This window comes from Streptococcus sp. SI1 (assembly GCF_030439945.1).
Classification (GTDB): domain Bacteria; phylum Bacillota; class Bacilli; order Lactobacillales; family Streptococcaceae; genus Streptococcus; species Streptococcus intermedius.
This window is the reverse complement of record NZ_JAQFJE010000003.1, coordinates 115,344-331,348: the sequence shown is the minus strand read 5'-3', so window position 1 is coordinate 331,348 and position 216,005 is coordinate 115,344. Positions and strand designations below refer to the sequence as shown.

Below are 216,005 nucleotides of genomic sequence, written 5' to 3'. Positions count from 1 at the left end.
TACTCAGTAGTTAAGTGACGATAGCCTAGGAGATACACCTGTACCCATGCCGAACACAGTAGTTAAGCCCTAGAACGCCGGAAGTAGTTGGGGGTTGCCCCCTGTGAGATATGGTAGTCGCTTAGCATTGATCCGGCATAGCTCAGTTGGTAGTAGCGCATGACTGTTAATCATGATGTCGTAGGTTCGAGTCCTACTGCCGGAGTTGTATATAAATTAAATCACTAGAGTTAATAGTAACTAAATAAACCGATTCCCAAATGTTTAACTTTTGAGGGTTGGTTTATTTAGTTTTTTTATTTATGTGACTTTTAGTCTTGCATTGAGAGATGTGAAATGTGGAGATTATCTGGGTTGATGGGTAGCACTACTTTTATCAAAAAGTTCCAATGACAATACATAATCTTGTTGAAGTGTACTGCAAAATATAATATGAAGTTGACAATACGTTAGAAGCAAAATTTGACAGACTAAAAGCCAGTGTCTTAAACACTGGCTGATAATAGGAAGGTATGGCTCTGATCTAAGTGACCTAAGCATTTCGTTGTGCGGGTGCTTAGAATGTGAGATTTGACCGAGAAATCTTTCTGTCAAGTTCTTATGTAAAAAATGCTTTGTATAATGCTTTAATAGCAGCTTTTTCTTGTTCGGAATTAATGACAATCATGATAGAAACTTCACTAGATCCTTGTGAAATCATTTGGATATTAATGTGATTATCTGATAATGCTTTTGTAGCGGTAGCGGTCAAACCAATGTGGCTTTTCATTTTTTCGCCGACAATCATAATGATTGAAAGATCATGTTCAATTTCTGCGTGGTCGACCTCTAATTTTTGTCTTAATTGGCGAAGAATCTCCTCTTCTTTAATGGGGGTCAACTCACGATCTCGAAGGATGATGGAGAGATCGTCAATACCAGTAGGCATATGCTCCCAACGGATATTTAGGTCTTCTAAGATTTGCAGAACCTTTCGACCAAAACCTATTTCACGGTTCATGAGGTATTTAGACATGTTGATGCTGGTGAAATGGGCATCTGCAGCGATACCTACCACAGGAATATCCCCGTTGCTATGCTTTAAAACAATTGTTGTTCCAGGATGAGTAGGGTTATTTGTATTTTTAATAACGAGTGGAATTTTTCCACGGTAAGCTGGAATGAGTGCTTCGTCATGTAATACAGTAAAACCTGCATAAGCTAATTCACGCATTTCACGATAGGTTAATTCTGGAATGGAATGTGGCTTGTGAATAATACCAGGATGAGCTGCAAAAATACCATCAACATCTGTGAAATTTTCATAGAGATCGGCTTTTATTCCCGCGGCAATAATGGAGCCAGTAATATCTGATCCACCACGCGAAAAAGTACAAATCTGGTTGTCTTTTGTTACTCCGAAAAATCCTGGTATAATCAATACTTCATCGGATTCATTTAATTCTTCAATTTTATCATAACTAGAGGGGAGGAGTCGTGCATTTCCTGGTTCGCTGGATACAATGAGCCCAGCTTCTCTGGGATGAACATAGCGTGCATTTATGCCATTTTGGGAGAAATAGGCTGCAATAAGTTTCGCATTATTATTTTCACCTGCGGCAAGAAAAGTATCATACAAGAATTTATTATTTTCGATAGGAAGGCTTGCGAGCTTTTGGATACTTTTTGAAATTCTTTCTAGAATATTTGGCTTGAGCTCCAGTTCTATCGCCATGTCTTGATAGCGCTGAATAATCCATTGTTGATGTTTTGTTACGTCATTACCAGCAACATAGTCTCGATAATATTTAATGAGGGCATCTGTTACCTTTGTATCTTGCGCGCTTCGTTTTCCGGGAGCAGATACAATCACAAAACGCCGTTCAGAATCTTCTTTGATAATCTGTAATACTTTTGCTAATTGAGCAGCGGAGGCAAGTGAGCTTCCTCCAAATTTAACAACTTTCATAACCTCTCCTATTGGCTGATTGTTTAAATTATAGCAAAATTCTGAAATCTTTTCAAATTTGTTGGTGCTTACTTGCTAAAGAAAAGAATTTATGTTAGAATATTATAAATTATTTGACAGTCAAATAATTTAATTGACAAAGAAAATGATTATCGGAGGCAAGTTAATGCAATTTGGAAATATTTTATATAGTGTCAATGATGGTGTTGCAACATTAACTTTAAATCGCCCAGAGGTTTCCAATGGATTTAATATTCCCATGTGTGAAGAAATTTTAACGACTATAAAAATGGTTTCTGAAGATGAATCAATTCAAATACTGCTTATCAATGCAAATGGGAAAGTCTTTTCTGTTGGAGGCGATTTGGCAGAAATGCAACGTGCAGTAGAAGCGGATGATATTCAATCGTTGGTAAAAATAGCTGAGTTAGTAAATGAAATTTCTTACGAAATGAAGCGAATGCCTAAACCAATTATAATGAGTGTAGATGGACCAGTTGCTGGTGCGGCAGCTAATATGGTGATAGCTGCAGATTTCTGCATTGCAACAGAGCGTTCTCGCTTTATTCAAGCTTTTGTGGGAGTTGGTCTTGCTCCAGATGCGGGAGGATTGTATTTACTTGCAAGAGCTATTGGTGTAACGAGAGCGACACAATTAGCAATGACGGGTGAGCCATTAAATGCTGAAAAAGCTTTAAATTATGGACTTTTATATAAAGTTTGTGAGGCTGAAAAGTTAGAAATTACCACGAACCAGTTGATTAAAAAGTTAAAACGCCATTCACTCAACTCTTATCGGGCTATTAAAGAATTAGTATGGAAGAGTTTATTTACTGGTTGGGAAGAGTATGCAAAACTCGAACTGCATTTGCAGAAAACTTTAGCTTTCACAGAGGATTTCAAAGAAGGGGTTCGGGCTTATGCTGAAAAGCGTCGACCAAAATTTTCTGGAAAGTAAAAAAGTAGTTGCAATTTATTTTGATATCTGATATACTTTTTTAGTCAAATGTTTTGATAGTAAAAGTTTTTGTTAGAGGAGGATAGATTTTTGGATTACCAATTGGTCAATGATTATTTAACATCTATTTTCAATAATGTATTGGTTATTGAAGAATCTAGTTTGCGAGGCAGTCGCTTCAAGGATATCTCTATCAAAGAAATGCACACGATTGATGTTGTTGGAAAAAATCCCGATGCGACTCCCAGTAGTGTTGCAAGGGAATTGATGGTTACACTAGGAACCGTAACGACTAGCTTGAATAACCTTGAAAGAAAAGGTTATATTGAACGGATACGTTCAGAAGTTGATCGTCGTGTAGTTCATCTAAATTTGACAAAAAATGGTCGCCTAATTTATCGTTTGCATAGAAGATTCCACAAGAGAATGGTTGAGAGAATCATTGAAGGAATGGATGCAGAAGAGATGAAGGTCATGGGGAAGGGTTTAAATAATCTGTATCATTTTCTAGAGGATTTGAAATAATGAACTATGCTAAAATTAGTCAAGTTGCTCATTATGCTCCGAGTCAGGTGGTTACAAATGATGATTTGGCAAAAATCATGGATACGAGCGATGAATGGATTTCAAGTCGAACGGGAATAAAGCGTCGTCATCTGTCACGAACGGAGTCAACGAGTGATTTGGCTACTAAAGTGGCAAATCAATTGTTGAAAAAGGCGAAGATAAGTGCAGATGCACTAGACTTTATCATTGTGGCAACTATTACCCCAGACTCTATGATGCCTTCAACGGCTGCACGAGTTCAAGCAAATATTGGTGCCCATCATGCCTTTGCATTTGATTTGACAGCAGCTTGTAGCGGCTTTATTTTTGCCCTGTCGATGGCTGAGAAGTTAATTTCCTCAGGTCGTTATCAGAAAGGCCTTGTTATAGGAAGTGAAACTTTATCAAAAGTCCTTGACTGGTCTGATCGATCAACTGCAGTTCTTTTCGGTGATGGTGCTGGTGGAGTTTTACTAGAGAATTCAGAGCAGCAGCGTTTTTTAGCTGAGCATCAATATACAGACGGTTCTCGTGGCGATAGCTTGACTTGTGGTAGAATTGGTTTATCTTCGCCCTATTCTGAAAAGGAAGCAGCAGCACCTTATCTGACGATGGAAGGTCGTAAAATTTTTGATTTTGCTATTCGAGATGTGGCAGAATCTATTAAAAATACGATTGAATCTAGTGGTGTTCAAGTTGAGGATATTGACTATCTATTACTGCACCAGGCGAATATTCGCATTTTAGATAAAATGGCGAAGAAGATTGGTGTAGCAAGGGAAAAACTCCCTGCAAATATGATGGAATACGGGAATACGAGTGCAGCAAGCATTCCAATTCTTTTATCCGAGTGTGTTGAAAAGGGGCTGATTCACCTAGATGGCAGCCAAACAGTTTTGCTGTCAGGCTTCGGTGGAGGTTTGACATGGGGCGCACTTATTGTTACAATTTAGTTATTATGTGGTAATCACATGAATATAAATATTTATTTTTAAAGGAGTCTATCATGGCAGTATTTGAAAAAGTACAAGAAATTATTGTAGAAGAACTTGGCAAGGAACCTTCAGAAGTTACTCTTGAGTCAACTTTTGATGACCTTGACGCAGATTCATTGGATTTGTTCCAAGTTATCTCAGAAATTGAAGATGCATTCGATATTCAAATTGAAACCGAAGAAGGATTGAACACAGTTGGTGACTTAGTTGCCTATGTTGAAGAAAAAACAAAATAAAAAGTTGAAACGGGGCTGAGATAAGATTCTCGCCCTCTTTTGAAAAAGGTATTGAGGTAGGCAGTAAAAGTGGGCTGTATAACCGATTTTCTTTTGAGAAAAGATCAATAGACAGTCATTTTTGCTGGGGTGAAACAATAAAATCTATGGTTAGATGATATGTTTCACTCCCTCTTGTTTAGGTAATAGTTTGACTTTCAAAGTATACAAATACTTAGATTGAAGTAATTGAGCCATTACTTAAGCAATATGAAGGGAAGGTATTATGGAAACACGTGTTACAGAATTATTGAATATAAAATATCCTATTTTCCAGGGGGGGATGGCCTGGGTTGCTGATGGTGACTTGGCTGGTGCAGTTTCTAAAGCTGGAGGTCTTGGAATTATTGGAGCTGGTAATGCACCAAAAGAAGTTGTTAAAGCCAATATTGATAAGATAAAATCATTGACAGATAAGCCTTTTGGTGTCAATATTATGCTTTTGTCTCCTTTTGTGGAAGATATTGTTAACTTGGTGATTGAAGAAGGTGTTAAAGTAGTAACGACTGGCGCTGGAAATCCAAGTAAATATATGACTCGTTTCCATGATGCAGGTATTACAGTTATTCCAGTAGTACCTAGTGTAGCATTGGCTAAGCGAATGGAAAAGATTGGCGCAGATGCAGTTATTGCTGAAGGGATGGAAGCAGGAGGTCATATCGGAAAATTGACTACAATGACCTTAGTTCGTCAAGTTGTTGAAGCGATTGATATCCCTGTGATTGCAGCAGGAGGGATTGCCGATGGTCATGGTGCTGCGGCGGGCTTTATGCTTGGTGCAGAAGCTGTTCAAGTAGGAACGCGTTTCGTTGTTGCAAAAGAGTCAAATGCGCATCAAAATTATAAGAATATGATTCTGAAGGCTCGGGATATTGATACAACCATTTCTGCTCAACATTTTGGTCATGCGGTACGAGCTTTAAAAAATAAACTAACTAGAGAATTTGATCAAGCAGAAAAGGATGCGTTTAAACAAGAAAATCCAGACTTATCTGTTTTTGAGAATTTAGGCGCGGGTGCTCTGGCAAATGCAGTTGTTCGGGGTGATGTTGAGCATGGTTCTGTTATGTCAGGACAAATTGCGGGGCTTGTTAGCAAAGAAGAGACAGTTGAAGAAATTTTGAAGGATATATACTACGGCGCAGCAGAGGTAATCCAAAAAGAGGCTAGCCGTTGGGCAGGAGTAATTGGAAATGACTAAAACAGCCTTTCTATTTGCAGGTCAGGGAGCTCAGTATTTGGGAATGGCTCGTGACCTTTATGATCAGTACAATGTAGTGCGAGCAACTTATGATGAAGCAAGCCAAGTATTAGGTTATAATATAAGAAATTTAATTGATCGTGAGGAAGAAAAACTCAATCAGACACGGTATACTCAGCCAGCGATTTTGACGACTTCTGTGGCTATTTATCGGTTATTGCAGGAGAAAGGAATACAAGCTGCCATAGTAGCGGGTCTTTCTCTTGGAGAATACTCTGCTATGGTAGCCGCTGGTGCTTTGGAGTTTACAACGGCGGTTGATTTGGTGGCAAAGCGTGGTGTTTTTATGGAGGAGGCAGCTCCTGCTGGCTCGGGTAAAATGGTTGCGGTTTTAAATGCTGATTTGGCTACGATTGAAACGGCCTGTCAAGAGGCTAGTCGGCTGGGAATTGTATCACCAGCAAACTATAATACACCTAGCCAGATTGTTATTGGCGGTGAAGTTAAAGCGGTTGACAAAGCTGTTGAATTGTTAAAAGAAGCTGGCGTGAAACGTTTGATTCCACTCAAAGTTTCTGGCCCATTTCATACAGCTTTGTTAAAGCCAGCTAGTGATAAATTGTCAAAAGTTTTAGCAACAGTCGAATTTACTGATTTTAAACTCCCTTTGGTAGGAAATACAGAAGCAACTATCATGGAACAAGGGCGGATTAAGGAACTGTTAACTCGTCAAGTTATGGAACCGGTTCGTTTTTATGATAGTATCGCAACAATGAAAAATTCAGGTGTAACGGATTTTATTGAAATTGGTCCAGGTAAGGTTCTGTCTGGTTTTATTAAAAAAATCGATAAATCAATGAAGATGGCTCAAGTAGAAGATATAACTAGCTTGTCTGTTCTTCTAGAAAAAAAGGAATAGGTATGGAACTTAAAGGAAAAAATGTTTTTATAACTGGTTCAACACGTGGCATTGGACTTGCAATGGCTCATAAGTTTGCAAGCTTAGGTGCCAACATTATTTTAAATGGTCGCCGTGAGATTGGTGAGGAGCTCATTTCTGAATTTTCAGATTATGGAGTTCAAGTGATTCCGATATCTGGTGATGTATCAGATAGTACAGATGCTAAGCGAATGGTAGAGGAAGCTATTGAAAAACTTGGAAGCGTGGATATTCTGGTCAATAATGCTGGTATCACAAAAGATAAACTTATGTTGAAATTAACTGAGGAAGATTTTGAACAGGTTTTGAAAGTGAATCTTGTTGGTGCTTTTAATATGACGCAAGCGGTTTTGAAGCCAATGACAAAAGCTCGTCAGGGTGCTATTATCAATGTATCTAGTGTTGTCGGCTTGATTGGGAATGTCGGTCAAGCAAATTATGCAGCTTCTAAAGCAGGGCTTATTGGTTTCACTAAATCTGTAGCGCGTGAGGTAGCAGCTCGTAATGTACGAGTAAATGCTATTGCACCAGGCATGATTGAGTCGGATATGACTGATGTTTTGTCTGATAAAGTAAAAGAAGCTACACTGGCTCAGATTCCAATGAAGCGCTTTGGTAATACCAGCGAAGTGGCAGAAGTGGCGACCTTTCTAGCCCGTCAAGAGTATTTAACAGGACAAGTTATTGCTATTGATGGTGGCTTAGCCATGTAATGATAAATTAAGTTGGACAAAAACAGAAAGTTTTGAAGAGATATTTTTCTTAGCTATAAATCAGAATAAAGGAGTTCGATATGAAACTAAATCGAGTTGTTGTAACAGGGTATGGTTTGACTTCTCCCATTGGGAACACACCTGAAGAATTTTGGAATAGTTTGAAAGAAGGAAAGATTGGAATTGGGCCAATCACAAAGTTTGATAATAGTGATTTTGCAGTTCACAATGCTGCAGAAATTCAGGATTTTCCTTTTGATAAATATTTCATTAAAAAAGATACTAATCGATTTGATGATTATTCCCTTTATGCTCTTTATGCTTCCCAAGAAGCTATAAATGCTGCTAAATTAGATGTTGAAACAATCAATCGTGAGCGTTTTGGTGTCATTGTGGCATCAGGAATTGGGGGAATTAAAGAAATTGAAGATCAGGTTCTTCGTTTGCATGCAAAAGGTCCAAGACGTGTTAAACCAATGACGCTACCAAAAGCTTTACCGAATATGGCGGCGGGAAATGTTGCGATGCGCTTTGGTGCAAATGGAGTTTGTAAATCTATTAATACGGCGTGTGCTTCATCCAATGATGCGATTGGCGATGCTTTCCGTTCTATTAAATTTGGTTTCCAAGATGTCATGTTAGTTGGAGGTTCGGAATCTTCCATTACACCATTTGCTATCGCTGGTTTCCAAGCTTTGACAGCTTTATCTACAACTGAAGATCCAACTCGTGCCTCTATTCCCTTTGATAAAGATCGGAATGGGTTTGTTATGGGGGAAGGTTCAGGTATGTTGGTGCTGGAAAGTTTGGAACACGCTGAAAAACGTGGAGCAACGATTTTAGCAGAAATTGTTGGTTATGGTAATACTTGTGATGCTTATCATATGACCTCCCCACATCCAGAAGGAGCTGGTGCGATTAAGGCGATGAAAATGGCGCTTGAGGAAGCTGAAATTCACCCTTCAGATATTGCTTATGTGAATGCTCATGGAACTTCTACACAAGCTAATGAAAAAGGTGAAAGTCAGGCAATTGTTGCTGTTTTAGGAAAAGAAGTGCCAGTTTCCTCCACAAAGTCCTTTACAGGTCATTTACTTGGAGCAGCTGGAGCTGTTGAAGCTATTGCAACTATTGAAGCGATGCGTCATAGCTTTGTACCAATGACTGCGGGGACACAAGAACTCTCAGACTACATGGAGGCAAATGTTATCTATGGTCAAGGGAAAGAGTATGATATTCCTTATGCTATCTCAAACACTTTTGGTTTTGGTGGGCATAATGCGGTTCTTGCATTCAAGCGCTGGGAGGCTTAAATGAATATCAATGAAATCAAAGATTTGATGGCTCAATTTGACCAATCAAGTTTACGCGAATTTTCTTATAAAAATCAAAGTGATGAATTAACGTTTAGCAAGAATGATAAACCATTTGAATCATGTACTCAGCCTTCAGAAGAGTCAACAGCGAAGACCAATCTTGTCTCACCAGTAGAAGTTGCTCAGTCAACTACTGCTTCGATTGTAGAGGAAACGGTTAGTCCAGAAGCGCCAACAGCTGAAGGTGATGTTGTAGAAAGTCCTTTGGTTGGGGTAGCTTATTTAGCTGCTGGTCCGGATAAGCCACCGTTTGTATCAGTTGGTGATCAAGTAAAAAAAGGTCAGACCTTGATGATTATTGAGGCCATGAAAGTAATGAACGAAGTGCCATCACCTAAAGACGGTCTGGTTACAGAAATTCTGGTCCAAAATGAAGAAATGGTTGAATTTGGGAAAGGGCTGGTACGCATTAAATGATTGATATCAATGCAATAAAAGAAGCACTTCCTCACCGCTACCCGATGCTTTTGGTAGATCGCGTTTTGGAAGTCAGTGAAGATGAAATTGTCGCTCTTAAAAATGTGACAATTAATGAGCCTTTCTTTAACGGACATTTTCCTCAGTATCCTGTTATGCCTGGCGTTCTCATTATGGAAGCTTTGGCTCAGACTGCTGGTGTCTTGGAATTGTCTAAAGAAGAAAACAAAGGTAAGCTAGTCTTTTATGCTGGTATGGATAAGGTCAAGTTCAAGAGACAAGTTGTTCCAGGTGACCAGCTTATCATGACTGCTAAATTCGTCAAACGTCGTGGAACAATTGCTGTTGTGGAAGCTAAAGCAGAAGTTGACGGGAAATTGGCAGCAAGTGGTACTTTAACTTTTGCACTCGGACAATAAAAAGGAGATTTCACCATGTTTCGTAAGATTTTAATTGCCAACCGTGGGGAAATTGCGGTTAGAATTATTCGAGCGGCCAGAGAATTAGGAATTACGACAGTAGCAGTTTATTCAAAAGCTGACAAAGAGGCCCTTCATACCTTATTGGCAGATGAGGCGGTTTGCATTGGTCCAGCGAAGTCAACGGAGTCTTATCTTAATATGAATGCAGTTCTTTCTGCTGCAGTTTTGACTGGGGCAGAGGCGATTCATCCTGGTTTTGGCTTTTTGAGTGAGAATTCTAAATTTGCGACCATGTGCGAGGAAGTTGGGATTAAATTTATCGGTCCTTCTGGAGCAGTTATGGATTTAATGGGTGATAAAATCAATGCGCGTGCGCAGATGATTAAAGCAAATGTTCCAGTTATTCCAGGGTCTGACGGTGAAGTTCATACGCCAGAAGAAGCACTTGCGATTGCAGAAAAAATTGGCTATCCAGTCATGCTCAAAGCTTCCGCTGGTGGTGGTGGTAAAGGTATTCGGAAGGTTGAAAGGGCAGAAGATTTAGTAGCTGCCTTTGAATCAGCTTCCACTGAAGCCAAAGCAGCTTTCGGAAATGGTGCTATGTACATGGAACGGGTTATTTACCCAGCTCGGCATATTGAAGTTCAAATTTTGGCTGACCAACATGGTCATGTCGTTCACTTAGGTGAACGCGACTGTTCGCTTCAAAGAAATAATCAAAAAGTGTTAGAAGAAAGCCCGTCGGTTGCAATTGGTAAGACCCTTCGTTGTCAAATTGGTGAAGCTGCTGTACGAGCTGCTCAATCTGTTGGCTATGAAAATGCAGGGACGATTGAATTTTTGTTTGACGAAGGAAAAAGAGAATTTTATTTCATGGAAATGAATACTCGAGTTCAAGTTGAACATCCGATAACAGAATTTGTAACAGGGATCGATATTGTTAAGGAACAGATAAAAATCGCTGCGGGGCAAGAGCTAGCTTTTAATCAAGAAGATATACATATAACGGGACACGCTATTGAATGTCGAATCAATGCTGAAAACCCTGCCTTCAACTTTGCACCAAGTCCAGGAAAGATTTCCAATCTTTATTTGCCAAGTGGTGGTGTGGGGCTGCGTGTAGATTCAGCAGTTTATCCAGGTTATACGATTCCACCTTATTATGATAGTATGATTGCCAAAATTATTGTGCATGGTGAAAATCGTTTTGATGCACTAATGAAGATGCAACGCGCACTCTATGAATTAGAAATTGATGGTGTTGTGACAAATAGCAGATTTCAATTGGATTTGATTTCAGATTCACATGTCATCGCTGGAGACTATGATACAGCTTTTCTTATGGAGAAATTTTTACCAGCTTATCAAAAGAAAAATTAGAGGAGTAAAGATATAGATCATGGCTTTGTTTTCTAAAAAGGATAAATATATTCGTATCAATCCCAATCGTTCAAGTCGTGAGGTGCCTCAAGCAAAGCCTGAGTTTCCCGATGAATTATTTTCAAAATGCCCAGGATGTAAACATATCATTTACCAAAAAGATTTAGGGAGTGAACGTATTTGTCCACAGTGTGGTTATACGTTTCGTATTTCAGCTTTTGAACGTCTCAATTTGACAGTAGATGCCAATAGCTTTGAGGAATTATTTACCGGAATTGAAACGACAGATCCGTTGGATTTTCCAAATTATCGTGAAAAATTGAAAAAAATTCGCGCAAAAACAGGTTTGGATGAAGCAGTACTGACAGGAATTGCAACAATTGACGGACAAACGACTGCTTTGGGAATCATGGATTCAAACTTTATCATGGCTTCTATGGGAACAGTTGTTGGAGAGAAAATTACCCGCCTTTTTGAATATGCAACAGAACACCAGTTGCCAGTTACGCTGTTCACAGCTTCTGGTGGCGCTCGTATGCAAGAAGGAATTATGAGTTTGATGCAAATGGCTAAGGTGTCTGCAGCTGTGAGGCGTCATTCTAATGCTGGTTTATTTTATTTGACAGTTTTAACTGATCCAACAACAGGTGGAGTGACGGCTTCATTTGCTATGGAGGGAGACATCATCTTGGCTGAAACTCAAGCGCTGATTGGCTTTGCAGGTCGTCGAGTGATTGAAACCACTGTCCGCGAAAAATTGCCAGACGATTTTCAAAAAGCAGAATTTCTGCTTGAGCATGGTTTTGTTGATGCCATTGTCAAGCGCTTGGAATTGCGTTCCACCATTGCTAGACTGCTTGCTTTCCATGGAGGTAAACAATGACGAATATTACTCGAATTATTAAAGAAGCACGAGATCAGGCGCGGTTGACAGCTTTGGATTTTGCACAAGGAATTTGTGAAGATTTTATTGAATTGCATGGAGATCGCTCTTTCCGAGATGACGGGGCAGTAATTGGTGGTATTGGAATCTTGAATGGCCAGCCCATCACTGTTGTTGGGATCCAAAAGGGACGCAATTTACAGGATAATTTACAACGTAATTTTGGTCAGCCTCATCCAGAAGGGTATCGGAAGGCACTTCGTTTGATGAAGCAGGCAGAGAAGTTTGGTCGTCCTATTGTGACGTTTATTAATACAGCTGGTGCTTATCCAGGGGTTGGAGCTGAAGAGCGTGGCCAAGGAGAAGCGATTGCACGTAATTTGCTCGAAATGAGTGATTTAAAGGTACCAATTATCGCTATTATTATCGGTGAGGGTGGATCTGGTGGTGCGCTTGCTTTAGCAGTCGCAGATAGAGTGTGGATGCTAGAAAATTCGATTTACGCAGTACTTAGTCCAGAAGGTTTTGCTTCGATTTTATGGAAAGATGGCAGTCGTGCCATGGAAGCTGCAGAACTCATGAAAATTACTTCTCATGAACTTTTTGAGATGGGCGTAGTGGACAAGGTGATTCCAGAAGCGGGACTGAACAATCAAAATTTGTTGGACGCTGTGAAGCAAGAAATAGTTGCTGAATTAACTAACTTATCCCAGCTATCAGTTGAACAGCTTTTAGAAACACGTTACCAACGATTTAGAAAATATTAAATCTACAAGAGGAGGAAAGCCTTCTACTGCAAAATCAACCAATGTGATAGTAGCTGATTGTTTAAAGCACTGCTTGGAGAAGGTGGATAGAATTTACGAATTCAGATTCAAGGCTATTACTTCTAAGTTTGGAAGAGTACTTTTGGCAAAAACGTCGCTATTTGTATCTACCATCTAGATGGTCTTCCAGACTGTTGAACAACTTTTTGGGGAGTAAAATTAGAAACTAAACGTTTTTAAGTTTTAGTTTCTAATTTTACTCCTTTTAATTTTCAGAATGTGTTTCTTCTGCTTCGTTTTCTGATATAATAGAGAATAGACAAAAGGAGAAGAGATGTTTATTATTGATTTTATTTTACATATTGACGAGCATATTTACAATATTGCTAATGCAGTAGGTGGTTGGACGTACCTGATTTTATTTTTGGTCATTTTTATTGAAACAGCTGCTGTAGTCTTTCCGTTCTTGCCGGGAGATAGCTTACTTTTTGCGGCAGGGGCCTTATCAGCCAATCCAGAAATGCATTTTAACGTCCTACTTTTTATATTCCTATTTTTCGTTGGGGCTTTTGTGGGCGATACCTGTAATTTTTTTATTGGTAGAACTTTGGGATATCGTTTTGTACATTATAAGTTTTTTAGTAAGTTGATAAAAGAAGAAAATATCAAAGAAGCGGAAGCCTATTTTGAAAAGCATGGTTCCACTTCCATTATTTTAGGGCGTTATATTCCCATTATTCGTACCTTTGTTCCTTTTGTAGCGGGTATTAGTCAATTTCCTATCCATTCTTTTTTGAAACGGACTTTCCTTGCTGCCGTGTCCTGGTCTATAATTGCAACAGGGGCCGGCTATCTTTTTGGTAATATTCCCTTTGTGAAAGCACATTTTTCAGCCATTATTTTTGGAATTGTCATTGTTACTTTACTCCCAACTGTGATAAGTATTGTTCGAAGTGCATTGATTAAAAAAAGAAATAATCAAATGAAACGATAAAAAAACTCTGAGATGATATGAAAATCTCAGAGTTTTTATGTTACTTCGGTGTGATGACATCTATACCACCCATGTATGGCCGCAGCACTTCTGGAATCGTAACAGAACCATCTTCATTTTGGTAATTTTCAAGAATCGCAGCAACAGTACGCCCAACTGCGAGACCGGAACCGTTCAAAGTATGTAAGAGTTTGACCTTACCATCTGCTTCGTCACGGTAGCGGATTTGAGCTCGACGAGCTTGGAAATCTTCAGTGTTAGAGCAACTAGAAATTTCACGGTAGGTATTCTGTGCTGGAATCCAGACTTCCAAGTCGTAGGTCTTAGCAGCAGAGAACCCCATATCTCCCGTAGAAAGAGCTACAACACGGTAAGGCAGATTTAGCTTTTGCAGGATGTTTTCAGCGTTTGCAGTCATCTTTTCCAGCTCTTCATAAGATTCTTCTGGCTTGGCAAATTTAACCATTTCAACTTTGTGGAATTGGTGCAGACGAATCAGACCTCGCGTGTCACGACCAGCAGAGCCAGCTTCAGAGCGGAATGATGGGCTCATAGCTGTGAAATAGATGGGTAAGTCTTTGCCATCTAGAATTTCGTCTCGATAGTAGTTGGTCAGTGGAACTTCAGCAGTAGGAATCAGAACGAAGTTAGTATCAGCCAGCTCGAAAGTATCTTCTTTAAACTTAGGATATTGCCCAGTCCCAAACATAGAATCGTGGTTGACCATGTAGGGAGTGATGACTTCTGTATAGCCTTCTTTGCCATGTTCATCCAGCATGAAGTTATAGATGGCACGCTCTAATCGAGCTCCTAAGCCCTTATAGAAGAGGAAACGAGCACCAGTAACTTTTGCCCCACGCTCCCAGTCTAAGATATCCAGCTCTTCACCCAAATCCCAATGAGCTTTAGCTTCGAAGTCAAATGCACGTGGTGTCCCCCAACGACGGATTTCCACATTATCATCTTCATCGACACCAACAGGAACACTATCATGTGGAATATTAGGCAGAGTAGTAGTGAATTCGGTCAATTTAGCATCGATTGCTACCAATTCAGCATCTAAAGCTTTTACCTCAGCAGATAGGGTCTGCATAGCAGCAATCTTATCGTCTGCATTTTCCTTGTTGCGCTTAGCTTGGGCAATTTCAGCCGAAACAATGTTACGCTCTGCCTTAAGGGTTTCAACCTTAACCAAGATGTCACGACGTTTGGCATCGATTTCTTTTATTTCATTCAAGACAGCGGCATCTACACCACGTGTAGCCAATTTTTCAGCGACAGCATCAAAATCTGTGCGAATGCGTTTAATATCTAACATAAGACCTCCTAGAGAATAAAAGTGCACCTGTGAAACTGTTGGAGTGGCAGGGCCACGGTTCCATCCAACTTCACATAAGTGCACTTGATTGTTTATGAAATTAGTATTACGGTAGAATTTCAAACTAGCTCTCTATCTGCTCACAGCCACCGCAGACTTTCTGAAAGAGATATAGATTTACTTATCCGTTTCTTACGATTATACAAAAAAATTTATTTTTTTGCAAATAGATTTTTAATAAATTGACCAATTGTTTGAATCAATGTTGGTAATTTAATAACCTTTTCATTGCCAATATGATTTCGAGCGTGTTTCAGAATAGTTCCAGCATCTTTTGAGGCAAAGAGGAACTTGCCTTTATCAGTAAAGACTTCAAAATGACGACTAATTCGTTTGCCCGACACATTGGCTCCGATTTTCTTGATACTTTCCCAAGGAATTTGAATGTAGTCTTCGACGTTGGCATCGGCATAGAATTCGAGTGCCTTATCTCCAAGTAAAAATTTGCCAACTTTTCCTCCAAGCCCCAGATAAGAAATTCCAGTTGTTTTGAAGCTGATTTTTGTATTTTGTGATTGTGCCATCTTTCCCTCTTTTTCTTAAATCTTTCTTTTTTATTATATCATATTCGAGTTGAAAAATTCATTTCTTCTTCAAAGCTAGCTTTTGAATGATAAGGTTGTCCACTGCCTCCGAGTGTTGTCAGTAATCGAACACAGACTCAAGAATCTTTGGATTGGGTTGGGTTATAGGACAACAGTAGGTCGGAAGGTGGTATCTAGTAATTGCTAATCTTGTTCTAGAAGTTGAGTCATCGCTTTTGGAAATTTAAGATAAAAAAAAAGAAGGCAGAAGCCTTCTTTTCGTTTTACATCAAACCAATAACTTTGGCAACAATACCAACGATGAATAATCCGATGATGATAGTGATTGGTGAAACTTTCTTCTTAAGCAACCACATGCAAAGGAAGGTGAGCAAAAGCCCCATCAACCCAGGAATCAAGGAATCAATTTGTCCTTGAAGAGTATTTGTTTTTTCAGGAGTTAAACTCAAGCCGCCAGCAACATCGCCTAAGATTTTTTGAAGTTGTTCGCCAGTTACGGCACCTTTAGGGAAGTTGATGTAAGCACCTTCTGAAAGCTTTGTTGAAGGAAGGTGAAGCGCAAAGCTTACGTTTACCCAACGTTCAACGAGTACAGCAAGGATAAACATACCAAGAATAGAAGCCCCTTTAGTGATATCTTGTAGGATACCACCTGACATATCTTTTGTAATTTCAGAGCCAGCCTTATAGCCGAGTTCTTGAGTGTACCATAAGAAAGCCATACGGATGAGATTCCAAAGGACAAAGAAGAGAATTGGTCCCATGATATTTCCCGCTGAAGCAAGAGACGCACCAAGAGCGCCGAGAATAGGGCGAACTGTGAACCAGAATACGGGATCACCGATACCAGCAAGAGGTCCCATCATACCGATTTTAACCCCTTGGATAGCAGCATCATCGATTTCGACACCATTTGCTTTTTCTTCTTCCAAAGCAAGGGTAACCCCGATGATAGGTGCTGCTACATATGGGTGAGTATTGAAGAATTCCAAATGACGTTCGAGAGCAGCAGCTTGGTCTTCTTTTTTAGTGTATAATTTTTTGATAGCTGGAATTAATGCATAAGCCCAACCTAAGTTTTGCATCCGTTCATAGTTCCAAGAACCTTGCAAGAAAGTTGAACGCCACCAAATTTTTTGACGATCTGATTTTGATAATTGAATTTTTTCTGTCATGATATTAGTAGCTCCTTTCTTAGTAGTCTTCTAAAATATCACCAATTGGGTCATTTGATGTAGCAGATCCTCCACCACCATTTCCGCCTTTTTTAGAAAGGTTAAGGTAGATAAGTGCGATTGCAACACCGATTGTACCAAGAGCGATAAGAGTTAATTGACTAACAGCTGCAAGTGCAAAACCGATAGCAAAGAATGGCCATACTTCGCGAGTTGCCATCATGTTGATAACCATAGCGTAACCAACGGCAACGACCATGCCGCCACCGATGGCCATACCATCTTTCAACCAAACTGGCATGAGACCGAGTAAATGTTGAACTGATTCGGCTGGGATAGCAAGAAGAAGTGCAGCAGGAAGAGCGATCCGAAGACCTTGCAAAAGAAGGGCTACAAAGTGAGCACGTTCTACGCTAGCAATATCACCTTTTTTAGCAGCTGCATCAGCGCCGTGAACAAGAGCAACTGAGATCGTACGCACGATCATTGTAAGGAAAAGACCTGCGACAGCAAGTGGGATAGCAACAGCAGTTGCAACAGCAATTCCTTTGTTAGTGTAGTCCCCGCCTTGTACTAATATGATAGCAGCAGCAACAGAAGCAAGGGCAGCATCAGGTGCAACAGCAGCACCGATATTTGCCCAACCAAGAGCGATCATTTGTAGTGATCCACCAAGGATAACACCGGCTTCTAAGTGCCCTGTTACAAGACCAATTAGAGTACATGCAACAAGTGGTTGGTGGAATTGAAATTGGTCTAAGATTCCTTCAAGTCCGGCAAGAAAGGCAACGAAGACCACTAAAATCATAGAAATAATTGACATATTCTAAATCCTTTCCATTATTGAACGTTGGCTTTATTAATTAAGTCAAACAAATCTTTTTTAGAGTCGTTTGGTACTTTACGTACATCAAATTCAACTCCTAGGTCACGCAATTTTTCAAAGGTTGCAACGTCATCTTTATCCATTGATAATACGTTATTCACCATTGTTTTACCCGTTGAGTGAGCCATTGAGCCAACGTTAAGTGTTTTGATATTCACGCCACCTTCAACAGCACGAAGTGCATCTTGAGGTGTTTCAAAAAGAATAAGTGCGTGTGTTTCGCCAAAACGAGGGTCTTTTGCTACTGCAATCAATTTGTCGATTGGAACAACATTTGCTTTGACATTACCAGGTGCAGCTTGTTTGATCAGCTCCTTACGAAGCTCATCTTGCGCTACTGAGTCTGAAGCAACGATGATACGGTCTGCTTTCGAATCTGGTGTCCAAGCAGTCGCAACTTGACCATGCAGAAGACGTGTATCGATACGTGCAAGATTGATTTTTAATTTGCCATCTCCGATAACGGTTCCTTCTGGAATAGCAGCTTGAGCAGTTGGTGCAGCAGGTGCACTTGTTACCTCAACTACAGGATTTAGTTCCTCAGGAAGAGCTTTCACTCCTTCCTTGGCTTCTTTGATGATGTTTGCAACCACAGCGTCAACGCCAGCATTGGCATCCATCATCCGTTCTGTATAAGCTTGAATCAACATTGGCAGATTCAAGCCTGTGATGATCGCGAATTTGCGGTCAGGATTTTCACCCATTACGCGGCTAGCTTGGTTAAATGGAGAGCCACTCCAAAGGTCAGCCAAAACTAGAACTTCATCGTTCGCGTCAAAAGCAGCCACAGCATTATTGAACTTAGCGTACAAATCATCAGGACCTTCATTTGGCATAAAAGTTACAACTTGAACTTTTTCTTGCTCACCAAAAATCATGGAACCTGATTGATGAATACCCGCAGCAAATTCACCATGGCTTGCAATAATGATTCCGATACTCATTATTGTCTTTCCTCCTTATAAAATGTTTGACTTAAGTTTAAGAAAAATTTAAGACTATTTAAGTATAAAACGTTTTCATGAAAAATGCAATAGTTTGAGCTAAAAAAGTCAAAATCTTTCATAATTTTTGACAGATTTGTCAATGAATAAAACTAGTTATTTTAACAATATATTAACGATTGAAAGCGATTGCTGAAAATGGATGAGATTCTTTGAAAATGAAAAAGAAGAGTGGAAAAATATCTCCACCCTTCTGTAGGGGTTCTACTTATCAGTGAGTAAAATCAAGAACCATCCGACCTTGAATTGTTCCGGCTTCCATTTCATCAAAGATATCTACGGCATCTTCTACAGGGCGTTTTTGGACAACTGGTACAACCAGACCTTCAGCACCAAATTGGAATGCTTCTTCTAAATCTTTACGGGTGCCAACTAAAGAGCCGATGACTTGAATGCCATCAAGTACAGTTTTCACAATACTGAGATCCATCATTTCTGAGGGAAGTCCAACGGCTACTACACGCCCACCTGCACGTACAGAATCAACGGCTTGGTTGAAGGCAACCTTAGAAACCGCTGTTACAACAGCAGAATGAGCTCCACCGTTTGTTTTTTCTTTAATTAATCCTGGAACATCTTCTACTTCGTGACCATTGATAACGATATCTGCTCCGACTTGTTTAGCCAACTCAAGTTTGTCATTGTTGATGTCAACGGCAATGACATGAGCATTGAACACTTTTTTAGCGTATTGTACAGCGAGGTTACCAAGACCTCCTGCACCGTACATGACAACCCATTGCCCTGGTTCAACTTTTGCTTCCTTGATAGCTTTGTAAGTGGTAACACCAGCACAAGTGATAGAAGAAGCTTGCGCAGGATCTAATCCTTCAGGAACTTTAACAGCATAATCAGCTGTGACGATACATTGTTCGGCCATACCTCCATCAACGGAGTAGCCTGCATTTTTTACAGTCCGACAAAGTGTTTCACGTCCAGTGGTACAGTATTCACAAATACCACAGCCTTCAAAGAACCAAGCGACGCTGACACGATCGCCAACTTTTAAGCTTGTCACATCAGGTGCTAATTCTTTGACAATGCCGATTCCTTCGTGACCAAGAACACGTCCTGGAACTTTTCCGAAATCACCATGTGCTACGTGAAGGTCAGTATGGCAGACACCACAATATTCAATCTCAACGAGTGCTTCGCCTGTTTCAAGGGGACGTAGTTCCTTGTTTTCAACAATTTCGACACTAGTGCCTGCTGGATTAACAACAACTGCTTTCATACAGTAATCCTCCTTATTATAAGAGTTAAGACATTTTCAACTCTAAGTTTGATTTTTGATAAATTTATTATAACAAAAGCTAAATGTTATTGCAAGCGTTTACAGAAAATCTCTTGAAATTTTCCTTAACTGGTTTAATAGTATGTGATTTATTAACAAGAAAGTGATGAACCAAAAAAGAAATCCCCTTATGATGAAGGATTTCTTTAACAGGATGAATTCTTATAAAAATAATTTTAACAGTTGATGAGCGACACCATCTTGATCATTGGTCAGTGGTAGTTGTTCATCTGCATAGGGAAGCAGTGTTTGACTCGCATTTTTCATGGCATAGCCAGTACCGGCAAATGCTAGCATTTCTGTATCATTGTGCTCGTCACCAAAAGCAATCAAATCTTTTCGATCTACGTTTAGAATATCTAATAAATATTTTAAAGCAAAGGCTTTGTTTACACCCTTTGGAGTGCATTCAAGGATATTTAGTGGTCCTCCCCAAGTGTTGATAGATAATTGCTGATGATAAAATTGATTCAATTCATCAGCTAGGGCATATTTATCATTAGCATGTGTTTGTAAAAGAATGCAGTTGGGATTCTTGGTCACTAATTCTGGCTTGAATTGATTTTCAGGGCGAAAAGATTCCACACCAAACAATTTGGGGTCAGCAATTGTTTCATTGGGAGCTGTAATATAGAATTTCTTCCGATACTCTCCAGCAATGAAGTCTGCTTTAATTTCTTGTTTCCGTTTGACAATATCCAATAGATATTTTTTATCTAAGGTGATGCATCTTTCTTGTTGCCATTTTTTCTCAGGAATATGAGTCAAAGAACCATTGAAATTAATCATTGGCGTATGTAACTCCAACTCTTTGTAAAATTCTCGTGCCATCCGATAAGGTCGTCCTGTTGTGATAACAACATGGTGGCCTTTTTTAGAAATTTTTTTAATGGTTTCTTTTGTAAATTCAGAAAGTTTGCTGTCAGAATTGAGCAAAGTTCCATCTAAATCTACTGCAATTACTTTTTTAGTCATAATTTACTCTTTCATTTGTGCTGTTTTCTATTATAGCAGATTTTAAGATGAAAGTGCAGAATTTGTGATATAATGTTTTCTTATATAATGAAGGAGGAAATCAAGCATGCGTAAAACAATTGTCATTCATATTTTCTTTGCAATCATTTCTGCTATTGTTTATGTCGAAGGAATTTTAACGAAGGGGCCGGATTTGATCTGGAATATGTTTTTAGCTTTGATTGCCTATGATGCGGCTTTTTTAGCCATTCAGTTTAAAAAGAAATGGTTTTTCCTACCTGTCATTCTTCTTTGGCTAGCATTTTACCCCAATACGTTCTATATGATTACGGACTTGGTACATATGCACTGGGTGAGTAATACCTTGTGGAATCGAGAAAGTTTACATCTTTTTATGGCATTTGTTCCAAGTATTTTCTTTGGAGTTTTATGTGGGATTGAGAGCTGGAACATGATTGTACATTATTTAAAGTTGAATTGGTGGATAGAGTATTTAGCTATTGGAGCGGTGTCGTTTTTATCTAGTTTAGCCATTTATATAGGTCGTTATGATCGACTTAATTCTTGGGATTTAGTTAGTCATCCTACACTAGTTTTTGAGCGTCTGGCAGCGTCTTTGCAGCGGGAGAGTCTGCTGTTCATTTTAGGGTTTACCTTTATTCAAATCATGTCCTTGGTCTTTTTGAGTAAAAATCAGTCTAAATAAAGATTTTATATAAAAATCACTGTGATGATTTGTTTATTTTTTGAAAAAGCGTTGAAATTATGAATGTTTTGTGTTATTATATCTACTATCGTTCGTAAATTTTAAGGAGATTTAAAAATGGACAAGCTTTTTAAACTAAAAGAAAACGGTACAACTGTTCGTACAGAAGTTCTTGCTGGTTTAACCACTTTCTTTGCAATGAGTTATATTCTCTTTGTCAATCCTGAGATGCTCAGTCAAACAGGGATGCCGGCTCAAGGTGTTTTTTTGGCGACAATCATTGGGACTGTTGCTGGAACGATGATGATGGCTTTGTATGCCAATATTCCTTATGCTCAGGCTCCTGGTATGGGATTGAATGCTTTCTTTACTTATACCGTTGTTTTTGCGCTTGGTTATATTTGGCAAGAAGCACTAGCGATGGTTTTTCTTTGTGGGATTATCAGCATTATTGTTACGCTAACCAAAGTTCGTACAATTATTATTCATGCAATTCCAGAAAGTTTAAAATATGCTATTTCTGGTGGGATTGGGATTTTTCTAGCTTACATTGGAGTTAAAAAAGCTGGACTTTTAAAATTCTCAATTGATCCGGGAACTTATAGCGTTACAGGAAAAGGTGCGGATAAGGCCCAAGCAGCTATTACAGCCAATGGAATGGCAACACCGGGCTTGGTAGATTTTAACAACCCAGCTGTTCTTGTAGCTTTGTTTGGAATTTTCATCACCATTTTCTTTGTCTTGAAACGCGTACGTGGAGGTATTGTGTTATCTATTGCGGCAACCACAATCGTAGCCATTTTGGTGGGAGTTGTAGATCTTTCAAAAATCAATTTTTCTTCCAATAATATCGGTGCTGCTGTTCAGGATTTGGGAAAGATTTTTGGTGCAGCTTTAGGCAAAAACGGTTTGTTAGCTTTATTTGCAAAACCTTCTCGCATCCCAGAAGTGCTTCTTGCTATTTTGGCTTTTTCATTAACAGATATTTTTGATAACATCGGAACGTTGATTAGTACAGGGCGCAAAGCGGGCATCTTTAACATTGCAGATGAAGAAGCTGCTAAAGATTCATCTGGCCTTCAAACTAAAATGGACAAGGCATTATTCTCAGACATGGTTGGGACAACTATTGGCGCGATTGCAGGGACTTCAAATGTTACGACTTATGTAGAAAGTGCAGCTGGAATTGAAGCAGGCGGTCGTACTGGATTGACAGCGCTTGTCGTTGCAGCTTTGTTTGCTGTGTCAAGTTTCTTTAGTCCACTTCTTGCTATTGTACCAACAGTAGCAGTAGCACCTATTCTTATCATTGTGGGACTGATGATGCTCTCTAGCATGAAAGATATTGAATGGGACGATTTATCAGAAGCAGTACCAGCATTCTTTACATCCGTTTTCATGGGCTTTACTTACAGTATTACTCATGGTATTGCTGCAGGTTTCATCATGTATGCTTTTGTGAAAATCATCAAGGGTGAAGCTAAGGAAGTTCATCCCATTATCTGGGTGTTGGATGTCTTATTTATCCTAAACTTTATCAGTTTGGCTCTGGCTTAATGATTGAAAAAAATGAGGTTGGAACAAAAGTTCTTAGCTTCAAGCACACCGTTGAATAAATCACCAATACAGCAGTTGATTGCTCAAAGCACAGCTTTGAGGAGGTAAATAGGGATTGCGAAGCAAGTCTCAAGAATAGTTGCTTTTCAAACTCAGAAGAGTCCTTTTAACAAAAACTCTGTTTTCTTTATGCATTACCTCAATAGTCTCTCAGACTGTTGAGCATCTTTGTGGGAGTGAGACTACGAACTAAAAATTTTCAAAATGAGTTCTGTCCCACCCCTTTTTCTTTTGTCAAATTTTAGCAGAAAACGAAAAATTTTGATATAATAGTAAAATGTTTAGTCATAATGAAAATGAGTTAATGGCGTGGGGCGAGAAATTAGGTGCTTTACTCCAAAAACAAGATGTTTTGATTTTAACAGGTGATTTAGGAGCTGGAAAAACCACCTTTACCAAAGGGGTAGCACGTGGGCTGAATATCAAACAAATGATTAAAAGTCCGACCTACACAATTGTTCGGGAATATGATGGCCGCCTTCCACTCTATCATTTGGATGTGTATCGTATTGGGGAAGATCCAGATTCGATTGATTTAGATGACTTTCTCTTTGGTGAAGGGGTAACAGTCATTGAATGGGGTGAATTATTGGAAGATAGCTTGCCAAGCGACTATCTCAAACTGACAATCCTCAGAAAAAATGATGGTCGAGAATTGGTCTTTGATGCGAAAGGTCATCGAGCTGAGAATTTACTTGAGGAACTTTTCAATGGCTGAGTTAGAATTGCTGATAAGAGAAGCAGAGATTCAGGATGCTGTACATTTGATTGATTTTCTTAATCAGGTTGGGCAAGAGTCAGATTACATGACATTAGATGACGCAGGGATCTTGATGACAGAAGAGCAGATGAGCTCTTTCATTGAACATCAAGCCGCGTCAGATAATCAGATTTATCTAATTGTACTATTAGATAATGAAATTACTGGTCTTGTGAGTATTACAGCTGATTTTCATGAGCGGATTCGGCATATTGGGCAGGTCTTTATCGTGGTTAAAAGAGCATTTTGGAATCAAGGCTTAGGAAAGCTTCTTTTAGAAGAGGCGATAAACTGGGCAGAGAATTCTGGAGTGATTCGGCGATTAGAATTGACTGTACAAGCAAGAAATGAACGTGCTGTTCATTTGTATCAGGCGTTTGGGTTTGAGATTGAGGGCGTTCAAAAAAGAGGAGCCTATCTTACAGAAGGGGAATTTCTTGATGTTTATCTAATGGGAAAACTGATAGACTAGAATAAATATGTTTAAAAAAATTATCTTAATGTTTTTGAGTTTGTGTCTTGTAACTATTGCGGGGCTAGGCGTTTATGGATTTACTATTTATAACCAATCAACAGATGCTTTGTCTAAGACTTATAAAAGCTTTGGGAAAGAAACAAATGTGATTGCCGCTACCAAACCTTTGACCTTGCTTTTGATGGGGGTGGATACAGGTAGTGGATCGCGCTCAGATCGGTGGGCTGGAAATAGTGATTCTATGATTCTCGTAACAGTTAATCCTAAAACAAAAAAAACGACAATGATGAGCTTGGAACGTGATATTCTTACCAAAATTAAAACCACTGATGGGACAATGCAAGCAAAACTTAATGCAGCTTATGCTAATGGTGGTGCCGAACTAGCAATTTCAACGATTCAAAAAATGATGAATATTCACATCGATCGTTATATTCTTATCAATATGAAAGGTCTGGTGCAATTAGTTGATGCTGTTGGAGGCATTACAGTCAATAACACCCTTGGTTTTCCTATCTCGATTGAAGAAAACGAGCCAGAATACAAAGCAGTTGTTGAACCAGGGAAGCAACATATCAATGGTGATCAAGCACTGGTCTATTCGCGGATGCGTTATCAAGATCCGGAAGGAGACTATGGCCGTCAGAAACGCCAACGTGAAGTGATTCAAAAAGTGGTCCAAAAAGTATTAAGTTTAAACAGTGTTAGTCACTATCAAGCTATTTTAAAGGCTGTTAGCAACAATATGCAGACGAATGTTGAGTTGTCTTCGGGTAGTATTCCTCAATTATTAGGTTATCAAGATGCTTTCAAAAATATCGAAAGCAAACAGTTAAAAGGTGAAGGAGCAACTCTGGCAGATGGTGGTTCTTATCAAATCGTCACTTCTGAGCATTTATTGGAAATGCAAAATATTTTGAGAAAATCATTAGGTTTGGAAGAAGTAACTAAATTGGAAACCAATGCAGTTCTGTATGAAGAATTGTATGGTGGTGCTCCTAATACCAGTCAGTCAGGAAAGGTTCCAGCAAGTGGGGGAACTGATTCATCGGCTTACTCAAACAATTCGTATGGGTCCGGTTCAAATGGACAGTATTATGGGCAATGATAAAAAAAGAAGTTAGCGTTTGAGCTAACTTCCTTTTTTATATCTATTTTTGCTGAGCATTCCAGGTATCTTGTATTTGCTGAAGACGTGCAGTAGCTTCTTGCTCAAAAAGTTTAAATTGGTAAGCCAAATCCTGTGAAATGGATTCTAAATGGCTTTTTTGTGCTTGAATAACTTGTACATTTTTTTGAATGTTTTGAAGGCTCTGCTGTATACTGTTTATAGAATCATAGGTTTCAACAGCTTCATCCATGATTTTCTCTCTGTTTTTTACCAAATAAAAACTAGTAACGGCTGCACCTGTGAATAACAATAAATTGCTAAATTTCATGCTTTCTCCTTATGCTTTTGAAATTTTTTTGGCTAAAGCTGCCAATGCAGGGAAGTCGGGTTCGTGAGCAACAAAGGTTACGTTCAAATCATCATCCTCAGTATAGCGCGGCGCCAAATGGATATGTGTATGAAAGACAGTCTGACCCGCAATTTCTTCGTTGTTATTGATGATATTCATTCCTTTTGCAGCAGTTGCTGTCATTATTTTACGAGCAATATTTGGTATGCATGCAAAGAGTTGGCCGACTGCTGCTCCGTCCATTTCAAGCATATTACGAAAATGTTTTTTAGGCACAACCAAGGTATGCCCAGGAGTCACTTGTGAAATATCTAAAAAGGCTAGAACGTGTTCGTCTTCATATACTTTAGAAGCCGGGATTTCCCCTGCAATAATCTTACAAAAAATGCAGTCCGTCATCAAATTTACCTCTACTTCGCTAGATTTTGTTATAATATAAGAACATTATACCAGAATTTGGAGAAAATATGTTAGAAATAAAAGGGCTTACAGGCGGATATATAAATATCCCTGTTTTAAAAGATATCAGTTTCACGGTAGAAAATGGTGAGCTGGTGGGCTTAATTGGTTTGAATGGTGCTGGAAAGTCTACAACAATCAATGAAATTATTGGACTTTTAACTCCTTATAAAGGGGAAATTTTAATTGACGGCGCTAAACTGCAAGATAATCCCATGGGTTATCGTAAGAAAATTGGATTTATTCCAGAGACCCCTAGTTTATATGAGGAATTGACTTTAAGAGAGCACATTGAAACAGTTGCTATGGCTTATGATGTCGATCAAGAGGTAGCTTTTGCGCGCGTGGAACAATTATTGACCAAGTTTCGCTTGAAAGAAAAATTGGATTGGTTCCCCGTTCACTTTTCAAAGGGAATGAAGCAAAAAGTCATGATTATTTGCGCCTTTGTAGTTGATCCGAGTCTCTTTATCGTGGATGAGCCATTTTTGGGACTCGATCCAGTAGCGATTGCTGATTTGATAGAGCTTTTGAAAGATGAAAAGACGAAAGGCAAATCTATCCTGATGAGTACGCATGTGTTGGACTCAGCAGAAAGAATGTGTGATTCATTCGTGATTTTGCACAAGGGGGAAATCCGAGCGAAAGGTAACTTATCAGAGTTGCAATCAGAATTTTCTATGCCAGAAGCTAGCCTGAATGAGATCTATCTGGCATTGACAGAAGAGGCAAGTCTATGAAAGAAGTGTTTCAAAAGCGCAAGCAAGTATTTCGCAATCAATGTTTGAAATATTCACGCTATGTTTTTAACGATCATTTTGTTCTATTTTTATTAGTTTTTATTGGCTTTTTAGCTGTTCAATATAGTCAACTGTTGCGAAATTTTCCTAAAAATCACCTGCCAATTATTCTTGCTTTAGCAGTTCTTTTGGTGTTCTTGTTGCCTTTGGGAAGAATTGCAACGTATATGGAAAAGCCAGATAGTCTATTTTTGTTGGTCAAAGAAGAAGAATTAAAAAGTTATTTACAAAAACAAATGTGTTCATCTTATCTATTATGGAGTGTATTTCAAACGGCTATTCTATTACTAGCAGCGCCACTCCTTTTGGCGCTAGGATTACCATTTTGGGGATGGTTTATTCTTGTATTTTTTATGTTAATAGCAAAATGGTTTCTATTTTTGAAAAAGAGCCAAAGATTTTATCAAGGAGCAGGCATAAATTGGGGCTATCTCATTGACTACGAAGAGAGACGAAAGCAGACAATCTTGCGTTTCTTTGCTCTATTTACCAATGTAAAAGGAATCTCCAATAGCGTGAAACGCCGAGCCTATCTTGATAGTTTGACGAATATTTTGCCAAAAAGGCAATCAACCACTTGGCAGAATATGTTTTTACGCTCTTATTTGCGAAATGGTGATTTTCTGGCTTTGACCATGCGGTTGCTATTTCTATCTCTTTTAGGAATTGGCTTGCTCGGTCAATCTTGGATTGCGGCTGTTTTTGTGATACTGTTGAATTATCTTTTGCTATTTCAATTGACCGCTTTGTACAACGCTTTTGATTATCAATATTTGACATTCTTATTTCCTCTAGAAATCGGATTAAAGTTAAAGGGTGTGAGACAAGTGATTGTTCTTGTTGGTTACAATGTGCTGTTAGTTGAGACAATTATGGCGTTGCTATTTTTCCAAGATAGAGTTGCACTGCTTTTCATGGTAGGAGTTACACTATTGCTTTATTTTTTCTATTTACCAGTTAAATTAAAAAGTTTGGTTGACTAAAGGAAGTAAAATTAGTAAAATAGATAGGAAACTTTTTACGGAGGGGAATCATGGACTTGGTTGATAATGAGCTAACTCTGACACCGATTGCAGGTAAAAGTGGAAAAGCCTACATGGGCACCTATCCAGATGGGGCGCGCGTTTTCGTCAAGATGAATACAACCCCAATCTTAGTAGGTTTAGCTAGAGAACAAATTGCACCACAGCTATTATGGAGTCGTCGCATGGCAGATGGTAATGTCATGAGCGCGCAAGAGTGGCTGTCAGGAAAAATTTTGACACCGGCTGAAATGGATAAAAAGCAAATTGTGAATATTTTGACAAGATTGCACCGTTCACGTCCGTTAATGACGCAGTTACGACGGCTAGGTTATGCTCTGGAAACTCCAGCAGATTTAGTCGAGTCTTGGTTAGATCGTGCGCCAATTGCACTTAGTCATAATCATTATTTGCGATCTGTTTTAAAAGATATGCACAGTAGTCTGCCACAATTTCGCGAGGATTATGCAACGATTGTACATGGCGATGTTCGACATAGCAATTGGATTGAAACAGATAGCGGTTTGGTGTATTTGGTAGATTGGGATTCTGTGCGTTTGACAGATCGAATGTTTGATGTAGCCCATATGTTAAGCCACTATATTCCAGAAGTACGTTGGAAAGAATGGTTGACCTATTATGGCTATCGGTATAATGCAACCGTATTGAAGAAATTATACTGGTATGGTCAATATGCTTACTTGTGCCAGATTGCCAAGTACTATGAGAATGCAGACTTAGAAAATGTGAATCGGGAGATTTATGCACTACGTAACTTCCGTTCAAAATACGGAAGAAAGGTATTATGAGAGTAAGGAATCGTAAGGGAGCGACGGAATTACTAGAAGCAAATCCCCAGTATGTGATTTTAAATCCCACTGAAGCAAAAGGTAAGTGGCACGAGATTTTTGGAAATAATTACCCTATTCATGTTGAAGTAGGGAGTGGAAAAGGTGCATTTATTTCAGGAATGGCAAAAGCTCATCCAAAAATTAACTATATTGGAATTGATATTCAAAAATCTGTTTTGAGTTATGCTTTGGACAAGGTTTTAGCGACAGATGTTCCAAATATCAAACTTCTTTGGGTAGATGGTTCTGATCTGACTAACTATTTTGAAAATGGGGAGATTGATCGCTTGTACCTGAATTTTTCTGATCCTTGGCCCAAGAAACGTCATGAAAAGCGTCGTTTGACCTATAAATCTTTTCTAGATACCTTTAAGCGGATTTTACCAGATCATGGTGAAATTCACTTCAAAACAGATAATCGCGGTCTTTTTGAGTATAGCCTTGTTAGTTTTTCCCAATATGGTATGAAATTAAATGGCGTTTGGTTGGATTTGCATGCGAGTGACTTTGAAGACAATGTGATGACAGAATACGAGCAAAAATTTGCTAATAAAGGCCAAGTCATTTATCGGGTCGAAGCAGCGTTTTAATGTAAAATAAATAATGAAAAAGGCCATGTGGTCTTTTTTGATTTTCAGGGAAATAGTTTAAATAACGACGTAGTAAACGATATTTCAAGCAATAAAATGGTTTTGAGAACACTTCTTAAAACCATTCACGAGTACAAAAATAGTAGCAGCATAACGATTCAAAATGTTACAGAAGATTGTACTATCCATCAGAGGACTTTTCCTTAACTTTAAAGCTAGCTATAATTTGTTACAATTGCTTATGTCTGCTAAACAGTAAAGTTATTATTTTTTGAGTATATGTCTAAGGAATTTTATCTTAAAATAGTGGAACTTTTCTCATTTTCCGATTTTTTATTGTGTCCTATGAGATTTTTATTTATAATAATTCTAAATAAAAAAAGAAAAGAGAAGTTTTGGGATGACAAATAATCAGGAGATTGATAAGAACTTTAGCGGTCGACTAAACATTTTACGGGCTGGAGTATTGGGGGCTAATGATGGTATTATTTCTATTGCGGGTGTCGTTATAGGAGTAGCAAGTGCAACGGAAAGTGTTTGGATTATATTTCTTTCAGGTTTAGCAGCAGTATTTGCAGGAGCTTTTTCCATGGCAGGTGGTGAATATGTATCTGTTTCAACCCAAAAGGATACGGAGAAGGCTGCGGTTGCCAGAGAACGAGTACTTTTAACAAAAAATCCAGAGATTGCTAGACAGTCACTTTATGCAGCTTATATCCAGAATGGCGAGTGTGAGACATCTGCCCAACTCTTGACAAATCGAGCTTTTTTAAAAAATCCGCTTAAGGCTTTGGTAGAAGAAAAATATGGACTTGAGGTGGAAGAATTTACAAATCCATGGCATGCAGCAATATCTAGTTTTATTGCTTTTGCAGTAGGAGCCATCTTTCCAATGTTAACCATAGTTTTCCTTCCTGCTAGCTATCGCATTCCGGCAACAGTCATTGTTGTTGCTTTAGCATTGTTAGGGACGGGATATACTAGCGCTAAGTTAGGAAAAGCACCGATAAAAAATGCCATGATTCGAAATTTAGTCATTGGACTTTTGACCATGACAGTGACTTATCTTGTAGGTCAATTGTTTGTTATTTAAGTCCAAAATAAAAATTGTGTCGTGGTTTTAATGATAATTTCTTTTATTGAGTGTTATGGTGAATTTGCTTAAGAATGATTTGTTAGACACAATTATCAAATCAAATAAAATACAAGAATAAATTTTCTTGTATTTTCCTTTTTCTTATGCTATAATGTAGATAATGAATATGAAAGAGAGGCGAGGAAATATCTTCGCCTCTTATCTGTGAGGAGGTGTAGTCTTATCACAACGATTGTCAAATTAGTAAAAGAAGTTGTTGAACCGGTCGTTCAAGAGCCGTATGAATTAGTGGATATTGAGTACGGTAAAATGGGGAGTGACCATGTTCTTAGTATTTTTGTAGATAAGCCAGGAGGAATCACTGTAAATGATACGGCAGAATTGACGGACATCATCAGTCCACTTTTGGATACGATTAAGCCGGATCCCTTTCCTGAGCAGTATTTTCTTGAAGTAACTAGCCCAGGGTTGGAACGTCCGCTGAAAACGAAAGAACAACTAGCAGCTGCAGTTGGGGAATATATCCATGTTAGTCTGTATCAAGCACTTGATAAAAGTAAAGTCTTTGAAGGGACACTGCTTTCTTTCGAGGAAGATCATTTAACAATGGAATATATGGATAAGACTCGTAAGAAAGTTGTTCAAATTCCTTACCAGCTAGTATCCAAAGCAAGATTAGCAGTCAAATTTTAGCAAGAATATAATAAAGAAAGGATTGCTTTTGTTTCCACAAAAGCTGAAAAAACATGAGTAAAGAAATGCTAGAGGCCTTCCGTATTTTGGAAGAAGACAAAGGGATCAAAAAAGAAGATATTATCGAAGCGGTGACGGAGTCACTTCGTTCGGCTTATCGTCGTCGCTATGGTCAAGCAGATAGTGCAGCCATTGAATTTAACGAAAAAACAGGAGATTTTCGTGTTTATACCGTTCGTGAAGTGGTAGACGAAGTTTTTGATAGCCGTTTAGAAATCAGTTTAAAAGATGCTCTTGCTATTAGCTCGGCTTATGAACTTGGTGATAAAATAAAATTTGAAGAGGCACCAACTGAATTTGGACGGGTAGCAGCTCAGTCTGCTAAGCAAACGATTATGGAAAAAATGCGCAAGCAGACACGCGCAATCACTTACAATAAGTATAAAGAACATGAAAATGAAATCATGTCAGGAACAGTCGAGCGCTTTGACAATCGTTTTATCTATGTCAATCTAGGTAGCATTGAAGCACAGTTATCAAAGCAAGACCAGATTCCTGGTGAAGTATTTGCTTCTCATGACCGCATCGAAGTCTTTGTCTATAAGGTAGAAGACAATCCTCGCGGTGTCAATGTCTTTGTCAGCCGCAGCCATCCAGAAATGATCAAGCGTTTAATGGAGCAGGAAATTCCAGAAGTTTATGACGGAACAGTTGAAATCATGAGTGTTTCTCGTGAAGCAGGCGATCGGACGAAGGTTGCTGTACGCAGTCACAATCCCAATGTAGATGCAATCGGTACGATTGTTGGTCGTGGTGGTGCAAATATTAAGAAAATTACCAGCAAATTTCATCCAGCTAAATATGACGCCAAATCTGGCCGTATGATTCCTGTAGAGGAAAATATTGATGTTATTGAGTGGGTGGCAGATCCTGCAGAATTTATCTACAATGCGATTGCTCCTGCAGAAGTCGATCAAGTTATCTTTGATAGTGAGGATAGCAAGCATGCTCTTGTTGTTGTACCAGATAATAAGCTATCACTTGCTATTGGGCGGCGAGGGCAAAATGTGCGCTTAGCAGCTCATTTGACAGGTTATAGAATTGATATCAAATCTGCAAGTGAATTTGAAGCTATGGAAGAAGCAGGTGAGCTTGGTGGATTTGCTGAAGAAGCAGATGAATTTGCAACAATTGAAAGTCCTGTGGAAACAGAATTTTTAGAAAGTGAAGTTGAAGCAGAAGACTAAGGAGGGGGAAATGGTAAAAACAAGAAAAATCCCTTTACGAAAATCAGTAGTTTCTAACGAAGTCATTGACAAGCGTGATTTGCTTCGGATTGTCAAAAATAAAGAAGGCCAAATTTTTATTGACCCGACAGGAAAGGCCAATGGACGAGGAGCTTATATCAAACTTGACAATGAAGAAGCACTTAAAGCTAAGAAAAAGCGAGTTTTTAACCGTAGCTTCAATATGGAAGTCGAAGAAGCATTTTATGATGAATTGATTGCTTACGTGGATCATAAGGTTAAAAGAAGAGAGTTAGGTCTTGAATAAACAAAAATTAGCAAATATACTTGGATTAGCACAACGAGCCAATCGTATCATATCTGGTGAAGAATTGGTCGTTAGGGCAATACAAGACGGAAAAGCAAAACTGGTTTTTTTAGCCAATGATGCTGCTCCAAACTTGACAAAAAAAATTACTGATAAAAGTCATTACTATAAAGTAGAAGTATCAACCGTGTTTTCAACACTGGAATTAAGCACCGCAGTGGGTAAAGCAAGAAAAGTGCTTGCTATCACTGATGCTGGATTTACAAAGAAAATGAGGTCTCTTATGGAATAGAAGAGGAGGACAAGATTTGTCTAAGAAAAGATTGTACGAAATTGCGAAGGAGCTGGGAAAAGAAAGCAAGGAAGTTGTGGCGCGTGCAAAAGAGCTTGGTATTGAAGTGAAAAGTCATGCTAGCAGCGTTGAAAGTGAAGTGGCCGCGCGTATTACAGCCAGTTTTTCTCAAGTGGCAGCTCCTAAAAAAGAAACGAATCAAAAAACAGCTCACTCTTTAGCTAAAGAGCAACAGCCAGCTCAAGTTGTAGCGGAAGAAGTGACGATGGCTGATAAAGTAGTGCCTAAGGCAGCAGAACAGGCGCAAAAATCAGCCGTGGCAACAAAAGCTTCATCAGTAAAGCCAAAGAGTCGTAATTTTAAGGCCGAGCGAGAAGCGAAAGCGAAAGAGCAAGCAGAGCGACGAAATAGACAGCGAGAAAATCGAGCGCGAAACCAACAAAATGGCGATAAACAAAATCGAGAAGAGAACAATCAGCATAATGAGCGAAGCCAGAAAAATCGAAATGACCGTGGGAATCGCAATGAACAACGCAACAATCGCAATCATCGCAGCCAAGATAATCGGTATCAAGGGCAAAACCGTTCAAATGGTATTACAAATCAAAATCGCTCTCAATCGAATCAAGGGCCACGCATTGATTTCAAGGCGCGTGCAGCAGCTCTGAAAGCTGAACAGAATGCCGAATATGCTCGTGGAAGCGAGGAACGTTTTAAACAGGCTCAAGCTGCAAAAGCAGCTCAACGTGAGCAGAAGAAACGGAAAGAACCGGTAGAAGAATTATTCAAAGCAGCAGCGCCTATCGTGGAGGCTACAAAGCCGACTCCACAGTCTCAAGTTGCCCCTGAGGCGGTTCCAACTCCTGCAGTTGATACTCGTCGTAAAAAACAAGCTCGACCAGACAAGAAACGTGATGACTTTGATCGCGAAGAAGATGGTCCAAGAAAACAACAAAAGAATCGAAGCAGTCAAAATCAAGTGAGAAATCAAAAGAATAGTAATTGGAATCATAATAAGAAAAATAAAAAAGGCAAGAATAATCGGAATACGAATCAAAGTCCAAAACCGGTTACAGAACGCAAGTTTCATGAATTGCCTAAAGAATTTGAATACACAGAAGGTATGACCGTTGCAGAAATTGCAAAACGGATTAAACGTGAACCAGCCGAAATTGTCAAGAAACTCTTTATGATGGGCGTTATGGCAACGCAGAATCAGTCGTTGGACGGTGATACTATTGAACTTCTGATGGTAGATTATGGCATTGAAGCACATGCTAAAGTTGAAGTCGATAATGCAGATATCGAACGCTTCTTTGTGGATGAAGATTATCTTGATCCAGATGCTTTAGTAGAACGTCCGCCAGTTGTGACCATCATGGGACACGTTGACCATGGGAAAACAACACTTTTGGATACCTTGCGTAATTCTCGTGTTGCTACAGGTGAAGCAGGTGGGATTACACAACATATTGGTGCTTACCAGATTGAAGAAAATGGTAAGAAAATTACCTTCCTTGATACACCAGGGCATGCCGCTTTCACCTCTATGCGGGCGCGCGGTGCTTCTGTCACAGATATTACGATTCTTGTTGTAGCAGCAGATGATGGAGTCATGCCTCAAACAATTGAAGCGATTAACCATTCAAAAGCAGCCAATGTGCCAATTATTGTAGCGATTAACAAGATTGATAAGCCAGGTGCCAATCCTGAACGTGTCATCGGTGAATTAGCTGAATATGGAGTTATGTCTACAGCATGGGGCGGTGATTCTGAATTTGTCGAAATCTCAGCTAAGTTCAACCAAAATATTGATGAACTGCTCGAAACCGTTCTCCTTGTAGCTGAAATTCAAGAGCTAAAAGCTGATCCAAAGGTTCGCGCAATTGGCACAGTAATCGAAGCGCGGTTGGATAAAGGAAAAGGTGCGGTTGCAACCTTGCTTGTTCAACAAGGTACCTTAAATGTACAAGATCCAATTGTTGTTGGTAATACTTTTGGTCGTGTGCGTGCTATGACTAATGACCGTGGACGTCGAGTGAAAGTTGCGGGGCCATCGACGCCAGTATCTATCACAGGTTTAAATGAAACACCAATGGCGGGTGACCATTTTGCCGTATATGAAGATGAAAAAGCAGCGCGTGCAGCTGGTGAAGAACGTGCAAAACGTGCTCTCATGAAACAGCGTCAAGCAACGCATCGTGTTAGTTTGGAAAATCTCTTTGATACCCTTAAAGCTGGTGAAGTCAAGTCTGTCAATGTTATTATCAAAGCCGACGTACAAGGTTCAGCGGAAGCATTAACAGCATCTCTTCAGAAGATTGAAGTGGAAGGTGTTAAAGTAACAATTGTTCACTCAGCAGTTGGTGCGATTAACGAGTCAGATGTTACTCTTGCGGAAGCTTCCAATGCCTTTATCATTGGTTTCAATGTTCGCCCTACTCCACAAGCTCGTCAACAAGCTGAAGCGGATGATGTCGAAATGCGTCTTCACAGTATCATTTATAAAGTGATTGAAGAAGTAGAAGATGCCATGAAAGGGATGCTTGATCCAGAATTTGAAGAAAAAATTATTGGTGAAGCTGTCATTCGTGAAACCTTCAAGGTTTCTAAAGTCGGTACTATCGGTGGATTTATGGTAGTTAGCGGTAAAGTAACTCGTGATTCTAAGGTTCGTGTGATTCGTGATGGTGTGGTGATCTTTGATGGTGCTCTTGCCAGCCTTAAACATTATAAAGATGATGTGAAAGAAGTCGGAAATGGACAAGAAGGCGGTCTCATGGTTGAGAATTACAATGACATCAAAGTGGATGACATGATTGAAGCTTATATCATGGAAGAAATCGCAAAATAATATAAATGAAGGGGAGACAGACTATGATATATTGGAGTCTGCCTCAACCCTTTTCTAAAATAAGCGAAAGGAGACATCATGGCAAATCAATTTCGTGTGGATCGTGTGGGGATGGAAATCAAACGCGAAGTCAATGAAATTTTGCAAAAAAAAGTTCGTGATCCACGTGTTCAAGGAATTACCATTACAGATGTGCAAATGTTGGGCGACTTGTCAATGGCAAAAGTGTACTACACGCTGATGAGCAACCTTGCTTCTGAACAAGAAAAAGCTCAGACTGGTTTAGAAAAGGCGAAGGGAACCATCAAACGTGAATTGGGTCACAACTTGAAGATGTACAAAATCCCTGATTTGACTTTCATCAAGGATGAATCGATTGAATATGGGAACAAAATTGATCAAATGCTCCGTGATTTAGATCAAAAATAAGACGTGTTTTTAGCTATGTCAATATATTTAAAAAGAAAGGAAATTCTATTTTTCTTTCTTTTTTTGATAAAAATGCTAAAAAAGGCTTGTTACTTTTACACTTATCCTTTAAAATAGAAAAGGAGATAATCCGCTACAGATTTTTCGGAGGAGAAAAGATGTCCATCAATTGGCAGCAAATTATATTTAGCTTTTTAGGCGGTTTAGGACTTTTCCTATATAGTATTCGGATGATGGGAGATGGTTTGCAGCAGGCTGCAGGTGATCGGCTTCGTTATTTCATTGACAAATATACCAGCAATCCATTTTTTGGTGTTCTAGTTGGAATTGGTCTAACAGCCTTGATTCAGTCAAGTTCAGGTGTGACAGTTATTACAGTTGGATTGGTGAGTGCAGGCCTTTTAACACTCAGACAGGCAATTGGGATTGTCATGGGGGCCAATATTGGAACAACGGTAACCTCTTTTATCATTGGTTTTAAACTGGGCGATTATGCATTACCCATTCTCTTTTTAGGGGCGGTCTGTCTCTTCTTTACTAAAAAACGCTCTATCAATAATATCGGTCGCGTTCTATTTGGGGTAGGAGGGATCTTCTTTGCTTTGAATTTGATGAGTGGTGCTATGGAGCCATTGAAAAATTTAGATGCTTTTCGTGAGTATATGATAAAGTTGAGTGGAAATCCAGTACTAGGTGTATTTGTAGGGACAGGTATTACCTTGTTGATTCAAGCCTCATCAGCAACTATCGGTATTCTACAAAATTTATATGCGAGCGGCTTGATTGAGTTAAAGGGAGCTTTGCCAGTTCTTTTTGGGGATAATATCGGGACAACAATTACAGCAATTATTGCATCATTAGGAGCCAATATTGCTGCTAAACGTGTAGCAGGTGCCCATGTCACTTTCAATGTGGTCGGTACTGTTTTATGTTTGATCGTTTTAGGTCCATTTACGAGCTTGATCCATTGGTTTCAAGCGACGCTCCATTTAAGCCCAGAAATGACTATTGCCTTTGCTCACGGAACTTTTAATGTTACCAATACAATTATTCAATTTCCATTTATTGGCTTGTTAGCTACCTTGGTAACAAAACTGATTCCAGGTGAAGATGAAGTTGTGAAATATGAGCCACTTTATTTGGATCCGATTTTAATTAAACAAGCTCCGTCTTTAGCGCTTGGAAATGCCAAAAAAGAATTGCTTCATTTAGGACGTTATGCGATGCGTTCATTTGAGTTGGCTTATGATTATATTGTGAACAATACTGAAAAGTCAGCAGACAAGGGACACAAGACCGAAGAAGCAATCAATAAGATTGATGAAGATCTCACACGTTACCTCATTGATTTATCTAGTGAGCCTCTTAGCCAAAAAGAAAGTGAAGTGCTGACAAATATTTTGGATTCATCTCGAGATTTAGAAAGAATTGGAGACCATGGTGAAGCGCTGATTAACTTGACTGATTATATCCGTCGGAAAAAGGTGGAATTTTCTCCAGCAGCTTTGCAAGAGTTGGAATTGATTTATAACATGACTCTGACTTTCATTAAAGAATCCCTGGCTTCTGTAGAAAATAATGACATTGAGTTGGCAGATAGCTTAGTAACTAAGCATGAAGCGATTGATAAAATGGAACGAAAGCTACGGAAAACGCACATTCATCGTCTGAATAGAGGAGAATGCTCAACACAAGCAGGCGTAAACTTTATTGATATCATCTCTCACTATACGAGAGTCGCGGATCACGCCATGAACTTAGCGGAAAAGGTCCAAGCGGAACAAATATAATCATGAGAAACAAACTGCTGGCGTGGTTTGTTTCTTCTGCATTGAATGGGTCTATACCATTTACAAAAAGAAAAGAAAGCGATATAATGAAAGAGACATAATGAACAATGCGAGAGTGATTTAAAATAGCACTTACAATTGTCTAAAGTGACAGCTTATACAAACTCTCACTGAAAGAAGGAGGTTTTATTATGCCTAAATATATTCAAGCAGATCAATTTTTCTATCCCCATGGTATTCGTCAAGGTGGCTATCTAGAATTAGTGGATGGTAAATTTGGTAAATGGACAAAAGAAATCCCAACAGGTGCGGATGTGATAGATTATACAGGCTATTCTATTGCACCGGGCTTAGTTGATACGCATATTCATGGTTTTGGTGGTGTAGATGTGATGGACAATAATATTGAAGGAACTCTGCATACCATGAGTGAAGGTCTGTTGTCGACAGGTGTTACCAGTTTTTTGCCGACAACCTTAACCTCAACTTTTGAATCGTTACTAGCGGTCACGGAAAATATCGGTGCTCATTATCAAGAAGCGACAGGTGCTAAGATTCGTGGCTTATATTTTGAAGGTCCGTATTTCACAGAAAAATATAAAGGAGCCCAAAATCCAATTTACATGAAAAATCCTCGAATGGATGAATTTCGTGCTTGGAAAAAAGCATCGAATGGTTTGCTCAATAAAATCGCTCTAGCTCCAGAACGAGAAGGTGTGGAAGATTTTGTTCGAACTATTACTGATGAAGGGGTTACGGTTGCACTTGGGCACTCAAATGCAACGTTTGAAGAAGCAAAGGCTGCGGTAGATGCAGGTGCCAGTGTTTGGGTACATGCTTATAATGGTATGCGCGGCTTAACCCACCGTGAGTTGGGGATGGTTGGCGCTATGTATGAATTGCCACACACTTATGCTGAATTAATCTGTGATGGACACCATGTTGATCCAAAAGCTTGTGACATCTTGATGAAGCAAAAAGGGCATGAAAATGTTGCGCTCATCACAGACTGTATGACTGCAGGAGGCTTGGAAGACGGTGACTATATGTTGGGAGAATTTCCAGTAGTAGTCGCAAATGGAACTGCTCGACTCAAATCAACAGGTAACCTCGCAGGATCTATCTTGAAATTGAAAGACGGGTTAAAGAACGTTGTCAAATGGGGTATTGCTAACCCACACGAAGCAGTTATGATGGCAACCCTCAATCCGGCTAAATCCGTTCATATTGAGGATGTTTGTGGTCAAATCAAGGAAGGACATGATGCAGACTTCATTGTGTTGGACAAGGATTTGGAACTGGTTGCGACTTATCTTGATGGCGAAAAGAGATACGAAGCATAATATATGAATACTTAATTAACGTAGAAACTCCTGCAAGAAGAATTACTTTTAAAGTTAGACCTTCTATGTCTAACTTTTTTTGTGTGCAATACATATCTATTTCCGAACAAATATTATCTAAATGAAATAATTTAATACTTAAAACTTTATATTTTCTAATTTTTATATATGATTATAAAGGAATGTTACATTTTCATTACAATTCAAAAAAAGATGAATTTTCTGAAAATTTTACGCTATAATATTTTTTAAAAATAAAAATGAGGGAGATTAATATGAAAAAACAACGTTTTTCATTGAGAAAGTATAAGTTTGGTCTGGCTTCAGTCGTTTTAGGGACATTTTTAGTTATTGGTGCGGGACAAGTGCAGGCCAATGAGCAGGCAGCAAACAATCCGACTGTAACACAAGAAGTTCAGTCACCAGTTGCTGATAAAGCTGTTCCGGCTTCAAACCAATCAAATGGGAATTCTGCTGCTTCCACAACTGTTACAGCAACAGAAGAAGGTACACAAATAACCACGCAATCATCATCTACAAGAGCAGAATCAACTGTTTCTACTTCATCTGAAACTTCTGCTGCAAAGCCAGTCCAATCTACTGCGGGAACTGGTGCAAGCAAGGTAGCAACAACAGGGAATGAATCACCAGTAACAGAAGCAACTCACTCTACTTCAACAGCAGAAAAGTCAGTTGCAAGTAAGGAAACAACAGAATCAGAAAAGAAACAGTCAGCTGAACCAGTGACTCCATCTAGCACAACTAGCAATGAAATTATCAAAGTTCCTCAGACTTGGCAACAAGGCTATAAAGGAGAAGGGAAGGTCGTTGCAGTGATTGATTCAGGGCTAGATGTGAATCATGAGGTATTACGCATTACTGATCCTTCGAAAGGGAAATTCAAAGATGAAGCAGCAATGGAAGCGGCTAAGAAGAAAGCAGGCATTAATTATGGTAAATGGTACAATAACAAGGTTGTTTTTGCCTATAACTATATAGATGCTGATGACAATATCAAAGAAAAAGCCACGGATTCTCATGGAATGCACGTGACAGGAATTGCAACTGGGAATCCAAGCAAAAAAGACACCAATGGCGAATATATTTATGGTGTAGCACCGGAAGCGCAAGTAATGTTTATGCGTGTCTTCTCTGATCGCAGTAGTACGACTAGTTCAGCTATCTACGCTAAAGCGATTGACGATGCAGTAGCGCTTGGAGCTGATACGATTAACATGAGTTTGGGGTCTACGACAGGTTCAATGGTGAACGCTGACCCCAGTATTGTAGAAGCTATCAAGCGTGCGCGTGCTAAGGGAGTATCTGTTTTAATCTCTGCAGGAAATAGCAATACGTTTGGAAATGGAAAATCTAAACCTCTGGCAGAAAATCCAGATTATGGTCTGGTGGGCAATCCTTCAACAGTAGAGGATTCAATTTCGGTAGCTTCAGTTAATAATACAGTTGTTACAGAAGAAGTCATGGAAGTTCGTGGTTTAGAGGATAATGCCAAACTTCATCATGGAAAGTTTAATTATTCTGTTTCTGAAACGGATGCCCAATTTGAAAAAGGCAAGGAATACGAATACGTCAATGTTGGATTAGGACGTGATGAAGATTTCAAGGGCCTTGATTTGAAAGGAAAGGTTGCGCTTATTCAGCGTGGTGCTCTCACCTTCTCAGACAAGATCAGCAATGCTGTCAAACGTGGAGCAATTGGAGCAGTCGTCTACAATAATGTTGCTGGTGCTAATCTTAAAATGGCACTGGAAGGACAAGCTAAGACGATTCCTTCTGCCTTTATTTCTAAAGAATATGGAGAGGCTCTAGCGGCAGGTAAGTACAAGTTAGTTTTCAATGGGAACAAGGCGAATTTACCTAATCCAGAGGCTAATCAATTATCTGACTTTTCAAGCTGGGGTGTGACAACGGATGGGCAATTAAAACCAGATGTAACAGCGCCGGGTGGCTCTATCTATTCATCACTGAATGATAATACTTATGGTAGTATGAGCGGAACGAGTATGGCGGCTCCCCATGTAGCAGGTGTAGCTGCTTTGGTGAAACAATATCTGGAAAAGCATTACCCAGAAAAAAGTCCGGCAGAAATTTCATCTTTGGTGAAAGCTTTAATCATGTCGACAGCAAAGCCACATATGAATAAAGAAACAGGTGCCTATACATCCCCTAGACAACAAGGAGCAGGAATTGTAGATACAGCAGCGGCAGTATCAACAGGCCTTTATGTAACTGGAGAAGACAATAACTATCCTAGTGTATCGCTAGGAAATGTTGGCGATGAATTTACGTTTGATGTGACAGTTCATAATATGACGGATAAAGATCGCACTTTAAAAATGATTGTTAATACCAATACAGACACAGTCAAGGATGGACATTTTGATTTGACTCCTCGAAAATTGACTGAAACAGTTTGGCCGGAAGTGACTGTGAAAGCACATAGTAGCATACGGGTAACTGTTAAAGTTAATGTAGCTAAATATGCGGAAGAGCTAAAGAGACTCATGCCAAACGGTTATTTCTTGGAAGGCTTTGTTCGCTTTGTCGAACCAGCAGATGATGGTGATGTCGTCAGCCTTGCATTTATGGGCTTCCGTGGGGAATTTCAAAATTTGCCAGCTGCTGAAAGGCCAATTTATAATCTTGTTAAAGAAGGTAAATCAGGCTTTTATTATGATGTCCCTAAAGATAAAAGTGTTTCAGCAAAAGACAATGTGTCGGCTATCATCACATCGTCTAATGACACACTGTACTCAACTGGGAAGACGGCAACGCGCAGTCCGATTGTCCTTGGTACAGTAGAAAATGAGCAAGGACGTACGATTTTGCAATTGGATGCCAATGGCAATGTTCGTCTAGCGTTTTCTCCAAACGGAGATGGCAATAAGGATTTAATCCAGTATCGCTCTGTCTTTTATCGGAATTTCAATAATCTGACAGCAGCTGTTTATAAGAGTGATGGCTCCTTAGTCTGGCAAAGCGCTGCAGCAAAGGATGGGCGGAAAAATTACTTTGATGGAAATGAGCGTAATCCAAAGTCTTATTTCCTGGACAATACGGTATGGGATGGGCGTGATAGTAGTGGAAGAACTGTTGTAGATGGTCTGTATACTTATGTAGTACGTTACACGCCAGATGTACCGGGAGCTAACGAGCAAACAGTATCTTTCCAACTCCAGATTGATACGCAAAAACCGCTTATCACATCTGGCTATATTAAAAAATCACAAGATGGTACGGAAATATTTGTGCCACGTAAAGTCAAAGATGTCGGAAATGGCGGTATTTTGAAAGAGCGAGTATTTTATTTGAAGCCAGATCAAAATGGACAAGTGACTTATCAGGCTGTGGATGAGTTGGGGAATGTTCGTGAATATGAACGTCGTGTTTATATTTCTGCCAATGCAGATGGTAGCTATACTCTTCCGAAAGGTGTTCATAAAGCAAACATTTTCTACGTAGTAGAAGATTTTGCGGGCAACAAAGATGCAACTTCTCTTGCAAATCTAGTCGGTACTGAAAATAGTGGTCGAATTCGGGTAGCTGTGGTTGATGCAGACAGCCATCAAGCACTGGATACACCATATGTTTATCGAATCAAGGATGCAAAAGGGAACTATATCAATGTTGATAAAGGGAAAGACATCAATTTCTTGACATTTGGGCATTATACGGCAGAACTCTTTACTTATGACAAGAGCGGGCTGAAAGTCTTGAGTGCCCTCACACAAGAATTTGATTTAACAGCAGAAGATAGCTTTAAAATGATTGAATTTTTGGCAAAGGAAATTAGCTATGCTCCACTTAGCGTGACTTTCAACCAAGCCGTTCCGAAAAATACGACGATAACATTGAAAAATGAAGCGGGTGAGCTTGTTTCTCTTCCGGCTGAGAAATATGGAAAATATTCATTTGGTAAGACGGTAGCAGTGGGTCAATATTCTATCGTTGCTACTCTGCCATCAGGCTATGAACTATGGGATGAAAATCCAACAGTTCTAGTCAAAGAAGGTAAGAACAACCTTGTTCAATTGACTGTTATTGTTAAAGTAGCCTTACTAGCAGCTGTTCAAAAACAAGTTACTTTGGTGACTACGGCTCAATATTATAATGCGAGTATAGAAAAGCGGATAGCGTACAATCAAGCTTATGCGCAAGCGAAGGCGGCTTTGACTGGGAAATTGAGTCAAGCAGAAGTAGATCGAATATTGGCAAATCTCGTCACTGCTGCTGATAATTTAGATGGTAAGGATTCTGATATTGTGGCTCTAAAAACAGCCATGGCAGCTTATGTGGCAACGACTAAAACGGGTTTGTATGCCAATGCAAGAGAAAAACAACGGCAAGCATATGACCGAGCCTTCCAAGCAGTTGCTCTCTTAGCGATTCAAGATAGTATTACGCAAGAGCAGATTGATACTGTTTTGGCACAATTGACTGCAGCTTATCAAAAGTTAAATGGTAGAGAAACGGATTTCTCTCATCTGCAAAATACGATTGCACGAGAAATTCATTTCCAAGCTCTTAGTAATAAGTTTATCTATGCAACTGATGATGTAAAAGCAGCTTATCTGGCTGCATTTGAGCAAGCGAAAGCAGTTTTAGCCAATCCAGGTGCTAGTCAAGCAGATGTGAGAGAGGCAATTGCGAATCTCAGAGCAGCTAAGAAAAAACTAAATGGACACAAACCAAAAAGAATTAAAGCTTTGACAGTGTAAAATTTTACTGATGAAGTTTCTTAGTACAAAATGGGTGACTCAAAATATTAGAGGGTCACTCATTTTCTTGTTATAATAGTCACTATGAAGGAGGTCTTGTTAAAAGTTTCTAGTGATTCTGGGGTGGTGAAAGCTAGATAAGCAAAAGCTGAGAATGAAACTTTCGGTAAGTTTTAGTCAGTAGATTTTTAATTAAGACTATATCAACAATGAAATAATCAATACGATTCTGTTGTGTGAAAGAGAGCCCAAGTCTTGGCGCTATATGGAAGAAAAAGAACATATGGGCTTTGTAGATATTCAGGTCATGCAGGAACTGCAGACTTTATCAAAAATCTAAGCGGTGTTACTGAAGTGCCAAAAACAGATGAGATGAATGTTAACATAGCGGGAAGAAAAGTCTGAATCAGAGTGTATCTCAGCCTTTCAGGTTGACTTAACAACAGAGTCAGAACAGGATGAAAAAGGAAGTCACTTTCTTCTTGACAAATATTATAAGCAGACTTATAATATAAGTGTTTATTAAATATGGAGGTGTTTTTTATGAAATTTTCTTTTGAATTGGCGGTTAATGCTAAAAAAGAGGATGCTTGGGTCTACTATTCTCAAGTTGATCAGTGGTTTGTCTGGGAGGGTGATTTGGAACAGATTAGCTTGAACGGTGATTTCACTACAGGGCAAAAGGGGAAAATGAAGATGGAAGGCATGCCTGAACTCGACTTCACTTTAGTTGAAGTGCGTGAGAATCAGTGTTTTTCTGATTTAACAGCAACGCCTTTTGGCAATGTTCTCTTTGAACATGAGATACTTGAAAATCCTGACGGTACCATTAGTCTAAGGCATTCAGTTTCTTTGACAGATAGCGTTACGACAGGGGAGGCTTTAGCCTTTTTGAAACAGATTTTTGACGATGTACCCGAAAGTGTCGGAAAGCTGAAACAAATCTTGGAGGCAGTATGACAAAAACTTTTCATTCTCAGTATGCTGACAACCATCAGGAATCGACAGGTCTCTTATTCGCCAGAGTTTACAATGCTTGGCATGGCCGAGTAAAAAAAGCCCTACAAAAAGTGGGGCTGACTCATCCGCAATTTATTATTCTGACCAGTTTGGGGTACTTGGAGCTACAACAGGACTTGGTTACTCAGGTCAATCTAGCTGCTTTTTCAGATATGGATGTGATGACGGTTTCTCAAGTTCTTAAGCTCTTGTTGAAAAAGGGCTTAGTTGAGCGGCGAGAACACCCTCAAGATAGTCGGGCAAAAGTTGTCTTTCTGACTGATATAGGCAGAGAGCGCATGAATCAGGCTCTGCCTCTCGTTGAGGCAATTGACCAAACCTACTTTGGCCAGCTGGGCATTCAGGTGTCAGATTTTAATCGACTTTTACTAAAATTGGAGGAAAACGATGGTTAAGTTCTGGGTTGGCGTCGTTTCAGAAAATCATGTTAAACGTGGTGTTACTGGTGGTTTTTGCCAGGTTTGTCATGGTAAAGGCGGTCCTTTAAAACGCATGAAAAAAGGCGATTACCTACTCTACTACAGTCCTAAAGTTGATCTTGATTCTGATCAAAAACTGCAGGCTTTCACAGCTGTAGGTAAAATGACAGGTGACGAGGTTTATCAATTTGAAATGACACCAGATTTTATCCCTTTCAGGCGGGATGTTGAGTATTACAAATCTGTCCGGCCTTGTCCGATTGGAACTGCCAGGCAGCACCCAGACTGGAAAACCTATGCCAGCCAGCTACGTTACGGACATTTTGAGGTTAGTCGAGATTTCTTTATGTATGTTTTTAATTCTATGAAGTTGGAGTAAGTCTGGACAAGATTGCCCTTTTTTGCTATAATACTAGTCAGAAAGAAAGTCTTATGGCATTTCTCAAGCGAGCCTGAGATAGTGGAAGTCGGGTGAAATAAAGTATGAACGGGCGCTTTCGGTAAGTTTTAGTCGGTAGATTATTAATTAAGACTATATTAACAATGAAGTAATAAACTAGGGTGGAACCGCGTTTTGACGCCCCTATGCAAAGTTGTATAGGGTGTCGTGTCGAGTGCAGTTCTGCTTTTTGTTTTGTTAGTCAAATTGATTCACTTGTTGAGACTAGTATATTCCTACTATAAGCTCAAGTTACAAGAATATTATAATAAAAAGAATGGAGTAAACATTATGCCGAAGAAGTTAACCTTCCAAGAAATTATTTTAACGTTGCAACAGTTTTGGAATGATCAGGGCTGTATGCTCATGCAGGCTTATGATAATGAAAAAGGTGCTGGAACCATGAGCCCCTACACTTTCTTACGGGCTATTGGACCTGAGCCATGGAATGCGGCTTATGTAGAGCCTTCACGTCGTCCAGCAGATGGACGATATGGTGAAAATCCGAATCGCCTTTACCAGCATCATCAGTTTCAGGTTGTAATGAAACCAAGTCCTAGCAACATTCAAGAGTTGTATTTACAATCATTGGAATTGTTAGGGATTAACCCGCTAGAGCACGATATTCGCTTTGTCGAAGACAACTGGGAAAATCCTTCAACTGGTTCTGCAGGTTTGGGTTGGGAAGTATGGCTTGATGGAATGGAGATTACACAGTTTACGTATTTCCAACAGGTCGGTGGTTTATCTACCAGTCCAGTTACATCTGAAGTTACCTATGGTTTAGAACGTTTGGCATCTTATATTCAAGAAGTGGATTCTGTTTATGATATTGAATGGGCAGATGGAGTTAAGTACGGAGAAATTTTCCGTCAACCAGAATTTGAACATTCAAAATACAGTTTTGAAGTGAGTGATCAAGCTTTGCTGCTGGCTAATTTTGATCATTTTGAAGCTGAGGCTAAGCGTTGTTTAGAGTATAATCTCGTTCACCCTGCTTACGATTATGTTTTAAAATGTTCGCACACCTTTAATCTATTGGATGCTCGCGGAGCTGTTTCTGTGACAGAGCGAGCGGGTTACATTGCTCGGATTCGTAATTTAGCGCGTATTGTTGCTAAAACCTTTGTGGCGGAACGCAGACGGCTAGGCTATCCATTGTTAGACGAAGCAACACGTGAGAAATTATTGGCTGAGGAGGAATAAAAATGACGAAGAATTTATTGGTTGAGTTAGGGCTTGAAGAAATGCCTGCCTATGTTGTAACACCAAGCATGAAACAATTGCGTGATAAAATGGCAGCCTTTTTAACAGACAATCGTTTGACATTCGATAAGATTGAAATGTTTTCCACTCCTCGTCGCTTGGCTGTACGTGTGTCCAATCTAAGTGAAAAGCAAACAGACCTAACAGAAGACTTCAAAGGACCAAGTAAGAAAATTGCTTTGGATGTAGATGGTCATTTTACGAAAGCTGCGCAAGGCTTTGTTCGTGGAAAAGGCTTGACGGTTGAAGATATCACATTTCGTGAAGTAAAAGGTGAGGAATATGTCTATGTGACCAAACAAGAAATCGGAAAACCTGTTGAAGAATTAATTGATGGAGTAACTGATGTCTTAACCTCTCTGAGTTTTCCGGTCAATATGCATTGGGGTACCAATACGTTTGAGTATATTCGCCCTGTTCATACCCTCACCGTGTTATTGGATGATGAATCTTTTTTGATGAATTTGTTCGATATTGAAAGTGGACGGACAAGTCGGGGTCATCGTTTTCTAGGTCATGAAGTGAAGATTCAGTCTGCAGATTCTTATGAAGAAGATCTGCGCGAAGTTTTTGTCATTGCGAGTCCAATGGAACGGGAAAACATGATTTTGGATCAAATCAAAGAAATTGAGAGAATGCACAATGTTCATGTGGAGATTGATGAAAATTTGCTAGATGAAGTGCTGAACTTAATTGAGTATCCAACCGCCTTTATTGGGCGTTTTGACGATCGTTACTTAGATGTACCCGAAGAAGTCCTTGTTACGTCTATGAAGGTTAATCAACGTTATTTTGTTGTTCGCAATGAAAATGGCAAGCTTCTTCCATATTTCGTATCGGTACGCAACGGAAATGCAGAACACCTCGAAAATGTCGTCAAAGGAAATCAGAAAGTTTTAGTGGCTCGGTTAGAAGATGCAGAATTTTTCTGGCGTGAAGATCAACGATTGATTATTTCTGACTTAGTTGACAAGTTAAAACATGTAACTTTCCATGAAAAAATTGGCTCATTAGCGGAGCACATGGAACGAACAGCAAAGATCGCAGCTCTTTTAGCAGAAAAAGCACACTTATCTACTCGGGAAGTGAAAGATGTAGCCCGTGCCGCATCTATTTACAAATTTGATTTATTGACTGGTATGGTTGGAGAATTTGATGAATTGCAAGGTATCATGGGAGAAAAATATGCTCTACTTGCAGGAGAAAACACAGCAGTAGCTAGAGCTATTCGAGAGCATTATCTCCCGACTGCTAGTGATGGTGAATTACCAGATACAAAAGTTGGTGCAATTTTGGCCATTGCAGACAAGATAGACACAATTCTTTCGTTCTTCTCTGTTGGACTCATTCCAAGTGGTTCAAATGACCCTTATGCTCTTCGTAGGGCCACACAAGGTGTTGTGCGTGTTTTGGACAAGTTCGGCTGGCACATTGCCTTAGATGAATTGGTAGATCAACTCTATGCGCTGCAGTTTGATAGTCTCACATATAGTAACAAAGAACAGGTGCTTGATTTCTTCCGTGCGCGCATTGAAAAAATGATAGACAGCGATATTCCGAAAGATATCGTGACAGCTGTGCTCAACAGCTCGACGTTTGTTGTACGTGATTTGGTCGAGGTGGCGGCCCTTCTAGCAGAAAAAGCACAAGAAGATTCTTTCAAACCAGCAGTTGAAAGTTTGGCACGTGTCTTTAATTTGGCAGAAAAAGCAGAAGCAGTGAGTGTTGTGGATGAAAGTCTGTTTGAAAATGAAGAGGAAAAAGAACTTCATACAGCAATCGAGCACTTGACTTTATCTGATGACTTGGCGGATAATATTGAACAATTATTTGTTTTAAGTCCGGTCATTGATGCATTTTTTGATAACACTATGGTCATGGCAGAAGATGAAGCAATCCGAGCAAATCGTTTGGCGCTTTTAGTCGCTTTAATGACAAAGGCTAAAAAGGTAGCACAGTTTAATCAAATCAATACAAAATGATAAGAGGTGAATCTTATGGAACCGAAGAAAATTGAACGAATCAATGAACTGGCCAAAAAGAAAAAGACAGTTGGGCTGACACCGGAGGAAAAAGTAGAACAAGCTAAACTACGTGAAGAATATATCGAAGGCTATCGTCGTAGTCTTCGTCATCACATCGAAGGGATTAAAATTGTGGATGAAGAAGGCAACGATATCACGCCAGAAAAACTCCGTCAGGTTCAAAGAGAAAAAGGTCTACATGGCAGAAGTTTAGACGACCCAAATTCCTAATGAAGACAACAAAAAATCGCTGAGAGATACTCTCGACGATTTTTTATTTATCTATTTTGTAATATCTTCAAAATGATCAAATGTTTGACTGTCAATTACAGCCATTAATAGTTCATTCTGTTTAAAGATATAGTCAGGCGATGTATCAATATTGAGTACACCATCAGGAGTTTCTCTAAAACCAATGATGTTAAGCTTATGATTCTGACGAAGTTTTAATTGTGCTAAATTTTTACCAATCCAGGCCTGAGGTGGATAAAATTCAATAATAGAGACATTTTTATCTAATTCAATGACATCCGTCGTGGCTTGGTGCAAAATATTTTTAGCAAGCGAAATCCCGGTCTCACGCTCAGGGGAGATGCAGCGATCAGCTCCAACTTTTAGCAAGACTTTTCTGGTTGTCTTACTTTTCACCTTGGCAATCACCTTTTCAACGCCTAAAGATTTACAGTGCATGACGGCGAGGACGCTTGATTCTAAATTGTCTCCTGTAGCCACAACCACCGTATCACAAGTATCAATTCCTGCAGCCTGCAACAAATCGTGGTCTGTAATATCACCGACGACACCTCGCGCCAAAATCGGTTCAAAATGATTGATGACATCTTGGTGGTCATCGACAGCGATAATATCACAATTATATTTGCGGAGTGTGTTAATGATACTGCGACCAAAAACTCCTAGACCTAGTATGCCAATTGTTCGTTTATCCATAAAATCCTTCCTATCCAATAATAGTATTTGCATTAGCAAATTTAATTGTATCGTTTTTCTTCGGTTTTCGATTGGAGAGACTGACAATCAAGGTCAGTGGTCCAATTCGTCCGATAAACATCAAAAACATAATCACTGTTAAAGCAGCATGATTTAAAGTAGGTGTTAGATTGGCAGTCACGCCTACTGTTCCAAGAGCAGACATGGCTTCGAACATTAAGTAAATAAAACGATGCCCCTTATCAGCAACCATTGTCAAAAAAGTCAAACCAAGAATAAAGGTTGTGGTGAAGACAATTAAGACACTGAAGGCTTTTTGAATGGTAGAGGGAGAAAACGTATGATGCCCAAAATTAGTATGGGGCAAACCAAGAATTTCTGTTCTAGCAAAGGCTAACACAACCAAAAAAGTGGTAATTTTCAATCCTCCAGCCGTTCCTCCAGGAGCACCACCTAGAAACATTTGAATGATATAAAGAAGTAATGTAACTGGGCGAGCTTGTGTATAGTCAATCGTTGCAAAACCGGCTGTCCGCATGGTGACGGTTTGAAAGAAGCTGACTAACACCTTTTTTCCGAAAGGCAGCTGACCGATAGTAGCTGTATTTTGAAATTCAGTCAGAAATGTCAAACAAGTTCCACTGATTAAGATAATAGCTGTTAAAGCAAGAACTAATTTTGTATGAAAACGTAGTTTCCGTTTACGTCCTTTTGCTTGTATATTTGTTTTTAAGTCAAACCAGACTGAAAAACCTAAGCCGCCCATAATAATCAAGGCAGCGATGGTTAAATTAACTAAGGTATCTGTTTTATATGATAGCAAACTAGTACTACCTAAATTATCAAATCCAGCGTTACAGAAAGCAGAGATAGCAAGAAAAATTGAAGTTAGAAGTCCTTTTCCCCATCCTAAGAGAGGGACAAAACGAAAACTGAGAATCAAGGCTCCGAGTAATTCAATACTAAAAGTAATGAGAAAGATGGAGCGAAGGAAGTCGCGAATAGAATTTGTTTCATCTCGACTAAGACTTTCTTGCAAAGTAGTACGATTGGAAAAACTAAGTTTTTGATTGGAACGTACATAAATCAGCCCGATAAAGCTAATTAACCCTAAGCCTCCAATCTGAATGAGCAGCATACAGATAATCTGCCCCCAAATATTGTAAGTATCAGCGACTGCCTGTGTAAAAAGCCCAGTCACACAGACCATTGAAACTGAAGTAAATAAGTGGTCAAAATAATTAGCTTTGGAAGTCGCTATCTGCATAAAAGGCAGATTTAAAAGAAGAGATCCCACTACAATCACAAGGGCGAAACTCAATAAAATACGCCTAGCAGGAGATAATCTTGATAAAAAATGTGACATTCGTATCTTCTTTCATAGAAATAATGATTTTATTTTACCATAAAGACGTTTAAAAGACGAGAGGGAAGGCGCAAGAGTTTAGTTCTTCTTTAAAAGTTTTTGACCGAAAAAAATGCAAGAAGCAATCCCTGCCACATCTATCCAAAATAGCAATGCATCTGTCAAGGTGAAGAATAAGTAGAAAGCAATGACGAGAAGGATTGCTAAGAGAGGTAAGAGTATTTTTTTATATTGTTGAAGTTTCATTGAATTTACCCTTTCTTTTCTTAGAAGTGTTCTTGATTCCAAAAAAGTGTGTTTAGGTCTGTTTCCAAAGCTAGTGCTAGATGGATACAAAGATCTAGTGTGGGATTGCATTTATTGTTTTCAATCATGTTGATTGTTTGTCGCGAAACACCAATTTGTTTAGCAAGGTCTAGTTGCGAGAGGCCTAGATTTTTTCGACATTCTTTTACTTGATTCATGTGTTTCTCCTTAGCAAAGTGTCAAATATAAGCGACTTTTGTAGTTTCATTATAAGTATCTTTGTTTACCATGTCAAGTATCATTGACAAAAACTTTACATGATTCCAAAAGTCTTTTTTTAAATCTTTGTGGTATAATAGTAAAGATATGACAAATGAATTTCATCATGTAACAGTTCTTCTGCACGAAGCTATTGATCAACTTGGTATAAAGCCAAATGGTGTTTATGTTGATGCAACTTTAGGTGGAGCAGGGCATAGTGAATACCTTTTAAGTAAACTAGAGAAAAACGGTCATCTATATGCATTTGATCAAGATTGGACCGCTATTGAGCATGCTCGAAAACGTTTGGCATCGTACGTTGATCAAGGAATGGTGACCTTTATTAATGATAATTTTCGTCATTTAAAGGAGCGTTTGCATGAGCTAGGTGTTGAAGAAATTGATGGCATTTGTTATGATTTAGGGGTTTCTAGTCCGCAATTGGATGAGCGCAAGCGTGGGTTTTCCTATAAACAGGATGCTCCACTTGACATGCGGATGAATCAGGATGCAAAGTTGACGGCTTATGCAGTAGTCAATCAATACAGCTATCATGATTTGGTGCGGATTTTCTTCAAGTACGGAGAAGATAAATTTTCAAAGCAAATTGCTCGGAAAATTGAGCAAATGCGTGAAAAGAAACCAATTGAGACCACTACGGAGTTAGCAGAGATTATCAAATCTGTTAAGCCTGCTAAGGAATTGAAAAAAAAGGGGCATCCTGCTAAACAGATTTTTCAAGCCATTCGCATCGAAGTTAATGATGAGTTGGGAGCGGCAGATGAGTCCATTCAACAAGCTATGGACTTGTTGGCGGTTGATGGGCGTATTTCGGTGATTACATTTCATTCGTTGGAAGATCGCTTAGCTAAGCAGCTTTTTAAAGTAGCCTCAACAGTAGAAGTACCAAAAGGCTTGCCGTTTATTCCAGAGGAATTACAGCCTAAAATGAAATTGGTCACTCGAAAACCTATTTTACCAAGTCAAGACGAATTAGATAAAAATAATCGATCACATTCAGCTAAGCTGCGTGTGGCACAAAAAGTACATAAGTGAGGATTGAGATGGCAACTAGAACAAGAACAACTGGCCAGATACTTCAGGCACGAATTCAAAAATTTTCTCGTGTTGAGAAAGCATTTTATGGAGCGATAGTCTTGACAGCGGTTATCTTAGCAACCAGTGTTGTCTTTATGCAAACAAAATTATTGCAAGTACAGCGCGATTTAACAACTGTCAATTCAAAAATCGAAGCAAAGCGCACAGAACTAGATGATGCTAAACAAGAAGTAAACGAATTGATTCGTAGTGAACGCTTATCAAAATTAGCGAGTTCGCAAGAAATGACTCAGAATAATGAAAATATCAGAACGGCGGAATAAAGCATGAATGGACTCAGAAGACGAATTTTAAATCATGCTTTGAAAAATCGGAGGCATCCTAGTTATAACCGTAGACGAGTAGGGAAAAGCCTAAGCGTTTTGACGGTTTTTGTCTTTTTTGTTTTCCTGATTAATTTTGCCATTATTATTGGAACAGGAAAGAAGTTTGGTGTAAATTTGGCTGAACAAGCAAGTAAAGTGCATCAAATAACACGGATTGTACCTGCAAAGCGTGGCACGATTTATGATCGTAATGGTTTACCGATAGCCGAAGATGCGACCTCTTATAATGTTTATGCAGTTATTGACAAGAAATATAAATCAGCAACTGGAGAGATTCTTTATGTAGAAGAATCTCAATATAACAAAGTAGCTGAAGTATTCAATAAATATCTCGGCATGAACAAGGATTATGTCAAGAAACAGCTATCTCGAAAAAAATTGCAACAAGTTTCGTTTGGTTCTCAAGGAAATGGAATCAGTTATAGTAATATGAACACCATTCGTGAAGAATTAAAAAAAGCGAAAGTAAAAGGTGTTGATTTTACTACCAGTCCGAATCGAAGTTATAAAAATGGAAATTTTGCTTCTGTATTTATTGGATTAGCACAGCTTCAGGAAAATAAAGATGGCAGCAAAATGCTTGTTGGTACGACAGGTTTAGAAGCTGCTTTAAACAAGACATTAGCTGGATCAAATGGTGTCATCACCTATGAAAAAGATAAAAATGGAAATATCGTACCGGGATCTGACAAGGTTTCAAGGAAAACACAAGATGGAAAAGATGTTTATACAACCCTATCATCAGATTTGCAGTCTTTTCTTGAAACACGTATGAATGCTTTTCTAGAAAAAGCGAAAGGGAGTTCTGCCAGTGCCACACTAGTGAGCGCAAAAACTGGAGAAATCCTTGCAACGACGCAACGTCCAAGTTTTGATGCTGATACGAAGCAAGATTTGACAAAAGATTTTGCTTGGTCTAGTGCTCTCTATCAGAATCAATATGAGCCAGGCTCAACGATGAAGGTCATGACGCTTGCTGCAGCAATAGATAACAAGACTTTTCCAGCAAATGAAACGTATAATAATAGCGGCTTACAAATTGCGGATGTAACAATTCGTGACTGGAATGTCAACATGGGGCTTTCTGAAGGTCAGACGTTGACCTATGCTCAAGGTTTTGCTCTGTCTAGTAACGTTGGAATGGCTTCCTTAGAGAAAAAAATGGGTGATGAAAAATGGTTAGATTACCTTAGCAAATTCAAATTTGGATTACCCACACGTTTTGGGATGAACTATGAAGATTATGGTGGCCTTCCAGCAGATAATATCGTAACTTATGCAATGAGCGCCTTTGGTCAAGGGATTTCGGTTACCCAAGCACAAATGTTACGTGCTTTTTCTTCCATAGCCAATGATGGTGTGATGGTTGAGCCGAAATTTATCAGTGCAATCTATGACTCGAAAAGTGGTCGTGCACGAAAGAGTTCTACAGAGATTGTAGGACGTCCTGTTTCAAAAGAGGCTGCCAAATCAACCAGAAACTATATGGTGAGTGTCGGCACGGATCCTATTTATGGAACCCTATATAGTAAGACAGAAGGCGGTCCTATTATCAAAGTGCCAAACCAAAATGTAGCGGTTAAATCAGGTACAGCACAAATTGCAGGAGAGAACGGAAGTGGTTATTTGACAGGTGCAAATGATTATATCTATTCTGTTGTAGCCATGACACCTGCTGAAAATCCTGATTTCATCATGTATGTAACTCTGAAGCAACCTTCAGAATCTTTCCAACCTATTTTCTGGAAAGAAGTGGTTAACCCTGTATTGGAAGAGGCTGCAGCGATGAAAGATACGCTGAACTTGACGACACAATCTCCCGTTCTAAAATCTGTTTCAAAAGAATTGACTTATAAAATGCCTTCCGCTAAGAATACTAGTCCTGGTGATTTGGCTGATGAATTGCGACGCAACCTTGTGCAACCTATTGTTCTAGGAACTGGTAAGAATATTAAGAAAATTTCTGTGAAAACAGATGAAGTCCTGAAATCCAATCAGCAAATTCTTATCCTAACTGATGATTTTACGGAAATGCCTGATATGTATGGCTGGACGAAGAAGAATGCTACAATATTTGGCAAATGGTTAGGTATAAAAGTGCATATCAAAGGAAAAGGCTCGAAAGTTGTAGCTCAAAGTGTCAAGACCAATGCATCACTCAAAAAAATAAAAGAAATAACAATTACTTTAGGAGATTAGCATGTTACAAGCTATCATTGCAGGTATTGTGACTTTTATTCTAACTTTAGTTGGGATACCTGCATTTATTCGTTTTTATCACAAAGCTCATATTTCTGGACAACAAATGCACGAAGATGTGAAACAGCACCAAGCAAAAGCTGGAACGCCTACTATGGGAGGAACTGTATTTTTGGTAGCCTCTGTTTTATCTAGTTTTGTGATAGCTCTCATTTCTAAAGAACTTTCAAGTGCTGCCTTGATGATACTATTTATTCTGGTTTTGTATGGTATCGTTGGTTTCTTGGATGATTTTTTAAAGGTTTTTCGTAAAATAAATGAAGGTTTAAATCCCAAGCAGAAACTAGCCCTTCAAATTATTGGTGGCATTGTTTTTTACTTCTTTTTTGATACCCACGGTGGGGGAGATTTACTCAATGTTTTTGGTTTCCCACTTCATTTAGGCTATCTTTATATTGCTTTTACTCTCTTTTGGCTGGTTGGCTTTTCCAACGCCGTCAATTTGACAGATGGCATTGATGGATTGGCCAGTATTTCTGTTACAATCAGTTTAGCAGCTTATGCAGTCATTGCGACAGTTCAACATCGTTTTGATATTTTAATTGTTATTTTGAGTATGATTGGTGGCCTGCTTGCGTTCTTTATTTTCAATCATAAACCAGCCAAGATTTTTATGGGAGATGTAGGAAGTTTGGCTCTTGGTGGTATGTTAGCAGCAATTTCGATAGCACTTCACCAAGAATGGACGCTTCTTATCATTGGGATTGTTTATGTCTTTGAGACAACTTCAGTTATGATGCAGGTTTCTTATTTCAAGTTGACTGGAGGCAAACGGATTTTTCGGATGACACCAGTTCATCATCATTTTGAACTGGGTGGCTTATCAGGTCATGGGCAAGCTTGGAGTGAATGGAAAGTTGATTTCTTTTTCTGGGGAATCGGACTTGCGGCTAGTTTACTAACCATTGCGATTTTATATTTATAAGAGAAGTAACTCATTTTAAAGAATTTTTTCTTTAAGATGAGTTTTTTTATGGAATGTTTGCAAAAATTTTCTAAAAATTCGTAAATTTTCTTGAAATTATATGAAAATAGTGTATAATAGGTTCAATATTTAGTTGAAGGAAGTTGGTGATTATTACTTTTTAACGAAGAAAATGTTTTATTTTTTACTACCTAAGAATGTTTATTCGGTTTGGGTTTTAAGATGAAAATGAGGATGTTTATTTTTATTCATTACTTAGCTTATTTTTAGAAAATAGTGTATATAAAAGACTGTCTTTTGAATAAATAACCCATCTTTCTTAAGCAAGACCTTTACTTTTTGAAAACATTTCGGTATAATATGCAATGTAATAAGATGTGACATTAGAGGAGGTTTTATCTATGAAATCATCAAAATGGATTATTGCAACGGGAGTTGTACTAAGTGCTGGAATTTTATTGGCTGGTTGTGGCAAGTCAAGCTCTAGCACATCGACATATTCATATGTGTATACACAAGACTCAGATACGCTGAATTATTTGATGGCGAATCGAGCAACAACATCAGATGTTGTTACCAATTTAGTTGATGGATTATTAGAAAATGACCGATACGGGAACTTAGTTCCAGCACTCGCTAAGTCATGGACAGTCTCCAAAGATGGTTTGACGTATACGTATAAATTACGTAAAGACGCGAAATGGTACACATCAGAAGGCGAAGAGTACGCAGGTGTAAAAGCACAAGACTTTGTAACTGGTTTGAAATATGCTGCAGATAACAAATCCGAAGCTCTTTACCTTGTACAAGACTCTGTCAAAGGATTAGATGCGTATATCAAAGGGGAGACAAAAGATTTTTCAAAAGTAGGTGTAAAAGCTATTGATGATTATACAGTACAGTATACTCTGAGTCGTGCAGAAACTTATTGGAATTCAAAAACAACCAATAACATCCTCTTCCCAGTCAATGCAGCCTTCTTAAAATCCCAAGGAAAGAATTTTGGTTCTGTAAAACCGAGTAGCATTCTTTACAACGGTCCATATCTGCTGAAGTCTTTGACGGCTAAATCCTCTATGGAATTTGCAAAAAATCCTCATTATTATGACAAAAAGAATGTTCATTTAGACAATATAAAGTTGACATATTATGATGGATCGGACCAAGAAGCGCTTATTCGAAACTTTACTGAGGGTGCTTATAGTGCAGCTCGTCTTTATCCAAATAGTTCTAGTTTTGCTTCTGTTAAGAAACAGTATAATAACAATATCATCTATAGTTTACAAGATGCGACCAGTTACTATTATAACTTTAACTTAAATCGTCAGTCTTATCACCATACATCTAAGAAAACAGATGCTCAAAAAACTGCAACACAGGAAGCAGTACTCAATAAAGCATTTCGTCAAGCAATCAATTTCGCCTACAATCGAATGTCTTATGGTGCGCAAAGCAATGGGAAAGATGGAGCGACAAAAGTATTGCGGAATACACTTGTTCCACCAACGTTTATTTCAATTGGTGATAAAACATTTGGGGATCTCGTATCTTCCAAATTGGTGAAGTACGGTTCAGAATGGTCTGATATGAATTTGGCTGATGCACAGGATGCTTACTACAATCCAGCAAAGGCAAAAGCAAAATTTGCACAAGCAAAAGCAGAGTTGCAAGCTAAAGGAGTTCAGTTCCCAATTCATTTGGATGTACCGGCTGATCAGACAAGTAAAATTGGCGTTCAATGGGAAAGTTCTATGAAACAATCCGTTGAGTCTGTTTTAGGAAAAGAGAATGTTGTCATTGATATTCAACAAATGAGTTCAGATGAACTGAACAACATTGGCTACTTTGCTAATACTGCTGCTCAAAAAGATTATGATTTATACAATGGCGGATGGTCAGGGGACTATCAAGATCCATCAACTTATCTAGATACCTTGAATACAAAAAATGGTGGTAGTTTGAAGAACTTTGGCTTGGAACCTGGTCAAGAGAACGATAAGATAAAAACTGTTGGTTTGGATACCTATACTACAATGCTTGAGGAAGCAAATGCTGAAACCAATGAGACGAAGCGTTATGAGAAATATGCTGAAGCGCAGGCGTGGTTAATTGATAGTGGGTTGACAATGCCAAATCTTTCTCTTGGAGGAACACCATCTGTGACAAAGACAGTTCCGTTTAGCCGTTCATATTCTCTAGTAGGAATTAAGGGTGGTTCAAGCAACTACTTTAAATATGTTAAGTTGCAAGATAAAATTGTGACGACCAAAGAATACGAAAGTGCTAAAAAGAAATGGCTGAAAGAAAAAGAAGCTTCTAATAAAAAAGCACAAGATAACTATGAAAATCATGTAAAATAAGTACAAGAAATTTCTATGGCTACTAAGTTTCATAGAAATTTCTTTTTGTACGAAATGGACTATCATTCAAGTTCTTTTTAATAATGTTACCTAACATAAACATTTAGGATTGTTGATTGGATGCTTCACTTTTTTCAAAAATTTTCTTGACAAGCCTTAGCTGTCCTGTTATATTAGTAAAGTATTCAATCGCGGGGATGGTGGAATTGGCAGACGCGCAGGACTAAGGATCCTGTGACCGCTTTAGGTCGTGATGGTTCAAGTCCCTCTCTCCGCATGAGATAAGCTGGTTTTGGTCAGAGAGGAACTGAGGGTAAAATTCAGGCAATCCTCTATGCGCGTGAGCAGGATGTGCCTATGTTGGGCATTTGCTTGGGTATGCAGTTAACCTGTGTCGAATTCGCCCATCACGTCCTAGGCCTGGCAGATGCCAGCTCAGCGGAGCTTAATCCAGACACATCGTATCCAATCATTGACCTCATGCGTGATCAGATTGATGTCGAAGACTTGGGTGGAACGCTGAGACTGGGGCTCTATCCTTCTAAACTTAAGCGCAATTCTAAAGTAGCGGCAGATTATGACTATCAAGAAATCGTGCAACGTCGTCATCGCCATCGCTATGAGTTTAACAATGCTTTCCGCGAGCAGTTTGAGGCAGCCGGATTTGTATTTTCTGGAGTTTTACCAGACAATCGCTTGGTCGAAATAGTGGAAATCCCAGAAAACAAATTCTTTGTGGCCTGTCAGTATCACCCAGATCTTTCCAGCTGCCCGAACCGACCTGAAGGTCTTTATACGGCCTTTGTCACAGCAGTGGAAGAGCCAGGAGAGATAGACTTGCTTTTTCTAGGATAAGCGATTTTTTTAGAGAAATGTTATAATGAAAAACAAAAGGAGGGAAGAAGATGTTTCTAAACATTTTAGCTAGTATTCGTACTAATAATTTTCAAGACGAGCATTGTATAGAAAAAATCCAAGCTCTCTGGCAGGAACAAGAGGGGGCTGTGAAAGAAGCTTTTGCCCAAGGGGAACCAGTCTATGCTGTCTATCATGATTATGCTAGTGATTACAAAGGAGACTACAGTCTCTCCATCTGCCGTTTGACAGATGGGGAACTCTATGATTTTGATACCTCTGAGCAGACCTATCAAGTGTTTGAAGCGGATAAGGAGGATTCTCAAGCGGTTCTTCATGCTTGGCAGAGGATTTGGCAGGCAGAAGAAACAGGTGAGCTTCATCGGGACTACACTATTGACTTTGAAAAATACGATCCTGACCAAACTGTGGCTGTCTTTGTTGCGACTCAGAAGCACTGAGTTTTCTGTGTTCCTGTCTTAGTTTTATTTTCGCTTAGATTTCCCAGTCTTGCTGCTTGAGTAGAAAGTTGATTTTTTGAAATAAAGTCAAAATTTTCTTGACAAGCCTTAGCTGTCCTGTTATACTAGTAAAGTACTCAATCGCGGGGATGGCGGAATTGGCAGACGCGCAGGACTAAGGATCCTGTGACCGCTTTAGGTCGTGAGGGTTCAAGTCCCTCTCTCCGCATGAGATAAGCTGGCTTCGGTCAGTTTTTTTGTTTTATCATTTTGAACTGTGAGGCAGGAAATTTTGTTTTATAAGAGAAAACGCTTAAAAAATTAGGAAACACTGGTATTTTTTTCTGAAAAGTGATAAAATAAACAATGTAAGTGGGGAAACCCATAAAAATAAATAGGAGGCCTAATACTAATGGCAATCGTTTCAGCAGAAAAATTTGTCCAAGCAGCTCGTGACAATGGTTATGCAGTTGGTGGATTTAATACAAACAACCTTGAGTGGACTCAAGCTATCTTGCGTGCAGCAGAAGCTAAAAAAGCTCCAGTACTTATCCAAACTTCTATGGGTGCTGCTAAATATATGGGTGGTTATAAAGTATGTAAACTCCTCATTGAAAGCCTTGTAGAATCAATGGGAATTACTGTACCAGTTGCTATTCACCTTGACCATGGTCATTATGAAGATGCGCTTGAATGTATCAAAGTTGGTTACACTTCAGTTATGTTTGATGGTTCTCATCTTCCAGTTGAAGAAAACCTTGAAAAAGCTCGTAGAGTGGTTGAATTTGCGCATGCAAATGGAGTATCAGTGGAAGCTGAAGTCGGTACTATCGGTGGTGAAGAAGACGGTATCATCGGTGACGGTGAATTGGCTCCAATTGAAGATGCAAAAGCAATGGTTGAAACTGGAATTGACTTCCTTGCAGCAGGTATTGGTAACATTCATGGACCATATCCAGCTAACTGGAAAGGTCTTCACCTTGATCACTTGCAAAAATTGACAGAAGCTGTTCCAGGCTTCCCAATCGTATTGCATGGTGGCTCAGGTATTCCAGATGATCAAATCCAAGCAGCTATCAAATTGGGTGTGGCAAAAGTCAACGTAAATACTGAGTGTCAAATTGCTTTTGCTAAAGCTACTCGTAAATTTGCTGCTGAATACGAAGCAAACGAAGCAGAATACGATAAGAAGAAACTCTTTGACCCACGTAAATTCTTGAAATCAGGTTTCGAAGCAATTACAGAAGCTGTTGAAGAACGTATCGACGTATTCGGTTCAGAAGGTAAAGCTTAATTAGGTTATAGAACAAAAAATCTCGCTACGGCGGGATTTTTTTCTATATCTTTGGGATAAAAGTAGGCCTTGTCTGAGTTGAATTAAGAAGTTGTAAAATTTTTGCTTGACAAAACAAGTCAACATGGTAGAATAAGGAGGTAGCAATCGCCGATTTAGCTCAGTTGGTAGAGCAACGCACTCGTAACGCGTAGGTCGTAGGTTCAAGCCCTATAATCGGCACTATTGAAGGTCTTCATCATATTGAAGGTCTTTTTGTTTATTGTCTATAAAATGTGGTTGTGTAAAAAGCAATAGAATCTAGTCAATTTATGAAACATAAGTAGCTTATTCAGATCTCGTAACCACTTACCTGTCCAAATGAACCACTTACTGAAAATCGCTTGAATTTCATATGACAATTGGTATAATGAATAAAGAAAAGTGAGAGGAGCGTTTATGAAAATTCGAGTAGAACTAGATTCTAATTTGGAAGAAGCAGAAATTGTCATTAAGGCGCCTCGCTTTGATGAGCAGATAGAGCGTATTCAGCGTTCCTTGGAAGAAGTTGCCAAACCGTCCATTCTTTTTTACAAAGATACGAGCGAATATTATGTTGATTTAGCAGATATCCTTTTCTTTGAAACGGATGGAAATAAAATTTTTGCGCATGCTCGGAATAATGCTTATGAAGTCAAACTAAAATTGTATGAGTTGGAAGAATGCCTGCCGCGATATTTCTGTCGTATTTCTAAATCAACGATTACAAATATTAAAGCAATCTATTCATTAGAAAAGTCTTTTTTCAGGAACGAGCAGTATTCGTTTCTATGATACCCATAAGCAAGTACATGTATCTAGGCATTATTTTCAATTCTTAAAAGAAAAATTAGGTGAAATGAGGTAAATATTATGAGAAAAACATTATTTGGAGTAGGGCTTTTAGTACTGGCTGGTTGGATACTGTTGCAAGGGAATTTTGGTATTCCATCTATTCGCTTCAATTTTTGGCCACTGCTTGTTGTGCTGGTTTTTGCTTACTTTGCACTTGAAAATTTTTGGAGAGGAAATTTATCTGGCGGGGTTATTTTAGCCATTATTTCCCTAATCGTTGCAAATAGTAGTTATCACTTTTTGCCAATTTCATCTGGAACAATTTTCTTAGCAGGTATTCTGGCTTCTATTGGAATTGGGTTGATTTTCAAACCAAAACGAATTTGGGGTATTTATCATGGTCAAAATGCTCGTCGTGTCATAAATGGAGACATCAATTTTGGGAGTGGTACACGCTATATCAATTCGGATGATTTTACTTATGAAACACTAGATTGTGCTTTTGGGAATGCTACGGTTTATTTTGACAATGCTACCATTAAAGGAAACTCTGCAACTTTTGATATTGATGTATCTTTTGGAAATGCTACATTATATGTACCAAGTAATTGGCATGTAGAGTTAGATGTGGATAACGCTTTTGGCACAGTGACGAATCCTCGTAATATCAATGAGAAAGATAAGACTCTTTATGTAAAAGGAGATGTATCTTTTGGTCGCTTAGGAATTATTTATGTTTAAAATTTAAGAAAGTTATTGATCTACTTGAATTTTGAAATATAAGGAAAATAGTCTTGCAAAATCTTAAAAATTGTGATAAAATTTTACGGTATGTGGTATAAAGCCCGTGAAACTAATCAGGAGGACAAGTATAAATGGCAAAAGTATGTTACTTTACAGGTCGTAAAACTGTATCAGGAAACAACCGCTCTCACGCAATGAACCAAACAAAACGTACTGTGAAACCAAATCTTCAAAAGGTGACAATCTTAGTTGATGGTAAACCTAAGAAAGTTTGGGCTTCAGCACGCGCCCTTAAATCTGGCAAAGTTGAACGTGTTTAATTAACGAAAGGATGAGCCTTTGAGAGGTTCATTTTCTTTTGTCTGAAATAGCAGGTTATGAATATCTCTTTTTCGATAAAAGTTGACTGAATCCTTTTAAATATCTACTCTCTCTTGTACAGTCCGCGTAAAATATGGTAAAATAAACTATAAAATACTTTTGAGGTAGAAATTATGACTGTAAAAATCAATACAAAAGATGGTCAAATTGAGCTGACAGATGATGTTATTGCAACAATTGTTGGCGGAGCGGCAACTGAAATTTTTGGTGTAGTCGGAATGGCCAGTAAAAATGCCATTAAAGATAATTTCCAAGCTTTATTAGGAAAGGAAAATTATGCAAAAGGTGTTGTAGTAAAAACAACGGAAGAAGGAAGCATTGCTGTTGATGTGTATACAGTTTTGAGCTATGGTACTAAGATAAGTGAAGTGTCTAAAAATATTCAAGAGCGTGTGAAATTCAGTCTTGAGAATCAGCTTGGAATTACTGCTGAAACAGTAAATGTCTATATCCAAAATATTAAAGTTGTAGGAGAATAATCGTGTCAAATATTACTACTAGTTTATTTCAAGAAATGGTGCAGTCTGCATCTACTCGTTTGAATAAACAGGCTGAATATGTCAATTCTTTAAATGTTTTTCCTGTGCCGGATGGTGATACGGGTACCAATATGGGAATGACTATTGAAAATGGGGCAAAGGAAGTTGCAGATAAATCTGCTTCTACTGTTGGTGAAGTGGCTGGAATTTTTGCTAAAGGTCTCTTGATGGGAGCGCGTGGGAATTCTGGTGTTATTACTTCACAGCTTTTCCGTGGTTTCTCTCAAAGTGTGAAAGAAAAGGAAGAATTAACAGGGCAAGATTTAGCTCTTGCTTTTCAGGCTGGAGTTGAAGTGGCCTACAAAGCTGTGATGAAGCCCGTTGAAGGAACGATTTTAACTGTTTCTCGCGGGGCTGCAATCGGTGCTAGAAAAAAAGCAGAAGAAACAGACGATGCTGTTGAGGTGATGAAGGCAGCTCTTGAGAGTGCTAAGATAGCTCTTGCGAAAACACCAGATATGCTTCCGGTCTTAAAGGAAGTGGGAGTTGTGGACTCTGGTGGTCAAGGTTTGGTGTTCATCTACGAAGGCTTTTTGGCAGCGTTGACAGGTGAATACATTGCATCCGAAGAGTTTCAGGCAACGCCTGCGACGATGACGGAAATGATTAATGCAGAGCATCATAAGTCAGTAGCGAGTCATGTGGCAACAGAAGACATCAAATTCGGTTATTGTACTGAAATCATGGTGGCTTTGAAAAAAGGTCCAACGTATGTAAAAGAATTTGATTATGATGAATTTCGCAATTATTTGAATGAATTGGGGGATTCACTCCTTGTCGTCAATGATGATGAAATTGTAAAGGTTCATGTCCACACAGAAGATCCAGGCTTAGTCATGCAAGAAGGCTTGAAATATGGAAGTCTTGTCAAAGTCAAAGTAGATAATATGCGCAATCAACATGATGCACAAGTTGAAAAGGAAGAGCGTGAGAACAAGCAAGCTGCTGAAGAAAAGGAATATGCTGTTATTGCAGTTGTGGCTGGTGAAGGTTTGGCAGAAATCTTTAAGGCGCAAGGAGTAGACTACATCATCTCCGGTGGTCAAACAATGAATCCTTCGACAGAAGATTTTATTAGGGCAGTTGAACAGGTCAATGCTCGTCACATCATTATCCTGCCAAACAATAAGAATATTTTCATGGCGGCACAATCGGCAGCTGAGGTAATTGAACAACCTGCTGCAGTAATAGAAACAAGAACGATTCCGCAAGGTTTAACAAGCCTACTGGCTTTTGATTCAAGTAAATCTATTGAGGAAAACCATGACCGAATGACAGCTGCTCTTACAGATGTTGTAAGTGGTAGTGTAACAAGTGCTGTTCGTGATACAACGATTGACGGTCTTGACATCCATGAAAATGATTATCTTGGTATGGTAGATGGAAAAATTGTTGTGTCTAATCCGGATATGTTGACAACATTGAATGAAACATTCAGTAAAATGTTAGATACAGACAGCGAAATTGTGACGATTTATATCGGAGAAGATGGCAATGAAGACTTGGCCAATGAATTGGCTCAAGATATTACTGAAAAATTTGAAGATGTAGAAGTGGAAATCCATAAAGGTGGACAACCAGTTTATCCATATCTTTTTAGTGTTGAATAAAATCAAAGAATCATTGAAAGGCGACTCAACCGAGTCGTCTTTTTTGTGACATTTGTCATGTGAAACGATGACAAAATCATCTAGTTGGAATTTTTGACAAAATATATAATAGAATTATCAAAAGGAAAGGCAGCTGGTCTATGAAAAAGATGTTTGATTCTTTTGTTGCTTATGATAATGATGTTCAGCTCTCTATATTTTAGTGACTCAGCAATCAATGAGAATTGGTCATTATAATGTAATATCTTGATGAAGACTGATAACGAGTATTCTGTACGGCTTGTTCTTTGGAAGTAGGATTAGGACTGCTGGTATTTTACACTATTTTTGGAGTGTCTTTGCAATCTTGGTTGCTCAGTCTTTATGTATGTACTTATCAAGGAGGAAAAAGATGAATTTGATTGAAGTAAAGGATTTATCCAAAGAGATTCGTGGGAAAGAAATTTTGAAAAATATTTCTTTTACAATTAACGATGGAGAATGTGTGGCGTTGATTGGTCCAAATGGGGCTGGGAAAACGACACTAATGGATTGCTTGTTGGGCGATAAGTTTCTTACAGGTGGACAGGTCAGGATTCAGAGTTTGCAGCCGACAAATAATCAATTGAAACAGGTAGTTGCTATTTTGCCACAAGAAAACACAGTCGTGGCAGATTTGAAGGTAAATGAACTATTAAACTTTTTCCAAAGTGTTTACCCAAATAGTTTGAGCAATCAGGAAATTGATGTTCTGTTGAAATTTACGGATAAGCAAAAAGAACAGTTGGCCAGTAAATTGTCTGGTGGACAAAAACGGTTACTTTCTTTTGTTTTAGCTCTTATCGGGCGTCCGAAGATACTCTTTTTAGATGAACCAACTTCTGCTATGGATACTTCTACAAGACAGCATTTTTGGGAAGTTGTGGATGAACTAAAGAAAAATGGTGTGACTATTGTTTATTCTTCTCACTATATCGAAGAAGTGGAGCATACAGCGGATCGTATTTTAGTGCTACATAAGGGAGAACTAATCCGAGATACGACGCCGTATGCCATGCGTAGTGAGGAACAGGAAAAACACTTCACTATTCCACTTTCTTACCGAGCTATTGTAGAAAACTTACCTGAAGCAACCGAAATCGAAATCAAGCAAAGTGCTCTGTCTTTTGCAACTAAAGAGGCCAGTAAAGTATGGCAAGTCTTGATCGATAATGGTTGTACGATTGAGGAAATTGAAGTACGCAACCGAACGTTGTTGGATAGTATTTTTGAGACAACGCAAGAGTAAAAGGAGATCTATCATGAAATATATGACTAGTTTAATGAAGATTGAGTTAATTTTGATGAAGCGACAAGCAGCCTATTATTTACTGTCTATCGGTTTACCCAGTGTTTTTTACTTAATATTTTCTGGTATGATGTCAGGGAATGCACCAGCTAGTGTACTTCAGGCATATCTCTTCTCAATGACTGTTTTTAGTATCATGTCTAGTGCCTTCTTTAGTATTCCAAGCACTTTGCAGTCTGATAAAAATAATAACTGGCAAAAAATGATTCAGCATTCACCGATTTCTATGGTAAAATACTATATATCCAAACTTTGCAGTACGCTGCTGACTTTTATGCTTTCTATAATCGTAGTCTTCTCGATTGGGCATTTTGTTCGCGGGGTTAATCTGCCAATGGTGGACTGGCTTCTTATTGCCTTGATACTTCTGGTAGGAAGTGTGGTCTTTATTGCCATGGGTGTATTGGTCAGTCTCTTGCCAAGTGCTCAGCTTATGTCTGTAGTGGGCAATATCGTCTATATGGCCCTGGCTGTTCTGGGTGGTCTATGGTTCCCTCTGACCATGTTCCCAAAATGGCTCCAGTCAATCGGTAAGCTGACGCCAAGTTATCAACTGATGCAGGTCGTGTCTTCTTATCTAGAACATCATCAGTTCAATGGCAAGGCAGCTTTGATTGTTCTGATTTATACGATTTTGGTTAGCATTCTTGTGCTGCAACTCAAAAAGCGAATTGAGGTAAAATAAAACCATGTGGGAAAAACTTAAACAAGTCCACTATATGTTTCATATTGCTCTGGTCTTTATCATTTTTCCAGTGGCGGGAGTGATTAGTGGGGAATACCCGCTTTTCCTCTTGCTTTGGACAGCTATTTTTGTTGCGGCTTACTATGCGGTTTTGCTAAGCAACCATCGCCTTATCCAGTTTTTTTCTTGGTGGCTCTTGATTGCTTACATATATTATGGTTCTGTCTGGCTAAATACAGGTTTTACCTGGTACATTTTTTATCTATCTAATCTGCTCATTTACGAACTAGATGATATTTCTTTTAAATCCTGGCGCTTTTTGACCTTTATCGCCTTGCAGCCCATTATTGTGATGACTAATTATTTGATGGGTAATGTTGGTCCAGCAGAGCTGATCTTCTTTATTGTAACCTTTCTCTTTTCAGATGGTTTGACTTTTGGTCTCCATCGGATTCAAACGACAGAGCGAATCAAGGAAGAAAAGGTCAAGCAAAATGCCCAGCTGAATCTTTTCCTGGCAGAAAATGAGCGCAATCGGATTGGTCGAGACTTACATGATAGTCTAGGACACACCTTTGCCATGCTCAGTGTTAAAGCGGAGCTGGCTCAGCAGTTTTTGCAGATGGAAGCCTATGACAAGGCAGCAAAAGAACTGCAGGAAGTGCAAGAAATTAGTAAGAAATCAATGGCTGATGTTCGGCGGATTATTAACGATCTAAAGAATCGGACGCTGGACGAGGAACTAGTGACCATTCGTGCCATGCTGGAGATGAGCGGCTTTCAGGTAAAAATAGATAATCAGCTCAATGTTGCCAGTATCCCACCGAGTCAGCAGTCAACAATCAGTATGATTTTGCTGGAGGCTGCTACCAATATCATCAAGCATGCCAAGGCTAAAAAGAGCAATTTCTCTTTGCTAAAGAGAGAGGAAAAACTTGTTTTAGATATTCAGGATGATGGTTGTGGTTTTCAGAAGCTAACCGGACGGGAGTTGCATAGTATTCGAGAGCGACTGTCTGCCTTGTCAGGAACGATTGAGATTCTTAGCAGCCAAGATCCGACGTGGATTCGGATTGCATTGCCATACGGAGGGAAGGAAGCATGAAACTTTTGTTAGCAGAAGATCAAAGTATGCTGAGAGATGCTCTAGCTCAGCTCTTGCAGCTGCAGCCAGATGTCAAAGAAGTCTATCAGGCCGCGGATGGGCAGAAGGCTATTGACTGTCTCAGCTCAGAAACTGTTGATGTGGCTATTTTGGATGTGGAAATGCCTCATCAAACAGGCCTAGACGTTCTCGAATGGGTCAAGGCAAATCGACCAAATATCAAGGTTATCATTGTCACCACATTTAAACGTCCGGGCTATTTTGAACGTGCTGTAAAGTCTAATGTAGATGCTTATGTTTTAAAAGAACGCAGCATAGCTGATCTTATGAAAACGATTCAAACAGTATTAGACGGAAAAAAAGAATATTCTCCTGAGTTGATGGAAGTCATGATGACAAGTAAGAATCCCTTGTCCAATCAAGAAATTTTAGTTTTGCAAGCAGCAGCAAGAGGCTTATCTAGTAAAGAAATTGCGCAAAAGCTTTATCTATCAAATGGCACCATTCGCAATTATATGTCGAGTATTTTAATGAAATTAACAGCAGAAAATCGTTTGGAAGCAGTTCGAATTGCTCAAGAAAATGGTTGGATATAAATAAGTTTTTGTGAGATATGGATGCAAAGAAATTGAATATAATAGCTTAACTAGTTTTTTATCGCTTTTGTTTGATAAACTTTTTTAAATATGTTATAATCTTGAAAAAGAAGATAGGAGTTTTATATTATGTTATTTTTAGTAATGCCGATTGTTGTTATCGTCCTTATTATCGTTCTTTTTAGTTCGTTGTATGTTGTTCGTCAACAGTCTGTGGCAATTATAGAACGTTTTGGAAGATATCAAAAGCTAAGTAATAGCGGAATTCATTTACGCTTGCCATTTGGTATTGATCATATCGCAGCACGTGTGCAATTACGCCTGTTGCAAAGCGAGATTGTTGTTGAAACAAAGACGCAAGATAATGTATTTGTCATGATGAACGTTGCGACACAATATCGTGTGAATGAAAATAATGTAACAGATGCTTACTATAAATTGATTCGTCCAGAAGCTCAAATCAAGTCTTATATTGAAGATGCCTTGCGTTCATCTGTTCCTAAATTGACATTGGATGAATTATTTGAAAAGAAGGATGAAATCGCGCTTGAAGTCCAAAAGCAAGTAGCAGAAGAAATGTCTACCTACGGTTATATTATTGTTAAAACTTTGATTACAAAAGTTGAACCGGATGCAGAAGTTAAGCAATCGATGAATGAAATCAATGCTGCTCAACGGAAACGTGTTGCTGCTCAAGAATTGGCTGAAGCTGACAAAATTAAAATTGTTACTGCCGCAGAAGCTGAAGCTGAAAAAGATCGCCTTCATGGGGTGGGTATTGCAGAACAGCGGAAAGCAATTGTGGATGGCTTAGCAGACTCTATCAAGGAGTTAAAAGGTGCCAATATTGAATTGAAAGAAGAACAAATTATGTCAATTCTTTTAACTAACCAATATCTTGATACATTGAATAATTTTGCAGATAGTAAGGGAAATAATACAGTTTTCTTGCCAGCTAACCCTGATGGAGTTGAAAATATAAGAACGCAAATTTTATCAGCTCTCAAAGCAAAATAAAGAATATTCTGAATTGTTTTATTCGTCAAAATAAATGGCCTTTTCCGTTGACAAAACAAATAAAAACATTTAAAATATTTAATTAGAAATAATAAATAGGAGAAGGAAATGGCTAAATCTAACTTTGAAAAAGTAGAATCAGTTGTTGGTTGGGTTCGTGATAAAAAAATCACGGGTTATCGCATCAGTAAAGAAACGAACGCTCGTGAAATGTCTATCATTGCCCTTGCTCAAGGACGTGCTAAGGTGAAAAATATCTCATTTGAAACCGCTCTTGGTTTGATTGATTTTTACGATAAAAATCATGAAAAATTCGAAAACTAACTGATGAATTTTTAGCAGGTTACTAACCTGCTTTTTTTATTTATATTTATAAAATAGTAGAATTTTTATCAATCAAAATGAATAATTATAGACAAAAAGAACATGTTTATTTGATTTTTATTATCTATTTATGATGAATAATTTTACAAAAATATTATAAACTTATTTTGAGAGTGGATTTATTTTGGAAAAATATTCTGAAAAATTAGAAATATGATTTTTCTGTAAGCATTTGAAAGAAAATGTGTGTTTAAACTATTTATTTTTATTTGAATAAAAATTAGTTGTTTCGGAAGAAGTTTGAGATTATAAGATAGAAAATAAAGACGAAGCCAGAGAAAATCTTTCAGCTTCGTCTTTTTCATAGTTATTCAAGGTAACGTTGTAGGAATTCTTTCGTACGTTCTTCTTTCGGGTGAGTGAAAATGTCTTCTGGTTTACCTTCTTCGGCAATGATACCTTTGTCCATGAAAATGACACGGTTTGAAACACCTCGTGCAAATTCCATTTCATGGGTGACGACGATCATAGTTAAACCATCTTGAGCAAGGTCTTTCATGATTTTCAGTACTTCACCAACCATTTCAGGATCAAGAGCTGATGTTGGTTCGTCAAATAAAATGGCATCAGGATTCATGGATAAGGCGCGTGCAATAGCAACGCGCTGCTTCTGTCCGCCAGAAAGCTGTTTTGGTTTTGCTTGCCAGTAAAGTTGGCCCATACCGACTTTTTCAAGATTTTCTTTGGCGATTTTTTCAGCATCTGTTCGTTCTCGCTTGAGAACACTTGTCTGTGCGACAATGGTATTTTCAAGAACATTGAGATTTTCAAAAAGGTTGAAACTTTGGAAAACCATGCCAAGTTTTTCGCGGTAGTGGGTGAGGTTATAGTTTTCTGCTAGCACATTTTCGCCACGATAAAGAATTTCTCCTCCACTTGGCTCTTCAAGGAGATTGATAGAGCGCAAGAAGGTTGATTTTCCACTACCGGAGCTTCCGATGATAGAGATGACTTCTCCGGAGTGAACAGTAAGAGAAATATCTTTTAAAACTTCATTTTGTCCGTAGGATTTTTTTAGATGCTTGATTTCTAAAATAGTATCACTCATGCCTTAGCTCCCTTCGTCTGCATTTGATTAGCACCTGTTGTATACTCATCTGTGTCAAAGCGACGTTCTACATAACGGAGAATGCGTGTTACTGTAAAAGTTAAGATAAAGTAGATAACGGCAATAATTGTAAAGGTTTGAAAATATTGGTAAGTTTGGGTGGCAATAGTATTTCCTGAAAAATACAGTTCCACAACAGAGATAGCATTCAATACGGAAGTATCTTTAATATTGATGACAAATTCATTTCCCGTTGCAGGTAGGATATTACGTACGACTTGTGGAAGGACAACTTTACGCATGGTTTGATTGTGTGTCATTCCCAGAGCAGTTGCGGCTTCAAATTGTCCCTTATCAACAGCGAAAATACCTCCCCGGACAATCTCACTCATATAAGCACCTGTGTTGATAGAGACGATAAAAATGGCGGCAATTGTACGATCAATAGAAACTCCAAATGCTTGCGCTGTTCCATAGTAAATAACCATAGATTGAACAATCATAGGTGTTCCACGGAAAATTTCGATGTAGATATTCAGGATCCAACCAAATAAGGTTTGTAAAATAGCTAGACTTTTGTTTTTCGCTGTGGGGGCTGTGCGGTAGATGCCGATTAAGAGCCCGATGATGAGTCCTGCAATTGTACCAGTAATGGAGATGAGAAGAGTCAAACCAGCTCCGCGCAGAAATTGTGGCCAGTTATCTTTCAAAATCTTTGTCACTTGTCCGAAGAAGCTGGTCTTATCTTGACTAGAGCTTGTTTCGACAGGTTGATGTTGAATCATTTTATCCATTAAGGAGGCTTGGTCTTTGGAGCTGATTTTGGCAATGGCAGCATTGACTTGTTCTAGGCGAGAGTCATTTTTGCGCATTCCGATTGCGATTGTGGAATCTTCTTCACTCACTTCAAAACCTTTTTTGAACTGAATCATTTTAAATTTTGAGTTAGCTGCTTCAGCTGTGAGAGCTTCAGGGCGTTCGGAGATGTAACCATCAATCACTCCTGATTCAAGCGCTTGGCGCATTTGAGCGAAATCTCCCATTGCGGTTTCTTGTTTAGCACCAGTCAATTGAGATATCAGATTATAGAGATAGACACCTTGTTGGGAGGTGATTTTTGCTCCTTTGAAGTCATTCAAATTTTTGGCATTTGCATAGGCGCCATCTTTTTTGACCAGCATTACTGGCTCACTGGTATAATAACTCTTTGAAAAAGCAATTTCTTTTTTCCGTTCAGCTGTTGGACTCATACCAGCTACAATCATGTCCAATTTTCCTGATGTCAATGCAGGAATCAAACCATTCCAAGAAGTTTTGACCACTAAAGGCTTCTTGCCTAGTGCCTTTGCGACTTGTTTTGCAATTTGGACATCGTAACCGTTGGCATATTGGTTGGTACCTTCAATTTTGACTGCACCATTTTTGTCATCATCTTGTGTCCAGTTGAAAGGAGCGTAAGCCGCTTCCATTCCGATACGCAAGTATTCATCAGCTTGAGTTCTATTTGCAAATCCGAAACTAAGTAACAGAAGTGATAATAGTGATAAGAATAATTTTTTCATATTTTTCTCCTCATCTAAAAATATCTTCCTTCCATTGTACCGAAAAATGAAATGCTTTTCAATATTAGTAAACCCGTACTTAAAAAAATGGTATAATAAATCTGACTAGTAAAAGGAGGGTGTCAGATGAAAAAGTTCTTTTGGGGTATAGTGATTTTTTTCTCATGTTTATTCTTTAGTCAGCATGTTTTAGCTGTGAGTTATGACATCGAATCTTACAAAGGGGATCTACAGATTCATTCAGATAATACGGCAACTTTTGTTGAGATAGTCGATTACCGTTTCTCAAGCCATTATAATGGACAAGTTATTACTTTAGGGACATCTGGAAAAGTTCCTCGTGGCTTTGATGTAGAGGGAAAACCAACGATTCGGGCTTTGAAAAATGGTCAGCCCAAGACCAATATTACTGCTGTTCAAGAGCGTATTGCAGGTGGTTATAAATATAAAATTTATAATGCTGGCAACAAAGGGGATCGTGTAAGGATTGAGATTACTTGGAAACTGAAAAATATGTTGTTTGTCTACAATGATATTGTAGAATTGCATTGGATTCCGATTAGTGATTGGGATAAAAAATTAAATAATGTGGAATTTCGAATTACTCCTCCGGCTACTTCACAACAGACTGAATTATATGCTCATACAGGCTATTTTATGAAGCCAGCTCAAGTGACACGAGAGGGAGATAGCTATCTGATTCGTGTAGCAAGTATTGCTAGAAATAGTAACTTAGAATTTCATGCATATTGGAATCGGTCGCTAATAACTGTTCCGGAGAATAGTTTAGCTGTTATAAAACGCAATTGGTTGCAAGAGTTTCGTCGAGTTGAAAGGGAAGTTGCTACTGATACAAAAAGATACCAGAAATTGGTAGACTGGGATTTACCACTTGCTTTGGTGTTGGTTGGTCTGATTAGTTTGGCTTTTTACATTGCTTTTCATCTTAGTACGAAACCTCGTGCAACATTTCCTAAGCATGCTCGTTTGTACGAAATCCCGCAAGATTTACCACCAATGGTCATTGCTTCAAATGTTTTTTCGGTAGATTTGACAGAGCTGAATCCTACTAAGAAACAAGAAACTGCTCTGAAATTTGAAAACCTTATCCAAGCCACTTTGCTGGATTTGATTGATCGAGGGAATCTTGTTTTTACAGATGATACAAAACAACCACAATTGCAAAGAGTAACAGACAAAGGTTTATCGGATTTTGAACAAGAATTTTTAAATATGGCTATGGGGGACAACAACCAGATCCTTTTGAAAAATCTATTTTCAGATTTTAAAATTGACAATAAGATATATAGCAGAGGTGAGCGGGCTGTTCGTAGTGCAGGAAACAGAGTGAAAAATCTGTTGCAACATTATTTAACAACTATTACAGAAGATATCCATGAAATCATTGAGCGAGAACAATTACCGAATAATTATCGCTCAGTTACTAAAAAGGAATTCTTGTATTTATATCTGGCAATGTTTCTTATGGAGCTTATTGCGATAGGGTCTTTTGGTGTCCTAGCTTGGATTTTATTGATATATGGACTTGTTTTTTATCGCTTTGCAGTCAGTTTTTTCATTGCCGGTGGAATGCTGTATTACCTTTTGAGAAAATGTAAAATGGTGAAGCGTGATGGCGTCTTAAATGAAGAAGGGGCAGAAAACCATTATTACTGGAAGAGTTTTGCTAATATGTTGCATGAGATTGCTCATTTAAAGGACACAGAAGTGGAAGGAGTGATTTTGTGGAACAGATTATTGGTTTATGCTGCTATGTTTAATTGTGCAGATAAGGTATCCAAGACGATGAAATTACGCAAAATCACAATTGATAATCCATCGATGAATGCTTTTGTTTATCAGGATATGTCGTATGATTTTCATACTAGTTCGCACGCTTTTGTGAGTTATGGAACAGCAGCTAATTCGGCTAGCAGTTTCTCCGTTTCATCAAGTGGAAGTAGCGGTGGTGGCTTCTCTGGTGGTGGCGGAGGCGGAGGCGGCGGTGCCTTTTAACCAAATGCCCTATTCTCTTGTTTGAAATTATGCTATAATGAAACAAATCAATCTTAGGAGACGAAAATGTTTATCATTGAAATTTTGAAGTCCATTATCTTTGGGATTGTGGAGGGAATTACAGAGTGGCTGCCAATTTCGAGTACAGGTCACTTGATTTTAGTTCAAGAATTTCTCAAATATAAAAATCAGAATGCTGCTTTTATAGAGATGTTCAATGTTGTAATCCAATTAGGAGCGATTTTAGCGGTTGTAGTGATTTATTTTGATAAATTAAATCCGTTTAAACCTGAAAAGACAGCGCGTGAAGTGCAGAAAACATGGCAATTATGGGCCAAAGTGGTGATTGCAGCTGCACCGGCTGCCATTATCGGGCTGCCTTTGGATGATTGGTTTGATGCTCATTTTTATAACTTCATTTCTGTTGCCTGTATGTTGATTATCTATGGTGTTGCTTTTATTTTGTTGGAAAAACGCAATAAAAGTGTGGAACCAGCGATTACTAATTTAGAGCGTTTACCTTATAAAACCGCTCTCTACATTGGATTGTTCCAAGTATTGTCACTTTTCCCAGGTACCAGTCGTTCAGGGGCAACCATTGTGGGTGGGCTTTTGAATGGTACTAGTCGTTCTGTGGTGACAGAATTTACTTTCTTTCTGGGAATTCCCGTTATGTTTGGAGCTAGTGGTTGGAAAATCTTGAAGTTTATCATCAAAGGACATACACTGGGGTTTGGGCAGCTCTTTCTTTTGCTTGTGGCAATGGGTGTTGCATTTGGGGTCAGTCTCTATGTGATTCGTTTCTTGACAGATTATGTGAAAAAACATGATTTTACAATCTTTGGGAAATATCGTATTGGCCTTGGAGTCTTGCTGATTGTTTACGGAATTTTTAAAGCTATTTTTTAACCGATTCAAAACTCAACAGCTTTTGTTGAGTTTTTTAGTTCGTCAAAGAAAACAAAAGCTGTCTATTTTTTGTAAAAAAGACCAAATTTTAGTATAATGAGAAGACTAGAAGTATGAGGTAATGCGATGGAAATGAAGCAAATTAGTGATACAACGATTAAAATCACAATAAAATTAGAAGATTTAGAAGAACGTGGAATGGAGATGGCAGATTTTCTCGTTCCGCAAGAAAAGACAGAAGAGTTTTTCTATGCAATTTTAGATGAGTTGGAAATGCCAGAGAGTTTTTTGGATAGCGGTATGCTCAGTTTTCGTGTAACCCCTAAACCAGACCGACTGGATGTTTTTGTCACCAAGTCTAAGATTGATAAGAATCTGAACTTTGATGATTTAGCAGATTTACCAGATGTAGAAGAGCTGTCTCAAATGTCTCCAGATGAATTTTTAAAGACATTAGAAAAAAATATTTTTGAGAAAAGCAAAGACGATATTGAAGCTGTTCGGTCTTTAGAAACGGCAGAAGCAGAAAATAGTAGAAGCACTTCTGATGTGGAAGAACAAGAGGAAGATAATGACGAGCTAACACAAAAATATATATATTACATTTTGAAGTTTGCCAACCTAAGAGAAGTGATTGTTTTTGCTAAAACGGTAGATTATACCGTCAATACTTCAGAGTTATACAAAATGGACAGTCACTATTATTTGACAATTTTGGTTGATATTGAAGGCCATCCTAAGCGATATCCGGCTTGGCTTCTTGCATCTATGCGTGAACATGCAGAAGATACAGCTGTGACAAGAGCTGTTTTGCAAGAGCATGGTTACTTATTGCTTGTCAACGATGCGGTTTCCAATCTTCAAAAGGTTAAATGATTATGATTCCCTTTCCCTTAAAATTTATTTTGGTTTTACTAGGAACCTTTTTCATTGGTGTGATTCTCACGCCCTTGGTTCGTTTGTTAGCATTTAAGATAGGTGCAGTAGATTATCCAAATGCTCGCAGAATCAATAAAAAGCCAATGCCAAGTAGCGGTGGGTTAGCTATCGTTATTGCTTTCTTAGTTGCTACGCTTGTGTTAATGCCGATGATTGTGCAGGCAACTTTTTCTGGAAAGACCTATTTTGATTATATATGGCCTGTTGCTTTAGGAGGCGGTATTATCGCTCTAACCGGGCTGATTGATGATGTGAAAGAGTTGAAACCCTTAGCAAAGATGTCAGGGATTGTGTTAGCTGCCGGTTTGATTTGGTTATTAACGGATTTTCGTTTGAATCACTTTAAAATTCCTTTTGGCGGTCCGTTGCTACACTTTGCACCTTGGTTATCTTTCATTTTAACGGTTATCTGGATTATTTCAATTACCAATGCTGTCAATTTGCTTGATGGGCTGGACGGATTAGTGAGTGGTGTATCTATTATTTCATTGGTAACAATGGGAATCGTTTCCTACTTCTTCTTGCCAGAACACAATGTTTTTCTAACCTTAACTATTTTTGTATTGGTCATGTCTATTGCAGGATTTTTTCCTTACAACTATCACCCAGCGATTATTTATTTGGGTGATACGGGGGCACTATTTATCGGCTTTATGATCGCAGTTTTGTCATTGCAAGGCTTGAAGAATGCGACAGCTGTTGCTGTGATTACTCCGATGATTATTCTGGGGGTACCAATTACAGATACATTTTTAGCGATTGTGCGCAGAACTTTATCTGGTCAAAAATTTTATACGCCAGATAAGCGTCATCTTCATCACCGTTTGCTATCTTTGGGGTTGACACACCGTGGGACAGTCTTAGTTATTTATGGGATTTCTATGATTTTTGCCATGATTTCTCTTTTGTTAAATATCTCAAGTCGTATCGGTGGTGTGCTGTTGGTGATTGGATTGCTCTTTGGAGTGGAGCTGTTAGCGGAGCTCATTGGTATTTTGGGGTCAAATCGGACACCACTTCTTAAGATTCTCCGATTTATTGGCAATTCTGCCTATCGGGAAGAAATTCGTAAACGGTTCAGAAATAGAAGAAAGAAATAGAGTTTGAGGAAAACAAAATCAAAGCCTTTTTGGCTTTTTTTTGCTATACTTATAAAGTATATAATGGATAGGAAGAAAGGAAAGTTTGCCATGTCTGTCTTAGAAATCAAAAACCTCCATGTAGATATTGAAGGAAAGAAAATTTTGAAGGGAGTCAATTTGACTCTTAAAACAGGAGAGGTTGCTGCCATTATGGGGCCGAATGGTACAGGGAAGTCCACCTTATCGGCGGCGATTATGGGAAATCCAAATTATGAGGTGACCAAGGGAGAGATTCTCTTTGATGGTGTCAATATTTTAGAACTGGATGTGGATGAACGAGCTCGTATGGGACTTTTTCTTGCTATGCAGTACCCAAGTGAAATTCCAGGTATTACCAATGCAGAATTTTTGCGTGCAGCCATGAATGCAGGTAAAGAAGATGATGAAAAAATCTCTGTCCGTGATTTTATCATGAAATTGGATGAAAAAATGGAATTGCTCAATATGAAAGAGGAAATGGCAGAACGTTATCTGAATGAAGGTTTTTCTGGTGGTGAAAAGAAGCGCAATGAAATTTTACAATTATTGATGCTGGAGCCGACATTTGCACTATTGGACGAAATAGACTCTGGCCTAGATATTGATGCCTTGAAAGTCGTATCGAAGGGTGTCAATGCTATGCGTGGAGAGAATTTTGGTGCCATGATTATTACACACTACCAACGCTTGTTGAATTACATTAAGCCTGATGTGGTTCATGTTATGATGGACGGGCATGTGGTGGCTTCGGGCGGACCAGAATTAGCTGTTCGTTTAGAACAGGAAGGCTACGCTAAATTAGCTGAAGAACTTGGTTTTGATTACCAAGAAGACGCCTAGTCAACCCTTCTTTTTACTTATAAAAAATAGGAGGATGAAATGACAAAAGAAACCATTAAACACTTTTCACAAATGCATGCGGAGCCTGAATGGTTGGCAAATCTTCGACAAGCTGCCTTTGATAAAATAGAAGAATTGAACTTACCGATTATTGAGCGCGTGAAATTTCACCGCTGGAACTTGGGAGATGGTACACTTTCGGAAAATGAAGCTTTTGCTCACGTGCCTGATTTCACAACTCTGAATGACCATTTAACATTGGTGCAGCTTGGAACACAGACTGTTTTAGAGCAATTGCCGGCTGAACTAGCGGAGCAAGGAGTTATCTTTACAGACTTTTACACTGCTCTTGAGGAAATTCCAGAAATCATGGAAAAGTATTTTATGTCTTCAGTTAAATATGATGAAGATAAGCTGGCAGCCTACCATACAGCTTATTTCAATAGTGGAGCGGTGCTCTATATTCCAGATAATGTTGAAATCAGTCAACCCATTGAAGGTATTTTTTACCAAGACAGTGAAAGTGATGTACCATTTAATAAGCACATTCTAATTATTGCAGGGAAACACTCCAAGTTTACCTATTTAGAGCGTCTGGAGACCTATGGTTCTGGCAGTCTTTCTGCAACAGCAAATATCACGGTGGAAGTCGTTGCCCAAGCAGGATCACAGATTAAGTTTTCAGCTATTGATCGATTGGGTGAAAATGTCACAGCTTATATCAGTCGTCGGGGTAAGTTGGAAGATGATTCGATGATTGACTGGGCGATTGGGGTTATGAATGAAGGCAATGTGATTGCTGATTTTGACAGCGATTTGTTCGGCCGTGGAAGTCATGCAGATATGAAAGTGGTAGCTCTCTCTCGTGGCAAACAGACTCAAGGAATTGACAGTCGTGTTACGAACTATGGTTGCAATTCGATTGGTAATATCCTCCAACATGGAGTGATTTTGGAAAAGGGAACGTTGACTTTTAACGGAATCGGTCACATTATCAAGGGAGCCAAGGGAGCAGATGCTCAACAGGAAAGTCGAGTGCTCATGTTGTCTGATAAAGCACGTTCAGATGCTAATCCTATTCTTTTGATTGATGAAAATGATGTGACAGCTGGGCATGCGGCGTCTATCGGTCAGGTAGATCCAGAAGATATGTACTATCTTATGAGTCGAGGGCTAGATCAGGCAACGGCAGAACGGTTAGTAGTGCGTGGTTTCTTAGGTTCTGTGATCGTTGAAATTCCGGTCAAAGAAGTCCGTGCTGAAATGATTGAAAATATTGATAAAATTTTGGCTAAGAAATAAAAAGATAGGAAAAGAAATGTCTAAACTTGATGTAGAAGCTGTTCGGAAGGACTTTCCAATTTTGAATCAAATTGTCAATGATGAGCCACTAGTTTATTTGGACAATGCAGCAACGACCCAAAAGCCAAGGCAGGTCTTAGAAGCGGTCTTGGCTTATTATGAAAAGGATAATGCTAATGTCCATCGTGGAGTTCATACACTTGCTGAGCGAGCAACGACGGCTTATGAAGCTGCGCGTGAACGAATTCGCTCCTTTATCCATGCTGCTTCAACGAAGGAAGTTCTCTTTACGAGAGGTGCGACGACTGGCCTCAATTGGGTAGCGAGCTATGCCGAAAGTGTGTTACAACCAGGGGATGAGGTGCTGATTTCCGTTATGGAACATCATTCTAATATTATTCCTTGGCAAGAAGCTTGTAAGAAAACAGGTGCTAGATTGATTTATGCTTATCTAAAAAATGGCATGCTAGACCTTGCTGACCTTCAATCAAAATTAACTAAAAAGACACGGTTTGTTGCGCTGGCTCATGTTTCTAATGTACTAGGTGTGATGAATCCTATAAAAGAAATAGCTGGGATGGTTCATCAAGTAGGAGCACTTTTGGTGGTGGATGGTGCTCAATCAATCCCACACATAAAGATTGATGTTCAAGACTTGGATGTTGATTTTTTTGCGTTTTCAGGTCACAAGATGTTAGGTCCTACTGGCATTGGTGTTCTCTATGGTAAAGAAGAATTCCTGAAGAAAATGTCTCCGATTGAATTTGGTGGAGAAATGATTGATTTTGTCTATGAACAGGATGCGACATGGAAAGAGCTTCCTTGGAAATTTGAGGCAGGTACACCTAATATAGCTGGTGCTATTGGCCTGGCTGCAGCCATTGACTATTTAGACAACATCGGGATGGAAACAGTTCATCAGTATGAGCAGGACTTGATAGCTTATCTATTTCCAAAATTACAAGCTGTTAAGGGTCTTACTATTTATGGTTCAGAAAACGTGGATCAGCGATCAGGTGTCATTTCTTTTAATCTAACGGGGCTTCATCCTCATGATGTAGCAACCGCTCTAGATTATGAAGGTGTGGCTGTCCGGGCTGGTCATCACTGCGCTCAACCTTTGTTGAGTTACCTAGGAGTACCAGCAACTGTTCGAGCTAGTTTTTATATATACAATACCAAAGCGGATTGCGACAAGCTCGTTGAAGCTTTGAAGAAAACAAAGGAGTTTTTCAATGGCACTTTCTAAACTCAATAGTCTTTATAAGGCTGTTGTGACGGACCATTCAGCTCACCCTCATCATCAAGGTCATTTGGATGGAGTAGAACAAGTTAGCCTCAATAATCCTACCTGCGGAGATGTCATCAGTCTGTCGGTTCAGTTTGATGAACAAGGAGTGATTGAAGATATTGCCTTTCTAAATTCTGGCTGCAGTATTTCTACAGCGTCAGCTAGTATGATGACTGATGTAGTTTTAGGAAAAACAAAAGGTGAAGCGCTCCAATTGGCAGAGATTTTCTCCCAAATGGTTCAAGGTAAGGAAGACAAGCAGCAGATGGCATTGGGAGACGCGGCTTTTTTGGCTGGTGTTGCCAAATTTCCACAGCGTATCAAATGCTCAACTTTAGGCTGGAATGCTCTTAAAAAGGCAATTGAGGAAGCTGGAAAGTCTGAAAAAAATTAATAATTGAGCTTAAATAAAAAATGTACCGCACCCCAAAAGTTAGACAAAAAAATCTAATTTTTGGGGTGCGGTACATTATCGCGATTTTTATAATTTTTCATTGACATATTGGACAAATTCATTCCACCATGATTTGAGAAAGAAGGGGCGTTCGATTCTTTCTGCTGAAAGCATAGAAATCGTTGGTGGTCGCTTATCAAGATAGCCTTTTCCAATTAAATCGTTGTCTGTATAAGTTAGTTTTCCAACAAGGGTACCCTTTTTTAAAGGAGTAGGATAGCCTTTTTTATTAGTTGTAAAATGTACAGTAGGCTTCTTGTGGTTGTATCTCCTCACAATGGTGAGTCTTTCACTTGCAATGGCAGTGACTTCATCTTTTTGACCGTTGATAATGCGAGCAGAGCTTTTATCATAGGATTCACCTTTTTTTACAAGAGTTTGGACAGTGAATTGCTGATAAATATAAGACATAAACCTAGAAGTGGCTGTGAAACGGGCGTTTTCATCTTTATCTGCATGATCGACATTGAGAAGGACTGTAATCAAACGCATGCCTCTCTGCTGGATTGTTCCGACAAAGGAAGCTCCTCCTTTATCAGAAGAACCGGTTTTTAGACCATCCACTCCAGCTCGAAAAGCCGGCATATCTTTAAGCATATGATTGGATGATGTAAGTGTCATACCTGCAAAGTTAGATGTAGCTTTTTGGGTAATTTCTAAAACTTCTGGATAATCAAGAATTAAACGACGAGCAATAATTGCAATATCATAAGCGCTCAATTTGTTTTCATCATCTTTGTTTGAACCAGGATAAAAATGTTCTTCTCCTAAAACAGAATTTTTAAGTCCAGAAGCATTGACAATAGTGGCATTTTTGATTCCCCATTGTTGCAATTTAGCTTTCATCAAGTCAACAAATTTTTTCTCACTACCTGCGACCTTCTCTGCTAAAGCAATCGCTGGGCTATCAGCACTTGCAATCAAGGAAGTTTCTAACAATTCTTTAACAGTGTACTTTCTAGCCTCTAATGGAACGTTATTAGTAGCTGGATTAACGGTTAATTGGTAAGGGTAATTAGAAATATCCACTGAGGTTTGGAGAGTGAACTTTCCTTGGTGAATGGCTTCATAGACCAAATAAGCTGTTAGCAATTTAGTAATAGAAGCAACTTCAACTGGCTGATTAGCATCTTTTTCATACAAGATTTTTCCAGTTGTAGCATCAACCGCAATAGCGTGCTTGGCGTCTACGTCAAAATTATCAGCCCAAACAATAGGAGTTAAGGTAAATAAGAGAGTCGTGACAAGTGTCATAATATATTTTTTCATAGTGATCCCTTTTTGTGAATTTATTATTATTGTATCATAAAATAAGGAGAGCTTCATAGAAAAGGGAGGATATTAGAAAAGATAAAAATGATTCGTTTTTATTTTTAAAGTAAGTTCTGGTATAATAGATAGGATAAGTAACGAATAGAGGAAAACATGAAATTTACAGAATTTAAGTTTAAAGATTATATTCAAGAGGCATTATTAGATTTGAACTTTGTCGAAGCGACAGAAGTACAGGAAAAATTGATTCCAATCGTACTTGCGGGTCGAGATCTAGTTGGAGAGTCCAAAACAGGTTCAGGGAAAACCCACACTTTTTTATTACCAATTTTTCAAAAGATGAATGAGGATGTAGAGAACGTTCAGGCTGTCATTACAGCTCCCAGTCGTGAATTAGCTAGGCAAATTTATCAAGCCGCATGTCAGATTGCTGCTTTTTCTGATAAGGAAATTCGAGTGGCTAATTATGTTGGAGGGACTGATAAAAGTCGTCAAATTGGGAAATTAACTTCTAGTCAGCCGCATATTGTCATTGGCACGCCGGGTCGCATTTATGATTTGGTAGCATCAGGTGATCTAGCTATTCATAAGGCACATACATTTGTAGTGGATGAAGCTGATATGACACTTGATATGGGATTTTTGATAACAGTAGATAAGATTGCTTCCAGTCTGCCAAAAGATTTGCAATTTCTTGTTTTTTCTGCGACCATTCCGCAAAAATTGCAACCATTTTTAAAAAAATACCTATCAAATCCTGTTATCGAGCAAATCAAGACCAAAACAGTTATTTCAGATACTATTGACAATTGGTTGATTTCCACAAAAGGCCGTGATAGGAATGAGCAGATTTATGAGATAACACAGCTGTTGCAGCCTTATTTAGCGATGATTTTTGTCAATACTAAGACACGAGCGGATGAATTGTATAGTTATCTAACAACACAGGGGCTCAAAGTGGCAAAGATTCATGGGGATATTGCACCGCGAGAACGCAAACGGATTATGAATCAGGTAAAAAAACTAGATTTTGAATATATTGTGGCGACAGATTTAGCAGCGCGGGGCATTGATATTGAAGGTGTCAGTCATGTCATCAATGATGCAATTCCACAAGATTTATCTTTCTTCGTTCATCGAGTAGGCCGAACAGGTAGAAATGGACTGTCAGGGACAGCAATTACACTTTATCAGCCAAGCGATGATTCAGATATCCGCGAGTTAGAGAAATTGGGTATCCACTTCATTCCTAAAATGATTAAAAATGGCGAGTTTCAAGATACCTATGATCGGGATCGTCGTGCGAATCGTGAAAAAACACCGGAGAAATTGGACACAGAAATGATTGGCTTGGTCAAAAAGAAAAAGAAGAAAATTAAACCGGGCTATAAGAAGAAGATTCAATGGGCCGTCAATGAAAAACGCCGTAAGACTAAACGTGCGGAAAGGCGTGCACGCGGGCGTGCAGAACGAAAAGCCAAGCGCCAACAGTTTTAGCCTTTACATTTCTTTATTGCTTCCATAAATAAAAACAATTCTTCTTTAGAAGACGAATGTGATAGACTAGTTTTGCTAGTCTATTTTTATCGTAGCAAATAATTGGTGAAATAAAAAAATTGTGATAAAATTAGGCATTATTGAGAAAGGGAAGGTTGCTATGATTGTTACAACAGTGATGTTAACCTCTAATTGGTATCAAGAATTAGTTCAGAAGATTCCAGACGGTCAGCTTTTTAGTTGGCGATCAGTATTTGATGGATTACCAAGAATTATTGAAAAATTGCCAATAACGTTGATGTTGACGTTAGGGGGAGCTTTTTTTGGATTGATTTTGGCTCTCATTTTTGCAATTGTCAAAATCAGTCGGGTGAAGATCTTATACCCCCTACAGACATTTTTCGTGAGTTTTTTGCGAGGGACACCTGTGCTTGTTCAGCTTATGCTGACTTATTATGGGATTCCTTTGCTCCTGAAAGCAATCAACTTACGATTTGGGACAGGGCTAAATATTAATGCTATTCCAGCTTATCTATTTGCAATTGTAGCCTTTGCCTTTAATGAAGCAGCTTATGCCAGCGAAACTATTCGAGCAGCGATTTTATCAGTAGATTCGGGTGAGGTTGAAGCGGCTCGTAGTTTAGGAATGACAAATGGTCAGGTTTACCGCCGTATTATTATTCCAAATGCAGCAGTAGTTGCTACACCGACCTTAATTAACTCTTTGATTGGTTTGACTAAAGGTACTTCTTTAGCTTTCAGCGCAGGAGTTGTCGAAGTTTTTGCTCAAGCACAGATTTTGGGTGGTGCGGATTATCGCTACTTTGAGCGATTTATCTCGGTAGCTCTTGTCTATTGGGGTGTGAATATAGTGATTGAAGCACTGGGGAGGTTTATCGAAAAGAAAATGGCGATTGAAGCGCCTGATAACCTCAACCCAAGACTAGAGGCGAAAGGAGATATTCGTTAATGATGCGTATTTCAAATCTCAGCAAATCCTTTTCTGGACAACTGGTTTTAAATAATCTTAGTTTAGAAATTCAAAAGGGGGAAGTTGTTGCCTTGATTGGCTCATCTGGTGCAGGGAAATCAACCTTTCTGCGTAGCTTGAATTATTTAGAGCAACCAGATAGCGGGATGATAGCGATTGATGATTTTACAGTGGATTTTTCCAAGATTAGCAAAGAAGAAATTCTAACCTTGCGACGAAAATTGGCTATGGTATTTCAGCAGTTTAATCTTTTTGAGCGTCGAACAGCTTTGGACAATGTCAAAGAAGGTCTATTGGTTGTAAAAAAACTCTCAGACCGTGAAGCAACGACTCTTGCTAAAGAAGAACTAGCAAAGGTTGGTTTGTCAGATCGTGAAAATCACTACCCACGGCATTTATCAGGTGGGCAAAAACAACGAGTTGCTTTAGCACGTGCGCTTGCGATGAAGCCAGATGTTTTACTTTTAGATGAGCCAACATCAGCCCTTGATCCTGAACTAGTAGGAGAAGTCGAAAAATCCATTGCAGATGCAGCCCAGGCCGGGCAGACCATGATTTTAGTCAGTCATGATATGTCTTTTGTGTCTCAAGTGGCAGACAAGGTATTGTTTTTAGATAAGGGACACATTATTGAAGTAGGGACTCCTGATGAAATGATAAACCATCCTAAGGAAGAGCGCACAAAAGAATTTTTTGCCAGTTACAAACGGACATATATTTGATATAATAGAAAAAGAAGCCCAGTTGGCCTTGCTAGCTGGGTTTATTTCGGGCGAATTTATGTTAAGTAAAAGTTAATCTGATGAGGAGAATGACATGCTATCTCGAGTTTTTTTACTCTATCTAGAGAGTTTGCTAATTACGACATTATTGGTAGGAAGTTTTCTAGGCTTATGGATTGGTCTTCGTGCTCTTCGGCGTGTTGATAAAACTATCAAGAATCGACAAGCACATTTGTATGATATGTTGCTGATTGCAGTGATGACGATTCCAATTTTATCCTTTGCAATGATGGGGATTTTGCTTGTCCTAAAGGCATAATTCTTGAAAAAAAGCTCTACTAACGTTAGAATAACAGTGATTACAATGAAGGAAGTGATGATATGTACGATACAATTATTATTGGAGCAGGACCAGCGGGAATAACAGCAGCGCTCTATGCTGCTCGTAGCAATCTGAAAGTAGCTCTTATAGAGCGTGGCATTCCAGGTGGACAAATGAATAACACCTCAGATATTGAAAATTATCCTGGATATACTAATATCAGTGGTCCAGAACTAGCAGAAAAAATGTTTGAACCACTTGAAAATTTGGGAGTGGAGCATTTGTTTGGGGCTGTTGAAAAAATTGAACAGCAGGGCACTATCAAAAAAGTCTATACAGAAGATAACGTTTTTGAAAGTAAGACACTTATTATTGCGACGGGTGCCTTTCACCGTCATCTGGGAGTACCGGGTGAAGAAGAATTAAACAGCCGCGGGGTATCTTATTGTGCTGTCTGTGATGGCGCTTTTTTCCGAGATGAAGATCTTCTTGTCGTTGGTGGTGGTGATTCTGCGGTAGAAGAAGCGGTCTTTTTAACTCGTTTTGCAAAAACAGTGACCATTATTCATCGCCGCAATGAGTTGCGCGCCCAAAAGTTACTACAGGATCGTGCCTTTGCAAATGAGAAGATTCATTTGATTTGGGATTCAGTGGTACAAGAAATTAAGGGGGACAATCGTGTTCAAAGTGTTGTCGTGGAAAATGTCAAAACAGGTGAAGTGTCAGAACATGAATTTGGCGGTGTCTTTATCTATGTGGGCTTGGATCCAGTTAGTGAGTTTGTCAAAGACTTAGGCATTACCAACGAATCTGGTTGGATCGTGACTGATCATCATATGAAAACAGCAATTTCTGGTATCTATGCTATTGGTGATGTTCGGGAAAAAGACCTTCGTCAAGTAACGACTGCTGTTGGTGATGGAGCGATCGCAGGGCAAGAAGTTTATAAATATATCACAGAGAATTGCTAAGACTGGATTCGCCCCCAGTCTTTTTTGTAAATATAGGTATATTGATGTGGTGATGGACTATAGATAAACGTTTAGCTCATCTTATCCTTGTGTTCCTTGTTTATGCTCTCATAAATAACTAGTGAAATTGTCAGAATTGTGGTACAATGGAAAAGTTCATGTGAAAAGGAGGCTTTGTATGAGTGAAAATAATTCCGAAAATAGTAAAAATAAAATGGAACGTGGTTTAAAAAATCGTCATGTTCAAATCATCGCTATTGCTGGGACAATTGGAACGGGACTTTTTTTAGGAGCAGGGCGTTCGATTAGTCTGACAGGACCGTCTATTATTCTTATTTATATGTTGACGGGTGTCTTTATGTATTTAATGATGCGGGCGATTGGAGAAATGTTGTACTATGATCCAGATCAACATACGTTTATTAATTTCATTACTAAATATCTTGGGAATGGATGGGGTTATTTTTCTGGTTGGTCCTATTGGATTTCTCTTGTTTTTATCGGTATGGCAGAAATCACAGCAGTTGCACAATATGTTCAATTTTGGTTTCCAACTTGGCCGGCTTGGCTGATTCAAATCGTCTTTTTAGCTGTTTTAAGTATGGTCAATCTGATTGCCGTTCGAGTATTTGGCGAAGTTGAATTTTGGTTTGCTATGGTCAAGATTGTAGCTATTATCGCCTTAGTTGTAACTGCGATTTTTATGGTGTTGACCGGTTTTAAAACGCCTAATGGTGTAGCTAGCATAAGCAATATTAGTCAAGAGTTTCAACTTTTTCCAAATGGATTTATGAGTTTTGTCATGGGTTTCCAAATGGTTTTCTTTGCTTATCAAGCTATTGAGTTTATTGGAATAACAACATCTGAAACAGCGAATCCTCGTCAGGTATTGCCAAAAGCTATTAAAGAGATTCCTTTGAGAATTGTTCTTTTCTACGGTGGATCGTTGTTGGCAATCATGGCGATTATTCCGTGGAAAGATTTAGCAACGGCAGATTCGCCCTTTGTGATCGTATTTAAGCTGGCTGGTCTAAAGTGGGCTGCAGCTTTGATTAACTTCGTCGTATTGACTTCAGCTGCCTCAGCATTAAATTCAACCTTGTATTCGACAGGGCGTCATTTGTATCAAATTGCACATGACTCACCAAATCGTTTTCTGAATGAACTTGGTGCTGCAAAATTATCTAGACAAAATGTTCCACAAAATGCTATATTGACTTCGGCTGTAGTCATTGCTTTGGCTGCTTTTATTCAGGTATTACCAGGAGTATCAGATTCCTTTGCTTTGATTACTGCTTCTTCATCGGGTGTCTATATTGCTATTTATGCCCTAACGATGATTGCGCATCTAAAATACCGAAAGTCACAAGAATTTCTATCTGATGGCTATCTTATGCCAGCTTATAAATTCCTCAATCCACTAACCTTACTCTTTTTTGCTTTTGTGTTTGTAACGCTCTTTTTACAAAAATCAACCGTAGTAGGAGCAATTGGTTCAACCATTTGGATAGTTGTTTTTGGAATTTACAGTCAATGGAAGTTTAAAAGTAAATAAATCAGATTATAGAGCATTCAGCACATCAAGCTGAATAGCTTTTTTATTGTACAGTGGATGCTTATAAATGAGTTATAATTTATAGTAGCATAGAGATAAAGGAGGGATATTGATGGAAAAACGTTCCAAAAAGTGGGTGATCATATCTATCATCAGTGTAGCATTATTAGCAATAGGAGGTTTCCAAATGCTTTTATTTAAAACAGGAGAAGAACGGCGCAATCGAGAGTATGAGATGAGCTTGGTTAAGGCTTTGAAAAATTCTTATGCAGGAATTGAGGAGATTAAGATTACCAACCCAAATTATACTAGTCCGCCGGGAGATTGGTCGTGCGATATTGAAATTAAATTTAAAGATGGTAAAAAAATAACTTATGGTATTTATCATTACTTAAATGATAAGCAAAATTATAATGGACGTATGACCTATGGACAACGTGATTTTCTAAATCATAGAAAAGGTAAAACAGCTTTTACAGTTAAGGTAATTTATTCTGATAAAGAGGAGGGGATTCAATGAGTTATGCTTATACTGACGAACAGCTTAATTATTTGAATCGCGGGGAAGCAGTTTACAGTGTTAATTCTGAGTATGCTGAAAGAAAGAATAAGCCTTTGGTAACCTCTTCGCCTAATCCTAATCTATCTTCTTCGGATTTAGAAGAAACCAACACTCTCACCACACCTGACGGTCAACGATTCCGCGTCATAGCAACCAAGTCAGATCCTAAGACTGGATTTGATGGCATGGCAGTCGCACCAATTGTCAATGGCAGGGTGGATTATAAGAATGTGGCAGTGGTTGCAGCAGGGACAGATCCTAATAGTAAGACGAATTCTGTGGGTCCCTTGTCGCGTGATGTAGTCAATGCTCTCTATCCCTTGTCACCCCAGTATGAGGTTGCGGATCAATTTGTAAAAGAAATAAAAGATAACCCCAAGTACGAAGTGACCCAGCTGACTGGCTATTCGCAGGGATCAAATTCTCAAATGAAAATCTAAGACTAAATGATTCCAGTTGCTACTGTTGATGGATATTTATTCTTAGATTTTTAAATTTGTGTTATAATGTAAAGTATCCATGGTAAAGGAGTAATGAATTTTATGTATCCAGATGATAGTTTAACCTTGCATACGGACTTATATCAAATTAATATGATGCAGGTTTATTTTAGGGAAAATATTCATAATAAACGAGCAGTTTTTGAAGTGTATTTCCGTAAAGAGCCTTTTCACAGTGGCTATTCTGTTTTTGCAGGCTTGGAACGGATAATTCATTATTTAAATCATTTGACATTTTCAGAGAGTGATATTGCCTATCTTCGTTCTCTTGGTTATGATGAAGAATTTCTAGCTTATCTAGCCAATTTAAAATTGGAATTAACAGTACGCTCTGCACGAGAGGGCGACTTGGTCTTTGCTAATGAACCGATTGTTCAAGTAGAAGGCCCACTTGCCCAATGCCAATTGGTAGAAACAGCCTTATTAAATATTGTCAACTATCAAACTTTGGTAGCGACAAAAGCAGCTCGGATTCGCTCGGTGATTGAAGATGAGCCCTTAATGGAGTTTGGTACCCGCCGAGCACAAGAAATGGATGCAGCTATTTGGGGTACACGAGCTGCTGTCATTGGGGGAGCAAATGGAACCAGTAATGTGCGTGCTGGAAAACTCTTTGATATTCCAGTCTTGGGAACGCATGCTCATGCACTTGTTCAAGTCTATGGTAATGATTATGAAGCTTTCAAAGCATATGCTGAAACGCACCATGACTGTGTTTTCTTAGTGGATACCTATGATACGTTTCGTCTGGGGGTGCCGGCAGCTATTCGGGTGGCACGTGAAATGGGAGACAAAATCAAGTTCCTCGGTGTACGGATTGACTCAGGTGACTTGGCTTATATTTCTAAAAAAGTCCGGCAGCAACTGGATGAAGCTGGATTCCCAAATGCGAAAATCTATGCATCAAACGATTTGGATGAAAATACAATCCTCAACTTGAAAATGCAGAAAGCCAAAATTGATGTTTGGGGCGTCGGAACGAAGCTCATCACTGCTTACGACCAGCCAGCACTGGGAGCCGTTTACAAGATTGTGGCTATTGAAGATGAAAATGGCAATTTGCGCAATACGATCAAGCTCTCTAATAATGTGGAAAAAGTATCAACGCCAGGTAAAAAGCAAGTTTGGCGTATTACTAGCCGTGCAAAAGGAAAGTCGGAAGGGGATTACATCACTTATGACGGTGTAGACGTGAATGCTATCACCGAATTGGAAATGTTCCATCCGACCTACACTTACATTAATAAAACTGTGACAAATTTTGATGCAGTACCTCTGTTGGTAGATATTTTTAAACAAGGCCAACTTGTGTATCAATTGCCAAGCTTAACAGAAATCCAAACATATGCTCGCAAAGAGTTTGATAAGTTGTGGGACGAGTACAAACGGGTTCTCAATCCGCAAGATTATCCTGTGGATTTGGCACGTGATGTATGGCAAGACAAGGTAGATTTAATTGATCAAATGCGCAAAAAAGCAAGCCAAATGGGAGAAACAAAATGACCTTACAGGAAATAATTATCCAACAATTAGGTGTGAAACCTGTCATTGACCCACAAGAAGAAATCCGTAAATCTATTGATTTTTTAAAGGCTTATCTAAAAAAACATTCCTTTTTGAAGTCCTATGTGTTAGGGATTTCAGGTGGACAGGATTCAACATTGGCAGGACGTTTAGCACAATTGGCAATAGAAGAAATGCGAGCTGAGACTGGCGATAATAACTATCGATTTATCGCAGTACGTTTACCATATGGAGTGCAGGCCGACGAAGCTGATGCCCAAAGAGCGCTCGCTTTTATCCAACCAGATGTCAGCCTTGTAGTAAATATCAAGGAATCTGCAGATGCGATGACAGCTGCTGTGGGAGCAACTGGTGCTAAGGTTTCAGACTTCAATAAAGGCAATATCAAAGCGAGGAGTCGTATGATTGCGCAGTATGCTTTAGCCGGCTCCTATAATGGGGCGGTTATTGGAACGGATCATGCTGCAGAAAATGTGACAGCTTTCTTTACGAAATTTGGTGATGGTGGTGCAGACATTCTACCACTTTATCGTCTCAATAAACGTCAAGGGAAACAGCTATTAGCTGCCTTGGGTGCGGACCCTATTCTCTATGAGAAAGTGCCGACAGCAGACCTGGAAGAAGAAAAACCAGGGATTGCAGACGAGGTTGCTCTCGGTGTTACCTACAATGAAATTGATGATTATCTGGAAGGTAAAACTGTATCGGAAGAAGCACAGGCGACCATTGAATCCTGGTGGCGTAAAGGGGAACATAAACGTCATTTGCCAATCACCATCTTTGATAATTTTTGGAAATAAGCAGAAGAATTGTTCTAACTTACGTTTTTTAAATCCGTAGGTTATTAAAATCAGATGTAGAACGAAAAAGTTAGGCGCGCCTAACTTTTTATTTGAAGAATTTTAAAAATAAGCTATAATAGTGTGTAGAATTAAAAGGAGGTATCTATGAATTCATTAGATCAACAATTTACAGATAAATTATATGCTAATTATGAAGCAAATATGAAATATGCTGCAATTGAAAATGCAGTTAGTCACAATGGTTTATTAACTTCACTGGAAAAACGCAACAGCGCTGCTGAAAACAATCCTGTATTTTCAATTGATTTGACCAAAGATAAGGTCAGCAATCAAAAAGCTTCTGGTCGCTGCTGGATGTTTGCAGCGCTCAATACATTTCGCCACAAAATGATTGCAGGCTTTCAATTAGAAGAATTTGAATTGTCACAAGCTCATACATTTTTCTGGGATAAATATGAAAAATCGAACTGGTTCTTGGAACAAGTATTAGCAACTGCAGACCAAGAATTAACCAGTCGCAAGGTCAAATTCTTACTTGATACACCTCAACAAGACGGCGGTCAATGGGATATGGTTGTGGCACTTTTTGAAAAATATGGTGTGGTGCCAAAATCTGTTTATCCAGAATCTATTTCATCAAGTAACAGTCGTGAACTTAATCAATATCTAAACAAATTACTCCGCCAGGATGCACAAATTTTACGTGACTTGGTTACTAGCGGAGCTGATGCAGCAGCTGCTCAAGAAAAGAAAGAAGAACTTTTGCAAGAAATTTTTAATTTCTTAGCAATGACCCTAGGACTCCCTCCTCGTACTTTTGATTTTGCTTATCGTGATAAAGACAATAACTTCCATGGCGAAAGTGGATTGACACCACAAGCATTTTACAAGAAATATGTGGATATTAAGCTAGATGACTATGTATCCATCATCAATGCCCCAACAGCTGACAAACCTTATGGCAAATCTTACACTGTCGAGATGTTAGGAAATGTCGTAGGAGCACGTGATGTCCGCTATTTGAATGTCGATATGAATCGTTTGAAAGAACTGGCCATTGCTCAAATGCAAGCAGGAGAAACGGTTTGGTTTGGCTCTGATGTGGGTCAATCTAGCAATCGCAAAGCTGGAGTTATGGTCAATAATATGTATGATTTTACTTCAAGTATGGATATTGAATTGACACAAGACAAAGCAGGGCGCTTGGATTACAGTGAAAGTCTCATGACTCATGCAATGGTCTTGACCGGTGTTGATTTGGATGAAAATGGAAAATCAACAAAATGGAAAGTGGAAAATTCTTGGGGTGATAAAGTTGGGGACAAAGGCTATTTTGTTGCCAGCGATGACTGGATGGATGAATACACTTATCAAATTGTTATCCGCAAAGAATTTTTAACCGCTGAAGAATTAGCTGCCTATGAAGCAGAGCCTAAAGTACTTGCTCCGTGGGATCCGATGGGAGCTTTAGCAAGTAAATAAGATACGAAAAAAATGTTAAAATAGTTCCACAGTAATCCGAAAAGAAATAGAAAAACACGAACATTTTAGAACCAGTTACCACTGATTTGAATTGTTCGTGTTTTTTATATTTACAAACCTAGGATTTGCAAACTGCTATTTGTTGAATTGCTTGATTTTCAGATATTTCTTCATTGTCGATTTCGTGAAGGAGGAGTTTCTGAATTTCCACCATTATTAGGAGTATTCGTAGATGTAGAATCACTAGACTTCTTATCCGCTGAAGAAGAGCTGTTTGACGACTCTTGAGAAGAGTTTTCTTTATTTTTTGAAGTTGAAGATGATTCTTCAAGACTAGAACTTGAAGTCGAATTATAATAATTTTGTTGATATTTGTTAGTTGTGTTGGCTAAAAAGACATAATGTCCGCTACGATAGAGACCGCTAGGCATTTCCCAATCTTCTGTTCCACTTTCGGATAAGTAAGACATCATAGCGCGGTAAACATCTGTTGCAACTTTCACGCCGTTATCCAAAACAGGAGTGAGACGGTTCGTGTAACCTGTCCATACTGCCATTGAATATTTCCGTGTATAGCCAACGAAGAGTTCATCTGGTGTCACAACGCTAGATCCACCATAAGGTTTCGTTAATTTTGCTAATTCATCATTAGAGTAGTTGGAAGTCCCCGTTTTACCAGCTTGGTAGACGCCAGAGATTGCTGCATTAGTCCCAGTACCTGAAGTGAGTACTGTTTTTAACATATGTGTCATCATGTAAGCTGTTGTTTCTTTCATTGCAGTGGTACCTTGATTAGAGAAATCTTTTGAAGTTCCATCGCTAAAGACAACACGCCGGACATATTGAGGTTTGTAGTATGTTCCACCATTTGCAAATGCTGCATAAGCAGCAGCCATTTTTTCACTGCTGGCACCATATTTTTTATCTGATTTGGTAGTATTACTTGAAATGGCATTGGCATACATCATTTCTGGATAATCAATACCAAGTCCATTAAGGAATTTCTTAGATTTGTTGAGACCAACGGCTTCTAGTGTTTTAACAGCTGGAACGTTACGAGATTCTTGAAGGGCATACTGAATGCTAATGTTCCCAAAATAACGCATATCCCAATTGTAAACTGGAGTAGTTGATCCAGGATAATGATAAGGAGCATCACTAATATATGCGGCTGTTGAAGAATAAATTCCATTTTCAATAGCTGGAGCATAATCGGTGATTGGCTTCATGGTTGAACCCCAGTCACGATTAGTTTCAACGGCTTGGTTGGTACCAAACGAAACATTTGAAGCCTGCTTGCGGGCTCCTAATTGAGCAATCACCTTACCAGTTGTAACATCCATAATGGTAGAAGCAACTTGTAGTTCATCATCTGGATAAGCAACATATTCATTGCTATTATAAATATTCCAAAGGCGTTCTTGAACAGCTCTATTTACGTTCGTATATACTTCCATTCCCGTCGTCAGCAAATTATAACCAGTTTCCTGTTGAACTTGTTCGATAACTTGTTTTAAGTAATTATCCATGTAAGCTGGATAAGAAACTGAATTTTTTAAACTTTGTAGACCATCAGTAACGGGAGTGTTGATTGCTTTTTCGTATTGTGCGGCAGAGATGTACTTGAGTTTATACATCTCTGATAAGACAAGATTCCGACGATTTTTAGCAGCTTCTGGTTGTGTATAGGGATCGTATTGATTTGGTGCTTGTGGCATGCCAGCTAATAAGGCAATCTGAGGTAAGCTCAAATCTTTTAAATCTTTGCCATAATAACTTTGTGCAGCAGTCTGCATACCATAGTTACCATTTGACATGTAAACTTTATTTACGTAATAGGTAATAATTTCTTGCTTAGTGGCTTTGCGTTCCAATTGGAAAGCTAACCAAGCTTCTTGGATTTTACGTGCTAATGTTTGATCCGCATTTGAAGTAGAAAAGTAAGTTAATTTAATCAACTGTTGTGTTAGAGTGGAGCCACCTTGCCGATTTCCTTTGCGCAAGTTATTCAAAAAAGCACCCAAAATACGAACAGAATCCACACCGCGATGATTAAAGAAACGATGGTCTTCAATTGCTACGATAGCTTGCACTAAGCCTGTCGGAATATCGCTTGTTGCTGCATTTACTCTTTTTTCGGAACCTAAGTCAGCAATAAGCTTGTTTTCACTGTCATAGATTTTACTGGAAGTTGTGGCAACTAGTTTCTTTTCTGACAAGGCAGGCGCCTTGTGGACTTGATAGAGGAAGATTCCTCCGCCAGTAATAATTCCTAGAAAAAATAACGTGATGAGACCGATAGCCGCATATTTTGCAGCTGTCAGTAAAGATTGCTTATTCATTTGTTTTACCACCTAGTAAGTTTTGTTGAATGATTTCAAGATAAGGAATGCTAGGAAGGCCATTCTGTGAGATAGAATATCCATGTCGTTGAATGTAATCAAGTGGCATGGATTTTTTCCCTTTGTCAATCTTGAAGAAGTTAATCAGATAAGGAGCAGGAAGCAAGTATGTTTGATTTAAAGTTGAAAAGTGTAATAAAACGAAACAAATTCCTCCTTGTTTGACGACTTGTTCCATGTGTTCGATTTGATGTGCATGAAAATTTTTCATGGGCATGGAAGCCTTTTGACGAGTTTCCTTTGCTTCAAAATCTATATAATGTCCTTGATAAACACCGGAATAGTCTGTTGTAGAGGCTTGTCGAAAGTAGGCTTCTACGATTTTTGCCCGACTACGTCTGGGATAATCCACTTTTACGATTTGAATGGGAGTCGGTTTTTTGTGAATAACTGCCAACTCATGACTAAGGTAATAATCATTTGTGTCATTGATCATTTTTTCAAAAGACATTCCTCGATTGGCAAAATCAACTGATTTCTTTTTAGGAAAATTCAATGAGTTGCGCGAGAAAACTTTATGTGGATAGTTGACCATATATCTCCTTATTGGTACAATAACATCACTCTATTATAACATAAAAAAGAAATAAAGGGATAATTTAAGTGATTAGTGTATTGGTAGTAGGATATCGAAATTTTGATTTGGGAATTTTCAATGAGAAAGATCATCGAATAAAGATTATTAAAAAAGCGATTCAACGTGATTTAACTCATGTATTAGAAGAAGGAGCAGAGTGGTTGATTTTCACTGGAAACTTAGGCTTTGAAGTTTGGGCATTAGAAGTTGCTAAAGAATTACAGCAAGACTATACATTTCAAATTGCAACAATTTTCACTTTTGAGAATCAGGGGGAAAATTGGAATGAAGTCAATCAAGAAAAATTAAACCGTTTCAAACAGGTCGACTTTGTAAAATATGCTTATCCGCATTATGAAAGCCCAAATCAATTTCGTGATTACAATCATTTTCTACTCAACAATACAGACGGTGCCTATATTTTTTACGATGAAGAAAATGAGACGAATTTAAAATATCTTTATCAAATGATGAAAAGTCAAGAACAATATTTTATCAAAAAATTAACATTTGATGACTTAAATGAAGTCGCAGAAAATTTTTCCTGAAATTAGATGTTTAACCTTGATTTTTGTGGTTCATTTTTTATATAATTAAAGTAATGAACGAGAATGGAGAGAGAAATGGCTAGTATTATTTACACACCAAAAGATATTTTTGAGCAAGATTTTAAAGTTGGCGTCCGTGGTTACAACAAAGTTGAAGTGGACGAATTTTTAGATGATGTCATTAAAGATTATGAAACGTATGCTGCTTTGGTAAAGGAACTTCGTGAAGAAAATACTCGTTTAAAGGCTGAACTCGCTAAAAAGTCAACTGAGTCGGCAACTTCCCCTTTAACACAGTCTATCATGGAAACTCCTCAGACGGCTTCTGCTACGCTGACAAATTTTGATATTTTAAAACGTTTAAATCGTTTGGAAAAAGAAGTCTTTGGTAAGCAAATCTTAAATAATGAAATATAATAAGTAATGTGCAATTTTTGGATAATCGCGTGAGAATATTTTATTTTCATGAGGAAAGTCCATGCTAGCACGGGCTGTGACGCCCGTAGTGTTTGTGCTAGGTGAAACAATAAGCCTAGGGACGGAAATATCCGTTACGGCGACTGAAATGGCTAAGTCTCTCTGATAAGTCAAACTAGGTCTGAAAGTGCCACAGTGACGTAGTTTTTGTGGAAACACAAGAAGTGGAACGCGGTAAACCCCTCAAGCTAGCAACCCAAACTTTGGTCGGGGCACGGAGTGCGTGGAAACGAACATAGCATTCTGACTGGAAACAGTAGACAGATGATTATCGAAGGAAATGATACCTAGTTATTTCTGGAACAAAACATGGCTTATAGAAAGTTGCATATAGGTTTAGCTAGCGTATTATGCTAGCTTTTATTTTGAGAGGGCAAATGAAAACAAAATTTAAGTTGATTGCGACTGCTGCGGCTGGTTTAGAGGCTGTGGTTGGTCGTGAAATCAGAAATCTTGGCATAGAATGTCAGGTGGAAAATGGACGAGTTCAGTTTGAAGGAACTGTCGAGACCATTATTGAGACCAATCTTTGGTTGCGTGCTGCAGATCGTATCAAGATTATTGTTGGTCGTTTTCCAGCTAAGACCTTTGAAGAACTCTTTCAGGGAGTTTTTGCACTGGATTGGGAGAATTATCTACCGCTTGGAGCTAAATTTCCTATTGCCAAGGCAAAATGTATCAAATCAAAACTCCACAACGAGCCTAGTGTGCAGGCTATTTCTAAAAAGGCAGTTGTCAAGAAGTTGCAAAAGCACTACGCTCGTCCAGAAGGAGTGCCCTTGCAGGAAAATGGAGCTGAGTTTAGAATAGAGGTTTCTATTCTGAAAGATATAGCGACGGTGATGATTGATACAACAGGATCCAGCCTCTTCAAACGTGGCTATCGGGCCGATAAGGGTGGCGCTCCAATTAAAGAAAATATGGCAGCTGCGATTTTGCTCTTGTCCAATTGGTATCCCGATAAACCTTTGATAGACCCGACTTGTGGGTCTGGTACGTTTTGTATCGAGGCAGCCATGATAGGGATGAAGATGGCGCCTGGTCTCCATCGATCCTTTGCCTTTGAAGACTGGAATTGGGTGGATAAAGACCTGGTAGCCCAGGTTCGAACTGCTGCTCTCAGGCAGATGGATCGAACGATTCAGCTGGATATTTCTGGATCGGATATCGATGGTCGGATGGTAGAGCTAGCTCGAAAAAATGCTGAGCAAGCAGGAGTTGCAGAACAGATTCACTTTAAGCAGATGCGGCTGCAGGATTTGCATACAGAGAAAATCAATGGTGTGATTGTTTCTAATCCACCATATGGAGAACGCCTCCTAGATGATGAGACTGTGACACGACTTTATCAGGAAATGGGGGAAACCTTTTCTCCGCTCAAAACCTGGAGCAAGTTTATCTTGACTAGCGATGAAGCATTTGAAACAAAATACGGCAGTCAAGCCGCTAAAAAACGTAAACTCTATAATGGAACTTTAAAGGTTGATTTGTATCAGTATTTTGGCCAGCGGGTCAAACGTCAGTTAGATTAGAAAGGATTTGCCGTGAGTAAAGACGAAAAACATTTACCAGAACAAGAAGAATCAATTCTGGATTTTGAGACAGCTAAAGAAATGACAATTGGTCAAGCTGCTCGAAAAAGCGAAGAACTTGAAGCAGGAGTGACAGAAGAGGACAATGTATTAGATAAATACATTAAACAGCACCGTCAGGAAATTGAAGCGGGGAAATTTTCGGCTCAATCTGCCGAAGAATGGGCTAAAATAGAGGACCAAGAACAATTGAGCCAGTCAGATTTGGCAGAACTTATCCAAGAGGTGCATGATGATATTCAAAGGGAAGAAGCCCTAGAATCTACTGATGTAACGTCTGAGGAGTCAGATTTTGATGAAACGGTTGGTACACTTTCAACTAGTGATGTAGAACCGCAAGACATTCTAGACGGAAACCATACCCAGCCTCTAGAAGAGCCAGAGGCTGAGACGAAAGTGGTGGAGGTAATTCAGCCTAAAATAGACGTTATTCCTGTGTACTCAGCTAATCCAACAGAAGAAAATTCAACTGTTATAGCGTCTAATGAAGAAATGGGAACAGAGACAGTTCCAGTTTATAAAAATAAGAAAGTTCTGTATTCGGTAGTAAGTGTCGCTTTACTGGCTTTAATTGGTTGGACTGTTTATCTGTCTTTAAATAGAAAACAAGCGAAACCAACTACAAATTCAACGAGCCAAACAAGTAAATATTCTACAGCTTCTAGCTCTGAAAATAAGGATTTGAAGGCTTTTAATAGTCTTTATGATTCATTTTTTACTGATGCAAACAAATTAGCGTTGAAAAATAGTAGCTTTGGCAATTTAGATAAGTTGAAAGCAGCCTTGGAAAAATTAAAAAATACCAATGAGTACAATGTTGCAAAAGCGAAATATGATAGTTTGGTCAAACAAGTTGAGGCTGTTAAAAATGTGAATGCACAGTTCACCTCAGTGGCAATCACAGACGGCGTTTTAGATACTAAGGCAAAGATTAAAAGTGATGCCAAATTCACAGATATTACAACAGGAAATACAGATTTAGATAAAGTACTGAAAGCTGCCATCAGTTTAGGAAAGAGCCAACAAGGGACGACTAAAACAGGAAGTGCAGCTACTGCTCCATCTCAAAGTCCTGCTCAAGCCCCTGCAGCAGCTTCTGGTCCAACTTTGCAGCGCCATTTAAGTCGAGTTCCGTATGACCAAGCAAAAATCAATGATGCTAGTAATCCTTCTTGGAATTTTAATCCTGGTGTGCTAGAGAAGATTTTGGCTACTTCGCGTGAACGTGGCTATTTTGCAGGAGATGACTATATTTTGGAAAAAGTAAACATTATCAAGGGGAATGGGTACTACAACCTTTTCCGAAAAGATGGTACTTATTTGTTTAGCATCAACTGTAAAACAGGCTATTTTGTAGGGAATGGTGCAGGTTATGCAGATGCTTTAGATTATTAGGGAACGCTTTCAAGCAAATTCTTAGACTCTAAAAACCTTATACGCTATAATAAAACGTATAAGGTTTTTGTTTTATAATTAAACTATTTTGGAGGTAACCCTTATGTCACTTATTGGTAAAGAAATTATCGAGTTTACTGCAGATGCTTATCATGCTGGAAACGGGAAATTTATCACTGTTTCAAATGAAGATCTTAAAGGGAAATGGAGTGTAGTTTGTTTCTATCCTGCTGATTTTTCATTTGTTTGTCCGACTGAGTTGGAAGACTTGCAAGAGCAGTATGCAGCTCTGAAAGAACTAGGTGTAGAAGTTTATTCTGTTTCAACAGATACTCATTTCACACATAAAGCTTGGCATGACCATTCAGACGCCATTGGAAAACTGGAATACATCATGATTGGTGATCCGTCTCATCTTATTTCACTAGGTTTTGATGTATTAGATGAAAGCGGACTATCTCAACGTGGTACTTTTATTATTGACCCAGATGGGGTTGTACAGGCACTTGAAATCAATGCAGATGGTGTGGGGCGTGATGCTTCTGTTTTAATTGACAAAATCCATGCCGCACAATATGTACGGAATCATCCAGGTGAAGTTTGCCCAGCTAAATGGAAAGAAGGAATCGAAACACTCACACCAAGTCTTGATTTAGTTGGTAAAATTTAAGGAGACTTCTCATGACTTTAGATAAAACAATTAAAGCACAACTTAAGCAGTATTTGGGTCTTCTAGAATCTGATGTTGTGTTTCAAGCTTCTTTAGGTCAAGATGAACGTTCTGCAAAAGTGCAAGCATTTTTAGAAGAAATCGTTGCAATGTCTCCTCGTTTATCGTTGGAAAATATAGCAGCTAGCCGTCAGCCAAGTTTTACTATTGCTCAAGCAGGACAAACGGGACGTGTTCAGTTTGCAGGTCTTCCTTTGGGACATGAATTCACATCTTTTGTGCTTGCTTTGCTGCAAGTTTCTGGTCGTGCACCAAAAGTAGAAGATGCTGTTATAGATCGAATTCGAGCGATTAAACAGACACTTCATTTTGAAACTTATGTCAGCTTAACCTGTCATAATTGTCCAGATGTTGTACAAGCTCTTAATATGATGGCTATTCTGAATCCAACCATTAGTCACACAATGGTTGAAGGAGGTATGTTTAGAGAAGAAGTTGAAAATAAAAAAGTCATGGCTGTTCCAACAGTTTTTCTCAATGGAGACGAATTTGCAAATGGTCGAATGACTATTGAACAATTGCTTGATAAACTTTCTGGCCCTGCTTCAAGTGAAGAATTTGATAAAAAAGAACCATTTGATGTGTTGGTTGTTGGGGGTGGCCCTGCTGGGAGCAGTGCAGCCATTTATGCTGCTCGTAAGGGAATTCGTACAGGTATGGTCGTTGAAACCTTTGGTGGCCAGGTAATGGAGACCGTTGGTATTGAAAATATGATTGGTACTCCCTATACAGAAGGACCTAAACTGATGGCGCAAGTAGAAGAACATACCAAGAAATATCCGATTGATATCATGAAGAATCAACGTGTGCAAAACATTGAGAAAAAGGATTTGATTGAAGTGGAGCTTGAAAATGGAGCCATTCTGAAAACAAAAACGGCTATTCTCTCTGTTGGAGCTCGTTGGCGAAATGTCAATGTTCCTGGTGAAGAAGAATTCCGAACCAAAGGTGTCACCAATTGTCCTCATTGTGATGGTCCTATTTTTACTGGTAAAAAAGTAGCTGTTATCGGCGGAGGCAATTCTGGGATTGAAGCAGCGATTGACTTAGCGGGCCTTGCAGAACATGTTTATGTGTTCGAATTTCTACCAACCTTGAAAGCTGATCAAGTCTTACAAGATCGAGTGCACCAACTTAAAAACGTGACTGTTTTAACCAATGTAGCAACAAAAGAAATTCATGGTTCCGATCAAGTTGAAGCTATTACTTATCTTAACCGTGAGAATAATGAAGAGCATAAAATTGAGCTTAGTGGTGTCTTTGTTCAAATTGGCCTCTTGCCTAATACAGACTGGTTGAAGAACAGTTCGGTTGCTCTCAATGAGCGCGGTGAAATCATTGTTGATAAACATGGTGCGACAAATGTTCCTGGAATTTTTGCAGCAGGTGATTGTACAGATAGTGCCTATAAACAAATCATTATTTCAATGGGATCAGGAGCAACAGCGGCTCTAGGAGCATTTGATTATTTGATTCGTCAATAATAAAGAAAATGAGTAGGAAAGCTGGAATTTCTTACTCATTTTTTTATTTTATACAAGATGGCGTTTAAAAGGATCATCAGAGATTCCTTGATCTAAAATTAGCTTGCACCATTCTTTGGCAGAAAAGAGACTGTGGTCTTTATAATTTCCACAGGATTCAATGGTTGTGCCAGGGACATCAGTCCAGGTGGTTTCTCCAGCTATTTCCTCTAAAGAGGCCTTTATGACTTTGGCAATTTCGGTTGTACTATGTCGTCCCCACATGATCATGTGAAAGCCAGTACGGCAGCCAAAAGGGGAGCAATCAATCATGCCATCAATCCGAGTGCGAATGAGCTTTGCTAGGAGATGTTCAATTGTGTGTAGTCCAGCAGTTGGGATAGAATCCTCGTTAGGTTGGACAAGACGAATATCAAAATTCGAGATGATATCACCTTTTGGACCGATTTCTTCGCCAATCAAACGCACATAAGGGGCTTTGACAATCGTGTGGTCTAACTCAAAACTTTCAACTATTACTTCTTTTACCATCAGAAAACTCCTTTGCTTTTAATAAATTATAGCATATTTTACTTTGGTGAAGAAAAATTTTATCTTTTTGAGAAAACTTGGCTGAGAAAGGAGAGATAAAAAGTTATATGTGAAAATGTTCACTTTCGATAATAATTTAGTTTGTGAAAAATTGATTTTTATGATAAAATAATTAAGAATTTTACAATTCAATATCAATAATTTGAGGTAAAAACATGGAAATGATTTTTGCAGGTGTTTTTGCCGTCGTCATTGGTTTAGTCATTGGATATGTAAGTATCTCAGCTCGCATGAAATCAGCGAAAGAAGCTGCGGAACTTACTCTTTTAAATGCTGAACAAGAAGCAACTAATTTACGTGGACAAGCTGAGCGTGAAGCGGATTTGTTACTAAAAGAAGTGAAGCGCGAAAGTAAATCCCTTAAAAAAGAAGCACTGTTAGAGGCAAAAGAAGAAGCCAGAAAATATCGAGAAGAAGTTGAGGCAGAATTTAAATCTGATCGTCAAGAATTGAAGCAACTGGAAAGTCGTTTGACAGAACGTGCGACAAGCCTTGATCGTAAAGATGACAATTTGACCAACAAAGAAAAAACGCTCGAACAGAAAGAGCAAAGTATTTCTGATAGAACTAAAAACCTTGAGGCGCGTGAAAACAAACTGACAGAGTTGGAGCAACACAAAGAAGCAGAATTAGAACGTGTTGCCGCACTCTCACAAACAGAAGCCCGAGATATCCTTCTCACTCAGACTGAAGATAAATTATCGAAGGAAATTGCGACACGGATTCGTGAAGCAGAGCAAGAGGTCAAAGAACGTTCTGATAAAATAGCGAAGGATATTTTGGTCCAAGCCATGCAACGAATTGCAGGTGACTACGTTGCCGAGCAAACTAATTCAACTGTTCATCTGCCAGATGATACGATGAAGGGGCGGATTATTGGACGGGAAGGTCGGAATATTCGGACCTTTGAAAGTTTGACAGGTATTGATGTCATTATTGATGATACACCAGAAGTGGTGACCCTATCTGGATTCGATCCAATTCGGCGTGAGATTGCTCGTATGACAATGGAAGCACTATTGAAAGATGGTCGCATCCATCCAGCTCGTATTGAAGAATTGGTAGAAAAGAATCGTCTGGAAATTGATCATAAGATTCGTGAGTATGGTGAAGCAGCGGCTTATGAAATCGGTGCACCAAATTTGCATCCCGATTTAATGAAGATTATGGGACGCTTACAGTTCCGTACGTCCTACGGCCAAAATGTACTGCGTCATTCTGTTGAAGTCGCGAAATTATCTGGTGTCATTGCAAGTGAACTTGGTGAAAATGCTGCCTTAGCACGCCGTGCTGGTTTTCTTCATGATATTGGTAAAGCCATTGACCGTGAAGTGGAAGGTAGCCACGTGGAAATTGGAACAGAATTGGCTCGTAAGTATAAAGAACATCCAATTGTGGTTAACACGATTGCTAGTCACCATGGTGATGTGGAAGCAGAAAGTGTTATTGCTGTTATCGTAGCTGCAGCAGATGCTCTCAGCGCCGCTCGACCAGGCGCACGCAGTGAATCTCTGGAAAGCTATATCAAACGTCTCCAAGATTTGGAAGAAATTGCCAATAGCTTTGAAGGCGTGAAAAACAGTTTTGCTTTACAAGCAGGCCGTGAGATTCGGATTATGGTGAATCCAGGTCAAATCAAAGATGACAAGATTACTATCTTAGCACATGATGTGCGTGAAAAGATTGAAAACAATCTCGAATATCCAGGAAATATCAAAGTAACGGTTATTCGGGAAATGCGTGCTGTAGATTATGCAAAATAGACAGTGCTGAAAGTTGTCTTATTGCACCGTACCGACGTTAGAGAACTTCGTCCCAGTCTCTATGGACGACAAGTTTCCTAGATCGATTTTCAAAAAATAAACCGATATCTATGCAAAAAAGCAGTTGAAAAAATACTGCTTTTTTGTTACACTAGATAGAAAGACAATGAAGGAGATATGATGGCGGATCGTGGCTTGTTAATCGTTTTTTCTGGCCCCTCAGGAGTGGGAAAGGGAACGGTTCGACGTGAGATTTTTGAAAGCTCAGACAATCAATTTCAATACTCTGTATCCATGACAACTCGTACTCAGCGTCCTGGTGAAGTGGACGGGGTGGACTATTTCTTCCGTACGCGGGAAGAATTTGAAGAATTGATTCGACGAGGTCAGATGTTGGAGTACGCAGAATACGTCGGTAATTATTATGGAACTCCTTTGACCTATGTGAATGAAACGTTAGATAAAGGAATTGATGTTTTTCTTGAGATTGAAGTTCAAGGTGCACTTCAAGTGAAGAAAAAGGTGCCAGATGCTGTCTTTATCTTTTTAACACCACCTGATTTAGCAGAATTGCAAGATCGATTAGTAGGACGTGGAACAGATAGTGCAGAAGTGATTGCAAAACGCATTGCTAAAGCGAGAGAAGAAATTGCTCTCATGCGTGAATACGACTATGCAATTGTCAATGATGAGGTTCCTTTGGCTGCTGAGCGTGTTAAACGTGTGATTGAAGCTGAACATTTCCGAGTGGAACGTGTCATTGGCCACTATCAAGATATGTTGTCAGAACAACTTTCAGTAAGATAAGAATTTAGAAATTAGGTAAAAAATTATGATGTTAAAACCTTCAATCGACACCTTGCTTGATAAGGTGCCTTCAAAATATTCTTTGGTGATTCTTGAAGCCAAACGTGCTCATGAATTGGAAGAAGGAGCAGCTCCAACCCAAGAATTTAAGTCCGTCAAATCAACACTTCGTGCTTTGGAAGAAATCGAATCTGGAAACGTTGGGATTCACCCAGATCCTGAGGGCAAGCGGGAAGCAGTTCGTCGACGTGCTGAAGAAGAACGCTTACGCAAAGAAGAAGAAGAACGTAAAATCAAAGAACAAATTGCCAAGGAAAAAGAAGAGGGCGAAAAAATTTAAGATTGGGTCAGCCCAATCTTATTTTTTCTTTTATTGAGAAATGAGAGGTGGTGAGAAAATGCGGATTGCAAAGGTCATTGTAGATGTTCCTCTAATGCAAACGGATAGACCTTATAGTTATGCAGTTCCGAAAGAATTTTCGACTATGCTAGAAATTGGTATGCGTGTCCATGTGCCTTTTGGGAAAGCTAATCGCCTGATTCAAGGGATTGTTGTAGGGTTATTAGAAGAAAGGACGATAGGATTAAAAGAAATCGTAGAGGTATTGGACTTTACACCAGTTTTAAATGAGGAGCAACTGTGGCTAGCAGAAGAATTGAGAAAATCTGTCTTTGCTTACAAAATTTCCATCTTAAAAGCTATGTTGCCTGGTTTTCTAAACTCCAGTTATGATAAAATTCTCCATGCTCAGCCCGCTTTGACGAAAGAAGATCGAATGCTTATTTTTGGCAATGTAGATCAGCGGCATTTTTCATCGCTTGATAAAACACTCCAAGCTAAGGTAATGCGTCTAACACGGCAAGGGGCGATTCAACTCGAGTATCAGGCAACTGATCAAAAGCATATAAAAACAGAAAAATGGTATCGAGTCCATCATGAGAGATTAGGTCAGTTAGACATTCCTAATCGGGCGAAAAAAAAGCAAGCTTTGCGATCGCTTTTACAGAATCAGACCAGTTTGCAACGTCTAGCAGATCTGAAAGAAACGTTTTCACGAGAGGTTATTCACTATTTTATAGAACAAGACGTTTTGCAAGTCATTGAAAAAGAGGTGAGTCGCTCTGAAACATATTTTGAGAATGTTTCAGCGACGTCTGCATTGGTGTTAAATGAAGAGCAAAAAGGGGCTGTTCAAGCTATTACTCAGCAAATCGGGCACACAGGGAAGCCATTTCTACTAGAAGGAGTAACAGGGAGTGGCAAAACGGAAGTGTATTTGCAGGTTATTCAAGAAGCACTCAGCCGTGGTAAAACAGCTATTATGTTAGTTCCTGAAATCTCTTTGACACCGCAAGTTACTAATCGCTTTATTTCGCGTTTTGGAAAGAAAGTTGCTATTCTTCATTCGGGACTTTCTAACGGTGAGAAATATGATGAATGGCGCAAGGTTGAGCGAGGAGAAGCACAAGTTGTTGTTGGTGCGCGTTCTGCTATTTTTGCTCCATTAAAAAACATTGGTGCGATTATCGTTGATGAGGAGCATGAGGCAAGCTACAAGCAAGACTCCAATCCACGCTATCATGCACGAGATGTTGCCTTGCTACGTGCAAAGTACAATCAAGCCGTTTTAGTGCTAGGGTCAGCGACCCCGAGTTTAGAAAGTAGAGCGCGAGCTGGCAAGGGAGTTTATCATTTTTTACAATTAACTAAACGAGCCAATCCGCAAGCTCAGATTCCTGAAGTAGAAATTGTGGATTTTCGTGATTATATTGGGCAAAACGAAGCTAGTGATTTTACTCCGGTTCTTTTAGAAGCAATTAAAGACCGATTAGAAAAAAAAGAGCAAGTTGTTTTGATGTTGAACCGACGAGGCTATTCTAGTTTTGTCATGTGTCGTGAGTGTGGTGCGGTTGATAGTTGCCCAAATTGTGACATTTCTCTGACCTTGCATATGGATACGAAAAGTATGAATTGCCACTATTGTGGTTTTTCAAAGGTGATTCCTCATAGCTGTCCGAATTGTTCCAGTCGGAGCATTCGTTATTATGGAACGGGGACGCAAAAGGCTTACGATGAATTAGCAGAAGCTTTTCCGCAAGCTCGAATTTTAAGAATGGATGTTGATACTACTCGTAAAAAAGGTAGTCACGAACAAATCTTGAAAAAATTTGAGGAAAGACATGCTGATATTTTACTGGGAACACAGATGATTGCAAAAGGTCTCGATTTTCCAAATGTGACTCTTGTAGGGGTGCTAAATGCAGATACAGCGTTAAATTTACCAGATTTTCGTTCATCTGAGCGAACCTTTCAACTTTTAACTCAGGTTGCAGGACGTGCAGGACGAGCTGAAAAAGCAGGACATGTGATTATTCAAAGTTACAATCCAAGACATTATGCGATTGTCTTTGCAAAGAATCAGGATTATGAGGGTTTTTATGCCTATGAAATGGGTGTCAGAAGGCAATTATCCTATCCACCTTATTACTTTACGGTGGGGATTACTTTATCACACAAAATAGAAGCTGAGGTTATTAAAAAGTCATACGAAGTGTTAAATCTGATACGTTCTGGCTTATCAAATAAGGTTCAGGTATTGGGCCCAACTCCTAAGCCGATTGCTCGTACTCACAATCTCTATCATTACCAATTGATTATTAAATATCGTTTTGAAGAGCATTTGCAAGATGTTTTAAATCAGGTTTTAGATTGGACACAAGAAAAGGACAATCAAAACTTACGTTTAATTATAGACAAGGAACCACAAAATTTTATGTGACTTTTTTGGAGAAATGCAAACTGTCTTCTGATATAATAGAAAAAAGAATATGAGGAAAACATGACAAAAATTATTTTTATGGGAACGCCGGATTTTTCTGCAACAGTACTCAAAGGGTTATTAAAAAGCAATCAGTACGATATTTTGGCGGTTGTAACACAGCCAGATCGCGCAGTAGGACGTAAAAAAGAAATCCGTATGACTCCTGTTAAACAGGTGGCTTTAGAGTATGATTTAGTTGTGTATCAGCCGGAAAAATTGTCTCGAAGTGAAGAATTGGAAAAAATCATATCTCTTGGTGCAGATGGAATCGTGACTGCCGCATTTGGTCAATTTTTACCAAACCGCTTGCTGGATTCTGTTGACTTTGCGGTCAATGTGCATGCATCGCTTTTGCCAAAGTATCGTGGAGGAGCACCTATTCACTATGCCATCATCAATGGCGATAAGGAAGCAGGTGTGACTATTATGGAAATGGTCAAGGAAATGGACGCAGGCGATATGATTGCGCATCGTGCAATTCCCATTGAGGAAACTGATAATGTTGGAACAATGTTTGAGAAACTGGCATTAGTGGGACGAGATTTATTGTTAGAAACTTTGCCAAGGTATCTGGCAGGAGATCTAAAACCTGTTCCACAAGATAACAATCAAGTCACCTTTTCACCAAATATCTTACCAGAAGAGGAGCGGATTGATTGGACCAAAACCAATCGACAGATTTTTAATCAGATTCGCGGTATGTATCCGTGGCCAGTAGCACATACGCTGTTAAATGGAGGGCGATTTAAAATTTGTGAAGCTAGGCCAGTAGAGGGTTCGGGGCAAGCTGGAGAAATCCTTGTTATCGGAAAAAAAGAATTGATTGTGGCAACTGGTGAAGGTGCAATTTCTCTTCAAACAGTACAGCCAGCTGGAAAACCCAAAATGAGTATCGTTGATTTTTTGAATGGTCTAGGACGACACTTGTCGATAGGTGATTTCTTTGGTAAATAAAGTAAAAACAGCACGGCAAGCAGCTCTTACCATATTAGAAGAAGTCTTTTTAAATGGAGCTTATTCCAATATTGCCCTCAATCAAGCGTTGTTAGAGATACCTTTGAGTTCTGCAGACCAAGCTCTCGTAACCGAAATTGTCTATGGAACGGTTGCACGCAAAATGACCTTAGAATGGTACTTATCTCATGTCATTAAAGATCGTGAAAAGTTAGATTCCTGGGTTTACATCCTTTTGTTGCTGAGTTTGTATCAAATACACTATCTTGATAAAATTCCAGCGCATGCAGTTGTCAATGAAGCAGCAGAATTGGCAAAAGCACGAAAAAAAGGAAGTGAAAAGTTCGTCAATGCAGTGCTACGAGGGCTATTACGGGATGGCGTGGCAGACATAGCCAGTATTAAGCGTAAGAACAAACGCTATTCTGTTCAGTATTCTCTACCAGTTTGGTTAGTTAAAGTGCTTATTGAAGAATACGGTGAAACACGAGCTCTAGCCATTTTTGAGAGTCTCTTTCTTCGGAACAAGGCCAGTATTCGAGTAGTCGACTTAAAGTGTAAAGAAGAGTTAAAGGAACGACTACAGGCAGAAGATTCACTATTAGCTCCGACTGCCTTGGTGAAAAGTCATGGCCATTTTGCAAGTCACTACTTGTTTGAAAAAGGTGCAATCACCATTCAGGATGAGTCTAGTCAGTTAGTGGCACCAATTATGGATGTGCAAGGTGGTGAGAAAGTATTGGATGCTTGTAGTGCACCTGGTGGGAAAACAACACACATTGCTTCTTATTTGACGACAGGTCAGGTTATAGCCTTAGATTTGTATGACCATAAGTTGCGTTTAATTGAAGAGAATGCAAAACGTTTAGGTGTAGCAGATAGGGTTATTACGAAAAAGCTAGATGCCAGAAGGGTTTTTGAGACTTTTGGAGTGGATGCCTTTGATAAAATTTTAGTAGACGCACCATGTTCAGGAATTGGTCTTATTCGTCGCAAACCAGATATTAAATACAATAAAGAAAATGCAGATTTTACTTCTTTACAAAAAATTCAGCTAGAGATATTAGATAGTGTTTGTCAAAGCTTGCGAAAAGGTGGTATAATAACTTACAGTACCTGTACAATCGTTTCGCAAGAAAATTTTCAAGTGGTCGAGCAATTTTTAGCTGCTCATCCAAATTTTGAACAGGTAAAACTAGAACAGAATAGACGGGATATTCTACAAGACGGTTGTATCTTAATTACGCCGGAATTATATGGAAGTGACGGATTTTTTATCAGTCAATTCAAACGAATATCTTAACAGGAGGAAATTGACAGTATGGAAATTTCATTATTAACAGATGTTGGTCAAAAGCGTACAAATAATCAAGATTACGCGAATCAATTTGTTAATCGTGCTGGTATGATAATGATTCTTTTAGCAGATGGGATGGGAGGCCATCGGGCTGGCAATATAGCTAGCGAGATGGCTGTCACAGATCTCGGTGCTGCTTGGGTGGACACTCAGATTGATTCTATTAACGGTGTCCGTGAGTGGTTCGCAGAACATCTCGAAACAGAAAACCAAAAGGTTCACCAATTTGGTCAAGATGAAGAATACAAAGGAATGGGCACGACACTTGAAGCTTTAGCAATTATTGGGACTCAAGCCATTTATGCCCATGTAGGGGATTCACGTATTGGCTTAGTGCGTGGGGACAGCTACAGACAGTTGACGAGCGATCATTCTTTGGTGAATGAATTACTCAAAGCAGGACAAATTACGCCTGAGGAGGCAGAACGTCATCCACAACGCAACATCATTACACAATCCATCGGTCAAAGAAGTGAAGTGCAACCTGATGTTGGTATGATCAGTCTCGAGGATGATGATTATATTATTTTAAATAGTGATGGTTTGTCCAATATGATTTCCGAAAGTGAAATTTATGATATTATGACAAGCGATCTCTCTCTTTTAGAGAAAGCAGAAACCTTGATTCGTTTTGCAAATAATGCAGGTGGTTTGGACAATATTACAGTTGCCCTGATTCATTATCATAAGGAGGATGCAGAATGATTCAAGTCGGCAAAATATTTGCCGGACGATATAGAATCATCAAACAAATCGGTCGAGGAGGCATGGCAGATGTTTACTTGGCGAAAGATTTGATTTTAGACGGGGAAGAAGTCGCAGTTAAGGTTCTAAGAACCAACTACCAGACAGATCCGATTGCTGTAGCGCGTTTTCAAAGAGAGGCGCGAGCCATGGCAGATTTGGATCATCCTCATATTGTCCGGATTACCGACATTGGAGAAGAAGAAGGCCAGCAATATCTAGCAATGGAGTATGTGGCTGGACTTGACTTGAAACGCTATATCAAAGAGCATGCTCCTTTGTCCAATGAAGAAGCGGTGCGAATCATGGGACAAATCCTTTTGGCGATGCGTTTGGCGCATACGCATGGGATTGTTCACCGTGATTTAAAACCTCAAAATGTCCTTCTAACTCCAGATGGCGATGCAAAAGTAACTGACTTTGGAATTGCAGTAGCCTTTGCAGAAACGAGTTTAACCCAGACAAATTCAATGCTGGGATCTGTACATTATCTATCACCAGAACAGGCACGTGGATCAAAAGCAACAGTTCAAAGTGATATTTATGCTATGGGGATTATTTTCTATGAAATGCTGACAGGTCACATTCCTTATGATGGGGATAGTGCTGTGACGATTGCACTGCAGCATTTCCAAAAACCCCTTCCTTCTGTAATTGCTGAAAATCCAAATGTTCCACAAGCATTAGAAAATGTGGTTATCAAGGCAACGGCAAAAAAATTAACAGATCGTTATCAATCTGTTGCAGAAATGTATGTTGACTTATCTAGTTGTTTATCTGCTGATCGTCGAAATGAGAAGAAATTAGTTTTTGATGATACTGTTAAAGCAGACACTAAGACGCTTCCTAAAGTATCACAGAATACGTTGACTTCAGCGTCTAAACCGACTGCTACATCTACAAAAGAAGCTGTCGATAATCAAACTAAGCCTAAACCAAAACCAAAGAAAAAACGTCGTTTAAGAACGCGTTATAAAGTGTTGTTGTCGGCAGTAGTCTTAGTTATTGCAGCTTTGGTAGCTTTAGTCTATTTGAGTCCCTCAAATGTAAAAATACCAGATGTTACTGGAAAAACCGTCGCGCAAGCACGTTCCGCGATTGAAGCTGCAGGTTTGAAAGTTGGCAAGGAGAAAGACGAATACAGTGATTCTGCTAAGAAAGATTCTGTCATTCGTACGAATCCACAAGCGGGAACACAACGTCGCGAAGGAAGCACAGTAGATTTGATTGTCTCAAAAGGGCCGAAAACATTTACTATGGAAGATTATAGCGGTCAGAAAAAAGCAGATGCTATCAACAGTTTGGTGCAAAAATACAAAGTTTCAAAGGGCTTGATTAAAATTGAAGAAGTCGAAAGTAGTGACTATGCAGCAGGAACTGTTGTTAGTCAGACGCCAGCAGCAGGTAGTACGTATGATTTGACTTCAAAAAATCGGATTACGTTAAAAGTAGCGAAGACGGTTTCAAGTGTTACAATGCCAAGTTATATAGGTTCCACTTATGAATTTGCCTATAATAACCTTACCGAAGTTATTGGCGTTCAAGGAGCTAATGTTGAAAAACGAATAGTTACAACAGCTCCAGCAGGAACACAGGCACATACGATTATTAAACAAAGCCCAGAAGCAAAGAGGCCTCTAAATTTAAAAAATGATCGTATTGTCTTATATGTATATGAGCCAAAAACTGAAGAATCATCTACATCTGAAAGTAGTTCGCAATCTGGAAGCAGTTCAAATAAAAATAGTCCATCATCTAGTAGTTCGTCGAGTAGCGGTAACGATGGATCAAGTTCGAAAACACCAGACACAAGCGCTAGTGCAAGTAATTAAAAAAGTGAGGGAAGAAACTCGTGGTTTTATTAAACCGATTTTTCCCTCACTCTTTTTGCGCTCATTTATATGATAGAGAAGTATTGTTTTTAGTTCCTCAAGTTTGTCCAGTATACTGCTATTAAAAATGTTGGCTAAGAGGCTGGGACTACAGACCAGTATTGGAAATACTTAGTTTTATTTCGCTGTCTTATTTTCATACCTTAGTCGGAGGAATTTTTGAAAGTTTTTGATACAATAAGATTAGAAAGGTATCGAGACTATGAAAAAGCTCCAATTTTTTATTTTTGTTGAATCCATTCTACTAACATTTGCATTAGTGACGATTTTATCTGGTCATTTTTCACGTGTTATTCTTTTTTTGGTGCTTTTCTTGTTGTTGCTTTATTATTATTTTGGAAAACAAAGAGGAAACTTCCTCCTAGTGACATCTACTATATTACTTTTTTTCGTTATTATGCTCAATCCCTATGTTATTGCTGCTTTGCTTTTCGCGGTTATTTATGGCATGATTGTGGCTTACCCCTATATTTATAAGGAAAATGGAGTGACAAATCTCATTTTTGATGATACAGTGAATCCAAAACGAGAAAAAAATAAATGGCTAGGAAATCTTCATCATTTTGGCCCATTAGATACCTGCCGATTTGATGACATTAATCTATTTCGGCTGGTGGGAAAAGATACGATTCACTTGGAACAGGTCATTATCACAAACCATGATAATGTGATTATTTTGCGTAAATTTTTTGGTAACACAAAAATCATTGTGCCAGTTGATGTAGCAGTTAGTCTCAAAGTGAATAATCTATATGGGGAATTACAATTCTTAGGTCAACCTGTCTATGAGTTGCGAAATGAAAGTCTCAGCCTGACAACACCAGACTTTAAGCGAGCACACAAAAGTGTCAAAATTGTCCTATCAACGTTTGTTGGGAATGTTGAGGTGGTTCGGAAATGAAAAAAATCTACTACCTCTTGATTAGCTTTTACTCCATACTTATTTTAGGTATCATTATTCATTATATTTTTGGCTTATTTAATTTTGATTGGCAGCTGATTCTTAATAATGTTGAGCGCTTGGAAAGTTTTAGTTTCTTTGTGATTGTGCTGACTTTTTCTCTGACGATGTTGATGGTTTTAGGTATCAAAGTGATTCAAATGGTTACTTTGTCGACGATTCAGATAAATTTGAAAAATATTTTGGAAGGTCGAGAACTGCAAGAAACACATCAATCAGAAATTGATGCTTCTTTTCAGCAGGTATCAGAGAAATTAACTCATTTAACAGAAAATCTGCAAAAGTCAGAGAATCGTGCCTTGCAAAACGAAGAAACAGTTATTGAAAAGGAACGAAAGCGGATTGCACGTGATTTGCATGATACGGTCAGTCAGGAACTTTTCGCTGCCAATATAATTTTGTCCGGCGTGACAGGGCAAGTGGAGCATTTAGATAAGGATACATTATCGAAACAATTGTCTGGTGTATCAGGGATTTTAAATACCGCTCAGCGTGATTTGCGTATCTTGTTACTTCATTTACGACCGACAGAGTTGGAAGGAAAAAGCTTGGTTGAAGGGCTGAATCTTATTTTGAAGGAGCTATCGGATAAGAGTGATATTGAGGTGAGTTTTCATCATGATGTTCAAAAATTACCGAAACAAATTGAGGAGCATATTTTCCGCATCGCTCAAGAAATTATTAGTAATACGCTCCGTCATGCCAATGCGAATCATTTAGATGTATATCTGTATCAAACTCAGAATGAATTACAGTTGAAGATGACAGATGATGGAATTGGTTTTGAACCCACTTCGTCTGATGAGTTGAGTTATGGTCTGAAAAATATGGAAGAAAGAGTAAATGATATGGCAGGAACGATACAGATTTTAACAGCTCCGAAGCAAGGAGTAGCGATTGATATTCGTGTGCCACTATTGAAAGGAGATTAGGATGCAGATTTTATTAGTAGATGATCATGAAATGGTGCGACTTGGTTTGAAGAGCTATTTGGATGTACAAAATGATGTTGATATGGTGGTAGAAGCTTCAAATGGTTGTGAAGGGGTGGAAAAGGCTCTGTCATTACGACCAGATGTGATAATGATGGATATTGTCATGCCTAAAATGAATGGGATTGAAGCTACACTTGCTATTTTAAAAGAATGGCCTGAAGCTAAAATTCTTATTTTGACTTCTTATTTAGATAATGAAAAAATTTACCCAGTTTTAGATGCAGGGGCTAAAGGATACATGCTTAAAACATCTAGTGCTGACGATATCTTACGAGCAGTTCGAAAGGTAGCCAAGGGTGAACTTGCTATTGAAACAGAGGTCAGTCAGAAAGTGGAATACCATCGAAATCATATTGAATTACATGAAGAGCTAACAGCGCGTGAGCGCGATATTTTAGGTCTATTAGCAAAAGGGTATGAAAATCAACGGATAGCAGATGAGTTGTTTATTTCGTTGAAGACTGTTAAAACACATGTATCTAATATCTTATCAAAATTAGAAGTAAGTGATCGGACACAAGCTGTTGTTTACGCCTTTCAGCACCACCTTGTCCCACAAGATGACATTTAAGTGGTATAATAGAAAGCGAGTAAGTGTCAAAGGGAGATTATGAAGGCAAAACTAAAATACAAATCTAAGAAAATTAAAATCGTCTTTTTCGATATTGATGATACGTTACGAATAAAAGCAACTGGCTATATTCCTGGCTCTATTAAAACGGTGTTTAAACAGCTGAAAGAAAAAGGAATTTTAACGGGGATTGCTTCGGGGAGAGGAATTTTTGGTGTAGTTCCAGAACTGAAAGCGTTGCAGCCTGATTTTTTTGTCACCTTGAATGGGTCCTATATTGAAGATAAGGCAGGAAAGGTTATTGCGCAAACTCCGATTGCTCGAAATGTGGTAGAAACTTATATCGCTTGGACGAAGGAAGTTGGGATTGACTTTGGTCTCGTTGGTAGTCATGAGGCAGCGCTTTCGACGCGAACACCGCTTATTGATGAAGCCATTGATATTGTTTATCCTAATTTACCTATTCAGCCGGATTTGTATCAAGATCACAACGTTTATCAAATGTGGACATTTGAAGATATTGGAGATAGCTTGCAATTGCCTAAAGAGTTAGAAGAACATCTACGATTGGTTCGCTGGCATCCACATTCATCAGATGTAGTTCTAACAAATGGTTCAAAAGCATCTGGAGTTGCGACAGTTGTGGAGCATCTGGGGTTGAAGCCTGAGAATGTGATGGTTTTTGGAGACGAGCTCAATGATTTAGAGTTGTTTGATTATGCAGGTATCAGTATTGCTATGGGCATTTCACATGAAAAAATAAAAGCCAAGGCTGACTTTGTGACAAAAAAAGTAGAAGAAGATGGCATTTTTTATGCTTTGGAGGAATTAGGAATGATAGAAAAAGAATTACATTTTCCACAAGTAACGATGGAAACAACAGAAGGACCGAAAGCGACTATTAAAACCAACCACGGTGATTTGAAATTTCAATTATTTCCAGAACAGGCACCGAAGACAGTGGCTAATTTTATCGCTTTATCAAAAGATGGCTACTATGATGGAATCATTTTTCACCGGATTATCAAGGATTTCATGATTCAAGGTGGTGATCCAACTGGTACGGGTAGGGGTGGCGAATCTATTTATGGAGAAAAGTTTGAAGATGAATTTTCTCCGGAACTGTACAATATCCGTGGTGCACTTTCGATGGCCAATGCTGGTCCGAACACAAATGGCAGTCAATTTTTTATTGTGCAAAACAGCAAGATTCCTTATGCACAAAAGGAATTGGAGCGTGGTGGTTGGCCGACACCAATTGCTGAGAGCTATGCAAGCAATGGTGGAACGCCGCATTTAGACCGCCGCCATACTGTATTTGGTCAATTATTAGATAAATCTTCTTATCAGGTATTAGATAAGATTGCAGCTGTTGAAACCGGTGCGATGGATAGACCACTTGAAGATGTCGTGATTGAAACCATTGAAATTGAGGATTAAAATGAGAATTGGCGAAAAATTAAAAGGAAGAATTACAGGAATTCAGCCTTACGGTGCATTTGTGGAATTGGAAACAGGAACAATAGGCTTAATTCATATTTCAGAGATTCGGACAGGTTACATCGAAAATATCCGTGATATTCTGCATGTGAATGATCCGGTCTTGGTGCAAGTGATGGACTATGATGAATTTTCAGGTAAGGCTAGTTTGTCGATGAGAACTCTGGAAGAAGAAAAGCACCATCTACCTAAACGCCATCGTTTTTCAAATGATCGGTACAAATTTGGTTTTGCACCACTTGCTAAAAGTTTGCCAACTTGGACAAAAGAAGCGATGAATTTTCTGAGTCAGAATCAGGCAAAAGAAGAAACTGACGGAGAAACAGAAAAATAAACACACAAAAGAATCCTACTAAAAATAACAAAGTCCCTCAATAAATTATTGAGGGATTGTACTTATTCTCAGATATTTTTAAGCAGCTATCAATCTCGTATGCTTCCTATTTTGTGCTATCATATCAAAGTATATTCGTCTGGTAGCATAATAGTTTCTTTACCATTATTGTCAGTTACAAAAATTTCTCGTGGAAAAAATGGGTTGAAAGTATCATTGAAATCAAAAGTGACAACAGTCGTTAGACTATCTTGTGAAAATCGAAAAGTTGTTTTTCCTTTATTGTTGATGAGTTCAAACTGAAGCAGTTCGTCTAGCTCAAACACACCCTTTAGAAAATTATCAATAATATACCAGAAAGAATCAATGATATTATCTGGTAAACTTGTTACAACACCAAAGCTAGCATAGCGTCCACGTGTATTTGTAAAAGCCATTGTCTCTTCCTTTCTGTACTTATTCATCAAAGGATTTTCTATATAATACATAAAATAACCTTGAATTGCAAGAAATTGTTCTTTGAAAATCAAAAAGGACCACTGGTCCTTTGGAAACTTTAGCGACTCTTTAGCTCTACATAACGTTTGTACCAAATATTAACATAGGCTTGCGAAAAAGGTCCGCGCTTATTGTTAATCCAATCTACTAAGATTTTGACATTCTCTTTGAGGATATAATCTAAATCATTAGAGTAGTTCATCTGCCGTTTGTGACGCTCGTATTCATCTACATCAAGTAATCGCTTTTCACCATTGGTAAAGACTTTGACGTCTAAATCGTAGTCTATGTATTTTAATGCTTCTGCATCAAGATAATACGGACTGGCTAGATTGCAATAGTAGGAAACTCCGTTTTCGCGAATCATAGCGATAATATTGAACCAATACTTTTTGTGAAAATAGATAATAGCTGGCTCACGCGTTACCCAGCGTCGGCCGTCACTTTCTGTGACCAAGGTGTGGTCATTGACACCAATAATGGCGTTTTCTGTTGTTTTTAGTACCATGGTGTCGCGCCAAGTACGGTGCAGATTTCCATTATGCTTATAACTTTGAATTGTAATAAAGTCGCCTTCTTTTGGAAGCTTCATCTTCTACCAACTTTCTACAATTAATCAGGCTATCGCTCTTATTGTAACATATTTTCATGAAAAAACATAAATAAACCTTACATTTTTTATAGATATTCTTTGAGAGCGCTCGCAATATCAGAAAAATCGTAGCCTTTGCGAGCGAGTGCTTGGGTGAGGCGTTGTTTTAACTCATATCCGTCATATTTTTTAGAATATTTGTGGTATTGCTTATCTAATTCTTTGTACAGTAATTTCTGCTGAGTTTCCTCATCTTCTTTGATATCTAAGGTTTGATAAGCTGCCTTAGCTTCGGTATAGGAAAAGCCTTTGTTCATCATAGATTGAAGAATTTTATCCTGCAGGGCCTTACTTGGTAGTTTGCTTTGATAGTTGCGGAGTAGTTTTGCAGCGACTTTTTGACTTACTTCTGTAAAATCAAATTTGCATAATTCTTCATCAATAATAGAAGCTGTGATACCTTTTTGAGTCAATTTTTGCTTGAGGACAAAAGCACCTTTATCACCAGATAGAAGATTGGAATGAATAAAGGAATAAGCATATTGTCTGTCATCTATCCAGTTATCTTTTATGAGAATCGTTAGCACTTTCTCGATGGTATCTAAGGAAATCTCGTATTTTGTCAAATAATCCCGCACTTCTTTGACAGTTCTTTGCTTGAAAGAAAGATAATATAGAGCTAGATTTTTTCCGTAAGAAAACTGTGCGTAGTCCTGAATTTCTTTTAATTCTTGCTCACTGATATTCATGCCTTTTGATAACATAAAGTGAACGATAGTATCTTCAGTGATGTAAAGTTTGTCAGTTTCGTCCAATTCTAAAAGATAGAGACGCTTTTTCTTTTCAATTTTAGTGATTTTCATAATCATTCTTTCGATAACTTGTGTGAAATTTGGAGCTAATGGATGGGATAGTAAGTGTGACTATTAGCCAAATGCTTCAAAAGCTGCGATAAGTCATAATTTCTCGGAGTTGATATTTTCTCGACCATAGTAGTCCAAAAATAGGTCACCATATTTTGGATTGCCTAGATTATAATTCAGTGACCAGATAGCCCAGTAAAGGTCAATGTGGCGATCACTAAAGCCAGATAGCCCAACATCAATGAAGCAGGAAAAATGACTGGCATCAGTGAAGATAAAATTTGGAAGACAGGCATCTCCATGGATAAAGACTTCTTCAGTCAGCAAATGCCCTAGCTTTTGAATGAGGTGATAAGCCTCTTCTCGGCTGCGAATCTGAAATTGTGGCAGGAGAGCTTTTTCATAGGAAAGCCCTTTTTGATAGTTCTCTTCCGCTAGCTGAATATAGTTCTTTAGAAGTGAGTTTGTGGGAAAGTGGACTGGTTGGAGGTTATGGAGCTGTCTTAGCGCTGTTGCCATGGTTTGGCAGAGGACTTCTGGTTGGTCTAGCACTTCCAATCCTGATAAGCCGGAGGCTTCTTTAGTGAGCAAGTAGTCCTTGTCTTGGCTGATGTATGTCAGGACAGGAACACCGATCCCTTGTTTGTCAAACCATTTAGCACATTGTGCCTCTCGTGCTAGCTTTCCTTTTTGGTCTATTTTAAGATAGTAGCCTGTATCTAGATAAAGTACGGTTGCGCCTGAGTGGGAAGAACTGTCATACAAAGTGGCTTTCTCTGTATATATTCGTAATTCTTCTGGGAATTGAGAAATTGTGAGAGTTACTTTTTCTTTTTTCATACTGATTATTGTACCATATTCTCAACATTATCGTGTTGGCATGGTATAATAGGCTTATGAGTTTGAAAGTAAAGCAAAGAATCCCTTTAAAAATTAAGAAAATGGGAATTAATGGGGAAGGGATTGGATTTTATAAAAAGACCTTAGTCTTTGTACCAGGTGCTTTAAAAGGTGAGGATATTTTTTGTCAAGTTACGACGGTTAAGCGCAATTTTGTCGAAGCAAAGCTCTTGACGATTAATAAGCATTCTAAGTATCGAGTAGAGCCGCCTTGTGAGATTTATGAAAAATGCGGAGGCTGCCAAATTATGCACTTGCATTATGATAAACAGTTAGAGTTTAAGACGGATTTATTGCGGCAGGCTTTGAAAAAATTTGCACCAGCCGGTTATGAAAACTACGAGATTCGCCCAACGATTGGTATGCAAACTCCCCAATATTATCGAGCTAAGTTGCAGTTTCAAACACGGAAATTTAAGGGGAGCGTCAAAACGGGTCTTTATGCTCAAAATTCTCACTATCTGATTTCTTTGAAAAATTGTCTGGTACAAGATAAAGTAACGCAAAGCATTATCAATAAAGTGGCTCTCCTTTTGGGGAAGTACAATCTTCCTATCTACGATGAGCGTAAGAGAGCAGGCGTTCGGACGGTTATGATTCGCAGGGCTCGAAAAACTGGTCAAGTACAGATAATTTTTATTACAGGAAAAAAGTTGGATTTTTCGCCAGTTATTCGAGATTTAACCTCAGAATTTCCAGAAGTAGATACAGTAGCGGTCAATTATCATACGAGTAAGTCGAGCGAAATTTATGGGGATAAGACCGAGATAATATGGGGTAAGGAGGCTATCCAAGAAGGTGTATTAGGCTATGAGTTTTCCCTGTCACCTCGGGCTTTCTATCAGCTCAATCCAGAACAAACAGAGGTGCTTTACAGTGAAGCACTTAAAGCTTTGGATGTTAATTCGGAAGATCATTTGATTGATGCATACTGTGGCGTGGGAACGATTGGCTTTGCTTTTGCTACAAAAGTAAAATCTCTTCGTGGGATGGATATCGTACCAGAAGCAATTGAAGATGCGAAGCGAAATGCTAAGAAAATGGGGTTTGATAATACATATTATGAGGCTGGAACTGCTGAAAGCATTATTCCTCGCTGGTACAAAGAAGGCTATCGGGCAGATGCTTTGATTGTGGATCCACCTCGGACAGGCTTGGATGAAAGGCTACTAGAGACGATTGTTCGTTATGCACCTAAGAAAATGGTTTATGTCTCCTGTAATGTTTCTACTCTGGCAAGGGACTTAGTCACACTCAGCAAGGTTTATAATGTCTACTATATCCAATCAGTAGATATGTTTCCGCACACAGCTCGAACCGAGGCTGTGGTTAAATTGGTAAGGAAAGATAATTTGTGGATAGAAAAAAATGTATGAAGAAGCTAAGAAACTCTATAATTTGCAGAGGAATCACTCTTTGTTTACGCAACTCATGTTGTAGTAGCTCTTAAAGCAGAGGATGGAAAGATGTATACTGTTATTTACTTTGCTTCAACAGCTCGAGGGTCTGTTGGAGTTTGAAGATAAAATTAGCAAAGTTGCTGCTATAAATGTGATGTTATCTATCTGTGCCAACTGAAGCGATAATCCCTAAACCGCCTGCTTCTGAATCAGGAATAGCCAACTGATAGATGATTGATTAAAAAATAGAATCGAGCAAAGAGAAAGATCGCTTTGATTTTGCTGAGAAAGCAACCGCTTTTTGTGTTATAATAATAGAAAAATGTTCATGAGGTGAAAAATGGATAACATCATTGATGTATCAATTCCTGTGGCAGAAGTAATTGATAAGCACCCAGAAGTGTTAGAAATTTTAGTGGAGCTCGGCTTTAAGCCGCTTGCCAACCCAATTATGCGCAATACGGTTGGTCGGAAAGTATCCTTAAAGCAAGGTTCTAAGCTGGAAGGTACACCGATGGAAAGAATTGTTCTGACTTTAGAAGCCAATGGCTATGAAGTAGTGGGGCTTGACTAATGGCAGATGAACGAATTGAAATTTTAAAGAATATTTTGCTTGATCTGCATCATGGCGCAAAGGCAGAAGCCGTTCAAGAAGAATTTAATAAGCATTTTACAGGTGTTTCGGCCATTGAAATTAGCTTGATGGAGCATGAGTTGATGACTTCAGATACAGGTGTGACTTTTGAGGATGTCATGTCTCTTTGTAATGTGCATGCAAATCTGTTTAAAGGAGTAGTCAAAGAGGTTGAAATTGCTGATACGGATCATCCGGGACATCCAGTCCAGATTTTCAAGCAGGAAAATTTAGCTTTACGGGCAGCTCTCATGCGGGTACGTAGGCTACTGGATACCTATGAGCGGTCTGATGATGAAGAAATGCTGATGGAGATTCGTAAAGGATTGAAGCGGCAGTTGAGCTTAGTAGAACAATTTGATCGGCACTATAAGCGTAAAGAAGAACTAATGTTTCCAATCATGGAGAGCTATGGACATGATTCTCCACCTAAGGTGATGTGGGGGGTAGACGACCAGATTCGAGATCTTTTTCAGGAGGCAAAAACTGCTGTTGAAAATTTGACCAATCTAGGGATTGAGCAAGTTCGTGAGAAATTTGAAAATTTTGCAGCTGAGTTCGAAGCGATGATTTTTAAGGAAGAGTCAATCCTACTTATGATTTTGCTGGAATCCTTCACACAGGACGATTGGCTGAAAGTGGCAGAAGGAAGTGATGTTTACGATTATGCAATTATCAAGCCGACTGAGAAATGGATACCAGTTCGCCAATCATTCTCGGAGGAAGAAAAGAGGACTGTTGAGAAGAATAAAAGCGAAGCGGTAGCAAATGATGAGTTGGTGTCAGATGGCACAATTCAGCAAGTTATTGAGACACCTGAGGGACAGTTCACCATTTCCTTTAAGCCAAAAGAACAAAATGCAGCAGCAATGAGCCGAGAAACTCAGCTGCCATTTGGCAATGGTTATTTATCAGTAAACCAGGCAAATCTGATTCTGAATCATTTGCCGATGGAAATTACTTTTGTCAATAAGGAAGATATTTTCCAATATTATAATGACAGCGTTCCAGCTGAGGAGATGATCTTCAAGCGGATGCCGAGTCAGGTTGGACGCAATGTAGAACTGTGTCATCCACCTAAATTTTTAGAGAAGGTGCGCTTTATTTTTAAAGAATTACGCGAAGGCAAACGAGATAAGTTTGTTATGTGGTTCAAGTCAGAATCGCGAGGTAAGTTTGTTCATGTGACTTATGCGGCAGTACGAGATGAAGCAGGAGAGTTTCAAGGTGTATTGGAATATGTCCAAGATATTCAGCCTTTCCGTGATATTGAAGAAGACTTCTACCGAGGAGTAGATTAGAAGGAGTATGATGACATACGAACAGGAATTTTTAAGGGATTTTGAAACTTGGGTCAAGACTCAAGTAACAATTAATGAAATGGCTCTTGAAGAAAGTCAGAAGGTCTATGAAGAAGACAAAGATGAACGAGCTAAGGAAGCAGCTATTCGTTACGAGAGTCGCCTGGATGCTTATCAGTTTCTATTAGGGAAATTTGCCAACTATCAAGAAGGTAAAGGATTTCATGACTTGCCAGATGGACTTTTTGGAGAGAGAAATTATTGATTTTTCACTGGAAAGGTGTTAGAATAAGTTCATCAGAGGTGTTTTGAGTCAAGCATTTTACAGAAAGTGGCGGTGCTGAGAAGTCCACGAATGCGTCAAAACTGGTTGCTGATGTGATGATAAGATACAATGAAATAAACAAAGCTGCGGGCATCTGCCCGAAATTGGGTGGTACCGCGGAGTTGCATTCGTCCCTGTCATAGATATGGCAGGGGCGAATTTTTATTTGTAGCTTGGAAAGGGCTGATTGATGGAGACTTACGCAGAATTTTTAAAGAGGGTAGCTTCATTTGAACAAGCAGAATTGTCTATAGCAGAAACGAATTTTCTGCCTAATTCTTGTGTAACAGAGAAGGTCAATTCAGATAATACTTTTGGTGCCTTCTATGGAGATACAGTTGTCTTTGATTTGGCGACTGAAGATAAGATTTGGTTAGCTGAAATTGTCAAAAAACTTTATGATGAAGCACCTGGTTGCTTTGCAGAAAAGCTTCCTGTCTCTAGCTATCATATGACCTTACATGATTTGTCAAGTGGTTCGCAATTCAGTGAGTTAACTGGTGATTTAGAACAGAATCGCCAACGGATCGAAAAGAGATTGGATGATAAGCCATTGGCTCACAAAACGATTAAGATGACAAATCATTTTATTTTTAATATGTGCAATACGAGTTTGGTAATGGGCTTGGTGCCAGTAAGCGAGTCAGATTATAAAATATTGATGGAATTGTACCAGTTGGTTGATGGCGTCAGAAGGTTGCCTTATCCCTTTACGCCACACATCACTCTTGCTTATTACCACGTCAATGGTTTTTCAGTTAATGAGGTGAAAAAGCTAAAAAGAAGTGTTGCAGAACTTAATAAAAATCAGCGGTGGTTTGTTCTTGATACTAGTCGGCTTTACTACCAAACATTTAGTAGTATGGAGTATTATCAGACAATTTTGCCATTTGTAAAAGACAAAGAGTAAAGGAGGACAGTGAACCGAGTTTAGAAGAATATGACGATAAAAATCAATCAAAAATGAAAGGTTTGGATCTGACTGGTAGATGCAGATAGGAGAACTCATTTCTGGTTAAGGATACCAAACGATAAATTGAAAGGAAAAGGTGCTCGATTTAATTGAGAGCATTTGGAACAGTTATGAAAAAGAAATTATTCGTTTTAGTTTGTACAGTGATACTCATACCAGGTCTTGTAGCCTGTAGTTCGCAAGGGAATTCTGGGAAAGTCAAGAAGCATCCGACTACAGAAACAACAACCTCAACCCCCAAAAAAGTCTCTAAAAAAGAGCAAGATAATCCGTTAAAGGATATGCAACAGATTGGAAATGATCAGGTCGGCTATGTCTTTGTTCCAAAGGATTGGGTAAGATTTAAAGACTTAAATGGAAGTGCTGCCTATCAATACTCAGCAACAGATGCTTATACAATTGTCACCATGAATGGCTATACAAAACAAAAGCTTGGCATCGATGCGATTGATGATGTAGTAGTTAAACAGGTAGCTGACAATTATTTTGGAATGATGGATAAAACTGGGAAGTTTCAAGGTTTGACAGGATCTAGGGCAACTATCACAGATTATCGAACAAAGGATTCTTATCGGGCTTATCAAGTCTATGGCGCTCTCAAGTCTGATGGGAAAATACTGTGTGCATGGATTTTTAAGACGAAGAAGAGTGATCGCGTCTATCTCATTTCACTTGAAGGAAATAAAAAGAGCGATGCTTTTGTCAAACAGCTTGCCTATATTGAAACTACATGGTCAGAAAATAAATAAGCCAATCGATAAGATAATTTGATTAACGTAAGGAAGTAGAATATGAAAATTCTTGAAGCATATAATGGTAAAGAGCTTCCAAAAGTTGAAACGGAACGCCTGATATTACGTCAGCGAACGGTAGCTGATGCCGAGGATATTTTTGACTACGCCAGTCGGCCAGAAGTCTCCTACCCAGCAGGCTTTCCTCCCGTCAAAACCTTGGAAGATGAGATTTATTATCTGGAGCATGTCCTTCCTGAACGCAATCAAAAGGACAATCTCCCAGCTGGCTACGGAATTGTTGTCAAAGGGACGGAAAGAATCGTTGGTTCTGTTGACTTTAATCATCGGCATGAAGATGATGTACTGGAGATTGGCTATGTCTTACACCCAGATTATTGGGGACGAGGCTATGTTCCGGAAGCTGTTAGTGCCTTGGTTGAGATTGCTTTTACCATTTTGAACCTTCACAAAGTTGAAATTAGTTGCTATGACTATAACAAACAGAGCCAGCGCGTAGCAGAAAAACTGGGTTTTACCCTCGAAGCTCGCATCCGAGACCGTAAAGATGCCCAAGGCAATCGCTGTGACGATCTGATATATGGATTGCTGAGGAGTGAGTGGGAGGAGAGATGAAAAAAATATTTTTGTATCTGTTAGCGTTACTACCTGTTATATTTATAGTTTCTATTCTAATGTTAGCTTCTTTGATTTTTCCAATAACTTTGCTTCCAGAAAATATTTTACCAGTTAAGCCTATATATATTGCTGAAATTGTTGTAGGAATTTTACTGGGTTTATATGGATTCAGATTAAGAAGGTTACAGATATCTAAAACTTTTCAAATTATTTATTGGTTTTTTCTAGGGATATCAACCGGAATATTATTATTTTTAAATTATGGATTCATTATTTTATTACAGCCATCTTTATTTATAGTTTATAGTATTCTACTTGAACGAAGGATGCGATCTTTTAAAACTTATTTTCAAAGAAGTAGGGATACCCTTGTGGCTTTCAATTTATTCGATGCATTTTTTATTGGTTCATATTTTCTTTTAAAATATATTATCAAAGAAAATATGAATAAAATAGATAGTTTTGTAAATGAATTGCCAATATCTCGAAGTGATCTAGATTTAATTTCTCTCATTTTTATTATTTTCCTACTATTTATATTTATATCGATATTTAGAGGGTTTTTATCTGTTTGGATATATAAAAAACAAAACAGAATTTTTGCACAAACAGGCAAAGTTTTCTGGAATTCTAATATTAAATCATATGGTACATCAGCTATATCTATATATCTATATATATCCATGTTTTTTCAAACCAATTCTCTAAACCTAAGTACGGTATTGATTTACTTGATGCTTATGTCTTTTACGGTTTACTTTTGGATAACTGTTTACGAAGGAATTGATAGAGGAGGGGAGGATAAAGAAGGAGTCATATCAAATTGGGCTTTAATTGGCTTGGTATTAATCTTTTTGGTTCTTTTAGATCAGATTGAAAGCGATATAATTGGGATTTTGACATGGTTCTTGCCCATGTTGTTGCCAATTTTTATTGGAGAAGTGAATAGCATAATACCAAGAGGTTATTTAAAGTCTCCTACACCTGCTATGAAGAAGCATATTTATTGGCTACAAATAATGAGTTTTAATACATTATTTGTGTTTAATATAATGTCTTCCCTATCTACGAAACAAATAATAAAAAATGAACAGATAGAACAGATTAATATCTTAAAAAAATTTCTCATCTCTGTATTTGATAGAGGAACATCTTCAAATTTCACATTAGGTATTTTTGTTTCGTTTATTATCTTACTATGTTCAATAGCTGTTGCTTATGTACTCAGTAAAATAATGATATATTTAATACGAAGATCCTATATAGAGCGTTCAAATAGATATTTTAATTAGATAAATTAGAAAGGATATATTATGTCAAAACAATTATCACCAAAATACAATCCAGCAGAAGTAGAAGCTGGGCGCTATCAGAAATGGCTTGATGAGGATGTTTTTAAGCCATCAGGGGACAAAAAAGCGCACCCTTACTCAATCGTGATTCCACCGCCGAATGTGACGGGGAAATTGCACCTTGGTCACGCTTGGGACACGACTTTGCAGGATATTATTATCCGTCAGAAGCGCATGCAGGGCTTTGACACGCTCTGGCTACCAGGAATGGATCATGCTGGGATTGCTACGCAGGCTAAGGTAGAAGCTCGCTTGGCTGAAGACGGCGTTTCCCGTTATGATCTTGGTCGTGAGAAATTCTTGGATAAGGTCTGGGAATGGAAAGACGAATATGCTGCAACTATCAAGGAGCAGTGGGGTAAAATGGGTATCTCTGTTGACTACTCACGTGAACGTTTCACTCTTGATGAAGGCTTGTCTAAAGCGGTCCGCAAGGTTTTCGTAGAACTCTATAAAAAAGGCTGGATTTATCGCGGCGAATTCATCATTAACTGGGACCCTAAGGCCCGCACAGCTTTGTCTGATATCGAGGTTATCCACAAGGACGTGGAAGGTGCCTTCTACCACATGAACTACATGCTGGAAGATGGCTCACGCAGTTTAGAGATTGCGACCACGCGTCCAGAGACCATGTTTGGAGATACGGCTGTCGCTGTCAATCCAAATGATGATCGTTACAAAGATCTGATTGGACAAAATGTAATCTTACCAATCGTTAATAAGCCGATTCCAATTGTGGCAGATGAACATGCTGATCCAGAATTTGGAACAGGTGTTGTTAAAATCACACCTGCCCATGACCCTAACGACTTCCTCGTTGGTCAACGTCATAACCTGCCACAAGTCAATGTCATGAATGATGACGGAACTATGAACGACTTGGCTGGTGAATTCTCTGGCATGGACCGCTTTGAAGCTCGTAAAGCAGTCGTTGCTAAGTTAGAAGAAACTGGTGCTCTTGTCAAAATCGAAAAACGTGTTCACAGTGTTGGTCACTCAGAGCGGACTGGCGTTATGGTCGAGCCACGTCTGTCTACCCAGTGGTTCGTTAAGATGGATCAATTGGCAAAAAATGCTATTATTAACCAAGAGACAGACGACAAGGTAGAATTTTATCCGCTACGTTTCAACGATACTTTCCTTCAATGGATGGAAAATGTGCACGACTGGGTAATTTCTCGTCAGCTCTGGTGGGGTCACCAAATCCCTGCTTGGTACAATGCAGATGGCGAAATCTATGTGGGTGAAGAAGCGCCAGAAGGTGATGGCTGGAAGCAAGATGAAGATGTCCTTGACACTTGGTTCAGCTCTGCTCTTTGGCCATTCTCAACCATAGGCTGGCCTGACACGGGCTCAGAAGATTTTAAACGTTATTTCCCAACATCAACGCTGGTAACGGGTTATGACATCATTTTCTTCTGGGTGTCTCGTATGATTTTCCAATCTTTGGAATTCACTGGTCGCCGTCCTTTCCAGAATGTTCTCATCCACGGACTTATCCGTGACGAACAAGGGCGCAAGATGTCTAAATCTCTCGGTAACGGCATTGACCCTATGGATGTTGTTGAAAAATACGGTGCTGATGCTTTGCGTTGGTTCCTTTCAAATGGCTCTGCACCAGGTCAAGACGTCCGCTTCAGCTATGAAAAGATGGATGCTTCTTGGAACTTCATCAACAAAATTTGGAACATTTCCCGCTATATTCTCATGAACAATGAGAGTCTTAGCCTTGATCAAGCTAGCGCAAACGTTGAAAAAGTTGTTGCTGGTACAGCTGGTAATGTGACGGACCGCTGGATTCTTCATAACCTCAACGAAACCATTGCCAAAGTCACCGAAAATTTCGACAAGTTCGAATTCGGTATAGCTGGTCATATTCTTTACAACTTCATCTGGGATGAATTTGCCGACTGGTATGTGGAGTTGACCAAAGAAGTCCTTTACAGCGAAGATGAGGCTGAAAAAGTTATTACGCGTTCGGTCCTCCTTTACACCTTGGACAAAATCCTGCGTCTTCTCCATCCTATCATGCCATTTGTAACAGAAGAAATCTTCGGTCAATACGCAGATGGTTCGATCGTGACAGCAGCTTATCCAACTGTTAATCCTGCTTTTGAAAATCAAACGGCGCATTCTGGCGTGGAAAGTCTCAAAGACCTGATTCGAGCTGTACGTAATGCGCGTACAGAAGTCAACGTAGCTCCAAGCAAACCTATCACCATCCTTGTCAAAACAAGCGACAGCAACTTGGAAGACTTCTTCAAGGGCAATGTCAACTACATCAAACGCTTCACAAACCCAGAAACACTTGAAATCAGCTCTGCCATTGCCACCCCAGAACTAACCATGTCAGCAGTTATCACAGGTGCAGAAATCTTTCTGCCGCTGGCAGATTTGCTCAATGTCGAAGAAGAACTAGCCCGCCTCAACAAAGAAGTGGTCAAATGGCAAAAAGAACTAGATATGGTTGGCAAGAAACTAAGTAACGAACGCTTCGTCGCCAACGCCAAACCCGAAATCGTCGAGAAAGAGCGACAAAAACAAGCTGACTACCAAGCTAAATACGATGCCACAGTGGAACGGATTAAAGAGATGGAAAAGTTGGGGTAGTGGCTAAATGAAAAATTTAGTTGAGATGATAACAATCTTACTGGGATTATTTACTTTATTTTTTGGAATTTTACAATGTTTTTGGCAAAAAAGGTTTGATGAAAAACTGCGAGTTTATAAAAACTATCTTGCAGTAGTTGCATTGTCAACTTTATCACCAGAAAAGCAAAGGGAAATTCAATTACAACAAAAACACATCCTTTCAAAACAAGAATTAGTTCTCTTTGCTCCTGAAGAAATTGTAGAATTAGCAAGGAAAATTGAACCTATAAATTTTGCTAAAAATAATGAACAAAAATATTTGGAATATTTAAAACTAATCAATCTCATGAGGATAGATTTGCAGAGATTTAATAAAAGAATTTCAGAGGAATCTCTTAGAAAGTTACTTGGTTAGCAACTTTTATAAGCACAGTTGAAAGACTGTGTTTTTTGGTATAATAATAAAAACGGGAGGTTGATTAGTGTTTAGTTTAGTAAAAATAGTATTATGGTTTATTTTTTTCTTTGCGTGGTTATTTGGTAAGTTGAGATGGAATGAAATTCGTACAACCTTTCAAGATTGGTTTCCATTTTTATATTTTATATATTTATTTTTGGTCGTTATACTGCCAGATAATGTTCAAGGATTTAATTTTATTGGTTTTGTAGTATTTTTCTTTTTTGTTATTTCAATTTATAAGGACTTTTTCCGAGGATTGAGATATTTCATAAGCCAATTGCGAGTTGGAAATAAATCTATTGAAAGATTTGATAAGATAAAAAGATATCTATTTAAAGAGAAATTAGAAGATGTTTCAGAATTCTTGCTAGCTATAGTTTTAATTGGACTTATGTATATCCAAATCAACTACGCTACTCCAACTATAAGCTTGGTTAATAAAAGTAATGTGGAATTACTAGGTTTTATTGTAAGCATTTTTGGTATGTATGGAATCTATATTGGTTTCTTGCAGTATCTAGCTGGTGACGTAAAATCAGATACCTATCTAGGGAAAAGTAAAGTTAATTATCTTATTGGACAATCATTTTGGTATCATGTAACACAATCAAAAATATTTATTTTGATGTTACTAGCCGCCATAATTATTCCAGTAACAGTAAAATTAAATACAGCTTTTATAAAGGAGCTTACCATACTGTGGCAGACTTCTTATATGCTATTGTTAGTTATTTATATTTTTTTACTAAGCATGAGTCTATATATTATCCGAGTTGCTTTACTGATGAAAACTAAGGATGATGAAAATCTAAAATACAACATGAGGAAACAGATTCAGGAAGATTATACAGAAACCTTTTGGTTGATTTATCGCAATAGAAGTGTATATGTGAATGATTTTCTTAAAAATAAGTTAACAAGAGATTTTGCTAAATTAGATGTAAATGAATACGAAGAATTTGTGACAAATATTTTTAATTTGGATTATTTTGATACTAGGAATTTATACTGGACCATTTTAAACAAAACAGAGAGAGGGTTTGAATTAACGAGAACTCAGAGGTTTCGTAATAAGCTTTTACTTGATGATAGATCATGGTTGGAAACTTATCAAGATAAGAACGAGTATGACTTAAGACAGGAGTGGAAAAGTTTTTATAAGTACTTTAGAACATTTATTTTTGAGAAATGGAAATTTTTAAAACAGTATAGAGATAATTTTTCTGTTGAAAATTGGAAAAATCTAATCTTAGAAGATTTAAAAATCATTGATAGGATTGTAACAAATGATCCAACATTAGAGTCTTTAAAAATTGAGTATCCAGAAAAAGGAGAGACTAGATTTGTACGATTTCATAGAGATGAGAACAATAACGTTAGAGAGTTTTTGTTTAAAGTATTAATTAACAAAGAAGATATAAATTTAGATGGTCTTTTTGAAGATGTAAAACAGGAAATACAAAATTATAAAGAAAATAAGACCGATCATTTTTATAGATATACATATGATTTTTTAAAATTTAGATTAGTAACAATTCTAGATAAGCATGAAAATGGAGATGTAAACATAAGTTTATCAGAATTTAAAAGACTGTCCGATTACGATGTGTTTCAAAATGGTCAACGAAATGATTATGAAAACAGTATGCTTTATTCTAAAATTTGTTTCAACTACTTAGATAGAGGAAGAATTGAAGATTTTAATCAAAGTAAAATTGAAAAATCGGGTAACGTTGAATTGAGAAAACAAAAAATTAAAAATTTAATCTTAAGTATGAATGAAGAATACCGATTAGCTTTTATGTTATATCAACTATTCTATACAGATCATACTCAGTGGGATGGTAATCTTGGATTTTATGATATAGGAATCACACAAATAATGAGTTATGATGAACAATATCACTATTATTTATTTAATCAAGCGAAAAAGATTATTATTTCTGAGACAGATATTGATCATCGTATTACTGAAAGCTTCTTAAAAAAGCTATGGGATACGAGAGATAATATGATTAAAGATTTTTCTTGGTTTGACCAATTTGGTGAACAACATTTAATGTCAGATTTTAAAATTTTGTACGTCCAATGGTTGTTAACAAGAAAAGAATACCCCCGTGCGGAGAGTAGATTTAATATTGAAAGGGAATTTCCTATTAAAGTATGCAAATCACTTGTTGGAAAAATAAAAGGAAAAGAAAATCGGAAGATTTCAGTTAAAGATTTGAAATGGAGAATTAGATATAAAAAAGAAAGGATTAGTTGTTTTTGCCGAGACTATTTATTATTAACAGATCAATTAACGACTATTTTTACAAAAGAATCTTATTCTCATAAACAAAATAATGTACAAATATCAGTTGAATATCTTTTGCATAGTGGTAAAGTGAATTTATCAGATGTCATAGATAATATATCTGTAGTCAGTTTATTTCGCTTGGAATGGATTTTAAGATGGAACTATTATCAATATACTAGGGAGTCTAACTACACTAGTAGAACATTTTTTGATACGATGACTTCTAATAGTCGCTATTATTGGTCTGGTGGAGATGGGATATTAGAATTTTACATTGTTAAAATTATTGATAATTTTTATCATGATTTATATCAAGATAGAGAGTTTATAGATGGTTTTAAATATCATTTAGAATCACAACTAAATTCATTGAATAAAACTGTTGAAGAATATGTAGAGTCAATTGCTAAGAAAATTTCTGGAATAAATAATATTTCAATTCTACAGAAAGGACAAATTCTCCTAAATCTGAATGATATTTTGCATTATCAGAGCAAATGGGTTGAATTAAAGCCAAAACGGAAATATCGTTATAAATAATGAATTTTTATAACAGGATGGTTGATTCTCTGCTGTATTTATTTTAAAGAAAAAATGGATTAACTGATTTATATAATCTTATAAGCAAGTCTAACTGCAAAGTTAGGCTTGTTTTTGATATAATGTAGGTGAATATATCATTAATAAAGAGGTGTCGTATGCCTTACGAATCAGGTGGAAGAGCGGGGAAATTAGGGAATAATTATGAACTAAATTGGATTGTTTTAAAATTAATTGATATTGTTTCCGAAAAAATTGAGGCTATTAAAATAGAAGCTATAGGTGAAGAAGAAGAGGGGGTGGACGTTTGGGTTAGATACTCTAATGGAATAACAGAAGCTCAACAATGTAAAGGAAGAAATGCTAGTAAAGATTATTGGACTTTGTCAGATTTAAATAGTCGTGGAATTTTGAAAAGTTGGAAATTGCATCTAAGCAGAGACTTGACAACAAAAGTTTCATTAGTTAGTCCACTTCCGTTTACAAACTTTTCTGATTTAATTTATAGAGCTAAGACTAATGATAATGCTCAGTCTTTTATTGATTATCAAGTCAATACATCTTCAGAGATTAAAAACTTATTTGATAACTATGTTAAGCATTTGGGATTTTCTAAGGAAAAAGATATTCGAAAAATTATAAATTTCTTAAGTAGAACGGTGATTAGACAAGAGCCATCTCCAGAAAATGAAGAATGTATTAGAGATAAAGTTAGTCAATATTTTATTGGTGATACTGTTAGCATAAAGTCAAAATTCATTGATTTAATTTCACGTGGTGAGATTTTTGGAAGATGGTTTACTCTTAGTGATTTAAATTCATTTTTAGCTAAAGAAAAAATTGAACTAAGAAATTTGGCACGTGATGATAGGATAGTCCCTAGAATAAAGATTTTAAATTATGAGTATAAAAATAGCTTTAAAACATTGGATTCTGGTCTAAAAATTCGCACACAATTTGATGAATGTAAGAAATATATTCAAGAAGGAAAATCGATGATCATTCACGGGAAAGCTGGAAATGGTAAAAGTGGTTTAACAGAAAATATTATTGATTGGTGTGATAAAGGTAATATTTTACACTTAGATTTAAAACTAGATTGTTATATTCCTGAGGATACAACACAAAGATGGGGAGAGAGATTGGGGTTTCCTGCTAGTATCAGTTATTGTTTGAACGCTTTTTCTAAAGAGGGAAATGCTGTTCTTATATTAGATCAATTAGATGCATTAAGATGGACAGCAAGAAATTCTAAAGTCTCACTTGCGACTTGTTTGGAGTTGATTCGCGAAATACGGAATCTTAACTCGGAAAGAGAAAACAAAATTTCAATTATTTTCGTTTGTAGAACTTATGATTTAGAAAACGATAACGGAATTAAGTCACTATTTGACAGAGAGCTAAAAAGTAATACTGAAACTTGGAAAAGAGTTGAAGTTAACGAATTAATGGAAAATGAAGTTGAGGAAATCTTAGGAAGTAAATATCATAGTTATCCAAATAAATTAAGACAGTTGCTAAAAACCCCTAGCAATCTCTACATATGGGAGCAAATTAATAACAAAGAAGAATACTATCAAATAACAAGTACATATAACCTAGTTGATAAATGGTGGAGAGATTTATCAGAAAAATGTCGGGAAGCCGATTTAAGTGAAGATGATCTGAATAAACTAAAAGAAAAGCTTGTAAATTTATTTACTGATATGGGTAATACCGTATTTAGTAAGAGAAGAGTTGCAGGAAACGAGAGGGCTTTACGATATTTAATTAGCCAGGGGATGCTAATAGAACGTTCAAACAAGATTTTTTTCGTTCATCAATCATTTTTAGACTGTTTTGTTGCAGATCGAATGTTTATTGATTATTACAATAACTGGGATATAAAAAGCATTATTGGAAATAAATCACAGCAAAATCCAACAAGACGCTATCAATTTCAAATTTTTCTTCAATTACTGTTAGAGGAGTCGGAAGAAGATTTTTTAGATTTTGGAGACGGGTTAATAAAAGGTAGCGATACTAGATTTAATTTCAAATATGTTTTCTTTGAAATTTTGGGAAGCATTCAAGAACCATCTAAAAAGATTTTAAATTATATAGGAGAGCTGATTCAAGAAACAGAGTATAGAAATCATTTGTTCCAAACGGTAATTAGTGGTCACCCAGCATATGTTAATTTTTTAATAAAAAAGAGAGTTTTACAAAAATTTTTAGATATCAATAAATCATTGGTAATTAATTTATTAAGTAGTATTTCTCCATATTACACAACTGAAACTACTCAATTTATAAAAGATTCTATAGAAAATTCTAACGATAAGAGCGAATGGGGTAGTTGTTTTAATAGTAACTATAATAATGACTCTGAAGACTTTTTTAATTTAAGATTACATTACTGGAGATATTATGCGGGGGATTCTAAGGGGAATATAGTATTCTATAATGATTATCGTAAGAATCTAAATAACTATAAAATTAAGATTATTTGCTTGTTGCTCGATAAATTTCAAGACTCTGATAATAGCAATAGATTTTATAGTGAATCAAAGAAATTCGATGAAGATTCCCATAATTATATAGATGAAAATTGTATAAAAATAGTCCAAATATTATTGCCTTATCTTAAAAAGTATTCCGAGAATAATTCTACTAAATACAATCTAGCCCTGAAAGAACGCGATAGCTTACAAATATATTACTTTCACTTATTACATGAAGTAAATAAGTATCTAATTTCAAAACATCCTGAGATTTTTTTTGAAACTTATAATAATTATATGGGAAAGGGTGATTATCTCTATAATGAAGTTATTTTAGATGCCTTGTATAATTTACCAGAGAGTTATTCTGATAATTGTATCGAATACTTATTGATTGATTTTAACAAAACACTCTTTGAAAAATCTCAAGGTTATGAAGAAAAATTGATTTTGGCCAAACGATTGATTTCTAAGGTCTCAAAGAGATGTTCATTAGAAATGTACGATAAACTTGAAGAACAAATTATTCATTATGTATCACCTGAGGCTAAACAAAGACTAGCAAGGAGAATTGAAACAAATAAATCTCAAAATGATGTTAGGGTTTATTGGCCGTTTTGGGGAGATTTACAGTATAGATTGCTATCAGTTTTACCGAAAGAAAGAATGAGTAAAGAAGCTATCGAATTACTAAAGGTATTAGAACGATCTAATAGTTTTTCTGATTCTTTTTATGACTCACATTGTGGAAGTGTAGTTTCTCCATTACAAGGTAAGAATATTTCTGCTAAATCTTGGAGAAATATTCTCATCAGTCCAAAAGGTGAGACTAAATGTAGATGGGATAGTGAGAGACACATATTTATTGAGTCTTCTCCTAGAGAATTGGCTACTGATTTTAGAAGTGCTGTTTCTAAAAATCCTAAAGAATACGTTTCTTTATTTTTAAACTTATCGTCTAATCATAAAATCAATGAACATTATATAGATGGTCTACTGAGGGGGATTGTAGACTTAGAAAAAATTCCAGATACTGTTTTAAGTGATCTTGAATTCATCCTACTAAATTTTGTAAATGAAAATAATTGGGAGAATCTTTATTATTTTTTCCAAGTTATAGAGAAGCACTCAGATATAGCATGGTCCGAGAAAGTTTTGGAAAGGCTTAATTATTATCTTAAGAAAACTGATTTAGATGCTCTTGATAAATTTCATGAAGCTAAGACAATGGAAGATTATGTGAGACAATCATATTCAACTTTAAGAGGATATGCGATTCATGCTTTCGACAAGTTAATAACAAATACACCGACACTTGTTTCATATTTTAGGGAGACAATTCTTTTATTGGCAAAAGATAAGACACACTATATAAGAATGAATTCTATTTTTCTCATCTCTACTATTTTAGATTTAGATAAAGAATTTGCTAAAGAATTATTTGAGTTGGTTTTTGATAAAGATAAAAGGATGTTAGCGCATTGGTATAGCGGTTACGTTGTTTATAGATTATATGATGATTATAGAGAAAGAATTCAGTTCTTATTGAAACTAGGTTTTGAGTCTACGGATCAACTCCTTGTAAAAAAGTCGTCCTCTTTGATTACAGAAATTTACTTAAATAAAGGAGATATGGAATCAACTGTATATAGTGGAAGTGGACTTCAAGCAGAAACTATTTGTCAGATGGCGATTGATTATTTAAAAGGGAAGAATTATAAAGAAAAAGCAAAGGAAATCATATTACATTATTTATCATATGATAATATTGATTTTGGAAAGATTTTACCACAGTTATTTATGGATAATTTATTAGACGTTGAAGAAGATAAGGAATTGATATTTAATTTACTAACTTCTAAACATAAAGGAAAGCTATATTATTATTTCTTAGAGTTTCTTGAAAAACAAGTATCCATTTCGAACTACGAAGAAATCATTTTTAAAACGGTAGCAAGTATTATATCTAAAGATACGAAATTAGAATCTGATCCTTATTATGCTAGGTTAATTGAAGAACATCTTTCTAAATTAATGCTGAATCTCTATGATGAGCATAAGGGAGATGATACAGCAGAACAGTGTCTAGATATTATTGATCAGATGTTTGAATGTGAATTTGGTAGCTCGCGGATGCTTATTAATGAATTAATGAAAAAATAAACTTTATTTATAGTTAATTACCCTAAGGTTTATATTCTTTTTGGCACCTTCTTCAAATAATAAGCCAAACATCCCATCCACCTTGTTTCCTGTTCCAAAATGTAGTAAAAGATAACTACAAAATAAAAATTTAAAAAGAAGTGATTTCATGGCTGTACCAACATCAGCCCGTTTGTTGGATGAGTTAAATAAAAAGCTAAGTTCATGGACAAATTCTCACAACATCAGTAAATCAGAATTTATTGCGCAGGTTTTGGCGGAAAAATTGGAAGAGCTTTATGATATACAAGAAGCTGATTTGGTTATGTAGAATGCCTTGACGATGGGCAAGTGACCTACTCTCATAAATGTTGATTTTCCTAAAGTACTGGGAAAATATCTGACAGGCAGTTTGCCTGATTATGTTCGCTTTCATGTAGGGGCTTACTGTATCATTGCCAAAGTTGATGACGAGGATTTTGTCATTATGAATGTTCATGCGATTAAGCGTTCAGATGTTTATAAGTTTAAAGGCAAAGGGCGAAAACAAATCTCCTAGAACAAGTCTAACTGCAAGGTTTGGCTTGTTTTTAGTATAATAGAATGTAATAATACTCTTCAACAATTAAAACTATACATTGTTGCCTTCTACATCCTATACTTCAGTATTGTCTGTGGATTGTCGCCTAGTCTAATTTTGATTTTTATTGAGTATAAGGCGGAGAATTTTTTTATAAAAATGTCTGGTATTGATTTTAACAAAGGAAAGTTCAGGCGTTTGGCAGATTCATCTTTTCTGAGAGGGAAATAATAGAACGATGATAGTTTTTCTAATCAATTGTTTACGTGAATTCGGTTTTGAAGTCTACAATACACTCTTTCAAAAACATGCTAAATTTTTCCGAGATATCTTGGCTTTGGATGATGTTAAAATTTTGCAGAGATGTCTCGAGTTTTTGACTGCATTTTGCGAAACTCTCTTACTTGATGGAGAAAATGACCTGTCTAGTGAGAAACTGTACCGAAAGTTAGGTTTGGATAAATAGAGAATCAAACTAACATCTGAGGGCAGAAAGGTTCCAACTATACATATCTGAAGTAGAGTATCTGAAATAATAAAGTTCCCTATATTTCCAACAAATAAGTCAACATTACTTCAACAAAAAAGCAGCTCAACAGTAGAGCTGTTTTTTAACCTATTTGCAAGTTTAAAATTGTGATTGGTCTTGCATTTACGGATGATCAGACATTTAAACTTCAACATTATAAAGATCTGTTGATAAATAGCGTTCGCCATTATCTGGAGCAAGAGCTAGAATTTTTTTACCCGTTCCTAGTTTTTGAGCTACTTCAAGTGCAGCATAAATAGCTGCAGCAGAAGAAATACCTACCAGAAAACCTTCTTGTCCACCGATACGCCGCCCAAGTTCAAGTGCTTGATCAGAAGTAACGCGAACAATACTGTCGTAAGCTTTAGTGTCTAGTGTTTCTGGGATAAAACCAGCAGAAATACCTTGAATCTTGTGAGGCCTAGGCTCCTCACCGGAAAGAATAGCGGATTCATCTGCTTCAACTGCATAAACTTGTATATCTGGATTGACTTTTTTGAGAGCGTGAGAAACACCAGAAATAGTACCGCCTGTGCCAACTCCTCCAACAAAGGCATCCAATCCTTTTTCACCGAAAGCAGCGATAATTTCTGCTCCTGTTGTTCTTTCGTGTATTTCTGGATTAGCTGGGTTGTTAAACTGAAGTGGTAGCCAGCCGTTTCGTTCTTTAGCAATTTCTTCAGCTTTGGCAATCGCTCCCGGCATTCCTTCGCTTCCGGGAGTTAGTACCAATTCTGCACCGTAAGCTTGGATAATTTTGCGACGTTCAACACTCATAGTTTCTGGCATGACAATAACAACCTTATAACCTTTTGCAGCACCAACCCAAGACAAACCAATTCCGGTATTTCCACTGGTTGCTTCGACAATGGTTGCACCTGGTTGAATCAAGCCCTCTTGCTCAGCAGTCTCAATCATGCTGAGAGCAATGCGGTCTTTGACGGACGACCCCGGATTGAAAGCCTCTAGTTTGACATAGACATCTGCTGCGCCTTCTGGAACCAGCTTGTTTAGCTTGACGATAGGAGTATTTCCGATGAGTTCTGTAATGTTATGATAAATTTGTGCCATAAATGATACCTCAATAATAGTGATAGAAACAGTATAAAACGAAAAGAAATCTTTGTAAAATATAAAAAAACTATCAATACGATAGCTTATGTTAATCGTTAGGATGAAGGTACCGGAACTTCGACTTTCCGCAACCCTTGATCAGTAATGTCGACTTTTCCATTAAACAACTCAATCAACTCCTCTATAACGCTGTCCTTATCATCTTTATCAACAAAAATGGTTGTTTGGACTTGTTCTGTAAAGGATGTATCTTGTTCTTGTAAATGGTTAGCTTTAAGAAAATTGGGTAATTCTTGATATTGACTGTAAGAGAGAGCGATTCTCAGCCCAAGCTGTTCTTTTATATGGACGATCCCGATTTCTTTGATAGCTAAAGCAACGTTGCTGCTATACGCCCGAATAAGACCTCCTGCCCCTAGCTTGATACCACCAAAATAGCGTGTCACGACAGCACAGACATTAGTTAGTTGCTGATTTTCTAAAACGCCTAACATAGGTACACCAGCAGTCCCACTTGGTTCTCCATCATCGCTACTTCGCTTCATTTCACTCCGCTCTCCTAATATAAAGGCAGAGCAGTTATGAGTAGCTTTGTAGTGTTCTTTTTTGACATCCTGAATAAAATTTCGTGCTTCGTCCTCTGTTGTTACACGCTTGATGTGACAAATAAAGCGCGATTTTTTGATTTCTTCTTGGATTTGTCCGTCCTCTTTGATTGTTCTAAACTCCATATCTTCATTTTACAAAAAAATTTGTATTTTGCCAAAATTTTTCCGAATAAATAGATATGATAGAATTACAAGACTGTTTAGGTCGTATCTTTACAAGAAGCCAATTACCATTAGGATTGCAGCAACAAGCTCAAACATTGTCGGGAATGATAGAAAAAAAGGGGAAATTATGGTGCAATCGTTGTGGACAAGTAGTTCATAAAGAAAAACAGCAACTACCAATAGGTGCTTATTATTGCAGGCCATGCGTGCGATTAGGAAGGGTCAGAAGTGATGAAAAACTCTACTATTTTCCACAGGCAGAGTTCCCAAAAACGAATGTTTTGAAATGGGAAGGAAGGTTAACAGATTACCAAGCTAAGGTTTCTCAAGGTCTTGTAGAGGCAGTTGCCAAACAAAAAAATAGCCTGGTTCATGCTGTCACAGGAGCAGGAAAAACAGAAATGATCTATCAAGTGGTGGCACAAGTTATCAATGAAGGTGGTGCAGTTTGCTTGGCTAGCCCTCGAATTGATGTCTGTCTAGAACTACATCGCAGATTGCAAGAAGATTTTAGTTGTGATATTTCACTCCTGCACGGTGAATCAGAAGTTTATTTTCGCAGTCCTCTTGTGATTGCCACAACGCATCAGCTTCTCAAATTTTACCGAGCATTTGATTTTCTTATTGTTGACGAGGTGGATGCCTTTCCTTATGTGGATAATCCGATGCTTTACCATGCCGTTGCACAATCAGTAAAAGAGAAAAGTACTATAATTTTTCTAACTGCAACCTCTACAGATGAGCTGGATAAAAAAGTTAGCAAGGGAGAGTTGAACCGCTTAAGTCTCCCTAGACGTTTTCATGGTAACCCTTTAATTGTTCCTCAAAAAGTTTGGTTGGAAAATTTTCAAAAATACTTGAATCAAAAAAAGCTAGTTCCTAAGTTGGAACAATTTGTTAAAAAGCAAAGAAAAACAGGTTTTCCTCTTCTCATTTTTGCTTCTGAGATTAAAAGAGGACAAGAATTGGCAGAGGTTCTCCAAAGTTATTTTTCCAGTGAGAACGTTGGCTTTGTAGCCTCAACGACTGAAAATCGACTCGATATTGTAGAGAAATTTCGACAAAAAGAAATTACAATTTTAGTAACAACGACAATTTTAGAACGTGGTGTGACTTTTCCTTGTGTAGATGTTTTTGTGGTGGAGGCTAACCACCGTTTGTTTAGTCGCAGTGCTCTGGTACAAATAGCTGGACGCGTTGGTCGCAGTATGGATCGTCCGACAGGTGAGCTACTCTTTTTTCATGATGGGACCAATTTTGCTATTGAACGAGCTATTCAGGAAATTAAGGCGATGAATCAGGAGGCTGGTTTATGAATGTATGTGTTTTATGTGACAATTCTCTTGGCGAAAAACTGACATTTTGTGATTTATTGTCCTTGACTAAGCCAAAAATAAGGGCTTGTGATGCCTGCTTTGACAAATTTCAGCGTATTTCAGAGCAGCATTGTCCTAAGTGTTATCGGGATGGAACAAGTGAAATCTGTGTAGATTGCCAAGTATGGCTGGAAAAAGGAAAAGAAGTTTCTCATAAAAGTTGTTTTGTTTATAATGAAGCTATGAAAGACTTCTTTAGTCAATATAAATTTCAAGGAGATTATGCTCTTTATTCTGTATTTACAGAGATTTTGCAAAAAGAATTAAAAGCCTATAGCGATTATACACTTGTTCCTATTCCTGTAAGTAGTGAAAAGTACCAGAAGCGAGGCTTCAACCAAGTAACAGCTCTCCTTGAGGGGACAAAGTTGCCGTTTAGAGAAATTTTAGAAAAGTATGATACGATTGCTCAATCAAGTAAGACAAGAAAGGAGCGTTTGCAAAGTCAGCAGTGTTTTAAACTGAAAGGCAGTGTTCAGCCTCCGACAAAAGTTCTTTTGCTAGATGACATTTATACGACTGGCTCAACCCTACAGTTAGCAAAGGAAATTTTAGTGGAAGCGGGAGTGAAAGAAATTATGACATTTTCATTGGCAAGGTAACGAAAAATTTGCAAAAAAAGAATGAAAGCGTTATAATAAAGTAAAGAAAAACAAAATGCTTAGAAAGAAGGTACTTATATGATTAAATATAGTATCCGTGGTGAGAACCTAGAAGTAACAGAAGCTCTTCGTGATTATGTAGTTTCTAAACTTGAAAAAATCGAGAAATATTTCCAAGCTGATCAAGAATTGGATGCGCGTGTAAACTTGAAAGTATATCGTGAAAAGACAGCTAAGGTTGAAGTAACTATCCCCCTTGGTTCGATCACTCTTCGGGCAGAAGATGTTTCTCAAGATATGTATGGTTCTATTGACTTGGTAACAGATAAAATTGAACGCCAAATTCGTAAAAATAAAACAAAAATTGAACGTAAAAACCGTAATAAAAAATCAACTAGCCAGTTGTTTACAGATGCCGTTGTTGAAGAAGTGGAAACTGCGCCTGCAAAGGTCGTTCGTTCGAAACAAATTGACTTGAAACCAATGGATTTAGAAGAAGCTCTTCTTCAAATGGATTTATTGGGACATGACTTTTTCATCTATACTGATGTAGAAGATAACACAACCAATGTTCTGTATCGTCGTGAAGATGGAGATATTGGTTTGCTAGAAGTAAGATAAGCAATAATCAATCCTCTGGTTTTATATCAGAGGATTTTCATTTGGTTTACAATCTGCTTAAGGAGGCTGTAAAAATATATTGAGAATTAGTCTATTTGACTTACAATCAAAACGTTGAACAGAAAAAAATAAATGACCTACAGCTATCACAGAAGAAAAACTGATACATTCTTTAGAGATTTTGTTATAATATTCTTTATGAGAGTTGTAGCAGGGAAATATGGGGGACGTCCTCTCAAAACGCTAGCAGGTAAAACGACTAGACCAACGACAGATAAGGTTAAGGGAGCCATTTTTAATATGATTGGTCCTTATTTTGACGGAGGACGAGTGTTGGACTTGTATGCAGGCAGCGGCAGTTTAGCGATTGAAGCTATTTCGCGAGGAATGACTTCCGCCATTTTGGTTGAAAAAGATCGCAGAGCGCAAGCTATTATTAACCAAAATCTCAAGATGACTAGGGAAGAAGAACGATTTGAACTGCTTAAAATGGAGGCTAACCAATCGCTTGAGCGCATTACAGGACATTTTGATCTAGTTCTGTTGGATCCGCCTTATGCAAAAGAACAGATTGTTACAGATATTGAAAAAATGGCTGAACGAGAGCTTCTAAGCAATGATGCATTAATTGTTTGTGAAACAGATAAGTCGGTGGATTTACCGAAAGAAATTGCAAGGTTAGGCATCTGGAAGCAGAAAATATATGGAATTTCAAAGGTAACGGTATATGTCAAATAAAATTGGATTATTTGCGGGTTCTTTTGACCCGATTACAAAAGGACATGTGGATTTGATTGAGCGAGCGAGTAAACTCTTTGACAGCCTTTATGTTGGTGTTTTTTATAATCTTGAAAAAAAGAGTTTTTTCAGTATTGAAGCAAAAGAAAAAATGGTTATAGATGCTCTATCTCATTTGGAGAATGTAAACATTGTTACTTCTCATGACGAATTGGCAGTGGAAGTGGCGAGAAAGTTAGGAGTAACAACTTTTGTGCGGGGGCTACGAAATGGTCAAGATTTGGAATATGAGAGAAATCTTAATTTTTTCAATTATGAATTGGCACCTGAACTGGACACCATTTTTTTGATGAGTAAGCCAAATTATCAACATATCAGCTCGTCAAGGATTCGTGAATTGATTGCTTTTGAGCAGGATATTTCAAAGTATGTGCCCGAAATTGTCGTAAAGGAGTTAAAGAAACAAGATGAAAAAAACAAGAAATAAATTTAAAAAATGGCCGATAGTATTTGTGGTAGGGTTGGTCCTTCTTTTTATCTCTTTTGTAGTTCCTCTGCCTTATTATATTGAAGTACCAGGTAGTGCAGCAGACGTCCGTCAGGTTTTGCGTGTGGATAACAAAGAAGATAAGGAAAAAGGTTCTTACAATTTTGTGACAGTTGGGATTCAGCATGCTACCTTTGCTCATTTAGTTTATGCTTGGCTGACCCCTTTTACAGATATTTATTCAGCGAAAGATTTGACTGGCGGAACTTCCGATAAAGAATATATGCGAATCAATCAATTTTATATGGAAACATCACAAAACTTAGCCAAATATCAAGGGTTAAAAAAAGCAGGAAAGGATATCAGCCTGAAATATTTGGGCGTCTATGTGTTACAAGTTACCAAAAACTCAACCTTTAAGGGCATTTTAAATATTGCAGATACTGTGACAGGTGTGAATGATAAGACTTTTAGTAGTTCAAAAGACTTGATTGATTATGTAGGTTCACAGAAGATTGGTAGTAAGGTAAAAGTAAATTATGTTGAAGACGGTCAGAAAAAATCTGCTATAGGTAAAATCATCAAACTTGAAAATGGGAAAAATGGAATTGGTATTAGCTTGATTGACCGGACAGAGGTTACGAGTAGTATACCGATTGAATTCTCAACTGCGGGAATTGGCGGACCAAGTGCGGGCTTGATGTTTAGTTTGGCAATTTATACACAGATTGCTGAACCAACATTAAGAGACGGTAGAAATATTGCTGGTACGGGCTCAATTGACCGTGAAGGAAAAGTTGGCGATATTGGAGGCATTGATAAAAAGGTGGTCTCAGCAGCCAAAAATGGTGCAGAAATTTTCTTTGCACCAAATAATCCAGTCACCAAAGAAGCTAAAAAAGCCAATTCTAAAGCGAAAACAAATTATGAAACAGCTTTGGAAGCTGCTAAAAAAATTAAAACCAAAATGAAAATTGTACCTGTCAAGAACTTGCAAGATGCTATTGATTACCTCAAACGCACCAAGAAATCTTAAAAATGAAGAAAACTAAAAGAACCAGTTGGCAATACAAGGCTGAGACGAAGGTTTTCAGTTTCAAAGAATACAATGCAATAGTTGAGTAATTTCTAATGTGTTGAGGCTATCAGCTTTTACAGATTTACTCAAATTTGTGGGAGTGGGACAAAATCGATTTCTGTCTTACTCCCTTTCCTATTTCCATATTTCAACTATCAAAAACACTTCTTTTTATGGTAAAATAATGTAAGATAAGTAAATAACGTTTTTTATAAAGGATAACTATGCGAAAAGAAATTGCACCTGAATTATATAATTACAATAAATTTCCTGGGCCAGAATTTCGGCAAATAGGAACAAAAGTGTTGACTGAGACAATCGAATTTGACTTAGTGGATAACTACAAGGAAGGCTTTGACGTTACAGCTTTTAATCAGCGTTTTTCCAATATTTTAACAAAATTTGATTATATTGTTGGTGACTGGGGGAACGAGCAGCTACGTTTGCGTGGATTTTATAAAGATGACAAGGCAAATGAAAGCGAGGAAAAAATCAGTCGCTTAGAAGATTATTTGTTAGAATACTGCAATTATGGCTGTGCTTATTTTGTTTTGGAAAATTTGAAACCGCGTCGAGCGTCCTTTGATAAAAAATCTCACCACAAAAAAGAAAATGAGATAAAACCACGCCGTTCTAAGCAAGCTCGTTTCCGTAAAGAGCAGGAACAACCTAAACGTGAAAATCGTCAGCGTAGCAGACGTCAAAATCAAAAACAAAAAGCAAGAAGAACAAGTGAAGAGAAGCAACAGACAAACAATCAGCATCATTTTGTCATTCGGCAAAAATAATAGAGGCTGAGAACGGAAACGAAGAGGAAGAAAATGAAACCATCAATTTATAGTTTGACTCGTCAGGATTTGATAGATTGGATAGAAAGTAAGGGAGAAAAGAAATTTAGAGCCACTCAAATTTGGGAGTGGCTCTATCGCAAACGGGTTCAATCTTTCACAGAAATGACTAATATTTCAAAGGATTTGTTAACAAAATTGGATGATGAATTTGTCGTTAATCCGCTGGAGCAACGAATTATACAGGAATCAGCAGACGGGACAGTGAAGTATCTGTTTGAACTACCCGATGGTATGCTGATTGAAACTGTTTTGATGCGTCAACATTATGGGCTTTCAGTTTGTGTAACCACTCAGGTGGGCTGTAACATTGGCTGTACATTTTGTGCTAGTGGACTAATTAAAAAGCAGCGTGACTTGAATAACGGAGAAATTATGTCTCAGATTATGTTGGTACAAAAATATTTTGATGAGAGAGGACGAGGTGAGCGAGTTAGTCATATTGTGGTCATGGGGATTGGAGAGCCTTTTGATAACTATGACAATGTTCTCAAATTTGTGCGAACTGTCAATGATGACAAAGGGCTAGCCATTGGTGCTCGTCACATTACTGTTTCTACTTCAGGATTAGCGCATAAAATTCGTGATTTTGCAAATGAAGGAGTGCAGGTTAATTTAGCAGTTTCTCTTCATGCTCCTAATAATGATTTGCGTTCCAGCATTATGAAAATTAATCGTGCTTTTCCGATTGAAAAATTATTTGCGGCGATTGAATATTATATTGAAACGACCAACCGCCGAGTGACTTTTGAATACATTATGTTAAATAAAGTCAATGACGGAGTAGAGCAGGCACTGGAATTGGCTGAATTGCTCAAAAACATCAAGAAATTATCTTATGTCAACTTAATCCCCTATAATCCTGTTAGTGAACATGATCAATACAGTCGTAGTCCCAAGGAGCGTGTAATGGCTTTTTATGACACTTTGAAAAAGAATGGGGTCAATTGTGTTGTCCGTCAAGAACATGGCACTGATATTGATGCAGCTTGTGGTCAATTGCGGTCAAATACCATGAAGCAAGACAAAGAAAAAACTCTTACTAACCATGCTTAAGAATAGTCATCTGTTGAAATCGGACGGTGAATTAACTGTTAAGAGCCGTGCTTTTCTTATTTCGGGAATTATTTTCTACACTATCTTATTGTGCCTCATGTGTTTTCTTCCTCAAGTGCCAGAAAAAGGAATGGAGACGCCTGGAATTCAGCACTTTGGTCGTCTCGTAGTTCTCCTTATTCCTTTCAATTCTTTTGTTAATCTTGGACAAATTACATCTCTCCTTCAATTAGTTAAGGTTTTTGCACAAAATGTAATGAATGTTTTTTTGCTCAGCCCGTTGATTTTTCAACTGCTTTGGCTTTTTCCTAAGTTTCGGAGGACTAAACGCGTGCTCGTTGTTAGTTTCGCAATGAGCCTTTTTATTGAATGCACGCAGATGTTGCTAGATTTTTTGATTGATGCCAATCGTGTTTTTGAAATAGATGATTTATGGACAAATACATTAGGTGGTTATATCGCTTTTCTGTTTTATAAATTTTTTTTAAAGCAGTTGTTAAATAAGGCATAAAATATTTTGGTGGAAAACAACGAATTTTATCAAAATCAGAATGCTGCTAGCACCAAAAAGACAGGGAATAAATGCTAACCTGTCTTTTCTTGACTTTAAACAAAAAAGGAACAGGCCGATGATGCTGGAAATTTGAAGAACAAGGAGAACTTCTGTGAGATTAAAAATCGCTGAACAGGATGCTAGAAAAAGAAAATCTCCCGCTCCAATGCGCAAATCAATGAAATGAGTTAAAATTCCAAGGGCTAAAAAAATAGCCATCAAAAGATTGAAACCAGTTAAAAAGAGAAGAAGGACATGTGAAAATAGCCAAATAAGCAGAGGATACTCTTGATGTCTCTGATCATAAAGGGATAAGGTCATCCCAGATACAAGCAGGATGAGCTGGTTGATGTTTAGATAGCCTAAAGACGTTACAAGAAAGAGACAACCACCAGTTAGTTCTAGGAGAATGTAGCGGATGGGAATTTTTTCACCACAAAAGCGACAACGTAGACGATTGATGAGTTGTGAGAGGATAGGGACTAAATCACGTGGAGTTAATTTTTGTCCACAAGTATTGCAATGACTGGAAGGGACGATAATAGATTGTTCAGGAAAGCGATCAACGACCAGTCCTAAAAAGGAAGCTACAATACTTCCAACTAAGAAAAAATAAAAATGAATCATACTTTTTTATTCGTAAATTATTCTAAAAAATTGCAACTTCTCTAATAAAAGAAATTTATGAGTTCAATTAGTTGACTTTCTTATTTAGAAACATTATAATTAAATCATAACAAAAATTAGAATCATTCTAAATAAAAGTGAGGTAATGATATGATTGATGTAAAAAACGATGCAGCTAAAGATGTTGCAACTTTCTCAAATGTTGAGACTTTGAATAAGTCTCTTCCAAAAACAAAAGCAGTATTGAATCAAGCGGTAGCAGATTTATACACTGCTCGTATTGCTCTTCACCAAGTACATTGGTATATGCGTGGAGCAGGTTTCATGGTTTGGCATCCTAAGATGGATGAATATATGGAAAACTTGGATACAACATTGGATGAAGTGAGTGAACGTTTGATTACTCTAGGCGGAACTCCATATTCAACGTTGAGTGAATTTATTCAACACAGTAATATTGAAGAAAAAGAAGGAAAATTCAGTAAGAGTGTAGAAGAAAGTTTGGAACGTGTTATCGAAATTTTCCGTTACTTGGTGAAGCTTTACCAAGAAGCTTTGGATGCAACAGATGAAGAAGGAGACGATGTTACGAACGATATTTTTGTTGGTGCCAAAGCCGATTTGGAAAAGAACATTTGGATGTTGACAGCAGAAATTGGACAAGTTCCAGGATTGTAAATAGAATTTTGAAAGTAGAAAATAAATTAAAAAAATTTTTTAGAGTTTAAGATAAGTTTAAGGAGATAGCGTTATACTAATACCATCAGATGAAGACCTCCTAACTTTATTTGATAAAATCCTAAACTTTTCTTTTTCATAATAATCTCCCTATAAGAGCCACCTAATTGGTGGCTTTTTTTCTATTCTGATCAAAATATGAGACAAATACGGACTTCTTTTTACCTTGAAATGCTCTTAAAATTCTGGTAAAATAAGGCTCATGAAAACACTTTATGATGTGCAGCAATACCTCAAAAGTTTTGGCATTATTATCTATATGGGTAAACGCTTGTATGATATTGAAATGATGAAAATTGAGCTAGAGAGGATTTACGATGCAGGCTTGATAGAAAAACTAGACTATCTAGAAGCTGAAAGTATCTTACAAAGAGAGCATCGAATAGAGCTGCAATATTTGAAAAAGAACGAGGAGAAAAAATGTTAAACTGGATTTTATTAGCAATTATTGTTGGAATGTTAGGATGGATGGGCTTTAACTATGTGCGCGTTCGTCGCGCTGCTAAAGTGGTAGACAATGCAGAATTCAGTAACAGGGTTCGGCAAGGTCAGTTGATTGATTTGCGAGACCCAACCGATTTTCGTCGCAAACATATTTTAGGGGCACGAAATATTCCGTCCCAGCAATTAAAAACAAGCTTAGGAGCGATTCGCAAAGACAAGGCTGTTTTACTATATGAAAATAGTCGGGGACAACGTGTGATGAATGCAGCTATCTTATTGAAAAAGGAAGGTTATAAGGATATTTACATCCTCTCTGCAGGACTAGATGGTTGGAAAGGAAAAGTTAAAAGTGAGTAATCTAAAAGGATTGCTCACTTTTAATAGCTTTTTTCTAAATATTGTTTTACTTTTTCGAGTTCTGTTTGGTTCAGCGCTCGGTATTCTCCTGCTGCTAAGTTTTGGTCCAATTCAAAAGCTCCGAAATGAGTCCGTTTAAGAGAAAGAACTTTGACACCGACAGTCAAAAACATTTTTTTGATTTGATGAAATTTTCCCTCAGAAATAGTGACTGTCGCAGTACTTTTGTTTGGAGTAGAAGAATGAATTGTAAGTAGAGCTGGTTTACAAATAGTTCCATCAAGAAAAACAATCCCTTTTTGAAAGGCTTTTATCATCTGGTTATCTAGGAGACCGTTCACTTCAACCTCATATGTTTTTGCGATGTGGTATTGAGGATGTAGTAGTTGAAAACCGAGAGGTCCGTTGTCGGTTATTAACAATAGTCCAGAAGTATCTCGATCAAGTCGCCCAACAGAATATAGGTGTTCATTGAAGTCTTCAGGTCTGATGAGATCCAGAACGGTTTGGTGTTTCCTATCAGAGTTAGCAGTCACAACACCAGGTGGCTTATTCATCATAAAATATTGATGTGAATTGATGAAGATAGGTTGTTTCTTTATTGTAATCGTCTGCAAGCCAGTATCAACATTTTGACTAAGTTTTCGAGCAGGAGAATGATCCACCAAAATTTCCTTTTTCAGAAGGGCCTGTTTCATTTTTTTACGGCTGACGTGGACCCGAGATAATAGAACATCTAAACGCATATCATTTCCTTTGAATTTTTTCTTATCATACCATAATTTTTTGTGATAAGAAATGGAAATATAATTGAAGAAGATTGATTTTTTAATGAAAACATTTACACCTGGTTTAACCGTGTTTTTTACCTCAATCTGTGATATAATTGTTCAGTTAGAAATAAAACATAAGATGTAGAGGACAAAATGATAAAATTAAGAGAAGACATTCGCAATATCGCTATTATTGCTCACGTTGACCACGGGAAAACAACCTTGGTTGATGAGTTGCTTAAGCAATCTCATACATTGGATGAGCGTAAAGAGTTGCAAGAACGAGCAATGGACTCCAACGATCTTGAAAAGGAACGCGGGATTACCATTCTCGCCAAGAATACAGCTGTTGCCTATAATAGTGTTCGCATCAATATTATGGATACGCCAGGACACGCGGACTTTGGTGGAGAAGTTGAGCGAATCATGAAAATGGTTGATGGGGTTGTTCTAGTTGTTGATGCTTATGAAGGAACTATGCCACAAACTCGCTTTGTGTTGAAAAAAGCTTTAGAACAAGATCTTGTACCAATTGTAGTAGTAAATAAGATTGATAAACCATCAGCTCGTCCAGCGGAAGTCGTGGATGAAGTTCTTGAACTTTTCATTGAACTTGGTGCTGATGATGACCAATTAGATTTCCCAGTTGTTTATGCTTCAGCTATTAATGGGACATCTTCTATGTCAGATGATCCAGCTGACCAAGAACACACTATGGCGCCACTTTTTGATACAATTATTGATCATATCCCAGCACCAGTTGATAACTCAGATGAGCCCCTCCAATTTCAGGTTTCTCTTTTGGATTATAATGACTTTGTAGGGCGGATTGGGATTGGCCGTGTTTTCCGCGGGACTGTGAAAGTTGGTGACCAAGTTACTCTTTCTAAATTAGACGATACAACGAAAAATTTCCGTGTTACCAAGCTATTTGGTTTCTTTGGGCTAGAACGTCGTGAAATTGACGAAGCCAAAGCGGGTGATTTGATTGCAGTATCTGGTATGGAAGATATTTTTGTTGGTGAAACCATTACTCCGACGGATGTGGTAGAACCATTGCCGATTCTCCATATTGATGAACCAACGCTTCAAATGACTTTCTTGGTGAACAATTCTCCATTTGCTGGTCGTGAAGGGAAATGGGTAACATCTCGGAAAGTTGAAGAACGCTTGCAGGCTGAATTGCAAACGGATGTTTCGCTTCGTGTGGATCCGACTGACTCGCCAGATAAATGGATTGTATCAGGCCGTGGGGAATTGCACTTATCCATCCTGATTGAAACCATGCGTCGTGAAGGTTATGAGCTGCAAGTATCTCGCCCAGAAGTTATCGTCAAAGAAATAGATGGAGTACAATGTGAGCCATTTGAGCGTGTGCAAATTGATACACCTGAAGAGTATCAAGGATCTGTTATTCAAACCTTATCTGAGCGTAAGGGGGAAATGCTAGATATGGTATCGACAGGAAATGGACAGACTCGTTTGATTTTTCTTGTTCCTGCTCGTGGTTTAATTGGATACTCAACTGAGTTTCTTTCTATGACGCGTGGTTACGGGATTATGAACCATACTTTTGACCAATACTTACCGTTGATTCCAGGTGAAATTGGTGGACGGCGTCGCGGAGCTCTCGTTTCGATTGATACAGGAAAAGCAACGACCTATTCAATTATGTCTATTGAGGAACGTGGAACCATTTTTGTCAATCCAGGTACAGAAGTTTATGAAGGAATGATTATTGGTGAAAATTCACGTGAAAATGACTTGACGGTCAATATTACAAAGGCAAAACAAATGACTAATGTACGTTCTGCAACGAAAGATCAAACAGCAGTTATTAAAACACCTCGTATTTTGACATTAGAAGAGTCACTCGAATTCTTGAATGATGACGAATATATGGAAGTAACACCAGAGTCTATTCGCTTGAGAAAACAAATTCTTGACAAAAATCAACGTGCTAAAGCTGTTAAAAAGAAAAAATCAGCTGAATAATAAAAAAGCTAGTTACTTTGTTACTAATATATCAAAGGGTGGATAGGATAGAAAGGAGCAGAATGTTTTATTTAATCTTTGGGATTCTCATTCTATTATTTTACATTTTTGCTGCTCCACAGAGTATTAAAGGAACTTTAAATATAGTAACTTTAGTGATTGCCTTTGTAGCTTTTATCATTTTATTGGGGTTGGCAGTGTTTCAGATTTTTCAATTACCATCTGAATTTTTTATAGGAATTGCAATGATTGGTATAGCATATTTTTCGTTACGTGATATTTCAAAATTATCACAAAAAGATAAAAAAATATCGTTTCGCTCAAAACTTCGTAACAGACAAGAATAAAAAGCCATAAAGGCTTTTTTATTTTCTGAAAAAAAGGTAAAATAGATAAGAAGAATAAAAAAAGAGGCGTGTTATGAAACACATTACAAATTTTACAAATAAGAAAGTTTTAGTTTTAGGTTTAGCCAAGTCTGGTGAATCTGCTGCTCGTTTACTAGATAAGCTAGGAGCGATTGTGACGGTGAATGATGGAAAGCCATTTGAGGAAAACCCTGCGGCACAATCCCTCTTAGAAGAAGGAATTAAAGTTGTAACAGGGGGACATCCGTTAGAGCTTTTGGACGAAGACTTTGAGTTGATGGTTAAAAACCCTGGCATTCGATATGATAATCCTATGGTAGTGAGAGCATTGGAAAAGAAAATTTCAGTTATAACTGAAGTTGAACTGGCATATCTGATTTCAGAAGCTCCAATCATAGGGATTACTGGTTCTAATGGGAAAACAACAACCACCACGATGATTGCAGAGGTTCTAACTGCTGCTGGACAAAATGGTTTACGTTCTGGTAATATTGGTTTTCCAGCTAGTCAAGTTGCAACAACTGCAACAAGAAATGACACTTTGGTCATGGAACTATCCTCTTTCCAGCTCATGGGAATTGAAACTTTTCATCCAGAAATTGCAGTAATTACCAATCTGATGCCAACTCATATTGATTATCATGGCTCTTTTGAAAATTATGTGGCTGCTAAATGGAATTTACAAAAAAATATGACAAAATCTGATTTTCTCGTATTGAATTTCAACCAAACTTTAGCGAAAGACTTAGCTGCTAAGACACAGGCGACTGTTGTACCCTTTTCAACGACGGAAGAGGTAGACGGTGCATATCTCGAAGGGAACATCTTGACATTTCGTGGTGAGCCGATAATGGCAGCAGATGAGCTTGGTGTGCCGGGCAGTCATAATATTGAAAATGCTCTTGTAACTATTGCAGTTACGAAATTATGTGGTATTGAAAATCAAGTTATCAAAGAAACATTGGCAGGTTTTGGGGGTGTCAAACACCGTCTTCAATATGTTGATGAAATCAATCATGTTAAATTCTATAACGATAGTAAGTCTACAAATATTCTAGCAACACAAAAAGCCCTATCTGGTTTTGAGAATAGCAAGGTGATCTTGATTGCTGGTGGTTTAGATCGTGGGAATGAATTTGACGAATTGATACCAGATATTCAAGGACTGAAAAAAATGGTTATCCTGGGAGAATCTTCAGCGCGTATTAAGAGAGCTGCAGACAAAGCAGGTGTTGACTATATTGATGCCGAAAGTATCAAGGATGCAACACGAAAAGCTTTTGATGAAGCCCAAACAGGTGATATTGTTCTTCTTAGTCCAGCAAATGCTAGCTGGGATATGTACCCCAATTTTGAAGTTCGTGGTGATGAGTTTATTAAAACAGTTGAAGAATTAAAGGGTTAAAATGAAAAAGATTATATTTACAGGTGGAGGAACGGTTGGTCATGTGACTCTAAACCTTTTGCTCATTCCAAAATTTCTAGAAGCCGGCTGGCAAGTTCACTATATTGGTGATAAGCACGGAATTGAATACCAAGAAATCAAGAAGTCGGGTTTGGATATCACATTTCATTCTATAGCAACAGGGAAATTACGTCGCTATTTTTCTTGGCAAAATATGTTGGACGTTTTCAAAGTGACTTGGGGTATTTTACAATCCTTAGGGATTATGTTAACAGTACGTCCGCAAGTTCTCTTTTCTAAAGGTGGTTTTGTCTCTGTTCCTCCAGTCATTGCAGCACGTTTATCTGGGGTACCAGTTTATGTACATGAATCTGACCTCTCTATTGGGCTAGCCAACAAAATTGCCTACAGATGTGCTACAAAAATGTATTCTACTTTTGAACAGGCTCATAGTTTGACCAAAATTGAACATATAGGAGCTGTGACAAAAGTAGGAGCAAAAGAAATTATTTCGACTGAACAACTTCAAAGGATTCAGCAACATTTTGACGAAAATCTTCCGACCCTTCTGTTTGTTGGTGGATCGGCTGGTGCTAAGGTCTTTAATGATTTTGTAACGGAAAACAAAATAGAATTAACCCAGCACTACAATGTTATCAATTTATCAGGAGATGCTCATTTAGATGAATTATCCAATCATCTCTATCGGATTGCCTATGTGACAGAGCTCTATCAACCTTTGATGAATTTAGCAGACATCGTTATCACACGCGGGGGCTCGAATACCATTTTTGAGTTATTGGCCATGGCAAAACTCCATGTGATTGTTCCTTTAGGACGTGAAGCAAGTCGTGGAGATCAAATTGAAAATGCAGATTATTTTGTGAAAAAAGGTTATGCTAAAAAGTTGGATGAACCCAAATTGAACTTAGAAAATCTGCAAAAAGTGATTACCGAATTGCTTGGACAGAAGGAATTATATGAGCAAACAATGAAACAGTCTCATGAAATAAAATCTTTAGATGAATTTTATAACCTTTTAAATAACGACATAAATAAAGGAAAACAATGACAAAGAAGAAGCAAAAGGAACAGAAAGATAACGGAACAGAAAACCTTTCTGAGTGGCAAAAACGAAACAAGGAATACCTTGAAAAAAAAGCTCAAGAAGAGGCTGAAAAAGAGAAAGAGCTGGCAGAACAAAAAAAACAGCATTTGCTGAATTATGAGAAATTGGATACAGATGAAGAAGAGGCAAAGCCAGAAGAAACATCTGATATTCAAGAGGCTGAATCAGAGGAAACGGAAGAACCTACCGAGACAGAGTTCTCTGAGGAGGAGCAAGATAAGTCTCTTGAAAACGAGAACTTGAAAAAAGAGGAAAAGTCGGAGGCCAAACAAACAAAACGTGAAGCAAAAGAAAAAATTGCTCTTCGTCACGTTTACCGCGCTTTTCCAGTCTTATTTTTCAGTTCTATTTTGCTGATTTTAGCTGTTTATTTTATAAGCCCTTACTCAAAATTGAAAAATATAGAGGTGACGGGGAATAAACACCTTTCAAAAACAGAGGTTTTGGCAGCTTCTAGCATTCAAAAAAATGACTACACCTTGACAACCTATTTGAGTCAAAAAGCTCATGCTAAAAATATCAAATTGTCGAGCTTATGGGTTGAAAAAGCAGAAATAGTATATCAGTTTCCTGTTACATTCAAAATTAAAGTGACAGAGTATAGAGTTGTCGCTTATGATTATTCTGGGGAGCAGTATTTCCCAGTATTATCTAGCGGGGAAGAAATTTCTAGTCCGGTTAAGAAATCGCAGTTGCCAAAAAGTTATATACGCCTTGATTTTTCAGATAAAGCGATGCTTAAGAAATTTGTGCAACAATTATCGGGTATTTCTGATACAATTAAATCAGAAATTCAAACAGTTCAGCATACACCAAGTAAAGCAACTGAGGATTTGCTGACAATCACTATGACAGATGGAAATAAAGTTCTAGTTCCGCTGTCAGAAGTAGCTAAAAAATTACCTTACTATGAAAAAATTAAACCACAATTGACGGAAACAAGTGTCGTGGATATGGAAGTTGGAATATTTAGCTATCGAATTAGCTAAAATAATACAGAAAATCTAACCACTTTTTAATTTTTTATGTTATAATATGCTTTGAATAACTATACTTTTTTGATAGTTAAATTGATAAGTGAGAAACTTGGTAGACAGAGAGGAATGGTCTAATGGCTAGAGATGGCTTTTTTACAGGATTAGATATCGGAACAAGCTCCATTAAGGTCTTGGTAGCAGAACACGTAAACAATGAATTGAACGTAATTGGAGTCAGTAATGCGAAAAGTGCTGGCGTAAAAGATGGTATCATTGTAGATATAGAGGCAGCAGCAAGTGCTATAAAATCTGCAATTTCGCAAGCTGAGGAAAAAGCAGGGATTTCAATTAAGTTGGTGAACGTTGGCTTGCCTGCTAACTTGTTGCAGATTGAACCAACGCAAGGTATGATTCCTGTAACAAGTGAAACAAAAGAAATTACAGATGCAGATGTTGAAAATGTTGTAAGATCTGCTTTGACAAAAAGCATGACCCCAGACCGCGAAGTCATTACGTTTATTCCTGAAGAATTCATTGTAGATGGCTTCCAAGGTATTCGTGATCCTCGAGGAATGATGGGGATTCGTTTAGAAATGCGTGGACTTCTCTATACAGGACCACGTACCATTCTTCACAATTTACGAAAAACAGTTGAGCGTGCTGGGGTTCAGGTAGAAAATATTATTATTTCTCCACTTGCTATGACCAAGTCTGTTTTAAATGAAGGTGAGCGTGAATTTGGTGCGACTGTTATTGATATGGGTGGTGGGCAAACAACTGTTGCCTCTGTCCGCAACCAAGAGCTACAATTCACAAACATTTATCAAGAAGGTGGCGAATATGTCACAAAAGACATTTCAAAAGTTTTAAAAACTTCTAAGAAGCTGGCAGAGAGTTTGAAGTTTAACTACGGAGAAGTTTATGTACCAGCTGCTAGCAATGAGACTTTCCAAGTGGAAGTGATTGGGGAAGTGGAGCCAGTTGAAGTAACAGAGCGTTATTTAGCAGAAATTATTTCAGCACGCGTTAAACATATCTTCGAACAAGCCAAACAAGATTTAGAGAGAAGGCACTTATTAGATTTGCCAGGTGGAATTGTTATTATCGGTGGTGGTGCCATTTTGCCAGGTGTGGTAGAATTAGCACAAGAAGTTTTCGGTGTTCCTGTTAAACTATACGTACCAAATCAAATCGGTATCCGCAATCCAGCTTTTGCTCATGTCATTAGCTTGTCAGAATATGCGGGAAACTTATCTGAAGTGGATGTTCTAGCACAGGCTGCCGTTCATGGGGATGAGCTCCTGCGACATCAGCCAGTTGAATTTTCTCGTTCAATGCAACAAAGTCAGTCGTTCAATCCATTGCAACGATTTACGCAACCGCAACAACCAACTCCGGCCTTGGTTGATGAAACAGAAGAACAAGTTGAACGTCCTGAACCACTTCCAACACAATCTCAACAACCAAAAGAAAAATTGACAGATCGTGTTCGAAATCTACTTGGTAATATGTTTGATTAAAGGAGAAGTAATACATTATGACATTTTCATTTGATACAGCTGCAGCACAAGGAGCAGTGATTAAAGTTATTGGTATCGGTGGTGGTGGCGGTAATGCCATTAACCGGATGATTGATGAAGGGGTATCGGGTGTTGAATTTATCGCTGCCAATACAGATGTACAAGCTCTTACTGGCTCGAAAGCAGAAACGGTTATTCAGCTTGGACCAAAATTGACTCGTGGTCTTGGTGCTGGCGGGCAGCCTGAAATTGGTCGTAAGGCAGCTGAAGAGAGCGAAGAAGTATTGACAGAAGCTCTCACAGGAGCAGATATGGTCTTTATCACTGCTGGTATGGGTGGTGGTTCTGGTACAGGTGCTGCACCAGTAATTGCTCGTATTGCAAAAGGTCTTGGCGCTTTGACTGTTGCAGTTGTTACTCGTCCATTTGGATTTGAAGGAAGTAAACGTGGTAACTTTGCGATTGAAGGGATCAACGAACTTCGTGAGCATGTAGATACGCTTCTTATCATTTCAAACAATAATTTGCTTGAAATTGTTGATAAGAAAACTCCTCTTCTTGAAGCTTTGAGCGAAGCGGACAATGTCCTTCGTCAAGGTGTACAAGGAATTACAGACTTGATTACAAGTCCGGGACTTATCAATCTTGATTTTGCCGACGTGAAAACCGTTATGGCAAATAAAGGTGATGCTCTTATGGGAATCGGGATTGGTAATGGTGAAGAACGTGTTATTGAAGCTGCACGTAAGGCTATTTATTCACCCCTTCTTGAAACAACGATTGATGGAGCTGAAGATGTCATCATTAACGTTACGGGTGGCATTGATATGACGCTGATTGAAGCAGAAGAAGCATCAGAAATTGTTAATCAAGCAGCTGGTCATGGTGTGAATATCTGGCTAGGAACATCTATTGATGACAGTATGAAAGATGAAATTCGTGTAACAGTTGTTGCAACGGGTGTTCGTCAAGAACAAATTGATCGAGTGAGTGGTGTTCGTCCAGTTGCTCAACAAAATTCTTATTCAACTGCAATTCGTGAAAATCGTAATTCTCGAGGAACTCAAGGCTACGATCGCAACTTTGACTTGACCGAAAATCTTGAAGTACCAAAGCCAAGCCATCAACGAGCAGAAAGCCCAAAAGTTTCAGCATTTGGTGATTGGGATTTGCGTCGTGAAAATATTGTTCGGTCAACAGAAACGAATACTGCACCAGCTGTAGAACGTTATGAAGATACTAGTTCTGATGACGATGAATTAGAAACACCACCATTCTTTAAAAACCGTTAAAATGGATTTAGAAAAGAATACATCTCAAATTTTGGAGAATGTAGCACAGGTTACACAACAAGTTAATCGCTCAGAAAAATCAGTAGAAGTAATAGCTGTCACCAAATATGTTGACAGCTCTACTGCTAAAGAACTGATTAAAGCAGGAATTCATCATATTGGTGAAAATCGAGTAGATAAGTTTCTAGATAAATATCAGGCTCTAAAAGATGAACAGGTAACTTGGCACTTAATTGGTACACTCCAAAGGCGAAAAGTGAAAGATGTCATTAACTATGTAGACTATTTCCATGCCTTGGATTCAGTAAAATTAGCTCAAGAAATCAACAAAAGAGCAGAACATATTATTAAGTGCTTTTTACAAGTAAATATTTCCAAAGAAGCTAGTAAACACGGTTTTACTGTAGAGGAAATTGCTACTATTTTACCTGAGCTAGAAAAACTTGAAAAGATTCAGATTGTTGGTTTGATGACAATGGCACCATTTGAAGCGAATGAGGCTGAATTAAATGCTATTTTCCAACAAGCCAATCAATTACAAAAAAGATTACAACGTAAACAAATATCCAATATGCCTTTTACTGATTTAAGTATGGGAATGAGCCGCGATTATGCAATAGCCATTGCAAATGGTTCGACTTTTGTCAGAATTGGTACCGCATTTTTTAAATAGGAAAGTATTATGTCTCTTAAAGATAGATTTGATAAATTCATTGATTACTTTACAGAAGATGGTGAAGACGCAAGCGTTCAAACGCCAGAGTTGCCGCCGCGTGTGAGCAATCAATCTGTAACACCTACCCAAGAAAGAACAGTACATACAGCGAGTAGTTCTGCACAATCTTCTACAAAGTCAGGAAGAAATGAGAACATCACTCGTCTTCATGCGCGCCAGCAAGAGTTGGCACAACATCGAACAATTTCAGATGATAAAGTGACAATCAATGTTCGCTATCCAAGAAAATATGAAGAAACAACTGAAATTGTTGATTTGTTAATTGTTAATGAGAGTATTTTGATTGACTTTCAGTATATGACAGAAGTGCAAGCTCGTCGTTGCTTGGATTATTTGGATGGTGCTCGTTATGTGCTTGCGGGAAGCATAAAAAAAGTTGCGAGTACAATGTATCTCTTAACGCCAATTAATGTCGTTGTAAATGTCGAGGACTTAAAATTACCAGATGATTTGCAAAATGGCGAATTTGATTTTGATATGAAGCGTAGATAACAACATGGTTTGGATCGTAAATATACTTTATAATTTAGTAAGATTGTATTCATTCATTTTAGTAGTGTATGCTCTCTTATCATGGTTTCCGGGTGCCTATCAAACTTCATTTGGTCAGTTGATCTTGCGAATAGTGGAGCCTGTTTTAAAACCATTCCAACGTTTTAACTTACAGTTCGCTGGAATTGATTGGACAGTTCTTGTCGTTATTTTTCTTCTGAATTTTGTTTCCGGCATCATTTTGAATGCCCTTTTGCTTTTAGCTTGATTCATGAAGAATACAAAACATTTATATCAACATTTTATAGAAGAAGATCGTGAATTTGTTGATAAAAGTTTAGAACAGATGCAGCGAGTTGAAGATTCTTATGCTTTTGAAGTAACTTCGTTTGTAAATCCACATCAAGTTGAGATTTTACGAAATCTTGGAAATCATTTGCAATTGCAAATATTTTCAAGCTCGGATTTTTATACAAGTGAATTTGCTAAAGTTATTATTGCTCCTCTCTACTATGAGTTGCAATTAAGTGATTTTGAAATGGATCTATTAGAAATCAATTATGCGAATAAATTTTACCAGCTGACCCACTCGCAGATAATGGGAACGTTATTGAATCAATTAGGAATTGAGCGTAAGGTTTTTGGTGATATTCTTGTTGCTTCTGGTAGAGCCCAATTGATGGTAGATAGGAAATTTACTCAATTCTTTATTGATCACATCTCAAAGATAGCAAAAACACCTGTAAAATTAAAACAAGTTGATTTTTCGCAACAAATAGCCACTCAGATAGATTCGAAACTAATAGATGTACTTGTTTCTAGTATGCGTTTGGATAAGGTAGTGGCTGTCTCATTTCGTTTATCACGAAGCGTTGCAGTTCGTCTGATCGTAACAAAGCAAGTCAAGGTAAATTATTCTATAGTGGATAATCCTAGCCATCATTTGATGTTAAATGACTTGATTAGTGTACGAGGATATGGGAGAGTAAGAGTTTTAAGAGAAAATGGTTTTTCAAAAAACGGAAAGTATAAATTGACTGTTGAATTATTATCTAGTAAATAAGGAGAAAAAATGGCTATTACATCATTAGAAATTAAAGATAAAGCTTTTGCTCATAAATTTAGAGGATATGATATTGATGAAGTGGATGAATTTCTTGACATCATTGTCCAAGATTATGAAGATCTAGTTCGTATCAATCATGAACAAGAGTCAAAAATTAAAAATCTAGAAGAACGCTTAACCTATTTTGATGAGATGAAGGATTCCCTTAGTCAGTCTGTATTGATTGCGCAAGATACGGCAGAACGTGTCAAACAAGCGGCGAGTGATCGTTCTGAAAATATTGTTCACAAGGCTGAACAAGCAGCCCAACATTTGTTGGATGAAGCAAAATACAAGGCTAATGAAATTCTTCGTCAAGCGACAGATAATGCTAAGAAAGTGGCTATTGAAACAGAAGAGTTGAAGAATAAGACACGGGTCTTCCATCAACGGTTAAAATCAACCATTGAAAGTCAACTAAGCATTGTGAATTCTTCAGAATGGGAAGAAATTCTTCGTCCAACAGCTACGTATTTGCAGACAAGCGATGAAGCCTTTAAAGAAGTTGTTCAGTCTGCCTTAGGTGAGGTCGTGACAACCCCAGAAGAAGATGAAGCAGACGTGACACGTCAATTCTCTCCAGAAGAAATGGAAGAGTTGCAAAGACGTATTGAAGAGGCAAATCGTGAATTGACAGATGCACAAGCATTTGAAACCTTAGATGAGTCTGTTTTAGGTCTGAATCTAACCAATGATGAGGCTTCGACAGAACCTGTAGATATTTTATAAGAAAAAAAGTAAAAACAAGATACTGACAAAATATTCGCAGCGAGCAGGTGATGGTGAGAGACCTGTAATTCCTTTTGTTGGGATTATCATTTTACAAACTTAGGTCTGAAAATAGTAAGATTTAACGGTTGACTCACGTTACGAGTAAGAGGGATAAGGACTATTGTTTTTATCTGAATGAAGGTGGTACCACGAATTTTCGTCCTTTGGATGAATTTGTGGTTTTTTTATTTTAATATGTTACTAATATGAAAAAGGAGAACTTATGAAATTAAAGGAAACTCTTAATCTTGGAAAAACAGCTTTTCCAATGCGTGCTGGTTTACCGAATAAAGAACCTGTTTGGCAAAAAGAATGGGAAGATGCAAAGTTGTATCAACGCCGTCAAGAATTGAATGAAGGGAAACCGCATTTCACACTTCATGATGGACCTCCGTATGCAAACGGAAATATCCATGTTGGTCATGCTATGAATAAGATCTCAAAAGATATTATTGTGCGTTCAAAATCAATGTCTGGCTATTATGCACCTTACATTCCAGGTTGGGATACTCATGGCCTTCCAATTGAGCAAGTCCTGGCAAAACAAGGTGTGAAACGAAAAGAAATGGATTTGGCGGAATATTTAAAGCTTTGTCGTGATTATGCACTGAGTCAAGTGGATAAACAACGTGAAGATTTCAAACGCCTAGGTGTCTCAGGTGACTGGGAACATCCATATGTTACCTTGACTCCAGATTATGAAGCTGCTCAAATTCGTGTTTTTGGAGAAATGGCGAAAAAAGGCTATATCTATCGTGGTGCGAAACCAGTTTACTGGTCTTGGTCATCTGAATCAGCCCTGGCTGAAGCAGAGATTGAATACCATGATTTGGTTTCAACTTCACTTTACTACGCCAACAAAGTCAAAGATGGAAAAGGCGTTCTAGACACAGATACTTACATTGTCGTATGGACAACAACTCCATTCACTGTCACAGCTTCTCGTGGGTTGACAGTGGGTGCAGATATTGATTATGTTTTGGTACAGCCAGCAGGTGAAACTCGCAAGTTTATTGTAGCGTCTGAATTGTTAAATAGCTTATCTGAGAAATTTGGCTGGATTGATGTTCAAGTGTTGGCTACTTACCGTGGTCAAGAGTTGAACCACATCGTGACGGAACACCCGTGGGATATTGAAGTAGAAGAACTTGTCATCCTTGGTGACCATGTTACAACAGATTCTGGTACTGGTATTGTCCATACAGCACCAGGCTTTGGTGAGGACGACTATAATGTCGGTGTTGCCAATGGCTTGGAAGTGTTTGTCACTGTTAATGAACGCGGTATCATGATGGAAAATGCTGGTCCTGACTTTGAAGGCCAATTCTATGACAAGGTTGCACCAACTGTTATTGAGAAACTTGGTGACTTGCTCCTTGCTCAAGAAGAAATCTCTCACTCTTACCCATTTGACTGGCGTACGAAAAAACCAATCATCTGGCGTGCCGTACCACAGTGGTTTGCATCTGTATCAAAATTCCGTCAAGAAATCCTGGATGAGATTGACAAGGTTAAATTCCATTCAGAATGGGGGAAGGTACGTCTCTATAATATGATTCGTGACCGTGGCGACTGGGTTATCTCTCGTCAACGTGCTTGGGGAGTGCCACTTCCAATCTTCTATGCGGAGGATGGGACACCGATTATGACAGAAGAAACGATTGAGCATGTGGCGGAACTTTTCGCTGTTCATGGTTCGATTGTTTGGTGGCAACGGGAAGCGAAAGACTTACTTCCAGAAGGATTTACTCATCCAGGATCACCGAATGGTATATTCACTAAAGAAACAGATATTATGGATGTGTGGTTTGATTCAGGTTCTTCTTGGAATGGTGTGGTGGTCAATCGTCCTGAATTGACTTATCCTGCTGACCTTTATCTTGAAGGGTCAGACCAGTATCGTGGTTGGTTCAACTCATCACTTATCACATCGGTTGCCAACCATGGTGTAGCCCCTTACAAACAAATTCTTTCACAAGGATTTGCTTTGGACGGTAAAGGCGAGAAAATGTCGAAGTCTCTCGGCAACACGATTGCTCCAAGTGATGTTGAAAAACAATTTGGTGCGGAAATCTTGCGGCTCTGGGTAACGAGTGTAGACTCCAGTAACGACGTTCGTATCTCTATGGATATTTTGAGCCAAGTTTCTGAAACTTACCGTAAGATTCGCAATACCCTCCGTTTCTTGATTGCCAATACATCTGACTTCAATCCGAAAGAAGATACTGTTGCTTACGATGATCTTCGATCCGTTGATAAATATATGACTGTTCGTTTTAATCAACTTATTAAGACCATTCGTAAAGCTTATGCGGACTTTGAATTTTTAGATATTTACAAAGCGATTGTAAACTTTGTGACAGTTGATTTATCAGCTTTCTATCTTGATTTTGCAAAAGATGTTGTTTACATTGAAGCAGCAAAATCATTAGAACGTCGTCAAATGCAAACCGTCTTTTATGATATTCTAGTAAACATTACAAAATTATTGACTCCTATTCTTCCACATACAGCAGAAGAAATTTGGTCTTACTTGGATCACGAGCCAGAAGAGTTTGTTCAGTTAGCAGAATTACCAGACGCACAGACTTTCCCTAATGAGGAAGAACTATTGGATACTTGGACAACCTTTATGAACTTCCGCAGTCAAGCTCAGAAAGCTTTGGAAGAAGCACGTAATGAAAAGGTTATTGGAAAATCCTTGGAAGCTCATTTAACGGTTTATCCAAATGAAGTAGTGAGAACATTGCTTGAAGCGATTAATAGTGATGTTGCTCAACTTCTCATTGTTTCCGAATTAACAATTGCAGATGAAATAGCTCCGGAAAATGCGGTTGCTTTCGAGGATGTAGCTTTTACGGTTGAGCGCGCAGCTGGTCAAGTTTGTGAACGTTGCCGTCGAGTAGATGAAACAGTCAAAGAACGCAGTTATCATGCAGTTATTTGTGACCACTGTGCAGAAATCGTTGAAGAACATTTTGCGCAAGTGCTTGCAGAAGGATTTGAAAATAAATAATTACAAATGAGTTGGACAGAAATCAAGATTCTCATAGAAACTGGATTTCGTTGTCCTGCTTCGCACAGTTGAGTAGGGCTGTAAAAGTTGATTTATCAACGTATTAGATCCTACTCAATCACTGCATCTTGTAATTATAATTATAGAAATAAAGAAAGCTGAACTCTTTTGAACGGTACTCTAAAAGTTAGACATAAAATTTTGGGGTGCCGTTCATTCTTTTGTCTCAGCTTTTTTTGTTTTTAAAGCTGCAATTACAGCTGATGCATATTATATTGATTTCATTGAGAATTTTCTAATTTCTTAAAAATAATCCCTAATTGGAAGAGTTCAGAAGGAGTCAGATCTTTCGTAACAGACTAAATAGAAATCGTTTCAAATCCAATCAATCAGTTGTAGAGTAGGGCTCTCTTTGTCATAGGGAAAGCGCTTTAAATTTCTAGTTTGGAGAGTTTATTTTCTTTACGGTAAATCCTTTTTTTCATTCATTTTTTAAGGAAATGTCTCAGTGCTGCTTTATTAATTTTTGCTATAGAGGAAAGTTGAGACTGATTCAGTCTTTTGTGTGCGACAATGTAGATAACGATAAGAAAGAGGTTAATAATCATCTGAATTGTATTGGCCGACTTTATGCTTATGATTCATTATAATTTTTGAGACAAACCATGTCCATTTGATGAAAGAATAACGATAGTTCATAAAAAGCTCAATGTATAATTGAATTGATAATTCTTTCTAATAAAAGAAGAGAGTGCTGGATGGCGCAAGAATAGGTTGTTGGTTTGTATGAAAAATTTGAATCTGAAGTTGTTAGCGAACCCTTTATCTTAGAATTCTGAATCCATGTCACTATGATATATACGCAAGAAAGAAAAATAAAATATTTTTTCAAACTATGGAATAAAAGTACATCTTCTTAAAAATAATTTGAGTCATTTTTAGAAAAGCACTCATTTTTCTTAGAAAATATGGTAGAATAGCTGAGAGGAGGAACAGTATGTTTCATAAAAGTAAGTTATTTTTTTGGACAACAGAAGTATTACTACTGACAATTATCTTTTTTATCTGGCGACAAATGGAAGGTCTGATTTCCCCTTTTGTAAGTGTTTTAAATACGGTGTTAATTCCTTTTCTAATCGCAGGTTTTTTATATTATGTCACCAATCCCTTAGTGAAATTTTTAGAAAAAGAACTGAAAATTAAACGGATTTTTGGTATTTTAATTACCTTAGTGCTTTTGTTTGGAATTATCGCTTTAGGCATTATTTATCTTTTACCCATTTTAATTACGCAGTTGACGAGCCTGATTTCTTCTAGTCAAAATGTTTATGGAGAATTGCAAAATTGGGTTAATCAGCTGTCGCGGCATTCTCTCTTTCAAAATATAAATGTCCAATCTATGATTAAGCAATTAAATTTGTCTTATGTAGATATTTTGCAAAATATTTTAAATAGTGTCACTAATAGTCTGGGAAGCGTCGTTTCAGCGGTCGTGAATACATTGTTGATTCTCATCATGACACCTATCTTTTTGGTCTATTTCCTGATTGATGGAAACAAATTACTTCCTATGTTAGAAAGAACTGTTCTGAAGCGAGATAAACTCAATATCACTAAATTATTGACTAGTCTAAACACAACGATTGCTCGCTACATTAGTGGAATTTCGATTGATGCTTTTATTATTGGAACATTAGCATTTATTGGATATAGTGTCATTGGTCTGAAATACGCTTTGATCTTTGCTATATTTTCTATGATTGCCAATCTTATTCCTTATGTGGGACCGAGCATTGGTTTGATTCCGATGATTATCACTTATTTGATTGCAGATCCGAAAAAAATGGCGATTGCAGTTCTTTATATGTTGATTGTACAGCAAATTGATGGAAACATTCTCTATCCACGGATTGTAGGTGGTGTGATGAAGGTGCACCCCATTACCATTATGGTACTCTTACTTTTGTCAAGTAATATTTATGGGATTGTTGGGATGATTGTAGCGATTCCAATTTATTCTATTTTGAAAGAAATTGCGAAGTTCTTAGCAAATTTATATGATAATCACCGATCAGCACAGGAGCAAAAGAAAAATGAAGAGTACGGAATTATCAATAAATAAGAGTGGGATAGTAACTGACTTTATGTTCTGAAAAAATAAACAGAAAAGTCAGAAGGATTGTGTCCGAATGGTTTTAATAATGAATTTAGAGGAGTGGGATCGAACTAAATGTAGCAAAAATTTAGTTCAAAGTTCTACTCCTTTTTCTTTTAAATACGTTTTATTAAAACTAAAAATGTATTTTTATGCTAAAATAGAACTAATAAGATAAAGGAGGTACACTTATGGTAACACGTCGTAAATATTCTCCGCAGGAGATCAGAAGAGATTCTTCTTATTTTTCTCCTTTAAAGGCAATGATTGAAACAGCTTTTTATGAAAATCAGGTTGTTGCAATAAAAACAGTGGAAGAAGCCTATCAATTAGCTTCTACAGCTGCTGGAACAGTTGTCCTAGATATGCCTGTGATTCATACAAAGGAACTGGGATTGCCTTCTTATGCACGCGTTTTATTAACAAATTCTGGAGCAGTTGTTGGTCGAACGGCTGAGGCTCGACGGATTTTTGGTAGAGACAGTGAGGAAGATGAGCAGTTGCTGTCAATTATACGAAGTGCAATCTATCAGGCACATCATCGAAAATTTTATAAGGCAGATGCAGTTGTCGGACTTGATGAAGCTTTTATGGCTTGTGCTCATCTCATGGTTCCCGAGGATGAAATCAATAATTTGTATTCATGGCTTTTAAATTTCCAAATTTTAGATGAAGAATTTAAAAATCGGTTGAGAGCTTCTAAAAAGTATGATGAAAATGATATATTTGTCTTTTTTGATCCAAAATGGAAACATCTAGATTATCCTAAAGGGCTGGTTTACTTTGATACTCAGCATAATTGTGCTGTTATTCTGGGCTTAAATTACTTTGGTGAGTTAAAAAAAGCAACCTTAACCTTAGCTTGGGCAACAGCTGCTAGAAATGGTTATGTGGCGTGTCATGGTGGTTTAAAAATTTTCAAACGAGAAGCTGAGAAACAAGACTATGTAGCGTCCTTCTTTGGTTTATCTGGTTCAGGGAAGTCCATACTGACTCATGCCAAACATAATGGAAAATACGATATCAAGGTTTTGCATGATGATGCCTTTATCATTTCTGTAAAAGATGGCTCGTCCATTGCTTTGGAACCATCCTACTTTGATAAAACGAATGATTATCCAATTGGACATAAGGAACAAGATTTCTTTGTGACCGTTCAGAATTGTGGTGTGACACTAGATGACAATGGATTAAAAAAATTAGTGACAGAAGATATTCGAAACGGAAATGGTCGGACAGTCAAGTCTCGTTTTGCAACGCCAAATCGGGTCGATCGAATTGATGAGCCAATTCAAGCTATTTTTTGGATTATGAAAGATGATTCCCTCCCACCTTTGGTGAAAATCAATGATCCACTGATGGCTTCTACGATGGGATGTACTTTGATGACTAAGCGTTCTAACGCCGAAAATGTGACTGGTAAGCATGATGATTTGGTGATTGAGCCATATGCTAATCCATTTAGAGTATATCCGTTGGTGGAAGACTATCGGAAATTTCGTAGCCTTTTTGAATCTGGTGTCGACTGCTATATCATCAATACTGGATTTTATATGGGAAAAGGAATTTCAAAAGAGACTAGTCTGAGTATTATTGAAAAAATTGTTGATCAAGAGGCAATTTTTAAACCATTTGGCTCGTTGGAAGGTTTTGAATATATGGAATGTGAAGGCTATCCTATTCCAAAGTTTGACGCTTGCTACAAACAGTTGCTTAGAGAAAGAATGCAGGTACGGTTAAATTTTTTGCTTGCGTTTAACCAAAAATACCCTAAAACGGCACTTCCTGTTGATGCAATCTCACGATTGGAAGTAGTACTGCAAAATTTAGAATCCTAACCAAGCAATTTTCTTTTAACGCTCTCTATGCAAGAAGTCGAAAAGTATGCTATAATTAAGGTTACTTATATACGAGGAGAGAATATTCATGGAAGACCCTAGCAGTCAGACTTTGTTACTGCAAGCTTTATTATTACTGATTTTAACGCTATTGAACGCCTTTTTTTCAGCAGCCGAAATGGCTATGGTGTCTTTAAACCGCGCTCGTGTGGAACAAAAGGCTGAAGAAGGCGATGCAAAATATATTCGCTTATTGAAAGTCTTGGAAAAACCTAATCACTTTTTATCCACCATTCAAGTTGGAATTACTTTGATTACAATTTTGTCAGGAGCTAGTTTGGCGAATACACTCGGTCGGGAAATTGCTTCTTGGATGGGAAATTCTGAGACAGCAAGAGCGATTGCAAGCTTCTTATCTGTTGCTATTTTGACTTATGTTTCTATTGTTTTTGGGGAATTATATCCAAAGAGAATTGCTTTGAATCTCAAAGATGCTCTAGCAGTTCGTACAGCACCAGTTATCATTTTCTTAGGGAAAATTGTCAGTCCCTTTGTTTGGCTTTTATCAGCCTCCACTAATCTGCTTAGTCGGATAACGCCAATGACCTTTGACGATGCTGATGAGAAAATGACTCGTGATGAGATTGAATATATGCTAACGAATAGTGAAGAAACCCTGGATGCTGACGAGATTGAAATGCTGCAAGGAATTTTTTCACTAGATGAGATGATGGCGCGTGAAGTGATGGTTCCTCGTACTGATGCTTTTATGGTGGATATCAATGATGATACCAAGGAAATTATTGAAAGTATTTTGAAGCAGAACTTTTCACGAATTCCAGTCTATGATGATGATAAGGATAATGTTATAGGGCTTATTCATACTAAGCGCCTATTAAATGAAGCTTTTATCAATGGATTTGATAATATTGTCTTGCGAAAGATTTTGCAAGAGCCGCTTTTTGTGCCAGAAACGATTTTTGTAGATGACTTGTTAACAGAGTTGCGGAATACTCAAAATCAAATGGCAATATTGCTAGATGAATATGGTGGTATGTCTGGCTTAGTAACACTTGAAGACTTATTGGAAGAAATTGTCGGTGAGATAGATGACGAAACAGATAAAGCTGAAGTAGAAGTTTATCAGGTCTCTGATCATACTTATTTTGTCCTTGGTACCATGAGTTTGAATGATTTTAATGAGTATTTTGAAGTAGAACTTGAGAGTGATGATGTTGACACTATTGCTGGTTATTATTTGACAGGCGTTGGCTCTATACCAAATGCTCAGGAACGTTTGAGCTATGAAGTAGCAAGTCAGGGCAAAAAGCTTATTTTAACCAATGATAAAGTGAAAAATGGACGTGTGACAAAACTCAAAGTAGAAGTCTCTGAAATAGTAGAAGAAGAAAAAGAAGTTGAGAAATAATCTCAGCTTCTTTTAGTTTTTTTAAAGTTGTGAAAGTGGTATTTCTGAAAGGTGGTTATCATTTTTGTCGCTTAGCAAAGTCAATAAAACGGAATTTTTCGAGTTTATGACGACTATCTGTAAATTGAAATTGTTGTCCATCTGCAAGGTAAACTTTGGACTTGACAGAAACGACATGCTGGTCAGTTCCGATATCCATCAAGATTTGGTCACGGTTTGTAGCTGGATCAATCGTAATTTCTTTTTGGGCATAGGCAATGCGCAGTCCTAATTCTTCTTCTAAATAAGCATAAATCGATTGTTCTGCTATTTCTCTAGTTAAGGAAGGGACAAGAGTTTTATCAAGATAATCAATATCTAAAACAGAAGCGACATCATCGACTACTCTTTGGCGGACAATTCGCCATACCAGACGATATTCAGGAAAACCAGTGAGATTAGATAATTTTTTATCAACTGTAATTTTCTCTAATTGGATGAGATTAGTTTTAGAATTTATTCCATGCTGCTGCACGAGTTCTTGGTAGCTAGTCAGGTTGGAGACAGGAAAATCAATCTGTGCTTGTTTGATGACTTTAGAACCTTGTCCTCTTATTTTTTGGATGAGCTCTGCTTTTTGAAGTAAGTCAAGTGACTTACGAACGGTGTCACGACTGACTTTGTAAGTTTGTACGAGTTCGTGTTCACTAGGGAGATAATCATCGATCTGATATGTTTCATTTAGAATATCCTGTTTTAGGAGTTTGAAAATTTGTTCATATTTTTTCATAATTCCCTCACTTGTTTGGTTTTTAGCATACAACTAAATATATTTTATCAAAAAATGAATCTTTTTTATACAAACAACTTGCAGACATCTTTGAATCCGTTTACAATAAATGTATCAATTAATTGTACAATGATGAAAAAAGAAGGAGAGTGTTAGGTCAAACCTAGCCACGTAGAAAATGGGAAAATTTGAAAAAGATGCCAAAACGTTATTAGACGCTATTGGTGGTAAGGCAAATGTCTCAGCAGTTAGCCATTGTGCGACTCGGATGCGTTTTGTACTGGCTGATGAAAAGAAAGCGAATGTGAAGGCTATTGAAGCTATTCCAGCTGTTAAAGGGACTTTTACAAATGCAGGACAATTTCAGGTTATTATTGGAAATGATGTTCCAATTTTTTACAATGACTTCTCAGCTGTATCAGGGATTGAAGGTGTTTCAAAAGAAGCAGCAAAAGCGGCTGCAAAGAGCAACCAAAATCCAGTGCAGCGTGTTATGTCAATGTTAGCAGAAATTTTCACACCAATCATTCCAGCCATTATCGTTGGGGGGTTAATTCTTGGATTTCGTAATATTCTTGAAGGAGTGCAGATTCAAGCATTAGGTCAAAAAATGGTTGATGGAGTAGCTCAGTTTGCTAAAGATGGTACACCAGTTTATAATACGATTGTGGATGTTTCACAGTTTTGGAGTGGTGTTAACTCTTTCTTATGGCTTCCTGGCGAAGCGATTTTCCACTTTTTACCAGTTGGAATTGTTTGGTCGGTTTCTCGTAAAATGGGGACTAGTCAGATTCTTGGAATTGTCTTGGGAATCTGTTTGGTATCTCCGCAATTGCTCAATGCTTACTCAGTAGCTGGTACTCCAGCTTCAGAAATTGCCAAAAAATGGGTTTGGGATTTTGGATTCTTTACAGTTAGAAAAATTGGTTACCAAGCACAAGTTATTCCTGCTCTACTTGCAGGTCTGTCTCTTTCCTATCTTGAGATTTTCTGGCGGAAACGGATTCCAGAAGTTGTATCTATGATTTTTGTGCCTTTCTTATCATTAATTCCGGCATTGATTTTGGCTCATACAGTTCTCGGGCCTATCGGTTGGACCCTTGGGCAATGGTTGTCAACAGCAGTGCTTGCAGGGTTGACTGGTCCCGTTAAATGGCTCTTTGGTGCGATATTTGGTGCTCTCTATGCTCCGTTTGTTATTACTGGTTTGCACCATATGACCAATGCTATTGATACACAGCTCGTTGCCGATACAGGTGGCACGGCTCTATGGCCAATGATTGCTTTGTCAAATATCGCTCAAGGATCAGCTGTATTTGCTTATTATCTGATGAATCGTCGTAGTGAACGTGAAGCACAGATTTCCCTACCTGCAACAATTTCTGCCTATCTTGGAGTCACAGAACCGGCACTCTTTGGGGTTAATGTGAAATATGTTTATCCATTTGTGGCAGGGATGATTGGTTCTTCTATTGCAGGTCTCTTATCTGTAACATTTAATGTTACAGCAAATGCTATCGGAATCGGTGGGATTCCAGGTATCTTGTCTATTCAAGCGAAATACATGCTACCGTTCTTATTTGTCATGCTGGTGGCTATTGCAGTACCAATGATTTTGACGTTCTTCTTCCGTAAGACAGGTGTGTTTACAAAAGCAGAAGATGAAAGTGTCAAATCCCCTCAAATTGAAGCGATTGATGAAGCAAAAGAATCTGCTCCAAAAGTAGATTTTGTGGAAATTAGCAGTCCGCTTGCTGGGGAAGTGAAAGAATTAAGCCAAGCAACTGATCCTGTTTTTGCACAAGGTGTCATGGGACAAGGTGTAGTGATTGAACCGAGCGAAGGTATACTTGTTGCACCAGTAAATGGAGTTGTGTCAGTTCTTTTCCCAACCAAACATGCTGTAGGAATCGTTTCTGATGAAGGTGTCGAGTTATTGATGCATATTGGTATGGATACAGTGAATTTAGAAGGAAAAGGTTTTGAAACTTATGTAGCTCAAGGTGATAAAGTCACTATGGGAGATAAGTTGATTTCCTTTGATATGACAGCCATCAAAGAAGCAGGTTATGTGATAGAAACGCCTGTGATTATTACCAATCAAGATCAATTTCAAGCAGATGAACGTGGTCAACTTCCACGGAAGATTGAATGTGGTGATAAGCTAATGACAGCTACACGAATTGGCTAAAACAGATCATGAACAGGCTCATTCAGGAAGATGAATGGTTGTTAAAAGAGAATTAGTTAGCAATAGAATTCTTTTCTCTGATAAAGATAAAGTGTAAGCTAGTAACTATAAAAGGGGTGCGAGCGTGGGCTCCACCTCCTTCTTCTATAATTAGAAAAGGAAAATAAATGACATTCGATAAAAGAAAAGTAGTCTATCAGATCTATCCAAAATCTTATAAAGACACTACAGGAAATGGTATTGGAGATTTACAAGGGATCATTGAAAAAATTCCTTATCTTGCCCAATTGGGAGTAGATATGGTTTGGTTGAATCCTTTTTATCCTAGCCCACAGCATGATAATGGTTATGATATTTCAAACTATACTGCGGTAAATCCACTGTTTGGAAATATGGCTGATTTTGAAGAAATGGTCAAGGTAGGAAAAGAATATGGCATTGATTTTATGCTAGACATGGTACTCAACCATTGCTCAACTGAACATGAGTGGTTTCAAAAAGCACTAGCTGGGGATAAATATTACCAAGACTTCTTTTTTCTACGCGACGAGCCGACAGATTGGCTGTCTAAGTTTGGTGGAAATGCATGGGCACCTTTTGGAAAGACCGGCAAGTACTATTTGCATCTTTATGATGTGACCCAGGCTGATCTTAATTGGCGCAATCCTCATGTTCGTGAGGAACTCTTTAAAGTTGTCAATTTTTGGCTAGGCAAGGGTGTGAAGGGGTTCCGTTTTGATGTGATTAACGTCATCGGGAAGGATGAAATATTAGAGAATTGTCCGGAGAATGACGGGAAGCCAGCCTATACTGATAGACCTATCGTACACGAGTATCTTCACATGTTGAATGAGGAGACTTTTGGAACGGATGAGACTATTATGACTGTTGGTGAAATGAGCGCGACGAATATTGAAAATTGTATTCTTTATACAGCTCCGGAACGTCACGAATTATCTATGGCTTTCAATTTTCACCATTTAAAAGTGGATTATGAAAATGGCAAGAAATGGACACTGAAGAATTTTGATTTCGAGGAATTAAAGCGTCTTTTCCATACATGGGGCAAGGAGATGAGCGATCATAATGGTTGGAGTGCTCTTTTCTGGAACAATCATGACCAGCCTCACGCACTAAATCGTTTTGTAGATGTTAAGAATTTCCGCAATGAAGGTGCAACAATGTTGGCAGCAAGTATCCATTTATCTCGTGGAACACCTTACATTTATATGGGAGAAGAAATTGGTATGATTGACCCAGGCTATGATAGCATGGAAGATTATGCAGATGTTGAATCTTTCAATGCATACAAAATGTTACTAAATGAAGGGAAGCAAGTAGAAGAAGCGTTTAAGATTATTCAAGCTAAATCTCGTGACAATTCTCGTACTCCTATGCAATGGGATAGCTCAGCGAATGCTGGTTTCACAAGTGGAACTCCTTGGTTAAAAGTAGGTAAGTTTTATCCGGAAATCAATGTTGAGAAGGAAATTCAAGGTCCAATTTTTACTTTTTACCAAAAATTGATTGCTCTTCGTAAAAAATTGCCTCTTATAGCGGAGGGCAGCTACAAACCAGCTTATGAAGATAGCCAGCAAGTCTATGCCTTCGAGCGTCAGTTGGGTGATGAAAAACTGTTAGTGCTCAATAACTTCTACTCGGATCCGATTACAGTAGATGTGTTACCGGAGTATCAGAATGGTGAAATGCTCCTTTCTAATTATGGAGATTCCCAAGTGGAGGCTGTTATGACCTTGAGACCTTATGAAAGTTTGGCTATTCTGATGAAGAAACACGAATTGCAGCAATAAATTCTAAAATCGACTGAATATTTCAGCCGATTTTTTAAAACTCGATAGAAAGCGCTTGCGCTATTCTTCTGTTTTATTTATAATAGTTACGGTAGGAACACATCTCAAGGAAATTTAATTTCCAATTTATGATGTAAAGGAGAATATATGAAAAAAAGTTCAAAGCAATTATCTGTCTTGTTTGCGACAGCTATTTTGTTAGCAAACACCACTGTTAGTCCTCTTGTTCAGGCGAAAGAGAGTAGTTCCACAGGTTCAGAAACTTCTGTAACGACAACTTCAGGGTCTGGTTCTGTTGCTTCAACAACGCAGTCGCAATCATCAAAACGTGCTTCTGAAAGTTCAGCAAGCAGTATGAGCGAAGCAAGTGGCAATAGGGAAGGAACAGGTAGGACAGAAGCTGCAAGCGGTGAAGAACGAACTGATACTTCGAAAGTTACTCAGGTTGCTAATATAGGTCAAATACAGGGCGAGTCACATGAATCACCTTATAATGGGAAAAAGGTTCGTGTTGCCAATGTGGTTGTGACAAAAACAGACCAATATGGTTTTTACGTGCAGGACATCAAAGGTGATGGAAATACTAAGACTTCAGATGCTATTTATGTAGTTTCGCAGGAAAAGGTCGCTGTAGGAGATCAATTAACTATCGAAGGTGAAGTCAAAGAAGGCTATATGGAAGCTCTCGGCCTTCGTCCAGGGCAAGAGTTTAAAAAGCCGACTAATAGTTTAACAGTCACACAATTATTTGCTTCTAAGATAACAAAAAACGGTACAGCCGCATTACCAGAACCGATTAATATTTCAGAGCGAATGCCAAAAGATATCGTGGACAATACTCCGACTACTTATGATCCAGAACATGATGCATTGGATTATTGGGAAAGTCTGGAGGGTATGTTGACAACAGTGAAAAAACCTCGTGTGCTTGGCCCACAATATCGAGGAGATATTTATCTTTTGCCTGCTGCTTACCAAGACCTTCCACTCAATAATATCGGTGGTGTCAATCTTCGCCCTAATGTCCAAAACACAGCAACTATTCCAGTCTACGTGGGAAATACATATGTTGCAAAAGCTAAGGACTACTTTAATGAAGATGTGGTTGGTGTTGTGACTTACCGAGGTAGAATTTACAAGTTGAACCCAACCAAATTACCAGACTTACAAGATGGTGGTTTAAAAAGAGAAGTTTCCAAAATTTACCCAAGTGAGGATAAATTGACGATTGCTTCTTACAATATCGAAAATTTCTCCGCAAATAACGCAGCTGGTGAAACCCCTGATGAAAAAGTAGACAAAATTGCTAAGTCCTTTATCAATGAAATTCATAGTCCAGATATTATTACCCTGATAGAAGTTCAAGATAATAATGGAAGCGTTAATGACGGAACAGTTAGTGGTGTAAAAAGTGGTGAAAAACTAGCTGCTCGCATTAAACAATTAGGTGGAAAAGAATACAAATATACTGAAGTCGCCCCTGTTGATGGAGCAGATGGAGGGAAACCGGGCTCCAATATTCGTGTAGCTTACTTGTATAACCCTCAAAGAGTAAAACTAGTGGAGCGAGAAGCAGGAAAGAGCACAGAAGCAGCTGCGTTTAAAGATGGACACCTAGTCAAAAATCCTGCAAGAATTGACCCGACCAATCCAATTTTTACGAAAGTTAGAAAATCCTTAGCAGCAGAATTTGAATTTAAAGGTGAGCATATTGTCGTCATTGCCAATCATTTGAAATCTAAGCTTGGTGATGATGCAGTGTATGGCGCCAAGCAACCAGCAGTACAAAACACCTTGGCCCAACGCATTGAGCAAGGCAAGCTGTTGAACGCTTTTGTCAAAGAAGGTTTGAAGCAAAATCCTAATTTGAAGTTTGTCTTGACTGGTGACTTTAATGACTTTGAATTTTCAGAAACTGCCAAAGCAGTGGCTGGTAATGAATTAGTCAATATGATGCTTAATCACGACGCAGCAGACCGCTATTCTTATTTCTATCGTGGTAGCAATCAAAGTTTAGACAATATCTTTGTCTCAAAAAACATTGCTGATAAGACAGTATTCTCACCAGTTCATATCAATGCTTCTTTCATGGAAGAACATGGCCGGGCATCAGATCACGATCCTGTTATTGCTCAGCTTGACTTCAGTAAGAAGCAGGAAACTCCACCAGCTAGCCCTAAGCCTTCTGACGAAAATAAAGCTGAGAAATCTGGTGAAAAAGGAACTTTACCATCTACAGGAACAAAAGGTACTGAAGTAGCTGTTGTAGGATTACTCTTGTTTAGTGTAACACTTCTCTTTAGAAAAAAATTAACAAAATAATATAGTAATGAGAGATTGAGGGCATAGTTCTCAATCTCATTTGTTTTGAAAAATATTGAAAATGAAACTGAAAAACAGATTATTTTCTAAAAAATAGGCAAATTATGCCTCCATATAGAAAAGAAGTGTTATAATAGTAACATAAAACGTTTTCAAGAGGATAAGACGATGAAAAAAGAAGTAATTGATTATGGAAAAGTAACAGGTATGGTTCATTCGACTGAAAGTTTTGGAGCTGTTGATGGGCCTGGTATTCGTTTCATTGTCTTTTTACAGGGTTGTAAAATGCGTTGTCAATATTGCCACAATCCAGATACATGGGCAATGGAAACAAATAATTCAAGAGAGCGAACGGTTGAAGATGTCTTGCAAGAAGCTCTTCGGTATCGTGGATTTTGGGGTAAAAAAGGTGGGATTACAGTAAGTGGAGGTGAAGCTCTTTTGCAGATTAATTTTGTAACTGCACTCTTTACCAAAGCTAAAGAATTGGGAATTCATTGCACTTTAGATACTTGTGCGATGCCTTTCCGCAATACACCAGAGTATCTCAAAGTTTTTGATCGTTTACTTGAAGTGACAGATTTAGTGTTGCTGGATATTAAAGAAGTCAATGATGCTCAGCATAGATTTGTAACAGGGCACACTAATAAGAATATTTTGGAATGTGCAAAATATTTATCTGATAAAGGTGTTCCAATGTGGATTCGCCATGTTTTGGTTCCAACGTTAACAGACCGTGATGACGACTTAAAAGAATTAGGTGAGTTTGTCAAAACTTTAAAAACAGTTGATAAATTTGAAGTGCTACCTTATCATACAATGGGAGAATTTAAATGGCGTGAATTAGGAATTCCTTATCCATTAGAAGGTATTAAACCACCAACCGCTGACCGAGTAAAAAATGCCAAAGAACTCATGAAAACCGAATCCTATACAGAGTATATGAATCGCATACATAATAGTTGATCAAAAGTAGAAAGTGAAATGTTGACCAGCACTTAAGAAGTTAGCTAGAAAAACTGACGATTAAGTGCTTTTCTATTCCTCTCTTTGTGAAAATCTTAAAATTGTGCTAAAATAAGGTGTATAAAAAGTTTATGAGGTACTATCATGTCTAAAATTTTAGTTTTCGGTCATCAAAATCCAGATTCAGATGCGATTGGCTCAGCTGTGGCCTTTGCTTATCTTGCGCGTGAAGTTTATGGCTTGGATACAGAAGCAGTGGCTCTTGGGACTCCAAATGAAGAAACAGCTTTTGTCTTGAACTATTTTGGTGTAGAAGCACCGCGTGTGGTGACATCTGCCAAAGCAGAAGGAGTTGAGCAAGTCATTTTAACAGACCATAATGAATTTCAACAGTCTATTTCTGACATTGCAGAGGTAGAAGTGTATGGCGTTGTGGATCATCACCGTGTAGCGAATTTTGAAACAGCCAGCCCGCTTTATATGCGTTTGGAGCCTGTTGGTTCTGCATCTTCTATCGTTTATCGCATGTTTAAAGAATGTGGCGTAGCTGTACCAAAAGAACTCGCAGGACTAATGCTCTCAGGTTTGATTTCGGATACTCTTCTTTTGAAATCACCTACCACACATCCAAGTGATAAGGTCATTGCTCCAGAATTGGCTGAACTTGCTAGTGTAAATTTGGAAGAATATGGTTTGGCAATGCTAAAGGCTGGAACTAACTTGGCTAGCAAAACAGCAGAAGAACTGATTGATATTGATGCTAAAACATTCGAATTAAACGGAAACCAAGTTCGTGTAGCACAAGTCAACACAGTTGATATTGCAGAAGTCTTAGAACGTCAAGGTGAATTGGAAGCAGCAATGCAAGCAGCTAATGCAGCAAATGGTTATTCTGACTTCGTTTTGATGATTACAGATATCGTTAACTCAAACTCAGAAATCCTTGCACTTGGATCAAACATGGACAAGGTTGAAGCAGCCTTCAACTTTAAACTTGAAAACAACCACGCTTTCTTGGCTGGTGCTGTTTCCCGTAAGAAACAAGTAGTGCCTCAATTGACTGAAAGCTTTAATGGGTAATTCTTAATGAATGTTAGGAACTGCTAATTTGACTACTTATACAAGGTGATGGTATGATACGATTGATTGAAGGACTACGCTTTTTGGTTGAGATTGTAGCAATCTTTGGTCTTTTCTCTGTGTCTGTGCTACAAATTTCCTGATTGGAAAAATTCCTGTTTTTTCTTCTAGCAGTTCTATTAATCTTATTCTGGGCTCGATATATGGCACCAAAATCTCTATATGCTTTAAAAAATGGCAACGCATCGTTACTGAGACATCGATTTTTATTCTAGTTAGTGGTAGTTTTTGGTATTTGTATGGGTTGCAAATAGGAGTCCTCTACTTTGTTCTATCATTTGGAAGTTTAGTGCTACTTTATTATTTTCAGCTAGAGTGATTCTTATAGTATAGTTGATGAATTATTTAGACGACAATAATTTGACTAGCAATTGAATTAGGAAATTCTTGTTTCCTTATAGCTAAAGGGGTCTCGGCTCCTTTTTTTCTAGGAGAGAAGTATGTTAGAAAATGGCGACTTGATTTTTGTGAAAGAGAGTTCTGATATGGGGCGAGCTATCCAGACTTCGACAGGTAGCTATAGCCATGTTGCTATCTTTTTGGAGGGATTGATCTACCATGCTAGCACAGAAGCAGGTGTTAGCTGTCAAAAGCCAGCAGATTTTTTTGAGTCTAATCGTATTTATGATCTCTATGTCTATCCAGATATAGAACCTCTGCGAGTTAAAGAAAGGGCTTGCCAGCACCTAGAAGCATCCTACAATGCTTCCTTTTATCCAGATGGGGATGGGTTTTATTGTTCCCAGTACATCGCAGAAATCCTGCCTATTTTCGAAACTATTCCTATGAAGTTTGGGGATGGTGATCAGGAAATTAGTGATTTTTGGAGTGATTATTATAGAGAGCTGGGGCTTCCTGTACCAGTGAACCAGCCTGGTACAAATCCTAGTCAGTTAGCAGCATCTCCACTTTTGAAATGTAAAGAAAGGAATCTTTATGATTCAGATTTTTAATCCATCTCGTTTAACACGTCAGCCATTTTTTTTCAAATTGATAAATTACTTAGACCGACATGACGATGTTTCTTTGCGAGAGATTAAACGTGAATTTGCAAACTTTGCCAACATTGATCGTTCTATAGAAGACTATATCAAGGCAGGTTATGTGGTTCGAGCAAATAAACGATATCACCAAACGGTTCCTCTGTTGGGAGATGTGATGGATTTGTCTTTTGATCAGGAGGTCTTTGTACGAGATGATAGTCCTCTTTATCAAGAATTGCTGAATTTGCGCTTTGAGACATACTTGACTAACCAAACCAATCAAGCAGTTCTAGTGGAAAAAACAGATTTTCTTAGAAATCAATTGACGCTTTCCAATTATTTTTATAAGCTGAAGCAACAATACCCATTGACCAATCAGCAACAGAAACTTCATGCTCTACTAGGAGATGTGAATCCTGAATATGCTCTAAAATATATGACGACTTTTCTGTTGAAGTATGGTCGTAAAACTGAGCTGATGCAGAAACGGCGTGATATTTTTGTAGGTGCTCTAGCGATTCTAGGCTATATTACGCCTAACGAAGCGGGACGATATGAACTGTGTTTGGATTTTGATAAGGCAACTTTAACTTTTCGTGCAAAGGAATCAGTAGACTTTTCAAGCTCAAAATTATAGAATAAACAGATTTTAAGGTTTATTGATAGATTTATTATAAGTAAAAAAATTAAATTTAGCATGAAGCGAGAGTGGGAGTCTCCAGCTTTAAAATATACAGTACAATAAATCAACAATGCACTAGCTGACAGATAAGGCGTGTAAAGAAAGTCTTAAAACTGCTCACTTTTCAAGCTTGGAAAAACACCTTTAACGAAAACGAAGTTTTTATCAGTCATCATCATGATAGACTTCTAGAATGTTGAGTCACTTTGCGAGGGGGAGGCTGTCATCTAGAAATATTCTATTTTTGAGTTCTATTCTGCGCCATGTCGTTTCATGAAAGGAGTGTATCATGAATACTTTAGCAAAAATTCGTCCGCCTCAACCACTAAAATATCTGAAATGGTTTGATATTGTCGTCGTGACAGCTCTGCTGTTTGGACAATTCATCTATCGTTCGACAGAACTGTATCTTGCTAGTCTGTCCCCGTCCACAACGGCAACAGCAGCAGATACAACGAATAAAACAGTAAATGATGGAGCCGCTTATTCTAGTAACTTAGAATTACAACTTCTCATGTTAGCTCTGACGGTAGTATATTTGTTGTTTCGTCGATTTGACTTTAAGCAGTTGCCGATTCGCTTATCGTGGTCTGTACTCTTTTGGGTTCCATTTATTTTTGCAGTTATGGGGATTCTATCAGATACCGTGACGACCCTTAGCGGAGAATATAACTATTTTGATCCTCAATTATGGAAATACATTGATTTGACAGAAATTTTCCGTAAGCTTATCGATTTGACACCTAGGGCTATTCTCTATGATCTGCTGAATGGCTTTTATGAAGAATTTTTCTTCTTGGGATTACTGACTTCTGTTCAAGATAGATATAAGTGGTGGATTCTTCTTTATTCGACAATCATTCGTATTTCTTTCCATACTTATCAGGGCATGCTCTGGGCGCTAACGATTGGTGTTGGCTTTGGACTTCTCTATTATTTTCTTTACAAATATAAGGTTAAAAATCTCTTACCATTTTTCCTCGTGCACGCTCTTGCAGATATGTATGGCTCAAGTCTACTGTATGTTTTGATTAGTTGGAGAAAATAGTAAAAAATAAGAATTACGCTATTAAAGAAATTGTGGTTATATTATTTTTCATATTAGTATGAATTCATATCTTTCCCTCAACAAATAAAGGTCGAGACAACAGTCTTCGACCTTTATTCAATTCTATAAATACCTTTCCGCAATCGCGTAATCGCCTAGATAGTCTGCTTTTTCTCCATTTATGATTTGGTAACAATCAGCACCTTTACCAGCTAGAATGACAGCATCACCTTCTTTGTTTGTTAAGCTAAGAGCTTTTTTGATAGCTTCTTTGCGGTCTGCAATCGTGTAAACGTCAAAAGAAATGTAGCTGGCAATTTCTTTAGCAATGGCAATCGGATCTTCGTAGTTAGGGTCATCTGCTGTCAAGATAACGATTAATTCTGGATGGCGATTGAGTAGTTGTCCAAAATCTTTGCGACGACTTTCTCCTTTATTTCCGGTTGCACCAAGTACTAAAACAATTTTGCCTTTTTGGTGTTTTTGAACGACAGATAGGAGATTAGCCAGACTGACACCATTGTGCGCATAATCAACAAAAACTTTTGCACCATTGTTTTGAGTTAGCACTTCCATGCGCCCAGGTACACGTGTAGCAGCAATGCCTTTCTTTATATCAGAAATAGTGGCACCTAAGCGTAGACAGGCAAGGCTAGCAGCAAGTGCATTTTCTTGGTTAAACCGTCCGATTAGCTGAATGTCAAATTTTTCTGTGAGGATTCCCCTTGTTTCAAAAGAAAATGCTTGCGAATGATGAATTTGATTGTCGGAATATTGTCCATAGAAATCATGTTCTATAGATGTAACTTGTTCCGCTACCACTTGGAAATAATCCATTTCGCTATTAACTACAACAGCTCGGCTATTTTCCATGAGGAGTCGTTTATGATAAAAATAATCTTCAAATGTCGGATGTTCAATTGGTCCGATATGATCAGGACTGATATTGAGGAAAACACCAACGTCAAAAGTTAAACCGTAAACTCGCTTTTTTAAATAAGCCTGGCTGGAAACTTCCATGATCAGATGAGTTCGGCCATTTTCAACCGCTGTCGCCATCATTTTGAACAAATCTAAGCTTTCCGGTGTTGTCAAAGTAGATTTGAAGAAATGTTCTCCATCGAGCGTCGTGTTCATGGTAGACAACAAAGCAGGCTTATAATTTTGTTGAAGAATATAATAAGCAAAATAAGCAGATGTTGTCTTGCCCTTAGTTCCTGTAAAAGCAAGCAATTTGAGTTTGTCTTGTGGATTTCCATAAAATTCCATTGCAAGAAGGCTCATAGCTTGCTTGACATCATTGACTAGAATCACTGGTATAGCGACTTCAAAATCTATCTCACTGACATAGAATTGCAATCCCGCTACAACAGCTTTTTCTAAAAATTCTTTTTTAAAATTATCACCCTTGACAAAGAAAAGAGTTGAAGCAGTCACATCGCGACTGTCATAGCTGATCTTCTCAAATGTGATATCAGGAGCGTTATAATTGTATTCACCCTTATGAATGATTTCGCGGAAATTGTGATCAATTTTTAAAATATTTAATGCGTTTTCAAATGTTATCATATTTCTATTGTAAACTTAATGAGGAGGTTTTACAAGTGTAAAGGAAAAGTTTATAATAAGATAAGACTACTTTTAGAGGTTATGTATGGACCAACAAACAACAACTCAACAAAAACAAATGCTTCTAGGGACAGCTTGGTTGACAGCAAGTAACTTTATCAGCCGTTTTTTAGGGGCGATTTATATCATTCCTTGGTATATCTGGATGGGCAAACATGGTGCAGAAGCTAATGGCTTGTTTACAATGGGCTATAATATTTATGCTTGGTTTCTTCTGATTTCCACAGCAGGCGTACCTGTTGCGGTCGCTAAGCAAGTTGCGAAATACAACACAATGGATCAAAAGGATCATAGTTTTACGCTCATTCGTGAATTTTTGAAATTTATGCTCTTGTTGGGAGTCATTTTTGCAGTGGTGATGTATCTCTTATCACCTTTCTTTGCGCATGTATCAGGCGTTGGGAAAGAACTTATTCCTGTCATGCAAAGCCTATCTTGGGCAGTACTGGTATTCCCAGCTATGAGTGTTATCCGTGGCTTTTTCCAGGGATTTAACAATTTAAAACCATATGCAATCAGTCAAATTGCTGAGCAGGTGATTCGTGTTATTTGGATGTTGCTTGCAACTTTCTTTATCATGAAATGGGGCTCTAAAGATTATGTTGTAGCAGTTACTCAATCAACATTTGCGGCTTTTATTGGAATGTTCGCTAGTATGGCGGTTTTGATTTATTTCCTCTGGAAAGCGAATTTGCTGTCATCCATTCTGCATAAGCCAGTGTCAAGCACTAACATTAACAGTCGTGCTCTTTTAGTGGATACGATTCGGGAAGCTATTCCGTTTATTATCACTGGTTCTGCTATTCAGCTTTTCCAGATTATTGACCAAGTAACTTTTATCAATGTTATGAAATGGTTCACGAACTATACGAATTCTCAGCTGGTGGTTATGTTTAGCTATTTCTCTGCTAATCCCAATAAAATTACGATGATTTTGATTGCGGTAGCAACTTCTATTGGGGGTGTAGGAATTCCACTGCTAACAGAAAACTATGTCAAAGGTGATTTGAAGTCTGCAGCACGTCTTGTTCAAGATAACTTAAGTATGTTACTGTTATTTCTCTTACCAGCAACAATTGGCTCTGTCTTAGTGGCGCGTCCATTATACACAATTTTTTATGGGAAACCTGATCGTTTAGCTTTAGGTTTGTTCATTTTTGCTATGTTACAGACAGTTATTTTAGGCATTTATACTGTTTTATCGCCAATGATTCAAGCGCTTTTCCAAAATCGCAAAGCTATTATCTATTTTGGCTATGGAGTTCTTGTTAAGCTTATTTTGCAAATTCCATTTATTTATTTATTCAGAGCATATGGTCCACTTCTTGCAACGACAGTCGGATTGATTGTTCCAATTGTTTTGATGTACCAACACATTCGCCAAGTAACAGGACTCAATCAAAGAATTCTCGTTAAACGGAGTTTATTGATAGGGATTTTAACTGCTATCATGTCTCTTTTAATTGCTATTGTGGAAGTGGTACTGGGAGTCGTCTTTCATCCAAATGGACGCATTTCTAGCATGCTTTATTTAATTATGATTGGTGGTCTGGGAATTATCATTTATGGAGCAATGGCTTTGCGGGTTCGCTTGTTAGACCGATTTATTGGTGAAAAAGCTCAATCTTTACGTGAAAAATTTCATATTCATTAAAAGGCCGTAAGGCTTTTTTATGTTGTAGAAAATTTATAACATTTACGTTATAATGGAAATAGCTATTCTGGCGATAAACTTCCATCAGCTACTGTAATTTAAAACTATATCTGGCTCTTGAAAAGAATAAAACCCACTACTTTCCGTAAGATGTTACAATCGAATCACTTACAAATGATAAAGTTGATTGCTTTTCTTGTGTTCTTATAGAGGTTATGATGGATAAAAAATTACAATTAGATACATTATTAACTCATGCTGGTATTAAAACAGATGAAGTAATAGGTGTCTTGACAGCTCTCCTTTGTTTAGATGGCCACAATGATATTTTAGTAGGAGCTGTATGAAAATCTATACTTCAATCTCAATATGACGGGAGCTGTTTTATCTCCATTTGATAGTTATCTTTTGCTTTTTGGGGGTGAAAACCTTGTCTCTTCGTATAGAGCGTTCTACAAAAATGCACAAACCGAGAAAGAGTGGCATGATTTCCTTTAAAGTAAAAGATGAAACAGACTTTCGTATCTGCTAATAGGCTACAAGTCTTTATCTTTGCAGAAAGTTTGATTACTTATCCTGCGGCCCAAACATATGTAGATATTCCAACAGCCGTGTGGTAAGCCCATGGCTTAACAGATGAATTGTTACGTTTAGCCATTGGAATTGAGGATAGCTGAGATTTGATAACAGATTTAACATTTGCTTTGGAGGTATAATATGAGCAAATACAATTTTCAAACAGCCCCAAATCGCTTATCTCATCACGCTTATAAGTGGAAAGAGACAGAGAATGATCCTCAACTACTGCCAGCATGGATTGCAGATATGGACTTTGAAGTCATGCCTGAAGTAAAAAATGCGATTCATAAGTATGCAGAACAGTTGGTTTATGGCTATACGTATGCAAGTGATGAGCTACTCCAAGCAGTGCTGGATTGGGAAAAGAATGAACATCAGTATTCGTTTGATAAGGACGCTGTTGTCTTTGTGGAGGGAGTTGTACCATCTATCTCTATTGCAATCCAGGCTTTTACAAAAGAAGGAGAAGCTGTTTTAATCAATTCTCCTGTCTATCCGCCTTTCGCCCGTAGTGTCCAGTTAAATCATCGAAAATTAGTATCCAATTCTCTCAAGGAGGAAAATGGACTGTTTCAAATTGATTTTGAACAATTAGAAAAAGATCTTATTGAAAACCATGTGAAATTGTATCTTCTTTGTAATCCGCACAATCCAGGGGGACGTGTTTGGGAAAGGGAAGTTTTAGAACAGATAGGTCATCTTTGTCAAAAACACCATGTTATCTTGGTATCAGATGAAATTCATCAAGACTTGACCTTGTTTGGCCATGAACATGTTTCCTTTAATACTGTTTCACCGGATTTTAAAGACTTTGCTCTGGTACTTTCTAGCGCTACCAAGACTTTTAATATTGCAGGCACCAAAAATTCCTATGCCATTATTGAAAATCCTTCATTACGTACAACATTTAAACACCAGCAGCTTGTCAATAACCACCATGAAGTGTCAAGTTTAGGCTACATTGCGACAGAAACGGCCTATCGTTATGGGAAACCTTGGTTAGTGGCATTAAAAGCTGTGTTAGAAGAAAATATTCAATTTGCAGTAGAGTATTTTGCCCAAGAAGCTCCGCGTTTAAAGGTTATGAAACCACAAGGGACATATCTGATTTGGCTTGATTTCAGTGACTATGGTTTGACAGATGATGCACTCTTTACTTTATTGCATGACCAAGCAAAAGTCATTCTCAATCGGGGAAGTGATTATGGAAGTGAGGGTGAGCTGCATGCGAGACTAAATATTGCGGCGCCTAAGTCACTGGTAGAAGAGATTTGTAAGAGAATCGTGCGTTGCTTGCCCAAATAAAATAAAAAGAAATGTTCGAAAACAGTCACTTTTGGTTGACAATCGTTCTTAAGAGGAGTATAGTTAGTATGAAAAATCGGTAGGTGAGGCTACCATAGGGATACGGATGACTACCGCAAAGTAGTGGAGACACTATGCGCTGGTTAGCAGTTGAGATCGCTAAGGTTTTGACTAATGTCATTTCACTGCCCTACGGAGTTAAAGCTTGAACGGTAACACAAGACATACAGTCCTGCCATGTTTTTCATGGTAGGATTTTATCGTTTTGAGCTGATTTTTTAAAGAAAAAATGCAAGGGAAAGGGGTGGAGAATATGCCGAATGATGATCACCCGAGTCAACAGGAAAACAGTCGATTACCATATCTGAGCATTCCTCACGCTCCCTTGGAATCGACTCTAGCAAATGAATGACATCTGAGTAAAAAGGCTGTATGCAGTTATTTTGTCACTCGGATGTATCTTAGATAGAGGAGAAAATCAGTGAAAACAGCAAAAGAAAGATTAACAGATGCTCTTCGTATGTCTGTAGTGGATACGATGACATTTTTCAACACATCTAGATTGGGTTTGACAGAGGAGCAAGTAGAAGAAAATCGCGATCTATACGGTGAAAATGAATTGACCAAAGGGCAAGAAGATTCAATTGTTAAAAAAATTTATGAGTCTATTATCAACCCATTTACCGTTATTCTTTTACTCATTGCATTGGTGTCCTTGGTTACCAATGTTTGGCTGGCAAAACCAGGTCAGGAAGATCCGACAACGTTTATCATTATTGTTGTCCTTGTCTTGCTGTCTGGTAGTATTCGCTTTGTGCAAGAATTGCGGAGTGACAAAGCTGCCAGTAATCTTTCGCGTATGATTGTCAATACAGTGACAGTTGTTCGTGAGGGAAAAGAGCAAGAAATTCCGATTACAGAATTAGTGGTGGGAGATATTATCCGCTTGAGTGCAGGAGACATGTTGCCAGCAGATGTGCTAATTTTGGATTCGCGCGACTTCTTCGTACAACAGTCAGGTTTGACAGGTGAAAGTGATGCGGTTGAAAAAATGGCATTGGATAAATGTGAGATTAAAGATACAGAGAGTTTACTTGAATCTGACTCACTTGCCTTTATGGGAACCAATGTAATCTCTGGTCGTGCTAGCGCGCTTGTGCTTGTTGTTGGTGACGACACAAAAATGGGAGCTATTGAGCAAACGCTTAATACTTATGATGAACCAACTTCATTTGAACGAGAAATGAACAGTATTTCATGGTTGTTGATTCGCCTTATGTTGGTACTCGTACCTATTGTCTTTTTTATCAATGGTCTGACAGATGGGGATTGGCTAGAAGCTGGTGTATTTGCACTCAGTGTTGGTGTCGGTTTGACGCCAGAAATGCTTCCTATGGTCATCACAGCAAGCTTAGCGAAGGGTTCAATTCTTATGGCAAAAGAAAAAGTTGTCATCAAGAAACTCAATGCCATTCAAGATTTAGGAGCAATTGATATTCTTTGTACGGATAAAACAGGGACATTGACACAAGATGAGATTGTCTTGGAGTATCCACTTGATATTCATGGAGATCTTGATTTGGCTGTGCTTCGTCGGGCTTACTTAAATTCTTATTATCAAACAGGGTTAAAAAACCTGATGGATCGTGCCATTATCAATCGGACAGAAAAAGAAGCTGAAAAGCATGAAATCGTTCGCAACTTAGACCAAACTTTTAAGAAGATTGATGAATTACCTTTTGATTTTGAACGCCGTCGTATGAGTGTACTGGTTCGAGATGATGAGAATGTCGTTAGCATGGTGACAAAGGGTGCTTTAGAAGAAATGTTGGCTATTTCAAATTCTGTCGAATATAAAGGGAACATTCTTCCCTTGACAGAAGAAATCCGTCAAGAAATTTTAGCAGAAGTCGCACAGTTAAATGAGCAAGGTCTGCGTGTGCTGGGAGTCAGTTATCGTTCGGACTTGGATGCTGATTATGAATACACGGTCAAAGATGAGTCTGACATGATTCTGACAGGTTATCTTGCTTTTCTCGATCCACCAAAACCGTCAGCAGCCCCTGCTATTAAAGCATTAGCCGAGTATGGCGTAGCTACCAAAATTTTAACAGGTGACAATGAAAAAGTTACAGAAGCAGTTTGTGAGAAGGTTGGCTTAGATGCAAAGAACATCTTGCTAGGCTCTATGATTGAAACGATGTCGGATGAAGAATTGAGCAGAGTTGTTGAAACCACAACTGTTTTTGCTAAATTATCGCCTGACCAAAAGGCGCGCATCATTTTACAATTGAAAGCAAACGGGCACAAGGTTGGTTATATGGGTGATGGAATCAATGATGCTCCTTCTATGAAAGTAGCTGATGTAGGTATTTCAGTTGATACAGCTGTTGATATTGCAAAAGAAACAGCTGATGTTATTCTGTTAGACAAAGACTTATTAGTGCTTGAAAAAGGCTTGGTGGAAGGTCGCAAAGTCTATGCCAACATGACCAAGTACATCAAGATGACAGTGAGTTCCAACTTCGGAAATATCTTTTCTTTGCTAATCTCAAGTATTTTCTTACCATTTTTGCCCATGGCACCAATTCATTTGATTGTGTTGAATTTGGTCTATGACATTTCTTGTATCGCTTTACCATTTGACAATGTAGATCGTGAATTTTTGCAAAAGCCTCGCATTTGGAGTGCAAAATCCATTACTCGCTTCATGGCCTGGATTGGTCCAATTAGTTCTATTTTTGACTGTACAACCTTTTTAATTTTGTTCTTTATCATTGCACCAATGATAACAGGATCTGTTTATCATCATGGTATGTCTAGTAATTTCATTACGATTTTCCAAACAGGTTGGTTTATTGAGTCCATGTGGACGCAAACGATGGTTATCTATATGTTGCGCTCACCCAAGTTACCATTTATTCAAAGTAGACCAGCTTTATCTGTAGTCATGACCACTCTAGCGGCAGTCTTCTTTGTGACTTTATTGCCGTATGGCCCTTTTGCAAATCTTTTAAAGGTTTCTCCACTAAATGGTACTTATTTCTTATTCTTAATGATCATCATGGCTTTGTATATGATAAGTGTCACATTTGTGAAACATCTTTATATTAAGAAATATCATGAATGGTTATGAATCATTATCGATCTTTGAAAAGGCTTGTTTATTATAAGCCTTTTTTATGTTTTTTTGTTATAATAAGAAGAATAAATTGAAAGAAGGAACACCAATCATGGAAAAATTTCAAGTGATCGCACATCCGCTCATTCAGCATAAATTGTCTATCTTACGCCGTACAGATACATCTACCAAGGCTTTTCGTGAGCTAGTAAATGAAATTGCTATGCTAATGGGTTATGAAGTTTTACGTGACTTACCATTAGAAGATGTGGAAATTGAAACACCCATTACAAAGACAGTTCAAAAACAACTAGCTGGTAAAAAATTAGCTATTGTCCCAATCTTACGTGCAGGTATTGGTATGGTAGATGGTCTTTTGAGTCTTGTACCAGCTGCTAAAGTCGGACATATTGGAATGTATCGTGATGAAGAAACTTTGAAACCAGTTGAATACCTTGTGAAATTACCGGAAGATATTATCCAACGTCAAATTTTCGTGGTGGATCCGATGTTAGCAACAGGTGGCTCAGCTATTTTAGCTATTGATTCACTGAAAAAACGTGGAGCACACAATATTAAATTTGTCTGTCTTGTTTCGGCTCCAGAAGGCGTGAAAGCTTTACAAGAAGCTCACCCAGACGTAGAAATCTTTACGGCAGCCCTTGATGATCACTTGAATGAAAATGGCTACATCGTTCCAGGATTGGGAGATGCAGGAGATCGTCTTTTTGGTACAAAATAATAAGTTTTATGTTTGACCTTTTTTGACCAAAAGGCTATAATAGTCTCATATTTGAAAAATCTTACTAAGAATTGTTGGTCAGATTAAAATATCAGATGAAAAGGAGAATACAATGATTCCTGTAGTTATTGAACAAACAAGCCGTGGGGAACGCTCGTACGATATTTACTCACGTCTTTTAAAAGATCGCATTATTATGCTAACTGGAGCAGTTGAAGACAACATGGCCAATTCTATTATTGCCCAACTGCTTTTCCTAGATGCCCAAGATAGTACAAAGGATATTTATCTTTATATCAATACGCCAGGAGGTTCTGTATCGGCGGGTCTAGCGATTGTCGATACAATGAACTTCATCAAATCAGATGTTCAAACAATTGTCATGGGAATGGCTGCGTCCATGGGAACAATCATCGCTTCAAGTGGTGCTAAAGGCAAACGCTTTATGTTGCCAAATGCAGAGTACATGATTCACCAACCAATGGGTGGAACAGGTGGCGGTACGCAACAAACCGATATGGCGATTGCTGCTGAACATTTGCTGAAAACTCGAAACAATTTGGAAAAAATTCTTGCAGATAACTCTGGTAAGACCGTTAAGCAAGTTCATAAAGATGCTGAACGTGACTACTGGATGAGTGCTCAAGAAACACTAGATTATGGTTTCATTGATGAAATCATGGCAAATAACAATTTGAACTAATGCTCTATTTGCTATTATCTGAAAAAAATGTCCTCTGATGGGCATTTTTTTGATATACTTATAAATGAAAAAATATTAGAAAGAAAACTCATGTTTAAAAAAGAAGAACGAACAGGTATCATTGTCTATTTATATTATAATCGTGACATAAAAAGAATTGCGTCCATTGGTGATATTGTCTATCATTCCAAAAAGCATCGTTATCTCCAGTTGTATGTGGATACTGCGCAAGTAGATGGTATTGTTGAGAAACTATCTAAGGAAAAATATGTCAAACAAGTACGGGTTTGTCATATTCAAGAATTGGATACAGACTTCGTTGGAAGTTTGTTTAGAGAGAAGGAAAACGTAAACATGTAAAAAAATTCTGTTGACTACTTGACAATTGTCAGATAATTCGGTATATTCTTAACATATTATTTTGAAACAAGGAGTTAAGAATATGAAAAAGAGAATTGCGCTATCATTTGTTGCTCTTGCAAGCGTTGCTCTTCTTGCCGCTTGTGGGGAAGTGAAGTCAGGTGGATCTAATGCAACAGGTACAAAAGTTGCTGATAAGACTATTAAAATTGGATTCAACTTTGAAGAGACAGGCGCAACAGCTGCTTATGGTACAGCCGAGCAAAAAGGCGCTCAGCTTGCAGTTGAAGAAATCAATAAAGCAGGTGGTATTGACGGAAAAAAACTAGAAGTAGTGGACAAAGATAATAAATCTGAAACAGCAGAAGCTGCTTCTGTAACGACCAACTTAGTAACCCAATCGAAAGTCAATGCAGTTGTAGGACCTGCGACTTCTGGTGCAACGGCAGCAGCTGTTTCTAATGCGACAAAAGCAGGTGTACCCTTGATTTCACCTAGTGCTACTCAAGATGGCTTGACAAAAAATCAAGAGTATTTATTCATTGGGACTTTCCAGGATAGCTTCCAAGGTAAAATCATTTCTAAATATGTGACAGAAAAGTTAAAAGCGAAAAAAGTTGTGCTTTATACAGATAACTCAAGTGATTATGCCAAAGGTATCGCAAAAGCTTTCCGAAGCGCCTATAAAGGCAAAATTGTTGCGGATGAAAAATTCGTCGCTGGTGATACGGACTTCCAAGCAGCTTTGACCAAGATGAAAGGGAAAGATTTTGATGCAATTGTCATCCCTGGTTACTATACTGAAGCTGGTAAAATTGTCAATCAAGCGCGTGGTATGGGAATTGATAAACCAATCGTTGGTGGTGATGGCTTTAATGGTGAGGAATTTGTCCAACAAGCAACTCCAGCCAAAGCCTCAAATATCTACTACATCTCAGGTTTTTCTTCGACAGTTGATGTCTCAGCGAAAGCTAAGAAATTCCTAGAAGCTTACAAGGCTAAATACAACAATGAAGAACCTTCAACATTTGCAGCGCTAGCATATGATTCTGTTTATCTTGTTGCTAATGCTGCCAAAGGTGCGAAAACATCTGTTGACATTAAAAACAATATGGCTAAGACAAAGAATTTTGAAGGTGTAACAGGTGATACCAGCTTTGACAAGCATCATAACACTGTAAAAACAGCCTTTATGATGACCATGAATAATGGGAAAGTCACAGCAGCTGAAACAGTTAAGCCATAATCTTTCATAAAGAACTGCTTAAAATATATTTTATAGTGTATAGAAGAGTAACTATTTATGGTGGACATCGTAGATAGTTACTTCTCTTTATATGGGTTAAAAGAGATAGTTAGGATAGATATCTTAGTGTTAAGAATGTAGCTCATTATGATTTGTAAGATAGAGTAACTGCTAGCTCTGTCTTAAATTGTTTAACATCAATCAGCTATAAGGTGAGGAAAAGGAACTGACGATTTCTTTTGCTCAAACTTGGAATAGAGAGTAAGGAGAACCAATTTCTTTGAAACCGCAACTTACTCACTCTTTTTTTGCGATAGGATAAGAAAGATGTGAATCACCACATCATCCTTTCATCGATATTATATTTAGAAAGTGTGGTGGCCATGCTCCAACAACTTGTTAATGGTCTAATTTTAGGGAGCGTCTATGCTTTGCTCGCTCTCGGCTATACTATGGTTTATGGAATTATCAAACTCATCAATTTCGCTCATGGAGATATTTACATGATGGGTGCTTTTATGGGGTATTTCTTGATAAATTCCCTTCATCTTAATTTTTTCCTTGCCTTAATCTTGGCAATGATTGGGACAGCGGCTTTAGGCGTACTAGTCGAATTTTTGGCTTATCGCCCGTTGAGAAATTCGACTCGAATTGCAGCTTTGATTACTGCAATTGGTGTTTCGTTTTTCTTGGAGTACGTGATGGTGTATTTTGTAGGAGCCAATACTCGTTCGTTCCCCCAAGTGATTGAAACGGTTCGTTATAGTTTTGGACCGATTAGTCTCACCAATATCCAATTAATGATTTTGGCTGTTTCCCTAATTTTAATGGTGTTGTTACAAGTCATCGTTCAAAAAACAAAAATGGGAAAAGCCATGCGGGCAGTTTCGGTCGATAGCGATGCGGCGCAACTAATGGGAATTAATGTCAATCGTACGATTAGTTTCACTTTTGCTTTGGGCTCGGCTTTGGCAGGAGCGGCAGGTGTGCTCATTGCGCTTTATTATAATTCCCTTGAACCATTGATGGGAATGACTCCAGGGCTGAAATCGTTTGTTGCCGCAGTTCTTGGTGGGATTGGCATTATCCCTGGAGCAGCATTAGGAGGCTTTGTCATTGGTTTGTTAGAAACCTTTGCAACAGCCTTTGGTATGTCAGATTTCCGTGATGCGATTGTGTATGGTATTTTAATCTTAATTTTACTCGTTCGTCCTGCAGGGATTCTTGGTAAGAATGTGAAAGAGAAGGTGTAAGCTATGAAGAAGAATTTAAAAATAAATATTTTATGGTTTGTTCTCCTTCTTGCTGGGTATGGGTTGATTACCTTGCTTGCTAGTGCAGGAGTTTTGAATGATTTTTATCTACAAATCTTACAACAAATTGGTATTAACATCATTTTGGCAGTAGGTTTAAATTTGATTGTTGGCTTTTCAGGTCAATTTTCTCTGGGACATGCTGGATTTATGGCAATTGGCGCCTATGCAGCTGCGATTATTGGCTCGAAATCAGCTACTTATCCGGCCTTTTTTGCAGCTATGGTATTAGGAGCGTTGATTGCAGGAACAGTAGCTTTGATTGTCGGGATTCCTACTCTTCGCTTGAAAGGTGATTATTTAGCGATTGCAACGCTTGGGGTCTCTGAAATCATTCGCATTTTAATCATTAACGGTGGTGATTTGACCAATGGAGCTGCGGGTATCTTGGGTATTCCTGCCTTTACCAATTGGCAAATGGTATATTTCTTTGTAGTTATTACAACTATTTTGACCATCAATTTTTTGCGGAGTCCAATTGGACGAGCAACCTTATCAGTTCGTGAAGATGAAATCGCGGCAGAATCTGTAGGGGTCAACACTACTAAAATTAAAGTGGTTGCGTTTGTCTTCGGAGCTATAACAGCTAGTATTGCAGGCTCACTTCAGGCTGGATTTATTGGTTCAGTTGTGCCGAAAGATTATACCTTCATCAATAGTATCAATGTCTTGATTATCGTGGTCTTTGGTGGTCTTGGTTCTATGACAGGTACTATTGTTGCAGCAATTCTCTTAGGTATCTTAAACATGGTGCTACAAAATGTGGCAAGTATTCGTATGATTATTTACTCTCTTGCTTTGATTTTAGTGATGATTTTCCGACCAGGTGGACTTCTTGGTACTTGGGAATTGAACTTCTCACGCTTCTTTAAAAATGATAAGGAGGTCAACTAATGGCGCTTCTTGATGTAAAAAATCTAACAAAAAATTTCGGCGGGCTGACCGCTGTTGGTGATGTAACCTTAGAGCTGAATGATGGGGAATTAGTCGGTCTCATTGGCCCAAACGGTGCAGGGAAAACAACGTTGTTCAACTTGTTAACAGGTGTTTATGAACCAAGTGAGGGAAGTGTGACCTTGGATGGCCATTTGATCAATGGTAAGGCTCCTTATAAGATTGCTTCGTTAGGGCTTAGTCGCACATTCCAAAATATTCGATTATTTAAGGATTTGACAGTGCTAGATAATGTCCTGATTGCTTTTGGAAATCATCACAAAGCACATGTATTTGCTAGCTTCTTTCGTTTGCCAGCTTTCTATAAAAATGAGGCAGCATTGCGTGAGAAAGCTCTCAAATTACTGAAAATTTTTGACTTAGACGGAGAAGCAGAAACTCTTGCTAAAAATTTAGCTTACGGACAGCAGCGGCGGCTGGAAATTGTGCGTGCTCTAGCAACAGAACCCAAAATTCTCTTTTTAGATGAGCCTGCTGCGGGAATGAATCCGCAGGAAACAGCGGAATTGACAGAGTTAATCCGTCGTATTAAAAATGAATTTCAAATTACAATTATGTTGATTGAGCACGATATGAGCCTCGTCATGGAAGTAACCGAGCGAATCTATGTATTAGAATATGGTCGGTTGATTGCACATGGGACTCCTGATGAGATTAAAAATGATAAACGTGTTATCGAAGCTTATCTGGGAGGTGGAGCCTAATGTCTATGCTAAAAGTTGAGAATCTTTCTGTCCATTATGGCATGATTCAGGCAGTCCGAGATGTCAGTTTTGAAGTCAATGAAGGAGAAGTTGTTTCTCTTATTGGTGCAAATGGTGCTGGAAAAACGACGATTCTGCGGACAATTTCAGGACTGGTTCGTCCAAGTTCAGGAAAAATTGAGTTTTTAGGAAATGAAATTCAGAAAGTTCCTGCTCAGAAAATTGTGGCGGCAGGACTGTCTCAGGTACCGGAAGGACGCCATGTATTCTCAGGTTTGACCGTTATGGAAAATCTGGAAATGGGTGCCTTTCTGAAAACAAATCGTGATGAAAATCAAGCAAATCTAAAGAAAGTTTTTTCACGTTTTCCGCGTTTGGAAGAGCGTAAGAATCAAGATGCTGCAACTCTTTCTGGAGGTGAGCAGCAGATGCTTGCTATGGGACGGGCTCTCATGTCTACTCCTAAACTCTTGCTTTTAGATGAGCCCTCAATGGGATTGGCTCCTCTTTTCATCCAAGAAATTTTTGATATTATTCAAGATATTCAAAAGCAAGGTACAACTGTTTTATTGATTGAGCAAAATGCTAATAAAGCGCTCTCGATTGCTGACCGTGGCTACGTTTTAGAAACAGGAAACATTGTCTTGTCTGGTACAGGAAAAGAATTGCTCGCTTCTGATGAAGTTCGCAAAGCTTATCTTGGTGGGTGAAACGAGGAAAAAAGAAGTGGTTTTCTGCTTCTTTTTTAGTCACTAATTTGTTATTGGAAAGCGGAACAATGACTTTGAAAGCGTTTGAAATAAGCTGAAAAATACAGTATAATAGAACTGAAAATTAGAGATAAAGGAGAATTTCCATGGCTGTTAAAGATTTTATGACACGAAAAGTAATATACATTAGTCCAGATACGACAGTGGCACATGCGGCAGATATCATGCGGGCGCAGGAACTTCATCGACTTCCTGTTATTGAAAATGACCAATTGGTCGGTTTGGTGACTGAAGGAACGATTGCAGAAGCAAGTCCTTCAAAAGCAACAAGTTTGTCTATTTATGAGATGAATTATTTGTTAAACAAGACCAAAATCAAAGATATCATGATTCGTGATGTGGTGACAGTGTCGCAATTTGCTAGCTTGGAAGATGCAACTTATTTAATGTTAAAAAACAAGATTGGAATTTTACCAGTTGTGGATAATCAACAAGTTTATGGTGTCATTACAGATCGTGATGTTTTTAGAGCCTTTCTGGAAATTGCTGGCTATGGAGAAGAAGGCATCCGTGTTCGCTTCATTACAGAAGATGAAGTCGGTGTGTTGGAAAAAATTGTGCATTTAATTGTTGAAGAAAATCTTAATATCTCTAATGCTGTCAATATTCCACGAAAAGATGGGAAAGTTGTTATTGAAGTGCAAATCGATGGCGATATTGATTTGCCAGCTTTGAAAGCAAAATTTGAAGATAAAGACATTCAGGTTGAGGATATAACCCGTACTTCAGCAAAAGCTTTATAGCAAAATAAAAACGCATGGAATCAGTAAAAACTGCTAGCATGCGTTTTTTTAGTTATTATCTTTGAAGCGGTTGTTTATTAGCATCTAGAGTAAAGCCTTCACCCAGGATTTCATGAGCATCTGTAATCGTAATAAAGGCACGTGGATCAACGCTATGAATTACATTTTTCATCGTTTGCATTTCGTTTCGTCCAACGACACAGTAAATGAGTTTTAAGTTGTTTTCACTATAGTAACCTTGTCCATTGATGAAAGTAACTCCGCGGCTTAGATCTTCATCGATTTTCTTTGCTAACTCTTCCGGATGATTTGTGATTACCATGAATCCTTTACCAGCATAACCGCCTTCACCAATTAAGTCAATCACTCGTGAAGCGATAAAGACAAAAATCAAGGTATAAGTCACTAAGCGAACATCTTTAAAAACAAGTACAGTGAAAATAAGGACACAGAAGTCTACAGTAAACATCAATTTTCCCATGGAGATGTTCGTATACTTGTTAGCGATTCTAGCAATGATGTCCGTACCACCAGTGGTGCCACCAGCATTGAAAACAATTCCTAGTCCAACGCCAGCAATAATCCCGGTTAGGAGCGCTACAATTACGAGATCGCCTTCAAGGTTAATCACGAAAGGAATTTTCTCAAAGATAGCCAGCCAAGCAGAGACTGCAAAGGTTCCTAAGATGCTAGAGTACAATAGCCGTGAGCCAAAGACTTTCCAGGCAATGATGAAAAGAGGAATGTTGATGATGAGATTCATCAGTGAAACGGGAATTTTAAATAGATAGTATGTAATGAGGGTCACCCCAGTCGCGCCCCCTTCATACAAATGATTTGGAATAATCAGATAATTGATGGCAAAAGCAAAAATTCCAGCTCCTAGAATAATCGTCAGATAGTTTTTAAACTTAGACATGATAACCTCCTAATAGTTTCTGTACACTCTATTGTATCAAATCTTGAAAGCTTATGTATCATTTTGAAAAAATTTTTTTAAATTTTTTCAAAATGATTTTTCTGGAGTTTTTTGTTAAAATAGAAAAGAGAAAAAAGAAGAAATGAGTTAATATGTCAAAAGGAATGTTCATCTCTTTAGAAGGACCAGACGGCGCAGGGAAATCAAGTGTTCTAGAAGCTTTGATTCCTATTTTAGAAACAAAAGGGCAGGCGTTTATCACAACGCGTGAGCCTGGTGGAGTAGCAGTTGCGGAGAAAATTCGTGATGTTATTTTGGATCCAAAACATACAGAAATCGATGAAAAAACAGAATTGCTCCTATATATAGCTAGTCGTAGGCAGCATTTAGTGGAGCGCATCGTACCAGCCTTGAACCGCGGTGAGCTTGTGTTAGTAGACCGTTTTATTGATAGTTCTGTTGCTTATCAAGGATTTGGCCGGGGATTGAAGGTCGCTGATATCGATTGGCTGAATAATTTTGCGACAGACGGTTTGAAGCCAGATTTGACTCTCTATTTTGATATTGATGTAGAGGAAGGTTTAGCCCGCATTGCTAAGAGTAAGGATAGGGGAGCAGATCGTTTAGATCGAGAAAGTGTGGAATGGCATAAACGAGTCCGTGAAGGATATTTATCTATTCTTGAAAAAGAGCCAAATCGTATGAAAAGGATTGACGCCAGTCAGCCACTTGAAAAAGTAATTTCCGATACGGTAGCAGTGCTAGCAGAGCATGTTGAGAGTCTAAGATGAAAATAGAAAAATTAGCTCAGTTACAGCCAGTCTTGTTTGAGCGTTTTGAACAAATTTTACAGCAGAATCGTCTGAATCATGCTTATCTGTTTACAGGAGCTTTCGGTAGTTTTGAGATGGCTCAATGTTTAGCACAGAGTTTATTTTGTACCAATAAAAATGGTGTCTTACCCTGTGGTGAATGCCGAAATTGTCGTTTGATTGAGGAAGAGGATTTTTCAGATGTGACGGTTGTTCGACCGATTAATCAGATTATCAAAACAGAGCGTGTTCGAGAGCTCATACGCAATTTTTCTCAGTCAGGACTTGAAAGCAGCAAACAGGTATTTATTATTTGTGATGCGGACAAAATGCATATCAATGCGGCTAATTCACTGTTAAAGGTCATCGAAGAGCCGCAAAGTGAAGTGTATATTTTTTTACTGACAGCAGATGAAAACCTTATTTTGCCGACCATTAAAAGTCGAGCGCAGCGATTTTATTTTCCAAAAAATAAAGCATATTTGTTTGAGAAATTAGAACAAGCTGGAGTGATGAAGACGCAAGCAGAATTGTTGACAGTTTACAGTCAGACGGAAGAAGAGGCTATGCGTTTGGCAGCTAGTTCATCATTTTTTGAACTAGTTAATGAATGTGAATGTCTTGTATCTTTTTGCTTGAATCAAAAAGCAATCGCCTATTTGCAGGTTGCGAAGTTAGCTAGTCTGGCTGATGATAAGGAAAGGCAAGGACAGGCTTTGAAGGTGCTGGAAATTTTATTTGCTAAAGAGATGGAAACAGAGTGTGGACGCTATTACTTAGACGGTATATTTACAGCGAGGAAAATGTGGCAAGCAAATGTTAGTTTTCAAAATGCACTCGAATATATGGTGTTACAAGAAAGAATCTGATGTGCTGTATTAGCATAGGAAAATGGTAGTGGGGATGAATAAAAAAGAATTATTTGATGCGCTAGATGAATTTTCTCAAAACCTACTTATTACTTTAGCAGAGGTAGAGGCAATTAAGAAAAATCTGAAAGGCGTAGTAGAAGAAAACGTAGCGCTTCGTTTGGAAAATGATAAATTACGAGAGCGATTGGGCCAAGTGGAGCATACAACAACACCAAAAACAAAAAGAAATCGCGATAATCTGCGTAAATTATACGAAGACGGTTTTCATGTCTGTACGGATTTTTATGGCCAACGCCGTGAAAATGATGCAGAATGCATGTTTTGTGACGAGTTGCTGTTTAGGGAGTAGGCATGCAGATTCAAAAAAGTTTTAAAGATCAGTCGCCTTATGGAAAGCTTTATCTAGTGGCAACTCCGATTGGGAACATGGATGATATGAGTATTCGCATGGTGAATACTCTGAAAGAAGTCGATTATATTGCAGCAGAAGATACCAGAAATACTGGTCTTTTACTTAAACATTTTAGTATTGCAACGAAGCAGATTAGCTTTCACGAGCATAATGCCAAAGAAAAAATTCCTGATTTGATTCGTTTGCTGAAAAGCGGGCAGGATATTGCTCAGGTTTCGGATGCAGGTTTGCCTAGTATTTCTGATCCAGGGCATGATTTCGTCAAGGCTGCTATTGCTGAGGGAATCGCAGTAGTGACTGTTCCTGGACCGAGTGCGGGAATTTCAGCTTTGATAGCAAGCGGTCTAGCTCCGCAACCTCATCTTTTTTATGGATTTTTGCCACGCAAGGTTGGACAACAGAAAGAATTTTTTGAAAGTAAGAAATCTTATCCTGAAACTCAGATTTTTTATGAATCTCCTCATCGGGTCAAAGCTACTTTAGAAAATATGCTCAGTATCTATGGGGATCGTTCTGTAGTACTAGTACGGGAATTAACTAAGATTTATGAGGAATACCAGCGCGGCTTGATTTCGGAAGTGATTGGCTTTATTACGGAAAATCCACTAAAAGGTGAATGTTTGTTAATCGTAGAAGGTTTTAAGGAAGAAGAGATTGAACAGTCAGAAGCGGATTTGTTGGTAGAGATTGAACAGTTAGTAGCAGCGGGGACAAAGAGAAATCAGGCTATCAAACAAGTAGCAAAAAAATACGGTTTGAATAAAAGTTCGCTTTATGCACGGTATCATGAACAAGCGAAATAGTGAGAAAAATCATGATTTTTTATAAACAAATGTATCTCTCTCCTTTAGGAGAAATGTCTCTTGTTGCTAATGAATCAGGTCTTGTTGGAGTTTGGTTTTTAAAGCAGAAATATTTTGAACATGGTTTGGAAGAAGGAAACTTGCTTTTTGAAAAAAATGACGTTTTGAAAGAAACGGAACTTTTGCTAGAACACTATTTTAGCGGAGATTGTCCAGATTTTTCGAGTCTTCCTTTAGCTTCTGTTGGGACAAGTTTTCAACAACAAGTTTGGGCTCATCTGCAAACTATCCCTTACGGAGAATTCGTTACGTATGGTCAGATAGCAAAGAAGTTAGGTAGTCGTTCTGCGCAGGCTGTTGGCGGTACTGTAGGTAGAAATCCTTTTTCTATCATCGTTCCTTGTCATCGGGTGTTAGGCAGTCAAGGACAATTAACTGGCTATGCTGGGGGGCTGGACAAGAAATGGTGGCTTTTGGAGCATGAAGGCATTGAGCTTAACGAGAAAGATTTAGATAAATGATAAATGGAGGAGAAAATATGTTACGATTTATTGAATACCCAAAATGTTCAACCTGTCGCAAAGCCAAGGCTGAGTTAGAGCGGCTGGGTTTGGAATTTGAAGCAGTAGATATTGTCAATGAAACACCGAGTAAAGAGGAGATTCTAACTTGGATTGAAAATTCTGATTTGTGCCTTAAATCTTTCTTCAACACTAGCGGGCTCAAATACCGTGAGTTAGGTTTGAAAGACAAACTATCAGGATTGTCAATTGAGGAAGCCGCAGATCTTCTAGCGGCAGATGGCATGCTCATCAAGCGTCCAATCTTAGAAAAAGATGGGAAAATCCTACAAATAGGCTACCGTAAAGAGTATGCGACATTAGATTTATAGAATAAAAAGGAAGTGAACGGGCAAAATGAATTTCTCTGAAATCATGACGGTTGTCCCACTTTTTTAAGCTCTACATTTTGGTATCATTGGCGTTCATGTTATAATATTTTTAATAAACAAAGGGAAAGGGAAAAAATGGTTTTATCAAAAAAACGTGCACGAAAGGTGATTGAGGAGATAATTGCCCTATTTCCAGATGCTAAGCCTGGTTTGAATTTTAACAATTATTTTGAATTGCTGGTAGCGGTCATATTGTCAGCTCAAACAACGGATGCAGCGGTTAATACGGTTACACCAACCCTTTTTAAAGCTTATCCTAATCCAGAGAAAATGGCTGCGGCGTCAGAAAGCGAAATTGCTAGCTATATCGCTCGTCTGGGACTGTATCGTAATAAAGCTAAATTTTTGAAAAAATGTGCTCAGCAATTGCTCGATGACTTTGATGGTCAAGTTCCTCATACACGGAAAGAATTAGAAAGTTTGGCTGGTGTAGGGCGTAAAACAGCGAATGTGGTCATGAGTGTTGGATTTGGTATTCCCGCTTTTGCAGTGGATACCCATGTGGAGCGAATCTGCAAACACCATGATATTGTCAAAAAGTCAGCTACCCCGCTAGACGTTGAACAACGAGTGATGGAAGTTTTACCCAAAAATGAATGGTTGCCTGCGCATCAGGCTATGATTTGCTTTGGACGCGAAATTTGCCATCCTAGAAATCCTAAATGCGATCACTATCCGCAACTCTATAACTTTAAGGACATATAAAAAGCGAGGTCTGATGACTTCGCTTTCTTATTCACTAAATCTTAAAAAATAACCATCTGGATCCAAAATCGCAAATTCATGAGGGTAAATAAAGCTATCTCCTACTCGAAATTCTCTTTTTGTCAGCGGACGATGAATGGGATAGTCAGCTTCTAGCAGTTTTTGGTGGAGCTGAGGGACATCTTCAATGCCAAAGGAAATATTGACACCGCGCCCGAAAGGATAGGTCAGTTGGGCTAATTCTTCTGCGCTACTTTCTTCTAGCATAAGCTGGCAGTCTTCAAGCGAGAGGAAGAGAAATTTCTCCTCTGGACGCTCGTATTCGACAGAGAATCCCAGTAAGTCGCAGTAAAAGTGGCGTGACTTTTCGATGTTGGATACCACAAATTCGGGGATGACAGCTTGATAGTCCATTCGTTTTCTCCTTAGAGTTCAATCTCCATGACAATCGGTGTGTGGTCTTGGCGTGCACCGGAGTCAATCATATCAGACTTGGTTACCTTGTCAGCCACGCGGTTACTGGTCAGCCAGTAGTCGATTCTCCAGCCTGTATTGTTGATTTTAGAAGTCTTGCTGCGCTGGGCCCACCAAGTGTATTGGTTAGGGATATCGCCGTGCAAATGGCGGAAGGTATCGGTAAAGCCTTTAGCCAGCAAGTTGGTAAAACCGGCACGCTCTTCATCGGTAAAGCCTGGTGAACGGCGGTTGCTGGCTGGATTGGCCAAGTCGATTTCCTTGTGGGCCACATTGTAGTCGCCAGTAGCGAGGACTGGTTTTTGTTCATCTAGTGTTGCCAAGTATTCAGCGTATTTGGCATCCCAGACTTGACGGTCATCCAAGCGTTTGAGGCCATCACCAGCATTAGGCGTATAGACCTGTGTGACAAAGAAACCGTCAAATTCCAGCGTAATGATGCGTCCTTCAACATCCATGGTTGACGGAGCGCCGATTTCAGGGAAGGTTATGGTTGGTGTCAGTTCTTTATTGTAGAGGAACATGGTTCCTGCATAGCCCTTGCGGGCCGGCTCTTGGGAGGAGCGCCAAGTGTTTTCATAGTCTGGGAAAAGATTTGTCAAAATCTCCAAGTGCTTTTTTGTAGGACCTTTAGCAGATAGCTTTGTTTCCTGAATGGCGATAATATCCGCCTTTTCTGCCTGAAGCGTCTGAAGAACAGCCTGAGAGAGCTGAGCGCGGGCAGAATCACTGGTCAATGCAGCGTTGAGAGAGTCAATGTTCCAAGAGATGAGTTTCATACGGATACCTTTTCTAGATTTATTTTTTCTATTGTATCAAAAAATGACTGGCTAGGCGAGTTTGAGGTTGTAAAAAGGATAGTAAGGTGTATAATATTAGTTAAAGGAGATAAAAATGGGTGCATTATTATTGAAAGTCATCTTATTCATATTCTGTATTTGGTACCTTATTAGGTTACTTCGTTTTTGGGGAAAACAATCATCTTCTGAGCCATTTTGGGTACAGAAAGAAATTGGTGTTGGAATTGGGATCAATCCAAGGAACACAGCTGGTTTTTGGGTAAGTCTGGCTGTGACACTTTCGGCCCTTATTGCTCTTTCGGCCTTGATAGTCTCTTTCTTTTTATAGAAATCATTTGAAGGTGCAGGACCTTCTTTTTTTATTTAGAAAGTTATCTAAATATCTATTGTATTTTTTAAAAATAAAGTGTATAATTCTATTTAGAAAAACATCTAAATAGAAAGTGGAAGTGATGAAGATGTCAAAAAAGAGTAGTATCTTTGCCTTTATTGGTCTAGCTTATGGCTTAGCATGGATAATTTGGTTTGGCTTATGGTTGTGTGGTATTAAGTTGGGTGAACCTGTAAGTCAGATATCTAGTATTGCTGCCATGTGGATGCCCGCACTTGCTTTTTTCATATTAAAGAAAGTGAGACCAGATCAGATTGAGATGAAAGCTACTTTCTCACTCAACCTGAAAGGGCGATGGTATTATTATTTACTAGCGCTTTGGTTACCTGCAGTGTTAAGTGTTTTAGGAGCAGGGCTGTACTATCTTGTCTTTAGTAAGCAGTTCAGTCTTGGATTTGAATCGCTTCGGACAATACTAGATAGAATAGGGGCATCCCAGACAAATGTTTCTGTAAAGTTAGTTGTTTGTGTTCAAATCCTTTCAGCTTTAACCTATGGTCCTTTTTTAAACAGTCTTTTAGCAGTGGGTGAAGAAATTGGATGGCGTGGTTATCTCTATCCAGCCCTTCGAGAGCAGTTTTCTGCAGTACAGGCGCACCTCTTGATAGGGCTTATTTGGAGCCTCTGGCATTTGCCAATCAATTTGCAAGGCTATAACTATGGTTTAACTTATGTCGGCTATCCCTGGTTGGGAGTATTAGCGATGTTTGTTTTTTGCTTTAGTCTTGGGGTTTTGCTGAGTTGGGTAATGGAAAAGACGGGTTCTATCTTGGCTCCAGCTCTCTTGCACGGTGCTGTCAATGCCATTGCTGGATTGGGATTTTTGTTTCAATTACCAACAGAAAAAGTGCTGGCTTTGCGTATCCTCGGACCGTCTCCTGCGGGATTTTTGGCGGTGTTGCCTTTCTTGTTCCTTGCGCTAGCCATTTTACAAAAGGAAAGGAAGAGTAGACATGAGTTTTGCGAATACCTTTAAGGCCCTATCTCATCCTGTGAGGCGAGAGATTTTAGATTTGCTAAAAATGGGCAAGATGTCTGCTGGGGAAATAGCAGACCAGTTTGAATTGACAGGAGCTACCATTTCGCATCACCTCAGTGTCTTGAAGCAGGCGGATTTGGTTGTGGAAAGCCGAGAGAAAAACTTTATTTACTATGAACTCAATACATCTGTGCTGGAGGATATGATGGTGTGGTTAGCAGACTTGAAAGGAAGTAAAAAAGATGAAAATGAATAAAAAAATATTAGGACTAACAAGTGTTATGATTCTGTTGCCCGTGCTTGTGGGTTGTTTCTTTTGGAATCGGCTACCAGAAACGATGGCAACACATTTTAAACTATCGGGTCAAGCAAATGGCTTTAGCAGTCGATGGGTAACAGTTTTTGGGCTTCCTAGCTTTTTGTTGGTCATCCATTGGCTTTGCATATTTGTAACCAGTAAGGATCCTAAATCAAGTAATGTTAATCCTAAAGCACGCCACCTAGTGTATTGGATTATTCCCCTTGCATCTTGGTTTGCTCTGGGATCCATTTACGCTCATGCTTTAGGTTATGCAGTCAATCATGCTTTGATAGTCAATGCATTTCTAGGATTGTTGCTTATGGCTATTGGCAATTATATGCCAAAAATCCGTCGAAACTATACCATAGGGATTCGTTTGCCATGGACTTTGGATAATGATGATAATTGGATACGAACACATCGCCTGGCTGGTAAAATGTGGGTAATTGGAGGTGTCCTTCTGTTCGTCAATGCTTTTATCCAAATTGCGGTTGATTTGGTAGTTTTACTCATCTTTGGGATTGTGATTGTAGTACCAATGATATACTCTTATTGGCTAGCTAGGGCACTGTATTGACTCATGATTAGGATGGGCTTGCATTCAAGATGCAAGCCCGTTATTTTGTTAAAAACAAACTGTCTAGAAATATTGAAAAATATCGAAATTTTTTCTATAATAGACCGAGAAAATAGAGGGAGAAAAAATGAAATTTTATTCTTATGATTATGTTTTGAGTCAAATCAACCAGCAAAACGGGGTGACGATTGGACTTTCTATTTTGTTGTTACTTGTGACAGGTTTTTTTGCTTTTAAGGCTTATCAAAATAAGCGCGATTCGAAATTTCGTGAATTGGCGATTATCTCCATTTTGTCTTTGATTGCTATCGTTCTGATTGGGATTAGTACTTTTCAGACCAATCAAGCCTCTAATAACCAGTTCCAAACCTCTCTTCATTTTATTGAAGTTATTTCAAAAGATTTGGGAGTAGATAAGTCAGAGGTTTATGTCAACACTTCAGCTGCGACGGATGGAGCGATTTTAAAAGTTGGAAAAGATTTTTATCGAGCTATGAGTGGCAGTGAGCCAGATAAGTATTTACTGGAAAAAATTAAATTGCATAAGACAACAGATATCAAATTAGTGGAGGTTAAAAAATGACTCTAAATTATCTAGAAATCCTGATTAAATTAGCTTTGGGACTATTTTCACTCGTGTTTGTTATCAATGTGACAGGAAAAGGAAATCTGGCACCTAATTCCGCGATTGATCAGATTCAAAATTATGTTCTAGGTGGTATTATTGGTGGGGTGATTTATAATAGCTCTATTAGCATTCTCCAGTATGCGATCATCCTCATTATGTGGACGATCTTGGTCTTGACTCTAAAATGGCTCAATAACAATGTTCGGGCAGTCAAGCATTTGATTGATGGTAAACCGACTACCCTGATTCAGCACGGGAAGTTGAGCCCTGAAGCTTGCCGCTCCGTTGGCCTTTCAGCGGCTGATGTGGCTCTGAAGTTGCGTAGTCAAGGAATTTTTCAACTAAAGCAAGTTAAACGAGCAGTCATGGAACAAAACGGTCAGCTTATTGTCGTACAGGCAGGTGAAGAAAATCCGAAATACCCCATTATCACAGACGGTGTTGTCCAGATTGATATTTTAGAGTCTATTGACAAAACAGAAGAATGGTTAATCGAGAGGCTCGCTAAGGAAGGCTATACTGATATTTCTAATATCTTCATCGCAGAATATGAAAGTGGTAACTTGAGCGTTGTGACGTATTAAGAGTATTTTCCTTTTTGAATAGATAAAAGCGAAAAAGAGAAAAGGAGATCTTGCTAGGAATCTTGCAGAGAAATCAGGATAAAGGTGCTGCGAAGCTTATTTGAAATAAAAAGGTGAAAAATGAAGCTGCTGTTGAAATTATAGTTTAAAAACAGATAGCATTAAAGATAGCAAAGGAATATTAAAAAAACTTTTTCTAAAATGGTACAAATATAAAAAATAAAGCTCTATCTGACTAGTCTATTCAGATAGAGCTTTTGTTTTTGAGTAAATCAGAGTTTTTGTTTGTAATTCTATTCTTGTAAGAACTGTCAACAAAAATCCTTACTGTCGGATAGGACAGTAAGAGAACTCAATCAGGGTTAGAACATTGCTGTTAGTACAGTAATAAGTCCAAATACAATACCTGGAGCGTTTGCAGCAGCAAGTGGTAAATCGCGTTCTTTTTTAAACAAACCATAATAAACCCAAAGGCTACAGTTGATTGCAGCTACCAAAGGTTGAATAAAGTTTCCCTTATGTCCAGCTAAATTATCCATAATTTGTGGGATATAAGATACATACATCATAACAGACATGAATGTCGCTACCCAACCTATGATTTTCATTCGTTTTTCGTTCATTTTCATAATTCCTCATAAAACGTGGTGTAGAGAACGAAAACTCATTTATAACATACTAAGTTCATATAAAACAAGCCTCATTCAATATTATTATTTTATACTAAGCATAAGATTTAAGCAAGAATAATATACTAATGATTATGAGTACAACGTGACTCAACTCTATTTTTCATTTAAAAAGCTGTGTAATATGTTATAATAAAGTGTTATCAAAAAAGGTTTCATTCGCCTTGAAAGGATTAAAAAATGACTGAAAAACAACCATTTTATATTACGACACCGATTTATTACCCATCTGGCAAGCTCCATATAGGGAGTGCTTATACGACTGTTGCTTGTGATGTCCTCGCTCGTTACAAGCGTCTCATGGGGCATGATGTTTTTTATTTGACAGGGCTTGATGAGCACGGTCAAAAGATTCAACAAAAAGCAGAAGAAGCGGGCATAACTCCTCAGAAATATGTGGATGGAATGGCAGAAGAAGTAAAAGAACTCTGGGAATTGTTGGATATCTCTTATGATCAATTTATCCGCACAACTGATGACTACCATGAAAAAGTTGTGGCAGATGTCTTTGAACGTCTCTTGGCTCAGGATGATATTTACTTAGGTGAATATTCAGGCTGGTACTCTGTTTCTGATGAAGAATTTTTCACTGAAAGTCAGTTAGAAGAAGTTTTCCGTGATGAAACTGGCAAGGTTATCGGAGGAATTGCCCCATCAGGTCACGAAGTTGAATGGGTGTCAGAAGAATCTTACTTCTTGCGTTTGGGTAAGTACGCTGACCGTTTGGTAGAATTTTTCCATGCACATCCTGATTTTATCCAGCCAGATGGTCGTATGAACGAAATCATCAAGAACTTTATTGAGCCCGGTTTAGAAGATTTAGCAGTTTCGCGTACCTCATTTACTTGGGGCGTTAAAGTACCTTCAAATCCTAAGCACGTAGTTTACGTATGGATTGATGCCCTTCTCAACTATGCAACAGCTCTTGGTTATGGTCAAGATGACCATGCCAACTTTGATAAGTTCTGGAATGGTACAGTCTTCCACATGGTTGGGAAAGACATTCTGCGCTTCCACTCCATTTATTGGCCAATCATGCTCATGATGCTTGATTTGAAGATGCCAGAACGTCTGATTGCTCATGGTTGGTTTGTCATGAAAGACGGTAAGATGTCCAAGTCTAAGGGAAATGTCGTTTACCCAGAAATGTTGGTAGAGCGCTTTGGACTTGATCCGCTCCGCTATTATCTCATGCGTAGTCTTCCAGTCGGTTCTGATGGCACTTTTACGCCAGAAGATTATGTTGGTCGGATCAACTATGAACTTGCCAATGACCTCGGTAACCTCCTCAACCGTACGGTTGCCATGATTAACAAGTATTTTGAAGGTGAAGTTCCAGTTTATGTGGAAAATGTGACGGACTTCGATGCTGATTTGGCAGCAGTAGTTGCTGATAGTTTGGCACAATACCACAAACAAATGAATGCTGTGGATTATCCACGCGCCCTTGAAACGGTTTGGAATATTATTTCTCGTACCAATAAATACATTGATGAGACAGCTCCATGGGTCTTGGCGAAGGATGACACCAAAATTGATGAGTTGGCAGCAGTTATGGCACATTTGGTAGCTAGTTTACGTGTGGTGGCTCATCTCATTCAACCATTTATGATGACCACATCAAATGCTATCATGGAACAGCTTGGTTTGGGGGCAGATTTTGACCTAGAAAATCTAGATTTAGCAGGACTGCCAACGGGTATTAAAGTAGTTACCAAAGGAACACCAATCTTCCCACGTCTTGATATGGACGAAGAAATTGCCTATATCAAAGAGCAGATGGAAAGTGGCAAGCCAGCTATTAAGAAGGAATGGAAGCCAGAAGAAGTAGAGCTCATACTCAACCGTAAAGAAATCAAATTTGACGACTTTGATAAGCTGGAAATTCGTGTCGCAGAAGTCAAAGAAGTTTCTAAAGTGGAAGGGAGTGATAAATTACTCCAATTTCGCTTGGATGCTGGAGACACAGAAGATCGTCAAATCCTCTCTGGGATTGCTAAGTTTTATCCAAATGAACAAGAACTGGTTGGCAGAAAAGTCCAAATCGTAGCCAACCTAAAACCGCGCAAGATGATGGGGCGTATTAGTCAAGGTATGATTCTCTCAGCCGAACATGGCGATCAGTTGACACTTCTGAGTGTTGACCCAAGCGTGCCAAATGGGAGTTTGATTGGGTGATTTAGAAAGAATAATATTAGAATAAAAAATGAATGACGGTCTTACAAATGTGACTAGTCATTCATTTTTTGATTTAATTAGTTAAAGTACTATTCATCTTTATTTAAAAATGAAAATCTCTCCATCAGGCTCGCCCAATTTCCCCGCATATCGGTCATAAAAGTGGCTGGATTGGGTGTTTTAAAATCATCAATCCAAGCTTGGTAACGGATTGAAATGAGGAGCCGAGTTAAGCGGTTCAGCATTTCTTTTTCTTGTTCTGTTAGGGCATGGGCATTTTGGACAATAGTCAGTAATTTTTTGATACTGTTGGGTTGGAAAAAATCATCAATAGATGTAATTTGAGCGTCTAAAATGAGACCGAAAAAGACATCAAAGAAATCTTTTAGATCGTCATCTGGAACAGCATCCACCCATTCTTTTAGAGTTTTATCTGTCTGAATGCTGTCTGGATTGAGCGTGTTAAGTAAAACAAAGTGCTTATTTTCAATCTGCCAAGAGAAAGTGTCATGCTGGGCAATTCCACCAATGGCTACGCTTTTAACGATGTGAGCTTGTTTAGGCGTTTCCAGCATCATCCCGACGATAGAGCCCTGAGGAATGTAGCGTTTGATTTTTGAAGCAATGCTTTGATATCCCTCTGTTTCAATAATCGTATGGTTTAATCCTGGAGCATCAAAACTGTAGATTTGCTTGATTCTATCTTGCAAAGCAGGCTCTACTTGGCTGCTAGCATAAGTCGCTAGATTACCACCTTTGGAATGTCCAGTCAAGATAAAGGTGGCTTTTGGAAATGCCTTCATAACCTTTTGAACGTAGTGCACAGCAGTTTGCTGGGCAGGGACATGTTCCATATAAGTCATATGGAAATCTTCCTTCCAGCCAATAATGGAATCATCTGTTCCGCGAAAAGCAATGACATAGGTGTCTAAGTTGATTTTATAAACCATAGCGGCAAATTGCTTTTGCATCTCAAGATCAATATCGTTTACATACCCAAAGAGTTTGAGGTTTTTATAGCGCTTCACTATAGCAGCTTGCGTCAAAAGCTTTAAGCGATGTTTGGTATTCATCAGGGAGTTTACTTCAGACATATATTGTGGTACATTAATTAAACGGCTCGCTTTTTGTAGTTCAAGCCTGTCCGTGACGATTGTATCGTAGTTTAAGTAAGTAATTTCGGTTAGGAGCAAAAAATCCAGCTCTGTAAAGGGCTGATCATAGATGTTATCGTATTGTATATCTTCTAAATAGTTAAAAATATTTCCCATAGTCATTCTCTTTCGTAGATTTACTGTTAGTATAGCATATTTCATCAAGTCTTTGTTATAATAGAAAGAGGAAAAAGAAGAGAGGGATAGCATGCACAAGATATTATTAGTGGAAGACGATGCCGTCATTCGTCAACAAGTCAAAAA

At 38.1% G+C, this 216,005-nt stretch carries 206 protein-coding genes, 4 tRNA genes, 1 rRNA gene, 1 other RNA gene, 5 pseudogenes and 1 riboswitch (1 of these 218 only partly in view); of the genes and pseudogenes, 182 read left to right on the top strand and 35 right to left on the bottom strand.

Annotation, left to right across the window (positions count from 1 at the left end; genetic code table 11):
- Positions 1-10 precede the first annotated feature (10 nt).
- Together rrf and PCY10_RS05865 are read left to right on the top strand one after the other, a co-directional pair.
- Positions 11-126 (top strand): 5S ribosomal RNA (rrf, locus tag PCY10_RS05870).
- A gap of 5 nt (positions 127-131) precedes the next feature.
- Positions 132-205, top strand: a tRNA-Asn gene (locus tag PCY10_RS05865).
- Between the two features lie 393 nt (positions 206-598).
- On the opposite strand, the gene PCY10_RS05860 is transcribed toward PCY10_RS05865, so the two are convergent.
- Positions 599-1,948, bottom strand: coding sequence for an aspartate kinase (locus PCY10_RS05860; protein ID WP_021003126.1), 1,350 nt, complete (start codon positions 1,946-1,948; stop codon positions 599-601).
- Positions 1,949-2,114: 166 nt separating this feature from the next.
- Between PCY10_RS05860 and PCY10_RS05855 the strand changes: the two genes are divergently transcribed.
- The 14 genes from PCY10_RS05855 (at position 2,115) to PCY10_RS05790 (ending at position 13,815) form a co-directional block, all read left to right on the top strand.
- A complete protein-coding gene (locus PCY10_RS05855; RefSeq protein ID WP_003073881.1) occupies positions 2,115-2,906 on the top strand; it encodes an enoyl-CoA hydratase in 792 nt (263 codons plus the stop codon).
- A gap of 90 nt (positions 2,907-2,996) precedes the next feature.
- Positions 2,997-3,431, top strand: coding sequence for a MarR family winged helix-turn-helix transcriptional regulator (locus tag PCY10_RS05850; RefSeq protein ID WP_301558942.1), 435 nt, complete (start codon positions 2,997-2,999; stop codon positions 3,429-3,431).
- Positions 3,431-4,405 (top strand): beta-ketoacyl-ACP synthase III, encoded by a 975-nt coding sequence (locus PCY10_RS05845; RefSeq protein ID WP_021003125.1) that lies wholly within the window; start codon positions 3,431-3,433, stop codon positions 4,403-4,405. The genes PCY10_RS05850 and PCY10_RS05845 overlap by 1 nt, the downstream gene beginning before the upstream one ends.
- A 53-nt stretch (positions 4,406-4,458) precedes the next feature.
- Positions 4,459-4,683, top strand: coding sequence for an acyl carrier protein (locus PCY10_RS05840; protein ID WP_003026017.1), 225 nt, complete (start codon positions 4,459-4,461; stop codon positions 4,681-4,683).
- A gap of 265 nt (positions 4,684-4,948) precedes the next feature.
- A complete protein-coding gene (gene fabK, locus PCY10_RS05835) occupies positions 4,949-5,923 on the top strand; it encodes an enoyl-[acyl-carrier-protein] reductase FabK (RefSeq protein WP_009568035.1) in 975 nt (324 codons plus the stop codon).
- Positions 5,916-6,842 carry an ACP S-malonyltransferase gene (gene fabD, locus PCY10_RS05830; protein WP_021003124.1) on the top strand — a complete coding sequence of 309 codons (927 nt, stop codon included), beginning with the start codon at positions 5,916-5,918 and terminating at the stop codon, positions 6,840-6,842. The genes fabK and fabD overlap by 8 nt, the downstream gene beginning before the upstream one ends.
- A gap of 2 nt (positions 6,843-6,844) precedes the next feature.
- Positions 6,845-7,576 carry a 3-oxoacyl-[acyl-carrier-protein] reductase gene (fabG, locus tag PCY10_RS05825; RefSeq protein ID WP_021003123.1) on the top strand — a complete coding sequence of 244 codons (732 nt, stop codon included), beginning with the start codon at positions 6,845-6,847 and terminating at the stop codon, positions 7,574-7,576.
- 80 nt (positions 7,577-7,656) lie between these two features.
- Positions 7,657-8,889, top strand: a complete 1,233-nt coding sequence (fabF, locus tag PCY10_RS05820) for a beta-ketoacyl-ACP synthase II (protein ID WP_021003122.1) — start codon at positions 7,657-7,659, stop codon at positions 8,887-8,889.
- The gene (accB, locus tag PCY10_RS05815; protein ID WP_021003121.1) at positions 8,890-9,369 is read left to right on the top strand and encodes an acetyl-CoA carboxylase biotin carboxyl carrier protein; all 480 of its coding nucleotides are present in this window, start codon (positions 8,890-8,892) and stop codon (positions 9,367-9,369) included.
- A complete protein-coding gene (gene fabZ / locus PCY10_RS05810) occupies positions 9,366-9,788 on the top strand; it encodes a 3-hydroxyacyl-ACP dehydratase FabZ (RefSeq protein WP_003070400.1) in 423 nt (140 codons plus the stop codon). Before accB ends, fabZ begins: the two co-directional genes overlap by 4 nt.
- A gap of 15 nt (positions 9,789-9,803) precedes the next feature.
- Positions 9,804-11,171 carry an acetyl-CoA carboxylase biotin carboxylase subunit gene (gene accC, locus PCY10_RS05805; RefSeq protein WP_003073870.1) on the top strand — a complete coding sequence of 456 codons (1,368 nt, stop codon included), beginning with the start codon at positions 9,804-9,806 and terminating at the stop codon, positions 11,169-11,171.
- Between the two features lie 19 nt (positions 11,172-11,190).
- Positions 11,191-12,054, top strand: coding sequence for an acetyl-CoA carboxylase, carboxyltransferase subunit beta (accD, locus tag PCY10_RS05800; protein ID WP_009568041.1), 864 nt, complete (start codon positions 11,191-11,193; stop codon positions 12,052-12,054).
- Positions 12,051-12,821, top strand: a complete 771-nt coding sequence (locus tag PCY10_RS05795) for an acetyl-CoA carboxylase carboxyl transferase subunit alpha (protein ID WP_021003120.1) — start codon at positions 12,051-12,053, stop codon at positions 12,819-12,821. Before accD ends, PCY10_RS05795 begins: the two co-directional genes overlap by 4 nt.
- Positions 12,822-13,155: 334 nt before the next feature.
- Positions 13,156-13,815, top strand: coding sequence for a VTT domain-containing protein (locus tag PCY10_RS05790; RefSeq protein ID WP_021003119.1), 660 nt, complete (start codon positions 13,156-13,158; stop codon positions 13,813-13,815).
- A 40-nt stretch (positions 13,816-13,855) separates the two neighbouring features.
- Here PCY10_RS05790 and serS read toward each other — a convergent pair whose 3' ends face one another.
- From serS to PCY10_RS05755, 7 genes are all read right to left on the bottom strand, one after another.
- Positions 13,856-15,133 (bottom strand): serine--tRNA ligase, encoded by a 1,278-nt coding sequence (gene serS, locus PCY10_RS05785; protein WP_021003118.1) that lies wholly within the window; start codon positions 15,131-15,133, stop codon positions 13,856-13,858.
- 212 nt (positions 15,134-15,345) lie between these two features.
- Entirely contained in the window at positions 15,346-15,717 is a 372-nt protein-coding gene (locus tag PCY10_RS05780) for a DUF956 family protein (RefSeq protein WP_301558941.1), read from the bottom strand.
- 284 nt (positions 15,718-16,001) lie between these two features.
- Positions 16,002-16,913 carry a PTS system mannose/fructose/sorbose family transporter subunit IID gene (locus PCY10_RS05775; protein ID WP_009568043.1) on the bottom strand — a complete coding sequence of 304 codons (912 nt, stop codon included), beginning with the start codon at positions 16,911-16,913 and terminating at the stop codon, positions 16,002-16,004.
- A 19-nt stretch (positions 16,914-16,932) separates the two neighbouring features.
- Complete coding sequence (locus PCY10_RS05770; RefSeq protein WP_003073858.1) at positions 16,933-17,736, bottom strand: PTS mannose/fructose/sorbose transporter subunit IIC; 804 nt, start codon at positions 17,734-17,736, stop codon at positions 16,933-16,935.
- A 17-nt stretch (positions 17,737-17,753) separates the two neighbouring features.
- Complete coding sequence (locus PCY10_RS05765) at positions 17,754-18,743, bottom strand: PTS sugar transporter subunit IIB (protein ID WP_003073857.1); 990 nt, start codon at positions 18,741-18,743, stop codon at positions 17,754-17,756.
- A 271-nt stretch (positions 18,744-19,014) separates the two neighbouring features.
- Positions 19,015-20,037 carry an alcohol dehydrogenase AdhP gene (gene adhP, locus PCY10_RS05760; protein WP_021003117.1) on the bottom strand — a complete coding sequence of 341 codons (1,023 nt, stop codon included), beginning with the start codon at positions 20,035-20,037 and terminating at the stop codon, positions 19,015-19,017.
- A 222-nt stretch (positions 20,038-20,259) separates the two neighbouring features.
- Positions 20,260-21,072 carry a Cof-type HAD-IIB family hydrolase gene (locus PCY10_RS05755; protein WP_021003116.1) on the bottom strand — a complete coding sequence of 271 codons (813 nt, stop codon included), beginning with the start codon at positions 21,070-21,072 and terminating at the stop codon, positions 20,260-20,262.
- 106 nt (positions 21,073-21,178) lie between these two features.
- Between PCY10_RS05755 and PCY10_RS05750 the strand changes: the two genes are divergently transcribed.
- The 5 genes from PCY10_RS05750 to PCY10_RS05730 all read left to right on the top strand — a co-directional run bounded on the left by PCY10_RS05750 (position 21,179) and on the right by PCY10_RS05730 (position 25,738).
- Positions 21,179-21,778, top strand: a complete 600-nt coding sequence (locus PCY10_RS05750) for a DUF1361 domain-containing protein (RefSeq protein ID WP_003078409.1) — start codon at positions 21,179-21,181, stop codon at positions 21,776-21,778.
- Positions 21,779-21,895: 117 nt separating this feature from the next.
- Positions 21,896-23,335, top strand: coding sequence for an NCS2 family permease (locus PCY10_RS05745; protein ID WP_301558940.1), 1,440 nt, complete (start codon positions 21,896-21,898; stop codon positions 23,333-23,335).
- A 337-nt stretch (positions 23,336-23,672) separates the two neighbouring features.
- Positions 23,673-24,113 carry a tRNA (adenosine(37)-N6)-threonylcarbamoyltransferase complex ATPase subunit type 1 TsaE gene (gene tsaE, locus PCY10_RS05740; RefSeq protein WP_009568047.1) on the top strand — a complete coding sequence of 147 codons (441 nt, stop codon included), beginning with the start codon at positions 23,673-23,675 and terminating at the stop codon, positions 24,111-24,113.
- Positions 24,106-24,627, top strand: a complete 522-nt coding sequence (locus PCY10_RS05735; protein WP_003073848.1) for a GNAT family N-acetyltransferase — start codon at positions 24,106-24,108, stop codon at positions 24,625-24,627. Before tsaE ends, PCY10_RS05735 begins: the two co-directional genes overlap by 8 nt.
- A 7-nt stretch (positions 24,628-24,634) precedes the next feature.
- A complete protein-coding gene (locus PCY10_RS05730; protein ID WP_003073846.1) occupies positions 24,635-25,738 on the top strand; it encodes an LCP family protein in 1,104 nt (367 codons plus the stop codon).
- A 43-nt stretch (positions 25,739-25,781) separates the two neighbouring features.
- On the opposite strand, the gene PCY10_RS05725 is transcribed toward PCY10_RS05730, so the two are convergent.
- Positions 25,782-26,069, bottom strand: coding sequence for a hypothetical protein (locus PCY10_RS05725; RefSeq protein WP_003078430.1), 288 nt, complete (start codon positions 26,067-26,069; stop codon positions 25,782-25,784).
- A gap of 9 nt (positions 26,070-26,078) precedes the next feature.
- On the bottom strand, positions 26,079-26,489 hold the full coding sequence (locus tag PCY10_RS05720) for an HIT family protein (protein WP_003073842.1): 411 nt from the start codon (positions 26,487-26,489) through the stop codon (positions 26,079-26,081).
- Positions 26,490-26,557: 68 nt separating this feature from the next.
- Here PCY10_RS05720 and PCY10_RS05715 point away from each other — a divergent pair, with 68 nt between their 5' ends.
- From PCY10_RS05715 to PCY10_RS05620, 20 genes and pseudogenes are all read left to right on the top strand, one after another.
- The gene (locus PCY10_RS05715; protein ID WP_003073841.1) at positions 26,558-27,289 is read left to right on the top strand and encodes an ABC transporter ATP-binding protein; all 732 of its coding nucleotides are present in this window, start codon (positions 26,558-26,560) and stop codon (positions 27,287-27,289) included.
- Positions 27,286-28,332 (top strand): ABC transporter permease, encoded by a 1,047-nt coding sequence (locus PCY10_RS05710; RefSeq protein ID WP_021003113.1) that lies wholly within the window; start codon positions 27,286-27,288, stop codon positions 28,330-28,332. Before PCY10_RS05715 ends, PCY10_RS05710 begins: the two co-directional genes overlap by 4 nt.
- A gap of 50 nt (positions 28,333-28,382) precedes the next feature.
- On the top strand, positions 28,383-29,180 hold the full coding sequence (ccrZ, locus tag PCY10_RS05705) for a cell cycle regulator CcrZ (protein ID WP_003073837.1): 798 nt from the start codon (positions 28,383-28,385) through the stop codon (positions 29,178-29,180).
- Positions 29,177-29,812 carry a tRNA (guanosine(46)-N7)-methyltransferase TrmB gene (gene trmB / locus PCY10_RS05700; protein ID WP_003078354.1) on the top strand — a complete coding sequence of 212 codons (636 nt, stop codon included), beginning with the start codon at positions 29,177-29,179 and terminating at the stop codon, positions 29,810-29,812. The genes ccrZ and trmB overlap by 4 nt, the downstream gene beginning before the upstream one ends.
- A gap of 400 nt (positions 29,813-30,212) precedes the next feature.
- A complete protein-coding gene (locus tag PCY10_RS05695) occupies positions 30,213-30,905 on the top strand; it encodes a VIT family protein (RefSeq protein WP_003073834.1) in 693 nt (230 codons plus the stop codon).
- Positions 30,906-31,130: 225 nt separating this feature from the next.
- A complete protein-coding gene (gene rimP / locus PCY10_RS05690; RefSeq protein ID WP_306302103.1) occupies positions 31,131-31,601 on the top strand; it encodes a ribosome maturation factor RimP in 471 nt (156 codons plus the stop codon).
- Positions 31,602-31,654: 53 nt separating this feature from the next.
- Positions 31,655-32,740, top strand: a pseudogene (gene nusA / locus PCY10_RS05685) (transcription termination factor NusA); the annotation flags it as partial.
- A gap of 118 nt (positions 32,741-32,858) precedes the next feature.
- Entirely contained in the window at positions 32,859-33,155 is a 297-nt protein-coding gene (locus PCY10_RS05680) for a YlxR family protein (RefSeq protein ID WP_003078278.1), read from the top strand.
- Positions 33,148-33,447 carry a YlxQ-related RNA-binding protein gene (locus PCY10_RS05675; protein WP_021003112.1) on the top strand — a complete coding sequence of 100 codons (300 nt, stop codon included), beginning with the start codon at positions 33,148-33,150 and terminating at the stop codon, positions 33,445-33,447. Before PCY10_RS05680 ends, PCY10_RS05675 begins: the two co-directional genes overlap by 8 nt.
- A gap of 16 nt (positions 33,448-33,463) precedes the next feature.
- Entirely contained in the window at positions 33,464-36,301 is a 2,838-nt protein-coding gene (gene infB / locus PCY10_RS05670; RefSeq protein ID WP_021003111.1) for a translation initiation factor IF-2, read from the top strand.
- A gap of 78 nt (positions 36,302-36,379) precedes the next feature.
- Positions 36,380-36,730 carry a 30S ribosome-binding factor RbfA gene (gene rbfA, locus PCY10_RS05665; protein WP_003033710.1) on the top strand — a complete coding sequence of 117 codons (351 nt, stop codon included), beginning with the start codon at positions 36,380-36,382 and terminating at the stop codon, positions 36,728-36,730.
- A gap of 158 nt (positions 36,731-36,888) precedes the next feature.
- Positions 36,889-38,520, top strand: a complete 1,632-nt coding sequence (locus PCY10_RS05660; RefSeq protein WP_003073823.1) for a Na/Pi cotransporter family protein — start codon at positions 36,889-36,891, stop codon at positions 38,518-38,520.
- Between the two features lie 191 nt (positions 38,521-38,711).
- Positions 38,712-39,863 carry an N-acetylglucosamine-6-phosphate deacetylase gene (gene nagA, locus PCY10_RS05655; protein ID WP_009568058.1) on the top strand — a complete coding sequence of 384 codons (1,152 nt, stop codon included), beginning with the start codon at positions 38,712-38,714 and terminating at the stop codon, positions 39,861-39,863.
- 275 nt (positions 39,864-40,138) lie between these two features.
- Positions 40,139-44,602, top strand: a complete 4,464-nt coding sequence (locus PCY10_RS05650; protein WP_021003110.1) for a S8 family serine peptidase — start codon at positions 40,139-40,141, stop codon at positions 44,600-44,602.
- Between the two features lie 543 nt (positions 44,603-45,145).
- Positions 45,146-45,562 (top strand): SRPBCC family protein, encoded by a 417-nt coding sequence (locus tag PCY10_RS05645; protein ID WP_021003109.1) that lies wholly within the window; start codon positions 45,146-45,148, stop codon positions 45,560-45,562.
- Positions 45,559-46,017 carry a MarR family winged helix-turn-helix transcriptional regulator gene (locus PCY10_RS05640; RefSeq protein WP_009568065.1) on the top strand — a complete coding sequence of 153 codons (459 nt, stop codon included), beginning with the start codon at positions 45,559-45,561 and terminating at the stop codon, positions 46,015-46,017. The genes PCY10_RS05645 and PCY10_RS05640 overlap by 4 nt, the downstream gene beginning before the upstream one ends.
- Positions 46,010-46,420, top strand: a complete 411-nt coding sequence (locus tag PCY10_RS05635) for an EVE domain-containing protein (RefSeq protein ID WP_003073811.1) — start codon at positions 46,010-46,012, stop codon at positions 46,418-46,420. The genes PCY10_RS05640 and PCY10_RS05635 overlap by 8 nt, the downstream gene beginning before the upstream one ends.
- Before the next feature lie 351 nt (positions 46,421-46,771).
- Positions 46,772-47,686, top strand: a complete 915-nt coding sequence (glyQ, locus tag PCY10_RS05630; RefSeq protein ID WP_020999028.1) for a glycine--tRNA ligase subunit alpha — start codon at positions 46,772-46,774, stop codon at positions 47,684-47,686.
- Positions 47,687-47,688: 2 nt separating this feature from the next.
- On the top strand, positions 47,689-49,728 hold the full coding sequence (gene glyS, locus PCY10_RS05625) for a glycine--tRNA ligase subunit beta (protein ID WP_301558939.1): 2,040 nt from the start codon (positions 47,689-47,691) through the stop codon (positions 49,726-49,728).
- Positions 49,729-49,743: 15 nt separating this feature from the next.
- Complete coding sequence (locus PCY10_RS05620; RefSeq protein ID WP_003073805.1) at positions 49,744-50,001, top strand: DUF896 family protein; 258 nt, start codon at positions 49,744-49,746, stop codon at positions 49,999-50,001.
- A gap of 51 nt (positions 50,002-50,052) precedes the next feature.
- Here the strand turns inward: PCY10_RS05620 and PCY10_RS05615 are convergent, their stop codons facing one another.
- From PCY10_RS05615 to PCY10_RS05600, 4 genes are all read right to left on the bottom strand, one after another.
- A complete protein-coding gene (locus PCY10_RS05615) occupies positions 50,053-50,718 on the bottom strand; it encodes a TrkA family potassium uptake protein (protein WP_003073803.1) in 666 nt (221 codons plus the stop codon).
- 10 nt (positions 50,719-50,728) lie between these two features.
- Positions 50,729-52,084, bottom strand: coding sequence for a TrkH family potassium uptake protein (locus PCY10_RS05610; protein ID WP_003078274.1), 1,356 nt, complete (start codon positions 52,082-52,084; stop codon positions 50,729-50,731).
- Positions 52,085-52,162: 78 nt separating this feature from the next.
- Positions 52,163-52,330, bottom strand: a complete 168-nt coding sequence (locus PCY10_RS05605; RefSeq protein WP_021003106.1) for a hypothetical protein — start codon at positions 52,328-52,330, stop codon at positions 52,163-52,165.
- 20 nt (positions 52,331-52,350) lie between these two features.
- Complete coding sequence (locus PCY10_RS05600; RefSeq protein ID WP_003073800.1) at positions 52,351-52,548, bottom strand: helix-turn-helix transcriptional regulator; 198 nt, start codon at positions 52,546-52,548, stop codon at positions 52,351-52,353.
- Positions 52,549-52,696: 148 nt separating this feature from the next.
- Here PCY10_RS05600 and rsmH point away from each other — a divergent pair, with 148 nt between their 5' ends.
- The 22 genes and pseudogenes from rsmH (at position 52,697) to PCY10_RS05490 (ending at position 71,331) form a co-directional block, all read left to right on the top strand.
- Entirely contained in the window at positions 52,697-53,647 is a 951-nt protein-coding gene (gene rsmH / locus PCY10_RS05595; RefSeq protein WP_021003104.1) for a 16S rRNA (cytosine(1402)-N(4))-methyltransferase RsmH, read from the top strand.
- A gap of 8 nt (positions 53,648-53,655) precedes the next feature.
- On the top strand, positions 53,656-53,973 hold the full coding sequence (gene ftsL / locus PCY10_RS05590; protein WP_003070323.1) for a cell division protein FtsL: 318 nt from the start codon (positions 53,656-53,658) through the stop codon (positions 53,971-53,973).
- Positions 53,974-53,976: 3 nt separating this feature from the next.
- Positions 53,977-56,235: a penicillin-binding protein PBP2X gene (pbp2X, locus tag PCY10_RS05585; protein ID WP_020999023.1), complete on the top strand. Its 2,259-nt coding sequence runs from the start codon at positions 53,977-53,979 to the stop codon at positions 56,233-56,235.
- A gap of 1 nt (position 56,236) precedes the next feature.
- A complete protein-coding gene (gene mraY, locus PCY10_RS05580) occupies positions 56,237-57,220 on the top strand; it encodes a phospho-N-acetylmuramoyl-pentapeptide-transferase (RefSeq protein ID WP_003078417.1) in 984 nt (327 codons plus the stop codon).
- A 401-nt stretch (positions 57,221-57,621) separates the two neighbouring features.
- Positions 57,622-59,580, top strand: coding sequence for a peptide ABC transporter substrate-binding protein (locus PCY10_RS05575; RefSeq protein WP_021003103.1), 1,959 nt, complete (start codon positions 57,622-57,624; stop codon positions 59,578-59,580).
- 191 nt (positions 59,581-59,771) lie between these two features.
- Positions 59,772-59,857: transfer RNA gene (locus PCY10_RS05570), tRNA-Leu, on the top strand.
- An 11-nt stretch (positions 59,858-59,868) separates the two neighbouring features.
- Positions 59,869-60,435, top strand: a pseudogene (locus tag PCY10_RS05565) (gamma-glutamyl-gamma-aminobutyrate hydrolase family protein); the annotation flags it as partial.
- Positions 60,436-60,485: 50 nt separating this feature from the next.
- Positions 60,486-60,896 carry an effector binding domain-containing protein gene (locus PCY10_RS05560; RefSeq protein ID WP_003073787.1) on the top strand — a complete coding sequence of 137 codons (411 nt, stop codon included), beginning with the start codon at positions 60,486-60,488 and terminating at the stop codon, positions 60,894-60,896.
- Between the two features lie 143 nt (positions 60,897-61,039).
- Positions 61,040-61,125: transfer RNA gene (locus tag PCY10_RS05555), tRNA-Leu, on the top strand.
- A gap of 183 nt (positions 61,126-61,308) precedes the next feature.
- The gene (locus PCY10_RS05550; RefSeq protein ID WP_003073785.1) at positions 61,309-62,190 is read left to right on the top strand and encodes a class II fructose-bisphosphate aldolase; all 882 of its coding nucleotides are present in this window, start codon (positions 61,309-61,311) and stop codon (positions 62,188-62,190) included.
- A gap of 149 nt (positions 62,191-62,339) precedes the next feature.
- Positions 62,340-62,412 (top strand) — tRNA-Thr (locus tag PCY10_RS05545).
- 216 nt (positions 62,413-62,628) lie between these two features.
- Positions 62,629-63,076 (top strand): annotated as a pseudogene (locus PCY10_RS05540) (LytTR family DNA-binding domain-containing protein).
- 5 nt (positions 63,077-63,081) lie between these two features.
- The gene (locus PCY10_RS05535) at positions 63,082-63,744 is read left to right on the top strand and encodes a hypothetical protein (protein WP_021003102.1); all 663 of its coding nucleotides are present in this window, start codon (positions 63,082-63,084) and stop codon (positions 63,742-63,744) included.
- 134 nt (positions 63,745-63,878) lie between these two features.
- Entirely contained in the window at positions 63,879-64,067 is a 189-nt protein-coding gene (gene rpmB, locus PCY10_RS05530) for a 50S ribosomal protein L28 (RefSeq protein WP_003025909.1), read from the top strand.
- 174 nt (positions 64,068-64,241) lie between these two features.
- Positions 64,242-64,607, top strand: a complete 366-nt coding sequence (locus PCY10_RS05525; protein ID WP_003025907.1) for an Asp23/Gls24 family envelope stress response protein — start codon at positions 64,242-64,244, stop codon at positions 64,605-64,607.
- A gap of 2 nt (positions 64,608-64,609) precedes the next feature.
- Entirely contained in the window at positions 64,610-66,277 is a 1,668-nt protein-coding gene (locus PCY10_RS05520) for a DAK2 domain-containing protein (protein ID WP_021003101.1), read from the top strand.
- Between the two features lie 391 nt (positions 66,278-66,668).
- A complete protein-coding gene (locus PCY10_RS05515) occupies positions 66,669-67,544 on the top strand; it encodes an ABC transporter ATP-binding protein (RefSeq protein WP_021003100.1) in 876 nt (291 codons plus the stop codon).
- A 13-nt stretch (positions 67,545-67,557) separates the two neighbouring features.
- Positions 67,558-68,289 (top strand): ABC transporter permease, encoded by a 732-nt coding sequence (locus PCY10_RS05510; protein WP_003078350.1) that lies wholly within the window; start codon positions 67,558-67,560, stop codon positions 68,287-68,289.
- A 4-nt stretch (positions 68,290-68,293) separates the two neighbouring features.
- Positions 68,294-69,394: a sensor histidine kinase gene (locus PCY10_RS05505; protein WP_301558938.1), complete on the top strand. Its 1,101-nt coding sequence runs from the start codon at positions 68,294-68,296 to the stop codon at positions 69,392-69,394.
- Positions 69,391-69,990 (top strand): response regulator transcription factor, encoded by a 600-nt coding sequence (locus PCY10_RS05500; RefSeq protein ID WP_021003098.1) that lies wholly within the window; start codon positions 69,391-69,393, stop codon positions 69,988-69,990. The genes PCY10_RS05505 and PCY10_RS05500 overlap by 4 nt, the downstream gene beginning before the upstream one ends.
- Before the next feature lie 129 nt (positions 69,991-70,119).
- The gene (locus tag PCY10_RS05495; protein WP_003073765.1) at positions 70,120-71,007 is read left to right on the top strand and encodes an SPFH domain-containing protein; all 888 of its coding nucleotides are present in this window, start codon (positions 70,120-70,122) and stop codon (positions 71,005-71,007) included.
- A 108-nt stretch (positions 71,008-71,115) separates the two neighbouring features.
- Positions 71,116-71,331, top strand: coding sequence for a hypothetical protein (locus PCY10_RS05490; RefSeq protein WP_003073762.1), 216 nt, complete (start codon positions 71,116-71,118; stop codon positions 71,329-71,331).
- A 367-nt stretch (positions 71,332-71,698) separates the two neighbouring features.
- On the opposite strand, the gene PCY10_RS05485 is transcribed toward PCY10_RS05490, so the two are convergent.
- Both PCY10_RS05485 and PCY10_RS05480 read right to left on the bottom strand, forming a co-directional pair.
- Positions 71,699-72,439 (bottom strand): amino acid ABC transporter ATP-binding protein, encoded by a 741-nt coding sequence (locus PCY10_RS05485; RefSeq protein ID WP_021003097.1) that lies wholly within the window; start codon positions 72,437-72,439, stop codon positions 71,699-71,701.
- On the bottom strand, positions 72,436-74,001 hold the full coding sequence (locus PCY10_RS05480) for an ABC transporter substrate-binding protein/permease (protein WP_021003096.1): 1,566 nt from the start codon (positions 73,999-74,001) through the stop codon (positions 72,436-72,438). Before PCY10_RS05480 ends, PCY10_RS05485 begins: the two co-directional genes overlap by 4 nt.
- A gap of 126 nt (positions 74,002-74,127) precedes the next feature.
- Between PCY10_RS05480 and PCY10_RS05475 the strand changes: the two genes are divergently transcribed.
- From PCY10_RS05475 to sufU, 8 genes are all read left to right on the top strand, one after another.
- A complete protein-coding gene (locus PCY10_RS05475; RefSeq protein ID WP_112384633.1) occupies positions 74,128-76,017 on the top strand; it encodes a DUF2207 domain-containing protein in 1,890 nt (629 codons plus the stop codon).
- A 66-nt stretch (positions 76,018-76,083) separates the two neighbouring features.
- Entirely contained in the window at positions 76,084-76,926 is an 843-nt protein-coding gene (locus PCY10_RS05470; RefSeq protein WP_003073751.1) for an undecaprenyl-diphosphate phosphatase, read from the top strand.
- 126 nt (positions 76,927-77,052) lie between these two features.
- Positions 77,053-77,802, top strand: coding sequence for an adaptor protein MecA (gene mecA / locus PCY10_RS05465; RefSeq protein ID WP_021003094.1), 750 nt, complete (start codon positions 77,053-77,055; stop codon positions 77,800-77,802).
- A complete protein-coding gene (locus tag PCY10_RS05460) occupies positions 77,799-78,965 on the top strand; it encodes a glycosyltransferase family 4 protein (RefSeq protein ID WP_003073746.1) in 1,167 nt (388 codons plus the stop codon). Before mecA ends, PCY10_RS05460 begins: the two co-directional genes overlap by 4 nt.
- A gap of 90 nt (positions 78,966-79,055) precedes the next feature.
- Positions 79,056-79,826 (top strand): Fe-S cluster assembly ATPase SufC, encoded by a 771-nt coding sequence (gene sufC, locus PCY10_RS05455; RefSeq protein ID WP_009568102.1) that lies wholly within the window; start codon positions 79,056-79,058, stop codon positions 79,824-79,826.
- A gap of 39 nt (positions 79,827-79,865) precedes the next feature.
- Entirely contained in the window at positions 79,866-81,128 is a 1,263-nt protein-coding gene (gene sufD / locus PCY10_RS05450; protein WP_021003092.1) for a Fe-S cluster assembly protein SufD, read from the top strand.
- 16 nt (positions 81,129-81,144) lie between these two features.
- Positions 81,145-82,377, top strand: a complete 1,233-nt coding sequence (locus PCY10_RS05445; protein WP_021003091.1) for a cysteine desulfurase — start codon at positions 81,145-81,147, stop codon at positions 82,375-82,377.
- Complete coding sequence (gene sufU / locus PCY10_RS05440; protein WP_009568104.1) at positions 82,364-82,813, top strand: Fe-S cluster assembly sulfur transfer protein SufU; 450 nt, start codon at positions 82,364-82,366, stop codon at positions 82,811-82,813. Before PCY10_RS05445 ends, sufU begins: the two co-directional genes overlap by 14 nt.
- An 87-nt stretch (positions 82,814-82,900) precedes the next feature.
- Here sufU and pbp3 read toward each other — a convergent pair whose 3' ends face one another.
- Positions 82,901-84,142, bottom strand: a complete 1,242-nt coding sequence (gene pbp3, locus PCY10_RS05435) for a D-alanyl-D-alanine carboxypeptidase PBP3 (RefSeq protein WP_041787527.1) — start codon at positions 84,140-84,142, stop codon at positions 82,901-82,903.
- Between the two features lie 156 nt (positions 84,143-84,298).
- On the opposite strand from pbp3, the gene PCY10_RS05430 reads away from it, so the two are divergent.
- The 11 genes from PCY10_RS05430 to pepC all read left to right on the top strand — a co-directional run bounded on the left by PCY10_RS05430 (position 84,299) and on the right by pepC (position 95,074).
- Positions 84,299-85,642, top strand: coding sequence for a DEAD/DEAH box helicase (locus tag PCY10_RS05430; protein ID WP_021003089.1), 1,344 nt, complete (start codon positions 84,299-84,301; stop codon positions 85,640-85,642).
- A 160-nt stretch (positions 85,643-85,802) separates the two neighbouring features.
- Positions 85,803-86,612 (top strand): amino acid ABC transporter permease, encoded by an 810-nt coding sequence (locus PCY10_RS05425; protein WP_041787523.1) that lies wholly within the window; start codon positions 85,803-85,805, stop codon positions 86,610-86,612.
- Positions 86,612-87,355, top strand: a complete 744-nt coding sequence (locus tag PCY10_RS05420; protein WP_021003087.1) for an amino acid ABC transporter ATP-binding protein — start codon at positions 86,612-86,614, stop codon at positions 87,353-87,355. The genes PCY10_RS05425 and PCY10_RS05420 overlap by 1 nt, the downstream gene beginning before the upstream one ends.
- Positions 87,356-87,449: 94 nt before the next feature.
- Positions 87,450-87,674 (top strand): DUF4059 family protein, encoded by a 225-nt coding sequence (locus PCY10_RS05415; RefSeq protein WP_003073722.1) that lies wholly within the window; start codon positions 87,450-87,452, stop codon positions 87,672-87,674.
- Between the two features lie 62 nt (positions 87,675-87,736).
- Positions 87,737-88,648 carry a thioredoxin-disulfide reductase gene (gene trxB, locus PCY10_RS05410; protein WP_125455372.1) on the top strand — a complete coding sequence of 304 codons (912 nt, stop codon included), beginning with the start codon at positions 87,737-87,739 and terminating at the stop codon, positions 88,646-88,648.
- A 178-nt stretch (positions 88,649-88,826) separates the two neighbouring features.
- A complete protein-coding gene (locus PCY10_RS05405) occupies positions 88,827-90,203 on the top strand; it encodes an amino acid permease (RefSeq protein ID WP_020999004.1) in 1,377 nt (458 codons plus the stop codon).
- Positions 90,204-90,390: 187 nt separating this feature from the next.
- Positions 90,391-90,723 (top strand): hypothetical protein, encoded by a 333-nt coding sequence (locus PCY10_RS05400; RefSeq protein WP_312024005.1) that lies wholly within the window; start codon positions 90,391-90,393, stop codon positions 90,721-90,723.
- A complete protein-coding gene (locus PCY10_RS05395; protein WP_021003084.1) occupies positions 90,720-91,205 on the top strand; it encodes a hypothetical protein in 486 nt (161 codons plus the stop codon). The genes PCY10_RS05400 and PCY10_RS05395 overlap by 4 nt, the downstream gene beginning before the upstream one ends.
- A gap of 102 nt (positions 91,206-91,307) precedes the next feature.
- On the top strand, positions 91,308-92,768 hold the full coding sequence (locus tag PCY10_RS05390) for a nicotinate phosphoribosyltransferase (protein WP_021003083.1): 1,461 nt from the start codon (positions 91,308-91,310) through the stop codon (positions 92,766-92,768).
- Positions 92,765-93,589 carry an ammonia-dependent NAD(+) synthetase gene (gene nadE, locus PCY10_RS05385; protein WP_021003082.1) on the top strand — a complete coding sequence of 275 codons (825 nt, stop codon included), beginning with the start codon at positions 92,765-92,767 and terminating at the stop codon, positions 93,587-93,589. The genes PCY10_RS05390 and nadE overlap by 4 nt, the downstream gene beginning before the upstream one ends.
- 147 nt (positions 93,590-93,736) lie before the next feature.
- Positions 93,737-95,074 (top strand): aminopeptidase C, encoded by a 1,338-nt coding sequence (gene pepC, locus PCY10_RS05380; protein ID WP_003073704.1) that lies wholly within the window; start codon positions 93,737-93,739, stop codon positions 95,072-95,074.
- A gap of 170 nt (positions 95,075-95,244) precedes the next feature.
- On the opposite strand, the gene pbp1a is transcribed toward pepC, so the two are convergent.
- Positions 95,245-97,416, bottom strand: a complete 2,172-nt coding sequence (gene pbp1a, locus PCY10_RS05375; RefSeq protein ID WP_021003081.1) for a penicillin-binding protein PBP1A — start codon at positions 97,414-97,416, stop codon at positions 95,245-95,247.
- The gene (gene recU, locus PCY10_RS05370; RefSeq protein WP_003073700.1) at positions 97,409-98,011 is read right to left on the bottom strand and encodes a Holliday junction resolvase RecU; all 603 of its coding nucleotides are present in this window, start codon (positions 98,009-98,011) and stop codon (positions 97,409-97,411) included. Before recU ends, pbp1a begins: the two co-directional genes overlap by 8 nt.
- A gap of 68 nt (positions 98,012-98,079) precedes the next feature.
- On the opposite strand from recU, the gene PCY10_RS05365 reads away from it, so the two are divergent.
- From PCY10_RS05365 to ahpF, 7 genes are all read left to right on the top strand, one after another.
- Complete coding sequence (locus PCY10_RS05365) at positions 98,080-98,601, top strand: DUF1273 domain-containing protein (RefSeq protein WP_041787519.1); 522 nt, start codon at positions 98,080-98,082, stop codon at positions 98,599-98,601.
- A gap of 75 nt (positions 98,602-98,676) precedes the next feature.
- The gene (gene gpsB, locus PCY10_RS05360) at positions 98,677-99,018 is read left to right on the top strand and encodes a cell division regulator GpsB (protein WP_003073696.1); all 342 of its coding nucleotides are present in this window, start codon (positions 98,677-98,679) and stop codon (positions 99,016-99,018) included.
- Between the two features lie 13 nt (positions 99,019-99,031).
- An RNA gene (gene rnpB, locus PCY10_RS05355) (RNase P RNA component class B) lies at positions 99,032-99,400 on the top strand.
- A gap of 55 nt (positions 99,401-99,455) precedes the next feature.
- Positions 99,456-100,610, top strand: coding sequence for a class I SAM-dependent RNA methyltransferase (locus tag PCY10_RS05350; protein ID WP_021003079.1), 1,155 nt, complete (start codon positions 99,456-99,458; stop codon positions 100,608-100,610).
- Positions 100,611-100,622: 12 nt separating this feature from the next.
- Positions 100,623-102,065, top strand: a complete 1,443-nt coding sequence (locus tag PCY10_RS05345; protein WP_021003078.1) for a cell division site-positioning protein MapZ family protein — start codon at positions 100,623-100,625, stop codon at positions 102,063-102,065.
- A gap of 103 nt (positions 102,066-102,168) precedes the next feature.
- Positions 102,169-102,735 (top strand): alkyl hydroperoxide reductase subunit C, encoded by a 567-nt coding sequence (gene ahpC / locus PCY10_RS05340; RefSeq protein ID WP_003073689.1) that lies wholly within the window; start codon positions 102,169-102,171, stop codon positions 102,733-102,735.
- Positions 102,736-102,746: 11 nt separating this feature from the next.
- Positions 102,747-104,279 (top strand): alkyl hydroperoxide reductase subunit F, encoded by a 1,533-nt coding sequence (ahpF, locus tag PCY10_RS05335; RefSeq protein ID WP_021003077.1) that lies wholly within the window; start codon positions 102,747-102,749, stop codon positions 104,277-104,279.
- A gap of 48 nt (positions 104,280-104,327) precedes the next feature.
- On the opposite strand, the gene PCY10_RS05330 is transcribed toward ahpF, so the two are convergent.
- The gene (locus tag PCY10_RS05330) at positions 104,328-104,810 is read right to left on the bottom strand and encodes an S-ribosylhomocysteine lyase (RefSeq protein WP_112384634.1); all 483 of its coding nucleotides are present in this window, start codon (positions 104,808-104,810) and stop codon (positions 104,328-104,330) included.
- Between the two features lie 215 nt (positions 104,811-105,025).
- Here PCY10_RS05330 and PCY10_RS05325 point away from each other — a divergent pair, with 215 nt between their 5' ends.
- The 13 genes from PCY10_RS05325 to PCY10_RS05265 all read left to right on the top strand — a co-directional run bounded on the left by PCY10_RS05325 (position 105,026) and on the right by PCY10_RS05265 (position 119,570).
- Positions 105,026-106,633, top strand: a complete 1,608-nt coding sequence (locus tag PCY10_RS05325) for a ribonuclease Y (protein ID WP_003073681.1) — start codon at positions 105,026-105,028, stop codon at positions 106,631-106,633.
- Between the two features lie 180 nt (positions 106,634-106,813).
- Positions 106,814-107,440: a guanylate kinase gene (gene gmk, locus PCY10_RS05320; RefSeq protein ID WP_003078308.1), complete on the top strand. Its 627-nt coding sequence runs from the start codon at positions 106,814-106,816 to the stop codon at positions 107,438-107,440.
- Positions 107,441-107,465: 25 nt separating this feature from the next.
- Complete coding sequence (gene rpoZ, locus PCY10_RS05315) at positions 107,466-107,780, top strand: DNA-directed RNA polymerase subunit omega (RefSeq protein ID WP_003028415.1); 315 nt, start codon at positions 107,466-107,468, stop codon at positions 107,778-107,780.
- Positions 107,781-107,838: 58 nt separating this feature from the next.
- A complete protein-coding gene (locus PCY10_RS05310) occupies positions 107,839-110,220 on the top strand; it encodes a primosomal protein N' (protein ID WP_021003047.1) in 2,382 nt (793 codons plus the stop codon).
- A 60-nt stretch (positions 110,221-110,280) separates the two neighbouring features.
- Positions 110,281-111,216 carry a methionyl-tRNA formyltransferase gene (gene fmt, locus PCY10_RS05305; RefSeq protein ID WP_041787505.1) on the top strand — a complete coding sequence of 312 codons (936 nt, stop codon included), beginning with the start codon at positions 110,281-110,283 and terminating at the stop codon, positions 111,214-111,216.
- Positions 111,206-112,519, top strand: coding sequence for a 16S rRNA (cytosine(967)-C(5))-methyltransferase RsmB (rsmB, locus tag PCY10_RS05300; RefSeq protein WP_301558937.1), 1,314 nt, complete (start codon positions 111,206-111,208; stop codon positions 112,517-112,519). The genes fmt and rsmB overlap by 11 nt, the downstream gene beginning before the upstream one ends.
- A gap of 18 nt (positions 112,520-112,537) precedes the next feature.
- Positions 112,538-113,278 (top strand): Stp1/IreP family PP2C-type Ser/Thr phosphatase, encoded by a 741-nt coding sequence (locus PCY10_RS05295; protein ID WP_301558936.1) that lies wholly within the window; start codon positions 112,538-112,540, stop codon positions 113,276-113,278.
- Positions 113,275-115,149, top strand: a complete 1,875-nt coding sequence (gene pknB, locus PCY10_RS05290; protein ID WP_003073669.1) for a Stk1 family PASTA domain-containing Ser/Thr kinase — start codon at positions 113,275-113,277, stop codon at positions 115,147-115,149. The genes PCY10_RS05295 and pknB overlap by 4 nt, the downstream gene beginning before the upstream one ends.
- Before the next feature lie 262 nt (positions 115,150-115,411).
- Positions 115,412-116,110 (top strand): cell wall-active antibiotics response protein LiaF, encoded by a 699-nt coding sequence (gene liaF / locus PCY10_RS05285; RefSeq protein WP_009568136.1) that lies wholly within the window; start codon positions 115,412-115,414, stop codon positions 116,108-116,110.
- Positions 116,107-117,102 (top strand): sensor histidine kinase, encoded by a 996-nt coding sequence (locus tag PCY10_RS05280; protein WP_009568137.1) that lies wholly within the window; start codon positions 116,107-116,109, stop codon positions 117,100-117,102. The genes liaF and PCY10_RS05280 overlap by 4 nt, the downstream gene beginning before the upstream one ends.
- A gap of 1 nt (position 117,103) precedes the next feature.
- Positions 117,104-117,736, top strand: a complete 633-nt coding sequence (locus PCY10_RS05275) for a response regulator transcription factor (RefSeq protein WP_009568138.1) — start codon at positions 117,104-117,106, stop codon at positions 117,734-117,736.
- Between the two features lie 39 nt (positions 117,737-117,775).
- Positions 117,776-119,176: a bifunctional Cof-type HAD-IIB family hydrolase/peptidylprolyl isomerase gene (locus PCY10_RS05270; protein WP_021003044.1), complete on the top strand. Its 1,401-nt coding sequence runs from the start codon at positions 117,776-117,778 to the stop codon at positions 119,174-119,176.
- A 1-nt stretch (position 119,177) separates the two neighbouring features.
- Positions 119,178-119,570, top strand: a complete 393-nt coding sequence (locus PCY10_RS05265; protein WP_014829583.1) for a S1 RNA-binding domain-containing protein — start codon at positions 119,178-119,180, stop codon at positions 119,568-119,570.
- Between the two features lie 119 nt (positions 119,571-119,689).
- Here the strand turns inward: PCY10_RS05265 and PCY10_RS05260 are convergent, their stop codons facing one another.
- The 4 genes from PCY10_RS05260 to PCY10_RS05245 form a co-directional block, all read right to left on the bottom strand.
- Positions 119,690-120,007, bottom strand: coding sequence for a DUF960 domain-containing protein (locus PCY10_RS05260; protein WP_003073656.1), 318 nt, complete (start codon positions 120,005-120,007; stop codon positions 119,690-119,692).
- Positions 120,008-120,126: 119 nt separating this feature from the next.
- Positions 120,127-120,660 (bottom strand): DUF402 domain-containing protein, encoded by a 534-nt coding sequence (locus tag PCY10_RS05255; protein WP_003073655.1) that lies wholly within the window; start codon positions 120,658-120,660, stop codon positions 120,127-120,129.
- Positions 120,661-120,746: 86 nt separating this feature from the next.
- Complete coding sequence (gene recX, locus PCY10_RS05250; protein WP_041787503.1) at positions 120,747-121,523, bottom strand: recombination regulator RecX; 777 nt, start codon at positions 121,521-121,523, stop codon at positions 120,747-120,749.
- Between the two features lie 93 nt (positions 121,524-121,616).
- A complete protein-coding gene (locus PCY10_RS05245) occupies positions 121,617-122,363 on the bottom strand; it encodes an aminoglycoside 3'-phosphotransferase (protein ID WP_021003041.1) in 747 nt (248 codons plus the stop codon).
- Positions 122,364-122,419: 56 nt separating this feature from the next.
- Between PCY10_RS05245 and rlmD the strand changes: the two genes are divergently transcribed.
- The 15 genes and pseudogenes from rlmD to PCY10_RS05170 all read left to right on the top strand — a co-directional run.
- The gene (gene rlmD, locus PCY10_RS05240) at positions 122,420-123,799 is read left to right on the top strand and encodes a 23S rRNA (uracil(1939)-C(5))-methyltransferase RlmD (RefSeq protein WP_021003040.1); all 1,380 of its coding nucleotides are present in this window, start codon (positions 122,420-122,422) and stop codon (positions 123,797-123,799) included.
- Between the two features lie 364 nt (positions 123,800-124,163).
- Complete coding sequence (locus PCY10_RS05235) at positions 124,164-124,397, top strand: DUF1858 domain-containing protein (RefSeq protein WP_021003039.1); 234 nt, start codon at positions 124,164-124,166, stop codon at positions 124,395-124,397.
- Positions 124,397-125,758 (top strand): DUF438 domain-containing protein, encoded by a 1,362-nt coding sequence (locus PCY10_RS05230; RefSeq protein WP_021003038.1) that lies wholly within the window; start codon positions 124,397-124,399, stop codon positions 125,756-125,758. The genes PCY10_RS05235 and PCY10_RS05230 overlap by 1 nt, the downstream gene beginning before the upstream one ends.
- Positions 125,759-125,768: 10 nt before the next feature.
- Complete coding sequence (locus PCY10_RS05225; RefSeq protein ID WP_003073643.1) at positions 125,769-126,023, top strand: DUF1912 family protein; 255 nt, start codon at positions 125,769-125,771, stop codon at positions 126,021-126,023.
- A gap of 250 nt (positions 126,024-126,273) precedes the next feature.
- Entirely contained in the window at positions 126,274-126,993 is a 720-nt protein-coding gene (locus tag PCY10_RS05220) for a hypothetical protein (protein WP_020998980.1), read from the top strand.
- Positions 126,994-127,166: 173 nt separating this feature from the next.
- Positions 127,167-127,805, top strand: a complete 639-nt coding sequence (locus PCY10_RS05215) for a hypothetical protein (RefSeq protein ID WP_020998979.1) — start codon at positions 127,167-127,169, stop codon at positions 127,803-127,805.
- A 42-nt stretch (positions 127,806-127,847) separates the two neighbouring features.
- Positions 127,848-128,423: a GNAT family protein gene (locus PCY10_RS05210; RefSeq protein WP_020998978.1), complete on the top strand. Its 576-nt coding sequence runs from the start codon at positions 127,848-127,850 to the stop codon at positions 128,421-128,423.
- Positions 128,420-129,718: a hypothetical protein gene (locus PCY10_RS05205; RefSeq protein WP_021003036.1), complete on the top strand. Its 1,299-nt coding sequence runs from the start codon at positions 128,420-128,422 to the stop codon at positions 129,716-129,718. The genes PCY10_RS05210 and PCY10_RS05205 overlap by 4 nt, the downstream gene beginning before the upstream one ends.
- 21 nt (positions 129,719-129,739) lie before the next feature.
- Positions 129,740-132,388: a valine--tRNA ligase gene (locus PCY10_RS05200; protein WP_021003035.1), complete on the top strand. Its 2,649-nt coding sequence runs from the start codon at positions 129,740-129,742 to the stop codon at positions 132,386-132,388.
- A 7-nt stretch (positions 132,389-132,395) separates the two neighbouring features.
- The gene (locus PCY10_RS05195; RefSeq protein WP_301558935.1) at positions 132,396-132,785 is read left to right on the top strand and encodes a hypothetical protein; all 390 of its coding nucleotides are present in this window, start codon (positions 132,396-132,398) and stop codon (positions 132,783-132,785) included.
- Positions 132,786-132,852: 67 nt separating this feature from the next.
- Positions 132,853-135,669, top strand: coding sequence for a hypothetical protein (locus tag PCY10_RS05190; RefSeq protein ID WP_020998975.1), 2,817 nt, complete (start codon positions 132,853-132,855; stop codon positions 135,667-135,669).
- A 158-nt stretch (positions 135,670-135,827) separates the two neighbouring features.
- Entirely contained in the window at positions 135,828-140,315 is a 4,488-nt protein-coding gene (locus tag PCY10_RS05185; protein WP_021003034.1) for a hypothetical protein, read from the top strand.
- 148 nt (positions 140,316-140,463) lie between these two features.
- Positions 140,464-140,625 (top strand): DUF6290 family protein, encoded by a 162-nt coding sequence (locus tag PCY10_RS05180; protein WP_003070190.1) that lies wholly within the window; start codon positions 140,464-140,466, stop codon positions 140,623-140,625.
- An 81-nt stretch (positions 140,626-140,706) separates the two neighbouring features.
- Positions 140,707-140,853, top strand: a complete 147-nt coding sequence (locus PCY10_RS05175) for a hypothetical protein (RefSeq protein WP_020998973.1) — start codon at positions 140,707-140,709, stop codon at positions 140,851-140,853.
- Between the two features lie 211 nt (positions 140,854-141,064).
- Positions 141,065-141,340, top strand: a pseudogene (locus PCY10_RS05170) (cell filamentation protein Fic); the annotation flags it as partial.
- A 204-nt stretch (positions 141,341-141,544) separates the two neighbouring features.
- Here the strand turns inward: PCY10_RS05170 and cysK are convergent.
- Both cysK and PCY10_RS05160 read right to left on the bottom strand, forming a co-directional pair.
- Complete coding sequence (cysK, locus tag PCY10_RS05165) at positions 141,545-142,474, bottom strand: cysteine synthase A (RefSeq protein WP_301558934.1); 930 nt, start codon at positions 142,472-142,474, stop codon at positions 141,545-141,547.
- Between the two features lie 98 nt (positions 142,475-142,572).
- On the bottom strand, positions 142,573-143,208 hold the full coding sequence (locus PCY10_RS05160) for a YigZ family protein (RefSeq protein WP_020998971.1): 636 nt from the start codon (positions 143,206-143,208) through the stop codon (positions 142,573-142,575).
- A gap of 56 nt (positions 143,209-143,264) precedes the next feature.
- Here PCY10_RS05160 and PCY10_RS05155 point away from each other — a divergent pair, with 56 nt between their 5' ends.
- The 9 genes from PCY10_RS05155 to PCY10_RS05115 all read left to right on the top strand — a co-directional run bounded on the left by PCY10_RS05155 (position 143,265) and on the right by PCY10_RS05115 (position 150,567).
- Entirely contained in the window at positions 143,265-144,566 is a 1,302-nt protein-coding gene (locus PCY10_RS05155; RefSeq protein WP_301558933.1) for a DEAD/DEAH box helicase, read from the top strand.
- Positions 144,563-145,228 carry a ComF family protein gene (locus PCY10_RS05150; protein ID WP_021003033.1) on the top strand — a complete coding sequence of 222 codons (666 nt, stop codon included), beginning with the start codon at positions 144,563-144,565 and terminating at the stop codon, positions 145,226-145,228. Before PCY10_RS05155 ends, PCY10_RS05150 begins: the two co-directional genes overlap by 4 nt.
- Positions 145,229-145,306: 78 nt before the next feature.
- A complete protein-coding gene (gene raiA, locus PCY10_RS05145; protein ID WP_003073626.1) occupies positions 145,307-145,849 on the top strand; it encodes a ribosome-associated translation inhibitor RaiA in 543 nt (180 codons plus the stop codon).
- 198 nt (positions 145,850-146,047) lie between these two features.
- Positions 146,048-146,587 carry a 16S rRNA (guanine(966)-N(2))-methyltransferase RsmD gene (gene rsmD, locus PCY10_RS05140; protein WP_021003032.1) on the top strand — a complete coding sequence of 180 codons (540 nt, stop codon included), beginning with the start codon at positions 146,048-146,050 and terminating at the stop codon, positions 146,585-146,587.
- Positions 146,577-147,074, top strand: a complete 498-nt coding sequence (gene coaD, locus PCY10_RS05135) for a pantetheine-phosphate adenylyltransferase (protein WP_003078294.1) — start codon at positions 146,577-146,579, stop codon at positions 147,072-147,074. The genes rsmD and coaD overlap by 11 nt, the downstream gene beginning before the upstream one ends.
- Entirely contained in the window at positions 147,055-148,110 is a 1,056-nt protein-coding gene (locus tag PCY10_RS05130; protein WP_003073620.1) for a SepM family pheromone-processing serine protease, read from the top strand. The genes coaD and PCY10_RS05130 overlap by 20 nt, the downstream gene beginning before the upstream one ends.
- 266 nt (positions 148,111-148,376) lie before the next feature.
- Positions 148,377-148,940, top strand: coding sequence for a YutD family protein (locus tag PCY10_RS05125; protein WP_004234076.1), 564 nt, complete (start codon positions 148,377-148,379; stop codon positions 148,938-148,940).
- Positions 148,941-148,973: 33 nt separating this feature from the next.
- Positions 148,974-150,056, top strand: a complete 1,083-nt coding sequence (gene rlmN / locus PCY10_RS05120; protein WP_021003031.1) for a 23S rRNA (adenine(2503)-C(2))-methyltransferase RlmN — start codon at positions 148,974-148,976, stop codon at positions 150,054-150,056.
- Positions 150,049-150,567: a VanZ family protein gene (locus PCY10_RS05115; RefSeq protein WP_021003030.1), complete on the top strand. Its 519-nt coding sequence runs from the start codon at positions 150,049-150,051 to the stop codon at positions 150,565-150,567. The genes rlmN and PCY10_RS05115 overlap by 8 nt, the downstream gene beginning before the upstream one ends.
- Here the strand turns inward: PCY10_RS05115 and PCY10_RS05110 are convergent.
- Positions 150,553-151,236 (bottom strand): A24 family peptidase, encoded by a 684-nt coding sequence (locus tag PCY10_RS05110; RefSeq protein WP_021003029.1) that lies wholly within the window; start codon positions 151,234-151,236, stop codon positions 150,553-150,555. The genes PCY10_RS05115 and PCY10_RS05110 overlap by 15 nt on opposite strands.
- 150 nt (positions 151,237-151,386) lie before the next feature.
- On the opposite strand from PCY10_RS05110, the gene PCY10_RS05105 reads away from it, so the two are divergent.
- From PCY10_RS05105 to PCY10_RS05095, 3 genes are all read left to right on the top strand, one after another.
- Positions 151,387-151,914: a Dps family protein gene (locus tag PCY10_RS05105; protein WP_021003028.1), complete on the top strand. Its 528-nt coding sequence runs from the start codon at positions 151,387-151,389 to the stop codon at positions 151,912-151,914.
- 262 nt (positions 151,915-152,176) lie between these two features.
- On the top strand, positions 152,177-152,401 hold the full coding sequence (locus tag PCY10_RS05100) for a YqgQ family protein (RefSeq protein ID WP_041787497.1): 225 nt from the start codon (positions 152,177-152,179) through the stop codon (positions 152,399-152,401).
- Complete coding sequence (locus PCY10_RS05095; protein WP_003078427.1) at positions 152,395-152,775, top strand: rhodanese-like domain-containing protein; 381 nt, start codon at positions 152,395-152,397, stop codon at positions 152,773-152,775. The genes PCY10_RS05100 and PCY10_RS05095 overlap by 7 nt, the downstream gene beginning before the upstream one ends.
- A 20-nt stretch (positions 152,776-152,795) precedes the next feature.
- Here PCY10_RS05095 and PCY10_RS05090 read toward each other — a convergent pair whose 3' ends face one another.
- Entirely contained in the window at positions 152,796-153,521 is a 726-nt protein-coding gene (locus PCY10_RS05090) for a 16S rRNA pseudouridine(516) synthase (RefSeq protein WP_021003027.1), read from the bottom strand.
- 180 nt (positions 153,522-153,701) lie between these two features.
- Between PCY10_RS05090 and typA the strand changes: the two genes are divergently transcribed.
- From typA to PCY10_RS05010, 16 genes are all read left to right on the top strand, one after another.
- Entirely contained in the window at positions 153,702-155,543 is a 1,842-nt protein-coding gene (typA, locus tag PCY10_RS05085; RefSeq protein WP_021003026.1) for a translational GTPase TypA, read from the top strand.
- 62 nt (positions 155,544-155,605) lie between these two features.
- Positions 155,606-155,890, top strand: coding sequence for a DUF3165 family protein (locus tag PCY10_RS05080; RefSeq protein ID WP_003073594.1), 285 nt, complete (start codon positions 155,606-155,608; stop codon positions 155,888-155,890).
- Positions 155,891-155,963: 73 nt separating this feature from the next.
- The gene (gene murD / locus PCY10_RS05075; RefSeq protein WP_021003025.1) at positions 155,964-157,316 is read left to right on the top strand and encodes a UDP-N-acetylmuramoyl-L-alanine--D-glutamate ligase; all 1,353 of its coding nucleotides are present in this window, start codon (positions 155,964-155,966) and stop codon (positions 157,314-157,316) included.
- 1 nt (position 157,317) lies between these two features.
- Complete coding sequence (locus tag PCY10_RS05070) at positions 157,318-158,388, top strand: UDP-N-acetylglucosamine--N-acetylmuramyl-(pentapeptide) pyrophosphoryl-undecaprenol N-acetylglucosamine transferase (protein ID WP_021003024.1); 1,071 nt, start codon at positions 157,318-157,320, stop codon at positions 158,386-158,388.
- A complete protein-coding gene (locus PCY10_RS05065; protein WP_021003023.1) occupies positions 158,385-159,434 on the top strand; it encodes an FtsQ-type POTRA domain-containing protein in 1,050 nt (349 codons plus the stop codon). Before PCY10_RS05070 ends, PCY10_RS05065 begins: the two co-directional genes overlap by 4 nt.
- Before the next feature lie 122 nt (positions 159,435-159,556).
- Positions 159,557-160,942 (top strand): cell division protein FtsA, encoded by a 1,386-nt coding sequence (gene ftsA / locus PCY10_RS05060; RefSeq protein ID WP_003073587.1) that lies wholly within the window; start codon positions 159,557-159,559, stop codon positions 160,940-160,942.
- A gap of 17 nt (positions 160,943-160,959) precedes the next feature.
- Positions 160,960-162,234 carry a cell division protein FtsZ gene (gene ftsZ / locus PCY10_RS05055; protein ID WP_003073584.1) on the top strand — a complete coding sequence of 425 codons (1,275 nt, stop codon included), beginning with the start codon at positions 160,960-160,962 and terminating at the stop codon, positions 162,232-162,234.
- 1 nt (position 162,235) lies between these two features.
- A complete protein-coding gene (locus PCY10_RS05050) occupies positions 162,236-162,907 on the top strand; it encodes a YggS family pyridoxal phosphate-dependent enzyme (protein ID WP_020998959.1) in 672 nt (223 codons plus the stop codon).
- Positions 162,908-162,916: 9 nt separating this feature from the next.
- The gene (locus PCY10_RS05045; RefSeq protein WP_021003022.1) at positions 162,917-163,462 is read left to right on the top strand and encodes a cell division protein SepF; all 546 of its coding nucleotides are present in this window, start codon (positions 162,917-162,919) and stop codon (positions 163,460-163,462) included.
- 4 nt (positions 163,463-163,466) lie between these two features.
- Complete coding sequence (locus PCY10_RS05040) at positions 163,467-163,730, top strand: YggT family protein (protein WP_003033872.1); 264 nt, start codon at positions 163,467-163,469, stop codon at positions 163,728-163,730.
- A gap of 3 nt (positions 163,731-163,733) precedes the next feature.
- Positions 163,734-164,525, top strand: coding sequence for a YlmH/Sll1252 family protein (locus PCY10_RS05035; protein WP_021003021.1), 792 nt, complete (start codon positions 163,734-163,736; stop codon positions 164,523-164,525).
- 9 nt (positions 164,526-164,534) lie between these two features.
- Entirely contained in the window at positions 164,535-165,296 is a 762-nt protein-coding gene (locus PCY10_RS05030) for a DivIVA domain-containing protein (protein ID WP_021003020.1), read from the top strand.
- Positions 165,297-165,561: 265 nt separating this feature from the next.
- Positions 165,562-168,354 (top strand): isoleucine--tRNA ligase, encoded by a 2,793-nt coding sequence (ileS, locus tag PCY10_RS05025; protein ID WP_021003019.1) that lies wholly within the window; start codon positions 165,562-165,564, stop codon positions 168,352-168,354.
- Between the two features lie 997 nt (positions 168,355-169,351).
- Positions 169,352-170,476: an AI-2E family transporter gene (locus PCY10_RS05020; RefSeq protein WP_003073569.1), complete on the top strand. Its 1,125-nt coding sequence runs from the start codon at positions 169,352-169,354 to the stop codon at positions 170,474-170,476.
- Between the two features lie 224 nt (positions 170,477-170,700).
- Positions 170,701-172,347, top strand: coding sequence for a phosphoenolpyruvate carboxykinase (ATP) (locus PCY10_RS05015; RefSeq protein WP_301558932.1), 1,647 nt, complete (start codon positions 170,701-170,703; stop codon positions 172,345-172,347).
- A gap of 88 nt (positions 172,348-172,435) precedes the next feature.
- Positions 172,436-173,776: a hemolysin family protein gene (locus PCY10_RS05010; protein WP_003078229.1), complete on the top strand. Its 1,341-nt coding sequence runs from the start codon at positions 172,436-172,438 to the stop codon at positions 173,774-173,776.
- A 58-nt stretch (positions 173,777-173,834) separates the two neighbouring features.
- Here the strand turns inward: PCY10_RS05010 and treR are convergent, their stop codons facing one another.
- Positions 173,835-174,545 (bottom strand): trehalose operon repressor, encoded by a 711-nt coding sequence (treR, locus tag PCY10_RS05005; RefSeq protein WP_301558931.1) that lies wholly within the window; start codon positions 174,543-174,545, stop codon positions 173,835-173,837.
- Between the two features lie 178 nt (positions 174,546-174,723).
- Here treR and treP point away from each other — a divergent pair, with 178 nt between their 5' ends.
- From treP to PCY10_RS04965, 8 genes are all read left to right on the top strand, one after another.
- Positions 174,724-176,736, top strand: coding sequence for a PTS system trehalose-specific EIIBC component (treP, locus tag PCY10_RS05000; RefSeq protein ID WP_021003016.1), 2,013 nt, complete (start codon positions 174,724-174,726; stop codon positions 176,734-176,736).
- Positions 176,737-176,903: 167 nt separating this feature from the next.
- A complete protein-coding gene (gene treC / locus PCY10_RS04995) occupies positions 176,904-178,547 on the top strand; it encodes an alpha,alpha-phosphotrehalase (protein ID WP_021003015.1) in 1,644 nt (547 codons plus the stop codon).
- A gap of 147 nt (positions 178,548-178,694) precedes the next feature.
- Complete coding sequence (locus PCY10_RS04990; protein ID WP_009568188.1) at positions 178,695-180,869, top strand: endonuclease/exonuclease/phosphatase family protein; 2,175 nt, start codon at positions 178,695-178,697, stop codon at positions 180,867-180,869.
- Positions 180,870-181,037: 168 nt separating this feature from the next.
- Positions 181,038-181,835: a pyruvate formate-lyase-activating protein gene (gene pflA, locus PCY10_RS04985; RefSeq protein WP_003073553.1), complete on the top strand. Its 798-nt coding sequence runs from the start codon at positions 181,038-181,040 to the stop codon at positions 181,833-181,835.
- Positions 181,836-181,979: 144 nt separating this feature from the next.
- Positions 181,980-182,915, top strand: a complete 936-nt coding sequence (locus PCY10_RS04980; protein WP_021003013.1) for a manganese-dependent inorganic pyrophosphatase — start codon at positions 181,980-181,982, stop codon at positions 182,913-182,915.
- 500 nt (positions 182,916-183,415) lie between these two features.
- Positions 183,416-183,928: a YiiX/YebB-like N1pC/P60 family cysteine hydrolase gene (locus PCY10_RS04975; RefSeq protein WP_125363958.1), complete on the top strand. Its 513-nt coding sequence runs from the start codon at positions 183,416-183,418 to the stop codon at positions 183,926-183,928.
- Positions 183,912-184,595, top strand: coding sequence for a DUF1803 domain-containing protein (locus PCY10_RS04970; protein ID WP_301558930.1), 684 nt, complete (start codon positions 183,912-183,914; stop codon positions 184,593-184,595). The genes PCY10_RS04975 and PCY10_RS04970 overlap by 17 nt, the downstream gene beginning before the upstream one ends.
- 334 nt (positions 184,596-184,929) lie before the next feature.
- Positions 184,930-185,688, top strand: a complete 759-nt coding sequence (locus PCY10_RS04965; RefSeq protein WP_020998951.1) for a CPBP family intramembrane glutamic endopeptidase — start codon at positions 184,930-184,932, stop codon at positions 185,686-185,688.
- A gap of 123 nt (positions 185,689-185,811) precedes the next feature.
- Here PCY10_RS04965 and PCY10_RS04960 read toward each other — a convergent pair whose 3' ends face one another.
- Entirely contained in the window at positions 185,812-187,257 is a 1,446-nt protein-coding gene (locus PCY10_RS04960; protein ID WP_021003011.1) for a UDP-N-acetylmuramoyl-L-alanyl-D-glutamate--L-lysine ligase, read from the bottom strand.
- Between the two features lie 85 nt (positions 187,258-187,342).
- Between PCY10_RS04960 and PCY10_RS04955 the strand changes: the two genes are divergently transcribed.
- From PCY10_RS04955 to PCY10_RS04890, 14 genes and pseudogenes are all read left to right on the top strand, one after another.
- Positions 187,343-188,971: a polysaccharide biosynthesis protein gene (locus PCY10_RS04955; protein WP_021003010.1), complete on the top strand. Its 1,629-nt coding sequence runs from the start codon at positions 187,343-187,345 to the stop codon at positions 188,969-188,971.
- A gap of 218 nt (positions 188,972-189,189) precedes the next feature.
- Positions 189,190-189,318, top strand: a complete 129-nt coding sequence (locus PCY10_RS04950) for a hypothetical protein (RefSeq protein ID WP_275426111.1) — start codon at positions 189,190-189,192, stop codon at positions 189,316-189,318.
- Positions 189,314-189,648 (top strand): annotated as a pseudogene (locus PCY10_RS04945) (PLP-dependent transferase); the annotation flags it as partial. The gene PCY10_RS04950 and the pseudogene PCY10_RS04945, both read left to right, overlap by 5 nt.
- Positions 189,649-189,688: 40 nt before the next feature.
- The gene (locus tag PCY10_RS04940) at positions 189,689-190,855 is read left to right on the top strand and encodes a MalY/PatB family protein (RefSeq protein WP_125412081.1); all 1,167 of its coding nucleotides are present in this window, start codon (positions 189,689-189,691) and stop codon (positions 190,853-190,855) included.
- 68 nt (positions 190,856-190,923) lie between these two features.
- A riboswitch (M-box (ykoK) riboswitch) is annotated at positions 190,924-191,076 on the top strand.
- 260 nt (positions 191,077-191,336) lie between these two features.
- Positions 191,337-193,991: a magnesium-translocating P-type ATPase gene (mgtA, locus tag PCY10_RS04935; RefSeq protein ID WP_102574404.1), complete on the top strand. Its 2,655-nt coding sequence runs from the start codon at positions 191,337-191,339 to the stop codon at positions 193,989-193,991.
- 97 nt (positions 193,992-194,088) lie between these two features.
- Positions 194,089-194,718, top strand: coding sequence for a uracil phosphoribosyltransferase (gene upp, locus PCY10_RS04930; protein ID WP_021003007.1), 630 nt, complete (start codon positions 194,089-194,091; stop codon positions 194,716-194,718).
- An 88-nt stretch (positions 194,719-194,806) separates the two neighbouring features.
- Positions 194,807-195,421 carry an ATP-dependent Clp protease proteolytic subunit gene (locus tag PCY10_RS04925; RefSeq protein ID WP_225791046.1) on the top strand — a complete coding sequence of 205 codons (615 nt, stop codon included), beginning with the start codon at positions 194,807-194,809 and terminating at the stop codon, positions 195,419-195,421.
- A 90-nt stretch (positions 195,422-195,511) separates the two neighbouring features.
- Positions 195,512-195,781 (top strand): DUF2129 domain-containing protein, encoded by a 270-nt coding sequence (locus PCY10_RS04920; protein ID WP_003073520.1) that lies wholly within the window; start codon positions 195,512-195,514, stop codon positions 195,779-195,781.
- An 82-nt stretch (positions 195,782-195,863) separates the two neighbouring features.
- A complete protein-coding gene (locus PCY10_RS04915; protein ID WP_021003005.1) occupies positions 195,864-197,027 on the top strand; it encodes an ABC transporter substrate-binding protein in 1,164 nt (387 codons plus the stop codon).
- A 383-nt stretch (positions 197,028-197,410) separates the two neighbouring features.
- Positions 197,411-198,280, top strand: coding sequence for a branched-chain amino acid ABC transporter permease (locus PCY10_RS04910; protein ID WP_003043257.1), 870 nt, complete (start codon positions 197,411-197,413; stop codon positions 198,278-198,280).
- 3 nt (positions 198,281-198,283) lie between these two features.
- Complete coding sequence (locus PCY10_RS04905; protein WP_003070047.1) at positions 198,284-199,234, top strand: branched-chain amino acid ABC transporter permease; 951 nt, start codon at positions 198,284-198,286, stop codon at positions 199,232-199,234.
- Positions 199,234-199,998: an ABC transporter ATP-binding protein gene (locus PCY10_RS04900; protein WP_003070045.1), complete on the top strand. Its 765-nt coding sequence runs from the start codon at positions 199,234-199,236 to the stop codon at positions 199,996-199,998. Before PCY10_RS04905 ends, PCY10_RS04900 begins: the two co-directional genes overlap by 1 nt.
- Positions 199,998-200,708 carry an ABC transporter ATP-binding protein gene (locus PCY10_RS04895; RefSeq protein ID WP_003070044.1) on the top strand — a complete coding sequence of 237 codons (711 nt, stop codon included), beginning with the start codon at positions 199,998-200,000 and terminating at the stop codon, positions 200,706-200,708. The genes PCY10_RS04900 and PCY10_RS04895 overlap by 1 nt, the downstream gene beginning before the upstream one ends.
- A gap of 146 nt (positions 200,709-200,854) precedes the next feature.
- A complete protein-coding gene (locus tag PCY10_RS04890) occupies positions 200,855-201,511 on the top strand; it encodes a CBS domain-containing protein (RefSeq protein ID WP_021003004.1) in 657 nt (218 codons plus the stop codon).
- Between the two features lie 55 nt (positions 201,512-201,566).
- Here PCY10_RS04890 and PCY10_RS04885 read toward each other — a convergent pair whose 3' ends face one another.
- Positions 201,567-202,430 carry a YitT family protein gene (locus PCY10_RS04885; RefSeq protein ID WP_021003003.1) on the bottom strand — a complete coding sequence of 288 codons (864 nt, stop codon included), beginning with the start codon at positions 202,428-202,430 and terminating at the stop codon, positions 201,567-201,569.
- Positions 202,431-202,582: 152 nt separating this feature from the next.
- On the opposite strand from PCY10_RS04885, the gene tmk reads away from it, so the two are divergent.
- From tmk to nth, 7 genes are all read left to right on the top strand, one after another.
- Positions 202,583-203,221, top strand: a complete 639-nt coding sequence (gene tmk, locus PCY10_RS04880; RefSeq protein ID WP_021003002.1) for a dTMP kinase — start codon at positions 202,583-202,585, stop codon at positions 203,219-203,221.
- Positions 203,218-204,111 carry a DNA polymerase III subunit delta' gene (locus PCY10_RS04875; protein ID WP_301558929.1) on the top strand — a complete coding sequence of 298 codons (894 nt, stop codon included), beginning with the start codon at positions 203,218-203,220 and terminating at the stop codon, positions 204,109-204,111. Before tmk ends, PCY10_RS04875 begins: the two co-directional genes overlap by 4 nt.
- A gap of 34 nt (positions 204,112-204,145) precedes the next feature.
- Positions 204,146-204,463, top strand: a complete 318-nt coding sequence (gene yabA, locus PCY10_RS04870) for a DNA replication initiation control protein YabA (RefSeq protein ID WP_009568211.1) — start codon at positions 204,146-204,148, stop codon at positions 204,461-204,463.
- Between the two features lie 2 nt (positions 204,464-204,465).
- The gene (gene rsmI / locus PCY10_RS04865; RefSeq protein ID WP_102567767.1) at positions 204,466-205,329 is read left to right on the top strand and encodes a 16S rRNA (cytidine(1402)-2'-O)-methyltransferase; all 864 of its coding nucleotides are present in this window, start codon (positions 204,466-204,468) and stop codon (positions 205,327-205,329) included.
- 11 nt (positions 205,330-205,340) lie between these two features.
- Entirely contained in the window at positions 205,341-205,850 is a 510-nt protein-coding gene (locus PCY10_RS04860; RefSeq protein WP_301558928.1) for a methylated-DNA--[protein]-cysteine S-methyltransferase, read from the top strand.
- A gap of 17 nt (positions 205,851-205,867) precedes the next feature.
- Positions 205,868-206,221, top strand: coding sequence for an arsenate reductase family protein (locus PCY10_RS04855; protein WP_020998937.1), 354 nt, complete (start codon positions 205,868-205,870; stop codon positions 206,219-206,221).
- Positions 206,222-206,356: 135 nt separating this feature from the next.
- A complete protein-coding gene (gene nth, locus PCY10_RS04850; RefSeq protein ID WP_301558927.1) occupies positions 206,357-206,986 on the top strand; it encodes an endonuclease III in 630 nt (209 codons plus the stop codon).
- Positions 206,987-207,013: 27 nt separating this feature from the next.
- Here the strand turns inward: nth and PCY10_RS04845 are convergent, their stop codons facing one another.
- The gene (locus PCY10_RS04845) at positions 207,014-207,400 is read right to left on the bottom strand and encodes a VOC family protein (RefSeq protein WP_096362621.1); all 387 of its coding nucleotides are present in this window, start codon (positions 207,398-207,400) and stop codon (positions 207,014-207,016) included.
- Between the two features lie 11 nt (positions 207,401-207,411).
- A complete protein-coding gene (locus PCY10_RS04840) occupies positions 207,412-208,239 on the bottom strand; it encodes an exodeoxyribonuclease III (protein WP_003073477.1) in 828 nt (275 codons plus the stop codon).
- Between the two features lie 115 nt (positions 208,240-208,354).
- On the opposite strand from PCY10_RS04840, the gene PCY10_RS04835 reads away from it, so the two are divergent.
- The 6 genes from PCY10_RS04835 to PCY10_RS04810 all read left to right on the top strand — a co-directional run bounded on the left by PCY10_RS04835 (position 208,355) and on the right by PCY10_RS04810 (position 211,720).
- Positions 208,355-208,588: a hypothetical protein gene (locus tag PCY10_RS04835; RefSeq protein WP_301558926.1), complete on the top strand. Its 234-nt coding sequence runs from the start codon at positions 208,355-208,357 to the stop codon at positions 208,586-208,588.
- A 130-nt stretch (positions 208,589-208,718) separates the two neighbouring features.
- Positions 208,719-209,627 carry a CPBP family intramembrane glutamic endopeptidase gene (locus PCY10_RS04830; RefSeq protein WP_009568218.1) on the top strand — a complete coding sequence of 303 codons (909 nt, stop codon included), beginning with the start codon at positions 208,719-208,721 and terminating at the stop codon, positions 209,625-209,627.
- Positions 209,605-209,886 (top strand): autorepressor SdpR family transcription factor, encoded by a 282-nt coding sequence (locus PCY10_RS04825; protein WP_009568219.1) that lies wholly within the window; start codon positions 209,605-209,607, stop codon positions 209,884-209,886. The genes PCY10_RS04830 and PCY10_RS04825 overlap by 23 nt, the downstream gene beginning before the upstream one ends.
- Positions 209,873-210,508, top strand: coding sequence for an SdpI family protein (locus PCY10_RS04820; RefSeq protein WP_021002998.1), 636 nt, complete (start codon positions 209,873-209,875; stop codon positions 210,506-210,508). Before PCY10_RS04825 ends, PCY10_RS04820 begins: the two co-directional genes overlap by 14 nt.
- Before the next feature lie 127 nt (positions 210,509-210,635).
- Positions 210,636-211,091 carry a DUF3290 family protein gene (locus PCY10_RS04815; RefSeq protein ID WP_301558925.1) on the top strand — a complete coding sequence of 152 codons (456 nt, stop codon included), beginning with the start codon at positions 210,636-210,638 and terminating at the stop codon, positions 211,089-211,091.
- Complete coding sequence (locus tag PCY10_RS04810) at positions 211,088-211,720, top strand: DUF421 domain-containing protein (RefSeq protein ID WP_301558924.1); 633 nt, start codon at positions 211,088-211,090, stop codon at positions 211,718-211,720. The genes PCY10_RS04815 and PCY10_RS04810 overlap by 4 nt, the downstream gene beginning before the upstream one ends.
- Before the next feature lie 362 nt (positions 211,721-212,082).
- Here PCY10_RS04810 and PCY10_RS04805 read toward each other — a convergent pair whose 3' ends face one another.
- A complete protein-coding gene (locus tag PCY10_RS04805) occupies positions 212,083-212,343 on the bottom strand; it encodes a SemiSWEET family transporter (RefSeq protein WP_003043441.1) in 261 nt (86 codons plus the stop codon).
- A gap of 246 nt (positions 212,344-212,589) precedes the next feature.
- Between PCY10_RS04805 and metG the strand changes: the two genes are divergently transcribed.
- On the top strand, positions 212,590-214,587 hold the full coding sequence (metG, locus tag PCY10_RS04800) for a methionine--tRNA ligase (RefSeq protein ID WP_125396130.1): 1,998 nt from the start codon (positions 212,590-212,592) through the stop codon (positions 214,585-214,587).
- 89 nt (positions 214,588-214,676) lie between these two features.
- Here metG and PCY10_RS04795 read toward each other — a convergent pair whose 3' ends face one another.
- Positions 214,677-215,858 carry a DUF2974 domain-containing protein gene (locus PCY10_RS04795; RefSeq protein WP_125396129.1) on the bottom strand — a complete coding sequence of 394 codons (1,182 nt, stop codon included), beginning with the start codon at positions 215,856-215,858 and terminating at the stop codon, positions 214,677-214,679.
- A gap of 91 nt (positions 215,859-215,949) precedes the next feature.
- Between PCY10_RS04795 and PCY10_RS04790 the strand changes: the two genes are divergently transcribed.
- Positions 215,950-216,005 carry the 5' end (the start) of a response regulator transcription factor gene (locus PCY10_RS04790; RefSeq protein WP_021002994.1) on the top strand. It continues 631 nt past the right edge of the window, so the window shows 56 of its 687 coding nt (coding positions 1-56); it begins with the start codon at positions 215,950-215,952; its stop codon lies beyond the right edge, outside the window.

Bases quoted from the DNA above. Each gene is read 5' to 3' on its own strand.
- PCY10_RS05205 (WP_021003036.1), top strand. From the start codon at position 128,420: ATGAAAAAAATATTTTTGTATCTGTTAGCGTTACTACCTGTTATATTT.
- PCY10_RS05090 (WP_021003027.1), bottom strand. From the start codon at position 153,521: ATGCGTTTAGATGTTCTATTATCTCGGGTCCACGTCAGCCGTAAAAAA.
- PCY10_RS05855 (WP_003073881.1), top strand. From the start codon at position 2,115: ATGCAATTTGGAAATATTTTATATAGTGTCAATGATGGTGTTGCAACA.
- PCY10_RS04860 (WP_301558928.1), top strand. From the start codon at position 205,341: ATGATTTTTTATAAACAAATGTATCTCTCTCCTTTAGGAGAAATGTCT.
- treC (WP_021003015.1), top strand. From the start codon at position 176,904: ATGACATTCGATAAAAGAAAAGTAGTCTATCAGATCTATCCAAAATCT.
- rlmN (WP_021003031.1), top strand. From the start codon at position 148,974: ATGAAACCATCAATTTATAGTTTGACTCGTCAGGATTTGATAGATTGG.
- PCY10_RS05350 (WP_021003079.1), top strand. From the start codon at position 99,456: ATGAAAACAAAATTTAAGTTGATTGCGACTGCTGCGGCTGGTTTAGAG.
- PCY10_RS05615 (WP_003073803.1), bottom strand. From the start codon at position 50,718: ATGGATAAACGAACAATTGGCATACTAGGTCTAGGAGTTTTTGGTCGC.
- pbp1a (WP_021003081.1), bottom strand. From the start codon at position 97,416: ATGAATAAGCAATCTTTACTGACAGCTGCAAAATATGCGGCTATCGGT.
- PCY10_RS04910 (WP_003043257.1), top strand. From the start codon at position 197,411: ATGCTCCAACAACTTGTTAATGGTCTAATTTTAGGGAGCGTCTATGCT.
- rpoZ (WP_003028415.1), top strand. From the start codon at position 107,466: ATGATGTTAAAACCTTCAATCGACACCTTGCTTGATAAGGTGCCTTCA.
- PCY10_RS05245 (WP_021003041.1), bottom strand. From the start codon at position 122,363: ATGAAAAAAGAAAAAGTAACTCTCACAATTTCTCAATTCCCAGAAGAA.
- glyS (WP_301558939.1), top strand. From the start codon at position 47,689: ATGACGAAGAATTTATTGGTTGAGTTAGGGCTTGAAGAAATGCCTGCC.
- PCY10_RS05640 (WP_009568065.1), top strand. From the start codon at position 45,559: ATGACAAAAACTTTTCATTCTCAGTATGCTGACAACCATCAGGAATCG.
- recX (WP_041787503.1), bottom strand. From the start codon at position 121,523: ATGAAAATCACTAAAATTGAAAAGAAAAAGCGTCTCTATCTTTTAGAA.
- PCY10_RS05330 (WP_112384634.1), bottom strand. From the start codon at position 104,810: ATGGTAAAAGAAGTAATAGTTGAAAGTTTTGAGTTAGACCACACGATT.
- nth (WP_301558927.1), top strand. From the start codon at position 206,357: ATGGTTTTATCAAAAAAACGTGCACGAAAGGTGATTGAGGAGATAATT.
- PCY10_RS05635 (WP_003073811.1), top strand. From the start codon at position 46,010: ATGGTTAAGTTCTGGGTTGGCGTCGTTTCAGAAAATCATGTTAAACGT.
- pflA (WP_003073553.1), top strand. From the start codon at position 181,038: ATGAAAAAAGAAGTAATTGATTATGGAAAAGTAACAGGTATGGTTCAT.
- PCY10_RS04815 (WP_301558925.1), top strand. From the start codon at position 210,636: ATGAAATTTTATTCTTATGATTATGTTTTGAGTCAAATCAACCAGCAA.
- ftsZ (WP_003073584.1), top strand. From the start codon at position 160,960: ATGACATTTTCATTTGATACAGCTGCAGCACAAGGAGCAGTGATTAAA.
- ccrZ (WP_003073837.1), top strand. From the start codon at position 28,383: ATGGACTTGGTTGATAATGAGCTAACTCTGACACCGATTGCAGGTAAA.
- PCY10_RS05845 (WP_021003125.1), top strand. From the start codon at position 3,431: ATGAACTATGCTAAAATTAGTCAAGTTGCTCATTATGCTCCGAGTCAG.
- tsaE (WP_009568047.1), top strand. From the start codon at position 23,673: ATGTTTAGTCATAATGAAAATGAGTTAATGGCGTGGGGCGAGAAATTA.
- PCY10_RS05725 (WP_003078430.1), bottom strand. From the start codon at position 26,069: ATGAAATTTAGCAATTTATTGTTATTCACAGGTGCAGCCGTTACTAGT.
- PCY10_RS05325 (WP_003073681.1), top strand. From the start codon at position 105,026: ATGGAAATGATTTTTGCAGGTGTTTTTGCCGTCGTCATTGGTTTAGTC.
- PCY10_RS05065 (WP_021003023.1), top strand. From the start codon at position 158,385: ATGACAAAGAAGAAGCAAAAGGAACAGAAAGATAACGGAACAGAAAAC.
- PCY10_RS05765 (WP_003073857.1), bottom strand. From the start codon at position 18,743: ATGAGTATCGGAATCATTATTGCAAGCCATGGTGAATTTGCTGCGGGT.
- PCY10_RS05200 (WP_021003035.1), top strand. From the start codon at position 129,740: ATGTCAAAACAATTATCACCAAAATACAATCCAGCAGAAGTAGAAGCT.
- PCY10_RS05445 (WP_021003091.1), top strand. From the start codon at position 81,145: ATGTCTAAACTTGATGTAGAAGCTGTTCGGAAGGACTTTCCAATTTTG.
- PCY10_RS05265 (WP_014829583.1), top strand. From the start codon at position 119,178: ATGAGAATTGGCGAAAAATTAAAAGGAAGAATTACAGGAATTCAGCCT.
- PCY10_RS05515 (WP_021003100.1), top strand. From the start codon at position 66,669: ATGAATTTGATTGAAGTAAAGGATTTATCCAAAGAGATTCGTGGGAAA.
- sufU (WP_009568104.1), top strand. From the start codon at position 82,364: ATGGCACTTTCTAAACTCAATAGTCTTTATAAGGCTGTTGTGACGGAC.
- mraY (WP_003078417.1), top strand. From the start codon at position 56,237: ATGTTACAAGCTATCATTGCAGGTATTGTGACTTTTATTCTAACTTTA.
- PCY10_RS05775 (WP_009568043.1), bottom strand. From the start codon at position 16,913: ATGACAGAAAAAATTCAATTATCAAAATCAGATCGTCAAAAAATTTGG.
- ahpC (WP_003073689.1), top strand. From the start codon at position 102,169: ATGTCACTTATTGGTAAAGAAATTATCGAGTTTACTGCAGATGCTTAT.
- PCY10_RS05225 (WP_003073643.1), top strand. From the start codon at position 125,769: ATGACATACGAACAGGAATTTTTAAGGGATTTTGAAACTTGGGTCAAG.
- sufD (WP_021003092.1), top strand. From the start codon at position 79,866: ATGACAAAAGAAACCATTAAACACTTTTCACAAATGCATGCGGAGCCT.
- PCY10_RS05790 (WP_021003119.1), top strand. From the start codon at position 13,156: ATGTTTATTATTGATTTTATTTTACATATTGACGAGCATATTTACAAT.
- PCY10_RS05150 (WP_021003033.1), top strand. From the start codon at position 144,563: ATGAATGTATGTGTTTTATGTGACAATTCTCTTGGCGAAAAACTGACA.
- PCY10_RS04875 (WP_301558929.1), top strand. From the start codon at position 203,218: ATGAAAATAGAAAAATTAGCTCAGTTACAGCCAGTCTTGTTTGAGCGT.
- treP (WP_021003016.1), top strand. From the start codon at position 174,724: ATGGGAAAATTTGAAAAAGATGCCAAAACGTTATTAGACGCTATTGGT.
- nagA (WP_009568058.1), top strand. From the start codon at position 38,712: ATGCCTAAATATATTCAAGCAGATCAATTTTTCTATCCCCATGGTATT.
- PCY10_RS05610 (WP_003078274.1), bottom strand. From the start codon at position 52,084: ATGTCACATTTTTTATCAAGATTATCTCCTGCTAGGCGTATTTTATTG.
- PCY10_RS05525 (WP_003025907.1), top strand. From the start codon at position 64,242: ATGACTGTAAAAATCAATACAAAAGATGGTCAAATTGAGCTGACAGAT.
- PCY10_RS04965 (WP_020998951.1), top strand. From the start codon at position 184,930: ATGAATACTTTAGCAAAAATTCGTCCGCCTCAACCACTAAAATATCTG.
- PCY10_RS05130 (WP_003073620.1), top strand. From the start codon at position 147,055: ATGAAAAAAACAAGAAATAAATTTAAAAAATGGCCGATAGTATTTGTG.
- PCY10_RS05035 (WP_021003021.1), top strand. From the start codon at position 163,734: ATGAAGAATACAAAACATTTATATCAACATTTTATAGAAGAAGATCGT.
- glyQ (WP_020999028.1), top strand. From the start codon at position 46,772: ATGCCGAAGAAGTTAACCTTCCAAGAAATTATTTTAACGTTGCAACAG.
- PCY10_RS05735 (WP_003073848.1), top strand. From the start codon at position 24,106: ATGGCTGAGTTAGAATTGCTGATAAGAGAAGCAGAGATTCAGGATGCT.
- pknB (WP_003073669.1), top strand. From the start codon at position 113,275: ATGATTCAAGTCGGCAAAATATTTGCCGGACGATATAGAATCATCAAA.
- PCY10_RS05050 (WP_020998959.1), top strand. From the start codon at position 162,236: ATGGATTTAGAAAAGAATACATCTCAAATTTTGGAGAATGTAGCACAG.
- PCY10_RS05605 (WP_021003106.1), bottom strand. From the start codon at position 52,330: ATGAAACTTCAACAATATAAAAAAATACTCTTACCTCTCTTAGCAATC.
- PCY10_RS05070 (WP_021003024.1), top strand. From the start codon at position 157,318: ATGAAAAAGATTATATTTACAGGTGGAGGAACGGTTGGTCATGTGACT.
- tmk (WP_021003002.1), top strand. From the start codon at position 202,583: ATGTCAAAAGGAATGTTCATCTCTTTAGAAGGACCAGACGGCGCAGGG.
- PCY10_RS05660 (WP_003073823.1), top strand. From the start codon at position 36,889: ATGTCCATCAATTGGCAGCAAATTATATTTAGCTTTTTAGGCGGTTTA.
- PCY10_RS05425 (WP_041787523.1), top strand. From the start codon at position 85,803: ATGATTGTTACAACAGTGATGTTAACCTCTAATTGGTATCAAGAATTA.
- PCY10_RS05080 (WP_003073594.1), top strand. From the start codon at position 155,606: ATGTTTTATTTAATCTTTGGGATTCTCATTCTATTATTTTACATTTTT.
- PCY10_RS04975 (WP_125363958.1), top strand. From the start codon at position 183,416: ATGTTAGAAAATGGCGACTTGATTTTTGTGAAAGAGAGTTCTGATATG.
- PCY10_RS05695 (WP_003073834.1), top strand. From the start codon at position 30,213: ATGACAAATAATCAGGAGATTGATAAGAACTTTAGCGGTCGACTAAAC.
- PCY10_RS05030 (WP_021003020.1), top strand. From the start codon at position 164,535: ATGGCTATTACATCATTAGAAATTAAAGATAAAGCTTTTGCTCATAAA.
- rsmI (WP_102567767.1), top strand. From the start codon at position 204,466: ATGCAGATTCAAAAAAGTTTTAAAGATCAGTCGCCTTATGGAAAGCTT.
- sufC (WP_009568102.1), top strand. From the start codon at position 79,056: ATGTCTGTCTTAGAAATCAAAAACCTCCATGTAGATATTGAAGGAAAG.
- PCY10_RS04820 (WP_021002998.1), top strand. From the start codon at position 209,873: ATGAAAATGAATAAAAAAATATTAGGACTAACAAGTGTTATGATTCTG.
- PCY10_RS05500 (WP_021003098.1), top strand. From the start codon at position 69,391: ATGAAACTTTTGTTAGCAGAAGATCAAAGTATGCTGAGAGATGCTCTA.
- rsmH (WP_021003104.1), top strand. From the start codon at position 52,697: ATGACAAATGAATTTCATCATGTAACAGTTCTTCTGCACGAAGCTATT.
- PCY10_RS05470 (WP_003073751.1), top strand. From the start codon at position 76,084: ATGTTTATCATTGAAATTTTGAAGTCCATTATCTTTGGGATTGTGGAG.
- accD (WP_009568041.1), top strand. From the start codon at position 11,191: ATGGCTTTGTTTTCTAAAAAGGATAAATATATTCGTATCAATCCCAAT.
- PCY10_RS04905 (WP_003070047.1), top strand. From the start codon at position 198,284: ATGAAGAAGAATTTAAAAATAAATATTTTATGGTTTGTTCTCCTTCTT.
- PCY10_RS05010 (WP_003078229.1), top strand. From the start codon at position 172,436: ATGGAAGACCCTAGCAGTCAGACTTTGTTACTGCAAGCTTTATTATTA.
- PCY10_RS05645 (WP_021003109.1), top strand. From the start codon at position 45,146: ATGAAATTTTCTTTTGAATTGGCGGTTAATGCTAAAAAAGAGGATGCT.
- PCY10_RS05745 (WP_301558940.1), top strand. From the start codon at position 21,896: ATGGACAAGCTTTTTAAACTAAAAGAAAACGGTACAACTGTTCGTACA.
- PCY10_RS04805 (WP_003043441.1), bottom strand. From the start codon at position 212,343: ATGAACGAAAAACGAATGAAAATCATAGGTTGGGTAGCGACATTCATG.
- ileS (WP_021003019.1), top strand. From the start codon at position 165,562: ATGAAATTAAAGGAAACTCTTAATCTTGGAAAAACAGCTTTTCCAATG.
- PCY10_RS05795 (WP_021003120.1), top strand. From the start codon at position 12,051: ATGACGAATATTACTCGAATTATTAAAGAAGCACGAGATCAGGCGCGG.
- gmk (WP_003078308.1), top strand. From the start codon at position 106,814: ATGGCGGATCGTGGCTTGTTAATCGTTTTTTCTGGCCCCTCAGGAGTG.
- PCY10_RS05100 (WP_041787497.1), top strand. From the start codon at position 152,177: ATGAAAACACTTTATGATGTGCAGCAATACCTCAAAAGTTTTGGCATT.
- fmt (WP_041787505.1), top strand. From the start codon at position 110,281: ATGACAAAAATTATTTTTATGGGAACGCCGGATTTTTCTGCAACAGTA.
- PCY10_RS05045 (WP_021003022.1), top strand. From the start codon at position 162,917: ATGTCTCTTAAAGATAGATTTGATAAATTCATTGATTACTTTACAGAA.
- rlmD (WP_021003040.1), top strand. From the start codon at position 122,420: ATGAGTTTGAAAGTAAAGCAAAGAATCCCTTTAAAAATTAAGAAAATG.
- PCY10_RS04950 (WP_275426111.1), top strand. From the start codon at position 189,190: ATGGATAAAAAATTACAATTAGATACATTATTAACTCATGCTGGTATT.
- PCY10_RS05215 (WP_020998979.1), top strand. From the start codon at position 127,167: ATGAAAAAGAAATTATTCGTTTTAGTTTGTACAGTGATACTCATACCA.
- PCY10_RS05310 (WP_021003047.1), top strand. From the start codon at position 107,839: ATGCGGATTGCAAAGGTCATTGTAGATGTTCCTCTAATGCAAACGGAT.
- PCY10_RS05770 (WP_003073858.1), bottom strand. From the start codon at position 17,736: ATGTCAATTATTTCTATGATTTTAGTGGTCTTCGTTGCCTTTCTTGCC.
- PCY10_RS05460 (WP_003073746.1), top strand. From the start codon at position 77,799: ATGATTATGATTCCCTTTCCCTTAAAATTTATTTTGGTTTTACTAGGA.
- fabZ (WP_003070400.1), top strand. From the start codon at position 9,366: ATGATTGATATCAATGCAATAAAAGAAGCACTTCCTCACCGCTACCCG.
- PCY10_RS05095 (WP_003078427.1), top strand. From the start codon at position 152,395: ATGTTAAACTGGATTTTATTAGCAATTATTGTTGGAATGTTAGGATGG.
- murD (WP_021003025.1), top strand. From the start codon at position 155,964: ATGAAACACATTACAAATTTTACAAATAAGAAAGTTTTAGTTTTAGGT.
- PCY10_RS05105 (WP_021003028.1), top strand. From the start codon at position 151,387: ATGATTGATGTAAAAAACGATGCAGCTAAAGATGTTGCAACTTTCTCA.
- PCY10_RS05750 (WP_003078409.1), top strand. From the start codon at position 21,179: ATGCGTAAAACAATTGTCATTCATATTTTCTTTGCAATCATTTCTGCT.
- gpsB (WP_003073696.1), top strand. From the start codon at position 98,677: ATGGCTAGTATTATTTACACACCAAAAGATATTTTTGAGCAAGATTTT.
- PCY10_RS05480 (WP_021003096.1), bottom strand. From the start codon at position 74,001: ATGAAAAAATTATTCTTATCACTATTATCACTTCTGTTACTTAGTTTC.
- fabG (WP_021003123.1), top strand. From the start codon at position 6,845: ATGGAACTTAAAGGAAAAAATGTTTTTATAACTGGTTCAACACGTGGC.
- fabK (WP_009568035.1), top strand. From the start codon at position 4,949: ATGGAAACACGTGTTACAGAATTATTGAATATAAAATATCCTATTTTC.
- PCY10_RS04795 (WP_125396129.1), bottom strand. From the start codon at position 215,858: ATGGGAAATATTTTTAACTATTTAGAAGATATACAATACGATAACATC.
- upp (WP_021003007.1), top strand. From the start codon at position 194,089: ATGGAAAAATTTCAAGTGATCGCACATCCGCTCATTCAGCATAAATTG.
- metG (WP_125396130.1), top strand. From the start codon at position 212,590: ATGACTGAAAAACAACCATTTTATATTACGACACCGATTTATTACCCA.
- nadE (WP_021003082.1), top strand. From the start codon at position 92,765: ATGACCTTACAGGAAATAATTATCCAACAATTAGGTGTGAAACCTGTC.
- PCY10_RS05680 (WP_003078278.1), top strand. From the start codon at position 32,859: ATGGTAAAAACAAGAAAAATCCCTTTACGAAAATCAGTAGTTTCTAAC.
- PCY10_RS04885 (WP_021003003.1), bottom strand. From the start codon at position 202,430: ATGTCTAAGTTTAAAAACTATCTGACGATTATTCTAGGAGCTGGAATT.
- PCY10_RS05295 (WP_301558936.1), top strand. From the start codon at position 112,538: ATGGAAATTTCATTATTAACAGATGTTGGTCAAAAGCGTACAAATAAT.
- trxB (WP_125455372.1), top strand. From the start codon at position 87,737: ATGTACGATACAATTATTATTGGAGCAGGACCAGCGGGAATAACAGCA.
- liaF (WP_009568136.1), top strand. From the start codon at position 115,412: ATGAAAAAGCTCCAATTTTTTATTTTTGTTGAATCCATTCTACTAACA.
- rpmB (WP_003025909.1), top strand. From the start codon at position 63,879: ATGGCAAAAGTATGTTACTTTACAGGTCGTAAAACTGTATCAGGAAAC.
- ftsL (WP_003070323.1), top strand. From the start codon at position 53,656: ATGGCAACTAGAACAAGAACAACTGGCCAGATACTTCAGGCACGAATT.
- adhP (WP_021003117.1), bottom strand. From the start codon at position 20,037: ATGAAAGCAGTTGTTGTTAATCCAGCAGGCACTAGTGTCGAAATTGTT.
- treR (WP_301558931.1), bottom strand. From the start codon at position 174,545: ATGAAAAAATATGAACAAATTTTCAAACTCCTAAAACAGGATATTCTA.
- PCY10_RS05560 (WP_003073787.1), top strand. From the start codon at position 60,486: ATGTTTCTAAACATTTTAGCTAGTATTCGTACTAATAATTTTCAAGAC.
- PCY10_RS05180 (WP_003070190.1), top strand. From the start codon at position 140,464: ATGGCTGTACCAACATCAGCCCGTTTGTTGGATGAGTTAAATAAAAAG.
- PCY10_RS04955 (WP_021003010.1), top strand. From the start codon at position 187,343: ATGGACCAACAAACAACAACTCAACAAAAACAAATGCTTCTAGGGACA.
- PCY10_RS05505 (WP_301558938.1), top strand. From the start codon at position 68,294: ATGTGGGAAAAACTTAAACAAGTCCACTATATGTTTCATATTGCTCTG.
- PCY10_RS04825 (WP_009568219.1), top strand. From the start codon at position 209,605: ATGAGTTTTGCGAATACCTTTAAGGCCCTATCTCATCCTGTGAGGCGA.
- PCY10_RS05210 (WP_020998978.1), top strand. From the start codon at position 127,848: ATGAAAATTCTTGAAGCATATAATGGTAAAGAGCTTCCAAAAGTTGAA.
- PCY10_RS05860 (WP_021003126.1), bottom strand. From the start codon at position 1,948: ATGAAAGTTGTTAAATTTGGAGGAAGCTCACTTGCCTCCGCTGCTCAA.
- PCY10_RS05550 (WP_003073785.1), top strand. From the start codon at position 61,309: ATGGCAATCGTTTCAGCAGAAAAATTTGTCCAAGCAGCTCGTGACAAT.
- yabA (WP_009568211.1), top strand. From the start codon at position 204,146: ATGAATAAAAAAGAATTATTTGATGCGCTAGATGAATTTTCTCAAAAC.
- PCY10_RS05600 (WP_003073800.1), bottom strand. From the start codon at position 52,548: ATGAATCAAGTAAAAGAATGTCGAAAAAATCTAGGCCTCTCGCAACTA.
- PCY10_RS04960 (WP_021003011.1), bottom strand. From the start codon at position 187,257: ATGATAACATTTGAAAACGCATTAAATATTTTAAAAATTGATCACAAT.
- typA (WP_021003026.1), top strand. From the start codon at position 153,702: ATGATAAAATTAAGAGAAGACATTCGCAATATCGCTATTATTGCTCAC.
- PCY10_RS05430 (WP_021003089.1), top strand. From the start codon at position 84,299: ATGAAATTTACAGAATTTAAGTTTAAAGATTATATTCAAGAGGCATTA.
- coaD (WP_003078294.1), top strand. From the start codon at position 146,577: ATGTCAAATAAAATTGGATTATTTGCGGGTTCTTTTGACCCGATTACA.
- PCY10_RS05650 (WP_021003110.1), top strand. From the start codon at position 40,139: ATGAAAAAACAACGTTTTTCATTGAGAAAGTATAAGTTTGGTCTGGCT.
- PCY10_RS04845 (WP_096362621.1), bottom strand. From the start codon at position 207,400: ATGGACTATCAAGCTGTCATCCCCGAATTTGTGGTATCCAACATCGAA.
- PCY10_RS05710 (WP_021003113.1), top strand. From the start codon at position 27,286: ATGAAAGAAGTGTTTCAAAAGCGCAAGCAAGTATTTCGCAATCAATGT.
- PCY10_RS05255 (WP_003073655.1), bottom strand. From the start codon at position 120,660: ATGAAGCTTCCAAAAGAAGGCGACTTTATTACAATTCAAAGTTATAAG.
- PCY10_RS05485 (WP_021003097.1), bottom strand. From the start codon at position 72,439: ATGAGTGATACTATTTTAGAAATCAAGCATCTAAAAAAATCCTACGGA.
- rsmD (WP_021003032.1), top strand. From the start codon at position 146,048: ATGAGAGTTGTAGCAGGGAAATATGGGGGACGTCCTCTCAAAACGCTA.
- pbp3 (WP_041787527.1), bottom strand. From the start codon at position 84,142: ATGAAAAAATATATTATGACACTTGTCACGACTCTCTTATTTACCTTA.
- ftsA (WP_003073587.1), top strand. From the start codon at position 159,557: ATGGCTAGAGATGGCTTTTTTACAGGATTAGATATCGGAACAAGCTCC.
- PCY10_RS05730 (WP_003073846.1), top strand. From the start codon at position 24,635: ATGTTTAAAAAAATTATCTTAATGTTTTTGAGTTTGTGTCTTGTAACT.
- PCY10_RS05495 (WP_003073765.1), top strand. From the start codon at position 70,120: ATGTTATTTTTAGTAATGCCGATTGTTGTTATCGTCCTTATTATCGTT.
- PCY10_RS05405 (WP_020999004.1), top strand. From the start codon at position 88,827: ATGAGTGAAAATAATTCCGAAAATAGTAAAAATAAAATGGAACGTGGT.
- PCY10_RS05160 (WP_020998971.1), bottom strand. From the start codon at position 143,208: ATGGAGTTTAGAACAATCAAAGAGGACGGACAAATCCAAGAAGAAATC.
- PCY10_RS05400 (WP_312024005.1), top strand. From the start codon at position 90,391: ATGCTTTTATTTAAAACAGGAGAAGAACGGCGCAATCGAGAGTATGAG.
- PCY10_RS05115 (WP_021003030.1), top strand. From the start codon at position 150,049: ATGCTTAAGAATAGTCATCTGTTGAAATCGGACGGTGAATTAACTGTT.
- PCY10_RS04895 (WP_003070044.1), top strand. From the start codon at position 199,998: ATGTCTATGCTAAAAGTTGAGAATCTTTCTGTCCATTATGGCATGATT.
- PCY10_RS04840 (WP_003073477.1), bottom strand. From the start codon at position 208,239: ATGAAACTCATCTCTTGGAACATTGACTCTCTCAACGCTGCATTGACC.
- PCY10_RS04855 (WP_020998937.1), top strand. From the start codon at position 205,868: ATGTTACGATTTATTGAATACCCAAAATGTTCAACCTGTCGCAAAGCC.
- PCY10_RS05510 (WP_003078350.1), top strand. From the start codon at position 67,558: ATGAAATATATGACTAGTTTAATGAAGATTGAGTTAATTTTGATGAAG.
- PCY10_RS05280 (WP_009568137.1), top strand. From the start codon at position 116,107: ATGAAAAAAATCTACTACCTCTTGATTAGCTTTTACTCCATACTTATT.
- PCY10_RS05270 (WP_021003044.1), top strand. From the start codon at position 117,776: ATGAAGGCAAAACTAAAATACAAATCTAAGAAAATTAAAATCGTCTTT.
- PCY10_RS05535 (WP_021003102.1), top strand. From the start codon at position 63,082: ATGAGAAAAACATTATTTGGAGTAGGGCTTTTAGTACTGGCTGGTTGG.
- PCY10_RS05840 (WP_003026017.1), top strand. From the start codon at position 4,459: ATGGCAGTATTTGAAAAAGTACAAGAAATTATTGTAGAAGAACTTGGC.
- PCY10_RS05015 (WP_301558932.1), top strand. From the start codon at position 170,701: ATGGTAACACGTCGTAAATATTCTCCGCAGGAGATCAGAAGAGATTCT.
- PCY10_RS05230 (WP_021003038.1), top strand. From the start codon at position 124,397: ATGGCAGATGAACGAATTGAAATTTTAAAGAATATTTTGCTTGATCTG.
- PCY10_RS04810 (WP_301558924.1), top strand. From the start codon at position 211,088: ATGACTCTAAATTATCTAGAAATCCTGATTAAATTAGCTTTGGGACTA.
- PCY10_RS05110 (WP_021003029.1), bottom strand. From the start codon at position 151,236: ATGATTCATTTTTATTTTTTCTTAGTTGGAAGTATTGTAGCTTCCTTT.
- PCY10_RS05420 (WP_021003087.1), top strand. From the start codon at position 86,612: ATGATGCGTATTTCAAATCTCAGCAAATCCTTTTCTGGACAACTGGTT.
- accC (WP_003073870.1), top strand. From the start codon at position 9,804: ATGTTTCGTAAGATTTTAATTGCCAACCGTGGGGAAATTGCGGTTAGA.
- PCY10_RS05780 (WP_301558941.1), bottom strand. From the start codon at position 15,717: ATGGCACAATCACAAAATACAAAAATCAGCTTCAAAACAACTGGAATT.
- PCY10_RS05235 (WP_021003039.1), top strand. From the start codon at position 124,164: ATGGATAACATCATTGATGTATCAATTCCTGTGGCAGAAGTAATTGAT.
- PCY10_RS04940 (WP_125412081.1), top strand. From the start codon at position 189,689: ATGAGCAAATACAATTTTCAAACAGCCCCAAATCGCTTATCTCATCAC.
- accB (WP_021003121.1), top strand. From the start codon at position 8,890: ATGAATATCAATGAAATCAAAGATTTGATGGCTCAATTTGACCAATCA.
- PCY10_RS05390 (WP_021003083.1), top strand. From the start codon at position 91,308: ATGTATCCAGATGATAGTTTAACCTTGCATACGGACTTATATCAAATT.
- PCY10_RS04890 (WP_021003004.1), top strand. From the start codon at position 200,855: ATGGCTGTTAAAGATTTTATGACACGAAAAGTAATATACATTAGTCCA.
- mecA (WP_021003094.1), top strand. From the start codon at position 77,053: ATGGAAATGAAGCAAATTAGTGATACAACGATTAAAATCACAATAAAA.
- PCY10_RS05125 (WP_004234076.1), top strand. From the start codon at position 148,377: ATGCGAAAAGAAATTGCACCTGAATTATATAATTACAATAAATTTCCT.
- PCY10_RS05395 (WP_021003084.1), top strand. From the start codon at position 90,720: ATGAGTTATGCTTATACTGACGAACAGCTTAATTATTTGAATCGCGGG.
- recU (WP_003073700.1), bottom strand. From the start codon at position 98,011: ATGGTCAACTATCCACATAAAGTTTTCTCGCGCAACTCATTGAATTTT.
- PCY10_RS05575 (WP_021003103.1), top strand. From the start codon at position 57,622: ATGAAATCATCAAAATGGATTATTGCAACGGGAGTTGTACTAAGTGCT.
- PCY10_RS04920 (WP_003073520.1), top strand. From the start codon at position 195,512: ATGTTTAAAAAAGAAGAACGAACAGGTATCATTGTCTATTTATATTAT.
- rbfA (WP_003033710.1), top strand. From the start codon at position 36,380: ATGGCAAATCAATTTCGTGTGGATCGTGTGGGGATGGAAATCAAACGC.
- PCY10_RS05490 (WP_003073762.1), top strand. From the start codon at position 71,116: ATGGCTAAATCTAACTTTGAAAAAGTAGAATCAGTTGTTGGTTGGGTT.
- pbp2X (WP_020999023.1), top strand. From the start codon at position 53,977: ATGAATGGACTCAGAAGACGAATTTTAAATCATGCTTTGAAAAATCGG.
- PCY10_RS05275 (WP_009568138.1), top strand. From the start codon at position 117,104: ATGCAGATTTTATTAGTAGATGATCATGAAATGGTGCGACTTGGTTTG.
- cysK (WP_301558934.1), bottom strand. From the start codon at position 142,474: ATGGCACAAATTTATCATAACATTACAGAACTCATCGGAAATACTCCT.
- PCY10_RS04835 (WP_301558926.1), top strand. From the start codon at position 208,355: ATGGGTGCATTATTATTGAAAGTCATCTTATTCATATTCTGTATTTGG.
- PCY10_RS04900 (WP_003070045.1), top strand. From the start codon at position 199,234: ATGGCGCTTCTTGATGTAAAAAATCTAACAAAAAATTTCGGCGGGCTG.
- PCY10_RS05620 (WP_003073805.1), top strand. From the start codon at position 49,744: ATGGAACCGAAGAAAATTGAACGAATCAATGAACTGGCCAAAAAGAAA.
- PCY10_RS05415 (WP_003073722.1), top strand. From the start codon at position 87,450: ATGCTATCTCGAGTTTTTTTACTCTATCTAGAGAGTTTGCTAATTACG.
- PCY10_RS04915 (WP_021003005.1), top strand. From the start codon at position 195,864: ATGAAAAAGAGAATTGCGCTATCATTTGTTGCTCTTGCAAGCGTTGCT.
- PCY10_RS05020 (WP_003073569.1), top strand. From the start codon at position 169,352: ATGTTTCATAAAAGTAAGTTATTTTTTTGGACAACAGAAGTATTACTA.
- PCY10_RS04990 (WP_009568188.1), top strand. From the start codon at position 178,695: ATGAAAAAAAGTTCAAAGCAATTATCTGTCTTGTTTGCGACAGCTATT.
- pepC (WP_003073704.1), top strand. From the start codon at position 93,737: ATGAATTCATTAGATCAACAATTTACAGATAAATTATATGCTAATTAT.
- PCY10_RS05220 (WP_020998980.1), top strand. From the start codon at position 126,274: ATGGAGACTTACGCAGAATTTTTAAAGAGGGTAGCTTCATTTGAACAA.
- fabD (WP_021003124.1), top strand. From the start codon at position 5,916: ATGACTAAAACAGCCTTTCTATTTGCAGGTCAGGGAGCTCAGTATTTG.
- PCY10_RS05720 (WP_003073842.1), bottom strand. From the start codon at position 26,489: ATGACGGACTGCATTTTTTGTAAGATTATTGCAGGGGAAATCCCGGCT.
- PCY10_RS04830 (WP_009568218.1), top strand. From the start codon at position 208,719: ATGTCAAAAAAGAGTAGTATCTTTGCCTTTATTGGTCTAGCTTATGGC.
- serS (WP_021003118.1), bottom strand. From the start codon at position 15,133: ATGTTAGATATTAAACGCATTCGCACAGATTTTGATGCTGTCGCTGAA.
- PCY10_RS05715 (WP_003073841.1), top strand. From the start codon at position 26,558: ATGTTAGAAATAAAAGGGCTTACAGGCGGATATATAAATATCCCTGTT.
- raiA (WP_003073626.1), top strand. From the start codon at position 145,307: ATGATTAAATATAGTATCCGTGGTGAGAACCTAGAAGTAACAGAAGCT.
- PCY10_RS05040 (WP_003033872.1), top strand. From the start codon at position 163,467: ATGGTTTGGATCGTAAATATACTTTATAATTTAGTAAGATTGTATTCA.
- trmB (WP_003078354.1), top strand. From the start codon at position 29,177: ATGAGAGTAAGGAATCGTAAGGGAGCGACGGAATTACTAGAAGCAAAT.
- PCY10_RS04970 (WP_301558930.1), top strand. From the start codon at position 183,912: ATGATTCAGATTTTTAATCCATCTCGTTTAACACGTCAGCCATTTTTT.
- ahpF (WP_021003077.1), top strand. From the start codon at position 102,747: ATGACTTTAGATAAAACAATTAAAGCACAACTTAAGCAGTATTTGGGT.
- PCY10_RS04980 (WP_021003013.1), top strand. From the start codon at position 181,980: ATGTCTAAAATTTTAGTTTTCGGTCATCAAAATCCAGATTCAGATGCG.
- PCY10_RS05755 (WP_021003116.1), bottom strand. From the start codon at position 21,072: ATGACTAAAAAAGTAATTGCAGTAGATTTAGATGGAACTTTGCTCAAT.
- PCY10_RS05155 (WP_301558933.1), top strand. From the start codon at position 143,265: ATGATAGAATTACAAGACTGTTTAGGTCGTATCTTTACAAGAAGCCAA.
- PCY10_RS05195 (WP_301558935.1), top strand. From the start codon at position 132,396: ATGAAAAATTTAGTTGAGATGATAACAATCTTACTGGGATTATTTACT.
- PCY10_RS05260 (WP_003073656.1), bottom strand. From the start codon at position 120,007: ATGGCTTTTACAAATACACGTGGACGCTATGCTAGCTTTGGTGTTGTA.
- PCY10_RS05185 (WP_021003034.1), top strand. From the start codon at position 135,828: ATGCCTTACGAATCAGGTGGAAGAGCGGGGAAATTAGGGAATAATTAT.
- PCY10_RS05475 (WP_112384633.1), top strand. From the start codon at position 74,128: ATGAAAAAGTTCTTTTGGGGTATAGTGATTTTTTTCTCATGTTTATTC.
- fabF (WP_021003122.1), top strand. From the start codon at position 7,657: ATGAAACTAAATCGAGTTGTTGTAACAGGGTATGGTTTGACTTCTCCC.